Source organism: Allocellulophaga tsushimaensis, assembly GCF_055383085.1.
This window is the reverse complement of record NZ_AP039451.1, coordinates 2,364,529-2,595,214: the sequence shown is the minus strand read 5'-3', so window position 1 is coordinate 2,595,214 and position 230,686 is coordinate 2,364,529. Positions and strand designations below refer to the sequence as shown.

The window sequence follows — 230,686 nt, the reverse complement described above, 5'->3', positions numbered from 1 at the left end:
TGATGGAAAATCAGCTATATTTTTCAACTCATTTAAGTTTGCAAAAATACCATTTGTATTACGATACGCTACAATATTTAACGCAACCTTATATTTTATATACACCAAAGAACTTATTTCTTGTACTGTAGCTGTATTAATATTGATTTTCTTAACTGGTAGTTGATGAAGTACTTTAAATTTTGACAAAATTCTTTCTACTACTTCTGGGGTTAAACCATAAACATCCTGTAGTTGTTCATTTACCAAAAAACCTCCTAATCTATCTCTAAATTTTACAATCCTTACAGACAACTTATCGCCTACACCATATACTGTTTTAAAGTCGGCAGCTATTGCTGTATTGATATCTTGAAACTTTATTGGGTTTTTAGTTGAATGAGCTGAATACGACATTTTAGGGACCACCTTTTTATTAGCAACCCATTCTGGAAATTTAAAATAAGGTTGTATGGATTTTAAAAGTGAATCTGAAATTTGAGTAATCTCTTGAAATTCTTTAGCTGAATTCACATATTTACCTTCTTTTCTATACCGAAAAAGTCGGTCTAATTCTGTAGCAGACATTCCTAACGTATAGCCTTTATAATCTGTAATAAAGTTTGGATTAAAAGGGAATATTTTTAATAAATCTTGTTTTAGCGCTTTTTCCTTTAACAGATCTACCTGCTGTTGCGTTTCAACATCTAACAAATTATTATTTACAGCATCTTCAGAAGTATAATTAAAATAAAAATATGCCAACTGTAGCGTAATAATTATAACTAATAAAAAGAAAATCCCACTTCGTTCTTGTTTAGAGAACTTGAAGTGAGATTTTATATTTTTCATAATTATTGAAATAGCATGCTATTTAACTTTAGCTATTTCACCAGATTTAACCTTGGCCATATATTCTTTTAAATCTTTAGCTACACTACCACTCATTAAATACAAGCCAATAAGGTTTGGAATTGCTAAAGTTAAAAACATCATATCTGCAAAATCAATAACAGCACCTAAGCCTATTGAGGCACCTAATATAACTGTTAGCAGAAAAACTATCTTAAAGATATTTGTTACTGTTTTAGTTTCCCCAAATAAACTCTGAGCAGCCTGAACCCCATAATAAGACCAAGTTAATATGGTAGAGAATGCAAATAAAAATATAGCGATAGTTAAAAATATACTAGCGCCTGGTATAACCTTACCAAAGGCAACCGCTGTTAAAGCAGAACCTGTAGCAGTTTCACCTTCATAAGTACCTGTAAAAATTAAAACTAAAGCTGTTAGTGTGCAAACAACAACAGTATCTATAAATGGTTCTAAGAGTGCAACAAAACCTTCGGATACCGGATGCTTTGTTTTAGCAGCAGAATGCGCAATAGAAGCAGAACCTAATCCTGCTTCATTTGAGAATGCAGCCCTTTGGAAACCCAATACTAAAACACCCAAAAATCCACCATATATAGCCTTAGGATTAAAAGCACCTTCTATAATTAAACTAAAGGCACTACCTACGTTAGATATATTAGCGCCAATTACAATTACGCACATTAATATATATAAGCCCGCCATAGATGGCACAACTTTATCTGTTACTCTAGCAATACCTTTAAGTCCGCCAACGATAACAATACCAACTAAAACTGCTATACCTATCCCAATAAAAGTTTTAGCCACTCCTCCTACACCCAAAACACTTGATAATTGTGCAGTAGCCTGATTAGCTTGAAACATTGAACCTGCTGCAAAAGCAGCTAACATAATAATGAAAGCATATATTACAGATAAAAATTTACCCGTCTTTTTAAAACCTCTTTCTTCAAAACCCTTTTTTAGGTATTGCATAGGCCCACCAGATATACTCCCATCTTTTTCTATTACTCTATATTTAACACCAAGTGTACATTCTACAAATTTAGAAGACATTCCTATTAAACCAGCCAATATGAGCCAAAAAGTTGCTCCAGGACCACCAGTTGCTACCGCTACTGCCACACCTGCAATATTCCCTAAGCCAACTGTCCCAGAAACAGCAGTTGCTAAGGCTTGAAAATGGGTTACCTCGCCTTCAGCATCAGGATCATCATACTTTCCTCTAATTAAATCTATAGAATGTTTTATACCTCTAAAATTAATAAACCTAAACCTTAACGTAAAAAATAAAGCTCCTAAGATCAACCAAATTACCATAAAAGGCACTTTTATAGTCTTTTCAGTTCCATTAGGGTTCAAAAGAATCTCTCCATTATCACCTCTTACTCTATTATCATATAAACCTATTGCATGAAATGGATCAAAAAAGAAATATTTATCCATAAAACTTACAACTGGAGCAAATGCTGCACTTAAACTTTCTGGCACAGAATTGGTTGGTACTACAAAAGTTAATTCCTTACTTTTACCATTAGCATCTACAACTTTTACGGAATACTCTTTACCCTCTGTAGCGTTTTCAACTTTATTTGTTTTAGTATCTACAGAAGCCTCTGACCAAAAATATTCGTAAGGACTCTGTCCTCCCTTTACATCGATAACTATAGTAGCTGTTTTTATTTCATCAGATTCATCAGTTATATTTTGAGAAATGGATAAGTCTTGTGCATAAGTTAAAATTGGCAAGAATACTGCCAAAAGGGTAAGAAGTCTATACTTCATAATTTTCTTTTTGATTAATTTTTAATAAGGTTATTAAACTGCAATATCATAAAAATATATAACGAAATCAAGTATTCATTAAATTATCCTTAATCAATATGAAACATTTTATTTAATTTACTAATTTGTTCTGGTCTTCCTAAAACGATTACTTTACTTTTAGGCTGTAATTTTAAATCGGCTTCAGGGTTAATTATGTACTCCCCGTCTGGAGCAATATACCCAATTATTGTGCAGCCTGTTGTATTTCTTAAATCTAAATCTCTTAGTGAATTGCAATCTACTTGATCTGCAAAATCTTCAATAGCCACTTCCTCTAAATTGGTAGTATGCTCTCCTTCTACAGAAAGTTTATCCATAAAAGTGATTAAATCTGGCATAACTACTAAAGACGCCATGTGTTCACCTCCAATTTTATCTGGCATAATAACTTTATCTGCTCCAGCTAATTTTAATTTATTTTGAGAGGTAACTAAGGATGCTCTACTAATGATAAATAACTTTTTATTTAACTGACGCGCTGAAAGTACTACAAACAAATTAACTGCATCTTCTGGTAATGCTGTTATAAGATACTGCGCTTTATCAATACCTGCTTCTTGTAATACCTCATCATTATTAACATCACCTTCTACAAAAAGCAAATCATCTTTAAAATTTTCAATAACTTCTTTATCTTTTTCAATAACAACAAAAGGCCTTTTATAGGCTTTTAATTTCTCTACTGCTTGCCTGCCGTTTCTACCATATCCACAAACAATTACATGTTTAGAGAGTTTTTTAATCTGATTTTCCACTTTTTTCTTTTTTAAAAGTTCTAGTGAGTTTCTACTTAATATGTATTCTGTTATGACAGATATCGCAAATGCGAATATAAATACACTTGAAATAATTAAAAATATAGTAAATATTTTTGCTTCTGTATCTAAAGGTTTTACCTCAGAAAAACCAACTGTGCCCACAGTTATAATAGTCATGTAAAGTGCATTAACCCAACTATAATCTGCAATATAACGATAGCCTAAAGTACCAAAAAGCAATACTAAAACCACTAACAATACAGCCAAATATATTTTAGAACGAAAAAGTTTTAGCATAGCTATAAATCAAATACAGAAGTTCTTTTTGTGTAAATTAAATCTTTAATTTTTAACCAAAAAGCTAAAAATAAATATAAAGCAAAACCAAAACCTAATGTAACAAAAGTAAGGTAGATAAATGAAGTTCTAACTACTCTTGCTCTAATACCGATGCGCTCTGCTATACGCCTACAAACCTCGAAACCTCTCTTTTGAAAAAAATATAATGTAGTGTATAATGCTTTCATTACAGTAAAAATAAGATATATTAATGTAATAACTAAGCAATACGATAATGTTGCAATTGTAAATGAATTATTTAAGTAAAATCATTTTTTAACAAACTGTTACCTACTGCGCATTGCAAACATTTATTTTTTGTACAATACTCGTTATACAATTGCAATATTGCTTGAGTCTCAAAAGCATTTTTTGATTGCTGTCCTATGGTTTTAAAATTATTTATAATGCTATTCTCTTCCTTTTTAATGGCTGATACTATTGCAAAAATTACTTCTTCTTTATCCATACCCTGATGTTTATAATAACAAAATTTTAAAGGCAGAATAGTATTTATAATGAGTAGATCAATAAATTTTTGAGTTAACCTTTTCTTATGGTTTTTAGATGTTTTACCAAAAATAAAATGATTATCCCAATACGAGGTAGCTGTTACATTAAATATAGCATACAGCTCTTTTAAACTTTTTGCATTGATTATTTTATTAAAAATACTTTGATGTGTTGCATATACATTTGCAAATTGAGACAAGCGTATTGTAGGAAAATTAGGAGGTCTTAGTTTAAAAAACTCAGGTTTTTGGATGCTTTCATCAATAAGGCTAAACTTATGTTTTAAATAAGCATATTCTTTTTTAAGACTTATGTAATAATCATCTACCTGTGTTTTGTCATCTAAAAAACCTGCTAAACCAAAAAGTAAACTTTCTAGTTCTAATTTATTATGCTGCGTTTTCCGAACAATTGAAAAATCTAATACTTGTGAAATACTAAAAAATGAATCTCCATTAATTTTTAAACCAAAATTTTTCAGAAGCATTGTAAATAATACTTTCTCCCAATCGTTTTTTTCTTGTGCTAAAATTTCAAGAATAAAATTGGATTTCCGCTCTAATCGTTCAAAATACAAGCGATCTAACCAATTTTGGACTAAAAAGGGATCAACCGTAGTAATATTTTTTTCGCAATTTATAAATGACTTTCCTTCTTTAGCAAAAAGTTTTTGATAATTTTCTAAAAGTGATTGGTCTATATAGTTTTTAAGTTCTAAGGTTGGAATCTGTGTATTATCTTTTCTAAAAATTGCGATATCATTTTCCCAAACTACATGTAAAATAACATTGTTGTAATTAACATCTTCTTCGTGATGGTGCGCATACCAATCTGATGCATTACAATGTATTTCTACATTCCCTGCCCAAAGTTGGTCGTCAATCTTAATTTGTGCATTAAAAAAGTCGGGGCCAGACAAATCGTTATGTCCGCCCACCGATAGTATTTCTACCTTTTCATTTTTTGAAGTTTTTAAATTTTTACTAGGTAATTTCTTATACTTCCATATAAAATGAAGAAGGTCTTCGCGCATTTCAAAAAAATAAAGTTAGTTGTAGAGACTTTAAATGTACAATAAGAAAACTAGTCTTCTACAACATCTCCTTCCCAATTCATAAAACCACCTTCTAAATTATAGGTGTTTTCTATTCCTATATTATTCATTAACGCACATGCTTGTCCACTACGGTTACCAGACCTACAATACACATAATAATTCTTAGTCTTATCTAGTTCTTCTAAAGCTGCTAAAAAATCTTCTCCTAAATAAAAATCAATATGTTTAGCATTTGGTATATAACCTTCTTCTACTTCTTCTTCTGTTCTAACATCTAAAATTACTGCATTTGCATCATTTTCTAATTGGTCTTCCCATTCGTTTTGAGATAAATCTGCCATTTTTTTTATTTTAGGCTTCAAAAATAATCATTCTTTACAACTAAACTAAACCTAGTGTTTTAAAATTTCCATTCAATATTGCTGAGGGTTCTGTATCTAACCATTCTTTTAAAAGGGAGGCATAAATATCTCTAAAGTCAATTTCATACTTCATATCTCCATTAGCATCTAAATTCAATAAATTAGCAGGAGCATTATACATGCCAGGGTGTTTTAAATTTTCTCCCATTAAAAAAGTAACATTTGCTGCCCCATGGTCTGTTCCATTAGCAGCATTTTGTTTTAAACGTCTTCCAAATTCTGAAAAAGTTAGGATCAAAGTATCCTTAAAGGCACCAGTATTTTTTAAATCTTCCACAAATGCTGTAATACCTTCTGAGTAAACTTTTAATAATCTTTTTTGTTTATTAGGCTGATATGCATGTGTATCAAAACCACCTAAGCTAGCATAATAGACTTCTGTTTCTAGTCCTGAATTAATAAATTGTGAAATAGCACTCAATTGTTTTCCAAATCCATTTTTAGGATATGTCATTTGAGTTTTATATGTTTTTGTTTTTTCAAATATATGTTTTGCAGAAGATTTGGCATCTATTGCAGTTTTATAGAGATATCCTAAATTATGTTCACTTAAATGAGTATCTACAGCAGTTTGTAATACGTTAGTAAAATAAGGGTCTTGTGTTGTTTTATAAAAAAGTTTTGGGTTTTTAGTAGCCACTCCATTTATAGTTTGCCCTTTCATTAATAAAGAAAGTGTATCATCTACCTCAATCCCTCCTATGGGATTTTTAGAAACCTTATCTAAATAACGACCAACCCAACCCGTTTGTAAATACGCATCAGAAGCACTTGCTGTATGCCAAATATCTGTAGCTCTAAAATGAGAGCGATTGGGATTTGGATAGCCTACACTATGCATTACACTTACATAACCACTATCATATAGTGATTTAAAAGCAGACATGCTTTCATGAAAACCTAATTCGTCAGTAACTTTTAAAAGATGTTGTTTTTGTTGCGCAATCGTATTTCTATTCTTGTAATATACATCATTCATATAAGGTACAACAGTATTTAAGCCATCATTACCACCAGATAATTGAATAATTACAAGTTTTTTATGCCCTTTTACACTATTAGGGACAGCATCAAAGGCTTTTAAAAAACTAGGTACAAAAAGAGTACCACTTGCTAAACTACTATACCTAATAAAATCTCTACGTTTCATTTACTTTAATTTAAGTTAACACAATTGGTATTCTGGCAAGGACATTAACTGAATACAAAATTCTTGTTGATCTGTTTTTTCTAAACTTTTTAAAAAATCTAAAGTAGCTTTATTTTTTATTGGCGTTAGGATATGAAAAATCAATTCTTGGTAGGATAATGAGCCGTAATTTTCATTGAATACGTCCCATTTTTTAATTACTTGTAATTTTCTATTAAAGTTTCTATTCTTATTAAATTCTTCAAAACTCTCTTCAAAAGCTCCTTTTACATCAAAAGCAATCTGCCCGTTTTTTAATAGTACTGATGGTAATTTTAAACGTACCATCATCGTATTTGCATCAATCCAACTTTTACCTTCTGCCCAACCGGCAACATTTGGGGGTTCTAATAATTGCTGTCCTAAAAGACGTTGAATATAAATAAGATCTTTTGGCTTTTCTATTTCAAAAGGTACTACTCGCATTAACCCTACTAAAACATCCACAGGAGATTTTATCTTATTTCCTATATTATTAGCATCATAAAACCAATCAGCACTAAAAATAAACTTCATTAAAGTCTTAATATTATAATCTTTTCTAAATACAGCTGCCATTTTAGAGATATGTACTTCATTTATTGTCTCATTTACAAAATGCTGATATATTTTTTTACAAATAAATTGAGCACATTCTTTTTTTTCCAATATCATAGCAATGATATCTTCACCTTCAAAATTTCCAGTTTTTCCAAAAAATGTTTTCTCACCGTAGTCATGTTGTTTTTTACGAATCTTAAAATCTCCACTAAAATTATGACTCCAGCCCGTAAAAGCTCTTGCAGATTGTTTTATATCACTTTCTGTATAATTGCCTACTCCTAAAGTAAAAAGCTCCATTAACTCCCTTGCAAAATTTTCATTAGGCTTATTTTTCTTGTTTTGTTGATTATTTAAATAATCTAACATCGCTGGTTCTTTAGAAATTGCCACAACAAGCTCCTTAAAATTACCTAAAGCATGCTTACGCATTGTATTGTAATATTGTTGCGTGTAAAATATATTTCTGGACCGCACCACAAAATGGTTTGACCAAAAAAGCGTCATGCGTTCAGCTAATTCTTCCTTAGCATAAGCCATACGCTCTACCCAAGCTTTATTATAAGGTAAATGCTTCTGTCTACTTTTTTTCCTTATTTCTGGAGTAATTTTAGGCTTTTTATCACTTTGCAAAACTTTTTTCACATAAGCACTCAACTCAGGTGTAGCAATTTTTAAGTCTTTTACCTTTTCAGAAGATTTAAAAAGTTTTTTTAAAATAACTTTTCTAGACTGCCCATGTAATTTTTCTAACTGTTTTGGAAGAATACCAAAACCTGCTCTTCGATATAAATGCTGAATTTCTGCTTTTTCCAAAATATAGTGTTTACCTATTTAGACTTTTAAATATAATAAAGGTTTAGCCTAAAAGTTTCTTTTTGATTCTATTTCTTAGAAAAGAAAAAAATTAACAAAAAATTAAAGATAGCATACTCACAATTTATATACATTTGTATATACAATTATTGTATAGACATGTATGTAGAGAAAATTATAAAAACAGATAAAGAAATTCCTCTTAAAACAAGAACTATTCTTCACTTATTATTAGTTACTAATAAAATAAATGATGAGATTAAAATTGCTTTAAAGCCTTTTGATGTTTCTATGGAGCAATTTAATGTGTTGCGCATTTTAAAAGGACAAAATGGTGTGCCAGCTAATTTATCTACTCTTAACGAACGTATGGTAACTAAAATGAGTAATACCACAAGGTTAGTTGACAAACTAATTATTAAGCAATTTGTAGAACGTTCTACTTGTGAGAAAAATAGAAGAAAGGTTGAAATAAAAATTACTACTAAGGGTATAAATTCATTGACAAAAATGAATAATGCTGTTAAAACTACAGAAGAAAATATTGTTGCAAATTTCACTAAAGAAGAACTAATAACTATAAATAATTTACTTAATAAATTTTAAATACAAACAAACATGAGTAACTATCTAGATAGTTTAAACTGGCGTTATGCTACCAAAAAATTTGATACTAGCAAAAAAGTATCCAAAAAAGATTTAGAGACACTTTTAGAAGCTGCTTCTCTTACAGCAAGTTCATACGGTTTAGAGCCTTATAAAATTTTTATTGTAGAAAATTCTGATGTTAGAGCTAAATTACAACCTGCATCTTGGAACCAAGCTCAAATAACAGATGCATCTCATCTTTTAGTTATTGCAAATTACACCAATTTTGATGAAGTATTACCTGATGCATATATTAAAAATGTTTCAGACACTAGAAATGTTCCTGTAGAAGCTTTAGCAGATTATGCAAACTTTATGAAAGGAAATATTATGGCATGGTCTAAAGAAACAAAGGCTTCATGGTCAAAAAACCAGGCATATATTGTTTTAGGAAATCTACTTTCAGCTGCAGCTAGTTTACAGATAGACACCTGCCCAATGGAAGGCTTTGACCCTGAGCAATACAATGAAATTTTAGGCTTATCCAAACAAAATTTAAACGCTTGTTTAGCATTACCTATAGGCTACAGAGCCCAAGATGATACAACGCAACATTACGCAAAAGTGCGTAAATCAAAAGAAGAATTAATCACAATTATATAAATAGAATAACAACAATTAAAAAAGTAAAAAAATGAAAAAAAGCATCTTAAGTTTAGCATTAGCAGTAATTTTTAGTACTGCCGCAACAGCAACAACACCTATTGAAGGTGAAAAGAAATCTGTAAAAACAGCAGAAAGCACAGTAGTATGGAAAGCATACAAAGTAACAGGGTCTCACCATGGAACTATAGCTTTAAAAGAAGGTAATCTTTCTTTTGATGGGGCTACACTTACTGGTGGTAGCTTTGTAGTAGATATGACCACTATTAATAGTGCAGATTTACAAGCCGGACAAGGAAAAGAAAAATTAGAAGGGCATTTACATTCTGCAGATTTCTTTGGTACGGAAGCACACAAAACATCTTCTTTAGTTTTCAAAAAAGTAAAATCTAGCGGTAAAAATTCGTATGAAGTTACTGGAGATTTAACTATTAAAGGGATTACGAAGTCTGTAAAGTTTGATGTTTCTGTATACGGAAGTAAAGCTACTGCAACTTTAAAAGTAGATAGAACTAATTTTGACATTAAATATGGTTCTGGAAGTTTCTTTGATAACTTAGGAGACAAAGCAATTTATGACGAATTTGATTTAGTTGTAGATTTAGTTTTCTAAAAAACGAAACAAAATTTTAATAAAAACCTCATTAGGCAATATATTGTTTAATGGGGTTTTATTTTTTCAATAATCATTTTTGTAATTATAAAAATGATACTTATCTTTGAACTCAATGAACATCAGAACAACAAATACTTGGTGGTGGTACGACTCTCGACAAATATCGTGAGCATAGCATCATTGTAGTAAAACTATATAAAGGCTTGTCATCACGACAAGCCTTCATTTTTTTATAAGGTTTTTATAGTAAAAAAGACAAAAAGAATACATTAACACTATTTCTATTTAAAATAGAAAACTAAATTATTTTTGCGATATGATATATCGGCTACATACACATTCTAAAAAAATACTTGCAGATACTATTACTCCAGTAAGTGTCTATTTAAAAATTAGAGATCGCTTTCCTAATAGCATTTTATTAGAAAGTAGCGATTATCATGCTAATGACAATAGTTTTTCATATATCTGTTGTAACCCTATTGCTTCTGTAAAAGTTGAAAACGAAATAATTACAGAACAATTTCCAGATCAAACTAACCTAACAACTCCAATTGAAAAAAATACAGATGTAGTTGCTATTATAGATGGGTTTAGTAAAAAGTTTGATGACAACTCAGATGATTTTAAATTTATAAATAATGGGCTGTTTGGTTACATGAGTTATGATGCAGTGCGTTATTTTGAAGACATTTCGGTTTCTAAAAAAGAAGGAACGGTTAAAATACCAGATATCTACTATGCCATTTACAAAAATATTATTGCTATAAATCATTTTAACAATGAGGCCTATATTTTTTCTAATTGTTATGAGTGTGAAAATAACATTCCAGAAATAGAACAAATCCTAAATGTTAAGAACTTTGCTTCATATAATTTCAGTAAAGAAGGTAAACCAACTTCTAATTTAGAAGATGCTGAGTATAGAGATCATGTAGCTTTAGCAAAAAAACATTGCCAGCGTGGAGATGTTTTTCAATTGGTCTTGTCCAGACGTTTTTCTCAGGGTTTTAAGGGAGACGAATTTAATGTATACAGAGCATTACGTTCCGTTAACCCCTCTCCCTATTTATTTTATTTTGATTATGGTGATTTTAAAATCTTTGGAAGTTCTCCGGAAGCGCAATTAATTGTAGCAGAAGGTAAAGCCGAAATACATCCTATTGCAGGTACTTTTAAAAGAACAGGAAATGATTTACAAGATGCTGAACTTGCAAAGAAATTAAAAGTAGATGATAAGGAAAATAGTGAACATGTAATGCTTGTAGATTTAGCTCGTAATGATTTAAGTAGGCATGGAAACAATGTAAAAGTAGAAAACTACAGAGAGGTACAATTCTTCTCTCATGTGATCCATTTAGTTTCTAAAGTTACTGGGCAAAAAAAACCAGATACACCAACAATGAAAGTGGTTGCAGATACGTTCCCTGCCGGAACTTTAAGTGGGGCTCCAAAACATATGGCAATGCAACTCATTGAAAAATACGAAAAAACAAGCAGAGGCTATTATGGCGGTGCTATTGGTTTTATGGATTTTAAAGGCAATTTTAATCATGCTATAATGATTAGAACTTTTTTAAGTAAAAACCACCAATTGCATTATCAAGCTGGTGCAGGAATAGTAGCAGCATCTGATGCTGAATTAGAATTACAAGAAACCTATAACAAATTAGGAGCATTAACAAAAGCGCTAGAAATAGCTGAAGATATATAAAGATGAAAAAAATACTAGTCATCGATAATTACGATAGTTTTACATACAACCTAGTACATTATTTAGAAGATTTAAATTGTGAGGTTATTGTAAAAAGAAATGATCAACTAACCTTAGAAGAAGTTGCACCTTTTGATAAGATTGTACTCTCTCCCGGACCAGGTATACCAGATGAAGCTGGTTTATTAAAAGATATTATAGCGAAATACGCTGCTACAAAAAGTATTTTTGGGGTTTGCCTTGGGCAACAAGCCATTGCAGAAGTTTTTGGAGGCACACTTTCTAATCTTGAAGAAGTATACCATGGTATTGCTACAAAAATAAGTATCACTAAAGATGATATCTTATTTAAAGACATGCCCAAAGAAATTGAAGTAGGGCGTTACCATTCTTGGGTAGTAGATACCAATTTACCAGAAGTATTAGAAGCTACTTCGGTTGATGCTAATGGGCAAATCATGTCTTTACGTCATAAAACATACGATGTATGTGCAGTACAATTTCATCCAGAATCTGTATTGACACCACAAGGAAAAAAAATGTTAGAAAATTGGTTGACAACAAGTAATGTTAGCAACTAAAACAAATTCAGCATAAAATGAAAGCAACATTAAATAAATTAATTAATCATCAAATTCTTTCTAAAAAAGAAGCAAAGCAAATATTAGTGAATATTGCTAAAGGCGATTACAACACAAGTCAGATTGCAGCATTTTTAACAGTTTATATGATGCGTAGCATTACTATAGAAGAGTTAGAAGGCTTTAGAGATGCTTTATTAGAACTATGCTTAGCAGTAGATCTAGCTGCTTATAACCCTATAGATTTGTGTGGTACTGGTGGTGACGGAAAAGACACCTTTAATATTTCTACATTAGCTTCTTTTGTAAGCGCTGGTGCAGGAGTAAAAGTGACTAAACACGGTAATTATGGTGTTTCCTCTACTTGTGGGAGTAGCAATGTAATGGAATTTTTAGGCATAAAATTTAGCAATGAAGCAGATTTTTTAGAAAAATCTATTGATGAAGCTGGTATTTGCGTGTTGCATGCTCCATTATTTCACCCTGCTATGAAAAATGTTGCTCCGATACGAAGAGAATTAGGGGTAAAAACATTTTTTAATATGTTAGGGCCCATGGTAAACCCTGCTTTTCCTAAAAACCAAATTGTTGGTGTTTTTAATCTGGAGTTAGCAAGAATGTACGGGTATTTATATCAAAATACAGATAAAAACTTTACGGTATTACATGCCTTAGATGGTTATGATGAAATATCCTTAACCGGAAATACGAAAACAATATCCAATCATTCAGAAAGCATGCTAAAACCTTCAGATTTTGGAGTAGAGACCATATTACAATCTGAAATTGTTGGCGGTGAAACAGTTGAGCAATCTGCGCAAATATTTTTAAACATTTTACAAGGTAAAGGAACTACTGCACAAAATAACGTGGTTTGCGCTAATGCTGGTGTTGCCATAGCTACTGTAAAAAATATAAGCCCTAAAGAAGGTTTTGAACTCGCAAAAGAATCACTTTTAAATGGGAATGGGCTAAAAGCATTGAAAAAATTGCAAGCATTGAGTAAAAATTAATTAAAGAATATAACCCTTGATTGGTTCAATAGATTTTCAAAATATGGAATCAGAATTAAGAACTTTTGGAAAAACACACAATCATATTTCATTTGGTTTTAGAGGAGAATCAATATTCTATAAATTTAAGGGTAATGAATATGAATTATGGTCTACATGGGTTGATGGACGAAGAATATACTTAGATGATTTTAAAAATGTAAATTTTAGTGATAAGCAAAAAGAAATTGCTTTAAATGAAATTATTGAATTTATCATAGAAATGGAGAAAGAAAAACCAATTTTATGCTATAATATTGATTATAAAAACTCTGAATTATGGAAATCTTTGGCTAAAAAGTTTGAAGATAATATTAGCAAAGTTGAAGTGACTACAATTGAATTAGGAAATAAAATATTGTATAAAAACATGTCGGAAGATCTCGAAACAGGAAGAATTACTCATAAGATTTCAGGATTAACAATAAAATCGAAAAAGCAACTTGATAAATACTGGCACATCATCAAAGAGAAAAAAGAAAATGAGCAAAAGATAAAACCATCATTCTTAGAATTAATGCAAAACACTTTTGGTTTTTAAACAATTAACTATGGATATTCTAACAAAAATAGTAATAGACAAACGCAAAGAAATTGATTTAAAAAAATCGATGATACCAGTATCGCAATTAGAAAGTTCCGTACTTTTTAATAGAGAAACAATTTCTTTAGCAAATGCATTACGCCTTAGTAAAACGGGGATTATTGCAGAACACAAAAGGCGTTCGCCATCAAAAGACACCATCAATCAGAATACCAATGTAGGTCAAGTAGCTAAAGGATATCAAAAAGCTGGTGTTTGTGGTATGAGTGTTTTAACAGATATTAAATATTTTGGGGGGTCTTTAGAAGATTTATTATTAGCTAGAGCTTGTGTTTCTATGCCTTTACTCCGGAAAGAATTTATCATTAGTGAATATCAAATTGTAGAAGCAAAAGCATATGGTGCTGATGTTATTTTATTAATTGCCGCTATTCTAACCAGAGAAGAAATAAAAAGTTATTCGGAATTAGCAAAAAGCTTAGGTTTGGATGTTTTACTGGAAGTACATAATGAAGAAGAATTACAAAAATCTATGATGCCTAGTTTAGATATGTTAGGGGTAAACAATAGAAATTTAAAAACATTTGAAGTGAATTTAGAAACTAGCAAAATACTATCAACTTTAATTCCTGATGATTTTGTAAAAGTTTCCGAAAGCGGTATTAGTTCTATTACAGCCATTAAAGATTTAAAAGCCTATGGATATCAAGGTTTTCTAATAGGCGAGAATTTTATGAAAACAGACAATCCGGGGGAAAGTGCAACAGCTTTTATAAATCAATTACAATAACCCATGGACTATTATTACACAAATAAAAACAGCACAAGCATTTCTAAAGGAAGTGTGAAGCTAAAGATTTGTGGCATGAACCATAATACGGAAGAAGTAGCAGTATTAAAACCAGATTATTTAGGTTTTATTTTTTGGGAACCTTCTACAAGGCATTTTAAAGATCCCATGCCAGCTATTCCGCATAGTATTAAAAAAGTAGGCGTATTTGTAAATGAAACAATAGAAATAGTACTAGAAAACATTAAAAAATACGGACTATTAGCAGTACAGTTACATGGAAAAGAAAGTCCTAAATACTGTGAAATGCTAAAAGAAAAAGTCAAACACATCGAAATTATAAAAGTATTTTCCTTAAAAGATAGTTTTAATTTTGGAATTTTATCGGCATATGAAGCGGTAGCAGATTTCTTTTTGTTTGATACTAAAGGAAAACTGCCTGGTGGAAATGGCTATACATTCGATTGGAAATTACTAGAAAACTATCCTTCCACCAAACCTTATTTTTTAAGCGGTGGCATAGGTTTAGAAGAATTGCCACTACTGCAAGAGTTTTTACAAAAGTCTGCATCTAAATACTGTTATGCCATAGATGTAAATAGTAAATTTGAAACGGCACCTGGATTGAAAGACATTAAAAAGTTAAAAGAGTTTATAAATAGTATAAAGTAGTTAGTACAAAGTAATGAGTATTAAGTTGTATGTAAAGAATAATGAGTTTAAAAAACATTAAGTACGAAGTAATCAACTTTGTACTATTTACTTTATACTTTATACTAAAAGGCTAAAGGATTAAAATATAAAAGCATGACATATCACGTTAACGAAAAAGGATATTACGGAGAATTTGGCGGAGCTTACATTCCAGAAATGCTCTATCCGAATGTAGAAGAGTTACGCCAAAAATATTTAGAAGTAATGCATGAAGCATCTTTTCAAGAAGAATTTCATCAATTGCTTAAAGATTATGTTGGGCGCCCTTCTCCACTCTATTTTGCAAAACGCTTATCAGAAAAGCATAATACAAAAGTTTACCTGAAGAGGGAAGATTTAAATCATACCGGAGCGCATAAAGTAAATAATACCATTGGACAAATTTTAATGGCCAAACGCTTAGGCAAAACCAGAATTATTGCCGAAACAGGAGCAGGCCAGCATGGTGTTGCTACGGCAACGGTTTGTGCCTTAATGGGGATGGAATGTATTGTTTACATGGGAGAAATTGATATTGCCCGCCAAGCGCCAAATGTAGCACGCATGAAAATGTTAGGCGCAAAAGTACGCCCAGCATTGTCTGGAAGTAGAACCTTAAAAGATGCGACTAATGAAGCTATTCGCGATTGGATTAATAATCCTGTAGACACCCACTATATTATTGGCTCTGCCATTGGCCCACATCCATATCCAGATATGGTTACGCGCTTTCAATCTGTAATTTCTGAAGAGATTAAATGGCAGCTTAAAGAAAAAGAAGGGCGTGAAAACCCAGATTATGTGGTAGCTTGTATTGGTGGTGGCAGTAATGCCGCAGGTACTTATTATCACTTTTTAGACAACCCAGATGTAGGTATTATTGCGGTAGAAGCAGCAGGGAAAGGGGTAGAAACTGGAGAAAGTGCTGCAACCTCAGCATTAGGCAAACAAGGAATTATCCATGGTTGTAAAACCTTATTAATGCAAACTTTAGACGGTCAAATTACAGAACCTTATTCAATTTCAGCAGGATTAGATTATCCAGGTGTTGGCCCTATGCATTCGCATTTACATAAAAGTGGTAGAGCTGAGTTTTATTCCGCAACAGATGATGAGGCTATGGCTGCCGGCTTAGAACTTTCACAATTAGAAGGTATTATACCTGCTATAGAAACTGGCCACGCTTTTGCTATTTTTGATCATAAAAAGTTTAAACCAGATGATATTGTTGTGATTAGTTTATCCGGACGCGGTGATAAAGACCTAAATACATATATTGATTATTTTAAACTGTAAACTTGCTTTTTCATTCCCGCAAAGGCGGGAATAATTTGAAAACTTATAATGAATGCATCGATACTATGTTTATATATTAACAAATAAAAATAACACAGTATTATATGTAGGCTTCACAAAAGATCTATTAAAAAGATTAAAGCAACATAAATCAAAAAGTAATACAGGGTTTACTAAAAGATATCATATTGATAAGTTAGTTTATTTTGAAGTAACTACTTATGTCAACAATGCTATTAAAAGAGAAAAGCAAATAAAAAAATGGAATCGTCAGTGGAAAATAAATTTAATTAATGACGTAAACCCTGATTGGGAAGATCTTTCTTGGATGTTAGGAAATCAACCAAAAAATTAATTGAAAAATTCCTGCCTTCGCAGGAATGAAAAAAATTATTTATTAATGAACAGAATAAATACAAAAATGCAAGAAGAAGGCAAATTGCTTTCTATCTATTTTACAGCAGGATACCCATCATTAAATGATACTGTAAAAATTATCCAAGATTTAGAAAAAAGCGGTGTGGATATGATTGAAATTGGATTACCATTTAGCGATCCTTTAGCAGACGGGCCAACCATTCAGAAAAGTTCTACCGCTGCACTAGCAAATGGTATGACCACTGAAATTCTTTTTGATCAAATTAAAGATATTAGAAAAACAGTTTCTATTCCGCTTATTGTTATGGGCTATTTTAATCCTATGTTACAGTATGGTGTAGAAGCATTTTGTGAAAAATGTTATGAAATTGGTATTGATGGTTTAATTATGCCCGATTTACCCTTAGATGTTTACCAAGATAAATACGAGGCTATTTATAAAAAATACAATTTAAAAAACATCTTTTTAATTACACCGCAAACAAGTGAGGAACGCATCAGACAAATTGATGCCGCATCTGATGGATTTATTTATATGGTAAGTTCTGCAAGTGTAACTGGCTCTAAATCTGAATTTGGCAATACACAAACCAATTATTTTGATCGTATTGCTGCGATGGATCTAAAAAACCCACAAATAGTAGGATTTGGAATTAGTAATACAGAGACTTTTAATGCTGCTACTAAAACTGCTAAAGGGGCCATTATTGGATCTGCTTTTATTAAATATGTAACAGCAAATGGTGTAGCTACTGTTGGCGATTTTGTGAAGACTATTCGTTAGTTAATATTAAAACTAAAATTCGTTAATATCCTGGGTTTTGGACTACATTAGGGTTTGCGTTTAACTCTGCAAATGGAATAGGCCATATGTATTCATGCGGATCATATTGTTTTTGTATAGATGGGTTTCTATTATTAAATTCTAAAATTGTATTTTCCAATAGTTCATTGCGTATCAAATCGTCTTTATATTGTCCTTCAAAGCAGAGTTCAAGTTTTCTCTGTTTCATAACTTCTAATAAAAATTCTGTCTGACTTAAGCCAACTAGTAACTCCCCGCCAGAAGAAATAGAACGTCTAATCACTTTATTAACTGCATTGTATGCTTTTTGAGATGGTCCATTTATAGCATTTTCAGCTTCTGCAATCATAAGAAGTACATCTGCATATCTTAAATAGGGGAAATTCTCAGAAGAATTATCAAATCCAGGTGTAATACTTACATCACTTATAAATTTAAAAGGCCTCCAATTATTAATATTTGCATCATTCTCAGCCACACCATTCACTACCTCAAAAGGAGCAATATTAGTAAAAAACCTACTATCATTTATATTTAAGGGAAAACTAATAGTCCCTTCTGCATCTTCTGGTCTATTAAAATGATCTTGAATAAAAGAGTTATCCAATTGTAGAAAATCATTTATAGAATATCCTATTGGACCCCAAAAAACTCCACTATTTCCACCTTTTATAGGTACTCCAGACTCAAATGGTATTGTAAAAATAACTTCAGAATTATTATTTTCATTTGAGATACTAAACACATCTGCATAGTTTTCTTCAAGAGCATATTGTCCTTCAATTTTTTCAAATTGATTGAGCGCTAATTGATATTTATCTGTTTCAAAATTAGGAAAACCTCCTAAATACAAATAAAATTTCCCTAATAATACTTGAGCAGCAGCAACAGAAGCTGTTTCATATACTCTTGATATGGTTAAATTATTTTCAGCAAATTTTAGATCTTCTTCAATTAAAGTGTGAACGAGGTCTATATTTTGATTTAATTCTTGATCAATACCAGTTTCTATAGTATAAACAGGATTGCCGAAAAGTTTAACCAAGTTAAAGTAAGCCAATGCTCTTAAAAATCTAAATTCTGCTTGTAATTCAGTTACATTCCGGTTAGAAGAAGATTCATAGAAATCATCTCTAATGACTTCAAGAGCTCGGTTAGTTTTAAATATAAGTGAATAATGCTTACTCCATACTTCTTCTATATTACGATCAAAAGATTGTATATCATATCTATCCAGATTATTTGGCCCATTTATATATGCTAAATCAGCACCAATATCTCCCCAGTAAAAAGAATATCCATCTTTATCATAGAAAAGGTTGTCCATTAAATCTTCATAAGAAGATTCTAAAAAAAGATCAATATTGACAGGTGATTCTTCAATTACATTTGGGTCAGAAATAAGCGTATAAGTAATAGAATTTAAATTATTTACACTCACCTCAACATTAGTAATTTCAAAAATAAAATCATTTGAAAAAGAGTCAGATGATGGTTCAACAATCACAGTATATACCCCAATAGGAATATTTGTAAAACTAACTTTCCCAGAAGCGTCAGTAATTAAAGTTCGCGTGTTTGGTTCTGTAGTAATGGTTACATTTGGTTCTGGTTGAGCGTCTGAATTAAGTACAATTAATTCTAGACTACCTGTTGATAAATCATCCTCTTTTTGAGAACAATTAAAAAAGAATAATGCAATTAAACTAATGAAAACTAATAGACTTTTATTTATAATTTTAGCAAATAATCTATGATTTAAAATTGAATTTAAATTTATAAAAAAATAAGCAAGGAAAAAATAAATTACTACAATTAAACATTTACTTTCTATTAATTCAAAATAACTTTTAAATATTTTAAAAATAAAAATCTATAGTTATCTAATTTGGTAACTCATTAATTTTCCATGTTTTAAAATCTAATTTTGTTAATTCATAAATAACAAAAGGAGCTATTATTAAGTTCTGATTTATAATGTATCTTGCTAAATATAAAGCTACAAATGTTGATAATTTTGTATGAACGCTTATGAATATTTCTAATTTATATGTTTACCCAATAAAATCAGCATCTGGTATAGCATTACAAAAAACATTTGTAGCAAAAACAGGTTTTCAATACGATCGTTTTTTTGCTCTTATAAATACCAAAAATGAAATTATTACGGCTAGAGAAAACTCTAATCTATTAAAAATACACACGGCTATTCAAGGTGGGTTTTTATTCCTTTCATCTAAAGGAAAAGAGAATTTTCAATTAGAATTAAATACTTCTTCAGGAGAGGGAGTTGATATTTTAATTTTTAAACAATCCGCTAAAGCTAAAATTGTACATACTAGAATAAACACCTGGCTTTCATCTATTTTAAAAGAAGAATGCAGGTTAATTAGTATTAATTCTAATGACCTAAGGCAAATAAAACCAAAATATAATGGTACGGAAAACGATTTTATTTCTTTTTCTGACATTGCCCCTATTCATCTTTTTTCTGAGGCATCACTAGCAGACCTAAATACTAAGCTAAAAAAACCCGTGTTTATAAAGCGTTTTAGACCTAATATTGTTATTTCTGGATGCCAAGCCTATCAAGAGGAAGATTGGAAAAAGATAAAAATAGGCAGTATAGAATTTGACGTAATTTTAAAAACACCAAGATGCTCTTTTATTACTATTGATCCAAATACCTCAATGAAGGATAAAAATCAAGAACCTTTAAGAACCCTAACCACTTATAAGAAAGAATTAAATAGTATAAACTTTGGAATTTATTTAATTCCTAGAAATACTGGCATCCTAAAAATTACAGATGCAATTGAAATAATTGAAACTCACAACAAAGTCAGTTTCTAAAATACTATCTAGCCTATAAAACAGTTACTATACTAAACATTTAAATTGTTTTATGAGGTTAGTAACGATATTCATTGTACTATTTATTATACAAGGATGTTTTTCTCAAAACATACAGGTCATAGATAGTCTAGAAAACAGCCCTATCCCATTTGCTACAATATCATTTGGAGATGGCTTAGGCACGTATGCTAATGAAGACGGCGTATTTGTATTTTCTAAAAAGCGTTATAAAGATATAGACACCTTATATGTTTCCGCAGTTGGGTTTGGTGTAAAGACTGTAGCTACAAATAATATAGCGCCAAAAGTCTTTCTGAGCCCAGAAGTTTCTGTATTAAGTGAAGTGGTTGTTACCGCACCTATTTTAGGAAAATATAAAATAAAGAAAGAAAAAGCAATTACGCATTCTGATGTTTTCACTTCTTGGTTACCTACTGTTGAAAGCGAGATTGCCGTTTTTTTTGAACGAAAGGGTACTAAAATAACTCAGATTTCAAAACTATTACTTCCTATAAATGCTGAAACAAAATATAAAACAAAAGGCAAAGGTGCTTATGCTACAATTTGTAGAATTCAATTCTATAAAAATGAAAATGGTTTACCCGGAGCACCTATGAGTCATGAAAATATTGTTTTTGCTATTGATGAAAAACAGGATAAAGTATTTGAATTAGACATTAGTAAAAAAGCTATTTTTATTCCTAAAACAGGTATCTATGCAGCGATACAAATACTTGGTTATGCCAATAAGGATGGTAAATTAGCACAAACTAAAAAATATAGAGAAATTGAAACGAAAAGAGGTATTCAAAAAATTTCTACTGCTTTTAGGCCTTTACTACCTTTTACCAATAAATTACAAAATAAAAATACTTACGTAAGACGCATTTTTTTAAATGATAAAAAATGGCAAGTGTTTGATTATACGTATAATGCTAATTCTAAGCTTGTAAAAAGTGGTTATAAAAATTATGCAATGGCTGCACATTTTAGAGTGTATAATTAAAAATGTTCTTTGTATTGCAACACTCTAAAATCTAAAGTAGAAAAATTTGGATCTTTATGCTTATATTCTTTATAGGCTAGCATACTTCCTATAGCTCTATTTGCCGCTCCAGATGGTGCAGTTAACGAAACTGTTTTTATAATTCTCTTTGGGCTATTTAATAATTGAAACTGATAAACTCTAGGGACTATATTTGAAACCATTTCTAAAGAAATATTTTTTTCTTTAAGCAGTTTTCTAAAAAAATATTCTGGACCATTTTTACTATTCCCACCCATAAATAGTATCGTATTTATATTGGGGTATTCTTCTAAATAACGTATAACATCTCTTAATTCTACATGCTGCATTCCTAAATCAGAAGCATCAATTTTTGAACGTTTTGCACTAGCAACAATATCACATACTGCTATTTTATGTTTTAAAAGAAATTTTTTTCGTTGCTGAATTGCAAACTCGGTAGTACTATAGACTAAATTCAAGTCAAAAATCTTATCCAATATAGGCCATAACAATCCATTTTTACTACCATAACAAAAATCTACATCTTCTTTTTTTAACGCTCTTGTAGTAAAACGAGGAGGTGGCAGCGTACCAACAATAAGTTTAGTTGCCTCTTTAAAAAGAAATGGTTCGTAAGGATGGGTATGTAAAAACATTATACTGTACGCAATAGCTCTTTAGCCTCTTTAAAATAAATCTTATGCATTCTATAACTCTGTTTAGATATACCATCAGATTCTATCATTATTTCGTTTAAAACCTCCTTTGATTCTGCTATTTTAGCAGTTCTGATATAAAATTTAGCTAATTCCAATCGTTCTAAATAGTTAGCATAAGGCGCATCAAATTTCTTTAACACTTCCTCTGCCTCTTCTATATTATCATTTTTTTCTAATGCCAAACCATACAAAAAACAACCATTTGATTTTCTAAACTTTGGATTATCTTTTATTTTCTCTGCATAAAAAATGGCTTTTTCATAATCATTACCTAAATAATATGCTTCTTGAAGTTTAGAGATTACATAAAAATCATTCTTAAAAGTTCCGTCTAATGCTTCTTGATAATGTGTTATAGCATAATCATATTGCTTCGCTTCTAAATAAGCATCTGCTAATGCTGTTTTATTCTGGAATGTGTTCGAGAATTTTAGTCTTTTTTCTAAATCGTTTATTTTTTTAGTAGGATTGAAAACTGTTACAATTTCTTCTTGAACTTTATCAATATCTCTCTTTTGAATAACATTTACAAAAAGATAAGCTACTGAACCCAATACAGGTATAAATAGAATTACAAAATACCAATAATAATTGTTCTTATTAATATAGCAGTGATACGCACAATACCCTTGGAGTGCTAAAGTAAGATAGTAAATCATGTTTCTAAAAATAATAATTCTAGCTGACAAACAACTCTTTTATCGCACATACTAATTCCAGTTATAATCATTCCTATAAAAAAAGTCCAACAAAATTTAAAATTTCATTGGACTTTTTAAACTAAAACTATACAACACTAAGCAGAATTTCTACTTGCATTAATATTACCATATAATGATCTGGTTACTATTTTTTCGTATAGTTCTTTGAAATCAGAACCAGCTCCAATTTTCTGTAAAGCGTATTGTTGAATGACTAGTAGTGGTAATACAATATTCTCTCTAATTTTTATAGATTCTCTTGAGACTGCTTCCCCTTCCATAAGTACATCCATATCAGAGATAAGCAATAACATTTCTTTAGAAAGTTCAAACTCATCTTTTAAAATCATCCAAAAATCACCATACTCTTTATCTTCTTTCATGTAACTTGTGAGCTCAAAATAACATTTAGATAAAGACATCATACTATTTAGCATTAACGCTCTAAAGAAAGGAACTTCTTTAAATAAGGTAATTACCTCTTCTAACCTTCCTTGATCTTTAAATGTTTTTATGGCAGTCCCTATTCCAAAATAACCTGGAACATTCTGTTTTAGCTGACTCCAAGAACCTACAAACGAAATAGCGCGTAAATCTGATAATTCTAGTTTTGCTTTATTTCCTCTTTTACCCGGCCTACTTCCAATATTAGCTTTACCATAATATTTAAGCGTACTCATATTTTCTAAATACGGCATAAATTTATCATGATGTTTTAATGCATCATACTTCTCAAAACTTAAATCTGAAAGTTCTTCTATTAATTTTCTAGAATTTTCAGAAATTACATTTTCTTTTCCAAACAAATTATTAGATAAGCCAGCTGTAAGCAACTGTTCACAGTTATATTGAAACTGTTCTTTAGTGCCATAGGTACTTGTTATGGTCTGCCCTTGTATGGTCATCTGAATTTCATTATTTGCAATGCCTTTTGTTTGCGCTGCGTAAAAACGATGTGTTTTTCCTCCTCCACGCGCAGGTGGGCCACCACGACCATCAAAGAATATCGCTTTTATATTATTCTCATCACAAACAGCAGATAAAGTTTCTTTAGTCTTTAAAATAGACCAATTCGCTTTTAAATAACCCCCATCTTTAGTTCCATCAGAAAAACCTAGCATTATAGTGTGGTTATTGTTTCTCCTTTCTAAATGAGCTCTATACTCTTTTAAATCAAATAATTGTTGCATGGTAGCTTCTGAGCTATCCATGCCTACCATAGTTTCAAACAAAGGCACAATATCAAAAGTGATGTCTTCATCTTTCCAACCACACCATTTAAATAATCCAAATACAAATAGTACAGAAAAAATATCCTCAGAATTACTTATAATATATCTATTACAGCCTTCTTCTCCATTTTTATCTTGTATGGCTTTTAATTGTGATACGTTTCTAATGGTATCTTTTACAATCCCTTCTTCATAATCGTCTTGAGATATCTTTATATCTTTATGAAGTAATGCATCTATTAGTTCTTTTTCTGAAAGTTCATTTAAACTTTCAGATATTAATCCGTTTTTCTGTAATACGGCGGTTACTACTGCCACATGCTGACTATGATCTTGACGGATATCTATAGCCGCAAAATGTGTTTTAAATATTCTAACTTTATTAATTAGATTATCTAAATCTTTACTGTATAAATTGTGGTATTTAGATGCTAAAATTTCTTTTATCGTTTCTAAAGGCCCTATAATATTCTCATAACCTACATGCTTGTTAGGATTAAACATTGCGGTATAAAGGTTTTTCCTTAACGTATCTATGTGGACTTGTATGTCTTTAAAAGTTAGCTTTTTTTGTAATGATTTTAAATCATTATAATAACATTTCATTAACGTTATTCTAAGCTCATCAGCAACATCACTAGTAATATCAGCCGTTACAAACGGATTTCCATCTCTATCTCCACCAGGCCAAAAACCTAGTTTTACAATATTATAGTTATCAAAATCTTTATCTTTAATATTACTTCTTAAATACGAATATAAATCTCCAATAGCATCATAATATACATTTCTGAGAATGTAAATAATATTTTTAGCTTCATCTAGAGGGGTCGGCTTTTTAGCATTTATTAAAGAGGTAAGCCCTAATTGCTGTAAAGTAACATCGATATCATCAATATTATTTTCTAGAATTAAATTTCTTAAATCTGTAATAATATCTAAAACCGCTGGAGTATAAAACTGTGTTGGATGTGCTGTTAAAACTAAACGGGCACTAAATGTAGAGAGTTTTTCTGCTACAGTATCCCAACTTTTATTTTTATCTACTAATTGAAAATAATCTTTTATAGCCAAAGAACTGCTATGCGCTTGTAATTTTGGGAATGCTGCATCTTCTACACTATCATATAAAACCACCTGACGTTCTACATATTGAATAATGCGGAACATAAAATCTATTCTATCTTTTTCTGAAGCAATATCTAGGTAGTTTTGAAAAAAATGTTCTAAAATTTCTTTTGGGTTTTGCCCAGATTTAAGCCCCTTTTGACATTGATCTAACATCAAAGGAATTACGGTCCCTACATTTTCTATATTTCTATAAGGTAAATTAAGAAATAGGCTATTGTAAACATTAAACTTATTGTTTACCGATTTTTTAAACTCTTCTAATCTTTCTGATTGCTGCATATATTTCTAAATTGTAAGCATAAAAATGTGAAATAGTATCACACTCATATTAACCTGACAAAACTACTGCTTTTGGTCTAGTATCCCAATTTTATAAAAGTATAAAATTGAGATATTTTGTTACAATTTGATAGTAATTTAACTTAAGAAGGCAAAATAATTTACAGAAATAGCAAAAGTGCTTTATATTTAGCTATTCTAATGAATAACACTAAACTCATAACTATTTTAAACAGAATGGAATTAAAAGACCAAAATTCAGAAATTTTAAAAGTTCAACTCAAAAAAACCAAAAGAACTATGCAGATATTAACATGGGCTGCAATAGTTATGTTAGTGTTCTTTATTTATGGATGGGTACAAAAAAATGAAGATTTTAATGGCTCATTTTCATTAATTATAGTTGCTATAGGTTTCTTTGTAATATTATTGGATAAAAAATTTAAAAAGATAAAAACAGAATTAGAATCTAGAAAGTAAAAAAATTGAATTAAAAATGCTTTGAGAAGCAGTATAAAATATCTTTTAAAACAAATACAAATTCTAGTAATTCTTAATCTTAGCGAATAAAAACAGGTTGGTTTTCTTTCAGCGTATGTTCCTTACTAAAAAGATATCCATCTAAATTAAAACCTTTAATATCTTCTAGTGTTTTAGCGTCATTATCTATGATATAACGTACCATGGAACCTCTTGCCTTTTTGGCAAAAAAACTAATGATTTTTAATTTATCGTTCTTCCAGTCTTTAAAAATAGGACTTATAACAGGCACTTTTAATGCTTTTTCGTCTACCGCAGTATAATATTCGTTGCTTGCGAGGTTTACAAAAACTTCATCATCTTTTAGTTCGCTATTAAGGTAATTAGTAAGGTCTTTTTTCCAAAATTCATATAAATTTTTAGCCCTTCCTACTTTTAATGAGGTTCCCATTTCTAAACGATAAGCTTGTATTAAATCTAAAGGTTTTAAAATACCATATAAGCCAGATAAAATTCGCAAAGTACTCTGTAAGCTATCTAATTTATCTTCAGAAATGGTATAAGCATCTAAGCCTTGGTACACATCTCCATTAAAAGCATAAACGGCTTGGCGTGCATTCTCAGTAGTAAATGGAACAGAAAATTCCTGGTTTCGTTCCCAATTTAGTTGTGCTAACTTATCCGAAATATGCATTAATTCTGATAAAGCTTTCGGTTTTTTCTTTACTAGCACTTTATTTAATTTTTCAGAATGTGCTAAAAAATTAGGCTGCGTGTATGTAGTAGTTGGCAATTTACTATCAAAATCTAAAGATTTTGCAGGAGAAATAACAATTTTCATTTTTAATACTTTTAAAAGTTTAAAAATAAGAATGATTTTTTAGATTTCAACTACATAATTGAAGTACTTATCAATGATACTATTGTAAAAGTTTATAGGAGATGATAAATATCTTATTACTCTTTAATTTTTCTATTTAAAGTTATAAAAGCAGTTGGATCAAGATAGCCTTTTGTGTTTTTAGAATATCCATTGCCAATAGGCATACCAATACTATCTCTAAGTTCTAAATGTAAATGCGCATAATAGATTCCTCCAGCATTCCCAATTGTTGCAATTTGCGCCCCTTTTTTTACCCAAGTTTTAGATTTCACAAGCATCGTATCGCAGTGAGTGTATATAGATTCGTATTGTTTCCCATTAGGCATGGTATGTATAATTCTAATAGTATTGCCCCATCCACCAGAAATATCTTCAACAAAAGACACATAGCCATTAGCGATACTATAAATTGGGTCACCAAGATCTGTATTTCCGCCATTTACACCATTCCAATCATCTCCTAAATGGTTATTCTTTTGAAATTTTTGAGCATTATAATACCCTTTCCCATCTGGTTTACCAACTGGAAAATCAAAACCATCAACCAAATACATACTATCTACAGTGCTATTTGGTTTTTTAAAAGCCTTAAGAGTGTTATTTTGGGGGTTATTTTCGGCTATAGGGTTAGATTTTTTCTCAAACAAATTGCAGCTTATTAGCATCAAGAAAAGACTACAAAAAATAATATATTGCTTTTTCATATTCCTTTTCAAAGTTACTTACTGTGCTTTGAATAATCTCTCCATTTGGCTATACAACTGGCCATATCTTCTGGTATTTCAGAATCGAAACGCATAAACTTCTTAGTTACAGGATGTACAAAACCTAAAGTTTTTGCATGTAAAGCTTGCCTTGGCAATAGTTTAAATGCATTTTCTACAAATTGTTTGTATTTCGTAAATGTTGTTCCTTTTAAAATACGTTCTCCTCCATAACGCGCATCATTAAATAATGTGTGCCCTATATGTTTTAAATGAACTCTTATTTGGTGTGTTCTACCCGTCTCCAGTTGGCAAGAAATTAGAGTAACATATCCCAACCTTTCTATAACTTTAAAATGAGTAACAGCTTCTTTTCCTTGATCACCTTCAGGAAAAACATGCATTTGTAATCTATTTTGCGGATGACGTCCTACATGACCTTCAATTGTGCCGCTTTCTTCTTCTATATTTCCCCATACTAAAGAGATATATTCGCGTTCACTTGTTTTGTCAAAAAATTGTTTTGCTAAATAGGTCATAGCTGCTTCCGTTTTAGCAACTACTAATAAACCAGAAGTATCCTTATCTATACGATGTACTAATCCAGGCCGCTCATTACTATTATTAGGCAAATCTTTAGTATGGTATAGCAAAGCATTTATTAATGTTCCCGAATAATTACCATGCCCTGGATGCACTACCATTCCAGCGGGCTTATTAACCACCATTAAAACATCATCTTCATAAATAATATCTAGAGGAATATTTTCAGGTACCAATAAAAACTCATGTGGGGGATGCTCAAATAGTACTTGAACCTCATCACCTGCTTTAACCTTATAATTTTGCTTTACAACTTTACCATTTACCCAAACATTTCCATTTCTTGCTGCTTGCTGAATTTTATTTCGGATTGCATTTTCAATAAAATTCATTAAAAATTTATCAACTCGCAAAGGTTCTTGTCCTTTTGAGGCGATAACTTTATGATGTTCAAAAAGGTCTTCTTTACTTAACTCCTCGTCACCTTTTGCTGTATGCATATATTATTCTGAGTCTGCTTTTATTTGATCACTTTCAGAAACCTTACCATTACCACAAACTAATTCTATTTTAGATGTTTTAGGTAATTTATGACCTGGAGAAATATACTTCCCCTTGTATTTTATGTTGTATACCATATCCTTTCCTAAGCCATCTATATAAGAAACTCTTTGCACATCTAAACCCACAGCCCTTAGCATAGAAGTAGCATTTCGCTTCGTAATCTGGATTATTTTAGGTACACTTACTTTTTTGTAACCAGAAGGATTTACCGTTACATATATTTTTCTATTCTGTTTTACTTTATTACCAGCAGGTGGGTTTTGCTCTATAACAGAAAAACGTGGATAATCTGGATTATAATTGGCAGAATCTAATACTTCATAACGTAATTCTGCTTCTTCAATAACCGTACGCATATCGGTAACAGATAATTTTGCTAAATCTGGAACTTCAACAAATTCATTATGATTTGTTGTACTCTTTAACCATTCTAAAATACCAAAAATTAAGGCAACAACTAAAACTGCAGCGATTCCTAATTGGATAAAAAATGTTTTACTTATTAAAAACTTAAAAAAATTTTTCATTGTACTTTTTATTCTACACACAAATATAACAAATGCACTGGTCTTGACTTTTATTTTATATCAAATTTACCAACTCAACAAAAAAATCTTTTCATTTAAACAAAAACCCAAAGCTTTTTCTTTTCTTTGAATTGAATCATTTAATGACCATATTATTTTACAGTAGATTATGAAAAAAAATATTGCCATTATCATGGGGGGGTATTCTAGCGAATATAAAATATCTCTTAAAAGTGGAAATGTAGTTTACAACTATTTAAACAAGGAAAAGTACAATGCATATAGAATCCATGTTTTTAATGAAAAATGGGTTTATGTAGATGAGAATAATAAAGAATACCCTATTGATAAAAATGATTTTTCTATTGCTATAGATGGTAATATAATTTCTTTTGATTGTATTTTTAATGCCATACATGGTTCGCCTGGAGAAGATGGTTTAATGCAATCTTATTTTGAATTAATAGGTATTCCACAAACTTCATGTGATTATTACCAAGCTGCATTAACATTTAACAAACGAGATCTATTAAGTGTATTAAAACCCTATGGCATTAGATGTGCCGCTTCTTATTATTTAAATTTAGGTGATGCTATTGATGAAGCTAGTATAATTAAACAAGTTGGCCTTCCTTGCTTTGTAAAAGCAAATAAAGCTGGTAGTAGTTTTGGTATTACTAAAGTTTATAAAAAAGAAGAATTAGCAAGCGCTATTGCAAATGCCTATAAAGAAGATGACGAAATTATTATAGAAAGTTTTTTAGATGGTACAGAAGTATCTGTGGGTGTAATTACTTATAAAGGTGAAACCAAAGTACTTCCAATTACTGAAATTGTTTCTGAAAATGATTTTTTTGACTATGATGCCAAATATAAAGGTAAATCGCAAGAAATCACTCCTGCAAGGATATCATCTGACCAAGAAGAAAAAGTAAGCACTATTGCAAAAAAGGTGTATAACATATTAAAAATGAAAGGCTATTCCAGAAGCGAATTTATATTTGTAGATGATATTCCTTATCTATTAGAGATGAATACTACACCTGGTTTAACAGAAGAAAGTATACTTCCACAACAAGCCAGTGCAGCTGGCATAAATTTAGAAGAACTTTTTGAAAGTGCTATTACAGCCGCATTAAATTCTAAATAAGTAAATTTACGCTTTAAAACAATTACCTATGAGACGTGCTATATTTCCAGGTTCCTTTGATCCACTTACTTTAGGACATCATGATATTATAACACGTGGTATTTCCCTTTTTGATGAATTAATTATAGCTATAGGAATAAATAGTTCTAAAAAATATATGTTTTCTATAGAAGAACGCACTCGGTTTATAAAAGAAGCTTTTAAAAACGAGCCAAAAATAAAAGTTTTAAACTATGAAGGCTTAACTGTAGATTTTTGCAAAAAGATAAATGCAAATTATATTTTACGTGGATTAAGAAACCCGGGAGATTTTGAGTTCGAAAAAGCAATTGCCCATACAAACCGTAAGCTCTCTGAAATAGAAACAGTATTTCTATTAACTTCTTCTGGCAAATCTTATATAAGTTCTTCTATTGTTAGAGATGTTATTAGAAATGGTGGAGATTATACTATTTTAGTACCAAATACGGTTAGAACCTAGCATTAAAACTTACAAATTCTTACTTTTTTTAGAATACAATAAAGAAATAGATTGTTAAAAAAATATTTGTTTAATGTATTTTAATATTCTTCAAACAATTATTTATTACTTTCCAATAGATATATCTATTATATACCACTGTTTTCTGCTCGTTCACAACAATCTGTTGTAACTGTTATATAATATAGCTTAATTTGAGATGAAGCAAAATCACACACATTTTGAGCTTAGAAACCAAAACAAAAACAGAATACCTTATTAAACAATTGCCACAAGCAATCGTATATATAGATAAAGAATTAAAAATTCTTTATGCTTCAAACGCATGGGCAAATCTTTTTAATTTCTCATATAGTTTTGTCACAGGAAAAATTATTTCTAATTTGTTTATTGATATTGACAAGAAATTTAAGGAAGATTTAAAGAAGTGTTTCAAAGGAATTCAAATAACAAATAGAACAAAACTCTATTATGATCTTAACAATGATGAAAGATGGCATACTTGGACAATAAAACCTTGGTATGATGAAAGTGAAAATATAGTTGGAGCTATTCTTCAAACAGAAGACACTACTGAAGCCGTTAATAATGAAATAGAACTAGAAAAATTATCCTTTCTAAATAAAAACAGCTCTCAACATGAAATAATTGGGAACTGGGAATTCAATGCAATTAAAGATAAATTAAGTTGGTGTTCTAAAACCAAAAAAATATTTGCCGTTAGCCCTAGTTTTACTCCTACACTAGAACAGTATATCAATTTTCATAACGAAGAACAAGACAAAGAGAGTATTGTTAAAATATTAAAAAACAATGCTAGGAAACGTAGTGCATGGAAAAAAACACATACTATTATTACTGCTAAAGGAAAAGAAAAAACAGTAACTACTACAGGAAAACCGATATTTAAACATAATGAATTTGTAGGTGTTATTGGTACTTTTCAACAACACGTTACTAAAGAAGCATTAAATAATAAACCCAAAGTAAATCATGAACTTTTAAGTGAGTTAATAGATAGTTTACCTATAAATATCTATGTAAAGGATACCGAGTCCAGAAAAATTCTTGTAAATAATCAAGAAGTAACCTTTTTAGGTGCTACTAAAAAAGAAGACATTATAGGTAAAGACGACTTTAGCTTTTATGATGAAAAAACTGCTAAAAAACTTCGGCAAAATGATTTAAAAGTCATTCAATCTAAAAAACCTCGGGTAGATAAAGAAATACCTATTATAAAAAAAGATGGCTCCAAAGCTTATTTCTTAACATCTAAAATTCCTTTAATTGGTAAAGAGAAAAATGTTATAGGCCTTATAGGTTTTAGTTTAGATGTGAGCAAACAAAAGCAGAAAGAAGAAGAGTTACAAAAAATGGTTAAACTTGTATCTTCTCAAAATAGTAAAATGAGGAATTTTACTCATATTGTATCTCACAACCTTAGATCACATACAGCAAATTTATCGATGCTACTTAATTTCTTAACTAATGAAGAAGATAAAAATGAAAGAAATACTATAGTGAATATGTTAGTAAAAGCATCTAATAATTTATTAGACACTATTAACTATTTAAACAACACAGTAGAAAATAACACTGATCTTGATAATGTAAAAGTAGCACTTAAAGTAAATAAAAGGATTGCTGTTGTAGAAAAAAATCTTGAGGCATTGTTAGAAAATAAAAAAGCTACTATAATAAATAATATACCTCATAATACTACAGTAAAAGGTATTCCAAATTATATAGATAATATTTTTTTAAACATATTATCTAACACTATTAAATCTATTAATCTAGCTAGCAGTTGTAACATATATCTTGATGTTAAAAAAACTAAAAGTTATACTATAATATCAATTAAAAATTATTGTACAGACAATATTATTGAGAAAGATTCTAGTTTTAAAGCCTATGGGGATTACATTACAGATCACCAAATAGCAGCTATGAATGGAAAAATTATTACAAAAAAAGAAAAAGACGGAGCAACGATAACAAGCATATATTTCAATGAGAAAAATTAATTTCATTAGTATAATAGATGATGACCCTATTACTGTATTTGGTATGAAAAAAATACTTGGTTCTGTTGTAGAATGTCAAAATATTATAACATTAGAAAATGGCCTTCTCGCTATAGATAAAATGAAAGAAATAGTTAAAAAGAATATAGCTTTACCAGATATTATTTTTCTAGACATTAACATGCCTATCATGAATGGATGGGAATTTCTTGAGGAATTTATAACAATATCTATAAAAAACACTATTCGCATTAATATCGTAACTTCATCTATAAGTGATGAAGACAGAGTAAAGGCAGAAACCTATAAATGCAGAACACATCATCACTTAAATTTCTATAGTAAACCATTATATAAAGAATCAATCATTGAAATCATTGACAACTCATTTATAAAACAATAAACAATAAATTCTTTAAGAAAGTCAAAAATATTAAATTACAGTTTCATGTAAAAACTAAATTGTTTATCTTATTTTTATGGCTAAAAATAGGAAATGAAATTTTTTCTGACTTTGCTATTCTTTTATTTATTAGTTAGTTGTGAAACAAAAAAAGAGGATCAAGCACAAGAATTTATAACCCGTTTTGAAACTTCTAATGGTATTGAAACGGCCACTTATCTAGAAACTATAGCTTTCTATATTAATCTAGCAAAAGAATTCCCTACTATAAATATCCAAACTATTGGAGAAACAGATAGCGGACATCCACTGCATATAGTTACTTATAATCCTGATAGCGATTTTAATTTTAAGAAAATTCAAGATACAAAAACTACGATTTTAATTAATAATGGTATACACCCAGGTGAAAGTGATGGTATAGATGCAACGATGTTATTATTTAGAGATTTAGCTATTAAAAAAATTGCTCCACCTAATAACACTGTAATAAGCACAATTCCTATTTATAACGTTGGTGGTTCTTTAAATCGTAATTCCACCACTAGAGCAAATCAAAACGGACCAGAATTCTATGGCTTTAGAGGTAATACTCAAAATTATGATCTAAATAGAGATTTTATAAAATCTGACACTAAAAATGCAAAAACATTTGCTAAAATATTTCATTTAGTACAACCAGATATATTTATAGACAACCATGTAAGTAATGGTGCAGATTACCAATATACCTTAACCCATTTATTTACACAACACAATAAATTAGGTTTAGATTTAGGCAATTATTTACATAAAGAATTAATGCCTAAACTAGAGGAATCTTTAGAAAATGAAAACTGGAGTATAACACCTTATGTGAATGTTTTTAATGAAGTACCGGAAAATGGATTTTCTCAATTTATGGATTCTCCAAGGTATTCTACTGGATATGCTACATTGTGGAATACGCTTGGTATGATGGTGGAAACTCATATGCTTAAACCGTATAAAAAAAGAGTTGAAGGCACATATGTACTAATGAAAAAAATGATTGATATTACTGAAAGTGATGGTAAAAAAATTAAAGAAATAAGAGCAGAAACGAGCAAAGACATGCTTAACTTAAAAAGTTATCCTATTAACTGGGTGTTAGATACAACTAAACTATCCATACTCCAATTTAAAGGTTATAAAGCGGATACCATTACAAGTAGTATTACTGGAATGCCCAGGTTAAAATATGACCAAAATAAACCTTTTACAAAAGATGTAGTATACCAAAACTACTACAAACCATCAAAATCAATTCATATACCTGAAGCTTATATTATAAAAAAAGGATGGGCCAAGCCTTTAGAGCTTTTTACCCAAAATAACATCCAATTTTCGGCTTTAAAACAAGACACTGTTTTAACTGTTAGCTCCTATAAAATTAAAGATTATAAGACACGGAAAAATGCCTATGAAGGTCACTATTTACATTATAATACTGAAGTCTCAAGTAGTATAAAAAAAATCCAATTTAGAAAAGGTGATATTGTTGTAAGTACTAATCAGCCAGGAAGAAGATACATTATAGAAACATTAGAACCCGAAGCTGTAGACTCATTTTTCAATTGGAATTTTTTTGATCCTATTTTACAACAAAAAGAAGGTTTTTCTCCATATGTTTTTGAAGATGTAGCATTAGAACTTTTAGAAAACAATATTGATTTAGAAGAAAAATTTTATCAAAAAAAAGAAAGCGATCCTGAATTTGCTAAAAATTGGTATGCCCAATTAGAATATTTATATCATAATTCTAAACATTATGAAGCTGCGCATTTGCAATACCCAGTTTATAAACTTATGCATAACCAGTAGTTTTAAAACATTTAAATGAATTCAAAAAAATATTTTAGAATCTTAAACCTTCCCCTTCAAGAAAAAGATGATTCACAGATTATTTTTGGTGGGATTTTGATTTCAATTTTAGCTTTTGTAATTAACATCATCCCAATCGACTTTGAGTTTCGTATTGTAATTCAATTTATCATTTTGCTTTTTTCTACAGCTTGGTCTGCTCATCGTGCAGAAATTTTGAACAGGAATAAAATCGTTTGGGGATTTTTAGGATTCATTTTTCCTCCAATTGCTTTAATTATTCTTGGTCTTTTAGGCACTAAAGTAGCTATAAATCCAATTAAAAAAATAGCTAAACACTACCGAAAAGAATATGAAGAGAAAACAATGAGTATTCAACTACCAGAAAAAGATGCAATTGATTTGAAATCAAAAATTTACAACGAGCTTTCTGCTAAATTAAAGGAAGACATTTCAAATAAGCTGACGGAATTGAATATCCAACCAGATACTGACAGTAAATCAAATAAAACTTCTTCACCTAGCAGTTTTACTATTTGGATTGGTGGACTTATTACCCCTTTATTTTCAAAGAGTAATGATGGAGAAGAAAGCAATTTAAATAAGGTACGTAATGGATACGTTTTTAATTTTATTGTATCAATAATTATAATTGTAGTTTTGGTTTATATAATTATTAAATCCTAGTGAATAAAAACGTATTATAACAACAAAAAATTACTATATACATAGAAAAGCAAACTAGTGTTTGCTCAGTAATATCGATAACTCCAACTCTTAAGACTACTCCTTCTAGAAGATATCATCAGATGATTAGTGATTAAAATTACTTATGTAAGTATAGCATTCTAGTCTTCAAATAATATTTTAATATTATGATAAGAATTCTCTAAGGCTTTAGCAATTTTTTCTGGTCCTTTCCATTTTACTTTTTCAATACCTTCATTAGATTGCCCTATTAATTTGCCTTTATAGGATGTTTTCATAGCAAACCAATGCACTTCTTTAAGCTTATAAGTTCCATTCCTTTTAAAAATATGATAGGTAGTCCTTAAAAAATTTTCAATCTTTAACCCTTTTACACCTGTTTCCTCTTCTACCTCTCTTATAGCACAGGCCTCTATTGTTTCTCCCTTATCTAATTTACCTTTTGGAAGGTCCCATTTATCATTTCTATAAATAAACAATACTTTGCCATCTTTATTTGCAACAACACCTCCACCTGCTGTTACTAAAGGTATTTTTTTACTAAATTTTTTAAGGATTTCTTCATGATTTGGGTGATAAATATAAGCTATGGGTAACTTTTTTTTAGATAAAGCTTCTATGGCTTCCTTAATAGATTTTTCGTTCAATAAAAAATACTTGTTATTAGCAATATCCGCCAGTTTATTTGTTAAAATCAACGGGGCTTCATTCACAAAAACTTTATACATTTGCAATATGGTTTTAAATAAAGATACTGCTAAAAAAACAGCTGAACTCCTATTACAAATTAATGCAATTAAATTGAAACCTGAAAATCCTTTTTCATGGGCTTCTGGGTGGAAATCTCCTATCTATTGTGATAATAGAATTATACTATCGCATCCTACAATTAGAAACTTTGTTAGGGAGGAAATGGCGAAACAAGTTGAAGATTTATATGGTAAACCAGATGTAATTGCAGGTGTTGCTACAGGAGCAATAGGTATAGGGATGTTAGTAGCTGATTACTTAGGTCTTCCATTTGTGTATGTAAGACCCGAAGCAAAATCACATGGGAGGCAAAACCAAATAGAAGGCGCTTTAGAGGCCAACCAAACTGTAGTGGTTATTGAAGATTTAATCAGCACAGGAAAAAGTAGTTTAAACGCTGTTAAAGCAATAGAAAATGTTGGAGCTACTATTAAAGGAATGCTTGCTATTTTCACTTATGGCTTTGATATCGCTACAGAAAACTTTAAAAAAAATAACATAGAACTTCATACGCTTAGTGATTATGATCATCTCATACAGCAAGCATCTGAAACTAAATATATTAAAGAAGAACAATTTAATACATTACTAGACTGGAAAAAAAATCCAGCGGAATGGCAATTATAGCTTATGCATATAGAAACACAGAAGAAAGTAATTCAGAAAAATAGCGAAACTGTTTTTAATTTTTTATCGGACATTAAAAATTTTGAACAACTTATGCCAGATAATATAAGTAAGTTTGAAGTAATTAATACCGAAAGATTTTTATTTGCACTAAAAGGGATGCCCGAAATTGTATTGCAACGTAAGGAAGCAACTCCAAATTCTCAAGTAGTATTAGGGGCTGCAAGTGATAAACTTCCATTTACTTTAACAGCAAATATAGACGAGATATCAGAGAATAAAAGTGAAGTTATTTTAAGTTTTGAAGGTGAATTTAATGCCATGATGGCGATGATGATTAAAAACCCAATTACTAGTTTTATAAACACCTTATCTGATAATTTAGAAAAAATTTAGAATAACATTTTAACCTGTTTTAAATCAAATAAAACTTGATTATTATCTTCTGTTGAAATTATAAGTTTTCCTTCTTTGGAAACATCTTTTATAATTCCAACAAATATGGTATTCGTTATATTATTTTTAAATGTAGTTACCTTATCTTTTCTAAAGAGTGCCGTTAAATACGCCTCTTTTAATTGTGTAAATTCATTATTTTCTAATTTTGAAAAGTTTAATTTTAAATGCGGAATTATTTGAGCTAGTAAGTCCTCTAAATCATAATTTTTTCCTGATAATAGACGCAAAGAAGAAACATTAGGTAGATTAGAAAAATTTAATTGGTTAACATTTAGACCAATTCCAATAATTGAAGATTGTATTTGAGCCCCATAAAGAACATTTTCAATTAAAATTCCACAAATTTTATGACTGCCTGACAAAATGTCGTTTGGCCACTTAATTTTTAAATTAGTAATTTTCAATTCTTTTAATGCGTTGTATATAGCAAGAGACACACAAATATTAATCTGAAATTGATTGTGACTAGAAAAATTAGAAAAATATTTTAAAACGCTAAAAATTAGGTTCTTACCAGCCTCAGATTGCCAAACAGTTCCCATTTGACCCCTACCCGCATACTGCTCTTTAGCCACTACAACAGTATAGTCATCAACACTTTTAGATAGCCTTAAATTCTTTAAGTATCTATTTGTAGAATCTATGGCATCAAGTTTGACAATTTTCATGTGTAAAATATATGCAAAATCTTAAATCTTATTGTTAAAAACAATAGCTAAGAAAACAAAAAAATAATAACTTTGCTTAAATTAAAATTTTTGAATGCAGAAAAAGCAAATTAGCGTTGATGAACTCATCAGTTTTATTCTGGAAGGAATAGAAGAAGTTAAAGGAAATGATATTAATTTACTTGACCTAAGAGAAATTGAAAACACGGTTTGCGAATATTTCATTATATGTAACGGAACTTCAAATACACATGTAAACGCAATAGTAAGCTCCATCCAAAAAACAGTAAGCAAAAGTATTAAAGATAAACCATGGCATGTAGAAGGCTCGGAAAATTCTGAATGGATATTAATGGATTATGTAAACGTTGTTGTTCACGTTTTCCAAAAACATGCAAGAGAATTTTACGATATAGAAGGCCTTTGGGGAGATGCAAAAGTAACTGCTATAGAAAGTAGCTTTAAATAAGAAAAATATAAAATGGCAAAAGATAATAGTAATAACAACCCGAAAAAACCTAAGTTTAGTTCATGGTGGATATATGTTCCAATCATTTTACTATTAATTGGTTTTCAATTATTTAGCGGAAGTGATTTTTCTGGTTCAAAAGAAACCGACACCTCTAAACTACAGGAATATTTAACAAATGGGGATATCGATAAGATATTAATTGTCTCTAATGTAAAACAAGCAAAAATATTCTTAACTGAAGAAGCTTTAGCTAAAGAGGCACACAAAGCGGTATCAGAAAAGTCATTTTCAATTTCTCCAAGTGGAAGTTCTCCTCAGTATATAGTAAAATACGGAGATCAACAAAACTTTGAAAATACTATTAACGAGATAAAAGCGCAAAATAACTTAAATACCGAAATAAAATACGATGTAGAGAAAAACTTTATTGGAGATATTTTAATCAGTATTTTACCGTTTGTTCTAATCATTGGAATATGGATTTATCTAATGCGAAGAATGTCTGGCGGCGGCGGCGGCGGCGGCGGTGGCCAAATTTTTAACATCGGAAAATCAAAAGCCAAACTATTTGATGAAAAAACAGATACCAGAACTTCTTTTAAAGATGTAGCTGGCTTAGAAGGGGCAAAAGAAGAGGTTGAAGAAATTGTAGAATTTTTAAGAAACCCAGATAAATATACTTCTTTAGGAGGAAAAATACCTAAAGGAGCCTTACTTGTAGGACCTCCAGGTACTGGTAAAACTTTATTAGCTAAAGCAGTAGCTGGTGAAGCAAAAGTTCCTTTCTTTTCACTCTCAGGTTCAGACTTTGTAGAAATGTTTGTTGGAGTTGGTGCATCTAGAGTTCGTGATCTATTTAAACAAGCTAAAGACAAGTCTCCCGCAATTATTTTTATTGATGAAATAGATGCGATTGGTAGAGCTAGAGGGAAAAATAATTTTACTGGCTCTAATGACGAAAGAGAGAATACTCTAAACCAATTACTTACAGAAATGGATGGTTTTGGAACAAATACAAACGTAATTGTACTTGCTGCAACAAACCGTGCTGATGTCTTAGACAAGGCTTTAATGAGGGCTGGTAGATTTGATCGCCAGATTTATGTAGACCTCCCAGATATTAGAGAGCGTAAAGAAATTTTTGAAGTACATCTTAGACCTATAAAAACTTCGGAGACTTTAGATTTAGACTTTTTAGCAAAACAAACTCCAGGTTTTTCTGGAGCCGATATTGCTAATGTGTGTAATGAAGCCGCTTTAATTGCGGCCAGAAAAGAGAAAAAAGCTGTTAACAAACAAGATTTCTTAGATGCTGTAGATAGGATTGTTGGAGGCTTAGAAAAGAAAAATAAAATTATTACACCACAAGAAAAAGAAACAATTGCTTTTCATGAGGCTGGGCATGCAACAACAAGCTGGATGCTAGAACATGCAGCGCCATTGGTAAAAGTTACTATAGTACCAAGAGGGCAATCTTTAGGAGCTGCTTGGTATTTACCTGAAGAAAGACTTATTGTTCGTCCAGAGCAAATGTTAGATGAAATGTGCGCTACTTTAGGTGGCCGTGCAGCAGAAAAGGTAATCTTTAATAAAATTTCTACAGGAGCTTTAAGTGATTTAGAAAAAGTTACCAAACAAGCAAGAGCTATGGTTACTGTTTATGGCCTTAATGATGAAATTGGAAACCTCACTTATTATGATTCTTCAGGGCAAGATTCTTATGGCTTTTCAAAACCATATAGTGAGGAAACTGCGCAAAAAATTGATAAAGAAATTTCTCAGATTATTGAAGCCCAATACCAAAGAGCAATTCAAGTTTTAACAGAAAATAAAGATAAACTTACAGCTTTAGCAGAAAGATTATTAGAAAAAGAAGTTATCTTTAAGGATGATTTAGAAAAAATATTTGGAAAAAGATCCTTCGAAAAAGATCTTGCAGAAGAAGCGAGTAAATTAGCAGAAGAAAAAAAGTTGAAAGATAACGAAGCGGAAGACATTGTTATTAAAGAGTAAAAATTCTTGAGTTAATATATTGGAAAGTATTAAATGGGCTTATTTAATAAACTTTTTAGAGGCGGTAAAAAGAAGGTTTCCAAAGAAACTGCGGAGACAAGGGGCGTACATATGCCTGACCTCAACATTCCAATAGATGAAAAATTTACTATATATTTTAAAAAAAATGGCGGTAAATTTATTTATTGTGATGGCTTTTCTGAAGTATTAGATGCTCTAAAAAGTATAATACAAGAAAATAACTGGAAAAACAAACCCTTTTATTCATTGGACGAAAGGTTGAATGACAAATTTAAAAAGCAAAAATTAATTTTTACAAACAACGCAAGGCAAAGTGAGATTTTCTTTACTACCTGCGAATATCTTATAGCTCAAAATGGATCTATATTAATTAGTTCTAACCAACTTAAAGATAAAAAATTAAACGAACTCCCTGATAATTTTATCGTTTACGCTACAACAAGTCAATTAGTAGGATCTATAGGAGAAGGATTAAAACAAATAAAAAAAGCTTACAAAAATCAAATACCGGGAAATATTACTACCATTAAACACTTCCAGTCTAAAACAGAAACCGAAGAAGATTTCTTATCTTATGGGAGTAGTTCTAAAAATTTATACCTTTTATTACTAGAGGACTTATAGTATGAAAGAGCTTTTAAGGAGAATTATCACTGGAATTGTATATGTAATACTATTACTTTCAGCTGTTTTTTTAGATTCTGATGCATTTGATTTTTTATTCATGACTTTTGGTCTTGCCTGCATATATGAATATAAGAGATTAGTAAAATTAAAAGGCTATTATATATTTATTGCTTATTTGGCGTTATGGTGGGTTTTTATTTACCTACTAATAGGGCCGTCTTTTAATAAAATAGTAGTTAGTATACTTGCAATGGCAACTATTCTAGTGAATACGATTCTTTTATTTTATTTGTATTCAAAAAAGGAAAAAAACTTTTCTACCACTCAAAAATTTTTAATTGGATTATTTTATATTGGAGGTGGCTGTATTTTTTTAACTATGATCCCTTATCAGAATAATAATTTTGCCCAGTTTTTAATTATGGGGATTTTCATTTTTATTTGGGTAAATGATTCTTTTGCGTATCTGGTTGGTAAGTCTTTAGGAAAAACAAAGCTTTTTCCTTCAGTATCACCAAAAAAAACTTGGGAAGGAACTATAGGAGGTGGTATTTTTGCATTAATAGCAGCGTATATTATATCAAACTTTGATACAGGTATTAATTTAATGCAATGGCTTATTTTAGCACTTGTAATAGTAATAACCGGTAATTTTGGTGATTTAATAGAATCTAAATTTAAAAGAGTTGCTGGTATAAAAGATAGTGGTGCAATTTTGCCAGGGCATGGTGGGATGTTAGATCGATTAGATAGTTTAATTTTTGCAGCTCCATTTGCATATTTAACCATAAATATTTTTAATTATGTTTCATAAAGAAGGTCAAAAAATAATACTAATTACTTTTTTCTTAGTTTGTTCTTCCATCTTATTGGCCAATTTCTATATTGAAATACCATGGTTAAAAATGAGTATTCAAATAGTTGCCTTAGTAATTCTAATTCTAATTCTTCAGTTCTTTAGGAATCCAAAAAGAGTAGCTATTAAGACTTTTGATGATATACTTGCTCCAGTTGATGGTAAAGTGGTTGTTATAGAAGAAGTAGAAGAGCCGGAATATTTTAAAGGAAAACGGAAGCAAGTTTCTATATTTATGTCTCCTATTAACGTACATGTAACAAGATATCCTGCAAGTGGTTCTGTTGTATTTTCTAAATACCATCCTGGTAAATATTTAGTAGCTTGGCATCCAAAAGCTAGCGAAGAAAATGAGCGTACTACTGTAGTTATTAAAACACCAAAATTTGGTGAAATTCTATACCGTCAAATAGCAGGAGCTTTAGCAAGACGTATTGTTAATTATGCAGAAAAGGGAGACAGTGTGCAACAAGGAGAAGATGCTGGTTTTATAAAATTTGGATCAAGGGTAGATTTGTTCTTACCTTTAGATTGCGCAATTACCGTAAAACTAAATCAAAAAGTGATCGGTGCCAAAACCTGTATCGCTAGTATTCTCGAAAATAATGAAGAATAAAAAAGCATATACAAACTTTTTAAAAGCTGTAGATTTTTTAAATAACTACACAGATCCAATACCTGCAGATTTACTTTTAAAATTATATGCCTATTATAAAATAGCAAATAAAAATTTTGAAAACCCAGGCAGCAAAACTCCTCTTATAAACGCATTTAAAGCCAATGCTTTAATACAAGCAAAAAATATAAGTAGAGAAGAAGCCATGAAAGCTTATACAAAATTAGTCCGAAAAGAATTTCATTTTGAACCCTAATCATCACCAATCTATAGGCATGTAATCTTTTAGGAATTTACCACACCAGTGTTTTCCAGTATTTATACCATCTATTAAGGGATCTAAAACTCTCGCAGCACCATCAACAATATCTAATGGTGGTTGAAAATCATGAATTTCTTGTTTCTTTTTTGATAATGCAATAGGGTCTTCATCTGTAACCCAACCCGTATCTACAGCATTCATATAAATACCATCTTTTGCAAAATCTAATGCAGATGTATGTGTCATCATATTTAAAGCAGCTTTGGCCATATTTGTATGTGGATGTCTATCTTCTTTAAAAAACCTATGGAACTTACCTTCCATTGCAGAAACATTAATAATATGTTTTTGCCCTGTATTTTCTTTTCGCATCAATTTAGATAGCCTATTACATAAAACAAAAGGAGCTACTGCATTTACTAATTGCACTTCAATCATTTCTGGAGTTTCAATCTCCCCCAATTTTAAACGCCAACTATTTGTTTTTCGTAAATCTATCTGTTGTAAATCAGCATCCAATTCGCCTTCTGGAAAAACTTCTTTTGGAGCTAATGAACTATCAAAGCTATACGGGATTTGAGAAAGTTTGGCTGAAGCACGTATTCCAATGCCAGGTTCTGGAGTATGCCATGCGACTGGCAGTGTATTATTTTCCTGACCAGATGTATTTTGCACTAAACCCTTTAATTCATCTAAACAATACAAATGATCTTCTAAAACTTGTTTTACTTTCTTAGGCAAAGCCGTTACCGCCATTTGCTCATTTGGCATTAAATGCTGGTAAAATCCTGCAGGTCTTCTAACCGTTTGCGCTGCATTATTAATCAATACATCTAGTCTACTATATTGCTGTTCAATAAAATTGCAGAAAATTTCTACACTAGGGATATGTCTTAAATCTAAGCCATGTATTTTTAATCGATCTGCCCATTGATCAAAATCTTCTTCTTTAGAAAAACGAAGTGCCGAATCTACTGGGAAGCGCGTAGTTGCAACTACTGTGGCACCAGCACGTAATAATTGCAAAGTAATATGGTATCCTATTTTTAATCGGGAACCTGTTACTATTACTACCTGCTTTGATAAATCTGCAGTTTGAAAACGCTTTGCGTAATTAAAATCAGCACATTCATTACACATCGTATCATAAAAATGATGCAGTTTAGTATACATTTTTTTACATACGTAACAATTTCTAGGCGATTCCAATTCTGGTATATCTTCAGTGGGAACTGCTAGTAATTTTGGAGCTACAAATATAGATGCCTCCCTTGCGATTCGTATACCCGTAATTTTACGAGCATGCTTCTCACGTTCGTTCTTTTTACGTTTAATAGCTTTTTCAGCATTTTTCTTCCTCTTCCTAAATTCTATTTTGTTTGGTCTGGAAAGTTTCCCTGCGGCTCTAAGTAATGCAATCCGTTTTTCTTCAGGAAGCTCAAATAACTGATGACCGTTGGCAGCTAGAGCATTTAAAATAATAATACATTTATCAATATCATCAGTATTAACTTTATTTATTTCTTTGGGATCTGAAGAAGTAGCATCTGTATTCACTTAAGTAGATTTGGCAATTTATATAATGCACAAATATAACTTTTATAAAATTCAGGAATAGAAGAAATAATTAGATAAACTAATTGCGACCAAAAAATACTATCAATTTAATGACAAAAATAATAATAGCAATAACTCCCCAAATAGTTCCTGAACTTGATTCTTCTTGCACTTCAGGAGTGTAAGCTTTAGCAGCTTGTTTTGCAACCACTTTAGGATCTACAACATAGTCTTTACAATTACCATTAAAGTCAGGTTTCCTCAGTGAAAGACCACATACAATACCTGTATTATTGTCAAATTTTTTGTTAGTACATTTTTTACAAAACTCTAAACGTTGCATTAAATCCATAATAAGGTTAATTTAAGATTGGTATAACAAAACGCAATTTATTTGCAAATAGTATACTCTAACATCAATCTTAATAGAACTTATTTGGCTTTTTAACTCCTGCTTTTATAGCTATTTCTAAATTATTTTCTTTTGGCGGAATAGGGCATGAATACCCTTTTGTATAAGCGCAATATGGATTATAAGCTTTATTAAAATCTAAAATAATAGTATTCCCTTCTGGAATCTCAACATCTAAATACCTACCACCAGCATAGGTCTCATATCCATTAGTTGCATCTGTAAAAGGTAAAAACAAATGATTTTTAAATTCTTCAGAATCTCTTAAACTATGACTCTGATAAACATTTAGTTTTAATTGTGTTCCATTGATTACAAAAGTAACTTCACCGTACTTTTCATATGTTTTGGAAATATTATTGCTAGTTTGCATAGCAAAAGGTATTGGATTTATTGTTTTATAAAAAGTTGCTGTAGCAGTATAAGAACTATCAATCACAAAAAAATCATGGCCTTTAAAAAGTTTTGCTTTTTCTCTTAAGGGAGACTTTTCCGGATCTTTATAATCTTTTGTTAGTTGTTCTTGAAATTCTTTTGCTGTTTGACTTATAAGTATGGTGGTTCCAAATAAGAAGTAAAAAAATAATAGAGCGGTTTTTTTCATTATTTTAATGCGTTGTTAATTATTATATTTATCAAAAATAGGCGTATCAAAAACTGTCCACAAACATGCTTTTTGCCCACAGGCTTTTAGCGAGTTATTTGCCCATGTATTACAGGTATAAAAAATACTATAGCTACCATTTGCTTCATAAAAAGCATCTGTAAGTCCATAATTAGCATTGGTTTGTATCGGTAAAAAACCTCCATTTTCATCTTTCTGAAAACTAGTATTTATATATGTAATTAAGCTTTTGTATTGTTCTGTACTAATTTTAATTTTCTTACAATTTTCGTTTTCTTCTATTGTATTATAATAGGTAGTATGGATTGCAGTAGTACTTAAGCCAGTACTTGCTTTGAAGGCCACAGAAAATTTTAAATCTGCCCAAGTTGGCGTTTCTAAATAAAAACCTTTATCTCCCCAACCCATGGCTAGATACTTATAGTTTTTTTGTGAAGACTTAATATTGGTATATAAAATTTTTGTACTCCAATCGATTTCTTTGGTTTGCACTGGCATTACAATATCTGTATGCACGCCATTGGTAAGAATATAGATTGTTACTTCTTCTTTAGTATCAATATCTTTTTCTATAGTAATTTTTGCTAATAAATACCCTATAATTAGATATAGAAGTATAAAGCTAAAAAGATATAGGATGATTCTTTTTAGAATAGCAAAGCTTTTTTTAATCATTTTTGTTTTTCTATTATTAAATATAGCTATAAATAGCCATAAAATAAAAACGCCTTAACTATAGCTATAGTTAAGGCGTTTTATCAAACAAACAAAAACAACATCAATCTATTTTTATTGAGGAGTAACTTCTACTCTAACTACATTATATCCTCCTCTTGGATCTCCAATATAAACAACTCCAGCAGGGTTATTGTATGCTCCTTTACCAAATTGAGCATCTGTTAAGAAAGTACCATTGCTTGGCCCTACTCTTCTAACAATATTGTTAGGATCATCATCTCCTGTATCTGCAATACCACCTTGTCTTGGGGCTTGGTTTACACCAAATCCAGTGATCTCATCTGCTTCTGTACCTGAATCGTATAAGTAAGATTTCTCACTTGCACCAAAACCAGAAACTGGAGCACCATTCTCATCAAATAATGGGAAACCTGCATTGTTATATGCAATAAACCAGTCATTAGTATCTACAAACATTGTAGCAAAACCTAATTTAAAACCTTGATCTTCTGGAACTTCTAAAGTAAAAGTTAAACTTTCTCCAGGACCTATATTAGCAGTTTGATCACTAGCTGCAACTGGAATACCAATACTTGTTAAGTACTCTAAAGCTACTGCATTATTACCGTCTTCAGCTATTTGTTTAAGACCATTCATTGGGTTATTAACTTCACCTTGTAAAACAAAAGGATCTCTTTCGCCATTAAAAGCATATGCTACACCTGGTGAAAATACTGTACGTGTAGAAGATAAACGTAAGAATCCACTACCACCTTCTTCTGTAAAGAAATTAAATAATTCACCTGGCATACCATCTTCTGCGATAGCTTCAAGACCTTCGCCTCTATCTTCTTCTCCTAATGTAAATAAAGGGTTTGGTAATTCATGTAATACTACTATACCTGGTGTAGCTACAAAACCATTATCAGAACTTGGTCCTAACATAGGATCTGGAAGCATTGCCGCTACTGGTCTAATAGTAAATGTAAAAGTACCAGCAGAAAGACCATCTGTAGAAGCAGCATATTCTAATTCTGCAGTAATATAAGTAGCTCCATTTCTACCTTGTCTATCAACAATTCTTGTTAATGTATTAGCATCTGCGTCTCCTACATTAGCACCAGCTGGTGGGAAAGCTTCAGGAATATTATCTGCTTCAGTACCTAAATCAAATAAGATTAATTCACCTGCAATATCACCTGTTCTTGGCGCACCATTTTCCCAAAGTGAAATTCCTGCAAAATCAGAAGGAGCTAAAAACCAATCATTACTATTACCCATCATTGTTACTGGAGTAAATTTAGTACCAGGCACTGCTTGGAATTGAATTTGATATTGGAAATCTGCATTATTTAAAGGACCAGGACCTTCAGAGGTACCAGAAACAACATTTGTTCTCTCAGCAAATGTGTGTACATTATAGTAATTAGCTGCGTTTGTAATCGTTACATTAAATGTTGTAAGTCTAGCAACTGCATCATTAGCCTCTCCAAAAGATGGAACAGTTTCTTCTGCCCAATCTGTAGAAGCATCACCTTCACCATCATATTCTAAACTTGAAGATTGTCCAACAACAGCAGGAACAAAATCTCCAGCAGTCCAAATACCAGCTTCAACTGCTACATTTTCACGAGCTGTTCCACCATCTCCCCATTGTACAAAATCAATCATTGCATCAGCACTTGTAAAAGCATCTGAAGAATATAAACCTAAACCTTCTGAGTTGTCCATAACAAAAGTAGGCTCTACTACTAAAAACGTTCCAGGCTCTAACATAATATTACCACTAACTGGAGTAACAGCTCCTAATCTAGTATATTCCCCAGGACCTAAGCATATCCAGTATGGATCTAAATCTACAGCAACTTCTCCATTATTATATAATTCCACTAAATTTCTGTTTCCGTATTGTACTTCATTTAATACAACTGAACGAACTGGCTCTACAGGAGGTTCAACAGGATCTGGAGTTACTACGATATCTTTTTCACAAGATGTGGCTACTAACATTGCTGCTAAAGTTGCAGCGTAAATCAAACTTTTTTTCATGATTATTATTTTACTTAATTATTTAATTTCAATTGTTTTTCAATTATGGTACAAATGAAAGAACTAAATGATCATATTATATGATGAAATTGAGTGAAAGGGAATATTTAAACTTAAAAATGAATAATCTATATATTTTTTAATGCAGGATTAGTGCTATTAAACTTAACCAGTTATGCATTTAGGATTATTAATAGTTCTGAAATGTGAGTTTGAGTGCTTATGAGGTACCAAAAAGCGTATCGAGAACTCTTTTGCAACTAAAATTCTGATTCTCGATACAATTTTTCTTGATTTCATTTCTAAAAATTACTTGAATTGACAAAATTTTGTTCTTAATGCATAACTGGTTAAATTTATTATATAGCGTATCTTAGCATATTATTTTAATAAATTCTATATAAATGAGAAAAGACAGGTTATATTTCTTTACATTTTTAGCCATTACAATCATATTTGTATTTATTGCATTAATAGCTGCTAATTTTTTTGTTAAAGAAAGTGTTATTCAGTTATTAGACACACAATTAGAATCTATAAAAAGAGAAGGCAAGGAAGTAAATAATTTAATAGCGTATCAATTCAAAAATGGTTTAGAAAAAGATGCTATCATTATTAATATACAAGAAAGTATAAAAAATGAAAATTTAGAAACTGGATATATCAGTATTTTTAACTGGTCTGGTGTTACTATTTGTCACCCTGACTTAGTTAAAAGAGATCAAAAAATAATATCCGACGAATCTTTTATTTCTAGTACTGGGGCAGAAATGACCGCAGAAAAGTTTTATACCCTTTTAAGTAACAAAGAAAAAGATGGAGAAATTCTTGATCTAGGTAGAGGAAAAGAAACTACCGATGTAATTGTTTACCAATCACCAATAGCAAATTCTGATTGGATTGTTGGGTCGCATATAAACCTTTCTAAAATTTCTAATCAAATCGAAAAAATACGCTCAAGATTTTATGTAATACTAACAATAATGGGATTTATTGTAATCTTAGCTTCTGTTATAATGGTTAGAATTATAGGAAGTCTTTATGAAAGAAATTTAGAGAATGAAAATAAAAATTTAGAAAGTGAATTGGTAAATTTAGCTAAACTTAATACAGCTTTGGGTGAATATAAACAAAAAGTAAACGAAAAAACACCCAAAGAAGAAGAAGAAGAAGAACAGGAACAGCAGGAAGAAGCCACCAAGAAGGATGAGGAATCTAAAGAAAAGGCTAAAAAAGATTCTACCGAAAAAGAGGCGAAAAATACTGAAAAAGGAAAAAAACGTATCCTCACTTATTTACGAAATGAAATTTTAACAGTACGGACCAAAGACATTGCCTATATATACACTGAAAATTCTATAACTTATGTTATAGATATAAAAGGAAAAAGATCTACATGCAATAATAGTTTGGATGAATTATACTCTGGCTTTGATAGCAGCTATTTTTACAGAGCTAATAGGCAATTTATTATTGCTATTGTAGCCATTGATAAAATTATTCGGTATGGAAACAATCAATTAAAAATTGTAGTAGAACCAAAATCTGAAGTAGATATTATCATTGGTAAAAACAAAGCTGCTGAATTTAAACAATGGTTAAATCTATAAGCCTCAAATACAAATATTTTTAAATTTAAGTTAGATTGCGTAAAGTAATTTGGTTTTTTAATAGAAAATTCTACAATTTTTTTTCTAGAATGAACTATCAGCGATAAAATACTTTTTAAAGCTGTACTATTAAAAATAAACTATCTCAAAAAAATAGATATGTATTGTTTTATTAAACTCAGGAAATACCTAGGAATATTTGAATTTCATTAATCATATAATAATGTAATATCATCTAAACTTTTAGTAAATCATTAAAATTAAAAAGGTCTACAAATATTGTATTTGTAGACCTTTTGACATTTAAAGAACATTTTAAAAATTTATTTTTTCTTATTTTTTTTCTTAGTGTGCAAAATATATGTTGCGTTTACACCTAGATGTAAACCTCCATCATTAAAATTAAAATTATTTGGTGTGTATAAAATATTAGATACTTCATCGAAGCTTTTTGCATTAGTTAATGAAAATTGCATTATAATATCACCTATTTCCCAGTTTGCGCCAAAAACAAATACATTATAACCTTGTGGGCCAGAATTACGTGCTCCTAAATAATGAAATTCAGAAATTAATGATACATGATTACTTGTTTTATATCTACCACCAACTGTAAGTCCAAAGAAATCCGTTGTAGTAAAATTTAATCTTTCAGAACTAGTACGTATATATGTAGGGGCAACTTGTAATGAAAGTTTGCTGTTAAATTTACGTGCAAATATTATTTTACTTGCAAAATTAAATCGGTCAGAAAAATTTTGTGGCAAAACAACGCCACTAAAACTACGTGTTAAAATAGATGCACTTTGTAAAAGTGTTATTCCTATACCCGGACCACCATTATCTCTTTGTCTTAAAAGTCTATATTTACCATAAGAATTAAGAATACCATCAAAAGAAGTGGCTCCGATACCAAAAGTAAAAGTATCCGAAAAAGCATAATTGGCTCCTAATTGCCCAGAAAATCGATCTGCCACAAAACTTGTTCTATTAACTCCTACAGGCAACGGAATATTCCAATATCTAGTTCCGAGAACAAACTCAAAAGTTCCTTTTTTCCTTGTTTCTACAGACTGCTCAAGTCCTAATGTTGTTGTTTTAAAAGTAGCGCGTGTATATTGTGGTTCGCTATTGTATTGTTCATCCAACAAATCAAATATATCTGGCTCTTGGCCATTCACACAATTGGCACTTAAAAAAAGAGCAAATAACAATAATGCAAAACTATTTTTCTTCATTAGGGTCATATTCAAATCTAAAATTAATTTTAATTGTTTTAGAGATATTAGGAGCTAATAATTTTGGTACTTTTATATTGTAATCATCTATATTAACTTCAAAATCTCCAGAAAAAACGTATTTACTATCAATTTCTTGAATTTTAGTTTTAACTTCTACTTCTTTCTCTACCCCATGGAAATTCATTTTCCCTTTTGCTATTTTAACTTGAGTAGTTTCTGTAATATCTTCTAATCCTTGCACTTCTCCTAAAAAAGTAAGTCTTGGATATAAATCAGATTCCACATAACTTTCGTTAAAGTGCTCTTGCATTAAGGCTTTTTTAAATTCAAAAGCCGTCATTAACATCCCCACTTGTATTTTATGAGTGGATAAATTTAATTTACTACGTACAACTCTATTAGTTGCTTCAATATTTTCTACGGATGTATATGAGAAAAATGAAACTAGACCTTGGCGAGTAATAATTTCGTTACTAGATTGAGAAAACCCTACTTGGGCTACTAAAACAAAAATTAGTATACTTAATTTCTTCATTTTTTATTAGTTGATAACTATGCAATTTAACATTACTACGTCATATAAATACCCTTTACAAATACCCTTTAAACGTACTGTTTGCCCTTTTTTTAAATTACTGACATTATTCATTTTTGAAGTAAGCATATCACAAATTACATATGTTGAATCTGTTTGACCTTCCAAAAATAATGTATACCTATCATTTAAAAAATTAATTTTTTTGATTACTCCTTTTACTTCTATTGTTTTTTCAACAAACTTTAAATTAGATTCCATTTCATTGGAATTAAAAGAATTTAAGAGTTCATGTGGCGTAGCTCTAACATCTACTTTTGCCTTTTCAATATCAATTTTTGGTTTTGCATAATATCCAAAATAAAAATACCCTGTACCACTTATAAGTAATACAATAGTAAATATGATTCCTATTTTGAAAATTTTAATCATTTATACAAGTTGACTTTGTAAATCTTCTCTTTATTAATTTTATCATGGGCATGAAGAAGAATACATTTGGTATTCTTCTCCACTAAACATTTTTTTCATAGCAACTGTTTTCCCACGAATACAATAAACAAATAATATTGTTCATTATTTGATAACAAAGTAAATGCTTTTGTTGCTATAGTACATTAAAAAGGAATGCAAAGGGGAATATTTGTCTTTAAAAGTGAATAAAAATCCTTTCAATCTATTCTTAAAATACAATACAAGCTATTTAAAATCATTTATTTAAGAAAGCTCTAATGCATAATTTAAAAAATTACAACTTATCGTTTATAATTAGTGTTTAAAAAACACCCTGTTATTTTAATAAATAGTCAAAATAATTTTAAGGAATATTCAGTACAAGATAGAACTCTATTAGAAATTACTTTACTTTAGTTTTCAACATTTCTTTATTTTCTATATACCCTACCATAATATCTCCAGAGTTTACCGTATCAACTCCGTGAGCAGGTGTTCCTGTTAATAGAATATCTCCTGGATTTAATGTCATTGTATGAGATACGATTTCTATAAATTGCTCTAATTTAGTAATCATAAGAGATGTATTTCCTTTTTGACGTTCTTCTCCATTTACTTTTAAAGAAAAATTAATAGTATTAATATCTGGAAAGTTAGAAATTGGTAAAAATGCACTTATTGGTGTAGCGCCATCAAATCCTTTTGCCATAGCCCAAGGTCCTTTACCTTCTCTACTTTTACTAAGAACATCTTTAGCTGTTAAATCATTTGCTAAAGCCAAGGCATCCACATAATCTAGGGCTTCATTTGCTTTTATATTTTTACATTTCTTCCCTATTCTGTATGCAATTTCTATTTCGTACCAAACATTATTAGAAAAAGATGGTAATTCTAATATTTCATTATTTTCTAAAAGAGAAGAATCTGGTTTCGTGAAAATAATTGGGTTAACTTCTCCAATCGGCAATTCACTCTTATCATTTACATAATTCTTTCCTATTCCTATAATTTTCATATACTATTATTTGGTTTTACTTTAAACTTAACAAACTTTTTTCTAATGTTTCTATTTTTGCTTCAGCGTCTGCTTGTTTTTTTCGTTCTACATCTATCACTTTGGCAGGTGCATTATTCACAAAACGTTCATTAGACAATTTCTTTTGTACTGAAGTTAAAAAACCTCTAGTATACTTTAATTCTTCTTCTATTTTTTTTACCTCAGCTTCTATATCTATTGCGCCTAGCATAGGAATAAAATACTCGTTAGATTTTACTCTAAAACTCAATGCCCCATCAACAGCCTCTATAACATAATGGATTTCAGAAACATTTGTCAACTTTTTAATAACTACATCCCAATCTACAGCAATATTCTCTTTGTTGATAGAAGAGAGCACTAAGGTTTCTTTCATTGGGATATTCTTTTCTTTACGAATAGTTCTAATCCCAGAAATTACCTCAGCAGCAAATTCAAAATCTTTTATTAACCCATAATCAACTTCACTAGTTTCAGGCCATTTAGCCACTATTAAAGCCTCTTCTGGAGTTCGTTGAGCTACGTGCTGCCATAACTCTTCTGTTAAGAATGGCATAAACGGATGTAGTAACTTTAAATTATCTTCAAAAATTGTTAGTACTTCTTTTAGAGTTTTTTGATCTATAGGTTGTTGATATGCTGGCTTTACAATTTCTAATAACCAAGAACTATAATCGTCCCAAACCAATTTATAAATTGCCATTAGAGCATCAGAAATTCTATATTTACTAAAATGATCTTCTATTTCGGCAAGCGTTTGGCTAAATTTTGCTTTATACCAAGCTATTCCTAATTTAGAAGCCTCTGGTTGTGGTAAATCTGCAGCCTCCCAACCTTTTACTAATCTAAACCCGTTCCATATTTTATTAGCAAATCCTTTTCCTTGTTGGCATAATGCCTCATCAAACATTAAATCATTACCCGCAGCCGAACTTAACAATAAACCAACGCGAACGCCATCTGCACCATATTCTTCAATTAGTTTTAAAGCATCAGGGGAATTCCCCAACTGTTTGCTCATTTTACGGCGTTGCTTGTCTCTCACCAAACCTGTTAAATATACATTCTCAAATGGGGGTTGCTCCCTATATTCATATCCAGAAACAATCATACGAGCTACCCAAAAGAATAAAATATCTGGCCCAGTCACCAAATCATTTGTAGGATAATAATATTTTATTTCTTCATTTTCTGGTTCCAAAATACCATTAAAAACACTCATTGGCCATAACCAAGAAGAAAACCAAGTATCTAAAGCATCTTCATCTTGCTTTAAGTCTGAAGTAGATATAGCGGAATTTCCTGTCTTAATTTTGGCTAGTTTTAATGCTTCTTCTTTACTTTCTGCAACTACAAAATCTTCTGCCCCTTCTCCATAGTAATATGCAGGGATTTGTTGTCCCCACCATAACTGACGTGAAATATTCCAATCGCGAATATTCTCCATCCAATGGCGATAGGTATTTTCAAACTTTTTGGGAAATAGCTTTACATCATCAGAACCTAAAACTGCTTTTATAGCTGGTTTTGCAAGCTCTTCCATCTTTAAAAACCACTGATCTGAAAGTCTAGGTTCTATAACTGCTTTAGTTCTTTCAGAGGTTCCTACCTTATTTAAATGATTTTCAGTTTTCACTAAAAATCCTTTTTCATCTAATTCTTTTGCAATTTTTTTACGAACTACAAATCTATCTTCTCCCTCATAATGCAAACCATGATGGTTAAGGCTTGCGTCTTCATTAAAAATATCAATGACTTCTAAATTGTGTTTTTCTCCCAAAGCCTTATCATTAATATCATGCGCAGGGGTAACTTTTAAACATCCTGTACCAAACTCCAGATCTACATAATCATCTTCTATTATTGGTATTACTCTTCCACAAAGTGGTACAATTGCCTTTTTCCCTTTTAAATGACGATAACGCTCATCTGCAGGATTGATACAAATAGCAGTATCCCCCAAAATTGTCTCTGGCCTAGTTGTAGCTATGGTAATATATTCCTCCTCTAACTCCTCCAAAGGAGGAGAATTCTCACTCATATTTTCTCTCTTTCCTTTGGAAAGGGCTGGGGATAGGATTTTATAATTTAAATAGTACAACAAACCTTGTTTTTCTTCATATACTACTTCTTCATCAGAAAGTGTTGTTTTTGCTTCAGGATCCCAATTCACCATTCTAAAACCGCGGTAAATAAGCCCTTTGTTATACAAATCAACAAAAACTTTAATTACAGAAGCAGACATCTTATCATCTAAAGTAAAGGCGGTACGTTGCCAATCGCATGAACAACCTAGCTTTTTTAACTGTTCTAAAATTACACCTCCGTATTCCTCTGTCCAATCCCATGCATGTTTTAAAAATTCTTCTCTAGTAAGATCAGCTTTTTGAATGCCTTGCTCTTTTAGTTTGGCAACTACTTTTGCTTCTGTTGCTATAGATGCATGATCTGTACCTGGTACCCAACATGCATTTTTACCCATGAGCCTAGCCCTACGTATTAATATATCTTGTATGGTATTATTTAGCATATGCCCCATATGCAATACCCCAGTAACATTAGGCGGTGGTATTACTATAGTATATGACTCTCTATCATCTGGTGTGGAATGGAAATAACCATTCTTCATCCAGTACTCATACCAATACTTTTCTATCTTCTGAGATTCATATTTTGATGCTATTTCCATATATTTTGGTATAGTTTTTGAATTATTAGCAAATGTATCGCTAGTCGTTTACATTTCAAATGTTAAATTAATGTAATTTACAGATGATTTTTACCGACCAGAAATACGAAACAAAAATAAGTAACGTTATCAGATAACAAAAAGGATTTTAAGGTTCTTCTAAAAATAATTAAATTTGAAGCTTAATCCCCAAAACTCAAAATGATGAAAAAATTAGTTTTAGTATTATTCGTAGGATTATTAGGATTTAGTCTTACTGCTCAAGAAAAAGCTGCAAAAATTGAATTTAAAGCAGAAACAATAGATTATGGTCAGATCGATAAAGGAGCTGACGGTGTTCGTGTTTTTGAATTTACAAACACTGGCAATGCCCCATTAATTATAAATGATGCAAAATCTAGTTGTGGATGTACTGTTCCTGAAAAACCAAAAGAGCCTATTTTACCAGGTAAAACAGGAGTTATTAAAGTAAAATATGACACCAACAGAGTTGGAGCAATAAGAAAAGCAATTACGGTACTTTCTAATGCAGATACACCAACTGTAGTTTTAAAAATTAAAGGAGAAGTAAAGGCCGCAACTGTAGTTACACAGTAAAGTCAACTTTATTCTAACATATAAGCCCTGACTTTTTTAAAGTCGGGGTTTTTTTATACTAATAAAAGAGGCGGTGAATCTCGTAAAATTTTAAATTATATTTTACTTAGTTCCTAATCATTCCTCATTTTAGCAAAAATTAAAAAACACATGCCAACAATATCTAATAAAGGTTTAGCAATGCCAGAGTCTCCCATAAGGAAATTAGTTCCTTATGCAGATATTGCCAAACAAAAAGGTATTAATGTAATCCATTTAAACATAGGGCAACCCGATATTAAAACACCACAAGTTGCTCTGGAAGCTGTAAAAAACAATGCTCTAAATGTAATTAGTTATACCAAAACTGAAGGGTCTGATAGGTATAGAAAAAAAATAGCTGCTTATTATGCTAAGCATCATATTAGTGTAAACTATGATGACATTCTGGTAACTACTGGGGCATCAGAAGCTTTATCTTTTGTTATAGGAAGTATTGCTGATAATGGTGATGAAATTATAGTTCCTGAACCTTTTTATGCAAACTACAATAGTTTTGCTTCTGCTTTTGATATAAATATAGTGCCCATTGTGTCAAAAATTGAAAATAATTTTGCTCTTCCTAGTATTTCAGAATTTGAAAAAGTAATTACGCCTAGAACTAAGGCAATTTTAATATGCAACCCAAATAACCCAACTGGTTATTTATATAGTAAAGAAGAAATTAAGCAACTTTCTGAACTTGTAAAAAAACATGATTTATTCTTTTTGGTAGATGAAGTTTACAGGGAATTTGTCTATGATGGTCATGAACATTATTCTGTTTTACAAGAAAGTAATATAGATCAACACGCCATTGTTATAGACTCTGTTTCTAAAAGGTATAGCATGTGTGGTGCTCGTATTGGTTGCATTGTTACTAGAAATAGTATGTTACGCAATACGGTAATGAAATTTATGCAGGCAAGATTGTCTCCGCCTAGCTATGCATTAATAGCTAGTGAAGCGGCTTTAGATACGCCACAACGTTATTTTGATGATGTAATTGCAGAATATGTGTCGCGTAGAGATGTTTTAATAAATGCTATTAATGAAATTGATGGCGTAACTGTTATAAAACCAAAAGGCGCTTTTTATTGTATTGTAGATCTTCCTATAAAAAATTCTGATACATTTGCGCAATGGCTTTTAGAACATTATAGTTTAAACAATGAAACTGTAATGTTAGCTCCTGCTGGTGGTTTCTATGCCACAGCAGGCTTAGGTAAAAGCCAAATACGGATTGCGTATGTATTGGAAAAAGAAATTTTAAAAAAAGCAGTTCATATTTTAAAAGAAGCATTAAAAACGTATGCCCTTCATGAAAATTCAGAAAAATATATCCTTAAAGAAGTATAATACTTTTGGCATAGATGTAAAAGCTAAATTCTTTTATGAAGTTACTACTATAGAAGAACTCGCTAAAATTATTAGTTTACCAGAATATCCTAACAAGTTTCTTATCAGTGGTGGTAGCAACATGTTATTAACTAAAGATATTGATGATTTAGTACTTCATATTAATATTAAGGGAATCGATATTATTTCTGAAACCGAAAACAATGTAACCTTAAAAGTCATGGCTGGTGAAAATTGGCATAATTTGGTATTATGGACTTTAGAACAGGACTACGGCGGTTTAGAAAATATGTCTCTTATTCCTGGAAATACAGGTACAGCTCCTATCCAAAACATTGGGGCTTATGGTAGCGAACTAAAAGATATTTTTGTGTCATGTGAAGCAATGAATATAGGCAACCAAGAGCTTAAGACTTTTAGTAAAGCCGATTGTAATTTTGGTTATCGAGAATCTTATTTTAAAACAGAAGGAAAAGGAAAATACATTATTACTGCTGTAACTTTAAAATTAACTAAGAAAAATCATCAATTAAATACATCATATGGAGCAATTGAAGATGAACTTGCAAAAAAAAATATTTCAACTCCAACCATAAAAAATATTTCAGATGCAGTTATAGCTATAAGACAAAGTAAACTTCCTGATCCAAAAATATTAGGTAATAGTGGTAGTTTCTTTAAAAATCCTATCGTAAATAAAAAAACATTTGATGCTTTTTTAAAAGAAAATCCTAAAGCACCTTTTTATAAAATTTCGGAGAATGCATTTAAAATTCCAGCTGGTTGGTTAATAGAACAAACAGGGTATAAAGGAAAACGATTAGGAGATGCGGGCGTTCATAAAAACCAAGCATTAGTTCTTGTTAATTATGGTAATGCTACTGGCAATGCTATTTTAAATTTAGCCCAAATGATAATAGATACCGTTTTTAAAAAATTTAATATTCATATCATACCAGAAGTTAACATTATAAAATAAATAACCCCAGTAAAGATTTACTGGGGTTATACCAAACCAAACTAACCAAAATAAAGCATGCAATAACCAGTTGCATACTTATACAATATGTATTTTTAAAGTTTAAATTTTCTTAGAATCAATACTTAAAAATAATGTTGCATTATAATTACGTACAAAAAGCATATTTAGATTTTTGTAAGCATTTTTTTTGTTAATATTGTGTAATATATGAGTACATTACTTGAAACACATATTGTTGAGCTTTTACAAGAACGAAATGAAAAAGCCATTTCACTGCTATATGATAATTATGGTGATACACTTTATGGTGTTGCCTATAAAGTCGTTAAAGATGAGATGTTAGCTCAGGATGTTTTACAAGAAAGTTTTGTGAAGATTTGGAAAAAATCTGATTCTTATGATCCTAAAAAAGCAAAGCTTTTCACTTGGCTTTTTAGAATCACTAGAAATACCGCTATTGATAAATTACGAAGTGGTAAAACTAAAACGGACAAAGAAATCCAAATAGATGTTTCTGACGTATATAACTTAGGTATAGATGGAGTTAATCCTGATTTTATAGATGTAAAGAAAAATTTAGGTAAAATAGAACCTAAATATCAAATTGTTTTAGAAGCACTGTTTTTTGAGGGAATGACACAACAAGAGGCAAGTGAAGAACTAGATATACCCTTAGGAACTATAAAATCTAGATTAAAAATAGGTTTACGTGAATTGCGTAAAATTTATATTGAACCAACCATATTACTTATAATACTAATATCTTTTATTTAATATTATGAAAGAAAAAGTTAAAGCATTTTTAGACACAGATTTACTTGAAAAGTATCTGTTAGATAATACAACAGAATTAGAAACGCTAAAAGTTGAGCGTTACATAGCGATGTACCCAGAAGTACATAAAACCTATGTAGAGCTTCAAGAAAATTTAGAAGATTTTGCTAAATCATATGCAATTAAAGCTCCAGACGGTCTAAAAAACAGAATACTTAGCATTATTAAAGCACAAAACAGTACAAAAAGAAAGTTTATCAGCTATGCAATTGCAGCTAGTTTTATAGCGATGTTATTTGCTGCTGCATCCTATTTCTTCTACAATCAAAATCAGAATTTACAAGAAGAAAATGAAATTGTTACCAACCAGATAAAACTTCTAGAAGAAGATATGAAAGAACGTTTGGAAGATGTTAGAAACCAATTTATTGTTTTAAACAATCCAAACACTAAAAAATATACGGTAAGAGGTAATAAAAAAGCAAAAGAGTTAAAAGCTATAGCTTATGTTAACCCTGTAAAAAAATTATCTTATATCAATGTAGAAAAACTACCTTCTTTATCTGATGATGAATGTTTCCAAATGTGGGCAGAAGTTAATGGGAAAATGGTAAATCTGGGTGTTATTAAAGAGCCTAATGATAAGGATAACTTGTTGGCTATGCCATATGCTGAAGATGCTATTGGTTACATTACTATTGAGCCATCAGGAGGTAACCAAACACCTACAGTAGATAATATTGTGGCTAACATTGCATTTTAATAAAATATCCTTAAAGTTAAAATTGGCATTATAATAATTTAGTATCTTTGTAAAAATATTTTTACAATGAAATTAGTATTATTAACCATAGGTTTACTTGGATTAGCATTTGCTGGAATCGCTATTAAAATCTGGTCTAAAAAAGACGGTAAATTTGCTGGTACTTGTGCAAGTCAAAATCCTTTTCTTAATAAAGATGGAGAAGCTTGTGGATTCTGTGGGAAACTTCCATCTGAACAAGATTGCAAAAATGAAATTACCCCAGGGCTATAATAAAACACCTTCTGCTATTTTAATTTTAAAAATTTAGTTTGGATAAAACTAAAATAACACTTGAGACTGCTATTGACAAAGCAAAAGAAGGAAATCAAATTGCATTTAGTTTTTTACTAGACTCTTTTTGGAATGATGTTTATCGCTTTCAATTGTCAAGAACTAACAATGAAAATGATGCTGAGGATATCACCGTGCAAACATTTTCTAAAGCCTTTGACAAAATACGCAGCTATGACCAAGCATATGAATTTAAAACCTGGTTAATTACAATTTCAAAAAATATTCATGTAGATCATATCCGAAAGCAAAAAAAAAATATTTTAAAAAATACGGATAAGAGTGCAGACGAAATAAAAAAAGTACTAGATAATGCCCCTTCAGCTGAAGACCTCTTGATTAAAGAGCAAAATTTAGCCACATTACTTCAACATATAAAAAGTCTAAAACCACATTACCAAGAAGTAATAAACCTTAGGTATTTTAATGAATTAAGTTATGCCGCCATTGCTACTACTTTAAATGAGCCTATAAATAATGTGAAAGTAAAATTACTTAGAGCAAAAAAACTACTTGCTACTGCAATTATCAATAAATAGATTTTCTACCTCCAAGCCTATTACATTATTATTTTCTAATTAAAATTCTTCTCATTTTTTGAGGTTTTATACAAACCATACTTCTAAAATACGAGGATTTAATTGCGAGGTAAGCTAAAATGTTCGTTGTATATTTGTATAAAAATAGGATATGAGTAATAGTTCTTTAGAAAGTGTAGCACCACCAAAAGGTAAACCAAAATGGTTACGTGTTAAACTTCCGACAGGAAAAAAATACACCCAATTACGTGGCCTTGTAGATAAATACAACTTACATACCATCTGTACTTCTGGTAGTTGCCCCAATATGGGAGAATGCTGGGGAGAGGGCACTGCTACATTTATGATATTAGGTAATATTTGTACTAGATCTTGTGGGTTTTGTGGTGTTAAAACGGGCAGACCAGAAGATGTAGATTGGGAAGAACCTGAAAAAGTAGCTCGCTCAATCAAAATAATGGGAATAAAACATGCCGTTATTACTTCTGTAGACAGAGACGATATTAAAGATATGGGATCTATTATTTGGGCCGAGACTGTAAATGCAATCAGGCGGATGAATCCAACAACCACTCTTGAAACTTTAATCCCAGATTTTCAAGGTATAGAAACTCATTTAGATCGTATTATAGGGGTAAATCCAGAAGTAGTTTCGCATAATATGGAAACCGTAAAAAGACTAACCAGAGAAGTTAGAATACAAGCAAAATACGAACGTAGCCTAGAAGTTTTACGGTATTTAAGAGCTAATGGTATCAACAGAACAAAATCTGGAATTATGCTTGGCTTAGGAGAAACAGAGCCAGAAGTAATCCAAACAATGGAAGACCTAAGAAAGGTTAATGTAGATGTTGTTACTATTGGTCAATATTTACAACCAAGTAAAAAACACCTTCCTGTAAAAGAATTTATTACTCCCGACCAATTTAAAAAATATGAAGAAATAGGTTTAAAATTAGGGTTCAGACACGTAGAAAGTGGAGCCTTAGTTAGATCATCCTACAAGGCGCATAAGCATATTAATTAAAATACACATCATAACTATTCTATCATTAAATTTTGATTTAATATCTAATGAAAAAAGTAACTATTGGTATTAATGGCTTTGGACGCATAGGAAGAACACTTTTTAGACTATTACAAGAACACCCACATCTAAACGTTGTTGCTATTAATGATTTAGCCAATACGGAAACGCTAGCCCATTTATTAAAATACGATAGTATTCATGGTATATTTCCACATACAATAACGCACACTACAAATACTATTAGTGTAAATAACAAAAATGAAGTTGCTATTTTAAATGAAAAAGAACCAAAAAACATAGATTGGAAGAAATATAATGTAGATATTGTTGTAGAAGCAACTGGAAAATTTAAAACGAAAGAGCAGCTAAAGTATCATATTAAAAATGGCGCAAAAAAGGTAATTTTATCAGTTCCTCCAGAAGATGATACTATAAAAATGGTTGTTATGGGTATTAATGACCATATTATCAATAAAGATGATATTTTTATTTCTAATGCATCATGCACAACAAATAATGCTGCTCCCATGCTAAAAATTATTGATGATCTATGTGGAGTGGAACAAGCATATATTACTACAGTGCACTCCTACACTACAGATCAAAGCTTACATGATCAACCTCATAGAGATTTAAGAAGGGCCAGAGCTGCCGGACAATCTATTGTTCCTACAACAACTGGTGCTGCAAAAGCTTTAACAAAAATATTTCCTAATTTAGACGGATTAATTGGTGGGTGTGGCATTAGGGTCCCTGTTGCAAATGGATCATTAACAGATATTACTTTTAACGTAAAAAGAAAGACATCAATTCAGGAAATTAATGATGCTTTTAAAGAAAATTCTGAAAAAAAGCTAAAAAAAATCCTCTTTTTTACAAAAGATCCAATAGTTTCTATAGATGTAAACAATAGTTACTATTCTTGTACGTTTGATTCTCAGATGACTTCAGTTATCGGGAAAATGGTAAAAATAATTGGTTGGTATGACAATGAAACTGGATATAGCAGTAGAATCATTGATCTTATTAATTTATTAAATAACAAACTATATATTTGAATTTAGAACTATTACATATTAAAAAAACTAGTATTATTACTATTTTACTAGCGGTGTTATTTTCTCAAATAATATTTTCGCAAGAAAATGAAGTACCACAAAGTGAAATAAACGCTTATTTTGAAAATTCTAGAATCTCGAAAAATCAAGATAAAATAAGTGAAGCGCTCATTTATTTAGAAAAAGCGACCAAAGTAGCCGAAAAAAATGAAGATATAAAAGCATTGATAAATTGCTATCATGAGTTTGCTTTACTTTATTTAAAAATCGACAATAGAGATAACACCTCATATTATTTAGGACGAGCTGATGTTTTATTAAAAGATATAGAGTACCAATATGGTAACGCAGTTCACAAATACGTAGAAGCTTTACAACATATAAAAAGTCAACAATATAAAATTGCTAGTAACTTACTTGATGAAGCTTCTGAAATGACAAATGTTCGTAATTTAACATTGAACATTCTCTTAGCAAAAAGTTTTGCTTATTTGCACTTACATAGATACGATGAAGCCTCTAAATATTTTAACTCCTTATTGATTAACAATGATCTTGTTGAAAAAGAATATATAAAAACCAGAGCAAATGTTGGTTTAGCTAAGTTATATGAAAATAAAGAAGATTATAACACTAGTATGAAATATGCTAAAAGTGGATTGAAAATAGCTGAGAAAAATAATTTTTATAGAGAAATATTTGAGCTTAATAACTTTTTGGCAAAGACAAGTGAAACTGTTGGAAATTACGAAAATGCAATTAATTACAATAAAAGTATTATTGCCATAAAAGATTCTATCTATACTGTTGCAAGATTACAGTCTGAAATTAAGGCGGCAGACATTGCGCATCTAAATTCGATGAAAAAAGAAATTTCTAGGCAAGATAGGGAAATCGAAGAATTAAAAGAATCTGCCAGTAGAATTGAGATTACAGCAATATTAACTTCTGCATTTTTAACTATTATTTCTCTTTTAGCAGTTTCACTCTATAGAAATAATCAAATAAAGTTAAAAACCAATGATCTTTTACAAACTAAAAACGATCAATTACTTACCGCAAGAGATGCAGCTGTACAAGCAATGGAAACAAAAACAACGTTCTTATCTACGGTAAGTCATGAATTAAGGACGCCACTTTATGCGGTTACTGGGCTTACCCATTTACTTTTAGAAGAAAACCCTAGTGAAAATCAAAAAGAACATTTAAAAGCATTAAAATTTTCTGGAGACTATCTACTAAGTTTTATTAATGATATATTACAACTTAATAAAATTGATGCAGACAAGTTAGAACCACTACGCGTGGAGTTTAATCTTAAAAAGGCATTAACTGAAGTAATTAATTCATTAAAACAAAGTGCAAAAGAAAATAAAACAAAAATAACATTAGAATACGATCAAAGAATACCAGATACTCTTTTGAGTGATTCTATGAAATTATCTCAAATATTTATAAATCTGGTTGGTAATGCTTTAAAATTTACTAAAGAAGGAGAGGTAATCGTTATTGCAAAATTACTTCGTAAAATAGAAGATAAAGTAACCATATATTTTGAAGTTAAAGATAATGGTATTGGAATAGCCGAAGATCAAATAAAAAACATTTTTGAAAGTTTTGAACAAGGCTCTATACAAATAAATAGAGAATATGGTGGCACTGGATTAGGACTTACTATTGTTAAAAGCCTTTTAGGGTTATTTAATAGTAAAATTCATCTGGAAAGTGAATTAGGAAAGGGGAGTTCTTTCTTTTTTGAAATAGAAATGGATAGTAATGATGTAACTACAGTTACTGATGATGCTCCATCTTTTGAAATAACACCAGAAGAACATACACTTAAAGGCTTACATATTTTAATTGTGGAAGACAATAAAATAAACCAAGTCATTACCAATAAAATGCTCCTTAAAAAAGAAATGACATCAGATATTGCTAATAATGGTACCGAAGCAATAGAACTCGTTAAAGCTAATACATATGATGCTATTTTAATGGATATTCATATGCCAGGAATAAGCGGAGAAGAAGCGACTATAGAAATTAGAAAATTTAATACTACTATACCTATTATAGCGCTTACTGCAATTTCTTTAGATGATAGTCTAGAGAGTTTCTATGCAGCTGGATGTAATGATGTTGTTACAAAACCTTTTAAACCCGAGGTTTTCTATGAAAAAATTGGTGAAAATATCTTCAATAAAAAATTTAAACCTACTACTTCATAACTGACTTTATACATTCTTGAAGCATTCCTTCTCCTTTATTTAAAAATTTATGAGAGATGCTAATGTAATATAGATTTTCAATTTTACCTTTTAGTCTCACATAGTCTTTTTCTGTAGTCAGAATAAATTCTTTAGAATTAAATAATTCTAACTCTTTGTCAGTAAAAAAATGATGGTCTCTGTAATGTAGATGCTCTATTTTTATTTCATTATCAGTTAAGTAAGAAAGTAAGGGTTTGGGGTTAGCAATGCCCGTTACTAATGTAATTTCTTTTCCTTTTAAATGCTTTACAAATAGTTCTTCTTCGCCGCCTTTTAATTGTGTATCATATGCCAAATAACTAAATATTATTTTTTGATGCAATTCTGGTTTTATTTTTTTGATGATCGTATTCATTTCGGTTGCACTAATTTCTTTAGGACATTTTGTAATGACTATAATAGAAGCTCTTTTAGCTTCCCCCCTACTATCTCTTAAATTCCCAGTGGGCAAATACCAATCTTCAGTATATAAATTATCATAAGCAGTAAGCAATATAGCTAAAGAAGGTGTAACTTTCCTATGCTGATATGCATCATCTAAAAAAATAATATCTGGACTATACTTCTCTTCTAAAACCTTAATAGCATGTCTCCTATCAGCATCTACAGCTACAATAATTCTTGGAAATTTAGAGAATATCTGAAAAGGTTCATCTCCTAAATCTAAAACCGTTGTAGTTGTATTTGCGACTACAAATCCTTTAGATTTTCTACCATAGCCTCTACTTAGAACACTAATCTTGTAATCATCTTTAAAAGATTGTACCAAAAACTCTATCATTGGTGTTTTTCCTGTACCACCAACACTTAAATTACCTACACATATGGTTGGAGTATGGAACGCTCTTGATTTTAAAAAACCTATATTAAATAATACATTACGGAGGTAAACCAACGCACCATAAACTAAAGATATTGGAAAAAATAATTTTCTTAATAGCTGCACAGCAACGAAAATATAATATTTTATCTTTGGTACGCATATAAAATTTTTAAAATGATTGTAAAACAAGTAACAGAGATCTTAGAGCAACTAGCACCGCTATCTTATGCTGAAGATTTTGACAACGTAGGCTTGCTGGTTGGTGATATCAATACTGAAGTTAAAGGTATTTTAGTAACTCTAGATACACTAGAAAATGTTATTGACGAAGCAATTTCTAAAAACTGTAATCTCATTGTTAGCTTTCATCCAATTGTTTATAGCGGCTTAAAAAAAATTACAGGTGCAAATTATGTGCAAAGAGTAGTTATAAAAGCAATACAAAACAATATCGCTATTTACAGTATGCATACTGCCTTAGATAACTCTTATAATGGTGTAAATGCAAAAATTTGCGAAGTTTTAGGGCTTACAAATCAAAAAATACTAATTCCTCAGAAAGGAACAATCAAAAAACTCATTACCTATATTCCAAAAAATGATGCTCCTAAACTAAAAACTGCATTATATAATGCTGGTGCTGGTACTATTGGTAATTATAGCAATTGTAGTTTTACTGCTACTGGTGATGGAAGCTATAAAGCTGCTGAAAATGCAAATCCAGTAAAAGGAGAAATCGGAAAAACACATATAGAAGAAGAAGCACAAATAAATATTACATATTCAAAATCTAAAGAGAAAAACATCTTAAAAGCATTGTTTAAAAATCACCCCTATGAAGAAGTTGCCTATGAAATTCAGACATTAGAGAACCATAATCAGTATATAGGTATGGGGATGATTGGAGAATTGGAACATCCTATGGATGAAATTGATTTTTTGAGTTTTGTAAAACAAAAAATGAATGCTTCCTGTATTAGGCACTCGCAATTATTAGATGAAAAAGTAAAAAAAGTAGCTGTTTTAGGCGGAAGCGGTGCTTTTGCTATTAGTGCTGCCAAAGCAGCTGGCGCCTCTATTTTTATCACTTCGGATATAAAATACCATCAATTTTATGAGGCAGAAAACAAAATGCTTATCGCAGATATTGGACACTATGAAACTGAGCAGTTTACAAAAAATTTATTAGTTGACTATCTTACAAAAAAAATCCCTAATTTTGCAATCCATTTATCAGATAGTAAAACAAATCCCATCAAGTATTTTTAAAATATGGCAACAAAGAAAGAAACAACTGTAGAGCAAAAATTAAGAGCATTATATGATTTGCAATTAATAGATTCTCGAGTTGATGAGATACGCAATGTTAGAGGTGAATTACCTTTAGAAGTAGAAGATTTAGAGGATGAAGTACTTGGTCTTAAAACTAGAATAGAAAAGTTAAAGACCGATGTAGAAACGATCAATTATGAAATTACTGCCAAAAAAAACATGATTGATGATGCTAAAACTTTAATGAAAAAATACAACGAACAACAAAAAAATGTTCGTAATAGTAGAGAGTTTAACTCCATTACTAAAGAAATTGAGTTCCAAGAGTTAGAAATTCAATTAGCTGAAAAAAATATTAAAGAATTTAAAGCACAGATAGATCAGAAAAAAACGGTAGTTTCTGAAACTAAAGGACGTTTAGATGAACGAGAAACGCATTTAAAACATAAAAAAAGTGAGTTAAATGCTATTTTAGCTGAAACAGAAAAAGAAGAAAAAGCACTTCTTGAAAAATCGGCCGATTACCAAAAGCAAATCGAAGAGCGCTTGGTAATAGCCTATACCCGTATCCGAACTAATGTAAAAAATGGTTTAGCAGTTGTTCCAATAGAAAGAGGAGCTTCAGGTGGTTCATTTTTTACCATTCCACCACAAGTGCAGGTAGAAATTGCTTCGCGCAAAAAAATTATTACAGATGAGCATAGTGGTCGTATTTTAGTAGATCCTGTTTTAGCTGAAGAGCAACAAGAAAAAATGCAGAAAATGTTTTCTAAGTTATAAAAACTTTAAAAATAAAAATATCTAAAAAACCTTAGCAAAAGCTAGGGTTTTTTTGTCTGTAATTTTTAAATATCTTTAATATGCTTAAAACTAAAAAATGAAGCAATTTGTAACGCAATTAATCACCTTAAGTTGTTTTCTCTTTTTTTTAAATTTTACTATGGCACAAAATTTATCAGATTTTAAATGGAAAAACAGAGTGATACTACTTATAGACGCTACCCAAAATAGTGAACATATACAACAACAAATTAAAATTTTTAAGCGTAATATTAAAGATTTTGAAGAGCGAGATTTAATTTATTTTATAGTAACGCCTCATCTAGTTTTTAACCATACAGGAACTAAAATAACGCTTAATGGAATTGAAAAATATGTAAACAAAGATTTTAAAGGTTTAATACTTTTAGGCAAAGATGGTGGGGAAAAATTAGAAGAATCTTTTGTTGTTTCTGCTGAATATATTTTTGCGTTAATTGATAAGATGCCTATGAGACAGCGTGAAATGAATTCCCAGAACTAGTTTTACATAAAACTACTTTAAAATGTAGAAAAATACTCGATTTTATTTTCTTTATTTATCTCAATAGCATCTATTATAATACCAGCAATTTCCTTTTCATCAAATTATTTTTTTGCTACACCGAAAGTAATTGTAATATCTTATCTTCAACAAGCTTACTATCCCAAATGGTATCAATATTAGGCATTTTCATAACTTCTTGCATAATTTTTTCTTGCATATCACCTTCTGCTAATGCTTCTGCATAAGAATGATCAGAAAATGTAACTCGTGAATAGACTGGAATCCATTTTTCTGGATGTTTAGACGCAAAGTGTTTTTCTATTTTTTTCTGAAGTAAAAAGTTAGGGTTTGCCGTTTTACTACTCATCTCTAAAAAATTACGATAACTCAGCTCAGCAATAGCATCTGCATTCGGTTTTCGTTCTTGTTGGTATGCTTTAAAAATAGTTTCCCAATCGTCTCCATGCTTCTTTATCATTTCATTTAAAACATAAATATCCTCAAAACCGGCATTCATTCCTTGCCCATAAAAAGGCACCACAGCATGAGCCGAATCGCCTACTAAAGCTACTTTATCCCAATAGGTCCAAGGGAAACATTTCATTGTAACCATGGCACTTGTTGGGTTTTTAAAAAAATCGACTAATAAATTTTCAAAATCGTTTTGAACATCTGGAAAATAGGTTTCAAAAAATATTTTAGCCTGCTCTTTTGTTTTTATATTCTCAAAAGACACTTCACCTTCAAAAGGCATAAAAAGTGTACATGTAAAGCTACCATCTAAATTTGGCATAGCAATAAGCATAAATTTTCCACGAGGCCAAATATGAAACGAATTTTTATCTAACTTATGGGTACCGTCCTCATTTGGAGGAATTGAAAGTTCTTTATAGCCTATATCTATAAAATCTTGCGAATAATCAAACCTACTTCTTCTTTGCATTTTATGGCGTACTCTAGAAAAAGCCCCATCACAACCAAAAACATGATCATACTGATATTCTTGCCAAGCGCCTTTTTCTGTATCACCTGTATATAATTTGGCTTCAGGTAAATTTACATCCCAAACTTTTTCTTCAAACTTAAAAGTAACTCCAGCATTTTCTGCTAAGTCAATCATTTTTCTATTGAGAATCCCTCTAGATATAGACCAAATAGCTTCTCCTTCTTTCCCATATTTCTGGAAATATTCTGGAGTATCAATAACATGCATTGCTCGCTTATCTAATGGTATTGCAATTTCTTTAATTTGAGTTTCTAAACCAACTTCGCAAAGTGCTTTCCAACCCCTATTGCTCATTGCCAAATTAATTGATCTTCCTGAAAACTCTACGTTTCTAATATCTGGCCTTCTATCAAAAACGGTAATAGTATGCCCTAGTTTTCTTAGATAAATAGCTAGTAGAGATCCTACTAATCCAGAACCAATAATAGCAATATTCTTAGGCGATTGTATCATATAAAATCATTAACGTATAAAAATAATAAAATTAAGTAAGAGCTGTTGTAAGGAACAATATATGTTTTAGACTTATATATTGTAATTAATAAATTTTCCGCCTTGAGCGCCTATATATATCTAAAAAGTCCTTCACATTAAATTTGCGAAGGACTTTTTTTATGAAATCTATCTTTCTTTAATTTATTCTAAAATTCCGTCTACAATACCATAAGCTAAAGATTCTTCGGCACCCATCCAATAATCTCTATCAAAATCTTTCATTACTTTATCGTAATCTTGCCCACAGTTTTCTGCTAAGAGTCTAGCACTTAGCTCTTTTGTTTTTATAATTTCTTTTGCTTGTATTTCTATATTAGATGCTTGCCCTCTAGCACCACCACTTGGCTGGTGAATCATTACTTGAGCATGAGGTTGTATAAATCTTCTTCCTTTTTTACCTACAGATAGTAAAATAGACCCCATAGAAGCTGCTAAACCTGTACAAATTGTAGAAACTGGGCTTTTTAATGATTTAATAGTATCATACATTGCAAAACCAGAGGTTACATAACCTCCAGGACTATTAATATATAATTGTATTTCTTTATCGTTTTGCATATCTAAGTACAATAAACGATCAATAACATGTTTTGCAGAATCGTCATCTACCATACCCCAAAGGAATACTTTACGTTCTTCCAATAGTTTTTCATCAATTGCCTGTTGTATTTTTACTTTTTTAGAACTCATTTCTTAATTTCTTATGTATACATCAAAAGTAAAGAATATTTTAAAACTGACTAGAAGTAAATGAATAAATATAAGCTGTTATTTTTGATTCCTTTTTTACACGTAATAAAAAACAATTCTAAAAGAGTACAGTCAAAAACTACTCATCTTTGCATATATCAGCTTAAACTATTTTAAGTATCATAAACACTTTTAGAAGTACCCTAAAAGGGTTTATCTTTGCAAAAAAATAAAAATGAGACATTTACTTACTTTTGCTACTATTTCACTATTACTAGTATTATCATCATACAACATAGTAAAAAACAACGACTCAGTTACCATAAAGCCAACAACAGAATTAAGCATTTTAGAAAAAATAGCTAACGCTAATGGTTTTGAAAACTGGAAAAATATTGAAGAGATTAATTTTACTTTTAATGTGAATGAGCGAACAAAACGCAGCTGGTCTTGGAAACCAAAATCTAATATAGTACGCCAAGATACGATTACGTATAACCGAAATACAATTACTCCAGAAAGTCCTGAGTACAAATTAAATGGTGCTTTTACAAATGATAAATATTGGCTATTAGCGCCCTTTAATCTTATTTGGGATAAAGATAATTTTACACATACACATATAAAACAGGCTACTGCACCAATTAGCGATAAGCTAATGCAAAAATTAACCATTGTTTATAGTAATAAAGGAGGGTATACTCCTGGGGATGCTTATGATTTTTATTTTGAAGATGACTTTATCTTAAAAGAATGGGCATTCCGAAAAGCAAATCAAGAAAAGCCAAATCTAGTGACTACTTGGGAAGATTATAAAGATTTTAATGGGCTAAAAATAGCTAAAATGCATAAAAACAAAGAAGGGAATTTTAAACTTTTCTTTACTGATGTATCAGTTAAATAGTTTTAAAATTCTTCTACTGTTATTGAGTAATTTCTCTTTTTGTTTGGCCCAAAACCAACATAAAGGAGTTATTTTAGATAGTGATGATATGCAACCTATTGAGTTCGCTAGTATTTATAACTCTGAAGATTATACAACTAGTAATTCGGATGGACGATATGCTTTCTCTTCTTCTAAAGATTCTGTATTCTTTTATATTATTGGGTATGATAAACTAGCAACTACATTTCGCAAACTAAAAGACACCATTTATCTTAGTAAAAGTGTTTTTAAATTAGATGAAGTAGTAGTAACTAATGCTAAAACTATACTTCAGAGGATTAAAGATTCTATAGCCGTTAATTATCTTTTAGAACCACATTCAGAAAAATTTACACTCAGGGCTCTTTTAAAAAAGAATGATTCCCTTGTTAGAATTCAGGACGTGCAAGGTAAAATACGCCGAAAAACATCTATTTACGCTGGTTCATTAGAACTTAAAAAAGATGATTATCAGGTAGAATTGCTCAATATGCGAAAAATCGGTATTAAAAAAGATGAACAAAAAATTTACTACAATTTTCCTTCATTTTATTTTATATTAAAGGAATTTGTTCGTTTGAATGCCATGGGTTTAGATTTTGAAGTTATTGAAAAACCTTATGAAAATGATGACAAAATACGTGTAGAATTCAATGCTATCGAATCTGAAACTGTTACATATAAAAGTAGAGGTCACTATATTATTGATAATAAAAATAACGCAATTCTATCTTTTCATGCATTAATACATGCAAAAAATCCACCCTATAATCAATTTGACAAAGGTAAAAACAGATTATTGAAATTAGAAGTGCATGTCTTTTTCAAAAAAGATAAAAACACTAATAAATATTACATAGTACAAGGGAAACGTTCTTCTATTGTAGAAATTACAGATGAAAACCAATCGTACACAAATAAATATCAAATGGATATTACTCTGAATACATCTGAGAGTTTTGGTGATTACAACGTAAAAAGCAATATCAACGAACATAAAGATATCTTTAAATTAAAATACCCCTATAAATCGCAATATTGGGAGGGTCAAAACCAGCTTTTATTGACTAATGAAATGAAAGATTTTATTAGTAGAATGGGCAAAAAAAATACTCAATTTAAAGTAAAAAGTAATCTAGATTAATGTTTTTATCTTATTTTAATCTATAGCTAAAAGAAAACAACTTCTTCTAAAAAAAATGGTTAAAATTATTAGAACTCATTCTAAAAACACAGATTTTATAGCATTGGTAAAAGACCTTGATGCTTATTTAGCCATAACAGATGGAGAGGAACATTCTTTTTACAATCAATTTAATGCATTAGATCATATAAAACATATAGTACTTATTTATGAAGGTAAAAAAGCGATTGCATGTGGAGCTATGAAAGCTTATAGTGCTACTACTATGGAAATTAAACGCATGTACACTTCTCCTGCATATAGAGGAAAAGGTATTGCAACAAAAATTTTAAATGAGTTAGAAAATTGGGCTGCTGAATTATCATATCAAAAATGTATATTGGAAACAGGGGTACGCCAACTTGAGGCTATTGCATTATATCAAAAAAATAAATATAATTCTATTTCAAATTATGGCCCTTACAGTACTGTTGAAAGCAGCTTATGTTTTGAGAAAAATATTTTTAAAGATATTGAGCCCTAAAAAAGAAATCAACCCAAGCTTAAGATATTAAAACAAATCCCGCTGAAAAAGCGGGATTATTTATCAGGATATAAATCCCTAGTTATAAACCAATTTTATACTAATTACATCTAGCGATAAAGTTCCATCTTGTAAAATCTCTTTCAAATAACCTACCTCTAAAAGTTACCCTTTGCCCTACCCTATAGCGTCTAAACCTAGACCACTCTTCTACACCGTCACATGGGTTACTTGGTGTATCTGGTATATCTGGATTTGTATCTGTAGATGGGTATAAAGAATTGGTACCTTCTATATCTAAAGCAGAAATCCTAGCTTGCCTCCTTGGTAAAGTATTTCCATTTAAATCTGTAATTGTAGGTAATCCATTCTTACTAAATGTAAAACTACCATACATCATAGTAGAATTCACATCAAATTGCCCAGTTAATAAAGTTGCAGAATTACTCTTAAAAAACTGGTCTTCTGCACCATTTTGAATATTTTCAAAATTAATAATGACGGCATTATCTCTATCCGAACGATTCTGTTCATGGATATATCCTAAGGTATGCCCTAGTTCATGAATAATTACTACTGCTGTAGCCCTTGTTCCTAAACGTATAAACCCTCTAGAACCATTCATTCCTAAAGTAGCTACTCCAGAATTGCTATTAGACCCAGAAGAGGAAATAGTGATATAATTAGCTTGGTTTGTACGTTCTCTAAATCTAACATTTGTTTTACTAGTCCATTCATCAAAAGATTTTTGAAGTTCGGAGCGTACAGCAGTACTCAGCCCATCTATATCATAGTACACAATACCGTTAGTCCATTTACGAACACCTCCACCAAGTCCTAAACTAGCTTCAGCATCACCCGGTGTAGGGTTATCATTAAAATTATTAGCAGTATCAGATAATTGCTCTGCAAATAATCTGGTATCACTTCCAACTAGGCTATACGTACCATCTGCTTCTAAATTTACTTTTACAAGATCACCTAAAAAATACTTTTCTATAAATTTTGCATTTTCTGTGTTTACAAATAGTTCATCATCTAAAGACGTTTGATCTTCAGTACTAATATTATCATCTTCTTTATTACATGAAATAAAGCAAATTACCATAAGGATAAGCAAAGTAAAAAGGTGTTTTGTGATTTTTTTACGTTTCATCTTTTTGTTTTTTAATGTTCATATTTAAATAAGGTTTGAGGATTATAACTTAAATATGTACGCATTAAAATAAGATATGGTAATCTAGCAACTTGTTTTTTCGATGAACGGTAAGCATTAAAATAAGCCTATTCGCTTAAATTTTCTTGTATTCCTCTTTTTAATATTTGTCCAAAATGATACATATCTTGATAAGAACAGTAGAAAGGTGCAGGTGCTAAACGGATTACATTAGGTTCTCTCCAGTCGGTAATTACACCATTTTTCATTAAGTAATCAAAAAGAGATCTTCCCTGACCATGCAAAAAAACGGATAGTTGACAACCTCTTTCTTTTGGTGTAATAATTTCAAAACTTCCTCTTACCTCAGCATCAATTTCTTGAAGTACAAATTCTAAATAGGCCACTATTTTATTTCTTTTCGCTATTAAAGCATCCATGCCTACTTCTTCAAATAATTCTAAAGAAGCTAGATAAGGTGCTGTTGCTAATATTGAAGCATTACTCAATTGCCAAGCATCAGCATTTTCCATAGGTTCAAACTCAGGCTTCATTAAAAAACGAGTTTCTTTTTTAGTGCCCCACCAACCTTCAAAACGCGGAATATCTTTTCTGTTTAAATATTGTTCATGGATAAATATTCCTGAAGCATTTCCTGGACCGCTATTCATATATTTATAACTACACCAAGCAGCAAAATCAACATCCCAATCATGTAATTTTAAAGCTATATTTCCCACGCCATGTGCTAAATCCCAACCTACATAAGCACCTACCGCCTTACCCGCTTTGGTGATCTTTTGCATATCAAAAACCTGACCTGTATAATAATTTACGCCCCCAATTAAAACAAGAGCCAATTCTTCTCCTACTTCATTTATTTTTGAAATAATATCTTCTGTGCGCCAATCATGTTCTCCGTCTCTCTTTTTAAGTTCAACTATGGCAGTATCGGGATCTAAACCATGAAACCGCATTTGACTTTGAAGCATATATTGATCTGATGGAAATGCTTTTTCTTCACATATAATTTTATATCTTTTTTTGGTTGGTCTAAAAAATGATACTAGTAACAAATGAAGGTTAACGGTAAGTGTATTCATTACAGATACTTCTTTTGTCTTAGCTCCTACTACTCTAGCTAAAGGTGCTGCTAAACGTTCATGATAATCCCACCAAGGCTTTTCTGCATAAAAATGACCTTCTACCGCTAATGCCGCCCAATCTTGCATAACTTCATCTACAAACTTCTTACTTCGCTTAGGTTGTAAACCTAAAGAGTTTCCTGTAAAATAGATTACATCTTTGCCATTTACTTTTGGAATATGAAATTCTTGTCTGTATTTGCTAAGTACATCTTCTGTATCTAATTTTTGAGCAAATTCTAATGAATTTTTAAATTGCATTTGATTTCATTTTATGTAAAAATACGGATTAGAAAAGAAAGAAATATAAAAATTTTTATGCCTTTTAAAGGCTATTATACTTAATGCTTATTATGTATTTTTGTTAAAATTATCTTATGCATTTTTTATCACCGCTATTAGAAAATTACATTGCTGATCACTCCGAGGCAGAACCAAAAATTCTACAAGAATTAACAAGAGAAACACATCTTAAAATTATACAACCTAGAATGATTACGGGTCATTTTCAAGGGAGAGCTTTAAGCATACTTTCTAAAATTAGTAGTCCTAAAAACATTTTAGAAATTGGAACATACACTGGTTATTCTGCCATATGTTTAGCTGAAGGCTTAAGAAAAGATGGTGTTTTGCATACTATAGATATCAATGAAGAATTACGAGATATCCAAAGACGTTATTTTGACAAAAGTGAATATGGTTCACAAATTATGCAACATACTGGAGATGCACTAACTATTATTCCGCAATTAGATGTGGTTTTTGATTTGGTTTTTATTGATGCAGAAAAAACAAGTTATGACCATTATTTTGAAGCTGTGTTAAAGAAAACAAGGACTGGAAGTATTATCCTTTCTGATAATGTATTATGGTCTGGAAAAGTAATTGAACCTTTAAATCCGAAAGATAAAGCGACCAAAACACTATTAGCTTATAATAAAAAACTAAAAGAAGACCCTAGAGTAGAAACCGTTCTATTACCCATCAGAGATGGGCTGACTTTGAGTAGAGTATTATAATTTATCTATACTAAACAATATTTTTATTTCAAATGAATACGGATTGGGAGAAGGATTCTTTTCTTAATCGGTTTTCCAAACTGATAACCAGGAGTCCAATCAGGGATTTGATTAGCTATTTCAATTAATTTTTGATCGATTTTTTCATTTATACCATTAATTACGATTGGATTTTCGACTTTTCCGTTTTCATTAATATAGAATTCCAAAAAAACTTTTTTCCAACTTCATCTTCAACATCTAATTTAGAAATCATTAAGCGACCTGTAATAAATCTATTTAAATTGACTGACCCGTCTTTAAATTCAGGTTCTACAATCCAGTTTGGTAATTTTAGTAAGCTATCACTAAGCGCAAGTGCTTCCTGCTTTAAATCAAAACCTAATTGAGTACTTAAAAGAGAATTCATTGTAGAATCATAACAATTATAAAATTTGAGTGAGTCTTGATCTATAAACATCCAATCAACGTTAAAGCATTCTTTTAATACGTAAAAATATGTTTGTTCTACAGGTAGTATTTCTAAGGAATGAAATGTATAATTTGATTTTTTAAAGTCATTTTGAGCTTTAGCATTGGCTGTATCACAATCAGTTCGTTTACAATATGTAAGAGATACAAATATGACTATTACCAAGATAATTTGTTTCATCTTAAATATACTACAATTACAATACCAACAATCTATCTTATTTCTTTTTTCTGAATTCTATTATCGAAATATCTATGATACAAACTATAAAATAAATTAGCCGATAAAACACCTACAGTGGCACCAACTATAATATCTAAGGGATAGTGCACACCTACGTAAATACGACTTGAGACAAACAATATTGGCCATATATAAAACAACCATACCCATTTTGTTTTAGTCTTTAAAAACAGTACTACTAAAGTTGTTATAGAAAAAGAAGTGGAGGCATGACCTGAAAAAAAGCTAAATTCACCAGGTTTGGTCAATACACGAATTAAAGTATTTATGGTAAAATCTTCAGAAGGTCTTAAACGGGAAACAACTTCTTTAGTAAAATATGTAATTGCTAAAACAAATACAATAAGAAGCACTAGGGTAAGTCCTTTTAAAAGTCCTTCTTTTCTAGAGTGTTTAAAAATTAATAAGTAAAAAAACAATAGATAAAGCGGAATCCATGTAGTAATTTTAGTAATAAAAAGCCAAAAATAATCGTATTGTTCGGTACCTAAGCCATTTAGAAAAATTAATGTTTCTCTATCCCAAGCAATCAGCTCTTCAAGCATCTTATTTTCTTTTGATTACGCCTGTCACCTCATTCACATTTTCTTTTACTTTATCAATTTCTTTCTTGATGTCTTTTGTAAAATCTGTATCTATCCCTTGTTTTTCAGCACTTTTCTGAATTTCTTGCTTAATATCTTCTGTAGCATCTTTTAATTGACGCATCCCTTTCCCTAAACCCTTTGCAATACCTGGAATTTTATCTGCACCAAATACCATTACTACAATGAACATAATAAAAAGTATCTCTGCTCCGCTTATGAATAAAAATATAGAATTTAGCATATTACAAATATAATCAGAACTTTTTCAGTCTATAAATAAAAAATAAAATCTTTACTATAAAAAAAGCTTCGTTCCTTGTAATAAAGAACGAAGCTTAGCATAAAATTTATTTTTAATTACTTTCCTTTAATTTGTTTTTTAAATTCCTGAAATTCTGATTTCTCTTCTTTCTTAGGCCAGGAATTATTAGTAGTATCGATATCAGCAGTCTCTAATTTAGGATCTACAGTAACGCTTACCAATTCTTTTTGTAATGAAAGAACTCTTGATACATTTTCTGGATTTTTTCTCCATATCTCAGCAGGATAAGTTACTATTTCTTTTGTACCATCTGCATAAGCATACTCTACTATAATAGGCATTGGTATTCCTCCTGGCTTTTCAAAAGTTACTTCATAGAAAAACTTAGGCTCTTTTACTGCAGCTCTTTCTTCAGCAGTCAAATTATCCATCATAAATTCTTTTAAAGTCTTAGAAAGTTCTGAAGGTTTTTTTCCTAACATTTTTTCATTATAATCTTCTGTACCTTCTTCTGCTAAATATACTAAAGGTCGTAAATCAGATACAGATTGTCCTCTAGCTGTTAACACCTCTTTAATTTTAGCTGTAGGCTTGTCTGTAACAATGTATTTCTTAACACCACCAACAGCAATATCTACATATTCAGTACTGTAAAACCATCCTCTCCAATACCAATCTAAATCTACCGCAGAGGCATCTTCCATAGTACGGAAAAAATCTTCTGGTGTAGGGTGCTTAAACTTCCAACGATGAGAATAGGTTTTAAAAGCATGGTCAAATAATTCTTTACCCATAACCGTTTCTCTAAGGATATTTAACGCTGTTGCTGGTTTACCATATGCGTTATTACCTAGTTGGTATACATTTTCTGGATTAGACATAATTGGAGAAATATACTCTTGATCTCCACTCATGTAATTTACAATTTTTGAAGGCTCCCCCCTTCTAGAAGGATACTTAGCATTTGGGGCAATAGCTTCTGGATATGCTTCCCCAAATTCTTGTTCTGCAATATACTGCATAAAGGTATCTAGACCTTCATCCATCCATCCCCATTGTCTCTCATCAGAATTTACAATCATAGGGAAGAAGTTATGACCTACTTCATGAATAATTACACTTATCATTCCATATTTAACACGATCAGAATATTTACCATCTTCTGTTGGTCTTCCATAATTCCAACAGATCATTGGATACTCCATTCCTTGTCTTTTAGCATGTACTGAAATTGCTTTAGGATAAGGATAATCAAAAGTGTGTGCAGAGTAAGATCTTAGTGTATGTGCCACTGCTTTTGTTGAATATTCTTCCCAGAGTGGATTTCCTTCTTTAGGATACATGGAAATAGCCATCACATCTTTACTTCCAACTTTAACAGCTTGCATATCCCAAATAAACTTTCTAGAAGTAGCAAAACCAAAATCACGAACATTTTTTGCTTTCAGCTTCCATGTTTTTGTTTTTTCTGAAAAAGATTTTTCTTTTGCCTCAGCTTCTTCTTGCGTTACAATAAGTACTGGTTTATTATATGATTTTTTGGCGCGCTCAAAACGCTTGATCATTTCTTTAGAAAATACTTCTTTCATATTCTGTAGCTCACCTGTACCATCTAAAACATGATCAGCAGGCACAGTAATATTAACTTCATAATCTCCAAAAGTTAACGCAAACTCTCCATTACCCCAAAATTGATGGTTCTGCCATCCTTCTACATCACTATATACTGCCATTCTTGGAAAGAATTGGGCAATTACATAAGCTCTGTTACCGTCTTTAGGGAAATACTCATATCCAGATCTTGCTCTGTCTGCTGTATGATCTACAATATTGTAATCCCACTTAACAGAAAAAGATATTTGTGCTTTACTCTTTAATGGAGTAGGCAAATCTATACGCATCATTGTTTGGTTAATGGTATAGGGTAATGCTTTGCCATTAGAAGCTTTTACATAGGCTATGTTAAATCCACCATCAAAAGCTTCTCTAATATTTTGCTTTACAAACCCATCAGGTGGGTAGGCAAGCTGAACATTACTGCCATTTCTTAAATTAGATTTGGTATCTTTTGTTCTTACATTCTGGTCTAATTGCAACCACAAAAATTCTAAATCGTCTGGTGAATTGTTAGTGTAGGTAATAGTTTCTTCGCCATATAACTTTGCATTCTTATCATCCAGCGTAATATCCATTTTATAATCTGCTTGTTGCTGATAGTACGCATGCCCTGGAGCTCCTGATGCAGACCTATACGAATTTGGTGTAGAAAACTCTTCATACAACTGTCTAAAAGGATTCTCGTTACTGTGTGGCGGTGCTTTTTTCGTGTCTTCTTGCGCAACTAACGTCGTTGAAGACACCAATATTAAAGCAACAAAATAATACTTTATTTTATCCATGATTTTAATTAATTTTTAGTCCTGCGAAAAGTAACGATTTTTTAAGAAATTCTTAACTCATTATTTTAAGTTTAACATACCTTTATCATTTTCTCTTGTAAGTACAAAGCTTTTCTTTTTAGCTGTAACTTTAAAATGTACAACATTCTGTTGTTCTTCATACCTATCCGTTAGTATTTCATTTACTACAGCAATACTTTCTATGCTATCCAAAACAACGTCTGTAATTTCTATGTAGCAAATCATAACATCATTATCATATGCCTTTCCCAAAAATTGGTATTTTGCATATTCCCCATCTATTTGTACTTCGAACTTAGCTTTGATGTACTTTTCTATATATTGGTCTATAGCCTCTAGTTCTTCTTCTGTTGCTAAATTTGGCTGTATCTCATAGCGCTCTTTTAAAGTATCTTCTAAATCATCTATAAAAATCCGAGAAATAATTTGTATAGCTTTATCTTTTTCTGAGTAGCTTATATTCGTTACACTAACATAAAATTTATGTATTCCCGTAAAGGCAAACAGTGGTAACGCAATAAGCAGTAAGCATTTCTTTAAAAATTTCATTTAATACCCTTTTAAAAATCAGTCAAAAATAAACAAATCATATGCCAAAAAAATTAATCTAACTTATTATCCACTCTATAAACTACACTCTTTTTTTTCAAAAAATTCCATATTTTTAATTGGTCGTGTGTATCTACTGTCGCAGAAAACAAAGAATCTGTTTCACAGAAATACATAAAATCATCTACTTTGATTAATGGTATTTTTAAATCTTTGATAAAAAGTGAATCTGCATAAAATTTACGAACACGTTCAGTTCGTGCATATTTTTTTTCCCTAGCAACCTGAGCTTTCAATTTTTTTGTCCTTCCAGAAATTCCATTTATAATTGGATTCAAAGGAACTAAACCGCCACCTGTAGTAGCTTCATTCAAGACCCTTTCGCTCTTTGTCCAAACCCTAGCATTAGCATTTGGCAAACCTAAAGTAGAAGCTGTAACTACTTTTTCGCTTTTAACATCTTTCTCTATAAAACCTGTTAAATTATAGGGCATTACCACTACTTCATCTAATTCGTTCACAGCTGGTTCTAAGTTTACTGTAATAGATTTGCTCGCTAATATTGTTGTTGTGATGACGATCTCTTTACGCTTGTACTGTATTGCAGAAAATACTATGGTATCATTTAAACTGGCACCAATAGCAAAGTACCCATCTATATCTGTTATAGTAGCCTTATCTGTGGTGATATTTAATACATGAGTAGCAGCGACATCTCCGTCTGCACTTGTGACTTTTCCTTCAACATATTTTGTGAAAAAATCTTGAGCATAGGTATTAAAAACACTCAAAAATAACACTAAAAAAAAAGTACTATTTTTTGTCATTCATTTCTTTTCGGTAGTGTTCGCTTTGCTTTACTAAAAAGTCTATTAATTCAAATTCTTTGTCGCTCTTTAAAAGTGATTGCGATGGTAGTTTTTCATCACAATAATATAAAAAGTCATTGATCTTATCTTTGGGCAACTGCAAATCTTTAGTAAAAAAATCATCATCATAAACCTGCCTTAATAGTTTACTAACCTTCATAGGCTTTTTCTCCTCACCTTTTTTAGGGTTTTTTTTCAGACCTTTTTTAATCGCTTTATAAATATTTACAAAGTTTATACCATTAGCTAATCCTCTTTCTTGTTGAGAAAGCGCTATGTTTTCTACCTCTGAAGTACGATCTATCTCATAATTAAATTCTTTAAACTCCTCGTTTTTCATTTTTATAAAGGCCTCTGTATTCTCTGGGCCCACAACAACTTCGTCTAACTCTGTTACTTTTTCATTTACCTCTACTACCAAACGGTTATTATCTAAAATAGTTTGGGTGATTTTTACGCGTTCTATCTTATAATTCACTGCATAAAAAACCAATTCATCCCCCACTTTAACATTAATTTGAAACGCTCCTTTAGAATTTGTAGTAACCCCTTTATCTGTAGTGGTATTAATAACACTTTCATTTTGTACTGGACTATTTCTATATAAAACTTGGCCTCTAAGTAATTTCCGATCTGGGGTTCCTTGGGCCACTAGTGTAGTAAAGCTCAGTAAAAATGTGATGGTTAAAAAAATATTTTTCATTGTAGTTGTTTAGGCAAAAAATTGTAATCTATGTATATGTAAAATTTTGTACTAGCTATAAAGAAAATGTAACTTAAGCTTAAAAAAAAGAATAGCACCATTAAACTTTTGTTAATTTGTACCTTAAAATACAAAAAAAGTATGAAAAAAATGATTCTTGCCAGTACCTCAACGCTATTTGGTGAAAAATATCTTTCCTATCTTTTAGAAGATTTAGCCCTCTTTTTTAATGCTATACACAACATTACGTTTATCCCTTATGCCAGACCTAGTGGATTAACACATGATGCGTATACAAAACTTGTTGAAAGCGCTTTTCAGAAAATTGGCAAAAAAGTGATAGGCTTGCATACTTTTAAGGACCCTATTGAGGGTATCCAAAAAGCAGAAGCAATTTTTACAGGAGGTGGTAATACATTTTTACTGGTAAAACAATTATACGACTTAAAACTAATGCCTATTTTAAAAAATAAAATAGAGGAAGGTTGCTACTATTTAGGTACTAGTGCTGGGAGTAATATTGCTGGGGTTAGTATGCAAAACAGTAATGATATGCCTATTGTTTACCCACCAAGTTTTAACACCTTAGGTTTGGTAAATTTTAATATTAATGCCCATTACTTAGATCCTGACCCTACAAGTACTCATAATGGTGAAACTAGAGAAACCAGAATTAAAGAGTTTCATCAGTACAATACCATTCCTGTTATAGGCTTACGAGAGGGGAGTTATTTACATATATCTGGAGATAAAATAATCTTGAAGGGAAATTTAACAGCACGAATTTTTGAACCTCAAAAACTGCCTTTTGAAAGTACAACTATTGACTATTAAAAACCCTAAAAAAGATTAAAAATTAGTTCATTCATAGTTGTTTTTCACTGATTAACTATTTTTTTGTAATAAATTAGTTTTTAATATGTAATATACCCGTTATATTAGGAGACTATACCTAAGTTACACTCATTAAATTGCTGATGATGAAAATTATTAAAATTTGTATTGTTTTTCTTTTTTTAAGTACTACTGTATCTATGCTTGGGCAAGTAAAAATTGGAGACAACCCCCAAGATATAAATCCATCTTCTTTACTAGAACTAGATAGTCCTACAAAAACCTTAACCCTTACCAGAATTACTACAGCAGAGATGAATGCTATTGTGAATCCTTCAATAGGTGCTTTGGTTTATAATAGGGAAACAAATTCTGTGCATTACTTTAATGGTACAGATTGGATTAATGTTAGTACTGCTTTTAGTGATTTGATTAGTTTTACATCTAATCGAAATGCTCCTCGTCAAATTGATAATACTATATTAATTAATCCAAATGCTACTAACACTGAATTTAATCTTGAAGTAGGCATTATAAGTGGTGGCCCTGATAATATTGCTCCCGGTACTATAGTATCTGAAAGTATAGGAGATTCTGAGATAACACCAGGTAAGATTGCTGATGGTGCTGTGAGTAGTGATGAAATATTAAACGGATCAATACTAGAAGAAGATATCTCTCCTGGAACTAGTGGTAATGTGTTACAAACCGATAATTTTAATAATGTTATTTGGGATTTTTTAGATGCTGAAAGTATTATTGGAGCAGATCTCTCAGCTAATGATGGGTCTATTACTGTTAACAATGGTATTGGAGCTACTTTAGTTAATACTAATATTATTGTTGCTCAAGATGGTATTACTACAGATAAAATTTTGGATGGTGCTATTACTACTATTGATATTGAAGATGATGCCATAGATAGAACTAAAATAAATGCAGATGTAGCAGGAACAGGGTTAGCACAAAACGCTAATGGCTCTCTAGAACTGAATCAAGATTTAGTACTTAGTGGTACAATCCTAACTTTAACTGGGGATGCTACCGATACTGATTTAAGTCCTTTATTTCAAGACATTCAAAACCTTGGTGTATCTGGAAGTACATTAACCGTTGGTATTGAAAATGGGGCTAGTGATGCTATTGATTTAGATCCATTTTTTGCAACACAAGATGAGCTTACTGCTTTAAGCGGTACTTTATTAAATACCGATTTAACACTCTCTGGAACAATTCTTTCTCTTACTGATCAGGCTGGTACCTTAACTGAAGACCTAAGCCCACTTCTACAAGATATTCAAAATATTGCAGTATCTGGTAGCACATTAACCGTTGGTATTGAAAATGGAGCTAGTGATGCTATTGATTTAGATCCTTTTTTTGCAACACAAGATGAACTTACTGCCTTAAGCGGTACTTTATTAAATACCGATTTAGCACTCTCTGGAACAATTCTTTCTCTTACTGATCAGGCTGGGACATTAACTGAAGACCTAAGCCCACTTCTACAAGATATTCAAAATATTGCAGTATCTGGTAGCACATTAACCGTTGGTATTGAAAATGGGGCTAGTGATGCTATTGATTTAGATCCTTTTTTTGCAACACAAGATGAACTTACTGCCTTAAGCGGTACTTTATTAAATACCGATTTAACACTCTCTGGAACAATTCTTTCTCTTACTGATCAGGCTGGCACCTTAACTGAAGACCTAAGTCCTCTCTTTCAAGACATTCAGAATATTTCAGTATCTGGTAGCACATTAACCGTTGGTATTGAAAATGGAGCTAGTGATGCTATTGATTTAGATCCTTTTTTTGCAACACAAGATGAACTCACTGCTTTAAGCGGTACTTTATTAAATACCGATTTAGCACTCTCTGGAACAATTCTTTCTCTTACTGATCAGGCTGGTACCTTAACTGAAGATCTAAGCCCTCTCTTTCAAGACATTCAGAATTTAAGCTTATCTGGTACTATGCTTACTGTAGGTATTGAAAATGGGGCCAGCCAAACTGTAGAACTTGCTACGCTAGACACACAAGATTTAGCACTTAGTGGTACTATTTTAAGTTTAACTGACGGAGGATCTGTTGATTTTGATACAAACTTTGTTACTGAAAATGAATTGGTTGCCCTAAGTGGCAGTGGCATCAATACTGACTTATCATTATCAGGAAGCATATTAACCGTAACTGATTCCGGTGGAGGTGAAACTGTAGATTTAACACCACTTAATCAAGATTTAAGCCTTAGTGGAACTGACTTAACATTAACTAACGACCCTACTGCTGCTCCTGTTGATTTATCTCCATTTGTGAATAATGATACCAACGAAATTCAAACTATAAGTCTTAGTGGAAATAACTTAACGATCCTAAGTGGAAATACTATTGATATTAGTGCTATTGATGATCAGGATTTAAGCCTTAGCGGTACTGACTTAACATTAACCAATGACCCTACTGCTGCTCCTGTTGATTTATCTCCATTTGTGAATAATGATACCAACGAAATTCAAACTATAAGTCTTAGTGGAAATAACTTAACAATCTTAAGTGGAAATACTATTGATATTAGTGCTATTGATGATCAGGATTTAAGCCTTAGTGGAACTGACTTAACATTAACTAATGATCCTACTGCCGCTCCTGTTGATTTATCTCCATTTGTGAATAATGATACCAACGAAATTCAAACTATAAGCCTTAGTGGAAATAACTTAACAATCTTAAGTGGAAATACTATTGATATTAGTGCTATTGATGATCAGGATTTAAGCCTTAGTGGCACTGACTTAACATTAACTAACGACCCTACTGCTGCTCCTGTTGATTTATCTCCATTTGTAAATAATGATACCAACGAAATTCAAACTATAAGCCTTAGTGGAAATAACTTAACGATCCTAAGTGGAAATACTATTGATATTAGTGCTATTGATGATCAGGATTTAAGCCTTAGCGGTACTGACTTAACATTAACTAACGACCCTACTGCTGCTCCTGTTGATTTATCTCCATTTGTGAATAATGATACCAACGAAATTCAAACTATAAGCCTTAGTGGAAATAACTTAACGATCCTAAGTGGAAATACTATTGATATTAGTGCTATTGATGATCAGGATTTAAGCCTTAGCGGTACTGACTTAACATTAACTAACGACCCTACTGCTGCTCCTGTTGATTTATCTCCATTTGTAAATAATGATACCAACGAAATTCAAACTATAAGCCTTAGTGGAAATAACTTAACGATCCTAAGTGGAAATACTATTGATATTAGTGCTATTGATGATCAGGATTTAAGCCTTAGCGGCACTGACTTAACATTAACTAACGACCCTACTGCTGCTCCTGTTGATTTATCTCCATTTGTGAATAATGATACCAACGAAATTCAAACTATAAGTCTTAGTGGAAATAACTTAACGATCCTAAGTGGAAATACTATTGATATTAGTGCTATTGATGATCAGGATTTAAGCCTTAGCGGCACTGACTTAACATTAACTAACGACCCTACTGCTGCTCCTGTTGATTTATCTCCATTTGTGAATAATGATACCAACGAAATTCAAACTATAAGCCTTAGTGGAAATGAACTAACTATTTTAAGTGGAAATACTATTGATATTAGTGCTATTGACGATCAGGATTTAAGCCTTAGTGGCACTGACTTAACATTAACTAATGATCCTACTGCTGCTCCTGTTGATTTATCTCCATTTGTGAATAATGATACCAACGAAATTCAAACTATAAGCCTTAGTGGAAATGAACTAACTATTTTAAGTGGAAATACTATTGATATTAGTGCTATTGACGATCAGGATTTAAGCCTTAGTGGGAATAATTTAACACTAACAAACGATCCTACTGGAACACCAATTAACATTCCAAATCTAGCAACAACCGATTTAACATTAACAGCAAATAGAAACCATGATTTAGCAGGTAATAACATCGTTTTTAGTGGTTCTGGAAATGTTGGAATTGGAACAGGAGCACCAACTTCTACATTACAAACAGGAGGCTCTTTTGCAACAGCAATAACTAACATAACTACAGGCAACTTTATTATTAATGAAACTCACCATACAGTAATATTAAATGCAGGTGTAACATCAGTAACTTTACCTGGAGCTGATCCAACTAACAATTTAGGCAGAATATATATTATTAAAAATATTACAGGAGGTGCAATACCAATTTCCAATACCAATTATATTCCATCTACAAGTACAACCCCTATAACAACTTTACCTATTGGTATAACTCAATTACAAAGTGATGGTGCAAACTGGCAACAAATCAACTAAAAATGAAAAACTACAGCTACATAATCGTTTTCTTTTTAGGCGTTTTTGCAAATGCACAAACTGGCCTATACCATGCTGGAGGGATGCATGTACATGGGGATGCAGAAATTGGTTTTCACACCAATTTTATCAATGATGCGCCTTTTACGCCTGGCACTACCAGCACCAGTCTCATTGGTTTTTATGGAGCAGAATTTTTAGGGATTTCTGGTACTACTGTTCCTGTTTTTTATAATCTAGAAATTTTTGCAGAAAATGGAGTATCTATAAGTACTTCTATAAGTGTTGTTAATGAAACCATGTATTTTCAAGGAGATATCATTACACCAAAAAATCTGTCGAATATTTATTTTGAACAATTAGCCAATTCTATATTCAATGGAGAAAGCGATGATTCTAAAGTAAATGGTTATGCACAAATGAATAATGAACAAAACTATACCTTTCCTATTGGTGATGAAGATCTTTTAAGACCCCTTATTTTAAATTCGGATGCTGTAAACACCACAGCAAAATGTGCTTATTTTTTAGAAGACCCTAATGATCCTAATTCGTTTTCAGCTTCCTTTCCTACAAATGCATTGCAACGCCAATTATCTTTAGTAAATACAAGAGAATTTTGGAGCTTAGAAAGTAGTATCCCCTCTAGAGTAACACTAACTTGGGATAGTAGAAGTGATATTGCAGCACTAACTGATAAAATAGAGGATTTATTAGTAGTAGGTTGGAGTAAAGCAGACCAGCAATGGGCTATTTTAGGAAATACTGCCGTAAATGGAGAGCCTGAAAATAGTGGTTTTATTATGTCTGAAACTTTTGTGCCAGACGATTTTGAAATTTTAACTATTGGCTCCTTATTAGTACCCAAAGAACGCTTAACATTAGATAATTATTTAGTTACTGCTAACGGGGATGGTGTTAATGATGCACTAGTAATTGAAGAATTAGAGCTATCGCCAAATAATACTATTCAAATTTTTGATCGGTTAGGACTAAAGGTTTTTGAACAAGAAAATTATACCAACCAATTTAATGGTTTTGCTAATGTAGGCAGCTTCGTTCCTGCACAGCAACAAGGCCTCCCTACTGGGATTTATTTTTATATTGCAGAATTAAAAGACTTAGGCTTTTCTTACCAAGGTTTTCTTTACTTAAGCAGATAAACAAGTAGTTTTAAGTTTTGACTAAAAAACTAAGCGCTTAAACAACTACCTAAATATTACAATAAAAAAGATTTATTTTATCTTTATAAAACAATACTTTTACCTATACATCAGTTTAGTTATAGATGATTAAGTGCATTACAGCTCTGGAAACTTATACCGTTCGCCATCCTATTTTAAGAAAAGGCAGGCCTTTAAGCTCCTGCGCTTTTAATGGAGACGATTTAGACAGTACATTTCATTTAGGCTATTATAAAAAAGAACAATTGGTGGGTGTTAGCTCTTTTTACCATCAAGACCATACGGCATATGGTTTTACCAATGCCATACAGTTAAGAGGCATGGCCGTTTTAGAAAACCATCATGGTTCTGGATATGGAAAGCAGTTACTTTTACATGGAGAAAAGCTATCAAAAGAAAAAAATAAAAGTACTGTATGGATGAATGCTAGAGAAATTGCTGTAAATTTTTATAAAAAACTAGGATATACAACTATTGGTACTGTTTTTGAAATACCTTTAGTGGGCAAACATTATGTAATGTTTAAAAAGATTTAAAAAGCATATCAATATAAATACCAAACCAAATGAAAAGAAGATCCTTTATACAAAAAAGCAGTGCATCTGCCTTAGCAGTTACGGTTTTACCTAATCTTGCATTTTCTTCTTCACAAGATTTAGGCTATACGCTTGAAGAACTTATGGGAAAAGCAGATATTGAACTCTTTGGAAAAGGCATTAACTTAAAAGAAGAAGCACACGATGCCTTTATTGAAATGAAAAGAAAGGCCTATTCTTCTGGTGTAGATTTAAAAGTAATATCGAGCTATAGAAGTTTTGACCGGCAGCAAACCATTTGGGAAAATAAATTTATTCGCTTTACTGATGATAATGGAATGGAACCATTAGATGCTATTAGTAAAATAATAGAATACTCTACTATTCCTGGTACAAGCAGACATCATTGGGGAACAGATATAGATTTGGTAGATGGTTATAAAAAAGTAAAAGGAGATGTTTTAGTCCCTTCAAAATTTGAAGAAGGTGGCCCATATGAAGATTTCAAAAAATGGATGGATGAAAATTCTGAAAAATATGGATTTTATTTGGTATACACCAACAAACCAAAAAGACGTGGTTTTAAATATGAACCCTGGCACTATAGCTATGCTCCAATTTCTATACCGATGTTAGAAGCCTATAGACGTATAAATATTCTTAAAATATATAGAGAACAAGACTTTTTAGGCTGCGAACATTTCACTTCTGGATTCTTAAGGGGTTATATTAGTGACAATATTTTAGATATAAATCCTAAACTTTTATAAGTGATTTTTGTAATTTAGAGAAAATTGAAGGTAATTTAATCTTTTGTTTAAAACCAAAAATGACGTCATTTAGAGCCAGATGAAGCTATTTTTAATTGTACAGTATTAACTACAGCATCTAAAAATAGTGAAACCGGTTTGCAAAATGCAAAATTTGTTGGTAGAATAAAAAGTTGAAATAATTTCAATGATAAACACACCATTATGAGAAATAGAGGCAGTTGGAAAATACGTATTTTTATAGGTATTGCCATTGTTGGTTTTGCATTTATTCAGCGTTGCAGCAACAAAGAAGAAAATCCATACACCAAAAGAGTTCAAAATATAAACATGTCATCTGACCAAGAAATTGCTATTGGTTTACAGAGTACACCACAACTAACAGCACAATATGGCGGTTTATATCCAGACAGTAGAATGCAATCTTTTGTTGATGCTGTTGGTCATAAACTAGTGCAGAATAGTATTGCCAGAGAAACGCCATATCAATACGAGTTTCATTTACTAGCAGATGCTAAAACCATAAATGCATTTGCACTTCCTGGAGGGCAAATATTTATTACCTATGCGCTTTTCTCGCAATTAAACGAAGCACAATTAGCAGGTGTATTAGGGCATGAAATTGGACATGTAATTGGCAGGCATTCTGCTGAACGTATTGCTGATAGTAGTTTTTGGAAAACAGTTTCCATGGGAGCGTCAGTGGGTGCAGATGCAGGAAACATTGTAAATGGGATAGGACAAACTACTTTACTAAAAAATGGGCGTGGTGATGAATTGGAAAGTGATGATCTTGGTGTACTTTTTATGATCCAGTCTGGGTATGACCCGTATGAGATGATACAAGTAATGAAAATTCTAAAAGCTGCCGCCGGACCAAACCGTACCCCAGAATTTCAAAGTTCTCATCCAGATCCAGAAAATAGGATAGAAGAGATCAAAAAAGCCATAAAAAGATACCAAGGACAATAAAAAGATGCATTTCATCTAAAAAAAAGAAATCCTTGAGTCCCTTCGCTTTATTTTAATAAATTTGTGTAATATCCCAAGGATTACTCAAATATTTAACCATTATAGCTTTGATTTATAAACACTTAAATGAAACTATATGGGAATTTTTTTACACTTTAAAAATGCTTATTTACAAGCATTTGAAGATTGCAAGCCTGAATTTTTAGTGGTTATATTAAAAATATACACATTATTCAGCGTACTTATGATTTCTTTGGCACTCTATGCATTTATATTCAGAGTCGCTACAGGATTCGAATTTTAATTGCTCCTTTTTTATAAAAGAACACTATAAAGAAACAGCAAAACATACAAAATTAAAGCGCCTATTTACATTTGCAAATAGGCGCTTTATAGTTTTTAAAAGATGAATAAACTACTTTCTCTTTTTCTTCCAATTTTTTTCAATAACCGCCATAGCTTCTTTAGCATTAGATAATGTGGCATGCTTTTTAATTGAATAGCCTTTTTTACACTTAATTTTTAAATCTGCTCCTTCGGCAATAAGAAACTCTAAAATTTCAACTTTGTTGTAACGTGCTGCAAAAATTGCTGGTGTCATCCCTAAAGATTTTTGATTCACATCTTCTCCTAGATTTACCATCTTTTTAACCATTTCTAAATCTCCTTTAATAATAGCCTTACAAAAAGAATTAACACTAGTTACATTTCTAAAATTAACACTTGCTTCTACTACATTTGTGCTTTCAGAAGCTTTTACATTAGTTGCACACAAGGTTAAACCCATTACTGCAATTGCGATTGTTTTTCTCATGATGATTGATTTTAATTGATGAATAATTTTGTTAGATTAATTAATAATAAATTTTGATTATACTATATAGACTACGCTTATCATTTTTTGTTTCATCATTTTCTATCAAATAACATTTTTTTAACATTTAAGTACAGAAATAGGTCAAAATAAAGAATAGTATCAGAGAAAAATAACAGCTATTCTTTAGTTAATCGATTCAATTCCTATTATTTTTGGATTTTTAAAAACCTGAATAGATGAATAAAAAAGTAATATTGATGATTTTAGACGGATGGGGCACATCCCCAGACCCTAAAGTTTCTGCAATTGATAACGCCAATACTCCTTATATAGATGCTTTATACCATACCTACCCAAATGCAGCCCTACGAACCGATGGCCTAAATGTTGGTTTACCAGAAGGACAAATGGGAAATAGTGAAGTAGGTCATATGAACTTGGGTGCTGGCAGAATTGTCTATCAAGAATTAACCAGAATTAATCTAGCTGTTCAGAATAATACCCTAAAAGATGAAAAAGTTCTCGTTGAAGCTTTTAATTATGCAAAGACCAATCAGAAAAAAGTACACTTTTTAGGCTTATTAAGTGATGGTGGAGTACACTCTCATATTAACCATTTAAAAGGTTTTCTAACTGCAGCGAATGCTAGTGGTTTAGAAGATGTATTTGTACATGCTTTTACAGACGGTAGAGATGTAGATCCTAAAGCAGGTGCATCATACCTCCAAGATCTTCAAGAACATATGGCAAAAACTACTGGAAAGATTGCTACAGTTACGGGAAGGTATTATGCCATGGACAGAGATAATAGGTGGGAGCGTGTAAAACTTGCCTATGACGTTATTGCAAAAGGTATTGGCGAACCTACAGATGATGTTCTAACCACCATGCAATCTAACTATGAAAATGATATTACAGACGAATTTATAAAACCCTTAGTAGTTGCTGAAGAAGGTATTGTTGAAGAAAATGATGTAGTTATCTTTTTTAATTTTAGAACAGATCGCGGAAGAGAATTAACAAACATGCTTTCTCAGAACGATTTTGCGGAACATAACACCAAAAAGCTGCAACTACATTATGTTACTATGACGAATTATGATGATAGTTTTAAGGGTATCAATGTTATTTTTAATAAAGATAATATTACAGAAACCATTGGTGAGGTGTTAGCCAATGCAGGAAAAAAACAAATTAGAATAGCAGAAACAGAAAAATATCCTCATGTTACTTTCTTCTTCTCTGGTGGACAAGAAGAACCTTTTGAAGGGGAAAGCAGAATTTTAAGAAATTCTCCTAAAGTAGCAACCTATGATCTTAAACCAGAAATGAGTGCTTACGAATTAACGGAAGCTCTAGTAGAAGATTTAAAAAAACAAGAAGCCGATTTTGTATGCCTTAATTTTGCCAATGGAGACATGGTTGGGCATACAGGGATAATGGATGCTGCAATAAAAGCCTGTGAAGCTGTAGATATCTGTGTAAAAAATGTAGTTGAAACTGGTTTAGCCAATGGTTATTCTACACTATTAATTGCAGATCACGGAAATTGCGAAACCATGATTAATCCTGATGGTTCACCGCATACAGCACATACAACCAATCCTGTCCCTATTATTTTAATTGACAACCAATTAAAAGAAATTAAAGATGGGGTTTTAGGAGATGTTGCCCCAACCATATTAAAAATGATTGGCGTAGCACAACCAGCAGCTATGACTTGCACCCCCTTAGTTTAAATCATATACATGCAAATGAGTATAAAGGATCAAATGGGTAGGTTAATTAACTTACCCAAAAATCCTAGCCGAATAATTTCTTTAGTCCCCTCACAAACAGAACTTTTAGTAGACTTAGGCTTAGAAGACAAAATAGTTGGGCTTACAAAATTCTGTGTACACCCTAAACACCTTAGAAAATCTAAAAAAATAATTGGCGGCACTAAAAATCCTTCATTTGAAAAAATAAAGGAACTTCAACCAGATATTATTCTTTGCAATAAAGAAGAAAACACCAAAGAAATTGTAACACAATTAGCCAAGGAATATCCTGTACATGTTTCTGATATAAAAACTATAGCAGATACATTAACTATGATTGAGCAGTATGGCATCATTTTTAACTGTCAAAAGAAAGCACTACAAATAAACACGGCTATAAAAGAGCAATACGATAATTTTAAGATAGTTGTAAAGCATCAACCCAAAAAAGAAGTGTTTTATTTTATTTGGAAAAACCCATGGATGAGCATCGGAAATGACACGTTCATTCATCACTTATTAGAAATCAATGGTTTTCTTAATATACAGAAAGATAAACAACGTTATCCAGAAGTTTTAGCGTCAGAATTTAAAGCATTAAACCCAGATTTGGTGTTTTTATCTTCCGAACCTTATCCTTTTAAGGAAAAACATAAACAAGAACTGCAACTTCATTTTCCAAAAGCAAAAATTGTATTCGTTGATGGCGAATACTTTTCTTGGTATGGTTCTCGATTGCTTTATGCATTTGATTATTTTAAAAAATTACATAAAGAAATAATCATTTAATCTCGTATTTTAAACACAACTATAACGTCAAAATAAAACTAGCTATTGAGCGTTATATTTTTTATTAATCGATAATCTTAAAATAATTTTATTATGCTTAAAAAAGCGCTGTTCTTTTTATCTCTTTTCATCGTATTTACTTCCATATCTTATGCGCAGCAGTCATGTTTGCTAAAAAGATTTAAAAAAATAGAACATGATTCATTTAAAAAGAAAGATATTGTTACAAATTATACTTTAGAATACAACAAAGAAAAGAAAATAAGTTATTTATATTTTTTTAATGGGGAAGAATCTCTAAAATTTGATTACAATGAAAATAGCATAAAAATAACTTGGACTGAAGAAGGCAAATATTACATTCATTATATTTTAACAGACAAACAACTTTTAGTCTTTGAAGATGAAGGCGAAAGTGATCCTAAAAATGCTGACGAAGTGTATGACATAAAGTATAAAGACAGAAGACTCACTGAAGTTAAAATTAGTGATACTGAAATCAGTTCTTATTCTTGGGAAGGAAATAACATCTCTAAAGTTACAGACGAAGATATAGACGGGACTTCGACTTCGGTTTATGAAGACATTTATGAATACCACAAAAGCCCCAACCCCTTTAAAGCATTAGAAAGTCTATGCTTTATAGATCTTTCAAGTCAGAATTTTATACCTCTAGAATTAGGATTGACCGCAGATACTCTAATAAGCATTACAGATAAAAGAACTATAGAAGGTAAGGTAACAGAAAAAATAATTGATTATAAAGCAAAATTTAATGCAGAAGGTTGTCTTGAAGAAATTCGTGATGACAATGTCATATATAAATTGTTTTATGAATAAACTTGGCGATCATCTATATTTAATTAAGCTAAAAATATTGATTTATCCCTTAATATTATAAAGATGTAGTTATACTATATCTTTTTTTTGTATTGATTGGTTTTTATATTTCGTAGTATCTTTGCAACTTATGATTATAGTAAAAACACCAGAAGAAATAGAATTGATGCGAGAGAGTGCATTAATCGTTTCTAAAACCTTAGGAATGCTTGCAGGTGAAGTAAAACCTGGGGTAAGTACTTTGCAGTTAGATGCACTAGCAGAAACCTTTATAAGAGATCATGGCGCTGTACCTGGTTTTTTAGGCTTATACGATTTTCCAAACTCACTCTGTATGAGTCCCAATGCACAAGTAGTTCATGGTATACCCAATAATACGCCATTAGAAAATGGTGATATTATTTCTATTGATTGTGGTGCATTAAAAAATGAGTTTTATGGTGACCATGCCTATACGTTTGAGGTAGGCGAAGTAGCACCAGAAACCAAAAAATTACTAGACATTACCAAACAATCTTTATATGTTGGTATTAGAGAATTTAAAATAGGAAACCGTGTGGGTGATGTAGGCTATGCTATTCAAAAATTTACAGAAGATCATGGCTATGGAGTAGTTCGTGAACTTGTAGGCCATGGCTTAGGAAAAAAAATGCATGAAGCCCCAGAAATGCCAAATTATGGTAAAAGAGGAAGGGGCAAAAAGTTTATAGAAGGGATGGTGGTAGCTATTGAACCTATGACCAATTTAGGAACACGCAGAATTAAACAATTAAAAGATGGTTGGACTATTTTAACGGCAGATGGAAAGCCTAGTGCCCATTTTGAACATGATGTAGCTATTGTTAATGGAAAACCTGAATTATTATCTACTTTTAAGTATATCTATGATGCCTTAGGGATTGTGAGTGATGAGGAAAATGAGTTTAGAGCTAAATAGAATTGTATACCATCTAACTGACACGAATTACACTAATTTTCACTAATCTTTTTTATGGCTGATATACTTCACAAAGATGAATCTTATTATATTATAGGCTTATGTATGGAAATACATAATGAATTAGGTAAAGGATTCAGTGAAGCTGTATATGGTGATGCACTGGAATTAGAATTAAAATCGCATGGGGTTCCCTTTAATAGAGAAGTTAGATTTCCAATAGACTATAAAGGTCAAATTTTAAAACATCAATATATTGCAGATTTTGTATTAGACAATAAAATAATATTAGAATTAAAGGCTATTCAAAAACTAAATAATGCTCATACCAAACAAACACTTAATTATTTAGCTGCATCGAAGCTTCGTCTTGGTATTCTTATTAATTTTGGCGAAGATAGTCTAACTTACAAAAGAGTTGTGCTATAATAAATAATCAGTGAAAATTAGTGTCATTAGTGTCAAAAATTTTTAAATTAATACTCAACCTTTTCCCTAGAACTTTGTTAATAAAGTTTAGTTATCTAATAAGACCTATATTAGCTTTTTTTATGAAAGGAAATAGGTATACAGATCCTATAGATGGAAAAGGGTTTAAAAAATTTCTACCATATGGATACGAAAGTCCGCGCGAAAATGTATTATCACCCTCTACACTATCATTAGAACGTCATAGACTTTTATGGCTCTATTTAACAAACGTAACCAATTTTTTTACAGCTAAACTAAATGTTTTACATTTTGCTCCTGAGCAAGCCTTCTATAAACGTTTTCGGAAATTAAAAAATATCTCTTACACCACTACAGATTTAAATTCTCCTTTAGCAGATGTAAAAGCTGATATTTGCAATTTACCTTTTAATGATAATTCTTATGATGTTATCTTTTGTAATCATGTACTTGAACATATTCCGGATGATACCAAAGCCATGCAAGAATTACACAGAATTTTAAAACCTGGTGGATGGGGTATTTTTCAGATACCACAGGATTTAAAAAGAGCTACAACTTTTGAAGACAATAGCATTACTGATAAAAAAGAACGTGCTAAAATATTTGGGCAATACGATCATGTTCGTATATATGGAAGAGATTATTTTGATAAACTACGAAGTATAGGCTTTAAAGTAGACGAAATAGATTACACCAGTACGATGCCTCTAGAAGACATAGATACCTATCGTTTGGCGAAAGGTGAAATTATTCCAGTAGTTTATAAATAAAAATTATTCCTTAATCAGGTTTTTAAATCCATCAGTCATAAATTCTGATGTTTTACCACTATCATCGATATATATAAGATAGCCATCAATTTCAGGAAGTGTTTTTAATATTGCTTTTGCTTCAGCAATGTCCATTGCCATAAATGCTGTAGCATAGGCATCGGCTTCAGCGCAAGTAGATGCTAAAATATTGGTAGCCAAGGTTTTTCCATTTTTAGTAAATCCTGTAAATGGATTTATAGTATGTACATATTTTTCTCCTGTAATAGTATCTAAACGAAAATGTCTATAATTGCCTGAAGACGCCAAAGCTTTATTTTTTATTCTAATTCGTTTTTTAGGGTTCCTCCTATCTTCATTCTCTGGATCATCAATTCCTACTGCCCATGCTCTTTTTTGTAATACGTTTTCGCCTTTAGCAACTACCTCACCACCTACTTCTAATAAATAATCTGTAATTCCTTTTTTATCTAGCATTACTGCCAATCGGTCTATAGCATAGCCTTTAGCAATAGCATTAAAATCAAAATAAATATGAGGGTTTTCTTTTATAATCTTATTCTTAGCATCTATACGGATTTTGTGGAACCCCACATATTCCATGATACTATCTACTTTAGCGCTATCCATTTTAACTTGTTTCTCAGGACCAAAACCCCATGCATTTACTAAAACGCCAACAGTAGGATCAAAATAACCCTTTGTTTTTTTGTTAATTGTCTTTGAGAGCGCTAAAACTTCTTTAAACATATGATCTACAACAACAGTAGTATCCCCTTTATTAATTCTGGAAATATCTGAAGTAGGCAAATAAGTAGACATTGATACATTAATAGCATTGAAAACAGAATCAATCTCTTTTTGATAATCTATTTTATGATCAGAAAGGTAAATTAGGCCATATGATGTCCCTAAAGCTGGGCCTCTATTATAATTTTTATATAGTTGAGTTGATTTTTCAGCACAAGAAGAAACAATTAATACGACCAATACCAGAATTTTTTTCATTACAGCTGTATTTATATGGTAATTAACCCATCATAATCCACAATATACTCTTCATTTAAATAAACAGGCAAATTGTAATCTGCTGCATTTACTAAACCCACAGGAGCGTAGTAAGTACTGGCTTCAAACTTTAAAGCATGTGCTTTCATTTTATTTAAATCTTGCCTGTAAAACTCCAAATCTTTTGGATCACCAGGGTAAGAGATACTTTTTACGATTATAAAATGAAGCTTTTTATCTTTTAAACAAACATACTGCGGATTCTTTTTAAGTTCGCTATTAATCGCCATAAACTCAAATCCATCAGCTTCAAGCTCCTTACCCACTATATTCATGGCTAAGTTATGCAGTTCCTGTTCTGTTAATGCTTTCATAGATTGATACAAAAAGACCTGTTTGGTTTTAAAAGTCAAACAGGTCCAATTTTAATTTATTATAGATTTTTAACCTCCAAAATCATCAAATCTGATGTGTTCGTCTGGAATTCCAAAATCTTCTCCCATTTTCTGAACCGCTTTGTTCATTAATGGCGGTCCACAGAAGTATAATTCTATATCTTCTGGAGACTCATGGTGATTTAAGTAGTTATCTATAACACAATTGTGTATAAACCCTACAAAACCATCACCTGGAGCATCTATAGTTTCTTTTACTTTCCAGTTATCTTCTTCCATTGGCTCAGAAAGCGCTAAATAAAACTTAAAGTTTGGAAATTCTTTTTCTAAGTTATAGAAATGATCTAGATAAAATAACTCACGCTTAGAACGACCACCGTACCAATACGTAACTTTTCTATTTGTTTTTAATGTTTTGAATAAATGGTATAAATGCGAACGCATTGGTGCCATTCCTGCACCACCACCAACATACAACATTTCTGATTCTGACTCATTAATGAAGAATTCTCCATAAGGACCAGAAATAACCACATCATCACCAGGCTTTAGTCCAAAAATATAAGAAGAAGCAACCCCAGGGTTTACATCCATCCATCCATTCTTAGCTCTATCCCATGGTGGGGTAGCGATACGGACGTTTAACATGATTTCTCTTCCTTCTGATGGAAAAGAAGCCATAGAATAAGCTCTTTCAACAGTCTCAGGGTTTTTCATGACTAATGGCCAAAGGTTAAACTTATCCCATTCTGCCTGAAATTTGTCTGGAGTTTCGTGCTCTTCTGGATGCGCAGTAATATCCATATCAGCAAATTTCACTTCGCATTCTGGTATTTCAATCTGAATATACCCACCAGCTTTATATCCCATATCTTCAGGGATTTCTACTACAAATTCCTTAATAAAAGAAGCTACATTATAGTTACGAACAACTTTTGCTGGCCATTTTTTAATCCCAAAAACTTCTTCAGGAATGGTAATTTCCATATCCTGTTTTACTTTAACTTGGCAAGCAAGCCTAGCTCCGTGGTTTAATTCTTTTTTAGAGAAATGCGGTGTTTCGGTTGGTAATGCTTCACCACCACCAGACAATACATGACATTCGCATTGAATACATGTTCCACCACCCCCACAAGCAGAAGGTAAGAATACTTTTTGGTTCCCTAAAGTAGTCAACAAAGAACTACCAGAACTAACTTCTATTTTCTTTTCTCCATTAATTGTCAAGGTTACGGGACCTGAAGGAGATAATTTTTCTTTTGTAAATAACAATAGGGCCACTAATACTAATAAAAGTATTAAAAAGGCAACTACGGTAATTAATATGGTTCCGCCTGTACTTGTAGCTAAAATCATTCTTATTGGTTTATTACAGTGTTAAAAGAAACTTCTTTATCAGACATTTCTTCTTTAATTTCTTTTTCTTCATCAGTCTTTAATACAGTAGTAGTTTCTTCTTCTGCAGGAGCTTCATCACCACCAGTTAGCATTCCTCCAAAACTTTGAAACCCTATCCCCATTAAACCTGTAATAATAAAAGTAATTCCTAAGCCTCTTAACGGTGCTGGCACATTAGAATATCTTATTTTCTCACGTATGGCAGCGATGGCTAAAATGGCTAAAAACCAACCAATTCCAGAACTGATTCCATAATTAAAAGCTAAACCTAAAGTTTCTATATCTCTAGATTGCATAAATAAAGATCCACCTAAAATAGCACAGTTTACGGCTATTAAGGGTAAAAAGATCCCTAAAGAGTTATACAATGATGGTGAAAATTTTTCTACTACAATTTCTACCAGTTGTACCATTGTTGCAATAGTTGCAATAAATAAGATAAAAGATAAAAAGCTTAAGTTGTAATCTGCATATTCTGGTCCTAACCAAGCTAAAGCACCATCTCTTAATAAATATTGATCTAACAACCAATTTAAAGGTACTGTTACAGCTAATACAAATATAACTGCAGCCCCCAAACCAACCGCTGTTGCTACTTTTTTAGAAACTGCTAAATAAGAGCACATTCCTAAGAAAACGGCAAAAACCATATTATCGATGAAAATTGACTTAAAAAATAATTCTAAATGTTCTAACATTGTTTTTTACTTAAATGTCTATAAATTAGTTGTCTTCTACTAAAGCAGGGTTTTTTGAACGTTGTACCCAAATAATAATACCAACTACTATTAATGCTGCTGGTGGAATAATCATAAATCCATTATTCTCATAACCTGTTGCATATAATCCGGTTTTAGCAATTGGATCTCCTAAAACAGGATAACCAAATAGTGTTCCTGAACCTAGTAATTCTCTAAAGAAACCAACAATAACTAATATGATACCGTAACCTAAAGAGTTTCCTATTCCATCTAAGAAAGATCTCCATGGACCATTTGCTAAAGCAAAAGCTTCAAAACGTCCCATAATAATACAGTTTGTAATAATTAAACCTACAAATACAGAAAGCGTTTTACTTAACTCATATGCAAATGCTTTAAGTACCTGATCTACTATAATTACTAAGGCAGCCACTACAATAAGCTGTACAATAATTCTAATTTTTGAAGGAATAACATTTCTTAATAAAGAAATTACAACATTTCCTAAACCTAATACAAACAGTACAGAAACAGCCATTACAACTGATGCTTTTAATTCTGCTGTAATTGCTAATGCAGAGCAAATACCTAATACTTGTATAGTAATTGGGTTGTTATCTGCTAACGGATCTTTTATTAATGCCGCGTCTTTTTTTGATAGTAATCCCATAATTATTTAGTTCTTATTGTTTCTAAATATACTTTGTAAAGATTTACACTTTCGGTAATCATAGCTGAAACGCCGTTACCTGTAATAGTTGCTCCGGCAAGGGCATCTACTTCGTTATCATCTTTTGTATTATTTAACGGATCGTTATTTCCTTTTGCTACTTTAATGCCTGCGTATCTTGTACCATTTAAAATGGTTTCTCCATTAAAATCGTCCATAAAATAACGCATCTTAATATTTGCTCCAAGGCCAGGTGTTTCTCCTTTATGATCAAAATAAACACCTTGAACCGTCATTTTTTCATCTAAAGAAATAAAGCCCCAAATAGCATCCCAAAGCCCTTTGCCGTACATAGGTATGATATATGATTTTTTACCATCTTTTTCTCCAATAAATACTGGAAGTTTTGGTGTTTGCCCTTTTTTAGCGTTTGCTAATTCTTTCTTTAAATCTATTAGGTAAGCTTCATCATCTTCAACAATTTTATCACCTTCTATAACTAGCTGCTCTTTTATATAGGTTTTAAATTCTGCTTCAACTTTATCCGTACTAATAAAATTAACACTTCCTTCATCCTCATTCTCATTAACACCCATTGCATAGAGAATATTTTGTTGTTTTTCAAAACGTTCATTTTCTTTAATGTTTGGAGCCAATTGAAAAGCTGTTAGCGCTAAAAGCGAACCAACTACAACAACCATTGCTACTGCAAAACCAATTGTATAACCGTTACTATCTGTATTAATTGCCATAATTAAACTGTTTCTGCTTTAAGTTCTTTTGCTGCACTATCACTTGGAATAATAGTAGCATTTTTTAATCGCTTCATTCTTCTTTTTACATTTCCTTGTACCACATAGTGGTCTATGGTTGGTGCAAAAACATTCATCAATAAAATTGCTAAGAATACACCTTCTGGGTAAGCAGGATTAAATACTCTTATCATTACTGATAAGAAGCCTATAAAAAACCCATAGTACCATTTACCTTTATTAGTTTGAGCACCAGTTACTGGGTCGGTTGCCATGTATACAATACCAAAAGCCAATCCACCTACAATAAGGTGTTTCCAGAATGTAAATTCCATTAATCCATAAAACTTACTTGTCTCTGTAATAATATCTGCGCTAACTACTCCATTAAAAATAAGTCCCATAACTAAAGCACCTAATAGTGCACTTAACATAATACGCCAACTTGCTATTTTACTGAAAATTAGGAAAAGACCTCCTAATAGGATTAATATCGTAGAAGTTTCTCCTACTGAACCAGGTATAAAACCATAAAACATATCGGAAAGGCTGTAGGCATATTCTTTTCCTTGTGCCATATATCCTAGAATTGTTTCACCAGATATCGCATCTATTTCTGCACCACCAGCAATTTGTTCAGCTCTCTCGCGAGCTCCATGCACCCAAACTTTATCTCCACTCATCCATGTTGGATACGCAAAAAATAGAAAAGCTCTAATGGTTAATGCTGGGTTTAAGATATTCATTCCTGTACCCCCAAAAACTTCTTTTCCTATAACAACACCAAAAGCTACTGCTACAGCTAACATCCACAATGGAGTATCTACAGGTACAATAAGCGGAACTAACATTCCTGTTACTAAATAGCCTTCTTCTACTTCGTGTCCTTTAATTACCGCGAATAAAAACTCAATAGCAAGGCCAACTCCGTAAGAAACAATAACCAAAGGCAGTACAGTAATAGCTCCAATCCAAAGGTTATCGAGAGTTAAGAAATGATCAAATAATGAAAAGTTTTCTGGAAAACCATTAATGGCTGAATAGTGCTGATAACCTGCATTGAATATTCCGAATACTAAACATGGTACTAAAGCCATGATTACAGTGTTCATTGTACGTTTTAAATCATCTGCTGAACGAACATGAGCACCAGAGTGCGTAGTTTCGTTTGGTGTGTATAAAAAGGTATGCAAGGCATTAAATGCAGGTGCCATTTTTTTACCTTTATACTTTTCTTTTATAGTATGTAATTTACTTTTAATGCTCATCTTCTTATCCTATTTCTTTATACATTAAATCTAGCCCTTCACGAATAATCTGTTGATGGGGCTGCTTGGAAATACAAATGAATTCTGTTACTGAAAAATCTTCTGGTGCAACTTCATACAAACCTAACTGCTCCATCTCATCTAAATCTTTTACCATACATGCTTTTAACAATTGCATTGGAAAAATATCTAATGGAAAAACTTCCTCATATTGCCCTGTAACCACAAATGCTCTGTGTTCACCATTTGTATTGGTATTAAGATCAAATTTTTTCTTAGGGAATAACCATGAAAAAGTTAATGCTCTAGTTGCTGATATTTTATTAAAAATAGGCTTATTCCACCCAAAGAAATCATAATCATCCCCTTCTGGTATGGCAGTTACAGTAGTATTATAAAAACCTAAGTTACCATCTTGGGCACTAGTAGTACCCGTAAGCACATCACCATTAATAACTCTAAAATTTTCACCGTTTACACCACTAGCATATAAAAATGTAGCGATCTCTGCTCCTATTTTAGTATTGTAATATTTTGGTTTTTTAACGGAAGAACCTCCTAATGCTACTATTCTTTCTGGATTAAACACTCCTGTTAATAGCAACTCTCCAATAATAACTAAATCTTGTGGATTGATCACCCAAACTAGTTCCCCTTTATTAATAGGATCTACTTTGTTAATTAAAGTACTAACAAGACCTGCAGGGTGAGGCCCAGATATTTTGTGCGATGTTACTCCATTTAAAGTTGCTAATGGCGACTTAGATCCTCCGTGAGAAACATGCACTTTACCAGGCGTTAATTTTCCAAGAGCAGAAATTGCGGCTTGCAACTCTTGTTCTTTTCCTTGCAACACATAATCTATATCTGCCGCTAATGGTGCAGAAGAATAGCCAGAAACAAAAATTGCTTTTGGTGTAGCATCTGGGTTTGCAATGATATCATAAGGGCGTTGCTTTACAAATGGCCAGCAGCCAGATTTTAACAACAATGCCTTAATTTCTGTTGCAGTTATCGATTCTAAATTTGGCGTTTCGTGTTTTAACGTTTCTTGGGTTTTGTCAGCAAGAATCTTAAGTGTTAAAATTCTTCTCCTTTCCCCTCTCTTAATTTCAACAAGCTCACCACTAACAGGAGATACAAAAAGCATATCTTCTATATCTTTGTTGTAAAAAAGTGGTTCTCCAGCTTTCACCTCTCCACCTTCTTTTACTAACATTTTAGGGGTGATTCCGTGAAAATCATCAAGATTTATAACGTAAACATTACTCAACGCGGCTTTTGTAGTTTCTAATTCAGCAGCTCCTACTAAATTAATATTTAAGCCTTTTTTTATTCTGATGTCTTTAGACATAGTATTCGTAGACCTTAGGTTAACAAAATTTGGTGCAAAAATACTACTAAATAGTACTTTTTCATAATTATTAACTATAAATTTACGATTATAGTATCTTAAAAATTTTAGGTATACTTTTTGTTTATCTTTATCCAAAAAATAGTTTATAAATGCAATTAAATTTTAAACAAATACTATTATTTCTTTTTACCCAATCTCTTTTAGCTCAAGTTCAATTTGAAGTTAACCCGCCTTCTCATATAAAATCTATTGTTTTTAAAGGTGATACAGACGACCAGTTTCCAGTAGTACAAATTGGTGATCCTATCTCCTTAGATTTTGATGATATCACTGCTAGTGAGCAAGATTATTACTATAAAGTTATACATTGCAATTATGATTGGACTCCTTCTGACCTACTTAAATCGCAATACATAAATGGCATAGATAACGAGCGTATTGTAGATTATGAAAACAGTTATAACACCTTACAACCCTATTCTAATTACAGACTTACTATTCCTAATGAAGATGTTCGCTTAAAAATTAGCGGAAACTATATGTTAGAAATTTATAATGATAATTATGAGCTTCAGTTTTCCAGAAGATTTGTTGTTTTTAAAAATATTGTGACTGTTGGTGCTACTACAAAAAGAACAAGAGATTTTAACTATATTAACGAAAAACAAGTGGTACAATTCAGTATCAACTCGCCCAATTTTCAGCTTGTAAACCCAAAAAAAGAAGTTAAAGTAGCGATTATTCAAAATTATCACTGGGAAACAGCACTGTATAATATTAAACCACAGTTTACAATGGGCACTCAACTTATCTACAAATACGATACAGAGACTAGTTTTTTTGGAAATAATGAGTTTTTAAATTTTGACACTAAAGATTTAAGAGCTCCAACAGCTATTATATCTTCTATTGAATTAAAGGATGTTTACCATCATTATTTATTTACAGATATTTATAGGCACGACAGGCCATATACCTATTTCCCTGATATAAACGGTGATTTTGTAATTAGAACTTTACAAGGCGATGATAATTCTAGAGAAGCAGAATATTCTAAAGTTCACTTTAGCATACCATATAAAGAGCAGTTAGGCTTAGATGAAGTTTATGTTTTTGGGAAGTTTAACAATTATGATTTAAACGAAGAAAATAAAATGACTTATAACGAGGATACTGGGCTTATGGAAGCTACCTTACTTATTAAACAAGGTTTTTACAACTATAAATATGTAGTAAAAGATGATAATGAAGTTATTGATTTAAATAAAATAGGTGGTAATTTTCATTTCACCGAAAATAATTATTTAATTCTTGTATACTACAGGAATTTTGGGGATTTATATGACAGTATTATTGGTGTTGGATCAGCAAATTCTAGAACTATTAGTAATTAAACCTATCTTTATTTTTTACTTTATCTTTAATGGAAACCAAACCAACCATACAACCTAAAGGGAGATATCAATTAAAATATAGAGATGTAACCTGTTTAAATTGCCAACATCCTTTAGATATCAGTGATAGGTTTTGCCCAAATTGCTCACAAGCAAATAGCACTAAAAAACTAACCTTAAAAGACTTTTTTGATGAATTCTTTGCAAGCCTTATTTCCTACGACTCAAAATTACTTAAAACACTAAGCGCACTCTTAACCCAACCTGGCAGAATAACCATAGACTATGTCTCAGGAAAAAGAGTATCCTATACAAACCCTTTTCGGTTTTTACTGAGTTTATCTATCATCTTTTTTTTATTAGTGAGTTATAATGGTGATTTTTCTAAACTAGACCGCTTTGCCGGCAATAATGAGGAAGATTTAATTACAAACTTAAGTGGCTCCGAATTAGAAACTAGTGAAAATGAATTTAGCTTATTTGATGGAGCTGCAAAGATTAATCCTGATGACCCCTTAAAAACAAAAAAAAGAAGAGATTCCATATATCAGATTATAACAAAAGATCCAAAAACGTATTTTAACTCAAAAAATAATACTAGCTTTTTAAGTCGGTATTTCCACAAACAGGACTTTTTTAATATTCTCATTGAAAAAGAAAAAGCACTTTCGTTTGAAGAAGTGAAAGAAAAGCATAAACTCCCAGTAAGCAGAGAAAATAGATATGCTTTTGAAACTGCAACGAGTTATAAAAAAGTAATTAGACAACCTGGAACTTTTATTAATGCTATAGTTTCTAGGTTACCTTTTCTTATTTTTTTCTTTTTACCACTATTCAGTTTAATCATTTCGTTGTTATATATCAGAAATAAATACAATTACACCGAACATCTTATATTTAGTTTTCACAATCAATCTTTGTTACTTATCTTGCTGATCATAAATGCTTTAATTAGTGCTATTTTTAATTTAGACATTGACTTTGTTTTTGTTTTAATTTTTGCTATTTATTTGTTTATTTCTATGCGCAATTTTTACAAACAAGGACTCGTTAAAACTTTTATAAAGTACAGCATACTTAATTTAAGTTTTTTAATTTTAGCGACAATTTCAGTAGCAATTATGTTCATGTTAAGTTTATTTACATTTTAAATATTATGACTACTCAAATAACAAAGGGGATAAAAATATCAGTTCAAACTAGTTTTGAAGGCACATTCTTTAAAAACTACAAGACACATTATGCTTTTGGGTATACGATTACTATTGAAAACCAAAGTAAAGATGCTGTACAACTTACTTCTAGGCATTGGCAAATTTATGACTCTTTAAATGAAGTAGAATTTCTGGATGGTGAGGGTGTTATTGGAAAAAAACCAGTAATTCAGCCTGGAGAATCACATACGTACAGCTCTGGATGCCTCCTTACATCAACTGTAGGCGCTATGAAAGGGCATTATAATATGGTAAATTTCACTTCTACTGAAAAATTTAGGGTTTACATTCCTACTTTTAAGTTCAGTGCACCATTTACCTTAAACTAATCTTTATTTTTTTATTTGTTTTTTCTCCTTTTAGGTTTTAGTACCTTTGAGTTGACTTTTTATAATTAAAAAACAAGTGAAAAATGGGTAAAGGATTTTTTCAGGTTCCAACAGCAATAAACGAACCAATTAAAGGGTATGCACCCGGTTCTCCAGAGCGAGAAGACGTATTAAATCAGTATAAAAAATATTTTAACAGTACCGTTGATGTACCACTATATATTGGTGGAGAAGAAATAAAGACTGGAAACACAAAACCAATGTCTCCTCCACATGATCATAAGCATATTGTGGGGCACTATCACATTGCAGAAAAAGAGCATATATCTAAAGCTATTACCAATGCCTTAGCTTCTAGAACTCCATGGGCTAGCCTTACTTGGGAACAACGTGCCGCTATCTTCTTAAAAGCAGCAGAACTTATTGCTGGTCCCTATCGTGCAAAGATAAATGCCGCTACTATGATTGCGCAATCTAAAACCATACATCAAGCCGAAATTGATGCAGCTTGTGAGTTTATAGATTTTCTACGTTTTAATGTAGAGTACATGTCTCAGATTTATGAAGAACAACCAGATTCTGCAAAAGGCATTTGGAATAGAGTAGAATACAGACCATTAGAAGGTTTTGTCTATGCTATTACTCCTTTTAATTTTACCGCTATTGCAGGTAATTTACCTGCAAGTGCTGCAATGATGGGTAATGTAGTGGTTTGGAAACCAAGTGATAGTCAAATATTTTCAGCAAAAGTAATTGTTGATATTTTTAAAGAAGCTGGCCTTCCTGATGGAGTTATCAATGTAGTTTATGGAGATCCTGTAATGATTACAGAAACAGCACTTGCAAGTCCTGATTTTGCAGGCTTACATTTTACAGGTTCTACCTATGTTTTTAAAGAATTATGGAAACAAATAGGAAATAACATTCATACGTATAAAACCTATCCTAAAATTGTTGGAGAAACTGGTGGGAAAGATTTTATAGTAGCACATAAATCTGCAAATCCACAACAAGTAGCTACAGCTATTGTTCGTGGCGCCTTTGAATTTCAAGGTCAAAAATGTAGTGCTGCCTCTAGAGTGTATCTTCCAAAATCTACTGCTTCAGAAATTATAGAACGTGCTAAAACAGCACTAGCCTCTATGAACAAACCTGGCTCTCCAGAAGACATGTCTAATTTTATTACCGCTGTAATCCATGAAGGCTCTTTTGATAAATTAGCTTCGTATATAGATCAGGCCAAAAAAGATAGCAATGTAGAAATTGTAGCTGGTGGTAATTATGATAAATCTAAGGGCTACTTTATAGAACCTACCATTCTTGTTACTACAGATCCAAAGTACACCACTATGGAAACTGAGCTTTTTGGTCCTGTAGTTACTATTTATGTTTATGATGATAACGATTGGTCTGAAACCTTAAAATTAGTTGATAGCACTTCTGAGTATGCATTAACAGGTGCTGTACTTTCTACAGACCGTTATGCTATTGATGAAGCAACAAAGGCATTAGAAAATTGCGCAGGTAATTTTTATGTAAATGATAAGCCTACTGGTGCTGTTGTAGGCCAACAACCATTTGGTGGTGCGCGAGCTTCTGGAACAAATGATAAAGCTGGTTCCGCTCAAAATTTATTACGCTGGGTATCTCCTAGATTAATAAAAGAAACTTTTGTAACACCAGTAGATTACAGATATCCTTTTTTAGGCTAATTATTTAATAATAATATTTCCTGAAGCCTATGTTTTTAATAAAAACATAGGTTTTAGTTTTTATAGGCCTACGCAACCTATTAAACAAAAATGCATCTTTTTAAAAAATGTACAATGAAAAAAATCAGTATCGTATTAGTTCTATTAATAGGTATTTTATCATGCTCATCAAATAACAATAATTTAACCATAACAGCCGCTTGTGATGTAAGCAACCCTGTTGAGGAATTAGCTTGGCTAAAAGCTGAAATTGAAAGAAGAGAACAAAGCACTTCTACTGATATTCAGTATTGCTATATTACACAAGCAATCTTAAATAATGAAACTATCTTTTTCTATAAAGATTGTAACCCTTTAATTGACAAAGTAATTGCCCCGCCTCTTGATTGTGAAGGAAACGCATTAGAACTAAACTCAAATCTTTTCTCTGAAATTGAAAATGAACAGATCATATGGCAGGGTGCTAATTTTTCTTGTGATGTGAATTTATAAAACACTACAAGTGAGTGTTTTATATTTAAAAATAATTCGTTTTTATGCACTAAAAACAATTACCAGCACAATATCAATGTAAATTTAACGTTAATTAATTGTAAATTATTGGTAAAAATTATATCTTTAATTCTTTACATACACCAAAAAACCAGTTACTTATGAAAAGCGGGATATTTAAAATTGATAGTGAAAAAAGAAAAAAACACAACTTATACACTGCATTAAAAGAGTATGCTAAAACGTGTAGAACATCATATCAAAATTTATTACGTGTAGCGCACAGCTAATTAGCCTTTATATTTTATTGGCAAGTAAACCACTTTTTTAGTTTCAAAGAAGTCTTCTTTATAATAATCTGATAGTTTAAAGATTTCAGCGTTTCTGTAATCTTTTAATTCTTCGGATAGATCACCACCTTTTAAGTATAAAATTCCATTTCTACGTTCATGGAGTGATTCTTTTTTGATTTTACCTTTTACCCAAAATGTAAATGTAGGCATTGCTGCAACTGCTCTACTTACAATAAAATCGAACTTATCTTTTACCTCTTCTACTCTAGCATTAATTGCAGTAACATTTGTTAAGCCTAGACCAGCAACAACTTCCTCTACTACTTTAATTTTTTTACCTATAGAATCTACTAAAGTAAAATGAGTTTCAGGGAATAGAATTGCTAATGGAATCCCAGGAAAACCACCACCTGTACCTACATCTAAAATTTTTGAGCCTGGTAAAAATTGTTGAACTTTAGCAATACCGAGAGAATGTTGTACGTGTCTTAGATACAATTCATCTATATCTTTTCTAGAAACTACATTTATTTTTGCATTCCAGTCCTTATATAATTCAGCTAATAAAGAAAATTGTTGTTTCTGTAGATCTGTTAAACTTGGAAAAAGATGATAGATATGCGCTACGTTCATTATTGCGTAAAATTTTGACAAAAATAGCATATTATATATCATAATTATTACCATTTTAAGAGTCTATTTTGAACTACTGATTATGAATTCACTTATCTTTACCAAAAAAATATAATTATGAGTACAGAAACCATTCGATTTTCCAGAAAGGATTCAGCACATTTTTTTAAGACATTAAATAAACGAGTAAACGATTACTTCAAAGAAAATAAAATAAAGAAAACTGGCAATTGGAAATTGCATGTAAAAACAGCAATAATGTTTACTTTATTTCTAGCCCCATACTTTCTAATATTAACTTTAGGCTTACCCATCTGGGCTAATTTACTACTAACCATAACTATAGGTGTTGGTATGGCTGGAGTTGGCATGAATGTGATGCACGATGGAAATCATGGGTCATATTCTAACAAAAAGTGGCTTAACAAATTAATGGGTAGCAGCATCTATATTTTAGCTGGTAATGTCTACAACTGGCAAGTACAGCATAATGTTTTGCACCATACTTATACAAATATTCACGAACATGATGAGGATTTAGAAGCAGGTAGAATTTTACGTTTCTCAAAACATGCCGAATGGCATAAACATCATAAATTTCAACATTTTTATTCCGTTTTTCTATATGGTTTATTAACTTTTAATTGGGCTATTACTACCGATTTTCAACAAATGTATCGCTATACAAAAAGAAAATTAGCTTATGGAAAATTACCTAATCCATTCATTAATTGGAGTAAATTAGTGGTTACAAAAATAATTTACATTTCTATTTGGATTGTACTGCCAATGCTTATTTTAGAGAATGTTGCTTGGTGGCAAATTTTAATTGGTTTTTTTGTAATGCATTATGTTGCTGGTGTTATACTTAGTGTTACTTTTCAATTAGCACATGTAGTTGATGATGCAGATACCCCTTTACCAGATGCAAAAGGGAACATGAAAAACACTTGGGCGATTCATCAATTATTTACCACTGTAAATTTTGGAACAAAAAATAAGATCGTAAATTGGTTTACAGGCGGACTTAACCATCAGGTTGAACATCACATTTTTCCAAATATTAGTCATGTACATTATACAAAAATTGCTAAAATTGTTAAAGAAACAGCAAAAGAGTTTAATTTACCGTATAACGAATATAAAACTACGAGAAAAGCTATAATTTCGCACTTCAAACATTTAAAAGAGTTAGGTAAAAATCCAGCTTTACAGTATTAGAAAAACGATTTAAAAATGAATACCAACCAACTATCGGATAGGATTAATAGTGTAACTCCTTCCGCAACGCTAGAAATGGCAGCTAAAGCTCGTGAATTAAGAGCTGAAGGAAAAGATATTATAGGTCTTAGCTTAGGAGAACCAGATTTTAATACTCCAGATTATATTAAAGATGCCGCTATACAAGCGGTAAACGATGACTACAACTCATATACTCCTGTAGATGGATATGTTGCATTAAAAGATGCCATCATTACTAAATTTAAGAGAGATAATAACTTAAGTTACGAATATCCTCAGATTGTAGTTTCTACTGGAGCAAAACAAGCCTTATATAATGTAGCTCAAGTTTCTCTTAATAAAGGAGATGAAGTTATTTTACCATGCCCATATTGGGTAAGTTATAGTGATATAGTAAAATTAGCTGATGGTGTTCCTGTAGAAGTAAAAACCTCTATAGAAAACGATTTTAAAATGACACCTCAACAGCTAGAAGCTGCTATTAGCCCCAAAACAAAAATGCTTTGGTATAGTTCACCATGCAATCCTAGTGGTTCTATTTATAGCAAAGAAGAATTAAGAGCTCTTGCAGACGTTTTAAAAAAACACCCACAGGTTATTGTTGTTAGTGATGAGATTTATGAGCATATAAATTACGGTGTTACGGCACATGCATCTATGGCAGAATTTGATGATATGTATAACCGTACTGTTACTGTAAACGGTGTCGCTAAGGCTTTTGCAATGACTGGTTGGCGAGTTGGATACATTGGTGCACCCGCTCATATTGCCCGTGCTTGTAACAAATTACAAGGGCAAGTAACTAGTGGAACTAATTGTATTGCACAACGTGCCGTAATTACAGCTTTAGAAGAATCTCCCGAGCGCATCCACTATATGGTAGATAAATTTAAAGAACGTAGAAAGTTAATTTTAGGTTTATTAAACGATATTGAAGGTTTTAAATGTAATGAACCTGAAGGGGCTTTTTATGTATATCCAGATGTGACTGCCTTTTTTGGAAAAACATTAAATGGTACTACAATCAATAATGCATCAGACTTTTCTATGTATCTATTAGAAAATGCTAACGTTGCAACAGTTACTGGTGATGCCTTTGGAAATGGAAATTGTATTCGCATATCATATGCAGCTAGTGAGGAACAAATTATAGAAGCTATCAAAAGAATTAAAGAAGTAGTGCGTTAATTGAGTACTTCTTATACAAAAGCAATAATAATATAAACCCTTAGTGGATTTAAATTTACTAAGGGTTTTTAAATGTTATAAGACAACATCATTTTATTCTTGTTCTGACCAATTAAATTTATTGTCTTTCCAATAGATAAAACCTCCATCACTAAATTCTGAAGTATTCACCATTATAGCATCATACTCTAATTTTATATTCTTTGGTTTTGGAATCTCTTTAAAATTATTTTTACGATCAAGACCTAATGCTTCTCCTTGTGGAACTTTCTTAAAAATAGTTGCCCAATCATAATCTTTTATATGCAATGGGTCCTCACCATTACCTAAAATATGAACTGCATTAGATTTTCCATAATTTATTAAAATAATATGCTTTGTATTGGTTTTAGTATTATCTGCTAACAACACGAGATCTTTTCTACCATCACCAAAAAAATCACCAAATAAATACTTAGCTCTATTTTCTTCGCATATTTTATAATCGTCTAATACTTCAAACTCTCTAATAGAGGCCTCTATATACTCATTAAAATCAGACTTTTTAACCAAGTATCCATCAAAAACATAGCCTTCTTTTATAGCTCCTGGAATTATATTTGAACTATTATCAAATTTAATTTTAACCCAATTTCCTTCAACATATTGCCTATTATCTTTAACAGTAATAGAAAAATCCGTTCGCTCTACCACCTCAACTAAAGTAGCAAAAGGCAACATCCCATACTTAAAAGAACTAATATTAGGCTCTTTTCTTAATGACAATCCATTTTGTCCCAAAACATAATAGATTTTAGCGTCAGAAATAGTATCAGAAGCAAAAACAGTTATTTTTTCCTTTAAAGGAGTTTGAGAAAAACCAACAAAAAATATTCCTAAAAAAACAAATAAGGTTAATGCTGTTCTCATAATTAAAGTGTGGTGGATTAATTTATAAGTAGCAATTTATGTTTTTTTCCAGAAATATGGCGTAAAAAGAATTAAAACTGTAAAAAGTTCTAGTCGCCCTAGAAGCATTAAAAAACCACACCACCACTTTGCTAAATCGGGCAATCCATTAAAATTACTCACTGGATTAAGGCTTCCAAAAGCAGGACCTACATTACCTAAAGATGAGGCAGCACCTCCTATGGCGGTAACAAAATCTAAACCTAAAGCCCCTAAACCTAAGGCTCCAATGATAAAAGTAAGCATGTATAATACAAAAAATGCTATAATATTATAAACAATATGCTCTCTAACTGTTTTGTTATTGTAGCGCACTGGAATAACTGCATTAGTATGTAAGGTTCGTTTAAATTCTAACAATCCATTTTTAATAATGATCAGATGACGCACAACTTTAATACCTCCTGCAGTAGATCCTGCAGACCCTCCAGAAAACATTAATCCGAAGAAAAATATGGTTATAAATGGAGTCCAACTTGTAAAATCTGCTGTTACAAAACCTGTTGTAGTAACTACAGCTATAATTTGAAATAAAGAATGCCTAAATGAACTCTCTGCTTCTCCATATACCATAGGATGGTATTCTGACACTGGAACATCTGCTTTAAAATAAATAACTACCGCTACTAATATTGAAAAAACTAATAAACCAAGACTATAGAATTTAAATTCTTCGTCTTTAATTATTTTTTGCACTTTTCCTTTAAAAGCAAAATAACTTAACACAAAGTTGCTTCCTGCTAAAAACATAAAAAAGATAACGATATACTGAATCAAAGGCTGATCATTCCAATACGCCATACTGGCATTTTTGGTAGAAAAACCTCCCGTAGATAATGTAGCCAAACTATGGTTAATTGCGTCAAAAAAAGACATCCCAGCCAATTTCAACAATATGGTTTCTGCTGCAGTATACCCCACATAAATGAGCCAAAGCCTTTTTGCTGTATCAGTAATCCTTGGGTGTAATTTATCTGTACTAGGTCCTGGCGCTTCGGCAGCAAAAAGTTGCATCCCGCCAATACCTAACAATGGTAAAATAGCTATTGCTAAAACTATAATTCCCATTCCTCCAATCCAATGCGTTAGACTACGCCAAAACAAAATGCCCTCAGGTAGTGCTTCTATATCGTCTAAAATTGAAGCTCCAGTAGTGGTATAGCCAGAAATAGTTTCAAAAAAAGCATTGGTTACATCAGGTATTTTCCCTGAAAATACATAAGGTAAGATTCCAGATACTGACATTACGAGCCACCCAAAAGTAACAATAAGATACCCCTCTTTACGCTTTACTTCTTTTTTATGCCCTTTGGTATAAAACATAGAAAGAACTCCCACCAGCATCGTTACAATAGCTGCTAATGTTATATCTAATGTTACACCATCTTCATATATACCACTTACTAATGCCGCAAGCAACATAAAACCTCCATTACAAAGGAGCAAAAGCCCCATTAAATGAAATATTATCTTGTAGTTAAGGCTCATTATAAAAACAACTTTTCTATTTTACCAATTACATTTGGTATACAGCAAACCACTACTCTATCGCCTTCTTTAATTTCAAAATCTCCTAAGGCTATAATTCCTATATCATTTCTTATAACACCACCAATAGTAGCTTGTTTGGGAAAGTTAAGCTCTCTAATTATTTTTCCAGTAACAGCAGAAGTTGCTTTTACAATAAACTCTAAAATCTCAGCATTTAAGTTATTTAACCTTGTTAAAGCAACCACTTCACCTTTACGGATATACCTAAAAATATTATTAGCAGCCAATAATTTTTTATTAATCAGCGTATCTATTCCTATAGAATGCGAAAGTTGAAAATAATCCATATTTTCAACCAAGGCAATTGTTTTCTTAATATGCTTAGATTTTGCAACCAAACAAGACATAATGTTCGTTTCTGAGTTTCCGGTTACTGCAATAAAGGCATCCATAGATTCTAAACTTTCTTCTTCTAACAATTCTACATTTCTACCATCGCCGTTTATAATAAGTGCATTGGGCAAATCATCTGCAAGATCAAATGCTTTTTCCTTATCTTTTTCTATAACTTTTACATTAAACTTATTGGTACACAATTCTCTGGCTGTTTTAAAACCAACTTGACTACCACCAAGAATCATAACATTCTTAATTTCCCTATTGACCATTGCTGTTAACTTATACAGCTCTTCTACTCCTTCTTTTACAGTGATAAAATAAACCTGATCCCCTTCGTTAAAAACAGTATCTCCTCTGGGTATTATTGTTTTTTGCGTACCCAATCTTTTCAAGGCAATTGGCATAAAATGTAATTCCGGAAATATATTAGCAGCTTCTTTTACCATTTTTCCTACAAATGGTGCAGATTTAGGCAAAGAAATACCTGCCATAATTAAAGCGCCATTTTCAAATTCATAGGTGTCATTAAATGCTGATTTATTTAATAGCATTTGAATCTCTGTTGCTGCTAGTTCTTCTGGAGAAATCAATTCATCTATACCGAGTTCTTCAAAATTTATTTTTTCTTTATTCTCAATAAACTCTGTATTAGAAATTCTAGCAATAGTTCTTGTACAACCTAATTGTTTAGCTAATAAACACAAAGTAATATTTGTAGTTTCGGATGCAGTTACTCCAATTACTAAATCACAACTTTCTACCTGTGCATCCTGTAATACTGTAATAGAAGTTGCATCGCCTCTTAAAACTCTAATATCTAAATGCGTATCTGCATACGACAAACTTTCTTTAACCGTATCTATTAAGGTGATATCTTGTGATTCATAAGAAAGTAATTTAGCTAAATGAAACCCTACTTCACCAGCACCTGCTATTATAATTTTCATTTATGATGTAAATTGTTTTGCATATAACTGCTCCCTAATTTATTAGAAAACTAGGAGTTATTTAAATTGGAATCTATTAGAAAGTAAAACATTGTTAATGCAAGTGGTTTATAGATTTCTGTTTCTATACTAACACAAAATTACATAATTTTATTTTGTTCTTCTTTACATTTATTTACTAAAAAACTACAAATCAGATCATTTATAACTCATAAATAGCTATTCATAAGCTAGTGCTATATTGTATATTTGCAAAAAAAGCAGATATGAGCAAAAAAGTTACCCCATATAAAAATTCCGATTTAGGAAAAAAAGAACAGGTAACAAAAATGTTTGATACAATTTCTAAAAATTATGATGGTCTTAACCGTATTATTTCTTTTGGAATTGATATTAAATGGAGAAATCGCGTGGTAGCCATTCTTAAAAAAAAGCAGCCTCAAATTATCCTAGATATTGCCACCGGAACTGGGGATTTAGCTATTAATCTTGTAAAAACAGGTGCTACAAAAATAATAGGGTTAGATATTTCTCCAGGCATGTTAGAGGTTGGACAAAAAAAAGTGCAAGAAAAAAAGCTTACTGATCAAATAGATATGATAGTAGGTGATAGTGAAAACCTACCTTTTGAAGATAATACCTTTGATGCAATTACTGTAGCCTTTGGTGTTCGTAATTTTGAAACATTAGAAACTGGACTTTCAGAAATATATCGTGTCCTTAACAAAGGAGGCACTTTTGTTGTTTTAGAAACTTCTATACCTACTAAAACACCTTATAAACAAGGCTATCACTTTTATACCAAATACATTTTACCAAAAATAGGAAAGGTGTTTTCTAAAGACAATTCTGCTTACGAATACCTATCAGAATCTGCAGCAGTTTTTCCATATGGAGAAGCTTTCAACAATATTTTACGAAAAATTGGGTTTATAGCTATAGAGAACAAACCCCAAACACTTGGGGTAGCATCTATATATGTAGCTACAAAGTAAAATATGAAGAAGACTTTTTCCTTGTTGATATGCCTATTGATAGGCTTATTGGCAACAGCACAGTTTAATGAAAGACCTGTTTTAAATTTAGAAAACGAGGATAAAGCATTCCTTAATTGGGGCTACTTCCTTGGCTTTAATCAGTATGATTTTAAATTTAATTACATAAACGATACTCGGGACGTAAATGGCAGATTCCCTAATGGCGAAGACAATTTAGTAGTTCCTAATATTGGTTTTAATGTAGGACTTATTGGCGAAATGCGTATTAATCAATTTTTAGATTTACGCTTTGAGCCTGGACTTTTTTTTACACAAAGAAATATCGCTTTTAGAGACCCAGGATTTGATATTTTCCCTGCAAATGAAAGAGTAAACAGGCAAATTGTAGAAGCTAAATCTACATACATTAATTTTCCTTTATTGCTAAAAGTAAGTACAAAACGAATTGGAAACTGGAAACCTTATCTTATTGGCGGTGCTTCTGCATATTTAAATTTAAGCAGTAATGAGGATCGCTTAGACGATAATAGCTCTGGAACTTTTAGAACTACAAAAAATGGGTTTAATTATGAATTAGGTTTTGGAATTGATTTTTATCTAGAATACTTTAAGTTTTCCCCTTCTATAAGAGGTGTTTTTGCTATTACAGATGAATTGGTTCCAGATAACGACCCAAATAGTCCATGGACAAGTAATCTTAGCGGATTACGTACAAGAGGAATTTTTGTGAATTTTACTTTTGAATAGTATTTTAAAGTATATTAGGTGTTAATTTTTAAATACTAATGTTACCACCAATTGTATCTACTTCTTGGCTCACTGAAAATTTAAATCACCCCAATTTAATTATTCTAGACTGTAGTCCTTTATCTAATGTATCTGGGCTGCAAACAGATGTCCAAAATCTTCAGATTAGTGGCGCACGTTATTTTAATCTTAAAGATAATTTTAGCGATCCTAACAGTCCATTCCCAAATACTTTACCATCGCCAAAAGCATTTGAAGATGAATGTAAAAAGCTAGGAATTAATAACGAAAGTACCCTTGTTATCTATGATAATTTAGGCATTTATACAAGCCCAAGAGTTTGGTGGATGTTTAAAACCATGGGACATGAAAACGTTACTGTATTAAATGGTGGTCTACCTGAATGGATAAAACAAGAAGGAGCAACTGAAGAAAAAACCAATAAACCATTTCCGTCAGGTAGTTTTAAAGCAAATTTTAATGCTAACGCCTTACAAGATATCAATGCTATTTCTAAAAATATAACCAATCAAGAATCACTAGTCATTGATGCTCGTTCCAAAGGTAGGTTTAATGGTACTGCACCGGAACCAAGAGACAGGTTACGATCTGGAAATATTAAAAATTCTATAAATATTCCCTTTCAAAATGTTTTACATAATGGAAAGTTTAAAACTAAAGAAGAATTAAAATTAATTTTTAGTAGTATTGATGCTCCTACAAAACCACTAACGTTTACCTGTGGTTCTGGGCTTACGGCTTGTATTGTACTATTGGCAGCAACATTAATAAACGATAATCCTAAAGCAGTTTATGATGGCTCTTGGACAGAATGGGCTACGGTTAGAGGTTAGAGGTTAGAGGTTAGAGGTTAGAGGTTAGAGGTTAGAGGTTAGAGGTTAGAGGTTAGAGGTTAGAGGAAAATATTTTTTTACACCACAAAACAATTAAACTCATAAACTTTTTTATAACCTTATAAACTAGCGCATAGCGCCTAAACTCTTAAACTTTTTTAATCCCTTCTTATTTCATTTAGCAGTATAGCCGTTGCAGTAGCCACATTTAAGCTTTCTGTAGTTTTTTCTCCAAACTGAGGAATACTAATTTTAGTTGTAATCGCTTTTTCTATTGAATCGGAAATACCATTTGCTTCATTACCCATTACTAAAACACCTTTTTCTGGTATTTGAGTAGTGTAAATAGGTGCTCCATCCATAAAAGCTCCAAATACTGGCATTGAAACATTCTTTATATATGTTTCTAAATCTGCATAAACAATATTAACTCTTGTTATAGACCCCATAGTAGCTTGCAATACTTTAGCATTATAACAATCTACGGTATGCGTCCCACAAAGTAAATGTTGTATTCCAAACCAATCGCACAAACGAATTATGGTTCCTAGATTTCCTGGATCACTTACAGCATCTAAGGCTACCACCCAACCGTGATCGTTTATTGGTTTTGGATCTGGAATTTTGAAAATCCCTAAAACAGTATTCGGAGTTTTTAAATTGCTTATTTTTTTTAGCTCTAGCTCGGTAATTAGTACAGCATTGTCCTGATGTTGTTTAACAAATACTTCATCCGTACTATATAATTTATAGATGTTAAAATGAGCAACCAAAAGCTCATTCACAAGTTTTTTTCCTTCAACAACAAAAAGCTGATGCTGATTTCGGTACTTTTTTTGCTGTAAGCTTTTTATAAATTTTATTTGACTTTTACCAACCATACAAATAATGTACTTTTGATTTTTAAGAGACCCTTTTAGAATTTGAGAAAAAACAGCGTAAAAATAGGCTTATTATTATTAAGTATCATTGTTACATCATGTAATGCACTAAAAAGAGTAGACGATGATGAACTTTTACTTAATAGCAATACTATTTATGTGGATGGTGAAAAAGTGATATCCGAAGATGTTAAAAGCCTCATCATACAAAAACCAAATAGCAATATATTAGGGTATCCCTTTAAATTAAACCTTTACAATTTAGCGAAACAAAACCCAGATTCTTCCTATCAGGCTTGGCTTCATAAAAAAGAAAAAAGAGAAAAACGCTTAGAAAACCTTTTATCAAAAAAACAACTGAACCGTTTAGGAGAATCTTTTTTTACTACTGGATATAGTAATTGGCTTAAAAAGATTGGCGAAGCACCCGTAATCATAGATACTTCCAAAACAAAAAAATCTTTAAACAGGTTAAAATTATACTACGGAAACAGAGGTTATTTTAATGCTAAAAGTACTTTTGAAATAGATAGTTCCAAAAGAAAACAGCGAGCTTCTATACGCTATAAAATAAATTTAGGGAAGCCATTTTTTATAGATTCTACTACTACTAAAATCGCCTCAAAAGCTATAGATTCTATTTATAAAATACACCAAAAAGAGTCTTTTATTAAAAATAAGAAACAATTTGATTTTAAAAATTTTAATAATGAAAGAGATCGACTTACTGCAATTTTTAGAAATAATGGTGTTTGGGGTTTTCAAGAAAGTTCTATTACCTATGATATCATTGCGGATACAACTGTAGCAGGCAATGATCAAAAAATGAATCTACAATTAAAAATAGACAATCTAAAAAAGCGAGGCGATTCTATTACTAAAACCGAATATAAAGTTTATACTATAAATAAGGTAAATATCTTTGCAGATCACCTATTTACCAATAATCCTAATGATCTAAAATCTATAAAGCACAACGGATATACCATATATTACAAAGACAAGCTTAGATACAAACCTAAAGCACTTACTGATGCTATTTTCTTAAAAAAAGATAGTGTCTACTCAGATTTAAATAGATTAAGAACCTACAGGCAAATTAATAACTTAAATAATTTTAAATATCCAAATATTGAGTTTTTGCCTGATAGTTTAAAAAACACTTTAATTTCTAATATTTATTTATCAGCTCAAAAAAAATATAGCTTAAATTTAGAAACAGATGTAACACATTCTAACATACAAGTAGCAGGTATTGTAGTATCGCCCTCTTTAAATATTAGAAATATATTTGGTGGTGCAGAAAATTTAAGTATTAGTGGTCGGGCAAATTTAGGGGCATCTAATGCTGAAAACAATGTAACGAATAATGATCGGTTTTTTAATATTCTTGAATTTGGTGGAGATATTAGTTTAGATTTTCCCAGAATATGGTTTCCACTTATTAATACCGATAAAATTATTCCTAATTATATGCTCCCTAAAACTAGAATTTCTATAGGGTCTAGTTTTCAAGAAAATATTGGTTTAGACAAGTTAACATTTAATGCCGTTTTGGGGTATAATTGGACACCATCTAGTAATACCAAAAATAATCTAGAGTTATTAAATGTTCAGCTTGTTAGAAATTTAAATACAATGCGTTTTTTTAATGTATATAGAAACACTTATAATCAATTAAACACCATTGCAGATGCAGAAAATTTCCAAAATAATCCTGTGCTTTCTAATTTTTATGACAATTCTGATAATCGTGATTTAAGGATTCCAGATGGCGCTGATGATTTCATCGAATTTGTTACCGAAAGACGAATAGCCTCAACTCCAGAACAATTTAGAGCCATAAATAGTATCGCAGAAAGAAAAGAACGCTTAATAGAAGACAACCTAATCTTTGCTAGCAATTATTCCTTTAGTAAAAACAACAAAGAAAGTTTAACCGATCCCAGTTTTTATCAATACAGTATTAATGTAGAAAGTGCTGGAAATATCTTATCCTTACTTTCTAGAGCTATTGATTTTAATGAAGACGTAAATGGAGATAAAACAATCTTAGATGTACCCTATTCTCAATATATAAAAACAGATTTTAATTTTATAAAGCATTGGAATTTACAACGTTCTAATATTTTAGCATTCAGGAGCTTTTTTGGTATTGCTATTCCTTATGGAAACTCGGACAATATTCCTTTTATTAAAAGTTACTTTGGAGGAGGATCTTATGATAATAGAGCATGGACACCCTATTCTTTAGGACCAGGAAAAACAAAAAACATAAATGATTTTAATGAAGCAAATCTCAAATTAGCATTAAACTTAGAATATCGCTTTCCTATTGCGGGCAGTATAAAAGGGGCCTTATTTGCTGATGCAGGTAATATTTGGAATGTATTTGATAATGTAGATGATCCTGATGCTACTTTTAATGGATTTAGCTCTTTAGCGGATACCGCATTGGGTACAGGTTTTGGCCTTCGTTACGATTTATCGTATTTTGTTTTTAGGGTAGATGTTGGCTTTAAAACATATAATCCGGCAGAAGAACCTTCTCAAAGATGGTTTAGAGATTATAATTTTGCAAATTCAGTATTACAAATTGGTATCAACTATCCTTTTTAAACATGATTATTTTATTACTTTTGCCCTTTTAATTAATACATCAAAAAATTTAGAAATTAAAAATTATGGCTCATAACATAAAACCAGGAGTTGCAACAGGAGACGAAGTACAAGAAATATTTAATTATGCGAAGGAAAAAGGATTTGCATTACCAGCGGTAAACGTTATTGGCTCAGATACCATTAATGGTGTTCTAGAAACTGCAGCAAGCTTAAATGCACCCGTTATCATTCAATTTTCTAATGGTGGAGCGCAATTCAACGCAGGAAAGGGTTTATCTAATGAAGGGCAAAAAGCTGCAATTGCTGGTGCTGTTGCAGGTGCAAAACATGTTCATGAGTTAGCAAAAGCATACGGAGCTACTGTAATTTTACATACAGACCACTGCGCAAAAAAATTATTACCTTGGATAGATGGTCTTTTAGAAGCTAGTGAAAAACATTTTGCTGAAACAGGAAAATCTTTATTTAGCTCACACATGATTGATCTTTCTGAAGAATCAATTGAAGAAAATATAGAAATCTGTAAAGAATATCTTGCTAGAATGGCAAAGATGAATATGACACTGGAAATAGAATTAGGTATTACAGGTGGTGAAGAAGATGGTGTTGATAATTCTGATGTAGACGATTCTAAACTATATACTCAACCAGAAGAAGTTGCGTATGCTTACGAAGAACTTTCTAAAGTTAGTCCTAGGTTTACAATTGCTGCTGCTTTTGGAAATGTTCACGGTGTTTACAAACCTGGAAATGTGAAATTAACTCCAAAAATCCTGAAAAACTCTCAAGAGTATATTTCTGAAAAATATGGGGTTGAACACAATCATATCGATTTTGTTTTTCATGGTGGCTCTGGCTCTACAGTAGAAGAAATTAGAGAAGGTATTAGCTATGGTGTAATAAAAATGAATATTGATACCGATTTACAATATGCTTTCTTAGCTGGTGTTCGTGATTATGTTCAAGATAAAAAAGACTTTTTACAAGCACAAATAGGAAATCCTAACGGTGCTGATGAGCCTAATAAAAAATTCTACGACCCAAGAGTATGGTTACGTGAAGGTGAAAAAACATTTGTAACACGTTTAAAAAAGGCATTTGAAGACCTTAATAATGTAAACACACTATAAAGAAAAAAGAATCCGTTTAATTAAATATTCAGTCTATGTCAGCTTGGTTTAAAAGAACAGAAAAAGGAATACAAACAGCAACGGAAGAAAAGAAAGACACTCCTAAAGGTTTGTGGTACAAATCGCCTACAGGAAAAATTGTAGAGTCAGAAGATTTAGCCAAAAATTTTTATGTAAGTCCAGAAGATGATTACCATGTTAGAGTTGGTAGTAAGGAATATTTTGAAATCCTTTTTGATGATAATAAGTTTAAGGAATTAGATACAAAACTTAGTTCTAAAGATCCTTTAAAATTTGTAGATACGAAGAAGTATTCAGATCGATTGAAAGCTGCACAACAAAAAACAAATCTTAAAGATGCTGTTAGAGTGGGTATAGGCAAATCTTTAGGTAAAGATATTGTAATCGCTTGTATGGATTTTAGTTTTATAGGTGGATCTATGGGAAGTGTTGTTGGTGAAAAAATTTCCAGAGGAATTGATTACGCTATCAAAAAGAAATTACCTTTTTTAATGATATCTAAATCTGGTGGTGCACGTATGATGGAAGCAGCCTTATCTTTAATGCAATTGGCAAAAACTTCTGCCAAATTAGCGCAACTAGCTGAAGCGGGTTTGCCATATATTTCTTTATCAACAGATCCTACAACAGGAGGAACTACTGCATCATATGCCATGCTTGGAGATATTAATATTGCTGAGCCAGGTGCTTTAATAGGTTTTGCAGGACCCCGTGTAGTTAAGGATACTACAGGTAAAGATTTACCAGAAGGGTTTCAATCTGCTGAATTTGTACTAGAACATGGATTCTTAGATTTTATAGTACATCGAAGTGACCTAAAGAAAAAAATTAATCTTTATATAGACTTGATTCAGAATAATCCAGTTCGAAATTAAAAACGTATGTATTAAAACATACTTTGTGTTAGACTATTTTAACTTCTACTTTTAGTTAAAATAGTCTAACTTAGTTTCAGAGACTTTTAATTTAGAATCTTAATTATTTAGTTATGAAATCATTTACTACTTTATTTTTAAGTATCCTATTATGGCTTTCTAGCTGTTCTACCGATAAAATAAACGAAGATTTAAATACTTTAGATATCGAAACCAATACAGAAACGAATACAGAAACTGATGGTGTAGGAGCAGTAACCAATGTAAGCGTTTCTGGCTCGGAAAATGAATACCGTTTTAGTGTAACGGTGAGAAGTCCAGACACAGGCTGTGATCAGTACGCAGATTGGTGGGAAGTAATTGATTTAGAAGGAAATTTAATTTATCGAAGAGTTTTAGGACATAGCCATGTAAATGAACAACCTTTTACACGTTCTGGAGGTCCCATAGCAATTTCTAGAGATCAGCAAGTATATATAAGAGTACATATGAATAATTCTAGCTATGGCGTTAATGCCTTAGAAGGAAATGTTTCTGGAGGGTTTACTGCTACAGAACTGGAAATTGATTTTGCAAAAACTCTAGAAAACGAGGCGCCACTACCTAATGGTTGTGCATTTTAAACCAAAGAATGATATTGAATTTACGATTCCAAATGATAAGGAACTAACATTACCTACAATTAACACACCTCAATAAGCAGATATTATTTTAAAATAATAATTCAGTTTACAGAATAATTGTATATTTGCGCCCAGATTGAAAATCAATCACATACATAAAAATCATTTAAAATAATATTGGAATGTATTTAACAAAAGAAGTAAAAGCTGATATTTTTAAAAAATACAGCAAAGATGAAAAAAACACAGGTTCTGCTGAGGGGCAAATCGCTTTGTTTACACACCGTATCAATCATTTAACGGGTCACTTAAAAAACAATCGTAAAGATTATAATACAGAGCGTTCTCTAGTAAAACTAGTAGGTAAAAGAAGAAGTCTTTTAGATTATTTAATCAAAAAAGATATCACCAGATACCGTGCAATAATAAAAGAATTAAATATTAGAAAATAATTTTCAAAAAAGGGGAAAAGCTTAGCTTTTCCCCTTTTTAATATACTGATTTTAGGATCAGTACTTTTGCAAAAACTTGTTATGTATGATAACGAGTTTAACGTAAAAAAGCTTGCAAATAGTTTTTCATTGGTCGCACACAACTACAACAACACAACACTGTCCGTCTAGGTAAGACGCAAAGACCATTGTTTAATTAACTTGTTAAAAATAGTGCAAGTTATAAATCAAATTTATGATTCCAAAAGTATTTAGAGAGGTCATAGACCTTGGTGACGGTAGAGAAATTTCTATCGAAACCGGAAAATTAGCAAAACAGGCACACGGTTCTGTTGTTGTTCAATCTGGAAAATGTATGTTATTATGTACAGTAGTTTCCAATTACAAACAAAGTGATGTAGATTTCCTACCCCTTACTGTAGATTATCGGGAGAAATTTGCTGCTGCTGGGCGTTACCCTGGAGGTTTCTTTAAAAGAGAAGCAAGACCAAGTGATGGCGAAGTATTAACGATGCGTTTAGTAGATCGTGTTTTACGTCCGTTATTTCCAAAAGATTACCATTCGGAAACGCAAGTGATGATACAGTTAATGTCTCATGATGAAGATGTAATGCCAGATGCAATGGCTGGTTTAGCCGCTTCTGCTGCGATTCAATTATCAGATTTCCCTTTTGAATGTGCTATTTCTGAAGCCCGTGTTGGTCGTATTAATGGAGAGTTTATCATTAATCCAACAAGAGCGCAACTAGCCGAGTCTGATATTGACATGATGATAGGTGCTTCTGCTGATTCCGTTATGATGGTTGAAGGTGAAATGGATGAGATTTCTGAAGAAGAAATGACAGAAGCTATCAAATTTGCACATGAGGCTATTAAAGTACAATGTGCTGCACAATTAAAATTAGCTGAAGCTTTTGGTAAAAAAGAAGTACGTGAATACGAGCCAGAAAGAGAAGATGAAGTATTAGCACAAAAAATTCATGGCATGGCATACGACAAAGTATATGCTGTAGCTAAAGCAGGTTCTGCAAAACATGAAAGAGGTGCTGCATTTGCAGAAATTAAAGAAGAAATAAAAGCTACATTTTCTGAAGAAGAATTAGAAGATTTTGGCGGGTTGGTTTCTAAGTACTACGCTAAAGCTGAAAAAGCTGCAGTTAGAGATTTAACTTTAAAAGAAGGTTTGCGTTTAGATGGTCGTAAAACAGATGAAATTAGACCTATCTGGTGCGAAGTAGATTATTTACCCTCTACACACGGTTCTTCTATATTTACCCGTGGAGAAACACAAGCATTAGCAACAGTTACTTTAGGAACTTCTAGAGAAGCGAATCAAATAGATATGCCTTCATATGAAGGCGAAGAAACTTTTTATTTACACTATAACTTCCCTCCTTTTTCTACTGGAGAAGCAAGACCTATTAGAGGAACATCCCGTAGAGAAGTTGGTCATGGTAATTTAGCGCAACGTGCCTTAAAAGGCATGATACCAGCTGATTGCCCTTACACTGTACGTGTGGTTTCGGAAGTATTAGAATCTAATGGTTCCTCATCTATGGCAACAGTTTGTTCTGGAACTATGGCACTTATGGATGCTGGGGTACAATTAAAGAAACCTGTTTCTGGTATTGCTATGGGCTTAATTTCTGATGCAGATTCTGGAAATTATGCCGTATTATCTGATATTTTAGGAGATGAAGATCACTTAGGCGATATGGATTTTAAAGTTACTGGTACTGCTGATGGTATTACTGCTTGCCAAATGGATATTAAAGTGAAAGGCTTGTCTTATGAAATTCTTGTAAATGCTTTAAAACAAGCTCGCGAAGGTCGTTTACATATCTTAGGTAAATTAACAGATACTATTGCGGTTCCTAATGCAGATGTTAAATCGCACTCACCAAAAATGATTACCAGAAGAATTCCTAATGAATTTATTGGTGCATTAATTGGTCCTGGAGGTAAAGTAATTCAAGAACTTCAAAAAGAAACAGGTTGTACCATTGTTATTAATGAAGACCCTGTTACCGAAGAAGGTATTGTTGAAATTTTAGGTACTGGCGCTGACGGTATTGCTGCTGTAGAGGCTAAAATAGATTCTTTATTATTTAAACCAGAAGTAGGCAGCGTTTACGAAGTAAAAGTAATTAAAATGTTAGATTTTGGGGCTGTTGTTGAATATACAGATGCTCCAGGAAACGAGGTATTATTACATGTAAGTGAACTAGCTTGGGAACGTACAGAAAATGTTTCTGATGTGGTAAACATGGGTGATGTTTTTGATGTAAAATACTTTGGTATAGACTCAAGAACTCGTAAAGAGAAAGTATCTAGAAAAGCAATTTTACCAAAACCAGAGGGTTATGTTGCCAGACCACCTAGAGATAATAACAGAGGTGGACGTGATAATAGAGGTAGAGATAATCGCGGACGCGATAATCGTAGAGACGATAGAAAACCTAGAGAAAGTAAAAAAGAAGATTAAATTTTTCTTTTTTGATGGTATAACATCTGCAAAGTTTTAAACTTTGCAGATGTTATTTTTTTACATCATTTTTTATGGGCAACCGATGTACATACCCTATAGTAAGTTCACTAAAATCTGCCTGACCTAAATTTGCGTTAATAAAAGCTCCTATAAAGAAATTATTTTTGGGCATTTTATTTGTATTAAAAAGATAGTATTTTAGACCCATTCTACTAGATGCAAAGCGTTTAATTTCAAAATAAGTATTCAATTCGCCTGGCTTTACAATTTCTTCACCATTAGCTGAAAGAAAAGAAAAACCTTCATTCTCATTTATTTGCCAATCTATTTTATAAAAAGGTTTATGAAAGTTTAACCCAATATTTATTTCCATTCCCACATGATTAAGTAAAAGTTCTGCACTACCAAATACGCCAAAACTAGAGGCATTTAATATAGGGTGTTTTTTAAAATTAGGTTCTTGTTCACGAATTAAAGCACCATCATTAACTATATAGTCATAATAGTGTTGATAAAAATTATAGTATAGCCCCACTCCAAATTTGTAGGTCTTATTGATGATTTTACCAGCGGAAAATGCAGTACTAAAAACAGGTTTTTGTGAATTAAAAACTCTAGAGAAAGAATTGACACCAATTCCAAAACGCCCAGTGTAAAACCATTCTAATTGTTTTTCTGGCGGGTTAACTTCTATATTTTTATAACTAGATATATGCTTCCCAAAGTTAGTAGAAACCGAAAAAAGTGCTGAATTAAATCCTTTGTTTGGTTTTTTGGTATGTCCATTTGAATAATGCATATAACCCAAACCCAATCTCCAAATAGCATTTTTGTTATTTAGAAAATCATAATAAAAAATAGTGTTGTAAGTCCAGTTTAAATTTGTAGAAATTCCTTTATTAAAAGCATTCGTTTCTAGATTGTACTTTTTTGTTACATAAGATCCTCCAAAAGCCACATACATATTAAAATGTTTTGCAACAGAAAATTCTATATAAGGCATAAGGTTGTATGCATATCCCAAAAGGTTTTTATTCCCAAAATCAGAAAACACAAAAGAAATACCCGTTTTAGGTTTATTTAAGTAATATGCCCAATCTTCATTTTTACCAGAATGTAGCTTTCCGATCTTTAAAAAAACACTTTTTTGTAATTTCCGTTCTGGAAATCCTGTATTGGAGTCGCTTAAATAACCTATTAGCAGATCTGAGCCAAAATAATTAAAAGGTTTGTTATTTTGCGAAATACTTAAAAACGGTAATAAAAATAAAAATGCTAACGCATAGCGAAATAATAATGGCATTAAACAATAAGTAAGGTTAAAGTCATAGCTAAAATACAGTTAAAGATTTAAAAACGCTGTTTTTTAGACTATAATCTCCTATACTTAATGACATCTATTAGGTATTATCCAATAATTTATTATAAATAATTATTTTTAAAACTGATACGCAATCTTAGGAACATAAAACAAACTCCCAATATTATCTTCTAAGGCGCCTTCTAATTTATAGGGAGCATATTGTACATTTAATCCAATCGTAAAAACACTATATTTTGTTTTCACTTCCCATTCTAAGCCAGGTGTTACTAATATAGCGCTGATATTTTCATATTTAGTCTGCCCTTCATCACCTTCATAAAATGGATTTCTAGCATCTGTAGTTATATTTGATAGGCCTAAGCCTAAATTTAAAACTAACTTACTATTTTCTTTTTGAATCATATTTTTATCAAAACGTAAAAAAGCATTCATCATAAAAGTAGCCCTAGCACTTAATGTATCTATAGTTCTTCTATAAATAAAATCTTCTTTCTGGTTTGGTATTACAAACTGTGTAACAAAGGCTATAGCTTTCTTTTTTCTAATTTTATAAGATAAACTCACTTCAATAAGTGGCGAAATCCCTAAAACATCAGTTGATTGATCTTGTGGAATAAAAACCCCACCTCCTATTTTAAAAGAAGGTTTATTATCAAACATATACTTTACATCATCACTTTGACCACACATGGTAATAGCAAACAAGAAAAAACTTAAAATTGAAATCTTTGTTTTCATTTTTTTGAATTTAAATTTGATTTCAAAATTATTGCAATAATCACATTTTAAATATTATCTATTACAATTGAATAATTAATTTTTTGCGATTATCACAAAAAATTAATTATATTGAATGATGTTTCAAAAAGAATTAGTACACTACCTACAGAGTAGTATCCCTGAAAATACTTCTTTAATAGAACAAGTAGCCATCGCTTTACAAATAAGCTATGATGCAGCACATAGAAGGGTGAGTTTAAAAAGCAAGTTCTCTTTAAAAGAAAGTGTTTTACTGGCTAAATATTTTAATATTTCTTTAGATCGCTTATTTGGTTCTGTAAAAGAAACCTATATCGCTGTTGAAAAAATAAAAAGCATTTGTAGTGAGAACGATTTAATACAATACTTTAAAAACTCATACAACTCATTACTTCCACTCATCAAACAAAAGGAAAGTAGAGTGCTCTATTCTGCAAAAGACATTCCTATTTTTTATCACTTATCGCATAATGATTTTAGTTCTTTTAAATACTATGCTTGGCTTAAACTGTTAGACCCATCGTTTCATACAAAAAGTTTTGAAGATTTTACGCCAAGTTTAGCTCTTATACAAGCTGCTAAAAAATTAGAAAGTCTATACCAGAACTTAAATATTACTGAAATGTGGGATATTACCACTATAAATAGCTCTTTAAAACAAATACACTTTTATCATAAAGCTGGGCAGCTAAACACTGACACTGCTATACAATTATGTACGTTATTAAAAGAGATTATACAGAAGATCTTTCATAAAATTTCTATTCAGGAGGACCAGTTTTTGTTTTACCACAATGAATTGCATTTAATGAACAATACTGTTCTTGTAAGCACACCACATCAACAATCTTTATATGTACCAGTTACATTACTATCGTATTATGCTACAACAGATAGTACCACATGTAAAGAAGTAGAAGTTTTTTTAAAAAGACAATTAAAAGGATCTAAACTTTTAAATACAGCTGGAGAAAAAGAAAGAAATTTATTTTTCAATAAAATCTATGCAAAAATTAATGCGCTCCAAGAACTTATAAAAGCCACTCAACTATTAGATTTTGAGTAGAAAAACCCCAAATATTGGTTTTTTATCTTAAAAAATGAAAATTTAGCACTTATATTGTAACTTTTTTTGTTTTTCTACGTATAAGTTAATGCAGTCTATGCATAAAGAAAATAATTAAGAAAGAAAAATACAATGAGACAGCTAAAAATTACAAAACAGGTTACCAATAGAGAAACCGCTTCGTTAGATAAATACTTACAAGAAATTGGAAAAGTAGATCTAATTACAGCTGATGAAGAAGTAGAATTAGCGCAACGTATTAAAAAAGGAGATCAAGTAGCTTTAGAACAATTAACTAAGGCTAACCTAAGATTTGTGGTTTCTGTAGCAAAACAATATCAAAACCAAGGGCTTACGCTTCCTGATTTAATTAACGAAGGAAACCTTGGCTTAATCAAAGCTGCTCAACGTTTTGACGAAACTCGTGGATTTAAGTTTATTTCTTATGCAGTTTGGTGGATTCGTCAGTCTATATTACAAGCTTTAGCAGAACAGTCTAGAATTGTGCGCTTACCTTTAAATAAGATTGGTTCTATAAACAAGATTAATAAAACTTTTGCATTCTTAGAGCAAGCGCACGAGCGCCAACCTTCTCCAGAAGAAATTGCAAAAGAATTAGATATGACTGTTGATGATGTAAAACAGTCTCTTAAAAATTCTGGACGCCATGTATCTATGGATGCTCCGTTAATTGATGGTGAAGATTCTAACTTATATGATGTTTTACGAAGTGGTGAATCTCCAAATCCGGATAGAGAATTACTACATGAATCGCTTAGAACAGAAATAGAAAGAGCTTTAGAAACCTTAACACCTAGAGAAGCAGATGTAATTCGCCTATATTTTGGTTTAGCAGGGCAACACTCTATGACTTTAGAAGAAATAGGAGAAACTTTTGATTTAACCAGAGAGCGTGTACGTCAAATTAAAGAAAAAGCAATCAGAAGATTAAAACACACTTCTAGAAGTAAAATATTAAAAACATACCTTGGTTAATACAATAGTTTAAAAAAATTGAATTACAATTTTGCGCTCCTATTGGAGTTTAGCATTTAAAATTGTAATTTGTGAACGTAACAACAGTTATCATGACTGTTCGTTTTTTGATTGATGAATAAACTCCGGCTGATTACCGGAGTTTTTTCATTTATACAAATTAAGCCTATGGAAAATAACACAAAACAAGAACAGCCAAACAATCCGCTCCATGGAATTAAACTGGCTGATATTTTAGAATATTTAGTTGAAAAATATAGTTGGGCAGAACTTTCTGAAAAAATTAACATCAATTGTTTTAAAAGCAATCCAACTATAAAATCTTCCTTAAAATTTTTACGAAGAACGCCTTGGGCAAGAAAAAAAGTAGAACAACTTTATTTAAAATCAATTCAATAATGCCATTAAATATTGTTTTAATAGAACCCGAAATACCAAATAATACAGGAAATATTGGGAGATTAAGCCTTGGTGCTGGGTGTCATTTACATTTGGTAAAACCTTTTGGTTTTGTTTTAGATGATAAACGCGTTAAGCGTGCCGGGCTAGATTACTGGAAGCATATTTCACTTTTTATATATGATAGTGTAGAAGATTTTTTTAAGCAACATCATAACAAAGAGCTTGCTTTTTTTTCCAGTCATGCTCAAAAAGAACACTGGTCTTTACCTTATAAAAACAATATGTTTTTAGTTTTTGGAAAAGAATCTGTAGGATTACCAAAAGAGATTACTCAAAAATATAAAGCGCATTTATATAAAATACCACTCTACAGCGAACATATTAGAAGCCTTAATTTAGCGAATGCCGTTAGTATTGTTGTTTATGAAGGCTTAAAGCATATATAAATCGCAATTCATTACTTTTGTATAAGAATATAGCACTACAAGCAAATGAGTACAATAAAAATAGCACCTTCACTACTAGCAGCAGACTTTGGCAACCTACAACGCGATGTAGAAATGGTAGAGCAAAGTAATGCAGACTGGCATCATATAGACATTATGGATGGTGTTTTTGTGCCTAATATTTCTTATGGTATGCCTGTTTTAAAGGCAATACAAAAACATGCAACTAAACCTTTAGATGTGCATTTAATGATTGTAGATCCTGATCGGTACATAACAACTTTTGCAGAGCTAGGAGCTGCTAACCTTACTGTTCATTTAGAAGCTTGTACGCATTTACATAGAACTTTACAAGCCATAAAAGCCGAGGGAATGAAAGCTGGCGTTGCTTTAAACCCTCATACAAACATATCCCTTTTAGAAGATGTCATAAATGATATTGATTTAGTCTGTCTTATGAGTGTTAACCCTGGTTTTGGAGGACAATCTTTTATAGAAAACACCTACGATAAAGTAAAAGCATTAAAGCAATTAATTACAACAAAAAAGGGTTCCACTTTAATAGAAATTGATGGTGGTGTAACTTCTAAAAATGCAAAAGTTTTAGCCGATGCTGGGGCTGATGTATTAGTTGCAGGCAGTTTTGTTTTTAAAAGTGATACTCCGATAGATACCATAAAACAACTTAAAGAATTAAGAGGATAATTTTATATGATAGATCTTATTATTGTTGGAGGCGGGCCTATTGGAATTGCTTGCGCATTAGAAGCTAAGAAAAATGGCTTAAGCCATTTAATTATAGAAAAAGGGCCTATCGTAAATTCGCTTTTTAATTACCCTGTTAATATGCAATTCTTTTCTTCGTCAGAGAAATTAGAAATAGGTGATGTTCCATTTATCAGCAAAGAAGCAAAACCAAAAAGAAATGAAGCTTTAGAATATTACAGGCGTATTGTAATTAGCAATCAGCTAAACATCCATTTATTTGAAACAGTAGAAAATATTACAAAAAACAAAGCTTACTTTACTGTAAAATCTAATAAAAAAAAATACGAAGCAGCTCATATTGTTATTGCTACTGGCTTTTATGATATTCCAAATACCATAAATGTAACTGGAGAAGAGTTAGACAAGGTTTCGCACTATTATAAAGACCCACATTTTTATGTTAGTCAAAAAGTAGCTATTGTTGGCGCTAGTAATTCTGCTATTGATGCTGCATTAGAGTGCTATAGAAAGGGAGCAGAGGTAAGTCTTATTATTCGTGGACCAGAAGTTGGGCAACGCGTTAAATATTGGGTTAGACCAGATATTATCAATAGAATTAAAGAAGGTAGTATTAAAGCATATTATAACGCAACCATAAAAGAAATTACTGCAACAACAATTGCTATAAACACTCCAAAAGGAATCATAACATTAGAAAATGATTATGTTTTAGCATTAACAGGATACAGGCCTAACTTTTCTTTTCTAGAACGTTTAGGTATTCAACTGTCTGAAGATGGAAAAAAACTTCCACAATACAATCCTGATACCATGGAAACCAATATTAAAAATCTGTATTTAGCTGGGGTTATTTGTGGCGGTACAGAAACGCACAAATGGTTTATTGAAAATTCAAGAATCCATGCTAAGCAAATTATAGAATCTATTTTAGAAAAAAAGAAATAACTTTTAAAATCCCTGAAAACCGGGTATTTTTTCTAATTTTTTATGCAGTATTTTGAGTTGTCTTAAATCTTAAAATTCTAACTATGATTTTTTTTTCAATACTAATGAGTAGTTTCATTATTCTATTTTTCTTTTCTGGTAAGGAAAAAACAACAATTCAGGATACATCTACATACAGTAAAAACAACATACTTGAATATATTTTAAAGGTATGCAGCGATACATTTCATTATAATACCTTTATACGCACTAGCGGTAACATCACTCCTATATACAATGCTAGCAAAAATTCCAAGATAAAACTAAAAACTATGATTACTGATGCTTTTACATCAGAAATTATGCCTAAAGGTTTCTGGGAATTAGACAATTTTTACAGGTCTGAAACCTTATAAACAGAAAAAGATAAATAATAAAGGATTACTACTTATCTTTAATTTATATTCATGGTTCCAAAAAAAAATAAAATAGCATTTGTATTCGGTGTATTCCTATACAGCTACCTTCTTCTGTTCTTAAACTTAGTATTGGCACAGCATACTCCAAAAGGCGTTGCTTCGGTTAAAAAAGATACAACATCACAAAAAATAACATTTGGATGGTCTAAGAGAAAGGTAGATAAGTCTTTACTAGAATACTATAAAGCATTAAAAACTACAACATATGGCACAAAACGCTTTTCTGTTATAGAACAACTCATAGCGCATCATACTAAAAAAAGCATTACAGATTCCATTTTACATTATGCCAATTTATATCGCAAAGAAATTAATAACTGGAATCAGACCACAGCTATAAAACAACATTATTTAGCTAGGGCCCATTATTTTTTAAGCACAGGTAATTATTTAAACGGACTTACAGATAATGCGATAAAATGGCATATAAAAAGCTTACAAGATGCAGAAAAAGTGGGTCTTACTGAGTTTCAGTACAAAAACAAATTGGGCTTAGCAAAATGTTATATTCAAAAAACAGAATTCAAAAAAGCAATTGAAATTCTTAATCAGGCAGCGATAGATTTTTCACCTGAATTTCCTTCTTTAAAAACAAAAAACAGTTTATTGTTAGGAAAGGTATATCGACTTCAAAAGGAATATGAAAAATCTAAAAACAATTATAATGAAGCTTTTGAAATTGCAAAATCTTTAAATGATGTAGAAATGCAACTCATGACACGTTTGGAATTGGCCCAACTTCATGAAGCGCAAAAAGAATTAGGTGCTGCATTTCAAGAGTATCAAAACACCAGAGAAGAAGCAAAAGCTAAGGGCTATGATGGCATCTATTTTGAAGGTTCCTTATTACTTGCCAAGTATTATTTTAATGAAGGGTTCTATGAAACAGCTTCTATTGCCTTATCATTTGCGCATATTAATGCACTGGAAACAGAAAACCTACAGTTTCAAAGAGAGTCACTTATTATACAATCTAAATGCTTTGCTAAACTAGAAGACTATAAAAATGCTTATGCGGTAATGACGCAACTTTTTAATGTCATATACGAAATAAAGACAAAGCAGCAACGTGAAATTATTAAGGAGTTAGAAATACAATATGAAACACTTCAAAAAGAAAAAGAAATTTCTGATTTGCAAGAAGCTCAAATTAAAAAAGAAGCCGAATTAAAAAGGCAAAAAACCATAAAAACAGCATTCTTAATAGGTTTTCTAGTCATCTTAATCCCAATTTTTGCATTGTTGTACACCTATTATCAAAAATTACAAGCCCAAAGTCAATTGGCAAAAAAACAGGAAGAAATTAATAATCAAAAAGTAGCAGCATTAAAACAAGAGCAAGAACTTAATTTAATAAAAGCAGCTATTGAAGGGCAAGATGAAGAACGAAAAAGAATAGCCCAAGAATTACATGATAGTATAGGAGGAAATTTAGCAGGTATTAAATTACAATTAGCAAGCTTACACAGAGGCACTGAACAGCTTAAAACCATAGGAAGTCAATTAGATGAAACCTACCAATTGGTTAGGGATATATCGCATACCTTAATTCCTAAAAAATTTAAACAAAATGCTTTTACAAAACTGATTAAAGATTATATCGCAACCATTTCAAATACAGGACAGCTCAATATCAGTTTTTATCCACACCCAGAAAATACAATAAACACATTGGATGAAAAAATACAAATGGAAATTTTTAAAATCATTCAAGAATTAATGACGAATACAGTAAAACACGCTCAAGCTAGTAATATAGATATACATCTAAATAGTATAGACAATGAATTATCGTTATTATTTGAAGACAATGGGAAAGGTTTTGACTGTCACAAAACTTCAGAAGGTATTGGTTTTTCTAATGTAAGAAGTAGGGTTGAAAAATTAAAAGGTAATTTACATATCGATTCTACTATAGGAAGAGGTTCTGTAATTTCGATAGACATCCCTGTTTAAATAGATCAAATTTTCTCATAATTACGGATATTTTAGCTTAAATGAATTGAAGTCCTTATTTTTATATCTTACTATTAAAAAGTAAGACTCATGAAGTACAATCTTATCATTGCAGATGATCATAAAATGTTTATTGATGGATTAATGAGTATTCTTAAAGATGCTCCAGAATTTTCAGTGATACTAACGGCAAAAAATGGGGCACAAGTTGCAAAATATCTAGACATAAATGGTGTTGATAATATACACTTATTAATTACTGATTTAACTATGCCAGAAATGGATGGTATTGCGCTTAATAAAATTGTAAAAGAAAAGTACCCATCGTTAAAAACTTTAGTGGTTAGCATGCATATAGATGGTGGAATGATAGATCAACTTATCAGAAATAATGTTGATGGCTATGTTCCTAAAAATGCTGAAAAAGAAGAATTACTTGATGCTATCAACACTATAATTAAAGGCGATAAATATTTTGCTCCTGAAATTAAAAAAGCATACACAGATGCAATGTTTGAGGAGAAAAAAAATAAAGAGATTGCTTTAACAACTAGAGAAAAAGAGGTTTTAAAATTAATTGCTGAAGAAAATACAACGCAAGAAATAGCAGACACTTTATTTTTAAGCAAACATACTATAGAGAGCTATCGAAAAAATTTAATTTCTAAACTGAATGTCAAAAATTTAGCTGGCCTTACCAAACACGCCCTTAAAATGGGGCTTTTAGACACTTAAATATTATTTTTAATAATGCATAATGTCCAAGTATATCGCTATAATTAGTATGCATCGTTCTTTAATTATTATTGGTATCTGCATATTATCTGTAACGCATACTTTTGGACAATTATCAGATCTAGTGCGTGTAGACTTTACACATATTCCTAAAGGAAAATCAGATAAAGAATATAATAGAATTAGAGCTTTACTTAATTATCCTATTAAACTCAAAAAAGATAAATATCTATTTTTAGGATTAGATTATAGCACAATAGAATTAAATTTTAATGATGAAATAATAGGCTTTGAAAAAAGTAAAATAGCCGATTTTAAATTATTAGATTTTAATATTGGATATACTTTTTTAATGAAGAATGATTGGCGTTTTGCAGCTAGGTTAACACCAGGTTTCAGCTCAAATTTATCAGCTAAAGCCATCCGTATCGATGATGTTGTATTTTCTACGGCAATTTTATTTATTAAAGATAAAAAAGAAGATGATTTAACAACAAAACCGTATCGCTTAATCTTGGGGATTTCTTATTCTGAAAATAGGGGTATTCCCTTCCCTATTCCCTTTGTTAGTTACTACAGAAAGTTTCATCCAAAATGGTCTTACAACATTGGGGTCCCTAAAACAAATTTACAATATCACTTTTCTAAAAAATCAAGATTTAAACTTGTCTTTCAATTAGATGGTTTTACTTCCAATATTCAAGAAGGCCTCCTTGTTAATAATATAGATGAAGCTAAAATTCTTAATGTTTCATTAATTACTGGTGGGCTGCAATATGAATATAAATTAGCAGAACATGTGGAGTTTTTTGCTAACGCATCTTATATTTTAAATAATGCTGTAAACTTAAGAGATCGGAAACTTAAAACAATTGCTACCTTAAATAATAAAAATACCTTTTATATGAGAAGTGGGTTCCGTTATAAAATATAAGTGATCAGTTGTACATTTCTAAAGCACTCATTTTCTCTTTAATAGTATCAGGATTCATATATCGCTGATTTTCTGGCGATGTAGCAGAAGTAAGATCACTAGAAGCACCCTTCCATTCTTTAATCCCTAAGGCTTTACGTACATAAGTACTCCAATCTAAAAGTTGATAGCCTAAACCATGTGTTATAGCGATATGATCTGTATGAAACTCAAAACTATCTACAAATTTTGGATTAAGAATTTTAAAGGATAATCCAATGATTTGAAAACTATTTTTGTTCTTATAGTCAAAAACATGCCCTAATTCATGCCCTAAAACGCCTATTTGAGCATTATAAGGAAGTTTAGAAAATAAAATTGGCGCAAGGGTAGTGTTTGTTCCAGTACTAATGGTGATAATATAAGTTCTATTTTTCTTTTTTTTAAAGATACTAGTGATTCGGGGTCTACAACTTAATGGCGTTTTTCGTTTGCGTAGTCTAAAAACAATTTTTGTGTTATTTAATTCTGGATAATAGGAAAGGGCTATTAAAGCTTGTTTTTTTATAAGTCCAGGTATTTTCTTTTTTTGGAGATCCCCTTTATAAGTAAAAGTATTTTTTTCTCCCTTTTTAAATTCTATCACAGGACTTTGCGCTGTAATTTTAAGGGTGTTGAATAAGCAAAAAATGATACAAAAATACCATCTTATGCTAAACTGCTTGTTCATTCTTTAAAAACTAGAAATAATATTGAAGTGAAATACTTCCAATAAAATCCTGAGCTACATCTTCTCCATTGGTAATTGCATTAATTTCTCTTCCAAAACCAAGTGTAACTCCAATTTTAGACTCATTTTTTAAATCAAAGAAATAACCCGTCTCTAACCATGGTTGCACTACAAAAGTATACGTTGTACCAGAGGTAGGGTTTGCAGTTCCTATACCATCTTGCCAATCGATCCATAGGTTCCAAAGATCAAGGTTTAAACCTGCAATAATTTCTCCTTTTCCAACCGCATAGTGTTTTCTATATCCAAAACTACCACCAAAACCGGCTCCTTTTTCGTTATCGTTTTCCTCACTAAAATCTTTACGATCTGTGAAATTACCTCCTACTCGGAATAATAAAGAAGCTTTTTCTGAAAGATAGTGTTCTGCATTTAAAGTAGGTATTATACCTGCTGGGTATACCTGTACAGACAACCCATAAGCTGTTTTCTTAGTACTTGCATCAGTATCTTGCGCTATTCCAAAAGAAAAAGCAAATAACATTAAAATAACGGTTAAAATTAATTGTTTAAATCTCATCTTAAATCATTTTTATTTTTTCTTCTAATTTGCTATTCTCTTTTAACATAGACAAACCTTCTTTAAAACTTAAGTAGCCTCCATGTCCTGTTTTATGATTAAGTATACTAATTTGATTGAGCATACTCCAATGTCTTATAATTTCTTTCCAAGCAAATAAAATAGAGTGTTTAGGGTCGTAAATATGAGTAGGCTCACTCCCAGCTCCATTGATTTCAATAATACTAAAATTTTTCCCTTCAGCTAAATCATCAATAGTAGTATGAAGAATATCTAATCTACCATAATAAAAATCTGGTATTTGGGTACAAATAGCATTAATAGTATCCGTTAATTTTTTATTGGTTTTATAGGTTTTGTCTACAAATTTTGCTCCTCTTGTGTGACTACCGTAAGGAACTAAAATAAATTCTTCCCCATCTTTTAAGACGCTATTTAGTTTGTCTCCAAATTTTTTCTTTAAAGAAGCTAACTGAAAATAGCTTCTAGGCGTCTGCTTTATCAGTTCTACAATAGTATGTTGACCATCTCCTAAAACAGATAAAAATTCTTTAGAAACAATACTTGTAATTCTTCCTTTTTTCTCATGAGGGTAACGCACATAAAAAATACCTACTTCATTTTTATAAGGAATAAGTTCTTGTATTAAAAAATCATTTGATGTTCTGTTGATATAGGCTTGTAAATCTTTTTCATTTTTAATCCTATCTACTCCAAATGCTTTCATTCCTATATCTGGCTTAGCAATCATAGGAAATGATATTTCTGCTGTTTCTATTTTTTTAAGCGCAGCTGCTACAGACATTCCTTTTTCTACTAAAATAGTATTAGGGATATACTGGTCTGGAATGATATCATATATTTCCATTTTAGATTCCATAGCCATTCCACCATTTTTTATGGAAGGGTTTGCTGCATTAAAAAAGAAGAAAGACCTGGCCTTAATAGCAAAAAACAACCATACAGGAAAAATTGGGTAGTAAATAAACTCCATAGGCCAATACTCCCAATGAAATATTTTATGAAGTTTTAATTGTAGCCTACTCATTATATAGAATTTGTTTCTTCTGGTATTTTTATAGCAATAGAATGCTTTGTATTATGAGCAAGTAAGTTCAAATGATCTAGGCAAATACCGTTAGTGTTTAAAATAGCTTGTGTTACACTAAAGGTTTTTAAACCTGTTTCTCTATCAATTACAAAGCCATTTTCTTTATCATTATAATTGGTATGAAAATCAATGACATCACTGGCTTTAAGAGCCGCTTTTTCTTTTAAAAATACTTTAAATAAATCTTCTCTATTTTGTCTTGATGCGGCAGTATATAGTGTTGCCGAAGACCAAATATAATTTTCCGTTACACTTAATTTTTTTAAATGCTTGGTTACACCATCCCAACGAAACTCTACTAAAGTTCCATTTTCAAAAACCACTAAAGTAAAAGGCTCTATATTTTCTAGTACAATTTCATCTAAATACGCTATTGGGTTGGCATTACTACTAATTTCTAATACAATTAAACCTCTACTACGAGTGTAATTCCCTGTAGAAATATGTTTTTCAAAAGCACCATTTAGTAGAACAACTACTCCCCCATTATCATTTATAGCAAACCATGTTCCACCAGCTTTTGGATCTTTAGGGTAAGTAATTTTACGACCATTTATAGTATCTTCTTTTGGTACAAAAGCAGAAGGCCTAGAAATATGCTCATCACGATTAGAAGTGACAAAATAAGTATCGTTTTTAGAAATGAAGCTTACTGTACACATTGCTTTCTAAAATGCATTGTAGATGGGGCAACACCAAAACATTCTGGTATTACCATGTCTGTTAATTGTATTAAGCCAACTTTTATAAGTGCTTGGTGGTGTATGCAATGTTCTAAGTTATACATCACTTCTCTAAAATAATTAGAGGCTAAGTTCACCGTATTACCATCTAATTCATAACTAACCGTAATCTCTTTATTAGGTTTTTCTAAGGTTTCTTGTATGGCTGTAAATTGTTCAATTGCAAAATGTACATCTAACTCTATCTGCTTATTTCTTTCTCTTTTATCGTAATTTACACCCTCTTCGTTATAACCGTTAATTAAACATTGATATAATTCTATTACATGTCTTGTATGCTGACCTATAGTAGCGTTAGAAAGAACATTACATTGTTTGGTATATGTATTTTCTGGGAGTTCTAAAAGAACTTCTTTAAATTGTTGAATGGTGTTAAAGGAAGATGGGAACATAATGCTATTATTGTATTTTTAATTTTAAATGTTTTTTATAAAATAGGGTGAAAAGATAAGATGAAAAACCTAAATATATCAAGCCTAAAATGAAATTAATTATAGTAATGTATTGCTCATAATTTTGAAATATACGACTTCCTGCAAAAATATATACCATAAGAGCTCCAATAGTACCAATTCCTATACTAAGAATATATGCCGTGTAGGAACTCCAATTTTTCTGCAAGGTATTTTTAGAAACTAACACTCTATTCCATCCCATCCAAAAAGGGATATGTAACGGGTTTAAAGCACTTAATACAATTCCTAATAAAAAAGAGGAACTTATTCCTGGAAAAATTGCTCTAGTGGTATTTAATTCTGATACTTTTCCTAGCCCAATAAAACTATTAATGGCTAAAAATAAAAGTAAGGCTGCAGCTATTGGAATTAAATAGAAAGAAAGTCTTCCTTCAAAATTAATTTTCTCTTCGCCCATTAAAGTTAACCGTACTATAATTAATTCTACGAGTACTACCGCTAAAGAAAACCATAAGGCATCATTAACACTTTTCGATGCCGCAACATTAAAAGCTGTAACGGTAAGCGTAGCTGGTGGTAAAGACCCTAAAAAGCTTATCAGAAATCCAGAAATAATTATTTTAATGTAATTCTTCATGGTTGCAAATTACTCATCAAAACATGTACCAAAAAAAGTCATGTACATATTTCACTACTATTAGTCTCTTATATACAAGAAACTAACATCAAAAGTAAAACTAATTATTTTTTATCTTTTTCCAATTCTCATCTGCAATAAGGCTCAGTTTTTCAGGCGATTCTTTTTGCCATAGTTTTAAGGTATTTGTACCCCATGAATTGTAAAATAAATACAGCTTACCATCTCTTATTTCAAAAGTTTCTGGATCTACTGATACTTTTTCTCCAGATTTAGCAACGGCATAGGCACAATACCCACCATATTGTGGCAAATATTTCTCTGGATCTGCTTTAAACGCATTTAAATTGGCAGCATTACTAAATTTATATTTGATGCTATGGCAAGTAGTTGTATATTTTGCATCACCTTTTTTTGCCTCGTTATTAAAATAAGCCACTACATCATAACCCTCAGCAGCATAGCCTTTTTTAGTATTGTAAGAATTAGATTGTGCATTTAAAAAAGCTCCTAGTAAAAGAAAAGCTATTAGAATTTGATTTTTCATTTTTTGTTTGTTTTACCATCTTAATGGTCTTTACAAAGATACATTCCTTTCGTTTTGCAGATAAAATAATGGTTTTTAAAATTAACTCATATGGTTTAAAAAGCCTCAAGATGTTTTTAAACTAGTTAACAAAGCGTTAAATGTATGCTACAGAGCAGTTATATTAATTTCACAGTCGTATTAATCGTAAGGAAACAGAAATATATCGACATTTTGATAGAAAACTACCTCAAGGTACGTCCTTGAAGTATCGAATTAAAAATAACTTAAATTACGAGGCATACCTCAAAACTTAAATCTCGATTATCGAGTAAAAAATTTAAAAATAATTATGAAAAACAGATTTTCAAACATCGCAACATCAGTTCTATTAACTTCAGTATTATTTACATCTTGTGATACGATTTTTACAGTAGATACGCCTACAGCTTCAATTCCTGAAACAATTACTATTACAGAAACAGGACTTTATCCAGAGGGTGTAGATTTTAATAACACCACCAATGAATTTGTAGTAGGTTCTATAGTACGTAGTGAAATAGGTACTATTAACCCACAAACAGGAGTTTACACTAACTTAGTTACAGATGCTGGGCTTGCCAGCGTTACAGGTGTTTTTACTGATGAATACAGAAATAGACTAATTGCAGCATCCGGAAACCTTGGTTTCTCTACTAACAGTGCACAGAACGCAAATCCGTTAGCTTATTTAGGAATTTACAACTTAGAGACTGGCGCCATTTTACAAGGCATCAATTTAGGAGCTCTTTTACCAGAAGGTACGCCAGTATTTGCTAATGATATTGCCTTAGATGATTATGGTAATATTTATGTTACCGATTCTTTTTCTCCAGTAATCTACCGTGTAGATGGAACTACTTATGAAGCTTCTATATTGATAAGCAATCAAGATTTTGCCCCAGCTCCAGGCGCTTTTGGACTTAATGGTATTGAATTTATAAATGGCAATCTTATTGTAAACAAATTAGATGACGGACGCTTGTTTAGAATTCCGGTATCTAACCCAGAAGCATATGTTGTTATAGACGCACAAACGTATGTAGGTGCAGATGGTTTAGAACTTACTGCTGACGGCGATATTATCTTAGTAGAAAACGATTTAGGAGAAAATCCAGGTACACATTTACTTAGATCAACAGACAATTGGGCTTCTGCAACTGAGGTTTCTTCTTTTGCAGTAACCGGAGGACGTTTCCCAACAACTGCAGCTTTAGCTTCTGATGGTAATGTTTATGTTATTAATGCATATTTAAGCCTTGCCCTAGGAGGAGATCTTACACAAGAAACATTCTCTATTTTAAGAGTGCAATAAAAGAACCCTATTAAAATTCTTTTTTACTAGCCCTAAAACGGTAATCGTTTTAGGGCTAGTTGTTTATTGTTACAATGATTTTTTAAGCGCAAAAAATCATAAGCTACCTGAAAACAGGGGGTACAATTTCACTATTTAGCGTGTATCATTTTAGCTGTCCTTACAACACCTTTGTATTGTTATAAAACAACAACTAAAATAATAAACACATGAAACATTTAAAACTTATCATAATTGTATTTGCAACTTTATTTATCTCCTGCAGCAATGATAAAAAACCAACAGAAACTTCAAAACAAACTGCAAAAATTAAGTCAGATATTTTGCTATGCAATAGCGAATCTCGCTTATATTCTAATTCTGATAAAAAAGATAAAATTACCGTTATCATTACTGGCGAAAAAGTACTAGATGGTACTGTTGTATTAAAAGTAACAGACTATAGAGGTGAAGAAGTATTTTGCAATACGTTCCCAGCCTCACATCTAGTAGATAAGGAATACCAAACGGCAAACTCTTCTTTAAAAGACATGAAAATTAGAGAAACCATAAAAGAATTTTTTACCAGTAATACCTATCGCAAATATTTAAACCAAGAAATTTACGCAGGCATCTAATACAATAATTAGAAAAGAATAGACCTCATACATCTTACTTCAGATATATGGGGCCTATTTTTGCTTCATTATTTTCCAAGTATATGTAAATAGTGTTATTTTGTAATATGAAATTACAATACCACAGTAGTAAAGATGATGGTCATCTTACACTTACCGATTTTAACTGTGTACCATCTCAACAACTGTTACTAAACAAAGAGCTTTATAAAATACTTTGGTGTAAAGATGCGCCCATGACAATAACTGTAGACGGTTATGAAATACATCTTAGTCCCAATCAAATTGTTTTTTGCACTCCATTAAATACCATATCACTACCTCAAAAAGACGGACTTTTAGCACTGGTTTTCAATAGGGAATTTTATTGTATTCGTGATCATGATGCTGAAGTTTCTTGCAATGGTTTTTTATTTTTTGGATCTTCAGATGTTCCTATCATCACACTGTGCAAAAAAGACCAGAAAAGCTTTGAATCGATGTTCTTTATTTTACAGGAAGAGTTTGAAACCAAAGACCATATACAAGGTGAGATGTTACGGGTAATGCTAAAAAGGCTTCTTATTAAATCTACTCGATTAATGAAAGATACGCTACCGCATCCAGAAATTCCGAAACACCAACTAGATGTAGTACGACAATACCATATCCTTGTAGAACAGCATTTTAAAACCAAACATAAAGTAGCCGAGTATGCCGATTTACTTTATAAATCTCCAAAAACCTTATCTAACTTATTTAAAAAAGCAGGCAATAAATCGCCACTTAAAATAATTAACGATCGTATTATTTTAGAAGCAAAAAGGCTGCTGATGCATAGCAACAAAAATGCAGAAGAAATTGCTTTTGAACTGGGTTATAGTGAACCTGCTTACTTCTCTAAATTCTTTAAAACGCATGTAGGAATGCCCCCAGGTGTTTTTAAAAAAGCTACTTCCTCACATCAATAAACAACCTCAACATGGCAATATTAAAATTCAAAAAACTCCTTACTATACTAACACTTACGCTAACAACTTTTAGCTGTTCTGAAAGCAATAAAGAAACCAACAAAATAAGGAGATTGACTTTTTCAGTAGCTGCTGAAAATAGTGCAAGCAGTTTTAAGGAAGCTCAGCTCTCTGTAGAAGTTTTTAAAAAGAAAAACAATACCTATGTTATCATAAATGCCCCATATCATTATGATGATGACAAAATCATGGCGATTTTAAAAGAAAAGCATCAAAAGATCTATACCTTATTAAAAAAGAACTCCCCATTGCAACGTATTTATAAAATGATGCCTCAAAAAGAAGATCTACTAAAAAAAGCCTCAAACACCAAAAGGTATGTGCTGAGTCGTGAAATTAGTACAGCTCTAAAATCAAGAGAAGCGTTTATAAGTAGCCTTAGCAATGGAAATACTTCGTCACAAAATACCGAATCTTTAAAAGAAATGGGTATTAGAGATATGGAACTCTATATTGCTGAGCAGCAAGCTTATCTTATTATAGAAACTCATGGAAATTTTAAAATGCCTAAAAATAACAGGGTATGGAATACATTTTTAAGTGAACTTAAAGGGCAAGAAGATCAAGAAAACCTCCAAAAAACAACATCTATAGCTAAAGCTACAGCCCAATGGGGTATTATGAATTTGATAGATGATTCTACTAGTGTATCCTATGAAGAAAACTGGGAAAGTTTACAGCAATACAAAATTCCACAATGGATGAAAGATATCAAATTTGGTATTTTCATTCATTGGGGTCCAAATGCTGTTCCAGAATTGCATACAGACTGGTATCCTAGGTGGATGTATTTGGATAAAGGGATTATGAATCCACAAACGGGTGAAGTTACTCATGGAAAACCACATCCTGCAGTAGCCTTTCACAAAGAAAAATATGGAGATCAAAAAACATTTGGCTACAAAGATCTTATTCCTATGTGGACTATGGAAAATTTTAATGCTAAAGATTGGGTCTCTTTATTTAAAAAATCTGGTGCGCAATATGTAGTTCCAGTAGCCGAACACCACGATGGTTTTGCCCTTTACCAATCTAGCATTACCAAATACAATGCAGTAGCTATGGGCCCTAAAAAAGATGTTTTTAAAACATTAACAGATGAAATTAAACAACAAGGATTAATTGCTGGTGCCAGTTCACATTTAGCATTTAACTGGAATTTTTACAATCAGCAAGAATATTTTGATACGGGAGATCCGCAGTACGCCGATTTATATGCGCCACCACACCAACCCGATGAACCTGCAAGTAAAGAATGGTTAGCCAATGTGTGGTGGCCACGTACCAAAGAGATTATAGACAAATACCAACCAGATATCTTATGGTTTGATTTCTTTTTAGATCGACCAGAATTTGCACCTTATCATAAAAAATTAGCGGCTTATTATTACAATTCTGGCTTAAAAAAAGGAAAAAAAGTAGTTTTACAAAGCAAAAATTACAAGTATGAGTCTTACCCCGTTGGGACACATATGCTAGATTTAGAACGGAGTAAATTAGATGACATCCGCAAAGAATACTGGCAAACAGACACTTCTATAGGAAAAAACTCCTGGTATTATGCAAAAAATTGGATTCCTAAAGCTCCAGGAGATCTTATAACCGATCTGGTAGATATTGTGAGTAAAAATGGGTGTTTATTGCTTAATATAGGTCCAAAAAAAGATGGGATTATTCCAGAAGACCAACAAAAAACATTACTAGAAATTGGAGAATGGCTAAAAATTAACGGGGAAGCTATTTACGCATCCAACTATTGGAAAATATATGGTGAAGGACCTACCGAAACGGCATTAGGGCATCTTTCTGAGGGTAAAAACAAAGGCTTTACGGCTCAGGATATTCGTTTTACTACAAAAGATAAGGCATTATATGCTTTTGTATTACGCCCTCCAAATAAAAATATCACCATTAAGAATTTAAACACTTCTAATATAGCCATTAACAGTATTGAGCTTTTGGGTTTTGATGGAGAAATACAGTATCAACAAACTGCTGATGCCTTAGAAATTAGTTTGCCTAAAGATGTTCCTTTAAAGCATACTTGGGTGTTTAAAATTTTATAGAAAAAGAGTTTATACAAATTTCAGAATTTACTGATCCTTTTGTCTAATACCTGGCGCTATTACTTTTATCGGATTAGATTATTCCAGTTCTTTTTGAATTTCTTGTGCTTTTTCTTTCCAAATCCCATCATAATCAATAAGCTTATTTATATACTTTTTAGCTTCTGGTTCCTTATTTAGTTTGATATAAGCTAACATCATATACCATTGTGCGTCTTCGTAATACGCATCGCTCATCGGAATTTCAGAAAATAAGTCAATACCATTCTGGTAATGCCCCAAACTTAAATAACAACTTCCTAAGTACATTTTTAAATCTGTTCGCGCGTTTTCTTCTTTAAGCAAACTTTTTAATTGTGGCATTGCTTCATCATACTTTCCATCAGCATAGGCTTTAAAAACAGCTTTGTGAGCATCTGCATCATTATTTCCTCGGGTAACATCCTTTAAAGCATAAGCTTTATAATATGCATCAAACACATTTAAATTCTCTTTTTGTTGTAACCATAATACGCTAAAAATACTGATCATAATTACTACAGCTGCTGCTAACTTTTGAAAAGGAAAAGAGGTTTTTTTTACTTGAGTAGCAGTATTTTTTTTGTCAAATTCAGCACCAATCTTCTCTATTTTTTCTCGAAAATCTAAGGTCTTGGTATCATTCAGTGTATTTTTTAATTCTAAATGAATTTCCACTTCTTTTTTAAAATCAGCATCAATAAGCATTCTCTTTTCAAAAGCCAATTGCTCATCATCAGTGCAGCTACCCTCTACATACCGATCTATAAGCTCGTATAATTCTTGATTATCATCTATCATGATTTCTTTTTTTGAAAAAATTCATTACGCAATTCATTATAAAGCGGATCACTTTTTATTCGTTTGACTAAATTTTCTTTACACTTAAACTTTTTTTTCCGAACATATCCTTCAGAATAATCCATCAGTAAAGCGATTTCTTTCATACTTTTTCCAGAAAAAAAATGCGTTAACAACTGCTTACAGGTATCTCCTAATTTTAAAAAATATTTTTGAAACAAAAATTTCTTTTCATTAGCATGTATATACTCAAAAATATCAGTATCGGTACTTTTAGCTATATTAAGAATTTTATCATTACTTAATTTTTTCCCATTTCGTCTTAAAGCATTCATCCATAAATTTCTACTTACAGCAAATACAAAAGTACTTAAAGAGCAACTTAATGTAAAAGATTCCGAACTTAGCTTTTGATAGGTTAACACCAAAGCATCTTGAAAAATATCTTTAGCATCTTCATGACTACCAGAATTGTTTAAAATAAAATAGGCTATAGGGGGAAAATTTTCTTTATAAAAGTCTTCTAAAATGGTATGATTACCTGCTACAAAACCTTTAAGAATTTCTTCATCTTTATCATTAATCATAAATAATACTATAATTGAAATTCTTTACTACAATTTTTTATCCAAAAATAATATTATATTTATAAGAAAAGAATTGATATTAAAAAAACTTATTTTAACTCTAAATTACATTTTAAAAGAGGAAATCATATTCTTTAATTAGAACAATATAATGTATTGGTATTTATAAAGTATAATATCCCTTATAATGTCAATTAGCTAAGTTCATTATTTACTCCCTATTACGGAAGTATAATACTTTTAAATGTTAAATATAAATAAAGAAAAAAACAAATTTTAATTAATTATCTTACTGAAAATCAATATTTTAAATTTTATTTTTTAAATTCTACTTTACTTTAAAACCTTATCAAATTATTAAAAAAATAAAATTACATCTGCTCTAAATATAAATTATGAAAATCTCACCCATTTTATTCTTCTATTTCATAAGCCTTTTTGCTGTTTCTGGTCAAGAAAAAAACATACAAACAGAAATGATCAGTATATATGAAGATCTCATCACTGAATTTAAAAATAGAGGAGAACATAAATTAGTAGCTGGCTATCAGGAAAAAATTATACAAATAGAAAATGAAAACTTAGATCATGAAAAATTAACAGCTCATTTATATAAAGAAGTATATAAATTATACGATAGGTATGGTGATTTTGAAAACTCTCTTAAACTATCTCATAAAATAGCATTCATTTTAGATAAAAATTATATAAAAGCACCTAACTCCTTGGGAGGAGTATATAGCCAAATAGCAAGTCTTTACAGTAGTAAAAGAGATTTTAAAAAAGCATTCATATACCTTGATAAAGCTGAACTAATATGGAAAGAAAATTCTATAGAAATTCCAGCATTATTTTATACTACCTACGGTAATATTTATACTGGTCTTTTAATTACTCATAAAGCCTTAATATATTATGAAAAGGCATTACAAATTGCAAAAAAAAAATATGGTGAAGTTAGTATCCCAGTTATCATCAATTATTATAATATTGCTAATGCTTATAGGCATCAAAAAGAATATGATAAAGCTTTAGAATATCTAAATACAATAGTTACACTAGGAGAGCAAATAATGGGTAAAGACCACTATGAGTTTGCTAGAACTTATTCACTAATGGCTTTGGTATACATAAGGAAAAAGAATTATACAGAAGCGTATACACTTTTAAATAAAGTCTTAGGAATTTTAGTAAAGGCTTTGGGAGAAAATCATCAAAGGGTAGCATCTTTATATTATGATTTTAGCGAATTATTTTACGAGCAAGGAGACTTTGATAAAGCTAATGATTATTTGTACAAATGTCTTGAAATATCGAAACAGGTTTATAATAAATCTAGTGCTCCTGTCTCATATGCTTATTATGGTATCGCAAAGAATTTTTTAAAGAAAAAAGAATTCTTAAAAGCCACCGATTACTTCCAAAAATCTATAGTAACAAATACCGTAAAGAATACAAATGAAGTTTTTGAAGATATAAAAATTACGGATCATTTTTTTGATTCTAACTTGCTCCTAACCAGTTATAAAGATTTAGCTTTAAGTTTTTTTGAAAATTATAAAAGTTCTGGCGATACTAATTATTTAAATAAGGCACAAATAACCTATAAAAAAGTGGATCGTATCATTGACTTTTTTCGTTATAACACTTATGGTAATATCGAGGACAAAAGAGCCCACTCAAAAAATTCACACGAAGCCTATTTTAATGCTATTAAAGTTTTTTTGCAAACTTATACTCAAAAGAAAGATCCAATTGCTTTTGAAGAAGCTTTTATGTTTTCGGAAAAAAGTAAAGCCAATACCTTAAAGGCCACACAACAATTATCTAATATTAATCATTTTTCAGATTTACCAGATGAGTTAATCACTTTAGATGAAGAAATACGAATTGATAAAGCTTTTTTTGATTCCAAAATAAAAGAGGCTTTATCTCATAAACCTATAGACACAATTTTACTTTCTAGATACGAAAATCAACTTTTTAATAGTAGTAAAAAAAAGGATTCTTTAATTAGCGTATTAGAAAAAAAATACCCGAAGTACTACCAATTAAAATATCAAAATAAAGTAATGACGGTAAAAGAAGTTCAGCAACATCTAAGTGATGAAACTACACTGTTAGAATTCTTCCATACCGATAGTATTAGCTATGCTTTTGTAATCACTAAAAACACAACAGCAGTAAAAAAATTGCATAGTAAAAAGCTACAAAAAGATATCGAAGCTTTTAGAGAAAGTATTATCACAAAAAATACCAACACGTACAAGGCAAAAGCCTACACTTTATACCAGCAATTAATTGCTCCTATTAAAAACCAATTTATAGGTAATGAATTAATTATTGTACCAGATGGACCGCTTTGGCATTTAAACTTTGATTTATTGCTTACGCAAGAAGCTGCTTCTAATAATCCTAAAAAATTTCCATACTTCTTAAAAGACTACGCCATTAGTTATGCTAATTCTGCTACGGTGTTGTTTAGCTCTTATACCACTAATACAACTATAGAAAAACAAGGGGAATGCCTAGCATTTTCTTTTACTGATAGTACAAATATCAATAAAGCAAAAATTATGGATATGGCTGTTCTTAGGGGTTCAGATGATGACCTACCTGGCACTCGAGAAGAGATCAACGCAATTGCAGAGATTATAGATGGGCGTTATTTTTATGGGTCAGAAGCAAGCGAAGCAAATTTTAAAAAAAATGCAGCACAATATAGTATTCTCCACCTATCACTACATGGGGAGGTAGACAATGAAGATCCTGAAAATTCTAAGCTCTATTTTACCAAAAATAAGGATACAATAGAAGATAATTTGCTCTACAGCCATGAGCTGTATGCCTTAAAAATTCCAGCAGAACTTAGCGTATTAAGTGCTTGTAATACGGGGAATGGTAAAATTACCAAAGGAGAAGGAGTTATGAGTTTGGGTAATGCTTTTAAATACGCGGGGACTAAAAGTCTTTTATTAAGCAATTGGGAAGTTTCCGATGCCACTACTCCTATCTTAATGAAATACTTTTATAGCAATCTAAAAGAAGGAATAAACAAAGCCAAATCTTTACAAAAAGCAAAATTACAATACCTCACAAATGCTAGCCCCAACAGAGCTGCTCCTTTCTACTGGGGTAGTTTTTATTTGGTTGGAGATACAAATCCTATAGCCTTTACCGAGAACTCATTTAAGTACTGGACTCTTGGGATTGGAATATTAGTACTTTTAGTATGTGGCCTATTTTGGTACTATAGCAAGCGGGTTTCTTAATGAGCTCTATTTTGTTAAACTACTTTTATAATTCATTGAGCATTTATCAAAAACGTAAAACTAAAGTTATTACATAAAAAAATGACCAAAGCATCAATGCCATGGTCATCTTTCTTTAATTCTTAACCTACTTATTGCTCACTGTTGCCGCCACAAGATGCAATCTTGCGGTAGCCTACTCTTGTGGACATACTCGCGGCAGCAGGTAATATCATAATTCATTTGAAAGTTGCACATATGAATTCTAGTGTGGCAAATACGATTTAATGCTTTTTAGCAGTTTGCACAACTTTTTTCTAAATGCACAATGAGTATATTATTAATATTATGTTACAAAAAAAGTCTCAAATATATTTGAGACTTTTTTAAATTTACTAAGTATATTTAATTTAACTTAATAGAACTTACTGTATCATCAAAACTACCAAAAAGACCTTTGCTAATACTTTTAAATCTTGCGATAAACATCCAACCTGGAGTAACCTTAGTATCACCAATCCTAGCTATACCAACATTACCAGCATTAGAAAGTATTAACCCTACATTTCTTCTATAAAATACTTCGCTTTTACCACTAAAATCCTTGTGCTCATAAATTTGAACTCTAGAAATGGATGGACTTACTTGCATACTAGAAAGCTTATCATTAGGATTTGTAATTCCACTTGGAAAGCAATTTTGACTATTAAATCTTGAATTCCAATAATTTGTATCATTCTTGTTCATATTCTTCATTCTCCTTTGATTATTTGAAGCGCCAGAAAAACTGTAACAACTACTTGTCCAATCTAATTCTTTATTAAAATAACTATCAAGGTATAATCTCATGTGAGCAGAAGTATATAGATTAGCAGACCCCCCGCCAGTACTACCGCCAGTACTACCACCTCCGATAGGTTCAGCATCAGGACATCCATCACCAGGATCAAAACAAATCTCATCAATCGGTTCAATAAAGCCTCTATTAAGAGCTACACTTTTTTCATTCATGATTCTTGTAATTTTATTATGTTCTTCTATATTATCAAATAAATAAACTTCATTTTCATTTCCTATTCCATAGACAGTCATAAGAGTTGGTTGGCTATCATAAATTCCTTTTAATTGTGTAAAAGACCCATCTTGAATCACTTCTAATTCCCCATTATCTCTCATTTGTTCTTTTAGGCTAATTATTTCACCTTTATATACATAATTTGTGGTAGTTATATTTAAACTCGCACTATTATTTATAAATTCATTATCTACTTTTTTAGTACAAGATTTCATAAAAAAAAGCATTCCTATCACTACAAATCCAAAAAATTTATATTTCATATTTTTTATTTTTTTATTAATAATTAAGATTTTTAACCTGTGAGGTAACTCTATAGATAAACTTACCCTCATTTTACTTTTTAATTTCTATTTCATTGGCAACCTTTCTATTTTAATTAAACAATATACTTTTCTCTACTTAATGTCTGTCGTAAGAAAAGTGTTACCTCAAAAAAACAATTATTTTTAAATTTCTTTACATATGGTAAGAATTATGATGTTATTACTAATGATAATGCGAAATATTTTTTTATTTAGATAGCTATTCTAAATACCATTTTTCTCTATTTCATTTCAAAAACTTACTCTTTTTTAGAACATATAATTAGGTAAAGCCAATATCATAAATAAAGCTCTACTTTATAATTCCCAATTGTAATCCAAGAATATTAAACACATAAAAGCCCGTTTCGCAACGGGCTTTTACAACTTATTATAATTCTAAAAATTCTACTTACTAGTTTATAGCGTAACTACAACTGGAAAATCCACAGGGATTTTTGTAGTATTATTAATGTAGTTAGAGATGGTCTTATCTCCTACTAATGAGATGGTATCAATTAAGTTTTCTTTAGTCCATCCAGCCGCAAAAAAGTTATCTACTACTGTAGTATCTGTATGACCACGATTTTCTGTTATATTTTTCGCTAATTGTGCCAGTGCATCAAGTTTGCTATCAAACGATGCTTTTCCGGCACGTAGCTCCAAAATCTGATCTTCGCTATATCCATTCATTCCTGCAATAGCAGTATGCGCAGACAAACAGTATTCACAGCCATTTACTTCGCTTACCGCTAAGTTTACAACTTCTTTTTCTTTTGCTTTCAGTGATGTTTTAGCATTTGAAAAATCTAAATAGTTTTTAAGTGCATTTTCGGAATGCGCATAGGTTGCAAATAAGTTAGGTACAAAACCTACTGCTTTTTCTAAATGATCAAAAATACCCTGATTTGTAGCACTTACTTCTTCTCTTGTTGGTACATTAAATGTTGCCATAATTTTATTTTTTAAAGATTATTATTTAATTTATTTTGTATGAACACTGCAAAGATCTAACGATAGAAGACTTCCTACAATGCAAGAAATTCCTATAAGGTTATACTTTTTTCCCTTTTATAGTTTTATGTATCATCTGATACTTTTCAGGTACGTTAATTTCAACAGAGAAATGACTAATAATGGAGGGTATTACGATTGTAGGAAAACTTTAGTCTTATAAATATAGGTTCGGTTTGCTAGTTTATTGATCATTAGTTTACAATCAAAAAAAACAATTTAAACTTACAAATGAATAGGGTAACTAGTTGATCTAGTTTCTTTTCAACAAAATATAATAGATCAGTATAAAACTATAGTATCATTTTCAAAATTCGTATCATTTTGAATTAAAAATTCTGTATAAAATAATTAAAAATCATTATTTTAACTACATAAATTTCTTACGTATTATACTAAACCAATACCATTCGCGTTATTGAATAATTAGTATTCAATAGATTATAATTGTAGGATATAGAATTCAAACATAAAAATTAATATAGTCTTAAAAATTGCTAAAAAACACCTAAAATACACAATATAAACCTATGCATTTCATCTAAAAAAAAGAAAATAGCACTCACAATTTAATATTATTCAGTATTTTTCTGACAAAATAATTGACAAAAAAATTAACCGTAAGTAATTTAATATAATTATTACTTATAAATACTAACCATATTTTTCGGTTGATTTTAAGAAATTATAAGCGCCTACTTATGACCCTAATTAAACCAAGCCAAATAAAGCTGTATTTATTTGCTGTATTACTTTTTCCAATTTTTAGTTTTGGAAATAAAGCATCTAGATCTAGTCATCTACATACAAATTGGACAGATTCTATAAACAGTATAGCTTCCTTTAACAATTCTAAAATTGCAGAAGATCTTCTTCTCACTAAAGACCTAAACAATCAATTTTTATTTTCGAATATTGAAAAAGAATTTCCTACACCAATAGCTATTTTGAATGATAGAAACGAGGCTAATGCTGTTATGAATGAGATTGAAGCAGCTGGCACATGGGTAAATACCGTTTCAAATCAAGACATTGTAACACTCCCTGTTGGTGTAAAGCATTACATTAACGAAATTGAATATGCTATTGGTATCGCTAAAGCTATTATTCATAAAGATTATACAGAGCTTACGGTTTTTGCTCGAGTTCGTTTACCTCAAGAAAAAGAAAACGGAGACCCTATAGAACTCTTCTTTGGAGCAAATAATGTAAAATTATCTCATGATGGAGGTATTTTTGGAGATGCCAATTTAGTATTACTCGGAGATGTACAAATACCATTTAACGCAGGCAATTGGTTATTAGAATTAAAAGGAGGTTTTGATTATAAAACTGGTTTAACACAAAATCTCACCTATGTTACTATAGATTGTAGTGGTGTTAAAGAAATGGGCTTAGCTGCAGACATTCAATTTTCTAGAAATTTAATTTTACCAGTAACAGACAAAGGAGAGCTTTTACCAGATACAAAAAGTGTAAAACGCTTAGATAATACTACAGCGCAAGTACCCAATAGAGTAACAGGTAGTTTTGATATGGTTGCTTCTGATTGGAATGATATTGTAGCTTCTATTAATTTACAACCTTTTGTATTAGCAAAACATCCAGATAAATTTGTTTTTAATTTAAGTGAAGCCATCTTTGATTTTAGTGATCTCCGGACACCCGATATTCCTTTTCCGCAACATTATCAAGAAAAAGGCTTACTGCTTCCAAATAGAGAAACATGGCGTGGCGTTTATGTACAGGCATTAGAAGTCTCTTTACCAAAAACATTTAAAACTACCGAAAGTATTGCTGAGCAAGGTCGGGTAAAATTTGGCGCAACCAATATGATCATCGATAATTTTGGCGTTTCAGGCTTGTTTTCTGCAGAAAATATTATTCCCTTAGAAAAAGGAAGAACTAATGAGAAAAAAGCATGGGCCTATTCGGTAGACTATATTGATGTGGAACTAACCACAAATAGAATTACCAGTGCGGCTTTTGATGGTCAAGTGGTGTTACCTATTTCTGGTTCAAATAAGAAGTCATCGAGTAGTAATAATAGTACTAATGATCGTGATAAAAAATTAGGACTACGGTATTCAGGGCTTATTAGCGAAGAAGAATACCATATCCGTGTTGCTACTACAGACACTCTAAATTTTAACGTATGGAAAGCACAAGCACAACTATTACCCAATTCTTTTATAGAACTAAAAGTTGTAGATAATAACTTTCAACCAAAAGCGGTCTTAAATGGGAGAATGGCAATATCTGCCAGTCAAAAAGAAAGTTTAGCCACCGAAGGAGATAAGATTAAAAATAAAGATGGTGAAGAAGAAACTGTAAATTTTAAAGGAATAGAATTTCAAAATTTAGTCTTACAAACCCAAGCCCCGATACTACAAGTAGATTACTTTGGATATAAAGATGAAGTAAAACTAGCAAACTTCCCTGTTTCCATTGCAGATATTGCTTTTATGTCTAATGAATACGAAGCGGGTATTGCTTTTGATTTAAAAATAAATCTGATGGGAAAATCTGACAAAGGTTTTGCTGCAGATGCACGATTGGGGATTTTCGGAAAATTTAAAGAAGAACAATTTGTGCAAAAATGGAAATATGACCGTTTAGCGCTTTCAGAAATAAATATTGAAGCCAATATGGGGGCACTCAAAATAAAAGGAGGCTTACTCCTTATGAATGATGATCCCATATATGGCAATGGATTCTCCGGAAATATAGAAGGTACTTTCAGTGCTTTTGGCCCCATTACTTGTAAAGCTATTTTTGGAAAAAAAGAGTTTAAATACTGGTATGTAGATGCCGCAGTTCATGGGCTTAAAATACAAGCAGGGCCTATGCAATTATCTGGTTTTGCTGGTGGTGCCTTTTATAAAATGACTAGACGTGCAAATGCAGGACCAGATTTTTCGCCTTCTGGCCTTTCTTACATTCCGAATGCAAATACTGGCTTAGGCGTAAAAGCCATGGTTTTTGGAGGTATTCCTGATGAAAAAGCAATTAACATAGGCGCAGGTTTTGAAATTGAATTTAATAGAAAAGGTGGCGTTAACAGATTAGGCTTTTTTGGAGAAGCCCAAGTAATGAAAGCTTTTGATATTCCTAATCCAGTGGCAGGTTTAACAGATAAGCTAAGCAGCATGGTAGACAGTGAAGCGCTAAATGGTGTAATGGATAGTAAAGTTGGGAAAACATTTTTAGATAAAGCAGACAAAGAATATGGCGCTGATGTATCTGGCAAAGCTGGTATTAGTGCTAAAATTGGTATGGAATTCGATTTTGTAAACAAATCTTTCCATGCCACAATGGATCTATATGTAAATGTAGTGGGCGGCGTATTGCAAGGAAGAGCCTCTGGAGGAAGAGCTGGCTGGGGAGTCGTTCATATTTCTGAAGAAGAATGGTATGTGTATATGGGAACCCCCACAGATAGGCTCGGTCTAAAATTAGCTGTTGGACCTATTTCAGTAGAATCGGGCAATTATTTTATGCTAGGAGATAATATACCTGGTAGTCCGCCACCGCCACCAATTGTTGCAGAAATTTTAGGCGTAGATGCGGAGTCTTTAAATTACATGAGAGACGAAAATGCACTAGGAAATGGTAGAGGTTTTGCTTTTGGTAGTGATTTTTCTATGGATACAGGGAATATGAGATTTCTAATGTTCTATGCTCGTTTCCAAGCAGGTTTAGGCTATGATATTATGTTAAAAGATTATGGAGAAGCCAAATGTGTTAATACAGGAGACCAAGTGGGTATTAATGGATGGTATGCTAATGGGCAAGCCTATGCTTACTTACAAGGAGAATTAGGCATTAATGTAAAGTTGTTTTTCATCAAAAAACGAATCCCAATTATAAAAGCAGGTGCAGCAGTACTCTTACAAGCAAAAGCGCCCAACCCCATTTGGATGCGTGGCTATGTAGGGGGGCATTATGACTTGTTGGGAGGCTTAGTTAAAGGGAAGTTTAATTTTAAAATTACACTAGGAAAAGAATGCGAATTTGATAATGAAGCGCCTCTAGGGGGATTAAAAATTATAAGTGACCTTACCCCTACTGATGGTGAAACAGATACAGATGTATTTGCTATCCCACAAGCAGCATTTAATATGGCTATAGAAAAAGAATTAACCATTCCTGAGGATGACGGAGATCATATTTATAAAATTTTGCTTGCTGAGTTTAAAATTACAGATGAAAATAACAAAACCATTCCTGGGGTAATGGAATTAGGGGAAAATAGAAATTCGGTTACTTTTATTCCGGAAGATATTTTACCACCTTCTACAAAATTAAAAGTAGCTGTAACCGTAAATTTCCAAGAAAAAATAAATGGCGTTTTTAAAACACTAATGGTAGATGGTAATCCTGCGCAAGAAATAGAAGAACGTTCTTTTACAACAGGTGGGGCTCCAGAATATATTCCTTTAAAAAATATTGTATACTGCTACCCTGTTATAGACCAGCAATACTACTATCCAAAAGAACATCCTAATGGGTACATACAATTAAAACAAGGTCAGGATTATTTGTTTGATGATGCACAGTGGAAAAGCGAACTGGAGATTATAAGTGAGCAAGGCCTTAAAGAGAAGGTAAAATTCTCCTATAATACCAGTAGCAATACGGTTAATTACGCCTTACCCATCTTAAATAAAGCTACCAATTATTCCTTGTCTATTTTTAGCAAACCCAAAAATGCTGCAGCAGCTACAGCTACAACAACTAAAGCTAAAAACGAAGATTTAGGGGAGAGTAACACCTTAACTATTACCGAAAGAAAAGCCCAAAAAGTCTCAAAAGACGGAAGCATAGAACGTATTGGCTATCAATTTTCTAGTAGTGCCTATAATACATTTGCAAAAAAAATAAAAACCATGAAAGTAGCGAATTATGCTTGGGGGAAAATTGCTAATGATGTCGTCTACTTATACAATGCTATAGACAATCATGAAGCTTTTGGAACAACAGAATTAATAGGCACAACATACACCGATAATACACCAATGATTGTTGCAGAATCTGATTTGCGTGATCGTTATTTTACACAAGATATCAACCCAATACTATATCAAAAATATAGTACAGGACCATACAAAATAGAAAGACCCGAAGAGCCTTATGGCTTACCACCAAAAAAAGCACTACCGCTGTTTACAAATTATCTAACAAATATTGCATATGGCGTACATAAAGGATGGACAAGAACTCATTTCCCATTCCGTTACAATTTACCTGAGCTCTATAAATTAGATTATGTGTTTACAAAAACAAGAGTGTTAAATGATTTTGCTAATGGCCTTATTTCACCAAATACCGTAGAAGCTTCCATTTTGGACACCGAATATAAATTTATTCCAAAAGGATCATATACTATTAAATTACAATACATACTCCCAGGGGGTAGATTAGGAAGTAATGCAACTTTTAACTATAAAAATGCTCTAGACTTAGAATAATAACAAACGTCTGAATAAGCCGAAAAAAGACGCAAAATAGAAGTAGGTAAGATATAAAAATAAGAAAATGAAACGATTAAACATGAAAAAAGTATTTTTAGTATTGGCTGTAGTAAGCCTAACATGTATGTCTTGTAGCAAAGATGATGGAGGAGATACAAGTTCAACTGGCTTAGCAACAGGAGAATGGAATTTAACAAGATTTGAAACAAATGGAGTAGACTCAGCTACAGATTGTATAAAGCAGTCTACCTTATCTATTGCAAGTAACGGTACATTTTCTAGAACTACCTATACTAACGAAATAGAATGTAGTGTAGATGCAGGCGAAACAGGATCTGGAACTTTTACTAGTGTTGATAGTGCACGTTTTGATTTATTATATAATGGAGAAGATAGTCCCAGAAGAGTTGAATTAAGAGTAATGAATTCTAATACCAATGAACTTAGCTATATTTTTACAAGAACTGAAGGAAATACGAATTTAATTATCTCCTATGTATATGAGCGTGTAAATTAAAAAAACAAAAACCCTATAACATATTGTTATGGGGTTTAACACTTTACTATTTATTTAAAGATTATAATGAAATTAAAGATCCTTACCTATCTATTCTTCATCTCGTTTGTGTCATTTGCACAACAACAAGACAGTGTTCCACAACCTAGCATTAAGGTTATCGCTAGAGCACAACAAGGCAAAATACTATTGCGTTGGGGACCAACTGACGCTGTGGCATGGCAAAGAGCCAATACCTATGGCTATACTTTAAAGCGTTTTACTGTGTATAGAGATGGTAAACGATTAGAGAAACCAGATCAAAAAACTCTAATCGCTTCGCCTTTAAAGCCTGCACCAATAGCATCTTGGGAAGCCATGGCACTAAAAGATGATAATACCGCCATTTTAGCACAAGCTGTTTATGGTGATGATTTTGAAATTGGTACAGATCAAGGAGAACTTATGGCTATTGTAAATAGAGTACAACAATTAGAACAACGTTTTTCTTTTGCGCTTTTTGCAGCAGACATGAATTTTGAAGCAGCAAAATTAGCCGCTTTAGCCTATGTGGATATGGATGTACAGCCCAATGAGGGATATTTGTACCGAGTAGAAACCGCTATCCCCACAGAATTAGCCAATGTAAAAGAAGGCATCGTCTATATAGAAGCTTCTGCTACAGATACCCTACCAGCACCCCTAGATTTGGTAGGTGTTTTTAAAGATAAAGAAGTATTACTTACCTGGGAGTATGAGCTTTTTAAAAGTATTTATGCCACTTATTATGTAGAACGTTCTACAGATGGGAATAACTATCAACGTTTAGACGATTTACCATTGGTAAACCTTAACAATACAGAAGATTCGCCAACAAAAAGGATGTACTATGTAGACACTCTAACACAAAACAATAAAAAATATTATTATAGAGTTTTTGGCGTTTCCCCTTTTGGTGAAAAAGGAAAACCTTCTAAAGCGATTTCAGGACAAGGGCAAAAAGCATTATCAGCAACACCATTTATTACCAAACATGAATTGGTTGGAGAAACCAATGCGAAAATATTTTGGGAGTTCCCCAAAGAAAAAGAAAATGAAATTACAGCATTTCAAATCAGAACTGCTGCAAAAGATAATGGAAAGTATGAAACGATCAAAAAAGATATTTTACCCCAAACTAGAGCTGTAGAAATAACAACTCCTTACACTACCAACTATCTAAAAGTAATAGCCATGGGCAAAGACAGTACGGAAACGGCCTCTTTTTCTGCCCTAGTTCAACTTATAGATTCCATCCCTCCAATACAACCAATCGGACTAAAAGGGGTTATAGATAGTTTAGGAGTTACAAGCATAACATGGGAGCCCAATACCGAAAAAGATCTTTTAGGCTATCGTGTTTTTCGGGGTAATATAAAAAACGAAGACTATGCGCAAATTACGATAGACCCTATAGAGCAAGCACAATTTATAGATACCGTACAAGTAAAGTCTTTAAATGATAAAGTATATTATACGGTAGTAGCAGTAGACAATCGTTTTAATAATTCTGACTATTCAGAAGTATTAGAAATAAAAAAACCAGATCTTATACCACCTTCTGCTCCCATATTTAAGGGCTATAAAGTAAGTAATACAGGAGTTAAGCTCTCTTGGATAAAAAGTAGCAGTAGTGATGTAGATAGCCATCAACTGTACCGGAAAAATAAAAGTGTATCGAGTGATTGGGAACTTATTTGGGAAACAAAAGACAGTATAACAAGTTATGTAGATGCTAAAATTATACCCGCCACGCTATTTAGCTATAAAATACAGGCAATAGATGATAGTGGATTAATTTCTAATGAAAGCCCTACCCTAACTGTTGAAACAGCTACTAATACAGAAGATAAGTTAATAAAGGGTTTAAATTTTGAAGTCAGCAGGGCTGAAAATACCATTAAACTGTATTGGAGAAAATTACCTGTTAGCATCAAAGAATTAGTGATCTACAAATCTAAAAAAGAAGGTACTCCTGTAACGTGGAAACAAGTACCTGCTACAGTAACAGAAATTACAGACAAAAATATTTCACCTAGTAATACCTATAACTATCAAATACGCCCAGTTTACACCAATGGTAGTTACGGAAAACTAGAAGTTATAGAAATAAATTATTAAACTATGAAAAAATTAATATACCTACTATTATTTTTATTCAGTACAACATTATTTGGACAAAATTCAAGAATTGAAATTCCTTATTTTTATTATTTTGTTAATGGAGACGAAAGAATTTGCGAAACACATGTGTCCCTCACTGCTTATTTCTCTGATGGTACTTCTAATGAATTTTACAGACAAGATTTTGGAGAAGGAGTTACCGAAAATCCTGCCAGCTTACAACCTGTATATATTTTTAATAACAAAACAATTACCAGATTACGTGTATTTGCATTCACTAGAGAAAGAAGAAGTGGAAGAAGTTGCCGCAGCGGTAGAGGTACACGTATAGAACATGAAAGATTCTACGACCTATCAAATAATAGTTGCACTGCTGGTCGCCATGATGTGTATGAAAGAAATGGTGGAGAATTTGAAGCAGAGCATCGACTTGTAGTAGATTATGAAATTTCTAATACCGTAGATGTTCTTAAAAACCCCCTTAATACGCAGTTAGGCTATGATGATGCTTTTACGGTTACTGCTAGGCCTGGGTTTAGTCCTTCTTCGTACAATTGGCAATATCAAGTAGTACAAAATCCTTCTTCTTTTCCTAATGCTTTAAATTGGCGACCATTACCTAGACAAAGAATACCAAATACTCTAGTTTTTAAAGCTAGTGACTACATATCCTCGTTCAGAATAGGGCGAACAGTTTTATTTAGAATACAACCTTGTTTTGATCACCCTCCGGGGATCATAGAAGATTATATAATCCTTAATTCTGCACCCCATATTATAAGACGTCCACAAATAACACCAGTCACCTGTTTTGGAGCTTCAGATGCTACTGTAACTCTTGAGTTTGATAGACAACTACGTTTTGGTGAATCCTTAGGCCTTTCTATTGTAGATTTATCAGAACAAATAAATATAGGAAGTAGTAGACCTCCCCTCTATGCCCCTGTGAAATCATTACAAATTACCAGAGCAGATATGCAAGGGAATCGCTTAACCATTACAGGACTTCCCGGAAGCAAACCACAAGGCTTTAGAGCAGAATTTGTTGGAGGCGGCACCCTATTCGCAGATGGCCCTGATCATAAAGTTAACTTTAACATCTTTGAGCCTACTTATGTAACATTTAGTATTTCATCTAATACCGAAGTAAATTGTAAAGGTGGCCAAGATGGTACCATAAGCATTGCAGCTAGTGGTGGTACTTTAAATAATTACCAATACCAACTTATTAGACCAGATGGCACTGTTGACGATTGGGTTAATTTTGACAATACAAACACGCATACCATTCCTAATTTAATAACTGGCACACACCAAATCAAAGTAAGAGATGCCAATGCCTGTGTTGCAAAAGTTATTGTTACAGATATTGACGGTAATTTAGTACCAGACCAAGATACCGATTTGGTTTTAGAACAATTTATTGATGAACCAGATGCACCATTAAAAGTAGAATTTGTACCCGTAACTCCAGACCGTATGAGTGAGAGTAATGACGCAGCAGCAGCTGATTTTACAAACGGCCGTATTATTGCTGTTATTACCGGAGGTACTATGCCTTATACTGTAGAATGGAGAAATACAGCGGGCACCCTCCTAAATACAGTAACCAATACCGTAACTACTGAAAACCATACAACAACTTTAGAGGGTATTGGAGCGGGTGAATACGCCTTATACGTTACAGATGCTAATTTTAATGCTGCCATACAAAAACAGACCTGTTTTGTAGACGAACGTTTCCCAATTTCTGAACCTGAACCTTTGGTTTTAGAAATAGAAGAAACCAACCCTATTTCTTGCAATAGTACTAATGAATTTAACAATCCAATTAGTGATGGGCAATTGGTGGCGCATGCCCAAGGCGGTGTACAACTAGACCTTTTTGCAAATAATGGATTACCGTATTTCTATACTTGGAAAAAAGAAGATGAAAACGGAATATTTCAAGAATTAACATCAGAAAGAGATAGTATTTTATCCAACATCAATACCGGACGTTATGCAGTAAATATTAGAGATGCAAATGATATTATTGTAGGTGCCTATGTTAATAATGTTTTAGTAAACGCTAATGATGTGGTATATCATATACAAGATCCTGAAGAGATTAAAATCACGTTTACAAAACAAGACCTAAAATGTAATGATGGTTCAGAAGGCTGGGCAGAAGCTATGATATCTGGTGGTACAGGAAACTATGAATTAAGATGGTCTACCAATGAAACGACTCCAAGAATAGAAAATTTAGAACGAGGCACTTATTTGGTTTTTGTAACCGACGAAAAAGGATGTCAAGCTACCGCACAAGTAACAATTGAAGCACCTAACCCCCTAAAAATAGCTATTTCAGAACAAAGTAATCCAGTTTGTTTTGATAGTACCGATGGGGTAATTGCTTTAGCTGTAACTGGAGGAGTAGAAGCATATACCTACCAATGGTATAAAAATGGCACAGAAATTACAAACTTAAATGGTCCGTTTACCAATACCTTAGGGGCAGGAGAGTATACTATAACAGTTACCGATCGTAATTTATGTTCAGAAAGTATTGATATTAGCTTAGAAAACCCGCTACCAGATTTAATTAATTTAGGCGAAGATCGCTTGTTATGTGGGGGTCAGAGTGCTATTTTAGATGCTACCTATCCAGGTGAAGGCACTACCTATCTCTGGACCTCAGATAATGGATTTACCAGTACAGCACCTAGCATAGAAATTACCGAAAGTGGTACCTACTCTGTAGCAATTACCACTCAATTAGGCTGTAGTGGCGGCGATAGTATTGCTATCACCACCTCAGATACGCCTATAGATGCGCATTTTATAGTAAGCACCCAAACATTTGCAGGAGAAGAATTAGCATTGGTTAATATTAGTGAACCCTTAGGGGAAACCGTAGAATGGTATTTTCCACCAGAAGCAGAAATCATTGTAGAGTCTGATGAAAATGTAATTCTCCTTTTTCCAGAACCAGGTTCGTATGATATTATTTTACGCTCTAATCAAGGGACTTGTTATATCGATTTTATGAAAACCATTATTGTAGGCGAGTCCGAAGTAATCCCCGATATTGGAGATGCAGAAACCCCTTTTATTCAGGAGTTTAAAGTATACCCTAACCCTTCTAATGGTGTTTTTAGAGCAGACATTACATTATCTGAAGCAAGCCCTATTTCGCTAAAGATTTTTAGTCTGGCTTCTAAAGCTTTAACAGGTAGCCGTAAAGAAGCAGCGGCAACTAATTTTGAAATAGATTACAATGTTATTCTAGCTTCCGGAACCTATATTTTATTGTTAGAAACGGCCAAAGGAAACGAGATCAGAAAAATTAGTATTAAATAAGATGGTACAGGCAAAAAAAATAAAATTAGGATATTCCTTATACCTATGCTTAATGCTTATGCTTTGCATCAATTGCACGCAAGAGCAGCAGATTCCTGTAGAAGTAGATTTTTCCATTACTGTTGTTAATAATGATTTTTCTATCCCAGTAACGATAAAAGTTTTAAACAAAACAACAGGGGCAGATTCCTACTCATGGTCTTTTATAGGGGCAGACCGAGAAACAGATACGGGTAGAAATCCTGGTGCATTAGTATACGATACTTTTGGCGAATATACCCTTCGTTTAGAAGCTACCAATAAAGATGGTGCTATGGATGCCAAAGAAATTAGTGTTTCTTTAGATGCTGCCATAGAAATAGCTTTTGAGACCGAAATACAGATTAATAATTTTGCGCCAGCTACAGTAGCCATAACCAATACCACCAAAGGTGCTAGTACATACCAATGGACTTTTGAAGGAGGAATTCCAGCAACATCTATGGAAGAACAACCCGGAAATGTTGTTTTTAACGAACCCGGAGACCATAGCATTAAACTAGTGGTAGCCAATGGTAGAGAAAGTAAAGAAATTGAAAAAATAATACCTGTTGCAGACCTTTTAGCGGTAGATTTTGATTGGGAAGTGGCCTTCCAAGATGATGACCTTCAAATACCCGTTACCTTAAACATGCAAAATAAAAGTATTGGGGCGTTAAGCTATGAGTGGAGTTTTACAAATGCGATGCCTTTAACAAGTACTGCAGAAAACCCAACGGTAACACTCACTACCGCTGGCAGGCAAACACTAACCCTAACAGCCTCTAACGGAAAAGAAGCTTTAAGCATTTCTAAAACCATAGACCTGCTACCAAATACAAATCTTAGAACATTTGCCGATGTTAAATTTGGCATCAACACCACTCATAATAGCAATATAGAAGGTGCCTTTTTTGCTACCAGTACCAGAGAAACCTATTCAAGAGATAGCCTTGCTAACGTAGCCCCTAATCTAATCGATATTGTATTTTTTGGATTAGACGAAAACTTTACATTTAACAAATTTGTATCACCAGATAATTTAAGCACTACAACTTTTCAACCCATTTCTAATGCGCAACGTACACGTTTTATCAACTCACAAGAACAGTGTGGCTGTGTTACTTCGCTTTCTGTTGCCCAGTTTGATGCTATGGTAGATGACAGTACTTTAAGTGCATTAACTATAGAAGAAACCATTGGAGGCTCACAGCATTTTACAGACGCTATAGTGCCTAGAATAGTGCTTTTCCAAACAGAAAATGGCAGAAAAGGGGCTATAAAAATAAAAGAATATGTAAAAGAGGGTCAAAACGCTTACCTACTAACCGATATTAAAATCCAAAAAGAATAAGATGAATACATATAGCTTCATTTCTTTTAAAAACAATATGTTCTGTGCTTTACCAAACAAGCTTATAGGATGGTGTTCCTTGGTATACCTACTCTTAAGCTGCACGCTATTATCAGCACAACTATTCCCGGTACAAGTTAATCCGCAGGTAGTCCCCCCCTATAGCCTAAAATTATCGGATTATGCTACTACAACTAGCGAAAAAATATTGGTAAACTTACTTTTAACAGATGTAAATGAAGCCGATTTACAAGTACGGTTGCGTTTTTCTATTTCTGGGAATAGCCTAAGCATACAGTCTACAAATTTTGTGCAGAATGCAGCTCCTATTCAACTCACTGGTGGCGTACCCTTACGTTTATCGAATTTAGACTTACAACCTTATTTTGACTTGCAAAATTTAGAAGGGATTACTCCCAACGCCTATAACAGGCCTTTACCTGATGGGTTGTACCAATTTTGTTTTGAGGTGTTTGATTGGGTTACAGGGCGGCCTTTATCACAAAAAAAATGCTTCCCAGTTTATTTGGTACTGAACGACCCTCCTTTTTTAAACCTGCCCCAAAGAGGCGAACAAGTGCCCGCAAAAGACCCACAAAATGTTATTTTTCAATGGACCCCACGGCATGTTAATGCTACAGGAGTAGAATATTTATTTGAATTACGAGAGCTGTGGGACACCCAAATAGACCCGCAAGCCGCTTTCTTAGCAAGTCCCAACTTATATAGTACTACAGGTTTTGCCAACACCCTACTCTACGGCCCTGGAGAAACAGGGCTTATAGAAGGTAAAAAATATGGCTGGCGTGTCCGCGCTATTGTAAGTGATGGGATTAGCGAAACTGCTGTTTTTAAAAATAACGGATTTAGTGAAATATTTTATTTTACCTATACTGGTAAATGTAATGTGCCTGAATATATTTTAGCCAGATCGCAAGGCACCACTACCGAAGAAATTAGCTGGCAGCAAAATCCAAATCACCTACAATATCAGGTACAATTTAGAAAGGCAAAAGGCAATGGCACTAATATTTGGTTTGAATCGGAAACGGTAGAAACTACTAAAAAACTCTTCTTTTTAGAGCCAGATACCACCTATGAATTTCGAGTGGGCGGGCAATGTGTGGCAAATGGTGGCTATAGCTATTCGCCTATCAATACCTTTACAACACCCTCTAGAGAAGAAGCTAGTGAGTACAATTGCGGTATCCCGCCAGAAATTGTAATCACCAATCAAAATCCTTTAGAGCAGTTAGGGGTAAACGAAGTCTTTACTGCTGGAGACTTCCCGGTTACCGTACAAGAAATTTATGGTGGTAACGGTAACTTCTCGGGTTGGGGCTTTATTGTAGTGCCCTATTTAGGAGATACCCAAATAAGAGTAGGCTTTAACAATATCCAAATCAATACCGATAAGCAACTTACTAATGGTATTGTAGAAACCGAATACGACCCTAAGTTTGCTACTACAGGTGGGGAGGGAATTGATGATATTGCTGATGAGTTGGAACTATTAGAAGATTTAAAAAATAGTATCCTTGAAGCTTTAAATTTAGACATCGATAAAGACACAAAAGAACGTATAGACGAAGTTGTTGATGCATTAGTAGAAAAAATTGAAACCGAAGATCTACCAGATGAAGTAAAAACAAAAATCACGAATGCAGCCAATCAACTAAAAGATGCAAACCAACGGTATGATGAAGCTATCATAAATGGCGATACAGAAGCTGCAAAAGCTGCGGAAGCAGATTTTAAAGAGGCTAAAGAAAACTTAAAAGAAGGTAATAAAGAAGCCGATAAATATAAAAAAGAAATTGCCGATTTAATTAAAAAAGCACTATTAGAATTGTATAGAGAAGCACAAGGGAATGAAGCTAGTAATTTAAAAATTATCCAAGATGCTAGAGTCATTACTAATGAAGATACAGAAGAGTTAGGTTTAGTTTTAATTCCTTTGAATACTACCAGTATTGTGAGTGATACAGATATGCTACAAGAAGCTAAAAAGATAACTACTGCAGAAAAAAATTATGCAATCGTTCGATTGGCTTCAATATTAAGTAGCGATAAAACATCAGAAAGTACGTTTAATAGTTTTATAGAAAATGCAAAAAACCAATCTTATAACTTTTTCAAAATAATTAAAGAGCAAAAAGCTAATAATGTACCAGAAAAAGAGATTATTGATCGTTTAAAAGAAGATTTAGCTGCGGCTTTCATTAAAATTTTAGAAAATGCATAATACCATACAAAAAATAGCATTGACCTTTTGTTTTCTTTTTGTTTTTGCATCTAGTATAGCAAACAAGAAAGACAATACCATTATAAATAATACTGCCGACCAGATTAACTATTTACTTCAGCGAAATAAAAAAGTGAATAGTGATGCACGATGGTATATTACTTTTCTTGGGGAGACCACTCAAGAGTTAGAATATTATTTGCATGATAGTAAAGTAAAAAAGAATTTTTCTCAAAATTATTTAACTACTTTAAATACTAAGCTACAAGCTATAAATGCTAATAAATCGCTTAAAACAGCTATGTATGTAGTTTTAACTGATGGCCCAGATTTAAGAGTTTCTTTATTTCCTAATGACTTTGAATTAACTACTTCAAGTAAAGTAGATGATTACTTAACCCTATTAATAGAAGGTAAGAGTGATAATACTAAAGTAGAAAAGGCAAAAGATGATAAAAAGCAATGGAGTAATTTTAGAGAAGAAAAAGAAAAAGGTGTATATAAAAAAGCAACGAATTTATTAAACTCTATTTTTGAGAAATCTGATCTTTTTACACAAACAGAAACAAATAACATTTTAGTCTGTCAGTACTTTTTTAATATTTTACAATTCTTAGATCCCGAAAAAGCTGATGTTTGGACAGGTATATTTTTCAAAAAAAAATTACAGAAAGATTTTATCCTTGATTTAAAAGAGTTTAGTGTTCGTAGAAAAGCCGTAAAAAACCCTTTTGGGACTTCTAAAGGAGAACAAGCCTTATCTAGATATATTTTAGGTTGGGAAGATTACCTGCAAAATCCAAAAAGTCAGGAAATTGAATTTCAATATACAGACGATAATTATGCTCTAGCCTTAAATGGCAAACCAAAGGATACTAGTACTAAAAGCATACAAAACACAAAAGTGTTCGACTTTAGTGGAGCACTTAGCCAACAAGAATATGATGGTTTAGAAGAAAAATTAAAAAACACACCTATTTTAGAAGGTCATAAGCTATATCTTTTTTTTACAGATGAACTTACCTCTAAAACCATATTACAAGACATCGAAAGCTTTAAAGAGCAAGATAATATTATAGGCTTATGGGTACATAAAAAATCTGAAAAAGAGGTGCAATTTACTACCATTGCCCCAGCAGCCTATAAAAAGATAGCCGAAGATATTTTAGCCTGGGAGAAATTATCACCTATGCAAAAATTATGGGAAAATACAAAGACCGTAACAGGAGAAGTATGTAGAAACCTTGGAGAAGGCTTTTCAGAGCTAGGGGGTTTACTTAGTAAATGGATTAAATATCTAGAAGTACCTGAGGCTTTTTACAACAAATGCCATAAAGATTTTGTTTTTAAAGGCTATGAGGACCTAATGTTAACACTGTGGAAACCGATAGAGAATGCTGCTTCTGTCTTTACATTAACAGAAAAACCTTCAACAGATTATATTCAAGATTTACTAAATAAGTATAAAGTAGGTAATGCCTGTGCTTTTGATGTAAATAACCCTTTTGATCTGGTTCTGGTCCGTTTTGCATTTATATTTGGAATATGGAATGGTGCTGTAGGAGTAGTATCAGACATCCCAAAAGCATTAGACCTTATCAATTACCTCATTAACCCAGATAAACACGATGAGATTGTAAAAATGTATAACTCGCTACAACAAGATGGAGCTTGGGGTAAAATGGTAGATGCAATAAGTGATAGTTTTCTTAAAGCACATTCACTTGATAATGTGTATTTGTTAAGTCATCAACTAGGTTTTGATACCACATTTGTAGCCTCATTTGCTATTGCTTTTACAAAAGTAGGCCAATTAGGTAAAGTAAATAAACTTTTAGAAGCTTTAGATGCCACTACTTATCTTTTTAAAGCAATAGGTAAAGGTTTTAAAGTTATACCTGTGGTAACCAAAGGGTCTAAAAAAGTAATGAATGTAGTAAGTGAAGCTACAGGTAAGATTATTTATAAATTAGAACATGTAGGAGATAAATTATTACTCAAGATTAAAGAAGTAGAAATTGGCTTTTTAGATCAATTAGGGAACATAATAAGTAAATACAATGATGAAATTGTAGGTTTTATTCATGAGAGTAATGTGTTTCTTAAAAAAACGCTCTTTCCAGATAAACTAGATGGTTTTAAATTGTTAGAAACCATACAGCCTAATGGTAATTTCTTTGAACTAAACCCAGGAGCTACTTTAGATCAAATAAAAAATAATGTAGATAACTTTAGTAAAAAAATACAAAATACCATTGAGGTATATCAAGACCAAGCGGGTAGATTAGCGTATAAGTTAGGTAATGCCGCAGATAATTTAAGCTTACAAAAGTTAATAGCAGAAATAGATAATTTAGGTAAATATAAAAAGTTACAGAAATTCTTAGAAAATATAGATAAGTTACCGAATAACGAGCTTGCAGAATTTACAAAACAATTTGACGAAATTTTCAAAAACTTTAAAAGTAGCGATATTTATAAAAGTTTAAATAACCTTGCTAGAGACGGTGGCACAGTTACTGGACTACAAAAAACTATAAAACAACTTTATAAGTTTAAAGATATAAAAGGTATCAGCAAGGTTATTGCTGATATGACTTCTCAAGGAAAAAAATATGTTGGTGCTAAATTTGTTCTTAATTTTGCAGAAAATGGCCTATCTAACAAATCTATAAAAAAAATAATTTCTTTTGAAACCAAAAATTTTGATATTTCTGGAAATAGAATTTATGACATGATATTCATTAATGGAGCAGGAAAGCAAATTAGGGCGGAATTAAAAAAATGGACTAAATTTTATCCAGTAACCATTAAAACACAGTTTATAACAGATTTAAACAAAATGACAGAATTAGGGGAGTTAAAATGGTTTTTTAATAAAACTAAAGGAATACCTGATATTAAAACATTAAAAGACAATATCATGAAGTCTCTTAAAAATACTAATGGAAATCCAGTAGATGAGTTGGAAAAATTGTTTGATGTAAATGGAAATTTTTCAAGAAAAATGAAAAAAGTTTTTAACAGTGAAATTGAAGATGCTCAAGATTTAATTGATGCTTTAGATAATAATTTAAACTTTAACAAAATATTTGAAATTGTTGATTAATGTACAAAAAAACAGATAATATTAACGAAAGTAACGGAGTTTTCTTGACAAGAAATAATAATTATTTGATTGAAAAAGAATCAGATAATTTACTAATAATCTCAAAATTAAAAGATTTTGATAAAATAAAACTTTTTGAACTTAAGGATATTTTTCGCATAAGTTTTTTAGATGAATTTATAATATTTTCTACTAAAAGTGGTGAAACTAAATTTATTAGAATAATTGATTTTAATCAAATAGAAATAAATATCAAACTTTCGCTAACACAATTAGAAGAAGATAAGTTATATATCTACATTAAACACAAAACTCACGTATATAAAATTCACAAACAGAAATTTGAAATACAAAAAAAAATTATCGATAAAAACATGATACTTGAAAAAGTTATAAATGATAGATTAATTTTTACTACCAATCATGCAACAAAAATTTGTATTTATAATAATTATAATTTTACAGATTTTTTATGGCAAAAAGATATAAGTGAGTATGGTCTGCATCAAGGCTGGAATGGTCTTGAGAAAGGTAAAGTAAATCAAATTTTTTTAGATAACACAACCATTTATGTGTTAACGGGTTGTAGTATAGTTGCTTTTAATTTACAAAAAGGTAGTGTTTTATGGCATACACAGTTAAATACATATCAAAGTTTTGGACTACTCCAAGACGGCTATTTATATACTTCTTCTAATGCTTACATAAATAAAGTGGACATTAAAACAGGTCATATTATTTATGAAGTAGAAGCTAAACCTATTACCATTAATAATGAACCATATGAAATGCCTTTATCGGAATTTGTATGGCATAAAGATTTTATATGGTCTATAATGGATACTTCTCCTAATGCACTCATAAAGATTGATCCTAAGGACGGGAGTTATCATGAAGTAGTACTTTTAGATACTTATGGAATAACTAGACATTGTAATCCTCCTAAATTCTACAAAAACAGAATGTATTTGTTAGACTTAGATAATACACTACATATTTTTGAGCATGATGAAGTAGAATAAACTAACAACACCCCCTGTCTCGTCCTAAAAAAGTTTACATATTTATAGTTAACCCTAAAACTGCTTATAAAATTCAAAAACTTTTCCCAGATTCAATAGATATCATTACTAATCAAAATAGACTTGAATTTCTTTTAAAACAAATTGAGGACGATAAAGTATTTAGTAAAATATTTAGTCTTACAGATTTATGAATTATAAATTAATCAAAAAAATAGAAAACGTTATCTATTTTAAGAAAATAGATAAATATTTATTTATAATTAAGAAAGGAGATGATACATTTCATGTTTATAATTTTAAAGGATTTGACTTAATAAATAAATTAGGTTATAGAAAAGGAAGTGGAATATATAACTTTGATAATCATATTTTTGATGACACTTTTTATGGTGTAAATCTGAATCTAGAGGAAGAGAAAATATTTGGAAAACAAAAATATTACTATAGTATTCATAATGAGAGTTATTTGGTTATAAGGGAATTTGTAGAAGAATTTAAAGTAGAAAAATATTTGGTAAATAAATCTTCTCTAAAAATTATAGGAAAATTAATTATTAAAGAAGTAATACTTTTTCTAGATAATGAAGTGATGATTTGCCAAAGTTTAGATTCAATCCTTTGCTATCAATTTTTACCAAACCAATATTTGATCTGGCAAGTTGATATTAGTGAATATGGTATGCGAGAAGGTTGGAATGGTATGGAAAAAGGTAAGGTTAATAACGTGTATCTAGATGAAACTACTATTTATGTTTTAACAGACTCTAGCATTGTTGCTTTATCAATAGCAGATGGCACAGTTGTATGGCATACGCAACTCGAGACATCTCAAAGATTTGGCATTCTAGAACAAGGTTATTTATATACTACATCTAATGCATATATCAATAAAGTAGATACAAAAACAGGAGCTATTCTTTATCAAATAGAATCAAAACCCATATGCGTGAAAGGAGAAGAACAAGAAATGCCTTTATCAGAATTTGTATGGCATAATAATTTTATTTGGTGTATTATGGATACATCACCGAACGCATTATTAAAAATTAATCCAGGGGATGGTAGTTATAACGAAATTATACCTTTAGATCGTTTTGGAATAACAAGAGATTGCCATGCTCCTAAGTTTTATGGAGATAATATTTTTTTATTAGATTTAGATAATACGTTACATATCATACAAAAGTAACTACTCTTCCCCAGCTAGCGCTCGTTGAATTTCATTAAGTTAAGAATTTTTCATATTGCTCTTTCTTTTTAGTTATTTTAGGTTTTATTCGAGAGTCTATATTTAAATGATTTCTGTTCAAATTTTCTACCTGGTTTAATCGGTACTAAATGTAATTTAAATAAGGCCTTGACTTCCTCCTGTCTCATCCTAAAAATGTTTACATATTTATAGCAAATCTTAAAAGAACGTTTCTACACAAAAAACAGTTAGAGCTCTATTCCGTTAAAAATATAAAACTATACTTACAAAAACATAGCGAATTGGTAAAAAAAATAGTACAAAAAAAGTATAGATTTTATACGATTCCTTTAATAATAACGTTCTTACTAGTAACCCAACCTAAAGAAACCAATACAATTAAAAAGCTATGAAAAAGTATTTTTTAATCTCCCAAACATTTTTAGTAGAAAGTAAGGTAAAAACGCAAAGAAAAAAATACAACTAGGCGCTTTTATACCTACTAAAAGTACAGAACCTCTTGGCAAGCCCACGAGGCATTAAAAGGAAAAATTCACATTGATTTCGACCTAAGTGTCGGAGCATTTTAAATCTCGATTACCGAGTCAATCCCATTTTTTTGAAAAGCCTACTTAAATACTTTCTCCTATTTCTTCCTGTTTTTATTTTTGCGCAGAACATAGATATAGAAACTTTCGGAAAATCTTCTCCTTTTAAAATAAGTGGAAGTATTTCTGCTAGTAGTATCTATTATACAAGTAACCAAAGAAACAACAGAGAGCCTCTCACCTATTTTGCTCAGGGGAATTTAAATTTTAGCTATTATAATTTTTCAATCCCAGTAAGCTATAGCTATTCTAACCAAGGCAAACAGTTAGGGTACCAGCTCCCTTTTAATTTTAACCGCTTAAGTTTACATCCTAAATACAAGTGGATCACAGCACATATTGGTGATGTAAACATGACTTTTTCGCCCTACACCTTAAGTGGACATCAATTTACAGGTGGAGGGGTAGATCTAACACCCAAAAAAGGATTTACCTTTAGTGCTATGTACGGAAGGCTTTTAAAAGCTACCGAGCCACAAGAAGACGAACGTGCTGTAGCAAGTTACAACAGAACAGGTTACGGATTTAAAGCAAAATACGAACAAAGCAAATACAGTATAGGTGTTTCTACTTTTTATGCTGCAGACAAAGAAAATTCTATTACGATTAACCCAGACGAAGAAGGACTTTTACCTAAAGAGAATTTAGTTTTAGGCTTTGAAGGAAGTGTAAACCTATCTAAAAACTTAGAGCTAAGAACAGAATATGCCACAACGGCTATTACACAAGATACAAGAGCACAAGAAACTAACGAAGGGAAACGGGGATTACTAGGTGGTATTTTTAATAATAAAACATCTACAGAGTATTACAACGCCTATAAATTTGGTTTAAAATATGCTTTTTACCAAGCAACATTAGGTGTAGATTATGAACGCGTAGATCCAGGTTATGAAACTTTAGGGGCATATTTTTTTAATAATGATTTTGAGAATATTACCCTTAATATGGCAAGGCCATTTTTTAATAATAAAGTAAATTTAAGTTTTAATGTTGGCTATCAAAGAGACGATTTAGACGACCAAAAAGCAAACCCCACCAGTAGGTTTGTGGGTGCTGTTAATGCCACATATACCCCATCGGAACGTTTAAATGTAGCAGGTTCCTACTCTAATTTTAGCACGTTTACCAATGTAAGAACCAATCAGTTTGATGATATTAATGATGATAATCTTTTAGATAATGTTACAGATACCCTAAACTATAGGCAAATATCTCAAAACGCAAATCTGAACATTAATTACATTCTATCTAGCACAAAACGGAAAAAAGAAAATATAAATTTAAATTATAATGTTAGTGATATTGCTAATGAGCAAGGAGGTATTGTTAGAATTGGAGATGCCTCTGTATTTCATAATGTAGCCTTATCCTATACTATTGGCTTCCCAGAACAGAACCTAAATATTACCCCTGCAATGAATGGTACCCAAAATACAATTGGTCGTGAAGATGCAATTACTTGGGGCCCTACACTCAGCGTAAAAAAAGGTTTTTATGACAATAAATTATCTTCCATTTTATCCTCATCCTATAACCAGACCACTAATGTGGGGGGGACAACAAATATTACCAATCTTAGAGCAAGTCTTGCTTATGTGTTATTACAAAAACATAATTTTAGTCTTAATGCAGTGCAACTTTTTAGAAGTACCCCAACTGTAATAGGATTAAAAGAATTTACGGCTACAGTTTCGTATAATTATTCTTTTGATGTTAAAAAACCAAAAATTAAGTGGAATAAAAAAGATCGGAAACCGAGAACAAAAGATAGCATCATTACATTAAATTATAAAAAATACAGGTATGAAAATTATGCTATTTATATTGCAGATACCATATTAAGAATGTCAACCTCACCAACATTTGGGAAATTACCAGATGATAAAAAGCTAGAATTAAAAGTGCTAGAGGAGAAGTTGCAAAAATCTATTCCTAAAAAAGAAAATGTTTTTAAAGAAAATGCTATTAGCTATTTAAAAGCATTGGATGATTTTCAGTTATTTCAAGAAAAATATAATGCTTTTATTTTAAGAGCGCATTTTAAACTAATACGAGATGCCCAAAATATAGACGCTAAATTAGAAAGAGAATTTTTCCGTTTAAATGCAGAAAATAATGATCCTAAAATTGAAAAAACAGCTAAATTTAAAGAAAAGTTAAAAGCGATTAATGAAAGGTTTGAGAACCATAGAAAAGTATTAGAAGGCTTAAAAACGTGGAATATAAAAGAAAATTTAAAAAATAAATCTTTCAATACTTTTAAAGACAAATACCTTAATAAGGTGTATATAATGTATAAAAATGATACAGAACATCCAGAAATAGTAGATTTTATAGAATACTATTTAGCGGACTTATACCATAACCAAGTGAAGTATAAGAATTAAAATAATTTTAGGGCCTAGGTACTTACTTTAGTAACCTAACTAAGCACTACACAAGAGAAACTATTTTATAAAATTTGAAATCCATGTTATTACGAGTTATCATCTTTATCCTTATTTTCTTTACGTTTAGTAAAACAACAGAGGCTCAAAACCAAGAAGCTAGGCTTACTAAAAGTTTTTTAATTATAGCAACTACCAAAAACTATAATACAGCCCTAAAAGAAGCTAAGGCTGCAAGTAAGAATCTTGGGATTACATTGAATCTTAGAAATATGCATCAAGATAAAAATGAAGGGCTTACTACAAATGAAGTTTGCAGTTGTGGAGAAAAACATGGATATTTTCCCAGAGGAAGGTTCGATGACGGAAAATACATAAGTATTGAATATTCTAACTTTTTTGAAACATTTAGACCAGGCTATTATATGCTTATCGCTGCTAGTGGCTTTAGAGAGGAGTTGCATAAACTGTTGCCCCTAATACAACAAGAATACGCAACTGCTTATATCAAAGATGCAAAAGTATATATGGGATGTATGCATTAAATGGATATGTACTTTTAGGAATAATACGCAAAAAAACACATGAGTTTAGTAGGTGGCATACTTTTTATTTTAGGATGAACTGTACTTATCTTACAAAGCTCCGCTTTTGAAAATAGAAAAGGCTGGAAAAATAAATTTCAAAACACGCAACATCCTTCTTAATCATCATTCACCAAAGGATTAGCTACGCTGATCCCACAAAGCTCCGCTTTGAAAATAATTCAAACAAAAAAACGCTCAAGCTAGCTTGGCGTTTTTTCATATTGAACTATTTATTCGTGACCGCGAAGGGATTCGAACCCCCAACCCTCAGAGCCGAAATCTGATGCGCTATCCAGTTGCGCCACGCAGCCATTATTTCAGTAATCAGTAATCAGTAATCAGTAATCAGTAATCAGTAATCAGTAATCAGTAATCAGTAATCAGTAATCAAAATTATTTTTTTTAACCTAAGTTCAACCCTTTTTATAAAGTACTTTTAAACTAATTTACTTTTCACAATAGTAGAGATGGTTTTTCCATCGGCTTGCCCTGCTAATTCTTTTGAAACAATCCCCATTACTTTCCCCATATCTTTCATACCAGATGCTCCAGTAGCTGCTATGGTTTGTACAACTACTTTTTCAATTTCTTCCTCAGTAAGTTGTTCTGGTAAAAACTTATTTAAAATTGCAATCTGCGCTAACTCAGGATTGGCTAAATCTTGCCTACCTTGTTCTATAAAAATGGCAGCACTATCTTTTCTTTGTTTTACTAATTTTGTAACCAACTGTATTTCTTGTGCTTCCGATAATTCTTCTTTAGCGCCCGTTTCTGTTTGAGCCTTTAGCAATTCAGACTTAATGGCTCTAAGAGACTCTAAAGCAACTTTATCTTTTGCTTTCATTGCCATTTTCATCTCATCCATTACTTGTTTCTGTAAACTCATCTTTTCTATTTTTACGAAAACGAAGATAAAAAATAAACCCGAAAACCATATGCATTTTCGGGTTTAAACTATTTTAAATTATAGCATTAAAAACGGGAACCTTAATCTACATTATCATGTAAAAAAGAATTGTTTGAACGCAATTGTATTTCATCATTACTATCTTCACTTAAAGAAGTTCTAGAAATTTTAGTTTCTTTATTTGCCTCTTTTAAATCTACACCCTGACGTTTATAGGCTGGCTCCTTTTCAATATCATCTATTCTGTTAGCGTTATTGTTTTGAAACTTGTAGTTAAAATCTTTTAATTTTCTTCTACGTGCTTCAGCTCTATCTTTTAAAAGCGATTGAATTGGCATGTCCATAGGATCTATATTTTCGCTAGGAGCTTCACTTGCTTCTTGCTTTTCTATGGTTTTCTTTTCTAAAGCTAATTCTTCTTCTACTTTAATTTCTGGTTCTTCAGCTTTAGCATTAGCACCCGTTAAAGTGCTCTCCAAATCCATATAATCGTCTAAACTATATCTTGTCTCGCCTTCTTCATTTAATTCTAATGTAGGAACTACTTCTACCGGTTCGTTTACTTCTATATTATTTACCTCTTCATCTAAAGAAAACAGCACTACATTCTCTTTTTCTTCTTCTTCTTTTGTTAAAGGCATATCAAAACCAAAAGAAAACTGATCTTCCGAAACATTAGGTGTAACTACCTCTGGATCTACTACTTCTATAGCATTGATAGTTGGCGTAGTATCTATAATTACAAAATCTTCACTTACTTGGTCTGCTAATACTTCCTCATAGAAAACATTAAAATTTTTGATATAATTAGACGTAGGAATCAAATCCATTTCTGGAATAGTATCTTCTTCTAATACATGCTTAATCACTTTAGGAGTCTCTGCTTGAGGTTTTTCTATAATTTGTTCTTCTTCCTCTTCTAGAGTGTATACAATATTGCCAGAACCCATTAAATTTTGCTCTGCTTTTTGCTCGTCTTCTAAGGTATGAATGATTTTTTTAGATTCTGTATTTACAATATCATCTTGCTGGTCTACATTAAAACCTGTAGCTATCACCGTTACTGCTATAGCTTCACCTAAAGCATCGTCTTCTCCAACACCCATAATAATATTAGCGCTATGCCCGGCTTCTGCTTGGATATGATCATTAATTTCACCAATCTCATCAATAGTAATTTCTAAAGAACCAGAAACAATAAGTAGCAATACATTTTTGGCACCAGAAATTTTATTATCGTTTAATAATGGAGAATCTAATGCTTTTGTGATTGCCTCATTTGCTCTTGTAGAACCAGATGCCATAGAAGAGCCCATAATAGCAGTACCACTATTAGAAAGAACCGTTTTAGCATCACGTAAATCTATATTTTGTGTATAGTGATGTGTTATTACCTCTGCGATACCTCTTGCTGCAGTAGCTAATACTTCGTCTGCTTTAGAAAAACCAGCTTTAAAGCCTAAATTGCCATATACTTCTCTTAATTTATTATTATTGATAACAATTAAAGAATCTACATTGGCGCGTAACTTTTCGATACCCTGCTGAGCTTGCTGAGTCCTCATTTTACCTTCAAACTGAAAGGGAATTGTTACAATACCAACAGTAAGGATATCCAGTTCCTTAGCTTGTTTAGCAATCATTGGAGCAGCACCAGTACCTGTTCCCCCCCCCATACCAGCAGTTATAAAAACCATTTTAGTATTGGTGCCTAACATATTTTTTATTTCTTCCATGCTCTCAATAGCAGATTGCTCCCCAACTTCTGGGTTGGCACCTGCACCAAGGCCTTCTGTTAAACAAACCCCTAATTGAATTTTGTTTGGAACAGCACTATTTTCTAAGGCCTGAGAATCGGTGTTGCAAATAATAAAATCTACTCCATTAATTCCGGCTTGGAACATGTGATTAATGGCATTACTACCACCGCCACCTACACCAATGACTTTTATAACATTACTCTGATTTTTTGGTAAATCAAAAGAAATATTTCCTATTTCCGTATTATTGCTCATACTTTATGTATTACTGGTTTACTGTGTTTTTATATTTTTTTATTCTGCATTATCTAAAAAGTCCTTTAGCTTATCAGACCATTTATCAAATATAGATTTACGTACTTTTTGAGGCTTAGAAGCTATAGTTCTTCCATTAGCTTCGTCTAAAGCCATTTCTGGAGCACCAACTTCTTCTAATTCTAATTCTTCTTCTTTTTTATTTTTAGCATTTGTTTCTATTGCATTCATTAATAAACCAACAGCTGTAGCATATAATGGACTTGCAACTTCTTCGTCTGAATCTCCTGCTAAATGTTCATTTGGATATCCTATTCTGGTATCCATACCTGTGATATACTCTACCAATTGCTTTAAATGCTTTAATTGGCTACCACCACCAGTAAGCACTATTCCTGCAATTAGCTTTTTCTTCTGATCATCATGACCATAATTTTTGATCTCTACATACACTTGCTCTACTATTTCTACAACTCTTGCATGTATAATTTTAGATAGGTTTTTTAAAGTGATTTCCTTTGGCTCTCTTCCTCGTAAACCGGGTATAGAAACAATTTCATTGTCTTTATTTTCTCCTGGCCATGCCGATCCAAATTTTATTTTTAAAAGCTCGGCTTGTTTTTCTATAATAGAACAGCCTTCTTTAATATCTTCTGTGATTACGTTTCCTCCAAAAGGAATTACTGCGGTATGACGAATAATACCGTCTTTAAAAATGGCTAAATCTGTAGTTCCACCACCAATATCTACCAATGCAACACCAGCTTCTTTTTCTTCTTGACTTAATACTGCATTTGCTGATGCCAAAGGCTCTAAAGTGATGCTCCCTAAATCTAAACCTGCACTTTTAATGCAGCGTCCTATATTTTTTATGGAAGATACTTGCCCTACTACTACATGGAAATTAGCTTCTAAACGTCCGCCATACATGCCTATAGGCTCTTTTACTTCTCCTTGCCCGTCTACCTTGTATTCTTGTGGCAATACATGAATAATTTCTTCACCGGGTAACATAATAAGTTTGTATACCTGATTGCAAAGTCTATCCAAGTCATCTCCATCAATAACTTCTTCAGAATCTGCCCTTGTAATATAATCACTGTGTTGTAAGCTACGGATGTGTTGCCCTGCAATACCAACCACAACAGAACCAATTCTAATTCCTGAGTTTGTTTCTGCCTGCTCTACAGCTTGTTGTATAGATTGTATGGTTTGCGTAATATTATTTACTACGCCTCTATGCACTCCAAGACTTTTTGACTTGCCAATGCCCATTACTTCTATTTTTCCGTACTCGTTTTCTTTTCCTATGATCACTACAATCTTTGTAGTTCCTATATCTAATCCAACTGAATATTTGCCTTGTTCCATAACTTATATTTTAGTGCACACAACCTGATTATTATACTCTAGACTTACTGTGTTATAATTCTTAAATAATTGATCTTTTGTAGCTTTTACATAAAAAGCCTTAAACTTGTTAAACTTCTCCTTTAAGTTTTCAGCTTCCCCTATTTTCAAAACAAAATCGTGCATTCTTAGCTTAAGCTGGTATTTCTTTTCGTTTACAATATGAACACCAATCATATTTTTCTTTAAAAAATCATCACTATTCACATAATTTATAATGGCATACACGTCTTCTAAACTATCATCTGAAATTTTCCCTGTTATAAGAGGAACTCTTGCAGAATGATTTTTAGACAATGGCATGCGTTCTCCTTCATCATCTAGATAAAATGTTGTTCTACGACCTTCAACTCGACCAATTGGATTTTTCTGAGCGACTTGCGCAATCAAATTTCCGTTTACGGTGAGGTAAACTTGAGCATTTTTAACCATTTCATTGGCTTCAACAGCCTTTTCCATAGTACTCAAAGCTAATTTTTCTTTAGGCATGTTTTGAACACCATCAAAACTTTGTATTAACAATTTATTAACCATGGCTGTTGTTAAGTATAAATTGTCCCCATTTTCGAATTTTACTTCTATTCCAGTGATCTTTTTCTGATCGCTCCTCAAATTAGAAAAAGCAAAAAGACCAGTAATTACAGCTATTAACAGCAATAATTTTATACTATTCCAATTAATTTTCATGGTGCAATGCTTTTTTAATTTTTGAAATCTCTAAACCAATATCACCCGCCCCCATCGTCACTAATACTTCAGGATTTTGTTCTTTAATTTCTTTTATTAAGTTTGATTTTTCGATTCTTTTTTTGTTTGTATTAGAAATTTTACTTAGTAACCATTCTGATGTAACTCCTTCTATGGGCTCTTCCCTTGCCGGATAAATATCTAACAACACTACATTTTCAAATTTTGATAAACTTTCTGCAAAATCATCCGCAAAATCTTGAGTTCTAGAAAATAAATGTGGCTGAAAAATTGCTAATGTTTTTTTATTGGCATGCATCTCGGAAACAGCATTAAAAACTGCATTTATTTCTGTTGGGTGATGCGCATAATCGTCTATAAAAACAAAATTTGAATTTTTAATTTGATACGAAAATCGTCGCTCTACCCCTTTAAAACTAGCTAAGGCTTTAACTAAACGTTCTGGTGTTGCATTAGATTCTAACGCCATAGCAAAAGCCACCAACGCATTTAATAAATTATGCCGGCCTGGTTTATTAAACACAACTTTTGTAAAAGTGTATTCTGGCGTTTTTATATCAAAAAAATAAGCGCCATTAATTATCTTTAAATTTTCTATACAATAATCAGCATCATCTTCAATACCATACGTTAACCCTTCCAATGGCAATCCATTGCGAACAAAAAGCTTTCCGTCTTCTTTTATTTTAGCCGAAAAATCTTTAAAAGAAGTATGCAATGCGTTTACCGAACCATAAATATCTAAATGATCAGCATCCATTGAGGTAACACAAGCTACATTTGGAGTTAGGTGTAGAAAAGATCTATCAAACTCATCTGCTTCCACAACCGAATATTCAGTTCCCTTTAATAAAAAGTTACTTTTAAAATCTTCCGATATACCCCCTAAAAAAGCAGTCATAGGCATATTTGCTTCATGGAGCAAGTGTGCTAAAATACAAGAGGTAGTTGTTTTTCCATGCGTTCCTGCTACAGCAAAACAAAACGAATCTTGCGTTACCAAACCTAAAACTTCCGATCTTTTTTTGATGGTAAAACCATTTGCTAAAAAATATTGATACTCGGAATGGCTATGTGGTACAGCTGGTGTATACACAACCAAAGTACTCTCTTTATTTAAATAGGCTTTTGGAACTACCGCTAAATCATCTGTATAATGAATTGAAATTCCAATACCACTTAATTCTTGTGTTAATGGTGTTTCTGTTTTATCATAACCCGAAACATTTTTGCCGATGAACATAAAATAACGTGCTAAAGCAGACATTCCTATGCCTCCGATACCTATAAAATAAACGCTATGTATTTTATTTAAATTCATATTCTTAACACTAAAACTTTTGCGGCTTATTGGTTTATGCCTAATAGTTTTTCAATCTCATCAACAATAGCCTTGGTTGCGTTTGGCATGGCTAATGCTTTTATATTTTCCCCAAGGGTATTTTGTTTTTCTTTTGATAAAAACAAGTCTTTAAAAACTGTTTCAAACTTGGTATCTAAATCTGATTCTTTTACTAGTAATGCCGCTTCTTTTTCTACTAATGCTTGTGCATTTTTAGTTTGATGGTCTTCGGCTACATTTGGAGATGGTATAAATACTACAGGTTTCCCAACAATACTTAATTCAGAAACAGAACCTGCACCTGCTCTAGATAATATCATATCTGCTGCTGTATAGGTATAGTTCATCTTATTTAAAAAATCAAAAACTTTTACCGTTTCTGATTGGTATTTTTTATATTCTTCATAATAGAGTTTACCGCATTGCCATATTAATTGAATGCCTAACTCTGTAAAGAAATCTAATTTTGCTGCGATAAGCTGATTTACTCTTCTGGCACCTAAGCTTCCTCCTAAAATCACTAAAGTTGGTTTGTCATTTTTCAATCCAAAAAAAGGTAAAGCGGTTTCTTTTTCAACAGACATTTTCACCAAATCTCCACGTACTGGGTTTCCTGTTTTTATGATTTTATCTGCTGGAAAAAAAGTTTCCATCCCGTCATAAGCAACACAAATTTTCTTTGCTTGTTTTGCTAATAATTTATTGGTAACCCCTGCATAAGAGTTTTGTTCTTGTAATACACATGGTATTCCTTTCCCTGCGGCTCTCTTTAAAAGTGGTCCACTAGCAAAGCCACCTGTTCCTATAACCACATTCGGTTTAAATTTTCTAATAATACGCCCCGCTTTTAGCAAACTACTCATCAATTTAAAAGGAAACATGAGGTTTTTAAATGTCAGCTTACGTTGTAATCCTGCAATCCACAATCCCTCTATTTCATAGCCTGCATTAGGCACTTTTTCCATCTCCATTCTATCTTTTGCACCTACAAATAAGAACGATGCATTTGGGTGCCGCTCTTTTAACTCATTGGCAATAGCAATTGCTGGGTAAATATGTCCCCCAGTACCTCCTCCTGATAATATAAATTTATAATTGCCCACTTAATATCTCTAAAGGATTTGTTTCGTCTACTGCTATTGTTTTAGGCTCTGGTGTTGCCTCCTTGTTACTTGCACTTAAAATGATACCTATAGCCAAACAGGTCATCCAAGCCGAAGTTCCACCCATACTAATTAAAGGTAGCGTTTGCCCAGTTACAGGAAATAGTTCTACCGCTACACCCATATTTATAAATGCCTGAAAAATAATAGGCAAGCCAACGCCAACAATTAGTAGTTTTCCAAAAATAGTTTTACTCCCATTTGCCGCTACCACTATTCTAAAAAGCAGAAACAAATAAAATAATACTAGTGTGATACCACCTGCTAAACCGTATTCTTCTACGATGATCGCATAAATAAAATCTGATGAACTCTGTGGTAAAAAGTTTTTCTGAATACTTTTCCCTGCTCCCTTACCAATAATACCACCAGTAGCTATAGCAATTTTTGCCTTTTCTATCTGATAATCACCTTCTGAATCTTCCCCATTGAAAAAATTAGTAATTCTACTTTCCCATGTGTTTACTCTATTTGGAAATAAATCTGGAACTGCTTTAGCCGTAAGTACAAATAAGGTTAATACAAGGATTCCACTTGCTACTATCCCAAACAAATACTTTATGGGATATCCACCTAAAAAACATAAGGTTAATATCATAAAAAAGATGATCCCTGCAGTAGAAAAATTAGCTGGTAAAATAAGCATCAATACTAAAAATACTGGGAGCCATAAAGGCAAAATGCTTTCTTTAAATGTAATTACTTTATCTTTTATTTTAGACAAATAACGTGCAACATATACCATTAAAACTACGGCTGCTAGCGTACTTGGTTGAAAACCATAGCGTACAAATGGCAAACGAATCCACCTACTAGCATTAGCGCCTTCTATACTTGTTCCTTGCGCTAAAGCATATGCTAATAAAACAATGACTACTGGCATTGCTATTAGAGATAAGCCCTTAAAAAAATGTGTTGGAATTTTATGTGTTGCATAGATAATTCCGAAGCCTAATATTAAAAATAAAGCGTGTTTAAATAAAAAACTAATGGTAGTTTTTGTACCATCACCCACTACATATACTAGATTACTACTAGCACTGTATACAGGTAAAAAAGATAGTAATGCCAGTAGTGCTACAATAGCCCAAATAGCTTTATCTCCTTTTATGTTTTTATAAAACGCCATTTTCTATAAGTTTTTTACAGCTGCTTTAAATTGGTTTCCTCTATCTTCATAATTATCAAAAAGATCAAAACTTGCACAGGCTGGCGATAATAATACGGTATCACCACGTTCTGCAATTTTGTAGGCTACTTTTATCGTTTCGTTCATAGCATAGGTTTCTACAAATACATCTACTACATTAGCAAAAGCTTCTTTTATTTTAGAATTGTCTTTCCCTAAACAAATAATTGCTTTAACTTTTTCTCTAACCAAAGGCATTAAAGCCATATAATCATTGCCTTTATCTACTCCACCAACAATCCAAACTGTTGGAGATTTCATACTTTCTAAAGCATAATAAGTTGCATTTATATTAGTAGCCTTAGAGTCATTAATATACTGTACATGGTGTATTTTTAATACTTTTTCCAAACGATGTGCTGCTCCTTGGAAATTTATGACACTCTGACGAATGGTTTCTTTTCTTATGTTTACTAATCTAGCAGCTGTAGCGGCCGCCATAGAATTTTTAAGATTATGTTTCCCTTCTAAAGCTAAAGTTGATGCTTTCATTTTAAGTGTATTATTATTCATTATAATTTGTATCTCTTCGTTTTTTATACTTGCTCCTTCTTCTATTGTTTTTTGTAATGAAAAAGGTCTTAATTTGGATTTAACTGGGTGTTTTTCTAACCAATCAGTAATCACCGGATCATCGGCATCATAGATTAAATAATCTTCTGCTGTTTGGTTTTCTGCTATTCTAAATTTAGAGGCGATATAATTATCAAACTCATATCCATACCGATCTAAATGATCTGGTGTGATATTTGTTAAAATTGCGATATGTGGTCTAAAATTCACAATCCCATCTAATTGAAAACTACTAATCTCTAATACGTAATAATCATAGTTTTTTTCGGATACCATTTTAGCATAACTATCACCAATATTACCTGCCATACCTACATGTAAACCATCACTTTGTAAAATATGATTTACAAGCATTGTTGTTGTTGTTTTTCCATTACTACCCGTAATTCCTATAATAGTTGCATTGGTATATTGTGATGCAAATTCTATCTCAGAAATCACTGGAATAGCTTTTTCTTTTAACTCAGCAACTAATGGTACTGTATCTGGTATTCCAGGGCTTTTCATCACTACATCGGCATTTAAAATCTTAGCAGTTGTGTGTTGTTCTTCTTCCCAATCTATTCCAAAATGTATAAGAACGTTTTTATATTTTTCTTTTATTTTTCCTTTATCGGATACAAAAATTTGATATCCTTTTTGTTTCCCTAAAATTGCGGTTCCCACGCCACTTTCGCCTCCTCCTAAAACCACTAAAAATCCTCCCTTTGTCCCTCCAAAAGAGGGAAATTCTTTTTTTATATTTTTATTTTTCTCTTTCATATTCATACCCCCCTTTCCGTTGGGAAAGTTTAGGGATGGGATTTTAACGCACTTTTAAGGTTACAATAGTGATGATTGCTAATAGAATTCCTATAATCCAAAAACGAGTCACTATTTTACTTTCATGGTATCCTTTTTTCTGATAGTGATGATGCAAGGGTGCCATTAAAAAAATACGTTTCCCTTCTCCTGTTTTCTTTTTGGTATATTTAAAATAGCCTACTTGTAACATTACAGAGATAGACTCGGCAAAGAAAATTCCACATAAAACTGGAATCAATAATTCTTTTCTAATAATAATTGCAATTACAGCGATGATACCTCCTATAGTTAAACTACCTGTATCTCCCATAAATACTTGTGCAGGAAAGGCATTATACCACAAGAAACCTATTAAACCTCCTAGAAAAGCACCTACAAAAATCACTAATTCTCCTGCTCGTGGAATAAACATAATATCTAAATAATTAGAGAATATGATATTCCCAGAAACCCATGTAAAAATTCCTAAGGTGAGTACTATAATAGCAGAAGACCCCGCAGCTAAACCATCTATACCATCCGTTAAATTTGCCCCATTGGAAACTGCTGTAACAATAATAATAATGATAGGAATAAATAAGAGCCATGCATATTCTTTAGCACCATCTCCCATCCAAGAAATAAAACTGGTATAGTCTAACTCATTATTCTTAAAAAAAGGAACCGTTGTTCTAGTAGATTTCACTTCTTCTCCAACCTGTTTTTCTACCCTATAATTCTCTGTAATTGTGATTTGGCTATGCTCTTTCATCGTTACTTCTGGATGAAAATATAATGTTGCCCCTACTATTAGCCCTAAACCTACCTGACCTAATATTTTAAAACGACCTTTTAAACCTTCTTTATCTTTTTTAAAGACTTTAATATAATCATCTACAAAACCAATAATACCCATCCAAACCGTAGTTACTAGTAATAAGATTACGTAGATATTATCTAATCTAGCCAATAGCAAAACAGGTATTAAAGTAGCCATGATAATAATTAGACCACCCATGGTTGGAGTACCCGCTTTCTGCTTTTGCCCGTCTAAACCTAGATCTCTAACCGTTTCTCCTATTTGCTTTTTTTGAAGAAAAAGAATAATCTTTTTACCATAAACTGTAGCTATTAATAAAGAAATAAGCATAGCTAGAGCTGCCCTAAACGTAATGAACTTAAAAAGTCCAGCTCCTGGTATTTGATAGTTATTCTCTAAAAATTCAAATAAATAATATAGCATTGTTTATTTCTTGTTTATAATACTTAGAATTATTTTCCTAAATCGCTTAATACTTCTTTAACTATTTTAAAATCATCAAAATTTGTCCTTACTCCATTAGTTTCTTGATAGGTCTCGTGCCCTTTACCCGCTATTAAAATAATATCACTTGGATTGGCTAGCTTACAAGCTGTTTTAATAGCCTGCAATCTATTTTCCATAGTTAAAACTTTACGTGTGTTTTGTGGTTCTACACCAGCTTCCATCTCTTCAATAATTGTTTGCGGCTTCTCAGACCTTGGATTATCAGAAGTAAAAATGGCAGTATTACTTAATTCTGAACTAATATGCCCCATAACCGGGCGCTTAGACTTATCTCTGTCGCCACCACACCCCACAACGGTGATGACGCTCTCATTTCCAGTCCTCAATGTATTAATTGTATGAAGTACATTTTGTAGCGCATCCGGCGTATGGGCATAATCCACAATAGCAGTAATTTTAGCTTTAGATATAAAATATTGAAATCTACCATCTACATTATCCAATTCACTTAACAAGCGTAAAATCTCTAGTTTTTCTAAACCTAGCAATTCTGCAGTGGCAAAAATTGCTAACATATTATAAGCATTAAAATTGCCTATTAATTTAGACCATAGCTCATTATCGTTAATTTTTAATAACTGACCATTTAATTGATTTTCTAATACTTGTGCCCTATAATCTGCATATGATTTTAAAGCGTATGTAATTTTTCTTGCTTTAGTATTTTGAAGCATTATTGCTCCATTCTTATCATCAATATTTGTTAAGGCAAATGCACTTTTAGGCAACTTATCAAAAAGTTGTTTTTTAGTATCTCTGTATGCTGCAAATGTTTTGTGATAGTCTAAATGATCATGTGAAAGATTAGTAAAAATAGCGCCTTCGAACACCAAACCTTCGGCTCTTTTTTGGTGTATTCCATGAGAACTTACTTCCATAAAACAATACTCTACACCCTCATCATTCATTAATTTCATGTGCTTATTTATAGTAAGCGCATCTGGTGTAGTATGGGTAGTTTTATATGTTTTATCATCTACCATAATTTTTATAGTAGAAATTAAACCTACCTTATAACCTGCTTTTTTAAACAGCTGATATAACAGGCTACTTACTGTTGTTTTACCATTGGTACCTGTAATCCCTACCAATCGTAAATTTTTAGATGGGTTATCATAAAAATTTGATGCCATAATTGCCAACGCCTGATTTGCATTTTTAACCTCTACATATGTAATCCCATCGATTACTTTTTCTGGCAGAACTTCACAAACAATTACTTTTGCGCCTAAACTAAGTGCTTTTTCTACATAGTTATGACCATCGGTTAGCGTTCCTCTTATCGCTATAAAAGCATCATCTAGGCGTACTTCTCGCGAATCAAAACAAATACTATTGATCATAGTACTTGTTGAACCACTTACTGCAGTAATATGCACTCCAAATAATATATCTTTTAACTGCTTCATGATAATTGCAACACTATACTTTTTATTCCTTTTAAATTCACTCCTTTAGAAATTGACTGTTTTTTTACTTTTCCATTTCCTTTTACAACCACTTTTAACCCTAGGTTTTCTAAGATTGCTACTGCATCCATACCACTCATTCCTTCTAAGTCTGGCATTTGATTGTATTTTTTTCTAGAAACTGCTAAATCATTTTCATATTGAGCCTCTAACTTTTTATCTACTGCCTCTAGAACTTCTACCTCATCTACTAATGGTGATGTTGCATATATTTTTTGTGCAACAGATTTAAATACCGGTCCAGATACATCTGCACCATAATAGCCCACACTTTTATCTGGCTCATGAATCACCACAATACAGGAATACTTTGGATCATCAGCTGGGAAATAACCAGAAAATGTAGAGATGTACTTTAACTTATTAGGGTCTTTAGATACATAGTCTTTTTGGCAAGTCCCTGTTTTTCCGGCCATAGAAAAATTAGGACTGTATAAACCATGCCCTGTTCCATGCTTTTTCTCTACCACATTTTTTAGTACTTGTTTTACTTTACCTATGGTTTCTTTAGAGCATATTTGTTTATTTAACACCTCTTTATCAAACTTATAAATGGTTTTATCCCATTCTTTCACTTCTTTTAAAAGTCTCGGTTTTACCATTTCACCATTATTAGCTATTGCATTATAAAAAGTAAGTGTTTGCAGTGGCGTCATAGAAACTTCATATCCATGAGACATCCATGCTAGAGAAATCCCGGACCAGCCCTTATCACCAGGATATCGTATTACTGGTGTACCCTCGCCTTTTATTGGCATTCCTAATTCTTTATGCAAACCCATACCCATCAATCGGTTTACATACTTTTCAGGTTGATTCTTATAATTATGATGTATCATTTTTGCAAAAGCAGTATTCGAAGAGATTTCAAAAGCTTTTGCAGCTGTAACTTTTCCGTATCCTCCCCATTTAGAATCTTTTACCACTCTATCATACACTTTAAATCTTCCGTTTTCGGTATCAATAATTGTACTTGTATCAATAACCTTATCTTCTAAGGCTACAACCATAGACATTAGCTTAAATGTAGAACCGGGTTCATGAGATTCGCCTATAGCATAATTTAAACGCTCATAATACTTACCACTTTTTGTTCTTCCTAAATTAGAGATAGCTTTAATTTCTCCTGTTTTAGTTTCCATAACAATAACGCAACCATGATCTGCCTTATATTTTTCTAGCTGTCCTAAAAGTGCATGGTGTGCAATATCTTGTATGTTAATATCTATGGTTGAAATAACATCGTAACCATCTTTAGGCTCTATAATATTATCCATCCCAATAGGTTTCCAACGCCCTTTAGATATTTTCTGCTTTAATCTACTGCCTTTGGTACCGCTTAAATATTCTGAAAATGCACCTTCTAAACCTACACGAGTTACATGCCCTTCAGCATCAAAACGTTCATAACCAACACTACGCTCTGCTATTTTCCCTAATGGATGTTCTCTTACCGTATGCTGCTCTATTACAATTCCGCCTTTGTATGGTCCTTTTTCAAAGAGCGGCATTTTCTTAACTTGTAAGTATTCAGCATAATCTAGGTTACGCGCTATTAATGCGTATCTGCTTTCATTTTTCTTTGCTTTTCGCAATAGCCTTTCATAATGTGATGGCGTTTTCCCTAATAATTCTGCCAATGCTTTTGCCAAAGCATCAATAGAGCTATTAAACAATTCGTTTTTTACCGTTACAGCATCAAAATGGATGTTATACTTAGATACGGATGTTGCTAACAAACTACCATCTGCAGAATATAAATTACCTCTATTAGGCTCTATTGTAAATACTCTTTCGGTTCTATTTTCTGCTATTTCGCGATATTTATCACCATCATTTACTTGTATAGAAACCAGTTTAAAAACAACACCCACAGCAAAGAAGAACAGAAAACCTGCCACCACATATAACCTTGTTAATATTTTCTTCTCTGTAACTGCCACTATTACTTTTTTGCTTTTATTCTTATTTTTTGTGGTGGTGTTTCCGATGGAAATAAACCGTTTTTTTCTACTGTTTTTACTATCGCCGATTCTAATTTTAAACGTTGCACATTAGATCGTGAATCGCCGAACTGATTCTTCAACTCTTTAACTTCTTCATTTAAAGCAGCTATTTTATGCACCTTACCATCTGCACTATGTGAACTTGCAATCATAATTGCAGCTAAAAAAGAAGTGTAGATAATAAATATCCAGTTTTTAGGAGCATCGCCACTCACCAAAAATTTTCCTTTTAAAATATCTAAAATCCCTTTTCTCATTTCTTGTTATTTAAAGCAACACTGAACACATTTTTGGTTTAAAAAAGCCAGAAGACTTGGAAACACTTTATAACAATAGCATTACTTCCAGCTTTTTTAACAACTAACTAATCAAAATTTTTACCTTTATATTAAGAGTAATTTCTCTCACCTTTTTATTCTATTTATTCTTTTTTACTTTTTCAGCAATTCGCAACTTTGCACTTCTAGCCCTGTTATTCATCGCTATTTCTTCTTTAGAAGGAATTATTAAACCTCCAACTTTTTTTAAAGGAACGTTTATGTTTCCATAAAAATCTTTTTCTGGCTCCCCTTCAAATTGTCCAGCTCTTATATACCGCTTTACCAATCTATCTTCTAAAGAATGATAACTTATGACACTTAACCTACCTTCTTCATTTAATAAACCAGGCACCTGCTCCAAAAACTCTTTAATAACAGCTATTTCCTGATTTACTTCTATACGAATAGCCTGGTATATCTGCGCTAATATTTTATGAGCTCTATGTTCTGGCAAAAATTGTTTTAATACTTCTTTTAGCTTTGCCGTGGTTTTAATAGGCGCTTCTTCTCTATTTGCAATGATTGTTGTTGCTATGGCATTTGCATTCCTCAAATCACCATATTGAAACAACACATTTCTTAAATCATCATAAGAATAGCTGTTTACCACATCATAAGCAGAAATTGCATTTCTCTTACTCATTCTCATATCTAAATCTGCATCAAAACGAGTAGAAAAACCTCTTTCTGCCACATCAAATTGATGCGACGAAACACCAAAATCTCCTAATATTCCATCTACTTTTCGTATCCCGTAAAATTTTAAAAACTGTGTAATGAATCTAAAGTTTTCATGAATTAAGGTAAACCTAGCATCATCAATTGTATTTTCTAATGCATCTTCATCTTGATCAAACGCTAACAACTTCCCATTATCACCTAGTCTTTTTAATATTTCTTTTGAATGTCCGCCACCACCAAATGTTACATCCACATAAATACCATCACTTTTAATTGCTAGTCCATCAACAGACTCCATCAACAAAACAGGGTTATGATAACTCATCCTCATCTCCTCCCATTACTTCTTCTGCTAAATCTGCAAAATCTTCTGTGGTATCTTCCAACACCTTTTCATAGCTTTCTTTATCCCAAATCTCAATAATATTTATGGTTGAACTTAAAACCACATCTTTACTAATATTTGCTATTTCAACTAAATTCTTTGGAATCAATAATCTTCCCGTTGCATCTATCTCCACTACCTTTACTCCTGCAGAAAACCTCCTTATAAAATCATTATTCTTTTTCTTAAACCTATTCTTCTTATTCATTTTTTCCATAAGAATATTCCATTCTTTCATTGGATATAATTCTAAACAAGGCTCAAAAACAGATCGCTTTATTACAAAACCATCAGATAATACTGGTTGCATCTGATTCTTAAGGGATACCGGTAATTTCACCCTCCCTTTTACATCTGCTTTACAATCATATGTACCAATAAAATTGATCACTTTTATAGTCTGGTTTTATTATATAACTCAAATATATCAAAATTATTACCACTTTAGACCACAAAATACCACATTGTTAATAAATTTTACTTTTTTGAGCTATTTTTTAGCTTAAAAAACAAGAGGAAGCTTTTTTTCTAGCAGATGAGACCTCAAAGTGACTGAATAACAACCTAGTAGAATTTAGATTAGCCTTAGAATATTACTATACTGAGATTCTATGGAATTGTCTATATTTGCGATGGAGTAAATGAACCTACTTTAATGAAAGAAACACTAAAAACTGAAGGAAAATTTAAATATATTGAGATAGGTGAAGGTTCCCCTATTGTTATATTACATGGGCTTTTAGGCGGACTTAGTAATTTCAGTGGAGTTGTTGATCATTTCCCCAATATAGGGTATAAAGTTTTAATTCCTGAATTGCCTATTTATACCATGCCTTTAATAAAAACGAATGTAAAAAGTTTTGCAAAGTTTTTAGAAGCTTTCCTAAAACATAAAGGCTTAACCGATGTGATCCTTTTAGGAAATTCTCTTGGCGGACATATTGGTTTATTACATACTAAACTATATCCAAAATTAGTAAAAGCATTAGTCATTACCGGAAGTTCTGGTTTATATGAAAGTGCTATGGGAGATGGTTATCCTAAACGTGGAGACTATGAGTTTATTAAGAAAAAAGCACAAGATGTTTTTTACGACCCAAAAGTGGCCACACCAGAAATTGTAGATGAAGTTTTTGCTACTTTAAATGATCGTATAAAATTAGTTAAGACATTAGCTATAGCAAAAAGTGCTATACGCCATAATATGTCTAAAGACCTACCAAAAATGTTAACGCCTACTTGTATTATTTGGGGAAAGAATGATGTGGTTACTCCTCCAAATGTTGCTGATGAATTTCATGAATTATTACCAGATTCTGATTTATTCTGGATTGAAAAATGTGGACATGCACCTATGATGGAGCATCCAGAAGAATTTAATACTATTCTTGAAGCTTGGTTAAAAAAGCGTAAATTTTAAGTTACTACTTGTTTTTTACTCATAAATTACTAAAATTTAAAGATGAAAATAAAGTCAGCTGAATTTGTAATGAGCAATTCTAATGTTGCTAGCTGTCCTAAAGAGCCTTTACCAGAATATGCATTTATTGGGAGGTCTAATGTAGGGAAGTCTTCTCTAATAAATATGCTTACACAACGCAAAAACTTAGCTAAAACCTCTGGAAGACCCGGAAAAACTCAGCTTATTAATCATTTTAAAATTAATGATAATTGGTTTCTTGTAGATTTACCTGGGTATGGTTATGCAAAAGTTTCTAAGAAAAGTAAAAAAACCTTTCAAAAGTATATTACAGATTATTTTAAAGAGCGTAGACAATTGGTTAATGCTTTTGTGCTAATTGATATTAGACACGAGCCTCAAAAAGTAGATTTAGAATTTATGGAGTGGATGGGAGAAAGTCAAATTCCATTTTCTATAATTTTTACCAAAGCAGATAAACTAAAACCTAAGCTTATTAATACACATGTTACAAATTACATCCATCAGTTATTAAAGGGGATTTGGGAAGAAGCGCCTAACTATTTTATTACCTCATCTAGTAATGGTTTAGGACAAGAAGATGTTCTAGCTTCTATAGATGATATGAATGATTATTTTAAAAAAGAAGACTGGGCTAACTTTATTTAGTTAGCCATACTCAATTTGTTTCTCAACAAATTCATAAGCTGACTTGTTTGCTGTAAAGAATTTAATTTAGATGTACTAACAAGCACATCTAAACCCCTAACACCTGTGGTCAATACTATTGGAAACATAAACTTATATCCAAACCTGTCTCCATAAGCACTTTCAAACTCATCTTTATATAAAAATTCCATTTCTAAATCTGAATCCTGTTTAAAGTTTTTCCATACTTTCTTTTCTGAAAAAACATCTTGCGTAATGTTACAAAGGTTACATGCATATGTACTAGGACTCATTATTTTATGAGCAACATCTAGCAAACTGTTACGTTTTCCAGAATTTGCATTATAAACAAATATTAATTTAGGAAGATGATTCATTTTAAAATGATATTTATATTTTTATAACTAATTTTTTATAAAATGCCTTTTAAAAAAATTAGTGCAATTTTATCAACATTATTGTTTTTTTCATTAGTTATGTCACAAGAATCCGATATAACTTACAGTTCAGAAACATTAAAAATAATTTCTTTGTCTAAAAATTCTTTTGTTCACATTTCTTATTTAGACACTGCTACATATGGTAAAATATCTGCCAATGGCTTAGTTTACATCAATAACAATAAAGCTATTGTTTTTGATACTCCAACTACTGCAAAAGTTAGCTCTGAACTTATTAAATGGCTTACCGAAGTAAAACAATGTGAAATTAGCGCTGTTGTAATCAATCATTTTCATAACGATTGTCTTGGTGGTCTTAGCGTATTTCATGAATTGAAGATTCCTTCTTATGCAGAAAATAAAACCATTGCTTTAGCAAAAAAAGATAACAGCTCTATACTACCACAAATTGGATTTAAAGGCAAATTGAAATTAAAAATAGGTGGCAAAAAAGTTATGAATACTTTTTTTGGTGAGGCACACACCTCTGATAATATTATGAGCTATATTCCTACTGAGCACATTTTATTTGGTGGCTGTGCAGTAAAAAGCCTTAAGGCTCCAAAGGGAAATTTAAAAGATGCCAATATTAAGGAATGGAGTACTACAATTAAGAAAATAAAGAAAAAATATCCTAATGCAAAAGTTGTAGTTCCCGGTCATGGTGAGCCAGGCAGTATGGCTTTATTAGATTACACTATTTCACTATTTAATTAGAATTCTTAAGGTTTAGTTTGTCTGCAAAATACTCACAGAAATCTTTCATTGTAGCTGTCATTTTTTCATCTTGCGTTGCTCTCATAAAAGTATCAGATAGAGAGACTAGCGTTTGATGAAAGAAAATTTTCATTTCATCAACTGGCATATCTTTTGTCCACAGATCAATTTTTAGAGATTCTTTGTTTTTGCTATCCCATACAGATAATAACATAGCTTTTGCTTCTTCATTATCTATCCCCCCATCTTGCGCGGACCAGGTTAATTGTTCTGGCAAGCGATTTTCATCTAAGCCTACTTTTAATGTTATTTCTGAGGTATGTAATTTAGCCATTACTTCTTTGGTTTGTAATTAGATTCTTTAAAAATTTCTTCAGCAGGAATACTTAATAATTCTTGAATAGTAACCTCGCTATTTTTCTCCATATAAGATTTTACAATTTGCCATCCAATATAACGTCCTAATCTACCTGGAGATTCACTATCTAATTCTAATTGAAATTTAGAAAACGGAGCAGGATCTAAAAAACGAGACCTTAACTCATTATCAGTACTATAAAGTAACTGTTTCTCTACAAAATAACGCCAGATTTGTTCTTCATTTACAATGGCCCAATCTAATTCATCTTGTGTGTACTGAATTCGTTGCGCCTCCGTAATAAATGGTACTAGCTTGTCTTTTAAATATAATTCTTTGCCATAATAAATAAGTTGCCCTAAAAAAGCACGTTCTTTTGGAGGAAAAACAACTTGCTTGGCAAAAGTACTAGCCACATCACTTACTAAAAACTGTTCATCTAAAACTGTAGCAATATAATTTGGAAAGCCTTTATAAAATTTATGATCTTCTCCTAGATAATTATCTAAACCTATTAAAAGAAGTGTATCTGCCATAACCACTCTTACATCATAATCTACATCTGTAGTTAAAGTAACAATTTTTGGAATCCTATACTTTGGAAAATAATATTTTATATGTTTAAATAATAAGGTTAAATCCTGTTCTTGCTTAAGTAAATTAGGATAAGCTTTTGTAACCTCTTCAAAAAGTTCTACTTGTATGGTATCCTTAAGCTTAGCTTCCCATATACTATCTGGATATTGCTTTGGAAACAAATAAGGGAACTCTTTTTTTAAAACAGGAAGACCAGAAGATGTAGCATTCGCAAATTTCTGATCGAATCTTGATATCTCCAATTCAACAACTATTTTAGAAATATCTTCTGAAATTTTAGGTTCATTTTCACAAGCGTAAAAAAAAACAATCAAAACTCCCAAATAGAAAAAAAAGACCTTTTGCATGTAAAGTAATTTCGTATTAGTTTTATTTATTAGCCTTTAGGCTTTATTTTTACAATACAAAGTTAATTGATTCATTATAAAATTACTCCTATGCAGACGGAAAAAGTAATTACACATATTACATCTTGGTTAAAAGATTATGCCACAAAGGCAAATATGAAAGGTTTTGTAATTGGTATTTCTGGCGGAATAGATTCTGCTATTACTTCAACACTATGCGCTAAAACTGGACTTGAGCTTTTATGTCTTGAAATGCCAATACACCAAGCAAAAAACCAAGTTGGTAGAGCAGAAAGGCATATTGAGTGGCTTATGAAAAATTTTCCCAATGTAAAAAGACAAAAAGTAGACTTAACTCCTGTTTTTGATAGTTTAGTAGCTGCAGTACCAAATGTTGAAAATGAAGAAGATCGATTTATGTCTTTAGCAAATACCAGAGCCCGTTTAAGAATGACAAGCTTATATTACTTTGCAGCCTTAGAAGCGTATTTAGTAGCTGGGACTGGGAATAAGGTAGAAGATTTTGGAGTTGGTTTTTACACAAAATATGGTGATGGCGGGGTAGATTTAAGTCCTATTGCAGATTTACTAAAAACAGAAGTTTGGGAAATAGCGAAGGTACTTGGTGTTAATAATGAGATTATTACTGCAGCACCTACAGATGGCTTATGGGGGGATGATCGTACGGATGAAGACCAAATAGGTGCAACGTATCCAGAATTAGAGTGGGCTATGAAAATGGATGAAAAAGAAAAAACCATAAAAGACTTTTCAGGAAGAGAAAAAGAAGTATTTACAATCTATAAAAAATTTAATTCTGCTAACAAGCATAAAATGATTCCTATTCCTATTTGTAAGATACCAAAAGTGTTAAAATAAACCACTCAACTAATAATCAGCACTCTAAATCGAAAAAAAAGAAGAAAATTAGTATAAATTCAAAAAATAAGACACATTTGTAAAGCAGAATCACATAAAAATAAATTACATTTGTCGTAAGATTTTTATGTCATTTTAGGAATGAATAGATAAGTTAAATCCCTAAGAATTGTAATTTATATTTTAAATGTCTAAATTACACTTTTTTAAAAAAAATCATAACATGATCAAAGTAATAATTGCAGATAATCACCCCGTTGTAAGAGTAGGAATTAAACATGTATTAGATGCGGCTTCTGGCTTTAAAGTAGTTTCCGATGTTTCTACAACTACAGCATTATTTGAGAAATTAGAAACCCTTACACCTGACGTTGTAATCTTAGAAATGGATATTCCTGAAATTAATGGGATCGCTACTTTAAGAAGAATAAAATCTGAATTTCCAGATATTAAAGTATTAATCTACAGTGGACAATCTGAAGATGTTTACGCACTTAGCACTATTAGAGCAGGTGCTTTTGGATATTTATCAAAAGGAGCTGATTTAGATTACATAATCACTGCTGTTAAAAAAGTAAGTCAAGGAGATATGTTCATCACAAATGAATTAGCACAAAGACTTGCTTTTGATGAAGGTACTAAAAAGCCAAGACGTTTCTTTAGAAAACTTTCTTCTAGAGAAGTGGAAGTATTAAAAATGTTAGCTAGTGGTAAACGTAATAAAGATGTTGCAGAAGGTTTAAATCTTAATGAAAAAACCGTAAGTACGTACAAAGCGCGTTTAATGAGAAAACTAAATGTAGATAACTTAGTAGATTTATTACAACAAGCAAAAGCTTTAGAACTTTACTAGTAGTAATTGTTTTATAAAAATCATAAAGAGCCCAAGTGTATTTAAATAGACTTGGGCTCTTTATGATTAAACTGTAGAAAAATTAAGATAAAACCCTATTTAACTTCTTGTTTAATAATGAGTTCAGCTGTATATAATTCATTATTTCCTCAAGCGTTTCCCTATTATCACTTGCTGTAACTTTAGTCTTATTTTGTAGTTCATCTATCCTCTTTTTGATAAGGTAGCAACGTAAAGTCAAAATTGTTTCGGTAGCCAGTTGTGTAATTCCTTTATTTTTATCTTTTGGATAAATATCTTTTCTACTCCAATCGTGTAACACATATTTTTCCTCTTCCATTAATATAGAAGAAATTTCAGAAACCATATCTTGATTTAAATGTGCAATAAATGTATTAATAGAAAAATTATCGTTTTCGCTTAATTCTTGAATAAGTTTGTAGTAAATAGCTCTAAACTTTTCATTAGTGAGTTCAATTTCATCCGCTTGAAGGTCTAAAAATATTTTTTCATATACTTTTGCTTCAATAAACTCTGGTTCTAATTCTAAATCACCCTTTTCATTTTCTTTTAATATTACATCTTCAAAACGCTGCTGTAAATCTCCATAAAGCAATAAAATCTCTATAATTTTACGTTCCAATTCATATTGCACATCTACTTTTTGCTGTATTTTTTCATTTTTTACAACATCAAAAACTTTTTGTTCTTCTTTAACTTTTTTAGCAATATCTGCCTGATCTTTCTTCCCTATTTGCGCTAACGTATTAAAAAGTACTGACTCAGATACCTTCATAATATGGGCGCACTCTTGTATATAGATTTCTTTTTGAATCTGATCTGGAATCTTTGAAATACTATTTACAATATCTCTTACTGTTTCTGCTCTTTTTATAGGATCATTAGCCGCTTCTTGCACCAGTAAAGACGCTTTAAATTGTATAAAATCTTTAGCGTTTTCGTCTAAATATGCTGTAACATCTTCAAGAGCATTATTTTTAGAAAAGCTATCTGGATCTTCACCTTCTGGAAAAGTGCAAATTTTAACATTCATGCCTTGCTCTAAGATCAAGTCTATACCTCTTAAAGAAGCACGTAAACCTGCGGCATCTCCATCAAAAAGAACTGTTATATTTTTTGTTAACCTATTAATAAGCCTAATTTGGTCTGCTGTTAGCGCAGTTCCACTTGAAGCAACAACATTTTCTATTCCCCTTTGATGAAACTGAATAACATCTGTATAGCCTTCAACCAAATAACAGTTATTTTCTTTTGCTATAGCCTGTTTAGCATGATAGATACCGTATAAGACTTTACTTTTATGATAAATATCACTTTCTGGAGAGTTAAGGTATTTAGCTGCTTTTTTATCATTGGTTAAAATACGTCCGCCAAAACCCAAAACGCGCCCACTCATGGATTGAATAGGAAACATAACCCTACCTTTAAACCTATCAAATTTTCTAGAATTTTCAGGATTATTAGGGTCATCTTTAACTATGGTAAGTCCAGTAGCATCTAAATACTTAAGCTTATACCCTTTTTCTATAGCAGCATTTGTAAAACCATCCCATTGATCTAAACAATACCCAAGACTAAATTTTTTAATGGTATCATCTGTAAAACCACGCTCTTTAAAGTAACTAAGACCTATAGCCTTTCCTAATTCGCTATCCCAAAGGATATTTGAAAAATATTTTTGAGCATACTCGGAAACCAAATACATACTTTCTCTTTCATCTGCTTGTTGCTTTTGCTCATCGGTACGTTCTGTTTCCTCTATTTCTATACCATATTTCTTTGCCAAATATTTTATAGCCTCCGGATATGTAAAATGCTCATGTTCCATTAAAAATGCAACTACATTACCACCTTTACCACTACTGAAATCTTTCCAAATTTGTTTTACTGGCGAGACCATAAAACTAGGTGAACGCTCATCTGTAAAGGGGCTTAAGCCTTTAAAGTTAGAGCCAGACTTCTTTAATTGCACAAAATCACCAATTACCTCTTCTAAGCGAGAGGTTTCATATACTTTATCTATGGTAGATTTTGAAATCAAATTAAAAAGAATGTATTAACAAGGTATAAATATAAAACTAAAATACGAACGACTCACGGTTTACAGGGTATGCATTTTCACTAATATTAGGGATTAACCAAACGCCTATTTCACGCAACTTTGTATCAGAAAATAACAATAACCCTATTATTAACCTAAAAACAAAAATTATGATCTGGGGAATTTCATTAGTATTATTAAGTATTATAGCAGTACCATCTTTGATATTGTCTAAAAAACCAAACGCAAAAGAATTATTAGAAAAAGTAGAACCCTACCAGGCATGGATTGGTGCTTTATTCTGTTTTTGGGGCGTTTGGGGAATTATTAGTGCCATTTTAAATCTTGGATGGTTATCTGTAGCCCCTATTTATTGGGTAACTTTTTTAGTAGGCAATATCGTTTCTGCAATTTTAGGCTTTATGTTAGGCTTTGGATTAATCAATAAATATGTATTATCTAAAAATGAAGCTGCTAAAGAAAAAGCAGATAATTTAAGAGCTAAAATTGCACCTAAACAAGGAAAATTAGGAGTAGTGGGTATTATTGTTGGTGTTTGGATGATTGTTGCATCATTTATGTGGTCTGTATAAACTTAAAGTTTTTATAAATCAAACAACAAATTAGTGCTTTTTCATTACTTTGTTTTAGTGTAATTACTATTGCTCAAAATAATAAAGATCAAATATGGTACAAGGTTCATATACTTATACCATTCAAACAGAGTAATATAATAATAACTTAAAAACAAAAGAGTACACCATAGTTGTTTCTTTTGAACTTTTATAAATTTTTAGTTGGTTGTTTATGAAGAGAATCTTGTTTACCATAATAATAGCTTTTATGTTTTTAATAGCGTGTAAGCAAGCTTCTTCTTCTAAAACAAAAGAAGTTGCTTTTGATACAAATCATTTAAAAACAGAACAAAATCTTATAAATAGTAATGGAAAAACTATTGAGACTAGGTTTTCTGTACCCAATGAATTTAAAAGAGTAGCTAAAGACAGTATTTCTTTTGGTTATTACCTTAGAAATTTACCCCTAAAAGATCACAATACTAAAGTGAGTTATTTTGATGGACAAACAAAAACCAATAATAATGTTTATGATGCTGTTATAGATTTACCTATAGGAAATAGAGATTTGCACCAATGCGCAGACGCGGTGATGCGATTAAGGGCCGAATATTTATATCATCACAAAAAATATAATGATATCCATTTTAATTTCACAAATGGCTTTAGAGTAGAGTATAGTGAATGGATTAAAGGAAAACGTATTGTTGTTGATGGTAATAAAGTATACTGGAAACAGAAAGCACAAACTTCTACTTCTTACAAAAGCTTTTGGAAATATTTAGAAATTATCTTTAGCTATGCAGGTACCGCTTCACTATCTAAAGAACTAAAAACAAGGGCAATTGGTAATTTAAGTATTGGCGATGTATTTATACAAGGTGGCTTTCCTGGTCATGCAATAATCGTTGTAGATGTAGCAATTAATACGAAAACAAATGAAAAAATATTTCTTTTAGCACAAAGTTATATGCCTGCTCAAGAATTACAAATTCTAAAAAATCCTAACAACACTAATTTAAGTCCTTGGTACAGTATTCCTGTGAATAATGTATTAAAAACACCCGAATGGACATTTAATAAATCTGATTTGAAACATTTTTAAATTATATTGGTTGGTTAATTTTCAGTTTCAAATTACAAAACCCTAATAGTAATATTAGGGTTTTTACTTTTAATACGCTTACTTTCTTATCTAACACTATTAAAAAAGCAATCTACTATCTAATATTAAAACACGAAACGTTAAAAATTATATAGAAAGTATAACATTTTCAGTTTCAAATTAAAGTAAAAAAATAGCAAGATCAAAATAACCATTTAAATATCAGTTAGTTACTATTAAATTTTGTATTTATCACAAAAGAATCACCAATTTAAATCTGTTTTTTCTTAGTAAGAATGCATAAAATAAATCGTACTAATTATTATAAAGAATTGGATAGAAAACCTATTAGTCTACCAAAATAAATACACAAAGTATTAAAGCAACATAAGCATTGTTTTTATTTTGTTTGAAGAGAAGCCAAGTGGATATATCTGTCCCTTGGCTTTTTATTTTATCTACACTTTTTTAATTAATCAAGATCAAAACGTAGCCCTAAAGAAATATTACGTTGTGGTACTGCTGCATTTTTAAAAAGCGGATTTAAATCGTATTTTACATAAAGTAAAATTGCATCTATACCAGCATAGGCACTAAGTCCATAAACAAAATTAGATGTATTAAAATCTCTCTTAAATTTATCTTTTACACGATTTCCATTTGCATCTCTATACTTTAATTTTTGTCTTGTACCTATATTAAAACCACCATAGCCACCTATACCTAATCTAAACTGATCATTAAGACTATATCTTATTTTCTTTTTTGTTTCAGTTTTTTTAGATGGACCAAATTCAAAATGCACAGGAAAAACCAAATTATCTGTTCTAAATTTAGACTTCCTTAACTCAAACGGGAACTCTTCTAAAACAACATCAGTTCCATTATTTACAAAATACTCATTTGCTTTAGGCTTTAATCCATTCCATTGGAAGGAAAAACCATAATTTAATCGTAAAAAATTAGTATTCTTAAATACTCTTGTTCTCCATTGCCAACCTAGCTCAAAAAAACGACTACCACCTAATTGATACGGTGAATCTTCTAAAGATTGCCCTTCACGTATTGTATTATTAATACCAATGGCAACTACCAGATCTGAATAGGTTCTACGATCATATTTAATATCATATTTTTTCTTAGTACTATTTTCGTATTTAACCCCAAAAGTACGGTTACCATCTTTATCAGGTATTCCAAAACCAATTTCTATTAAATCTGTTTCGCCTTTACCATCAATAATTGCTATTCCTTCTGACTCATTCCTTTCTAATAATAAGATTTTATTATCAACAATAGCCAGCCTGTTTTCAATATTTAAGGCTCTTTTTTTTGCTGCTTTTTCTTTTAATGCTTTAGCTTCTTCTATAGATATTTCTTTAGCGTCTAATTGTTTATTAATAGCTTCAATTTCTTTTTTAAGTTGATTTTTTTCAGCAACGACAATTTTTTCTTTCTCTTTTTTTAGCGCTTCTATTTTTTCTTGATGTGGTTCTAATTCCTGTGATACTACAGATTGTGCTAGTATTGAAATTAAAATAATGACGATATATTGACTAACTGTTCTCATAATGTTGTTTTTCTAATTAATGATTGATTTTTTTGATTAATGAATAAACTCCTCCCTGCTACTATGTAGATTAAGATGAATAATCTATAGCAGAAATGAATACTAATAAATGTGTGTTTGTTAATTGTTTCGCGTAGCTACTGCGGTTTTTAATTTTAAAAATCCTGTTTTTAATTTTTTAAATAATTGATCTCTAGTCGATAAATCCACTTCATTTTCTGCTTCTTGTAATAATACCATAGCATCAATAGTATTACCATCTGCAAATAGTTTTTCTTTTAAAATATCACTTTGTGCTTTTCTCAAAAGTGCGTCTATTTCTGCATCGGTAACAGCGGTATTATTAAGTTCTAAAGAATCTACTTGTGCAAGAATTTCATAAATCTTTTTATCAATAAGTTCTTCTTTAGGATCTTTTAAAACAACGGAAGCTTCTTTTTGCTTAGATGTTTCTATTACAACTGCTATTGGATCCTCATTTTTAATGAAATGTTTCTCTTTTTTGTGTTTAAAAATGTTTGCTTTTTGTTTTACGATTTTCTGTGGCTCAATTTTTTCTTCTAAAACAACTTGTTCTTCTAATTCTTTTATAACAGGAATCTTAGATTTTTTTTGTTCTTTGTTGTTTTTGGGAGCATCTTTTTCGGCTACAATTTGGATAGGCGTATTAGAAACTGAGTTATTTGAATTAAAAAATAATACAGAAGCTACGAACAAACCTATTATACTTGCTGCAACGGCATACCAAACATATGGTTTTTTATGCTTTTTTTCATGAGGCTCCAATGCTTCAGAGATACGATCCCAAGCTTTAGTAGAGGGTATAATTTTTCTAGCCTCTAACTTTTCTTTTATATGTTCTTCAAATTTAATTGGTGCCATATCCTACTATATTTTGTTTTTTTAACTGCTCTTGCATCTGCTTCCTCGCCTTAAACAATTGTGATTTTGATGTACTCTCTGATATTTGTAACATTTCTGCTATTTCTGCATGTTTATACCCTTCTATTGCATAAAGTACAAATACCATTTTATACCCTTCCGGTAGTTTATCTATTACTGCTTGTATTTGCTCTACATCTATTTCCGAAGAAAATGATAACGTATTATGCGTATTTCTATCAAAAACTTCATCATCAAAAACTACAAACTGTTTTTTACGCAAATAGGTGATAGATTCTCTAATCATAATCCTTCTAATCCACCCTTCAAAACTGCCTTTATGCTGAAACGTATCTAAGTATTTAAATACTTTTACAAAACCAGTTACCATTACGTCTTCGGCAAAAGCCATATCTTTTATATACTGTCTACATACACTAAGCATTTTTGGAGCATGTTTTTCGTATAAGTGCTGCTGCGCTTTTCGGTTTCCCGATATTGCTTTTTTAATTAGCAGTTTCTCATTTGTATACAAAGAAATTATTTTCAAAATTGATTTCCGTTATTGTTCTATTTAGATAGACGCGATACTTTTTAAATAGGTTGCCTGAAGTTTTATTTTTTTTAATAAAATTATAAAATGGAGTACATTTTATAATTATTTTTTGCGATCTACTACGTAGTTTACCATGAGTTCCAATGCACTTTTATAGGATGACTCCGGATAGTCCTCCAATATTTCTAGGGCTTCTGTTTTAAAGGCATTCATCTTAGCTTCAGCATAAACCAAACCACCTTTTTGGATTACAAATGAAATAACTTCTTTAACTCTTTTTTTATCTTTATTGTGATTTTTTACGGAATTAATGAGCCATTTTTTTTCTTTTGTAGAACAATTATTAAGTGCATAAATTAAAGGCAAGGTCATTTTCTGCTCTTTGATATCTATTCCTGTAGGTTTCCCTATTTGTTCTTCTCCGTAATCAAACAAATCGTCTTTTATTTGAAAAGCCATACCACATAATTCTCCAAATTTCCTAAATGTTTCCACAGCATCAGATTCAGGCTTAACAGAGCATGCCCCTAAACTGCAGCAAGCAGCAATTAAAGTTGCCGTTTTTTGGCGAATAATATCATAATAGACTGCTTCCGTAATATCTAACCGCCTTGCTTTTTCTATTTGCAGCAACTCTCCTTCACTCATTTCACGCACCGCAACAGAAATAATTTTAAGTAAATCAAAATCATTATTATCAATAGAGAGAAGTAAACCCTTAGATAATAAATAATCTCCCACTAAAACTGCAATTTTATTTTTCCATAAGGCGTTAATAGAAAAGAAACCTCTGCGCTTATTACTTTCATCTACAACATCATCATGTACAAGAGTTGCAGTATGTATTAGCTCAATTACCGATGCCCCACGGTATGTACGTTCATTTACTACTCCATTATTCAATAATTTTGCCGTTAGAAAAACAAACATTGGTCTCATTTGTTTTCCTTTTCTATTTACAATATAATGTGTTATTCTATTTAGTAAAGCTACTTTAGAAGACATGGAGTCATGGAATTTTTTTTCAAAAAGTTCCATCTCCTCATTAATTGGTTCTTTAATTTGAGCTACTATCTTCACTTCAAAATATTACTTTTCTAATGGCATATTCAATTGAATAAAAGAATACTTCTGTTTGTTTTACAAATATACCTAAGATATAGCTCTCTTCTTTTATTTGTCGTTTAAATTAACCACTTATTAGATAGTTGGCTAATTACAAGAAAACAACTAGCATATTTTAGTAATGAAGAAAGTATTTTTAGCAATAAAATGTTTTTTACTGGATCAATTTAAAATCATACTCTTAAATATGCATTACAACTACAACTTATACAAGCATACAAAATGCAGCATGATTACCGATTTTAAAAGTAAGAAGTATAGCAATAATACATATCATAAAAATCAAAATTCTAAATACGAAATTTTAGTTTCTGAGGATACATCTCCTAAAAAGCTTTCTAATACATTTATTTCTACATTGGTATAAAATTGGTGACTAGATATAGTTTGTGATGTATTTAATAAATGAAGTTTTTCTAAAATTTTATGTGTTTGCTTTGCAACAGCTTTACCAGAATCAATAATTTTTACATTATTTGGTAATAATTCTCTTAATACCGGAATTAAATATGGATAATGGGTGCATCCTAAAACCAACCGATCTATTTCTGCTGCTAACATAGGTTTTAAGTAGTTCGTTAAAAGTGTTTTAGTTTCTTTACTAAAAACCATACCTGCTTCAATTAAAGGAACTAAACCCTTCCCTTCTTGTTCTATTACTTGAACCTCTTTTGTGTACAACTGCGTTGTACTATGAAATAAAGCACTGGAAAGTGTTCCTTTGGTAGCTAAAATCCCAATTGCTTTAGAATTTGTTTCTAAAGCCGCTGGTTTTATTGCTGGCTCAATACCTATAAAAGGAACTTTATAGTTTTTTCTTAAATATGATATAGCATTAGTTGTTGCTGTATTACAGGCTACCACAATAAGCTTACATCCTTTTTCTAATAAATACTCAGTGTTTTTTATACAAAGTGCCTTTATCTTATCTTTATTCTTTTCTCCGTAGGGTGCGTTTATACTATCTGCTAAATAAATACTATTCTCATATGGTAGCTTTAAATTTACCTCTTTCCAAATAGAGGTCCCTCCTACTCCTGAATCAAAAAAACCAATAGGCTTGTTACTCATAAGGTATTTTTATTTTGCTACATTATTGCTAAATACTAAACTAACACAAAAAAGAATATGAAAATTTAATTTATATAAAAAAAGACCACTATAATAGTGGTCTTTTTTTATGAAGTAATTCTTTTATTAGAATCCTAATTCTTTTTTTACTAAGGCTAGTAAATCAGTTCCTGTAGAAACAATAACTCCGCTACCTTGAGAAGAATCTAATACATAATTAAAACCTTGTTCTGCAGCAACTTTTTCTATCGCCGCTTTTGCTTTATCTGAAATAGGCCCTAATAAAGCAACTTGTTTCTTTTGTATCTCAGCATATGCTTGTTGTTCTGCATCTTTAATAGTTTTTTCAAAACCTTGCAATTCTACTGCTCTTTTTTGATTTTCTTCCTCAGATTTTGAAGCAGCTTCGTTCTTATATTGTGTATATTTATTTTGCAATTCTGTCATAGAATTTTGAATATCTGCACTAAATGTCTCTTGCAGTTTTTTAAGCTCTGCTTCAGCTGCTTTCATCTCAGGCATATCCTTCATTAACTCAGTTACATTAATATGAGCGGTCTTACTTTGAGCATTAACAAAACTTGTAGCAGCTACAAATAAAATTAAAGCTACTGTTATTTTTTTTAAATTTTTCATGATTTTAATTTACTATTTTTTTGAGCGTTAAATTTAATAATTATAACCCATTCTGGGGGTTTTTGGTTTAAAATTTCTTTTTTAATTTTTTTCTTTTGCCTCTTTAGCTTCTTTTCTTTTCTTATCTCTTTCTTCTAACAACTTTTTTCTTCTTGCTTCGTATGCTTTTCTGCGTTCTTCTCTTAATTTTAATTGTTCAGCTCTTCTTTTCTCAGCTGCTTTTCTTCTTTCATCTTCTGCGCTTTTTGCTTTTTCTTCTCTTTCTTTAAAAGCTTCAGTTCGTTCTTTCTCCTGAGGCTCTTCTTCAACATCTTTTAAAGCTCTTTTCTTTCTAACTCTATCTTTTACTTCTTTTACTTTTCTTGTTCGTGAGATAGCTTTCAGAACTAAATCGCTCAAGTCTAATCTTTTTTGAGCAAATAGCATAATAACATCTGATTTATCCAGAATTAAATCGTATTTTTTGTTTTGAGCAATTTTTTGCACTTCATTAAAAACCTGATCTTGTATCGGCTGAATTAATCTTTGTTTCTGAAGAATTAAATCTCCTCTAGGTCCAAATCTATCCTGCTGATAATCAAACATTTCTTTTTCTAAAAGTTTAATTTCTTCTTCTCTTTCTTCAATAAGTTCTGACGTTAAAAGCACTTTCTCTGCAATTAAATCTTTTTTCATTTGATCTATTACATTCTGCTCCTGTTCTATTTCTAATTTCCATTTTTGAACTTTAGCTTCTAATTGTTGCGTTGCTTCATTATACTCCTCCACATTTTCAAGAATGTACTCCATATCTACATATGCAATTCTTACTCCTCTTTGTTGTCCAAAACTCGTTGTAGCTGTTAAGGCTATCGTACTTAAAAATAAAAGAACTTTTGTTTTCATTTCGTTTACATTTACTGATATAGAAAATATCGTGCCAAAATAATTATTTTTTTAAAAAGGATGAAAGGTTAGCCTGTAAAGTACTGATTTTTCCGTCTTTTGCAAATATCACATTATTATTTTATTTAGACATGATCTATTGCTATCAAATTAATTTATACATTGATTAATATGAGCAATACGATATTTTAAAGCTAAAATTGTTGTCCAATAATAAAATGTGTTTCCCATCCGTTCGGTCCAGGAAGGGAATTTGGATTATTGTCTCTATCAAACCCGTATCCAAAATCTATTCCTAATAATCCAAATGCAGGCATAAAAATACGCAACCCAGCACCTAACGACCTTTTTATTTCAAACGGATTAAATTCCTGAAAATTGTTGAAAGCATTCCCACCTTCTGCAAAAACAAGTCCATATATAGAAGCTGAGGGTTTTAAAGTTAGGGGATACCTAACTTCCATTGAAAATTTATTGTAAATAACGCCTCCTTCTTGATCTAATACTCCTGTTGTACGATTCGTAGCAAACGGAGTTAAAGATTGATTGCTATAACCTCTTAACTGCACATTTTCTCTACCATCTAAAGTAAAGTTACCTAAACCATCACCTCCAACAAAAAAGCGTTCAAAAGGAACAATACCTACTTTGCTGTTATAACTCCCTAAGAAACCTAATTCGGCATTAGTACGCAACACTAATTTATTTTTTCTACCTGCTAAAGTAGTGTACCAATCTCCTTTAAAATTGACTTTGTAGAATTCCAAAAACTTAAAGCGTTCTTGATCATTACGCTCAAGAGCATCTTGATCTCTATCTGTAATAGCTGTCTCTAAATCTTCATTTAATTGATCATAATCTTTACCATTAAATAAAGAATACGGAGGAGTAAATTTAGCTCTTAGTTCAAAATTAGATCCCGTGGTAGGGAAAATAGGGTTTGGACCAGAAGATCTTCTAGAAATACCTAGTGTGTAGGCTAAAGAGTTAGATTTTCCGTCACCGAAATTAAATAATCCTAAATTAAAATTCTTGAAATTATATAATTGATACTGTACTGAATGAGAAACAGTAAAGAAATCATCTGGCCATCTTACTCTTTTCGCTAAGCCCAAAGATATCCCTGTTATTGAAAATTGTTGACTCTTATCTACTTCAAACCTACCCCTTCTTCTTGAAGCTGGATCTACACGAAATTGTTGCGTTCTAGATAACGATGCACTAAAACTCACTGGCTTTTTTCCTCCTAACCAAGGTTCAGAAAAATTTAAGCTATACACCCTAAAAGTCTGGCTGGCTTGTAAACGTAGTCCAAAAGTTTGACCATCCCCCATTGGAACTGGTTTATATTCTTCTCCATTAAATAAGTTTTTAATAGAAAAATTACTAAAAGATAATCCTAAAGTACCTATAAAACCTCCGCCTCCAAAACCACCTTGTAATTCTATCTGACTAGATCCAGATTCTACTAAACTATAATTTAAATCTACTGTTCCTGCATTAGGATCTGGGTTTATAATATCTGGCTTTACATTTTCCGCATCAAAAAAGCCAAGAGCTCCTAATTCACGAATACTTCTAATAATATCAGATTTATTATATTTCTGGCCAGGTCTGGTACGAAGTTCTCTAAAGATAACATGATCATTAGTTCTATCATTACCATTTACGGTAACATGACTTAAAAATGTTTCTTTTCCTTCAATAATTCTAATTTCTAAATTTATAGTATCATTAACAGCAGAAGTTTCTACAGAATTAATCTGAGAAAACATATAGCCGTTGTTTTGATACAAACTAGATAAATCTTGCGGATCGGGCCTTGAATTATCGGTAATGCGTTCTTTTAGTAATACTCCATTATAAGTATCTCCTTTTTTGATTCCAAGAACTTGTGCTAATTGCCTATCTGTATAAACAGCATTACCAATAAAATCTACATCTCCAAAATAATACTTTTTCCCTTCTTCTACTTTTATGTGTATGGCTATATTATTTTCATTTGTTTGTGTTATGGTATCCGATAATACTCGTGCATCTCTATATCCTTTTTTGGTATATGCATCTATTAGAGACACTAAATCTTCTTTATAATCTTCTGGAATATATTTAGATCTCTTAAGAGTTATAGCGGTTTTAAAGCCTTTTTTCTTTGTTTTCTTAAGTGCTTTTCGTAATTTTTTTGCTGAAATTTGTTCGTTCCCTTCAAACGTAATTTTATTAATCTTAACTTTTTCTCCTTTTTTAACATTAACAACCATGCTTTGTGCATTGGTTTCAGAAGTATCTTTAGCCGTTACGATAGTTACTTTTGTATTAAGAAATCCTTTTTTCTTATACTTATTCTGTAAATAATTTTTTGTGTTTGCTATAAGGTTTTCTGTTATTTTCTTTCCTTTTTTGAGATCGGTATCTTTAAGGATTTCATCGAGTTTTCCTTTTTTTACCCCATATACGGTTACCTTAGAAAGCGTAGGCCTTTCTATAATATTTAATTCTAAAAATACCTTATCACCTTCTATTTTAGTAATATAAAACGTAATATCACTAAAAAGTTCCAAGCCCCATAACTTATTAATAATTTCGCTTATTTTTTCACCTGGAACGGTAATAGGCTGTCCTTCTGTTAATCCTGTATAGGTTTTTACAGTTTGTTCGTTATAACTTTTTAATCCAGTTACTTCTAATCCTCCTAAAATATATTTTTCACCCTTATCAAAAGTAGTAGTCTCTTGTGCAGAACCCTTGATTGTGAAGAAAATTGATAAAATAATAAATACAAATTGGTAGGAAGGTATAATTGTTTTTACCCCTTTACATAAGTTGTTCGCTAGTCTTTCCAAATCTTCTTTCTCTGTTTTGGTAATTTAAAATTGCTTCTACTAAATGTTCTTCTTTAAAATCTGGCCATAATACATCTGTAAAGTATAACTCTGCGTATGCTATCTGCCAAAGCAAAAAATTACTGATGCGGTGCTCACCGCTAGTTCGTATAAGCAAATCTACGTTTGGTAAATTGTACGTGTAAAGATGAGTATTTATAATGGTTTCATCAATACTTTCAGGAGAAATTATATTATTTTTAACTTTGGCACTTATTTGTTTAACCGCACTCACTAATTCCTCTCTAGCCCCATAACTCAGGGCTAAAGTTAAAGTTGCACCTGTATTTTTTGCAGTTTTTGAGATTACTAATTCGAGTTCTTTTTGTGCTTTTTTTGGCAAAGAATTAAGATTTCCAATAGAATTTAAACGCATATTATTCTTGTTCAGCGTATTAAGTTCTTTTTTTAAGGATGACACTAATAAACGCATTAAAGTGTCAACTTCTAATTTTGGTCTTTTCCAATTTTCAGTAGAAAATGTATATAGGGTAAGGTATTTAATTCCAATTTTTGCACAACTTTCAACAATATTTTTTACAGTCTTTACGCCATTTTCATGACCAAACACACGTAATTTACCATGTTGTTTTGCCCACCTACCATTACCGTCCATTATAATTGCTAAATGATTGGGCAAATTAGTATCGTTAATATCTTCTATAGTATTCATAACCTAGTATCAATGAAAATAATTAAAATTGATTTTTATATAAACAAAACCAATTGTTATTTATAATACATTGGCAAATGTAACATTAATGAAGTAAACTTTAATGCAAACTGTAAAACTAAAAGTTGTTGTATTGAAATTTAAATGCTAACTATACTAATCAAAGCAATCTGAGCAAGGTTTTCTTTTAAAAGTATAGGTGAGTGTTAATCCAGAAAAAACATACCAATCATTACTTAAAATATTACCAAACTCAACCCTAAGTCTTTCTGCATTAGTAACGTCTACAAGATTTAACTTAACAGGGTTGCTAAAATCTAAATTATCCGTAAAGGTATATCTAGCGCCTATTTCTCCTCCTAAAATAAACTGTTGGCTTATTCTATATTTAAAACCAACTGTCATAGGTATAGCAAAGGCACCATCTCTTTGATTGTCGGAATCTTGAACCTCGTTTGCATCAAAATAATTATAATCGTATCTAAAATAGGTTATACCTGTATATAAATAAGGTGTAAATGCTGGTCCAAGCTTATGTAAATTGTATTCTACAAAATTTAATTCTAATCCTGCAGAAACTTCCAAAACAGAATTATTTAATACAAAAGCCCTTTGTTGTCTTGAGGTGAGATTAGATTTTCTATCATCTGCTGTAAATTCTCCATAAGTCATACTCGCTCTCCATGCATAACGTTTACTTTTATTCCATTTAAATATTCCGCCAAAAGCCAAACCAGAAGGAGAGATATAGTTTGTTTTTCCCACATCTCCTATATTATTAGTTCCACCAGCAAAAACTCCTATTTCATAGGTTTGCGCCTTAACACCAATAAAAAAGAGGGTAAGCAATACTGTAAAAAATGTTCTCATGTACTTTTAAAAGTTTGCAACCATAATAAAATCAACATTTTACAATTTACTCTGTTCAAAATTGCAATAACGTTATAATGTTAAACAACTTTTACCGTTTTTTATTGTTTACAGATGCTTTCAATTCCGTTTATCTTCTCCCCAGAGTAATTTATTACGAAGTGTTTTTAAAAAGCTTTCCGAGGTATACTCAATCATTTTGATTGTAAAATTTGCTTTCTTAATTACAATTTCGGTTCCATTTTCTACTGTAGCAATTCTAGAATCTAAAGATACTAAGTGGTTTTCTTCTCTTCCAGAAACTTTAAGTCGTATTTCGGTAGTATCTGATAGTACTAAGGGTCTAGCATTTAAATTATGTGGTGCTATTGGAGTAAGTATTAATGATTTTGCTGTTGGTGTTATTACTGGGCCTCCACAACTTAAAGAATAGCCCGTAGATCCTGTTGGAGTTGCTACAATAAGCCCGTCTGCCCAATAAGATGTTAAATATTCGTTATTAAGATGCGTTTCTACAGCAATCATAGAAGTACTGTCTTTTCTACTTACCGTAATTTCATTCAATGCAAAATCTAAATCTTCAAATTCTGGCAAAACTGGTTTTGTTACAACACTAACCAAACTACGCTCTACAATAGTATAATCACCTGATAAAAACTCTTTAACAACTTTACGAACGTCTTCCTTTTTAAAAGTAGCTAAAAAACCTAATCTACCCGTATTTACACCAATTATAGGAATATCTAAAGCTCTAACGTATGTAATAGCCCTAAGCACGGTACCATCACCACCAAAACTTACTAACATATCAAAAGAGCTATCTAAGCCGCTATCTGCTGTGTACGTTTTAAAGTTACCTAATTTTCCAGATTCATTTAAAAGCAAATAAAACTCTTTTTCAAAAACAACTTCTGAAGGAACTTTACTCAATTCATCTATTAACTCAATAACGTAATCTAATGCATTATCTGAATATGCTTGACCGTAAATTGCAATTTTCATCAACTATACATTTAAGTATTTATCTAAATAGTCTGAACGTTGTTTTAAATCTTCTAAAAAAAGATCATCATTATTTCCAAAGACTATTGTATAATTATAGCGTCTAAAGGTCTGAATAATCTCGTTTAAATTTGCAGATCCAATTTTTATAGTTATTTGCACAAGGTCATTTCTCATTTCTGTGATAAAACCTCCAATAAATTTTACATTATTACTTTCTACAATCTGAGCTATTTCACTAAAGGAATAATCTTTTATTCCTGTTGCTAAAACAATAATACCTCCAGGTTCCGTAAAGAAAGGAGTATCTATAAACTCACTTACAACATCAGTAAGATCATAATAGCCAACCAATTTATCCCGATCATCTAAAACAGGTACAATATTTGCCTCATTTCTTGCAAAAGCTTCTAAAACATCTAACCAAGAAGTTTCTTTGCGCACAAAAAAAGATTCTATACTATATTTAAAATCGTCGATACTTTTATTTTCTCCTTCAAAAATATCAAGATCGTTTTCTGCTAAAACTCCCGTATAAGCACCTTCTTCAGTAATAGCTACATGAGAAAATGTGGTATGCTTAAAAAATTGAGCAACTTCTTTAATTGCATCAGTAACTTTAAATACTGGTAAAGTATTAATTATGTGAGATTGAATATTCATAGCTTTAAATATTGTGCAAATTACTAATTTAAAATGGCAAAAAGCATGCCTTATTCGTATTTTTGCTCCCTCTTAACATATACATGTAATGACTAAATTAAGTGTTAATATTAATAAAATAGCTACTTTAAGAAATGCAAGAGGTGGCAATATGCCTCATTTGTTAAACGTAGCAAAAGATATAGAATTGTATGGAGCAGAAGGAATCACGATACATCCAAGGCCAGATGAGCGCCATATTAAGTATCAAGATGCTAGAGATTTAAAAAAAATTGTTACTACTGAGTATAATATTGAAGGAAACCCCAACCAAAAATTTATAGACCTTGTATTAGCGGTAAAGCCAACACAAGTTACCTTAGTTCCAGACGCAATAGATGCAATTACATCTAATGCAGGCTGGGACACCATAAAAAATCATGATTTTTTAAAAGATGTACTTCAGCTTTTTAAAGAGAACCATATAAGAACATCTGTTTTTGTTAATCCAGATCCTAAAATGGTTGAAGGTGCAGCAAAAGTAGGAGCTGACAGAATTGAATTGTATACAGAAGATTATGCCAAAGCTTATAAAAGTGATACCGAAAAAGAGAACCTAAACGCCATAAAACCGTTTATTAAAGCGGCAAAAACAGCTAGTTCACTAAATTTAGGAATTAATGCTGGACATGACTTAAGTTTAGATAATATTGCATTTTTTAAACAGAATATCCCAAATTTACTGGAAGTATCTATAGGGCATGCACTTATTTGCGAATCACTCTATTTAGGCTTAGAAAATGTAATTAACATGTATTTAAACAAATTAAAATAATGCAAGTATTACATTCAAAAATTATAGGCCAAGGCACACCTTTATTAATCTTACATGGTTTTTTAGGAATGTCTGACAATTGGAAAACTTTAGGTTCAAAATACAGCAATGAAGGTTTTGAAGTACATTTAATTGACCAAAGAAACCATGGAAAAAGTTTTCATTCGGACGATTTTAATTATGAATTCCTTGCAAAAGATTTAAAAAACTACATACAGCATTATCGTCTAGGAAAATGTATTTTACTAGGACATTCTATGGGTGGTAAAACAGTGATGCAATTTGCTACCATGTACCCAAGTTTAGTAGTCAAATTAATTGTTGCTGATATTGCCCCAAAATATTACCCTCCGCATCATGACTATATTATAAATGGTTTAAATAGTTTACAAATAGAACAACGCACTTCTAGATCGGATGCTGATGAAGTATTACAAAAGCATATTCCTGAATTTGGTATTCGACAATTTTTATTAAAAAATGTGTATTGGGTAGAGAAAGGAAAACTTGGTTTTCGGTTCAATTTAGGTGTATTGAGTGAAAAAATGGAAGAAATTGGTGAGAATATTGAAACAACTGAAACATTTACAGGGAAAACGTTATTTCTTAGAGGCGATAAATCTGGATATGTTACAGCACAAGATATAGACATCATAAAAAAACATTTCCCACAAGCTACTATAAAAACCATAGAAAATGCCGGACATTGGTTACATGCTGAAAACCCCAAACAGTTTCTAGAATACTCTTTAAACTTCATTAATTTGTAAAAAGATACCTTTTATCAGGCATACATCAGCTTATTATTTAAAACTGAAATTAGAAGATCTTAACTAGAAAAACAACATCATTGAATTCCTTATTATTTTTCCCATCTTAGATATTTGAAAAAAAAATTAAATCTTTGCATAACCATAAACCGAACAAAAATTTCAGTAATTTTAACAAAAGATATTACAAATAGAATGTTTCACAATAAACTGGAAACCAAAATCTTAATAAATTGTTGATACTGTTTTAATCATAAATTAAACACTCATTTTTTTACCATTAAATTACACTGTTAACTATTCTTTTAGTTAATACCTTTTATTTTAAAACTAAGACCAAAATGAAATTTATACTACGTATTTTACTAAGTGCATTAGCTGTAATTATTTTAGCAAAAATTTTACCAGGCATTTTCGTTGCATCATACCCAACTGCAATTATGGTTGCCATTGCACTGAGCTTGTTAAATTTTATGGTAAAGCCAATTTTAATACTATTAACATTACCTGTTACCATTGTTACCTTAGGGATTTTTTTACTTTTTATAAATGCAATTATTATCCTTTTAGCAGATTATTTAATTTCTGGGTTTCAGGTAAGCAGTATCTGGTGGGCACTTTTATTTAGTTTATTATTATCTTTTCTGCAATCTATATTATTTTCAATCTTAAAAGAAGATAAAAAGAAGTAAGCTAGTATTTGAAATTCAGTACTTTAAAAAGTTGTTCTAATTCGCAAATTGTATTACTTTTGCATCCCGTTATTTTTTACGTAAAACTATTGAGATGAATATCACAAAAGAGCAGATTGACGATTTAAATGCAGTTGTAAAAGTTGCTGTTACTAAAGACGATTACAAAGACAAGGTAGAAACGATCCTTAAAGATTATAAAAAAAAGGCAGATATTCCTGGTTTTAGAAAAGGTCAGGTACCAATGGGACTGATCAAAAAACAATACGGAAAAGCTGTATTAGTTGATGAAGTTAACAAATTATTACAGGATAATTTAAATAAATATCTTACTGAAGAAAAATTAGATGTTCTTGGTAATCCACTCCCTAAACAACAAGATAATTTTGATTGGGATTCCGAAAATTTTGATTTTGAATTTGAGTTAGGATTAGCACCTAGTTTTGATTTAAATCTTAAAGGAAAAAAAGCAATAACGCACTACAAAATTATTGCTGATCAGAAAATGATTGATGAGCAAATAGAACGTATTCAAAAACAATACGGAAAACTTATCAATAAAACTGAAGTAAGCAAAAAAGATGAAGTTACTGGTGTTTTCAAAAATGAAACATTAGAAATTGAAAATAAAAACACATTAGAGCTTAGCAATTTAAAGGCAAAAAAAGCTATTGATACTTTACTTGGTAAAAAAGTAGGAGATACAATTACTTTAAATACCAAAGGTTTATTTAAGGAGGATCAAAATTTAACAACTGCCTTAGGAATAGATGCAGAAAAAGCTAAAGACCTAAAAGAAGAAGTTACTTTTACTATTGAAGAAATAAATGAAAGAGAACCTGCTCCTTTAGATCAAGAGCTATTTGATAAACTTTTTGGAAAAGATGCTGGTATTAGCTCTAAAAAAGAATTAGAACAAAGAATTAAAGACGATTCTGAACAGCAATTTGTTCAACAATCAGATCAAAAGCTCTTAAATGATGTTACAGAGCATTTTATAGAAAATACAAAGTTTGAGCTTCCAGCTGATTTTTTAAAGAAATGGATTCAAGTTACTGGAGAAAAAACACTTACCGATAAAGAAGCTGCCGAAGAATATGAAAAATCGGAAAAAGGGCTCCGTTATCAACTTATTGAAGGTAAAATTGTTAGTGAAAATAACTTACAGGTTCAATTTGATGAATTAAAAGAGTTTGCAAAAGGGTTTATAAAATCTCAAATGGCTCAATTTGGGCAATTAAACCCAGCAGAAGAAGAATTAGAAACTATAGCTGGTAGAGTTTTATCAAATCAAGACGAGGTAAAGCGCTTATCTGAACAGTTAATGAGTCAAAAATTAATTAATTTATATAAAGAAAAAGCAAATCTAAAAACCAAAGAAGTCACTTACGAAAATTTTGTTAAAGAGGTTTACGGATAATTTAGTTTGCAAATAAATTAAATATCTTTAAAGTATTATGCATATTTTTAATACTTATTATATTTAAAAAACACATTAGAAACAGCTATGGATTACGGAAAAGAATTCAAGAATTTTGCTATAAAAGATCAAGGGATTAGTAGCACGTATTACGATCAGATGATTAGTAGCATGTACCCTACTAATATGACTCCTAATATTATTGAAGAAAGGCAAATGAATATTGCTGTTTTTGATGTATTTTCTAGGCTCATGATGGATCGTATTATTTTTTTAGGAACTGGTATTAACGATCATGTAGCAAATATTGTACAAGCACAATTATTATTCTTAGAGAGTACAGATGCTAATAAGGATATACAGATTTATATAAATTCTCCTGGTGGTAGCGTATATGCTGGCTTAGGTATCTATGATACTATGCAATTTATTAATCCAGATGTTGCTACAATTTGTACTGGTATGGCTGCCTCTATGGGTGCCGTGCTTTTATGTGCAGGACAAAAAGGTAAACGTAGTGGTTTAACACACTCTAGAGTAATGATTCATCAACCTCTAGGTGGTGCACAAGGGCAAGCTAGTGATATAGAGATTACCGCTAGAGAAATTTTAAAATTAAAACAAGAACTTTACGAAATTATCGCAAATCATTCTGGGCAAACTATAGAAAAAGTGAATGATGATAGTGATAGAGATTATTGGATGAAAGCTAATGAAGCTTTAAAATATGGCATGATTGATGAAATATTGGTAAGGGACAAAAAATAATCTCGTCCTTATATATAACTAACCCATTATAGTGATGTAATCTGATAATAATAAGGTTACAATAAACTATATAAAAGTAGCAAAGCATATGGCAAAAGAAAATCTAGAATGCTCATTTTGTGGAAGAAAGAAACCAGAAACAAATCTTCTGATTGCTGGTTTGGATGCGCATATATGCGATAGATGCATTGAGCAAGCGTATGGTATTGTTACTGAGGAGTCTAAGCAGTCTAAAAATGACGACTTATATTCGGAACTTGTTTTAAAGAAACCCCTTGAAATAAAATCATTTTTAGATACTTTCATTATTGGCCAAGAAAGAACTAAAAAAGTAATGTCTGTAGCGGTATACAATCATTATAAAAGACTATTACAAGCTTCATCTAAAGAAAACGATGTAGAAATACAGAAAAGTAATGTTATTATGGTTGGCCAAACTGGTACTGGAAAAACATTAATAGCGAAAACTATTGCCAAAATGCTTAATGTACCATTGGCTATTGTAGATGCTACTGTTTTAACGGAAGCAGGCTATGTTGGTGAAGATGTTGAAAGTATTTTAACCAGGCTATTACAAGCTGCAGATTATAATATAGAAAAAGCAGAACGTGGTATTATTTTTATAGATGAGATTGATAAAATTGCTCGTAAAAGTGATAATCCATCTATTACAAGAGATGTTTCTGGAGAAGGAGTACAACAAGGTTTATTAAAACTCTTAGAAGGAACTGTTGTAAATGTTCCACCAAAAGGTGGTAGAAAACATCCTGATCAAAAATTTATAGAAGTAAATACAGAAAATATATTATTTATAGCTGGTGGTGCCTTTGATGGCATTGAACGTGATATTAACAAGCGTTTAAACATGCAAGCTATTGGATATAGCGCTTCTAAATCTGAAGATAATTTAGACGAAAGCAATATTTTGCAATATATTATTCCTAGAGATTTAAAAGATTTTGGACTCATACCTGAAATTATAGGGAGGCTACCTGTTTTAACACATATGAATCCGTTAGATGCTAAAACATTAAGAGCGATACTAACGGAGCCAAAAAATGCTATTATCAAACAATATGAAAAACTATTTCATATGGATGATGTAGAGTTAGTTATTACTGATGACGCCTTATCTTATATTGTAGAAAAAGCTATAGAGTATAAATTAGGCGCAAGAGGTTTGCGTTCTTTATGTGAAGCCATCTTTACAGACGCTATGTTTACGTTACCAAGTAGCGATGATAAAAAATTAAAAGTCACTAAGACTTATGCTCAAGAAAAATTATCATTTGAAACAATTAAAAAATTAAAGGCAGTTTCTTAATATTGAAACTGCTCTTGTCTTTTTTCTTGTATAATACTCGTTAATAATTCCTGACACACTTTTTTAATTATTTTTTCATCAGAGTATAATTGATGTCCAAAACCTAAACTTAAGTTAATAGGTGTTCCTACTTTTTTTGCCCAATCATCAGTAGGTCTATAACCATCATTACCCCCGTATAACAATTTTGCAGCAAACTTTGGCTTGTCTTCTTCTAAACGTATTCTTGTAGCAGAAATAGCATACAAAGATTTAATAGGCAAACCCAATAAACCAGCTTTCCAAGCTATTGTTCCTCCGGTACTAAAAGCTAAATAGTGGCTAGGAACAGTTTCTTTATTCAATAAGTGAGCAACTGCTGTATCAATACCGCCTTCAACAAAAGCATTATGCAAATTTTCTTCACACTCTAAGGCCAAATTAATATGCGCTAATTCTTGACTGTCATAAAAAACAATATCATAATATTGTTGTAAATATCCAAAATAGGATGTAATCCATAGTCCTTTTTTTGTACCCCACATGTCTGAGATCACTACGAGTCTTTCTGCCATAAGAATTGGTTTTTAATAACTGGTTAAGGTTAGCGTTGGTGTAAAATTTAAAATTTAACGTATCAAAACCTATTTTATTTGTTTAGATGGTCATATTTTCGGTATAGATGACTTATAAAAAATAAAAATGTAATTTAATCTGACAAATTAAACAATACACCGATTACAATATAATACCTATCTTATGTATTCATTTGAAGTAATTCTTCTAAATAATTCCTTTTATTGCAAAGCCTTGGAATTTTATGTTGCCCTCCCAATTTATCGTTAGATTTTAACCAATCGTAAAATAAATTTTCTCTAGCTATATGCACTTTAGGCATTTTTAAGGTAATGTTATTATAACGCTTTGCCTCATAATCAGAATTTAAAGATTTTAATGCATTATCTAAAAACTCAGTAAAGTAAGCAATATCTTCAGGTAATTTTCGGAATTCAATAATCCACTCATGTGCTCCTTTTTCTGCATCTTTCATAAAAATAGGAGCAGCTGTATATTCTTTTATTTCGGCTCCAGTTTTTTTGCATATATTTTTTAGCGCTTGTTCTGCATTTTCAATAATTAACTCTTCACCAAAAGCATTGATATGATGTTTTGTACGCCCAGTTACTTTAATCTTATACGGATTTGTAGATGTAAAACGAACCGTATCCCCTATTTTATATCGCCATAATCCAGAATTTGTACTAATAATAATAGCGTAGTTCTTATTTTTTTCAACTTCCCAGATTGGTATTACCTTTTCAGCTGCAGTACCATAGTTTGTCATAGGAATAAACTCATAGAAAATACCGTAATCTAACATTAGTAATAATTCATCAGAATTATTACTGTCCTGGATGGCAAAAAAACCTTCCGATGCATTATAGATTTCATAGTACTTAAAATCTTTTTTGGGCAATAACTTTTTATATTGATTATGATACGGATCAAAACTAACACCACCATGAAAATAAACTTCTAGATTTTCCCATACCTGAAAAAGATGCTCTTTCCCTGCTTCTTCTAAAACATTATTTAACAGCACCAACATCCACGAAGGTACACCAGCCAAACTTGTTACATTCTCTTGGGTACTTTCTTGAATAATTGCTCTTAATTTAGATTCCCACTCACTCATTAAAGACACCTTACTACTTGGTGTACTACTCATTTCTGCCCAAAATGGCATATTATCTATTAGGATAGCAGAAAGGTCTCCAAAAAAAGAACCATTATCTTCATACAATTCTTTACTACCACCTAACCGAAGGCTTTTACCAGTAAACAACTGCGAGTTTTCATTATTATTTAAATAAAGGCATAATAAATCTTTTCCGGATTTATAATGGCAATCTTCTAAAGCTTCAGAACTTACCGGAATAAATTTACTTTTAGCATTAGTAGTACCACTACTCTTAGCAAACCATTTAATACTGGTTGGCCAAAAAATATTTTGCTCCCCCCTTCGGGTTCTTTCTATCATGGGCTCAATTTCTTCATAACTAAGCACAGGCACCCTTTCTGAAAAGGTTTTATAACTTAAAATGCCACCAAAACCATATTTTTTTCCAAGTTCTGTATTCTTTGCAATGGATAAAAGCTGCATTAATACTTCTTCTTGAACTTCATCTGGATATTTTAGAAAAAGTTCTATTTGGTGATAACGCTTTTTAAGCAACCAAGAAGCTATAGAATTAATTAGTGGTATTGGCATTTTTAGGTATCTTTATACTGCTCAATTTTAAAAAATTTCAGTTGATGAATTTAAGAAATCGTTTTTAAAATTGTTTTATTTTCATTCATAAAATTTAAATCAGATTCTTTTTTATGCAGTACGAAGGTGTTTTAAGAAAAATGCAAACCGAAATTGGGAGTCCCATACAATATTATATGGTGTTTAAAGACGACTTTTTAAATGTAAATCAGATTTTAAACAAAGAAATTTCAATCCATTTTATAAAATACCAATGTTTAAGTTGTGGTGAAGATAAACCTATTTATAGGCAAGGCTTTTGTAAAAACTGCTTTTTTGAAACGCCAACAGCTGGAGATTGGATTATGCGTCCAGAATTAAGTACTGCGCATTTAGATAAAGAAGACCGAGATTTAGCTTATGAGAAAAAAGTACAATTACAGCCGCATATTGTGTATTTGGCCAATTCTAGCAATGTAAAAGTTGGTGTAACCCGAAAAAATCAAGTACCAACACGTTGGATAGACCAAGGAGCTCATGAAGCGATTGAAATTGTAGAAGTGCCCAATAGATATCTAGCGGGTATTACAGAAGTTGCTCTAAAAGAACATGTTGCCGACAAAACCAATTGGCGTAAAATGCTAACCAATACTATTGATGATGAAAATCTAATAGAATGGCGCAACAAACTAAAAGCGTTTATCCCTTCAGAAACGCAAGCATATTTTATTGAAGATAATAGCGAAACACATTTAGATTTCCCCGTATTACAATATCCAGAAAAAGTAAAAAGTTTAAACCTCAGCAAAACACCTCTTTTTACAGAAAAATTAGTAGGTATCAAAGGGCAATACCTCATCTTTTCAGACAACACTGTCTTTAATATTAGAGCTAATGAAGGGCTTTATGTAGGGTTGACTATTCAGCAATAATTAACCCTATATTACTTTATTGTACACTATCTTTTTTCTTTTTTTTCTTTTTACCTAACAAATCTCCAAGGATACTAGTAGCTTCTTTTACAACATCTTTTTTAGTGGCCACTGAATCTTTTTTAGTAGTCATAGTATCTTTTGCCTTTTTATTTCCTCCAAGTAAGCCTCCTAAAACATTTTTTACAGCATCTTTTGTATTATTTGTTTTTGTAGTAGCTGTATCTTTTTTATTTCCGTTTAATAATCCGCCTATTAAATCTGCTGCGGTATCTTTTCCTTTACTGATGAGTTTTTGTTTTTGTATCGCTACCAATTTACCTGTTATTGTTTTAACCCCAGAAGTAAGATCTGTAGAAACACTAGGTGAATTATAAGCTCCTCCAATAGTAGCCGTAACAGGAACCGTTACGTTTTCGAGTGCAGCATCATCAATTTTTGCGATTAAACTGGTTACTTCTGTTCCTAAATATTTTGCGGGTACATCTATAGTAGCTTTATAATTTAGTTTTTGATCAAAAGTGTGACTCCCTGTAATATTGATAGCAATATCTTGATATTTTACAGTAAATGGCTTCACCGTTACATTCCCATCTTCAAAAGAAAGTGCAGTTTTTAATCCTTTTAAATCTAAATTTTTAAGGTTAATAAAATCGAATTGGTTTCCTAAAAGACT

217 protein-coding genes and 1 tRNA gene (2 of these 218 running past the window's edge) are annotated in these 230,686 nt (G+C 31.5%); 116 read left to right on the top strand and 102 right to left on the bottom strand.

What is annotated here, in order from left to right:
• The 8 genes from ACZ451_RS11205 to ACZ451_RS11170 all read right to left on the bottom strand — a co-directional run.
• Positions 1-831: the 5' portion of a ComEA family DNA-binding protein gene (locus ACZ451_RS11205; protein WP_464212433.1), read on the bottom strand. It extends 39 nt beyond the left edge of the window; 831 of the gene's 870 nt are visible here — the first part of the coding sequence; the start codon lies at positions 829-831; its stop codon lies beyond the left edge, outside the window.
• Between the two features lie 18 nt (positions 832-849).
• Positions 850-2,640 (bottom strand): alanine/glycine:cation symporter family protein, encoded by a 1,791-nt coding sequence (locus ACZ451_RS11200; RefSeq protein WP_464212431.1) that lies wholly within the window; start codon positions 2,638-2,640, stop codon positions 850-852.
• Between the two features lie 89 nt (positions 2,641-2,729).
• Positions 2,730-3,737, bottom strand: a complete 1,008-nt coding sequence (locus ACZ451_RS11195) for a potassium channel family protein (protein ID WP_464212429.1) — start codon at positions 3,735-3,737, stop codon at positions 2,730-2,732.
• A gap of 2 nt (positions 3,738-3,739) precedes the next feature.
• Positions 3,740-3,967: a PspC domain-containing protein gene (locus tag ACZ451_RS11190; protein ID WP_464212427.1), complete on the bottom strand. Its 228-nt coding sequence runs from the start codon at positions 3,965-3,967 to the stop codon at positions 3,740-3,742.
• A 71-nt stretch (positions 3,968-4,038) separates the two neighbouring features.
• On the bottom strand, positions 4,039-5,325 hold the full coding sequence (locus ACZ451_RS11185) for a DUF2851 family protein (RefSeq protein ID WP_464212425.1): 1,287 nt from the start codon (positions 5,323-5,325) through the stop codon (positions 4,039-4,041).
• Positions 5,326-5,375: 50 nt separating this feature from the next.
• Positions 5,376-5,690, bottom strand: a complete 315-nt coding sequence (locus ACZ451_RS11180; protein WP_464212423.1) for a rhodanese-like domain-containing protein — start codon at positions 5,688-5,690, stop codon at positions 5,376-5,378.
• Positions 5,691-5,730: 40 nt separating this feature from the next.
• Positions 5,731-6,921, bottom strand: a complete 1,191-nt coding sequence (locus ACZ451_RS11175; RefSeq protein WP_464212421.1) for a DUF1501 domain-containing protein — start codon at positions 6,919-6,921, stop codon at positions 5,731-5,733.
• A 15-nt stretch (positions 6,922-6,936) separates the two neighbouring features.
• On the bottom strand, positions 6,937-8,316 hold the full coding sequence (locus ACZ451_RS11170) for a DUF1800 domain-containing protein (protein WP_464212419.1): 1,380 nt from the start codon (positions 8,314-8,316) through the stop codon (positions 6,937-6,939).
• Between the two features lie 159 nt (positions 8,317-8,475).
• Between ACZ451_RS11170 and ACZ451_RS11165 the strand changes: the two genes are divergently transcribed.
• The 12 genes from ACZ451_RS11165 to trpA all read left to right on the top strand — a co-directional run bounded on the left by ACZ451_RS11165 (position 8,476) and on the right by trpA (position 18,015).
• Positions 8,476-8,922, top strand: coding sequence for a MarR family winged helix-turn-helix transcriptional regulator (locus ACZ451_RS11165; RefSeq protein ID WP_464212417.1), 447 nt, complete (start codon positions 8,476-8,478; stop codon positions 8,920-8,922).
• 12 nt (positions 8,923-8,934) lie between these two features.
• On the top strand, positions 8,935-9,567 hold the full coding sequence (locus ACZ451_RS11160) for an NAD(P)H-dependent oxidoreductase (protein ID WP_464212415.1): 633 nt from the start codon (positions 8,935-8,937) through the stop codon (positions 9,565-9,567).
• A 31-nt stretch (positions 9,568-9,598) separates the two neighbouring features.
• On the top strand, positions 9,599-10,180 hold the full coding sequence (locus ACZ451_RS11155; protein ID WP_464212413.1) for a YceI family protein: 582 nt from the start codon (positions 9,599-9,601) through the stop codon (positions 10,178-10,180).
• Between the two features lie 319 nt (positions 10,181-10,499).
• A complete protein-coding gene (locus ACZ451_RS11150; RefSeq protein WP_464212411.1) occupies positions 10,500-11,897 on the top strand; it encodes an anthranilate synthase component I family protein in 1,398 nt (465 codons plus the stop codon).
• Between the two features lie 2 nt (positions 11,898-11,899).
• Positions 11,900-12,478: an anthranilate synthase component II gene (locus ACZ451_RS11145; protein ID WP_464212409.1), complete on the top strand. Its 579-nt coding sequence runs from the start codon at positions 11,900-11,902 to the stop codon at positions 12,476-12,478.
• 17 nt (positions 12,479-12,495) lie between these two features.
• On the top strand, positions 12,496-13,491 hold the full coding sequence (gene trpD / locus ACZ451_RS11140) for an anthranilate phosphoribosyltransferase (RefSeq protein WP_464212407.1): 996 nt from the start codon (positions 12,496-12,498) through the stop codon (positions 13,489-13,491).
• Positions 13,492-13,534: 43 nt separating this feature from the next.
• Complete coding sequence (locus ACZ451_RS11135) at positions 13,535-14,071, top strand: hypothetical protein (RefSeq protein ID WP_464212405.1); 537 nt, start codon at positions 13,535-13,537, stop codon at positions 14,069-14,071.
• Positions 14,072-14,081: 10 nt separating this feature from the next.
• Positions 14,082-14,864: an indole-3-glycerol phosphate synthase TrpC gene (gene trpC / locus ACZ451_RS11130; protein ID WP_464212403.1), complete on the top strand. Its 783-nt coding sequence runs from the start codon at positions 14,082-14,084 to the stop codon at positions 14,862-14,864.
• Positions 14,865-14,918: 54 nt separating this feature from the next.
• A complete protein-coding gene (locus tag ACZ451_RS11125; protein ID WP_464216922.1) occupies positions 14,919-15,536 on the top strand; it encodes a phosphoribosylanthranilate isomerase in 618 nt (205 codons plus the stop codon).
• 135 nt (positions 15,537-15,671) lie between these two features.
• Entirely contained in the window at positions 15,672-16,853 is a 1,182-nt protein-coding gene (gene trpB / locus ACZ451_RS11120; protein WP_464212401.1) for a tryptophan synthase subunit beta, read from the top strand.
• A 52-nt stretch (positions 16,854-16,905) separates the two neighbouring features.
• A complete protein-coding gene (locus ACZ451_RS11115) occupies positions 16,906-17,208 on the top strand; it encodes a GIY-YIG nuclease family protein (RefSeq protein ID WP_464212399.1) in 303 nt (100 codons plus the stop codon).
• Positions 17,209-17,253: 45 nt separating this feature from the next.
• The gene (gene trpA, locus ACZ451_RS11110; protein ID WP_464212397.1) at positions 17,254-18,015 is read left to right on the top strand and encodes a tryptophan synthase subunit alpha; all 762 of its coding nucleotides are present in this window, start codon (positions 17,254-17,256) and stop codon (positions 18,013-18,015) included.
• Between the two features lie 22 nt (positions 18,016-18,037).
• Here the strand turns inward: trpA and ACZ451_RS11105 are convergent, their stop codons facing one another.
• Positions 18,038-19,543: a RagB/SusD family nutrient uptake outer membrane protein gene (locus tag ACZ451_RS11105; RefSeq protein ID WP_464212395.1), complete on the bottom strand. Its 1,506-nt coding sequence runs from the start codon at positions 19,541-19,543 to the stop codon at positions 18,038-18,040.
• A 524-nt stretch (positions 19,544-20,067) separates the two neighbouring features.
• On the opposite strand from ACZ451_RS11105, the gene ACZ451_RS11100 reads away from it, so the two are divergent.
• Complete coding sequence (locus tag ACZ451_RS11100) at positions 20,068-20,889, top strand: MOSC domain-containing protein (protein WP_464212393.1); 822 nt, start codon at positions 20,068-20,070, stop codon at positions 20,887-20,889.
• Between the two features lie 52 nt (positions 20,890-20,941).
• Positions 20,942-21,898 carry a carboxypeptidase-like regulatory domain-containing protein gene (locus ACZ451_RS11095; RefSeq protein ID WP_464212391.1) on the top strand — a complete coding sequence of 319 codons (957 nt, stop codon included), beginning with the start codon at positions 20,942-20,944 and terminating at the stop codon, positions 21,896-21,898.
• Here the strand turns inward: ACZ451_RS11095 and ACZ451_RS11090 are convergent.
• From ACZ451_RS11090 to ACZ451_RS11080, 3 genes are all read right to left on the bottom strand, one after another.
• Positions 21,895-22,557, bottom strand: coding sequence for a uracil-DNA glycosylase family protein (locus ACZ451_RS11090; RefSeq protein ID WP_464212389.1), 663 nt, complete (start codon positions 22,555-22,557; stop codon positions 21,895-21,897). The genes ACZ451_RS11095 and ACZ451_RS11090 overlap by 4 nt on opposite strands.
• Positions 22,557-23,279, bottom strand: coding sequence for a hypothetical protein (locus ACZ451_RS11085; protein WP_464212387.1), 723 nt, complete (start codon positions 23,277-23,279; stop codon positions 22,557-22,559). The genes ACZ451_RS11090 and ACZ451_RS11085 overlap by 1 nt, the downstream gene beginning before the upstream one ends.
• 137 nt (positions 23,280-23,416) lie before the next feature.
• Positions 23,417-25,963 (bottom strand): phosphoenolpyruvate carboxylase, encoded by a 2,547-nt coding sequence (locus tag ACZ451_RS11080; RefSeq protein WP_464212385.1) that lies wholly within the window; start codon positions 25,961-25,963, stop codon positions 23,417-23,419.
• A 201-nt stretch (positions 25,964-26,164) separates the two neighbouring features.
• Here ACZ451_RS11080 and ACZ451_RS11075 point away from each other — a divergent pair, with 201 nt between their 5' ends.
• The gene (locus ACZ451_RS11075) at positions 26,165-26,443 is read left to right on the top strand and encodes a hypothetical protein (protein ID WP_464212383.1); all 279 of its coding nucleotides are present in this window, start codon (positions 26,165-26,167) and stop codon (positions 26,441-26,443) included.
• Positions 26,444-26,522: 79 nt separating this feature from the next.
• Here the strand turns inward: ACZ451_RS11075 and yaaA are convergent, their stop codons facing one another.
• The 4 genes from yaaA to ACZ451_RS11055 all read right to left on the bottom strand — a co-directional run bounded on the left by yaaA (position 26,523) and on the right by ACZ451_RS11055 (position 29,664).
• A complete protein-coding gene (yaaA, locus tag ACZ451_RS11070) occupies positions 26,523-27,284 on the bottom strand; it encodes a peroxide stress protein YaaA (RefSeq protein WP_464212381.1) in 762 nt (253 codons plus the stop codon).
• A 116-nt stretch (positions 27,285-27,400) separates the two neighbouring features.
• Complete coding sequence (locus ACZ451_RS11065; protein WP_464212379.1) at positions 27,401-27,973, bottom strand: M23 family metallopeptidase; 573 nt, start codon at positions 27,971-27,973, stop codon at positions 27,401-27,403.
• Between the two features lie 71 nt (positions 27,974-28,044).
• Positions 28,045-29,073, bottom strand: a complete 1,029-nt coding sequence (locus tag ACZ451_RS11060; protein ID WP_464212376.1) for an RluA family pseudouridine synthase — start codon at positions 29,071-29,073, stop codon at positions 28,045-28,047.
• Positions 29,074-29,076: 3 nt separating this feature from the next.
• Positions 29,077-29,664 carry a PASTA domain-containing protein gene (locus ACZ451_RS11055; protein ID WP_464212374.1) on the bottom strand — a complete coding sequence of 196 codons (588 nt, stop codon included), beginning with the start codon at positions 29,662-29,664 and terminating at the stop codon, positions 29,077-29,079.
• A 169-nt stretch (positions 29,665-29,833) separates the two neighbouring features.
• On the opposite strand from ACZ451_RS11055, the gene ACZ451_RS11050 reads away from it, so the two are divergent.
• The 6 genes from ACZ451_RS11050 to ACZ451_RS11025 all read left to right on the top strand — a co-directional run bounded on the left by ACZ451_RS11050 (position 29,834) and on the right by ACZ451_RS11025 (position 36,254).
• Positions 29,834-30,814 carry a D-alanine--D-alanine ligase gene (locus ACZ451_RS11050; protein WP_464212372.1) on the top strand — a complete coding sequence of 327 codons (981 nt, stop codon included), beginning with the start codon at positions 29,834-29,836 and terminating at the stop codon, positions 30,812-30,814.
• Between the two features lie 28 nt (positions 30,815-30,842).
• Positions 30,843-31,295 (top strand): pantetheine-phosphate adenylyltransferase, encoded by a 453-nt coding sequence (coaD, locus tag ACZ451_RS11045; RefSeq protein ID WP_464212370.1) that lies wholly within the window; start codon positions 30,843-30,845, stop codon positions 31,293-31,295.
• Between the two features lie 221 nt (positions 31,296-31,516).
• Positions 31,517-33,322, top strand: a complete 1,806-nt coding sequence (locus ACZ451_RS11040) for a PAS domain-containing protein (RefSeq protein ID WP_464212368.1) — start codon at positions 31,517-31,519, stop codon at positions 33,320-33,322.
• Complete coding sequence (locus ACZ451_RS11035; RefSeq protein WP_464212366.1) at positions 33,309-33,725, top strand: response regulator; 417 nt, start codon at positions 33,309-33,311, stop codon at positions 33,723-33,725. The genes ACZ451_RS11040 and ACZ451_RS11035 overlap by 14 nt, the downstream gene beginning before the upstream one ends.
• Before the next feature lie 93 nt (positions 33,726-33,818).
• A complete protein-coding gene (locus tag ACZ451_RS11030) occupies positions 33,819-35,567 on the top strand; it encodes a M14 family metallopeptidase (protein ID WP_464212364.1) in 1,749 nt (582 codons plus the stop codon).
• Positions 35,568-35,582: 15 nt separating this feature from the next.
• A complete protein-coding gene (locus tag ACZ451_RS11025) occupies positions 35,583-36,254 on the top strand; it encodes a hypothetical protein (RefSeq protein WP_464212362.1) in 672 nt (223 codons plus the stop codon).
• Between the two features lie 161 nt (positions 36,255-36,415).
• Here the strand turns inward: ACZ451_RS11025 and ACZ451_RS11020 are convergent, their stop codons facing one another.
• The gene (locus ACZ451_RS11020; protein ID WP_464212360.1) at positions 36,416-37,003 is read right to left on the bottom strand and encodes an NUDIX hydrolase; all 588 of its coding nucleotides are present in this window, start codon (positions 37,001-37,003) and stop codon (positions 36,416-36,418) included.
• Between the two features lie 7 nt (positions 37,004-37,010).
• Here ACZ451_RS11020 and pyrE point away from each other — a divergent pair, with 7 nt between their 5' ends.
• Positions 37,011-37,652: an orotate phosphoribosyltransferase gene (pyrE, locus tag ACZ451_RS11015; RefSeq protein WP_464212358.1), complete on the top strand. Its 642-nt coding sequence runs from the start codon at positions 37,011-37,013 to the stop codon at positions 37,650-37,652.
• Positions 37,653-37,655: 3 nt separating this feature from the next.
• Entirely contained in the window at positions 37,656-38,048 is a 393-nt protein-coding gene (locus ACZ451_RS11010) for an SRPBCC family protein (protein ID WP_464212356.1), read from the top strand.
• Here ACZ451_RS11010 and ACZ451_RS11005 read toward each other — a convergent pair.
• Positions 38,045-38,779, bottom strand: coding sequence for a biotin--[acetyl-CoA-carboxylase] ligase (locus tag ACZ451_RS11005; protein WP_464212354.1), 735 nt, complete (start codon positions 38,777-38,779; stop codon positions 38,045-38,047). The genes ACZ451_RS11010 and ACZ451_RS11005 overlap by 4 nt on opposite strands.
• Positions 38,780-38,873: 94 nt before the next feature.
• On the opposite strand from ACZ451_RS11005, the gene rsfS reads away from it, so the two are divergent.
• From rsfS to ACZ451_RS10975, 6 genes are read left to right on the top strand one after another with little or no spacing between them, the layout of a single operon-like run.
• The gene (rsfS, locus tag ACZ451_RS11000) at positions 38,874-39,248 is read left to right on the top strand and encodes a ribosome silencing factor (RefSeq protein ID WP_464212352.1); all 375 of its coding nucleotides are present in this window, start codon (positions 38,874-38,876) and stop codon (positions 39,246-39,248) included.
• Between the two features lie 12 nt (positions 39,249-39,260).
• Positions 39,261-41,264, top strand: a complete 2,004-nt coding sequence (gene ftsH, locus ACZ451_RS10995) for an ATP-dependent zinc metalloprotease FtsH (protein ID WP_464212350.1) — start codon at positions 39,261-39,263, stop codon at positions 41,262-41,264.
• Between the two features lie 33 nt (positions 41,265-41,297).
• Entirely contained in the window at positions 41,298-41,909 is a 612-nt protein-coding gene (locus tag ACZ451_RS10990; RefSeq protein ID WP_464212348.1) for an LUD domain-containing protein, read from the top strand.
• Between the two features lies 1 nt (position 41,910).
• On the top strand, positions 41,911-42,726 hold the full coding sequence (locus ACZ451_RS10985; RefSeq protein ID WP_464212346.1) for a phosphatidate cytidylyltransferase: 816 nt from the start codon (positions 41,911-41,913) through the stop codon (positions 42,724-42,726).
• Complete coding sequence (locus ACZ451_RS10980) at positions 42,716-43,384, top strand: phosphatidylserine decarboxylase family protein (protein WP_464212344.1); 669 nt, start codon at positions 42,716-42,718, stop codon at positions 43,382-43,384. Before ACZ451_RS10985 ends, ACZ451_RS10980 begins: the two co-directional genes overlap by 11 nt.
• Positions 43,374-43,640, top strand: coding sequence for an acyl-CoA-binding protein (locus ACZ451_RS10975; RefSeq protein ID WP_464212342.1), 267 nt, complete (start codon positions 43,374-43,376; stop codon positions 43,638-43,640). The genes ACZ451_RS10980 and ACZ451_RS10975 overlap by 11 nt, the downstream gene beginning before the upstream one ends.
• Before the next feature lie 3 nt (positions 43,641-43,643).
• Here the strand turns inward: ACZ451_RS10975 and ACZ451_RS10970 are convergent, their stop codons facing one another.
• The 5 genes from ACZ451_RS10970 to ACZ451_RS10950 all read right to left on the bottom strand — a co-directional run bounded on the left by ACZ451_RS10970 (position 43,644) and on the right by ACZ451_RS10950 (position 48,967).
• Complete coding sequence (locus tag ACZ451_RS10970) at positions 43,644-45,203, bottom strand: SDR family NAD(P)-dependent oxidoreductase (protein WP_464212340.1); 1,560 nt, start codon at positions 45,201-45,203, stop codon at positions 43,644-43,646.
• Positions 45,204-45,282: 79 nt separating this feature from the next.
• Positions 45,283-45,555 carry a hypothetical protein gene (locus ACZ451_RS10965; RefSeq protein WP_464212338.1) on the bottom strand — a complete coding sequence of 91 codons (273 nt, stop codon included), beginning with the start codon at positions 45,553-45,555 and terminating at the stop codon, positions 45,283-45,285.
• A 70-nt stretch (positions 45,556-45,625) separates the two neighbouring features.
• Complete coding sequence (locus tag ACZ451_RS10960; protein WP_464212336.1) at positions 45,626-46,219, bottom strand: DUF1684 domain-containing protein; 594 nt, start codon at positions 46,217-46,219, stop codon at positions 45,626-45,628.
• Between the two features lie 15 nt (positions 46,220-46,234).
• On the bottom strand, positions 46,235-46,915 hold the full coding sequence (locus ACZ451_RS10955) for a TIGR02117 family protein (RefSeq protein ID WP_464212334.1): 681 nt from the start codon (positions 46,913-46,915) through the stop codon (positions 46,235-46,237).
• 114 nt (positions 46,916-47,029) lie between these two features.
• Positions 47,030-48,967 (bottom strand): spondin domain-containing protein, encoded by a 1,938-nt coding sequence (locus tag ACZ451_RS10950; RefSeq protein WP_464212332.1) that lies wholly within the window; start codon positions 48,965-48,967, stop codon positions 47,030-47,032.
• 404 nt (positions 48,968-49,371) lie between these two features.
• On the opposite strand from ACZ451_RS10950, the gene ACZ451_RS10945 reads away from it, so the two are divergent.
• Positions 49,372-50,577 carry a LytTR family transcriptional regulator DNA-binding domain-containing protein gene (locus tag ACZ451_RS10945; protein ID WP_464212330.1) on the top strand — a complete coding sequence of 402 codons (1,206 nt, stop codon included), beginning with the start codon at positions 49,372-49,374 and terminating at the stop codon, positions 50,575-50,577.
• Positions 50,578-50,900: 323 nt separating this feature from the next.
• On the opposite strand, the gene ACZ451_RS10940 is transcribed toward ACZ451_RS10945, so the two are convergent.
• From ACZ451_RS10940 to ACZ451_RS10920, 5 genes are all read right to left on the bottom strand, one after another.
• The gene (locus ACZ451_RS10940; protein WP_464212328.1) at positions 50,901-51,815 is read right to left on the bottom strand and encodes a DUF5777 family beta-barrel protein; all 915 of its coding nucleotides are present in this window, start codon (positions 51,813-51,815) and stop codon (positions 50,901-50,903) included.
• The gene (locus ACZ451_RS10935) at positions 51,802-52,353 is read right to left on the bottom strand and encodes a YceI family protein (RefSeq protein WP_464212326.1); all 552 of its coding nucleotides are present in this window, start codon (positions 52,351-52,353) and stop codon (positions 51,802-51,804) included. Before ACZ451_RS10935 ends, ACZ451_RS10940 begins: the two co-directional genes overlap by 14 nt.
• 6 nt (positions 52,354-52,359) lie before the next feature.
• Positions 52,360-52,785, bottom strand: coding sequence for an OB-fold protein (locus tag ACZ451_RS10930; RefSeq protein ID WP_464212324.1), 426 nt, complete (start codon positions 52,783-52,785; stop codon positions 52,360-52,362).
• A gap of 424 nt (positions 52,786-53,209) precedes the next feature.
• Positions 53,210-53,821, bottom strand: a complete 612-nt coding sequence (locus ACZ451_RS10925; protein ID WP_464212322.1) for a fumarylacetoacetate hydrolase family protein — start codon at positions 53,819-53,821, stop codon at positions 53,210-53,212.
• 16 nt (positions 53,822-53,837) lie between these two features.
• Positions 53,838-56,531, bottom strand: coding sequence for a valine--tRNA ligase (locus ACZ451_RS10920; protein WP_464212320.1), 2,694 nt, complete (start codon positions 56,529-56,531; stop codon positions 53,838-53,840).
• Positions 56,532-56,735: 204 nt separating this feature from the next.
• Between ACZ451_RS10920 and ACZ451_RS10915 the strand changes: the two genes are divergently transcribed.
• The 10 genes from ACZ451_RS10915 (at position 56,736) to ACZ451_RS10870 (ending at position 66,212) form a co-directional block, all read left to right on the top strand.
• Positions 56,736-57,128 (top strand): DUF1573 domain-containing protein, encoded by a 393-nt coding sequence (locus tag ACZ451_RS10915; protein ID WP_464212318.1) that lies wholly within the window; start codon positions 56,736-56,738, stop codon positions 57,126-57,128.
• A gap of 150 nt (positions 57,129-57,278) precedes the next feature.
• Positions 57,279-58,505, top strand: a complete 1,227-nt coding sequence (locus ACZ451_RS10910) for a pyridoxal phosphate-dependent aminotransferase (RefSeq protein WP_464212316.1) — start codon at positions 57,279-57,281, stop codon at positions 58,503-58,505.
• Positions 58,468-59,484 (top strand): UDP-N-acetylmuramate dehydrogenase, encoded by a 1,017-nt coding sequence (gene murB / locus ACZ451_RS10905; RefSeq protein WP_464212314.1) that lies wholly within the window; start codon positions 58,468-58,470, stop codon positions 59,482-59,484. The genes ACZ451_RS10910 and murB overlap by 38 nt, the downstream gene beginning before the upstream one ends.
• 210 nt (positions 59,485-59,694) lie before the next feature.
• Positions 59,695-60,261, top strand: coding sequence for an RNA polymerase sigma factor (locus ACZ451_RS10900; protein WP_464212312.1), 567 nt, complete (start codon positions 59,695-59,697; stop codon positions 60,259-60,261).
• 4 nt (positions 60,262-60,265) lie between these two features.
• Positions 60,266-61,024 carry an anti-sigma factor domain-containing protein gene (locus ACZ451_RS10895; RefSeq protein WP_464212310.1) on the top strand — a complete coding sequence of 253 codons (759 nt, stop codon included), beginning with the start codon at positions 60,266-60,268 and terminating at the stop codon, positions 61,022-61,024.
• 66 nt (positions 61,025-61,090) lie between these two features.
• Positions 61,091-61,297 (top strand): membrane or secreted protein, encoded by a 207-nt coding sequence (locus tag ACZ451_RS10890; protein WP_464212308.1) that lies wholly within the window; start codon positions 61,091-61,093, stop codon positions 61,295-61,297.
• Positions 61,298-61,335: 38 nt separating this feature from the next.
• Complete coding sequence (locus tag ACZ451_RS10885) at positions 61,336-61,896, top strand: RNA polymerase sigma factor (protein WP_464212306.1); 561 nt, start codon at positions 61,336-61,338, stop codon at positions 61,894-61,896.
• Between the two features lie 151 nt (positions 61,897-62,047).
• The gene (gene lipA / locus ACZ451_RS10880; RefSeq protein WP_464212304.1) at positions 62,048-62,923 is read left to right on the top strand and encodes a lipoyl synthase; all 876 of its coding nucleotides are present in this window, start codon (positions 62,048-62,050) and stop codon (positions 62,921-62,923) included.
• Positions 62,924-62,970: 47 nt separating this feature from the next.
• A complete protein-coding gene (gene gap / locus ACZ451_RS10875) occupies positions 62,971-63,984 on the top strand; it encodes a type I glyceraldehyde-3-phosphate dehydrogenase (RefSeq protein WP_464212302.1) in 1,014 nt (337 codons plus the stop codon).
• On the top strand, positions 63,981-66,212 hold the full coding sequence (locus ACZ451_RS10870) for a tetratricopeptide repeat-containing hybrid sensor histidine kinase/response regulator (protein ID WP_464212300.1): 2,232 nt from the start codon (positions 63,981-63,983) through the stop codon (positions 66,210-66,212). Before gap ends, ACZ451_RS10870 begins: the two co-directional genes overlap by 4 nt.
• Here the strand turns inward: ACZ451_RS10870 and lpxK are convergent.
• On the bottom strand, positions 66,202-67,200 hold the full coding sequence (gene lpxK, locus ACZ451_RS10865) for a tetraacyldisaccharide 4'-kinase (protein WP_464212298.1): 999 nt from the start codon (positions 67,198-67,200) through the stop codon (positions 66,202-66,204). The two genes, ACZ451_RS10870 and lpxK, sit on opposite strands and share 11 nt — an antisense overlap.
• Before the next feature lie 51 nt (positions 67,201-67,251).
• Between lpxK and ACZ451_RS10860 the strand changes: the two genes are divergently transcribed.
• The 3 genes from ACZ451_RS10860 to ACZ451_RS10850 all read left to right on the top strand — a co-directional run bounded on the left by ACZ451_RS10860 (position 67,252) and on the right by ACZ451_RS10850 (position 69,652).
• Entirely contained in the window at positions 67,252-68,346 is a 1,095-nt protein-coding gene (locus ACZ451_RS10860; RefSeq protein WP_464212296.1) for a Nif3-like dinuclear metal center hexameric protein, read from the top strand.
• A gap of 3 nt (positions 68,347-68,349) precedes the next feature.
• On the top strand, positions 68,350-69,129 hold the full coding sequence (locus tag ACZ451_RS10855; protein ID WP_464212294.1) for a zinc ribbon domain-containing protein: 780 nt from the start codon (positions 68,350-68,352) through the stop codon (positions 69,127-69,129).
• 97 nt (positions 69,130-69,226) lie between these two features.
• Positions 69,227-69,652 (top strand): DUF4174 domain-containing protein, encoded by a 426-nt coding sequence (locus tag ACZ451_RS10850; protein WP_464212292.1) that lies wholly within the window; start codon positions 69,227-69,229, stop codon positions 69,650-69,652.
• A 115-nt stretch (positions 69,653-69,767) separates the two neighbouring features.
• Here ACZ451_RS10850 and ACZ451_RS10845 read toward each other — a convergent pair whose 3' ends face one another.
• Both ACZ451_RS10845 and ACZ451_RS10840 read right to left on the bottom strand, forming a co-directional pair.
• On the bottom strand, positions 69,768-71,114 hold the full coding sequence (locus ACZ451_RS10845; RefSeq protein ID WP_464212290.1) for an FAD-dependent oxidoreductase: 1,347 nt from the start codon (positions 71,112-71,114) through the stop codon (positions 69,768-69,770).
• A 183-nt stretch (positions 71,115-71,297) separates the two neighbouring features.
• Positions 71,298-71,846 carry a ClpP family protease gene (locus ACZ451_RS10840; RefSeq protein WP_464212288.1) on the bottom strand — a complete coding sequence of 183 codons (549 nt, stop codon included), beginning with the start codon at positions 71,844-71,846 and terminating at the stop codon, positions 71,298-71,300.
• Positions 71,847-72,081: 235 nt separating this feature from the next.
• Between ACZ451_RS10840 and ACZ451_RS10835 the strand changes: the two genes are divergently transcribed.
• Genes ACZ451_RS10835 through ACZ451_RS10825 form a run of 3 tightly spaced genes read left to right on the top strand, consistent with a single transcriptional unit; the run spans position 72,082 to position 74,438 of the window.
• On the top strand, positions 72,082-72,750 hold the full coding sequence (locus ACZ451_RS10835) for a hypothetical protein (RefSeq protein ID WP_464212286.1): 669 nt from the start codon (positions 72,082-72,084) through the stop codon (positions 72,748-72,750).
• Positions 72,734-73,915: a peptidase associated/transthyretin-like domain-containing protein gene (locus ACZ451_RS10830; RefSeq protein WP_464212284.1), complete on the top strand. Its 1,182-nt coding sequence runs from the start codon at positions 72,734-72,736 to the stop codon at positions 73,913-73,915. Before ACZ451_RS10835 ends, ACZ451_RS10830 begins: the two co-directional genes overlap by 17 nt.
• A gap of 55 nt (positions 73,916-73,970) precedes the next feature.
• Positions 73,971-74,438 carry a GNAT family N-acetyltransferase gene (locus ACZ451_RS10825; RefSeq protein WP_464212282.1) on the top strand — a complete coding sequence of 156 codons (468 nt, stop codon included), beginning with the start codon at positions 73,971-73,973 and terminating at the stop codon, positions 74,436-74,438.
• 100 nt (positions 74,439-74,538) lie between these two features.
• Here ACZ451_RS10825 and ACZ451_RS10820 read toward each other — a convergent pair whose 3' ends face one another.
• Together ACZ451_RS10820 and kynU are read right to left on the bottom strand one after the other, a co-directional pair.
• Positions 74,539-75,594 carry a M12 family metallopeptidase gene (locus tag ACZ451_RS10820; RefSeq protein WP_464212280.1) on the bottom strand — a complete coding sequence of 352 codons (1,056 nt, stop codon included), beginning with the start codon at positions 75,592-75,594 and terminating at the stop codon, positions 74,539-74,541.
• A gap of 128 nt (positions 75,595-75,722) precedes the next feature.
• Positions 75,723-77,000 (bottom strand): kynureninase, encoded by a 1,278-nt coding sequence (gene kynU / locus ACZ451_RS10815; protein WP_464212278.1) that lies wholly within the window; start codon positions 76,998-77,000, stop codon positions 75,723-75,725.
• Positions 77,001-77,116: 116 nt separating this feature from the next.
• Here kynU and ACZ451_RS10810 point away from each other — a divergent pair, with 116 nt between their 5' ends.
• Entirely contained in the window at positions 77,117-77,758 is a 642-nt protein-coding gene (locus tag ACZ451_RS10810) for an O-methyltransferase (RefSeq protein WP_464212276.1), read from the top strand.
• A gap of 23 nt (positions 77,759-77,781) precedes the next feature.
• On the opposite strand, the gene ACZ451_RS10805 is transcribed toward ACZ451_RS10810, so the two are convergent.
• The 8 genes from ACZ451_RS10805 to ACZ451_RS10770 all read right to left on the bottom strand — a co-directional run bounded on the left by ACZ451_RS10805 (position 77,782) and on the right by ACZ451_RS10770 (position 83,863).
• Positions 77,782-77,967 carry an energy transducer TonB gene (locus ACZ451_RS10805; protein ID WP_464212274.1) on the bottom strand — a complete coding sequence of 62 codons (186 nt, stop codon included), beginning with the start codon at positions 77,965-77,967 and terminating at the stop codon, positions 77,782-77,784.
• The gene (locus ACZ451_RS10800; RefSeq protein WP_464212272.1) at positions 77,919-78,410 is read right to left on the bottom strand and encodes a hypothetical protein; all 492 of its coding nucleotides are present in this window, start codon (positions 78,408-78,410) and stop codon (positions 77,919-77,921) included. The genes ACZ451_RS10805 and ACZ451_RS10800 overlap by 49 nt, the downstream gene beginning before the upstream one ends.
• A gap of 32 nt (positions 78,411-78,442) precedes the next feature.
• On the bottom strand, positions 78,443-79,018 hold the full coding sequence (locus ACZ451_RS10795) for a phosphatase PAP2 family protein (protein ID WP_464212270.1): 576 nt from the start codon (positions 79,016-79,018) through the stop codon (positions 78,443-78,445).
• A gap of 1 nt (position 79,019) precedes the next feature.
• Positions 79,020-79,301, bottom strand: coding sequence for a Sec-independent protein translocase subunit TatA/TatB (locus ACZ451_RS10790; protein ID WP_464212268.1), 282 nt, complete (start codon positions 79,299-79,301; stop codon positions 79,020-79,022).
• Positions 79,302-79,417: 116 nt separating this feature from the next.
• Positions 79,418-81,721 (bottom strand): M1 family metallopeptidase, encoded by a 2,304-nt coding sequence (locus tag ACZ451_RS10785; RefSeq protein WP_464212266.1) that lies wholly within the window; start codon positions 81,719-81,721, stop codon positions 79,418-79,420.
• A 60-nt stretch (positions 81,722-81,781) separates the two neighbouring features.
• Positions 81,782-82,291, bottom strand: coding sequence for a DUF6702 family protein (locus ACZ451_RS10780; RefSeq protein ID WP_464212264.1), 510 nt, complete (start codon positions 82,289-82,291; stop codon positions 81,782-81,784).
• Positions 82,292-82,344: 53 nt separating this feature from the next.
• A complete protein-coding gene (locus ACZ451_RS10775; RefSeq protein WP_464212262.1) occupies positions 82,345-83,118 on the bottom strand; it encodes a carboxypeptidase-like regulatory domain-containing protein in 774 nt (257 codons plus the stop codon).
• Entirely contained in the window at positions 83,105-83,863 is a 759-nt protein-coding gene (locus tag ACZ451_RS10770) for a carboxypeptidase-like regulatory domain-containing protein (RefSeq protein ID WP_464212260.1), read from the bottom strand. The genes ACZ451_RS10775 and ACZ451_RS10770 overlap by 14 nt, the downstream gene beginning before the upstream one ends.
• 141 nt (positions 83,864-84,004) lie before the next feature.
• Between ACZ451_RS10770 and pepE the strand changes: the two genes are divergently transcribed.
• The 7 genes from pepE (at position 84,005) to ACZ451_RS10735 (ending at position 92,788) form a co-directional block, all read left to right on the top strand.
• The gene (gene pepE, locus ACZ451_RS10765) at positions 84,005-84,697 is read left to right on the top strand and encodes a dipeptidase PepE (RefSeq protein WP_464212258.1); all 693 of its coding nucleotides are present in this window, start codon (positions 84,005-84,007) and stop codon (positions 84,695-84,697) included.
• A 146-nt stretch (positions 84,698-84,843) separates the two neighbouring features.
• Positions 84,844-89,022: a beta strand repeat-containing protein gene (locus tag ACZ451_RS10760; protein ID WP_464212256.1), complete on the top strand. Its 4,179-nt coding sequence runs from the start codon at positions 84,844-84,846 to the stop codon at positions 89,020-89,022.
• 2 nt (positions 89,023-89,024) lie between these two features.
• Positions 89,025-90,185 (top strand): gliding motility-associated C-terminal domain-containing protein, encoded by a 1,161-nt coding sequence (locus ACZ451_RS10755; RefSeq protein ID WP_464212254.1) that lies wholly within the window; start codon positions 89,025-89,027, stop codon positions 90,183-90,185.
• A 125-nt stretch (positions 90,186-90,310) separates the two neighbouring features.
• Positions 90,311-90,742, top strand: a complete 432-nt coding sequence (locus ACZ451_RS10750) for a GNAT family N-acetyltransferase (RefSeq protein ID WP_464212252.1) — start codon at positions 90,311-90,313, stop codon at positions 90,740-90,742.
• 29 nt (positions 90,743-90,771) lie between these two features.
• Complete coding sequence (locus tag ACZ451_RS10745) at positions 90,772-91,512, top strand: M15 family metallopeptidase (protein ID WP_464212250.1); 741 nt, start codon at positions 90,772-90,774, stop codon at positions 91,510-91,512.
• A 204-nt stretch (positions 91,513-91,716) separates the two neighbouring features.
• Positions 91,717-92,484: a M48 family metalloprotease gene (locus tag ACZ451_RS10740; RefSeq protein WP_464212248.1), complete on the top strand. Its 768-nt coding sequence runs from the start codon at positions 91,717-91,719 to the stop codon at positions 92,482-92,484.
• 136 nt (positions 92,485-92,620) lie between these two features.
• Positions 92,621-92,788, top strand: coding sequence for a DUF6747 family protein (locus tag ACZ451_RS10735; RefSeq protein WP_464212246.1), 168 nt, complete (start codon positions 92,621-92,623; stop codon positions 92,786-92,788).
• 111 nt (positions 92,789-92,899) lie between these two features.
• Here the strand turns inward: ACZ451_RS10735 and ACZ451_RS10730 are convergent, their stop codons facing one another.
• The gene (locus ACZ451_RS10730; protein WP_464212244.1) at positions 92,900-93,298 is read right to left on the bottom strand and encodes an ankyrin repeat domain-containing protein; all 399 of its coding nucleotides are present in this window, start codon (positions 93,296-93,298) and stop codon (positions 92,900-92,902) included.
• Positions 93,299-93,537: 239 nt separating this feature from the next.
• Here ACZ451_RS10730 and gpmI point away from each other — a divergent pair, with 239 nt between their 5' ends.
• The 6 genes from gpmI to ACZ451_RS10700 all read left to right on the top strand — a co-directional run bounded on the left by gpmI (position 93,538) and on the right by ACZ451_RS10700 (position 98,850).
• A complete protein-coding gene (gene gpmI / locus ACZ451_RS10725; RefSeq protein ID WP_464212242.1) occupies positions 93,538-95,040 on the top strand; it encodes a 2,3-bisphosphoglycerate-independent phosphoglycerate mutase in 1,503 nt (500 codons plus the stop codon).
• Positions 95,041-95,055: 15 nt separating this feature from the next.
• Positions 95,056-95,850, top strand: coding sequence for an ABC transporter substrate-binding protein (locus ACZ451_RS10720; RefSeq protein ID WP_464212240.1), 795 nt, complete (start codon positions 95,056-95,058; stop codon positions 95,848-95,850).
• 93 nt (positions 95,851-95,943) lie between these two features.
• Entirely contained in the window at positions 95,944-96,690 is a 747-nt protein-coding gene (locus ACZ451_RS10715) for a hypothetical protein (RefSeq protein ID WP_464212238.1), read from the top strand.
• Between the two features lie 130 nt (positions 96,691-96,820).
• Positions 96,821-97,627 (top strand): type I methionyl aminopeptidase, encoded by an 807-nt coding sequence (map, locus tag ACZ451_RS10710; RefSeq protein WP_464212236.1) that lies wholly within the window; start codon positions 96,821-96,823, stop codon positions 97,625-97,627.
• 54 nt (positions 97,628-97,681) lie between these two features.
• A complete protein-coding gene (locus ACZ451_RS10705; protein WP_464212234.1) occupies positions 97,682-98,056 on the top strand; it encodes a GxxExxY protein in 375 nt (124 codons plus the stop codon).
• Between the two features lie 29 nt (positions 98,057-98,085).
• A complete protein-coding gene (locus ACZ451_RS10700; RefSeq protein WP_464212232.1) occupies positions 98,086-98,850 on the top strand; it encodes a class I SAM-dependent methyltransferase in 765 nt (254 codons plus the stop codon).
• 3 nt (positions 98,851-98,853) lie between these two features.
• Here the strand turns inward: ACZ451_RS10700 and ACZ451_RS10695 are convergent, their stop codons facing one another.
• The 8 genes from ACZ451_RS10695 to ACZ451_RS10660 form a co-directional block, all read right to left on the bottom strand.
• On the bottom strand, positions 98,854-99,858 hold the full coding sequence (locus tag ACZ451_RS10695) for an FAD:protein FMN transferase (RefSeq protein WP_464212230.1): 1,005 nt from the start codon (positions 99,856-99,858) through the stop codon (positions 98,854-98,856).
• A gap of 11 nt (positions 99,859-99,869) precedes the next feature.
• Positions 99,870-100,232 (bottom strand): Na(+)-translocating NADH-quinone reductase subunit F, encoded by a 363-nt coding sequence (locus ACZ451_RS10690; RefSeq protein ID WP_464216921.1) that lies wholly within the window; start codon positions 100,230-100,232, stop codon positions 99,870-99,872.
• Positions 100,233-100,301: 69 nt separating this feature from the next.
• Complete coding sequence (gene nqrF / locus ACZ451_RS10685) at positions 100,302-101,609, bottom strand: NADH:ubiquinone reductase (Na(+)-transporting) subunit F (RefSeq protein ID WP_464212228.1); 1,308 nt, start codon at positions 101,607-101,609, stop codon at positions 100,302-100,304.
• Between the two features lie 2 nt (positions 101,610-101,611).
• A complete protein-coding gene (nqrE, locus tag ACZ451_RS10680) occupies positions 101,612-102,349 on the bottom strand; it encodes an NADH:ubiquinone reductase (Na(+)-transporting) subunit E (protein WP_464212226.1) in 738 nt (245 codons plus the stop codon).
• Positions 102,350-102,374: 25 nt separating this feature from the next.
• Positions 102,375-103,022: an NADH:ubiquinone reductase (Na(+)-transporting) subunit D gene (locus ACZ451_RS10675; RefSeq protein ID WP_464212224.1), complete on the bottom strand. Its 648-nt coding sequence runs from the start codon at positions 103,020-103,022 to the stop codon at positions 102,375-102,377.
• Between the two features lie 2 nt (positions 103,023-103,024).
• A complete protein-coding gene (locus tag ACZ451_RS10670) occupies positions 103,025-103,774 on the bottom strand; it encodes a Na(+)-translocating NADH-quinone reductase subunit C (RefSeq protein ID WP_464212222.1) in 750 nt (249 codons plus the stop codon).
• A 2-nt stretch (positions 103,775-103,776) separates the two neighbouring features.
• The gene (locus ACZ451_RS10665) at positions 103,777-105,042 is read right to left on the bottom strand and encodes an NADH:ubiquinone reductase (Na(+)-transporting) subunit B (protein ID WP_464212220.1); all 1,266 of its coding nucleotides are present in this window, start codon (positions 105,040-105,042) and stop codon (positions 103,777-103,779) included.
• A 4-nt stretch (positions 105,043-105,046) separates the two neighbouring features.
• Positions 105,047-106,396 carry a Na(+)-translocating NADH-quinone reductase subunit A gene (locus tag ACZ451_RS10660; protein ID WP_464216920.1) on the bottom strand — a complete coding sequence of 450 codons (1,350 nt, stop codon included), beginning with the start codon at positions 106,394-106,396 and terminating at the stop codon, positions 105,047-105,049.
• A gap of 152 nt (positions 106,397-106,548) precedes the next feature.
• Between ACZ451_RS10660 and ACZ451_RS10655 the strand changes: the two genes are divergently transcribed.
• From ACZ451_RS10655 to ACZ451_RS10635, 5 genes are all read left to right on the top strand, one after another.
• A complete protein-coding gene (locus tag ACZ451_RS10655) occupies positions 106,549-107,793 on the top strand; it encodes a type IX secretion system plug protein (RefSeq protein WP_464212218.1) in 1,245 nt (414 codons plus the stop codon).
• Between the two features lie 29 nt (positions 107,794-107,822).
• Positions 107,823-108,944, top strand: a complete 1,122-nt coding sequence (locus tag ACZ451_RS10650) for a DUF3667 domain-containing protein (RefSeq protein ID WP_464212216.1) — start codon at positions 107,823-107,825, stop codon at positions 108,942-108,944.
• Between the two features lie 5 nt (positions 108,945-108,949).
• Entirely contained in the window at positions 108,950-109,336 is a 387-nt protein-coding gene (gene apaG / locus ACZ451_RS10645; protein ID WP_464212214.1) for a Co2+/Mg2+ efflux protein ApaG, read from the top strand.
• An 83-nt stretch (positions 109,337-109,419) separates the two neighbouring features.
• A complete protein-coding gene (gene pruA, locus ACZ451_RS10640; RefSeq protein ID WP_464212212.1) occupies positions 109,420-111,048 on the top strand; it encodes an L-glutamate gamma-semialdehyde dehydrogenase in 1,629 nt (542 codons plus the stop codon).
• 114 nt (positions 111,049-111,162) lie between these two features.
• Positions 111,163-111,540, top strand: coding sequence for a hypothetical protein (locus tag ACZ451_RS10635; RefSeq protein ID WP_464212210.1), 378 nt, complete (start codon positions 111,163-111,165; stop codon positions 111,538-111,540).
• 290 nt (positions 111,541-111,830) lie between these two features.
• Here the strand turns inward: ACZ451_RS10635 and rsmG are convergent, their stop codons facing one another.
• Positions 111,831-112,466 (bottom strand): 16S rRNA (guanine(527)-N(7))-methyltransferase RsmG, encoded by a 636-nt coding sequence (rsmG, locus tag ACZ451_RS10630; protein WP_464212208.1) that lies wholly within the window; start codon positions 112,464-112,466, stop codon positions 111,831-111,833.
• Between the two features lie 117 nt (positions 112,467-112,583).
• Between rsmG and ACZ451_RS10625 the strand changes: the two genes are divergently transcribed.
• Both ACZ451_RS10625 and ACZ451_RS10620 read left to right on the top strand, forming a co-directional pair.
• Complete coding sequence (locus ACZ451_RS10625) at positions 112,584-113,687, top strand: fatty acid desaturase family protein (RefSeq protein WP_464212206.1); 1,104 nt, start codon at positions 112,584-112,586, stop codon at positions 113,685-113,687.
• Positions 113,688-113,702: 15 nt separating this feature from the next.
• Positions 113,703-114,896, top strand: coding sequence for a pyridoxal phosphate-dependent aminotransferase (locus tag ACZ451_RS10620; RefSeq protein WP_464212204.1), 1,194 nt, complete (start codon positions 113,703-113,705; stop codon positions 114,894-114,896).
• A gap of 93 nt (positions 114,897-114,989) precedes the next feature.
• On the opposite strand, the gene ACZ451_RS10615 is transcribed toward ACZ451_RS10620, so the two are convergent.
• From ACZ451_RS10615 to trkA, 3 genes are read right to left on the bottom strand one after another with little or no spacing between them, the layout of a single operon-like run.
• Entirely contained in the window at positions 114,990-115,805 is an 816-nt protein-coding gene (locus ACZ451_RS10615; protein WP_464212202.1) for an SH3 domain-containing protein, read from the bottom strand.
• Positions 115,806-115,841: 36 nt separating this feature from the next.
• Positions 115,842-117,332, bottom strand: a complete 1,491-nt coding sequence (locus ACZ451_RS10610; protein WP_464212200.1) for a TrkH family potassium uptake protein — start codon at positions 117,330-117,332, stop codon at positions 115,842-115,844.
• Positions 117,332-118,681 (bottom strand): Trk system potassium transporter TrkA, encoded by a 1,350-nt coding sequence (gene trkA / locus ACZ451_RS10605; RefSeq protein ID WP_464212198.1) that lies wholly within the window; start codon positions 118,679-118,681, stop codon positions 117,332-117,334. Before trkA ends, ACZ451_RS10610 begins: the two co-directional genes overlap by 1 nt.
• 266 nt (positions 118,682-118,947) lie before the next feature.
• On the opposite strand from trkA, the gene ubiE reads away from it, so the two are divergent.
• The 3 genes from ubiE to ACZ451_RS10590 are packed head-to-tail and all read left to right on the top strand — an operon-like array spanning position 118,948 to position 121,280.
• Positions 118,948-119,676, top strand: a complete 729-nt coding sequence (gene ubiE, locus ACZ451_RS10600) for a bifunctional demethylmenaquinone methyltransferase/2-methoxy-6-polyprenyl-1,4-benzoquinol methylase UbiE (RefSeq protein WP_464212196.1) — start codon at positions 118,948-118,950, stop codon at positions 119,674-119,676.
• Positions 119,677-119,679: 3 nt separating this feature from the next.
• Complete coding sequence (porT, locus tag ACZ451_RS10595; RefSeq protein WP_464212194.1) at positions 119,680-120,426, top strand: type IX secretion/gliding motility protein PorT/SprT; 747 nt, start codon at positions 119,680-119,682, stop codon at positions 120,424-120,426.
• A gap of 38 nt (positions 120,427-120,464) precedes the next feature.
• Positions 120,465-121,280 (top strand): sulfurtransferase, encoded by an 816-nt coding sequence (locus tag ACZ451_RS10590; RefSeq protein ID WP_464212193.1) that lies wholly within the window; start codon positions 120,465-120,467, stop codon positions 121,278-121,280.
• Between the two features lie 158 nt (positions 121,281-121,438).
• Here ACZ451_RS10590 and ACZ451_RS10585 read toward each other — a convergent pair whose 3' ends face one another.
• Entirely contained in the window at positions 121,439-122,161 is a 723-nt protein-coding gene (locus ACZ451_RS10585; RefSeq protein ID WP_464212191.1) for a TrmH family RNA methyltransferase, read from the bottom strand.
• Positions 122,162-122,203: 42 nt separating this feature from the next.
• Between ACZ451_RS10585 and tamL the strand changes: the two genes are divergently transcribed.
• The 6 genes from tamL to ACZ451_RS10555 all read left to right on the top strand — a co-directional run bounded on the left by tamL (position 122,204) and on the right by ACZ451_RS10555 (position 130,369).
• Positions 122,204-124,780 (top strand): translocation and assembly module lipoprotein TamL, encoded by a 2,577-nt coding sequence (gene tamL, locus ACZ451_RS10580; RefSeq protein WP_464212189.1) that lies wholly within the window; start codon positions 122,204-122,206, stop codon positions 124,778-124,780.
• A gap of 65 nt (positions 124,781-124,845) precedes the next feature.
• On the top strand, positions 124,846-125,913 hold the full coding sequence (gene fbaA, locus ACZ451_RS10575) for a class II fructose-bisphosphate aldolase (RefSeq protein ID WP_464212187.1): 1,068 nt from the start codon (positions 124,846-124,848) through the stop codon (positions 125,911-125,913).
• 35 nt (positions 125,914-125,948) lie between these two features.
• On the top strand, positions 125,949-126,809 hold the full coding sequence (accD, locus tag ACZ451_RS10570; RefSeq protein ID WP_464212185.1) for an acetyl-CoA carboxylase, carboxyltransferase subunit beta: 861 nt from the start codon (positions 125,949-125,951) through the stop codon (positions 126,807-126,809).
• Between the two features lie 113 nt (positions 126,810-126,922).
• Positions 126,923-127,432 (top strand): hypothetical protein, encoded by a 510-nt coding sequence (locus ACZ451_RS10565; RefSeq protein ID WP_464212183.1) that lies wholly within the window; start codon positions 126,923-126,925, stop codon positions 127,430-127,432.
• Between the two features lie 182 nt (positions 127,433-127,614).
• On the top strand, positions 127,615-127,884 hold the full coding sequence (gene rpsO, locus ACZ451_RS10560; protein ID WP_464212181.1) for a 30S ribosomal protein S15: 270 nt from the start codon (positions 127,615-127,617) through the stop codon (positions 127,882-127,884).
• Positions 127,885-128,119: 235 nt separating this feature from the next.
• Positions 128,120-130,369, top strand: coding sequence for a polyribonucleotide nucleotidyltransferase (locus ACZ451_RS10555; RefSeq protein ID WP_464212179.1), 2,250 nt, complete (start codon positions 128,120-128,122; stop codon positions 130,367-130,369).
• Between the two features lie 52 nt (positions 130,370-130,421).
• Here the strand turns inward: ACZ451_RS10555 and ACZ451_RS10550 are convergent, their stop codons facing one another.
• Positions 130,422-131,675 carry an acyloxyacyl hydrolase gene (locus tag ACZ451_RS10550; RefSeq protein WP_464212177.1) on the bottom strand — a complete coding sequence of 418 codons (1,254 nt, stop codon included), beginning with the start codon at positions 131,673-131,675 and terminating at the stop codon, positions 130,422-130,424.
• Positions 131,676-131,810: 135 nt separating this feature from the next.
• Positions 131,811-132,434: a hypothetical protein gene (locus tag ACZ451_RS10545; protein WP_464212175.1), complete on the bottom strand. Its 624-nt coding sequence runs from the start codon at positions 132,432-132,434 to the stop codon at positions 131,811-131,813.
• 115 nt (positions 132,435-132,549) lie between these two features.
• Between ACZ451_RS10545 and ACZ451_RS10540 the strand changes: the two genes are divergently transcribed.
• The 10 genes from ACZ451_RS10540 (at position 132,550) to ACZ451_RS10495 (ending at position 141,122) form a co-directional block, all read left to right on the top strand.
• Positions 132,550-133,521: a hypothetical protein gene (locus tag ACZ451_RS10540; RefSeq protein WP_464212173.1), complete on the top strand. Its 972-nt coding sequence runs from the start codon at positions 132,550-132,552 to the stop codon at positions 133,519-133,521.
• Between the two features lie 132 nt (positions 133,522-133,653).
• The gene (locus ACZ451_RS10535; RefSeq protein ID WP_464212171.1) at positions 133,654-134,517 is read left to right on the top strand and encodes a sigma-70 family RNA polymerase sigma factor; all 864 of its coding nucleotides are present in this window, start codon (positions 133,654-133,656) and stop codon (positions 134,515-134,517) included.
• Between the two features lie 168 nt (positions 134,518-134,685).
• Positions 134,686-134,916 carry a VF530 family protein gene (locus ACZ451_RS10530; RefSeq protein WP_464212169.1) on the top strand — a complete coding sequence of 77 codons (231 nt, stop codon included), beginning with the start codon at positions 134,686-134,688 and terminating at the stop codon, positions 134,914-134,916.
• Entirely contained in the window at positions 134,916-135,365 is a 450-nt protein-coding gene (locus ACZ451_RS10525; protein WP_464212167.1) for a tRNA (cytidine(34)-2'-O)-methyltransferase, read from the top strand. The genes ACZ451_RS10530 and ACZ451_RS10525 overlap by 1 nt, the downstream gene beginning before the upstream one ends.
• Before the next feature lie 45 nt (positions 135,366-135,410).
• On the top strand, positions 135,411-136,070 hold the full coding sequence (rpe, locus tag ACZ451_RS10520) for a ribulose-phosphate 3-epimerase (protein WP_464212165.1): 660 nt from the start codon (positions 135,411-135,413) through the stop codon (positions 136,068-136,070).
• Positions 136,071-136,076: 6 nt separating this feature from the next.
• Positions 136,077-137,039: a YpdA family putative bacillithiol disulfide reductase gene (locus ACZ451_RS10515; RefSeq protein WP_464212163.1), complete on the top strand. Its 963-nt coding sequence runs from the start codon at positions 136,077-136,079 to the stop codon at positions 137,037-137,039.
• Between the two features lie 83 nt (positions 137,040-137,122).
• A complete protein-coding gene (locus ACZ451_RS10510) occupies positions 137,123-137,434 on the top strand; it encodes a hypothetical protein (RefSeq protein ID WP_464212161.1) in 312 nt (103 codons plus the stop codon).
• Between the two features lie 51 nt (positions 137,435-137,485).
• A complete protein-coding gene (locus ACZ451_RS10505; protein WP_464212159.1) occupies positions 137,486-139,453 on the top strand; it encodes a tetratricopeptide repeat-containing sensor histidine kinase in 1,968 nt (655 codons plus the stop codon).
• Between the two features lie 90 nt (positions 139,454-139,543).
• Complete coding sequence (locus ACZ451_RS10500; RefSeq protein ID WP_464212157.1) at positions 139,544-140,188, top strand: response regulator; 645 nt, start codon at positions 139,544-139,546, stop codon at positions 140,186-140,188.
• A 22-nt stretch (positions 140,189-140,210) separates the two neighbouring features.
• Positions 140,211-141,122 (top strand): DUF6268 family outer membrane beta-barrel protein, encoded by a 912-nt coding sequence (locus tag ACZ451_RS10495; RefSeq protein ID WP_464212155.1) that lies wholly within the window; start codon positions 140,211-140,213, stop codon positions 141,120-141,122.
• 4 nt (positions 141,123-141,126) lie between these two features.
• Here the strand turns inward: ACZ451_RS10495 and ACZ451_RS10490 are convergent, their stop codons facing one another.
• From ACZ451_RS10490 to ACZ451_RS10460, 7 genes are all read right to left on the bottom strand, one after another.
• Positions 141,127-141,831 carry a hypothetical protein gene (locus ACZ451_RS10490; RefSeq protein WP_464212153.1) on the bottom strand — a complete coding sequence of 235 codons (705 nt, stop codon included), beginning with the start codon at positions 141,829-141,831 and terminating at the stop codon, positions 141,127-141,129.
• Positions 141,832-141,841: 10 nt separating this feature from the next.
• Positions 141,842-142,411: a hypothetical protein gene (locus ACZ451_RS10485; protein ID WP_464212151.1), complete on the bottom strand. Its 570-nt coding sequence runs from the start codon at positions 142,409-142,411 to the stop codon at positions 141,842-141,844.
• Position 142,412: 1 nt separating this feature from the next.
• Positions 142,413-143,459 carry a D-alanine--D-alanine ligase gene (locus ACZ451_RS10480; protein WP_464212149.1) on the bottom strand — a complete coding sequence of 349 codons (1,047 nt, stop codon included), beginning with the start codon at positions 143,457-143,459 and terminating at the stop codon, positions 142,413-142,415.
• Positions 143,459-144,184: an NRDE family protein gene (locus tag ACZ451_RS10475; RefSeq protein ID WP_464212147.1), complete on the bottom strand. Its 726-nt coding sequence runs from the start codon at positions 144,182-144,184 to the stop codon at positions 143,459-143,461. The genes ACZ451_RS10480 and ACZ451_RS10475 overlap by 1 nt, the downstream gene beginning before the upstream one ends.
• The gene (locus ACZ451_RS10470; RefSeq protein WP_464212145.1) at positions 144,172-144,657 is read right to left on the bottom strand and encodes a DinB family protein; all 486 of its coding nucleotides are present in this window, start codon (positions 144,655-144,657) and stop codon (positions 144,172-144,174) included. The genes ACZ451_RS10475 and ACZ451_RS10470 overlap by 13 nt, the downstream gene beginning before the upstream one ends.
• A 7-nt stretch (positions 144,658-144,664) precedes the next feature.
• Positions 144,665-145,318, bottom strand: a complete 654-nt coding sequence (locus tag ACZ451_RS10465; RefSeq protein WP_464212143.1) for a LysE family transporter — start codon at positions 145,316-145,318, stop codon at positions 144,665-144,667.
• A 100-nt stretch (positions 145,319-145,418) separates the two neighbouring features.
• A complete protein-coding gene (locus ACZ451_RS10460; RefSeq protein WP_464212141.1) occupies positions 145,419-145,865 on the bottom strand; it encodes a YHS domain-containing (seleno)protein in 447 nt (148 codons plus the stop codon).
• A 331-nt stretch (positions 145,866-146,196) separates the two neighbouring features.
• On the opposite strand from ACZ451_RS10460, the gene ACZ451_RS10455 reads away from it, so the two are divergent.
• From ACZ451_RS10455 to ACZ451_RS10440, 4 genes are all read left to right on the top strand, one after another.
• Positions 146,197-147,198, top strand: coding sequence for a hypothetical protein (locus tag ACZ451_RS10455; RefSeq protein ID WP_464212139.1), 1,002 nt, complete (start codon positions 146,197-146,199; stop codon positions 147,196-147,198).
• Between the two features lie 209 nt (positions 147,199-147,407).
• Positions 147,408-147,815 carry a hypothetical protein gene (locus ACZ451_RS10450; protein WP_464212137.1) on the top strand — a complete coding sequence of 136 codons (408 nt, stop codon included), beginning with the start codon at positions 147,408-147,410 and terminating at the stop codon, positions 147,813-147,815.
• A 107-nt stretch (positions 147,816-147,922) separates the two neighbouring features.
• On the top strand, positions 147,923-148,765 hold the full coding sequence (locus ACZ451_RS10445; RefSeq protein ID WP_464212135.1) for a helix-turn-helix domain-containing protein: 843 nt from the start codon (positions 147,923-147,925) through the stop codon (positions 148,763-148,765).
• A gap of 11 nt (positions 148,766-148,776) precedes the next feature.
• Positions 148,777-150,891, top strand: coding sequence for an alpha-L-fucosidase (locus tag ACZ451_RS10440; protein ID WP_464212133.1), 2,115 nt, complete (start codon positions 148,777-148,779; stop codon positions 150,889-150,891).
• A 78-nt stretch (positions 150,892-150,969) separates the two neighbouring features.
• Here the strand turns inward: ACZ451_RS10440 and ACZ451_RS10435 are convergent, their stop codons facing one another.
• Both ACZ451_RS10435 and ACZ451_RS10430 read right to left on the bottom strand, forming a co-directional pair.
• Positions 150,970-151,710 carry a tetratricopeptide repeat protein gene (locus tag ACZ451_RS10435; protein WP_464212131.1) on the bottom strand — a complete coding sequence of 247 codons (741 nt, stop codon included), beginning with the start codon at positions 151,708-151,710 and terminating at the stop codon, positions 150,970-150,972.
• A complete protein-coding gene (locus ACZ451_RS10430; protein WP_464212129.1) occupies positions 151,707-152,297 on the bottom strand; it encodes an RNA polymerase sigma factor in 591 nt (196 codons plus the stop codon). The genes ACZ451_RS10435 and ACZ451_RS10430 overlap by 4 nt, the downstream gene beginning before the upstream one ends.
• Before the next feature lie 395 nt (positions 152,298-152,692).
• Between ACZ451_RS10430 and ACZ451_RS10425 the strand changes: the two genes are divergently transcribed.
• A complete protein-coding gene (locus ACZ451_RS10425; protein ID WP_464212127.1) occupies positions 152,693-155,569 on the top strand; it encodes a CHAT domain-containing protein in 2,877 nt (958 codons plus the stop codon).
• A gap of 384 nt (positions 155,570-155,953) precedes the next feature.
• On the opposite strand, the gene ACZ451_RS10420 is transcribed toward ACZ451_RS10425, so the two are convergent.
• Both ACZ451_RS10420 and ACZ451_RS10415 read right to left on the bottom strand, forming a co-directional pair.
• Entirely contained in the window at positions 155,954-156,886 is a 933-nt protein-coding gene (locus ACZ451_RS10420; RefSeq protein WP_464212125.1) for a hypothetical protein, read from the bottom strand.
• Between the two features lie 462 nt (positions 156,887-157,348).
• Entirely contained in the window at positions 157,349-157,882 is a 534-nt protein-coding gene (locus ACZ451_RS10415) for a carboxymuconolactone decarboxylase family protein (protein WP_464212123.1), read from the bottom strand.
• A 761-nt stretch (positions 157,883-158,643) separates the two neighbouring features.
• Here ACZ451_RS10415 and ACZ451_RS10410 point away from each other — a divergent pair.
• From ACZ451_RS10410 to ACZ451_RS10360, 11 genes are all read left to right on the top strand, one after another.
• Positions 158,644-163,413: a hypothetical protein gene (locus tag ACZ451_RS10410; RefSeq protein ID WP_464212121.1), complete on the top strand. Its 4,770-nt coding sequence runs from the start codon at positions 158,644-158,646 to the stop codon at positions 163,411-163,413.
• Between the two features lie 67 nt (positions 163,414-163,480).
• Positions 163,481-163,933 (top strand): hypothetical protein, encoded by a 453-nt coding sequence (locus ACZ451_RS10405; protein ID WP_464212119.1) that lies wholly within the window; start codon positions 163,481-163,483, stop codon positions 163,931-163,933.
• A 66-nt stretch (positions 163,934-163,999) separates the two neighbouring features.
• Positions 164,000-166,072, top strand: a complete 2,073-nt coding sequence (locus ACZ451_RS10400; RefSeq protein WP_464212117.1) for a hypothetical protein — start codon at positions 164,000-164,002, stop codon at positions 166,070-166,072.
• Positions 166,073-166,075: 3 nt separating this feature from the next.
• Positions 166,076-169,420 (top strand): T9SS type A sorting domain-containing protein, encoded by a 3,345-nt coding sequence (locus ACZ451_RS10395; protein WP_464212115.1) that lies wholly within the window; start codon positions 166,076-166,078, stop codon positions 169,418-169,420.
• A gap of 1 nt (position 169,421) precedes the next feature.
• Positions 169,422-170,792 carry a PKD domain-containing protein gene (locus ACZ451_RS10390; RefSeq protein ID WP_464212113.1) on the top strand — a complete coding sequence of 457 codons (1,371 nt, stop codon included), beginning with the start codon at positions 169,422-169,424 and terminating at the stop codon, positions 170,790-170,792.
• Position 170,793: 1 nt separating this feature from the next.
• Positions 170,794-173,037: a hypothetical protein gene (locus tag ACZ451_RS10385; protein WP_464212111.1), complete on the top strand. Its 2,244-nt coding sequence runs from the start codon at positions 170,794-170,796 to the stop codon at positions 173,035-173,037.
• Positions 173,030-176,146, top strand: coding sequence for a hypothetical protein (locus ACZ451_RS10380; RefSeq protein WP_464212109.1), 3,117 nt, complete (start codon positions 173,030-173,032; stop codon positions 176,144-176,146). Before ACZ451_RS10385 ends, ACZ451_RS10380 begins: the two co-directional genes overlap by 8 nt.
• Positions 176,146-177,168 (top strand): hypothetical protein, encoded by a 1,023-nt coding sequence (locus ACZ451_RS10375; RefSeq protein WP_464212107.1) that lies wholly within the window; start codon positions 176,146-176,148, stop codon positions 177,166-177,168. The genes ACZ451_RS10380 and ACZ451_RS10375 overlap by 1 nt, the downstream gene beginning before the upstream one ends.
• 190 nt (positions 177,169-177,358) lie before the next feature.
• Positions 177,359-178,360 (top strand): hypothetical protein, encoded by a 1,002-nt coding sequence (locus ACZ451_RS10370; protein ID WP_464212105.1) that lies wholly within the window; start codon positions 177,359-177,361, stop codon positions 178,358-178,360.
• Between the two features lie 619 nt (positions 178,361-178,979).
• Positions 178,980-181,358 carry a hypothetical protein gene (locus ACZ451_RS10365; protein WP_464212103.1) on the top strand — a complete coding sequence of 793 codons (2,379 nt, stop codon included), beginning with the start codon at positions 178,980-178,982 and terminating at the stop codon, positions 181,356-181,358.
• Between the two features lie 83 nt (positions 181,359-181,441).
• The gene (locus tag ACZ451_RS10360) at positions 181,442-181,903 is read left to right on the top strand and encodes a hypothetical protein (protein WP_464212101.1); all 462 of its coding nucleotides are present in this window, start codon (positions 181,442-181,444) and stop codon (positions 181,901-181,903) included.
• A gap of 279 nt (positions 181,904-182,182) precedes the next feature.
• Here ACZ451_RS10360 and ACZ451_RS10355 read toward each other — a convergent pair.
• The 15 genes from ACZ451_RS10355 to mraZ form a co-directional block, all read right to left on the bottom strand.
• Positions 182,183-182,256: transfer RNA gene (locus ACZ451_RS10355), tRNA-Arg, on the bottom strand.
• A gap of 125 nt (positions 182,257-182,381) precedes the next feature.
• On the bottom strand, positions 182,382-182,831 hold the full coding sequence (locus ACZ451_RS10350; RefSeq protein WP_464212099.1) for a GatB/YqeY domain-containing protein: 450 nt from the start codon (positions 182,829-182,831) through the stop codon (positions 182,382-182,384).
• A gap of 101 nt (positions 182,832-182,932) precedes the next feature.
• Positions 182,933-184,867: a cell division protein FtsZ gene (ftsZ, locus tag ACZ451_RS10345; protein WP_464212097.1), complete on the bottom strand. Its 1,935-nt coding sequence runs from the start codon at positions 184,865-184,867 to the stop codon at positions 182,933-182,935.
• A gap of 39 nt (positions 184,868-184,906) precedes the next feature.
• Entirely contained in the window at positions 184,907-186,238 is a 1,332-nt protein-coding gene (ftsA, locus tag ACZ451_RS10340) for a cell division protein FtsA (RefSeq protein WP_464212095.1), read from the bottom strand.
• Between the two features lie 3 nt (positions 186,239-186,241).
• Entirely contained in the window at positions 186,242-186,964 is a 723-nt protein-coding gene (locus tag ACZ451_RS10335) for a cell division protein FtsQ/DivIB (protein ID WP_464212093.1), read from the bottom strand.
• Positions 186,954-188,306, bottom strand: coding sequence for a UDP-N-acetylmuramate--L-alanine ligase (gene murC, locus ACZ451_RS10330; protein ID WP_464212091.1), 1,353 nt, complete (start codon positions 188,304-188,306; stop codon positions 186,954-186,956). The genes ACZ451_RS10335 and murC overlap by 11 nt, the downstream gene beginning before the upstream one ends.
• Positions 188,307-188,332: 26 nt before the next feature.
• A complete protein-coding gene (gene murG / locus ACZ451_RS10325) occupies positions 188,333-189,430 on the bottom strand; it encodes an undecaprenyldiphospho-muramoylpentapeptide beta-N-acetylglucosaminyltransferase (RefSeq protein WP_464212089.1) in 1,098 nt (365 codons plus the stop codon).
• Positions 189,417-190,619 (bottom strand): FtsW/RodA/SpoVE family cell cycle protein, encoded by a 1,203-nt coding sequence (locus ACZ451_RS10320; protein ID WP_464212087.1) that lies wholly within the window; start codon positions 190,617-190,619, stop codon positions 189,417-189,419. Before ACZ451_RS10320 ends, murG begins: the two co-directional genes overlap by 14 nt.
• Positions 190,620-190,622: 3 nt before the next feature.
• Complete coding sequence (murD, locus tag ACZ451_RS10315) at positions 190,623-192,014, bottom strand: UDP-N-acetylmuramoyl-L-alanine--D-glutamate ligase (protein WP_464212085.1); 1,392 nt, start codon at positions 192,012-192,014, stop codon at positions 190,623-190,625.
• Positions 192,015-192,057: 43 nt separating this feature from the next.
• Positions 192,058-193,278: a phospho-N-acetylmuramoyl-pentapeptide-transferase gene (mraY, locus tag ACZ451_RS10310; RefSeq protein ID WP_464212083.1), complete on the bottom strand. Its 1,221-nt coding sequence runs from the start codon at positions 193,276-193,278 to the stop codon at positions 192,058-192,060.
• 29 nt (positions 193,279-193,307) lie between these two features.
• Positions 193,308-194,771 carry a UDP-N-acetylmuramoyl-L-alanyl-D-glutamate--2,6-diaminopimelate ligase gene (locus tag ACZ451_RS10305; protein WP_464212081.1) on the bottom strand — a complete coding sequence of 488 codons (1,464 nt, stop codon included), beginning with the start codon at positions 194,769-194,771 and terminating at the stop codon, positions 193,308-193,310.
• Positions 194,768-196,774, bottom strand: coding sequence for a penicillin-binding protein (locus ACZ451_RS10300; protein WP_464212079.1), 2,007 nt, complete (start codon positions 196,772-196,774; stop codon positions 194,768-194,770). Before ACZ451_RS10300 ends, ACZ451_RS10305 begins: the two co-directional genes overlap by 4 nt.
• A gap of 2 nt (positions 196,775-196,776) precedes the next feature.
• Positions 196,777-197,094 carry an FtsL-like putative cell division protein gene (locus ACZ451_RS10295; RefSeq protein WP_464212077.1) on the bottom strand — a complete coding sequence of 106 codons (318 nt, stop codon included), beginning with the start codon at positions 197,092-197,094 and terminating at the stop codon, positions 196,777-196,779.
• Positions 197,095-197,254: 160 nt separating this feature from the next.
• Entirely contained in the window at positions 197,255-198,163 is a 909-nt protein-coding gene (gene rsmH, locus ACZ451_RS10290; RefSeq protein ID WP_464212075.1) for a 16S rRNA (cytosine(1402)-N(4))-methyltransferase RsmH, read from the bottom strand.
• Positions 198,150-198,614, bottom strand: coding sequence for a division/cell wall cluster transcriptional repressor MraZ (gene mraZ, locus ACZ451_RS10285; protein ID WP_464212073.1), 465 nt, complete (start codon positions 198,612-198,614; stop codon positions 198,150-198,152). The genes rsmH and mraZ overlap by 14 nt, the downstream gene beginning before the upstream one ends.
• A 264-nt stretch (positions 198,615-198,878) precedes the next feature.
• Here mraZ and ACZ451_RS10280 point away from each other — a divergent pair, with 264 nt between their 5' ends.
• Together ACZ451_RS10280 and yihA are read left to right on the top strand one after the other, a co-directional pair.
• Positions 198,879-199,643, top strand: a complete 765-nt coding sequence (locus ACZ451_RS10280) for an alpha/beta fold hydrolase (protein WP_464212071.1) — start codon at positions 198,879-198,881, stop codon at positions 199,641-199,643.
• Between the two features lie 42 nt (positions 199,644-199,685).
• Positions 199,686-200,312, top strand: coding sequence for a ribosome biogenesis GTP-binding protein YihA/YsxC (gene yihA, locus ACZ451_RS10275; protein WP_464212069.1), 627 nt, complete (start codon positions 199,686-199,688; stop codon positions 200,310-200,312).
• Here yihA and ACZ451_RS10270 read toward each other — a convergent pair.
• The gene (locus ACZ451_RS10270) at positions 200,309-200,689 is read right to left on the bottom strand and encodes a GTPase (RefSeq protein ID WP_464212067.1); all 381 of its coding nucleotides are present in this window, start codon (positions 200,687-200,689) and stop codon (positions 200,309-200,311) included. The two genes, yihA and ACZ451_RS10270, sit on opposite strands and share 4 nt — an antisense overlap.
• A gap of 42 nt (positions 200,690-200,731) precedes the next feature.
• On the opposite strand from ACZ451_RS10270, the gene bla reads away from it, so the two are divergent.
• Entirely contained in the window at positions 200,732-201,469 is a 738-nt protein-coding gene (bla, locus tag ACZ451_RS10265; RefSeq protein ID WP_464212065.1) for a subclass B1 metallo-beta-lactamase, read from the top strand.
• On the opposite strand, the gene gldC is transcribed toward bla, so the two are convergent.
• Positions 201,462-201,803, bottom strand: coding sequence for a gliding motility protein GldC (gene gldC / locus ACZ451_RS10260; RefSeq protein ID WP_464212063.1), 342 nt, complete (start codon positions 201,801-201,803; stop codon positions 201,462-201,464). The genes bla and gldC overlap by 8 nt on opposite strands.
• The gene (gene gldB / locus ACZ451_RS10255; RefSeq protein WP_464212061.1) at positions 201,803-202,771 is read right to left on the bottom strand and encodes a gliding motility lipoprotein GldB; all 969 of its coding nucleotides are present in this window, start codon (positions 202,769-202,771) and stop codon (positions 201,803-201,805) included. Before gldB ends, gldC begins: the two co-directional genes overlap by 1 nt.
• Positions 202,772-202,861: 90 nt before the next feature.
• On the opposite strand from gldB, the gene nadE reads away from it, so the two are divergent.
• Positions 202,862-203,650, top strand: coding sequence for an NAD(+) synthase (nadE, locus tag ACZ451_RS10250; RefSeq protein WP_464212059.1), 789 nt, complete (start codon positions 202,862-202,864; stop codon positions 203,648-203,650).
• Between the two features lie 223 nt (positions 203,651-203,873).
• Complete coding sequence (locus ACZ451_RS10245; protein WP_464212057.1) at positions 203,874-204,503, top strand: response regulator; 630 nt, start codon at positions 203,874-203,876, stop codon at positions 204,501-204,503.
• Positions 204,504-204,585: 82 nt separating this feature from the next.
• On the opposite strand, the gene dnaG is transcribed toward ACZ451_RS10245, so the two are convergent.
• Complete coding sequence (dnaG, locus tag ACZ451_RS10240; RefSeq protein ID WP_464212055.1) at positions 204,586-206,565, bottom strand: DNA primase; 1,980 nt, start codon at positions 206,563-206,565, stop codon at positions 204,586-204,588.
• A gap of 170 nt (positions 206,566-206,735) precedes the next feature.
• On the opposite strand from dnaG, the gene ACZ451_RS10235 reads away from it, so the two are divergent.
• Both ACZ451_RS10235 and ACZ451_RS10230 read left to right on the top strand, forming a co-directional pair.
• Positions 206,736-207,158 carry a hypothetical protein gene (locus ACZ451_RS10235; RefSeq protein WP_464212053.1) on the top strand — a complete coding sequence of 141 codons (423 nt, stop codon included), beginning with the start codon at positions 206,736-206,738 and terminating at the stop codon, positions 207,156-207,158.
• Between the two features lie 250 nt (positions 207,159-207,408).
• Positions 207,409-208,245: a DUF4846 domain-containing protein gene (locus ACZ451_RS10230; RefSeq protein ID WP_464212051.1), complete on the top strand. Its 837-nt coding sequence runs from the start codon at positions 207,409-207,411 to the stop codon at positions 208,243-208,245.
• A gap of 472 nt (positions 208,246-208,717) precedes the next feature.
• Here ACZ451_RS10230 and ACZ451_RS10225 read toward each other — a convergent pair whose 3' ends face one another.
• The 12 genes from ACZ451_RS10225 to ACZ451_RS10170 form a co-directional block, all read right to left on the bottom strand.
• Positions 208,718-209,815, bottom strand: coding sequence for a porin family protein (locus tag ACZ451_RS10225; RefSeq protein ID WP_464212049.1), 1,098 nt, complete (start codon positions 209,813-209,815; stop codon positions 208,718-208,720).
• A gap of 120 nt (positions 209,816-209,935) precedes the next feature.
• Positions 209,936-210,697: a hypothetical protein gene (locus tag ACZ451_RS10220; protein WP_464212047.1), complete on the bottom strand. Its 762-nt coding sequence runs from the start codon at positions 210,695-210,697 to the stop codon at positions 209,936-209,938.
• A complete protein-coding gene (locus tag ACZ451_RS10215; RefSeq protein WP_464212045.1) occupies positions 210,684-211,247 on the bottom strand; it encodes an RNA polymerase sigma factor in 564 nt (187 codons plus the stop codon). Before ACZ451_RS10215 ends, ACZ451_RS10220 begins: the two co-directional genes overlap by 14 nt.
• A gap of 108 nt (positions 211,248-211,355) precedes the next feature.
• On the bottom strand, positions 211,356-212,333 hold the full coding sequence (locus ACZ451_RS10210) for a polyprenyl synthetase family protein (protein WP_464212043.1): 978 nt from the start codon (positions 212,331-212,333) through the stop codon (positions 211,356-211,358).
• 327 nt (positions 212,334-212,660) lie between these two features.
• The gene (gene murI, locus ACZ451_RS10205) at positions 212,661-213,449 is read right to left on the bottom strand and encodes a glutamate racemase (protein WP_464212041.1); all 789 of its coding nucleotides are present in this window, start codon (positions 213,447-213,449) and stop codon (positions 212,661-212,663) included.
• Between the two features lie 126 nt (positions 213,450-213,575).
• Entirely contained in the window at positions 213,576-214,085 is a 510-nt protein-coding gene (locus ACZ451_RS10200; protein WP_464212039.1) for an OmpH/Skp family outer membrane protein, read from the bottom strand.
• A gap of 81 nt (positions 214,086-214,166) precedes the next feature.
• Positions 214,167-214,970: an OmpH/Skp family outer membrane protein gene (locus tag ACZ451_RS10195; RefSeq protein WP_464212037.1), complete on the bottom strand. Its 804-nt coding sequence runs from the start codon at positions 214,968-214,970 to the stop codon at positions 214,167-214,169.
• 194 nt (positions 214,971-215,164) lie between these two features.
• Entirely contained in the window at positions 215,165-217,813 is a 2,649-nt protein-coding gene (locus ACZ451_RS10190; RefSeq protein WP_464212035.1) for a BamA/OMP85 family outer membrane protein, read from the bottom strand.
• The gene (locus ACZ451_RS10185) at positions 217,785-218,525 is read right to left on the bottom strand and encodes an isoprenyl transferase (protein ID WP_464212033.1); all 741 of its coding nucleotides are present in this window, start codon (positions 218,523-218,525) and stop codon (positions 217,785-217,787) included. The genes ACZ451_RS10190 and ACZ451_RS10185 overlap by 29 nt, the downstream gene beginning before the upstream one ends.
• A gap of 156 nt (positions 218,526-218,681) precedes the next feature.
• Positions 218,682-219,395, bottom strand: a complete 714-nt coding sequence (gene porG, locus ACZ451_RS10180) for a type IX secretion system protein PorG (RefSeq protein WP_464212031.1) — start codon at positions 219,393-219,395, stop codon at positions 218,682-218,684.
• Positions 219,396-219,515: 120 nt separating this feature from the next.
• Positions 219,516-220,397: an NAD kinase gene (locus ACZ451_RS10175; protein WP_464212029.1), complete on the bottom strand. Its 882-nt coding sequence runs from the start codon at positions 220,395-220,397 to the stop codon at positions 219,516-219,518.
• Between the two features lie 3 nt (positions 220,398-220,400).
• Positions 220,401-221,060 (bottom strand): CBS domain-containing protein, encoded by a 660-nt coding sequence (locus tag ACZ451_RS10170; protein WP_464212027.1) that lies wholly within the window; start codon positions 221,058-221,060, stop codon positions 220,401-220,403.
• Between the two features lie 88 nt (positions 221,061-221,148).
• Here ACZ451_RS10170 and ACZ451_RS10165 point away from each other — a divergent pair, with 88 nt between their 5' ends.
• The 6 genes from ACZ451_RS10165 (at position 221,149) to clpX (ending at position 226,848) form a co-directional block, all read left to right on the top strand.
• On the top strand, positions 221,149-221,874 hold the full coding sequence (locus tag ACZ451_RS10165; RefSeq protein ID WP_464212025.1) for a pyridoxine 5'-phosphate synthase: 726 nt from the start codon (positions 221,149-221,151) through the stop codon (positions 221,872-221,874).
• A complete protein-coding gene (locus ACZ451_RS10160) occupies positions 221,874-222,644 on the top strand; it encodes an alpha/beta fold hydrolase (RefSeq protein WP_464212023.1) in 771 nt (256 codons plus the stop codon). The genes ACZ451_RS10165 and ACZ451_RS10160 overlap by 1 nt, the downstream gene beginning before the upstream one ends.
• Before the next feature lie 341 nt (positions 222,645-222,985).
• Positions 222,986-223,336, top strand: a complete 351-nt coding sequence (locus ACZ451_RS10155) for a phage holin family protein (RefSeq protein ID WP_464212021.1) — start codon at positions 222,986-222,988, stop codon at positions 223,334-223,336.
• Between the two features lie 94 nt (positions 223,337-223,430).
• On the top strand, positions 223,431-224,756 hold the full coding sequence (tig, locus tag ACZ451_RS10150; RefSeq protein WP_464212019.1) for a trigger factor: 1,326 nt from the start codon (positions 223,431-223,433) through the stop codon (positions 224,754-224,756).
• An 87-nt stretch (positions 224,757-224,843) separates the two neighbouring features.
• Complete coding sequence (gene clpP / locus ACZ451_RS10145; protein WP_464212017.1) at positions 224,844-225,524, top strand: ATP-dependent Clp endopeptidase proteolytic subunit ClpP; 681 nt, start codon at positions 224,844-224,846, stop codon at positions 225,522-225,524.
• An 88-nt stretch (positions 225,525-225,612) separates the two neighbouring features.
• On the top strand, positions 225,613-226,848 hold the full coding sequence (gene clpX / locus ACZ451_RS10140) for an ATP-dependent Clp protease ATP-binding subunit ClpX (RefSeq protein WP_464212016.1): 1,236 nt from the start codon (positions 225,613-225,615) through the stop codon (positions 226,846-226,848).
• Here clpX and ACZ451_RS10135 read toward each other — a convergent pair.
• Positions 226,845-227,402, bottom strand: a complete 558-nt coding sequence (locus tag ACZ451_RS10135) for a hypothetical protein (RefSeq protein ID WP_464212014.1) — start codon at positions 227,400-227,402, stop codon at positions 226,845-226,847. The genes clpX and ACZ451_RS10135 overlap by 4 nt on opposite strands.
• A gap of 182 nt (positions 227,403-227,584) precedes the next feature.
• A complete protein-coding gene (locus tag ACZ451_RS10130) occupies positions 227,585-229,099 on the bottom strand; it encodes a GH3 auxin-responsive promoter family protein (protein ID WP_464212012.1) in 1,515 nt (504 codons plus the stop codon).
• 113 nt (positions 229,100-229,212) lie between these two features.
• Between ACZ451_RS10130 and ACZ451_RS10125 the strand changes: the two genes are divergently transcribed.
• Complete coding sequence (locus tag ACZ451_RS10125; protein WP_464212010.1) at positions 229,213-230,010, top strand: DUF2797 domain-containing protein; 798 nt, start codon at positions 229,213-229,215, stop codon at positions 230,008-230,010.
• Between the two features lie 16 nt (positions 230,011-230,026).
• Here ACZ451_RS10125 and ACZ451_RS10120 read toward each other — a convergent pair whose 3' ends face one another.
• Positions 230,027-230,686, bottom strand: the 3' end of a protein-coding gene (locus ACZ451_RS10120; RefSeq protein WP_464212008.1) for an AsmA family protein. It continues 2,064 nt past the right edge of the window; the window shows 660 of its 2,724 coding nt (coding positions 2,065-2,724); its start codon lies off the right edge, out of view; the stop codon is at positions 230,027-230,029.

Excerpts from the sequence above, each read along its gene's own strand:
- ACZ451_RS11200 (WP_464212431.1), bottom strand. The coding sequence starts at position 2,640 with ATGAAGTATAGACTTCTTACCCTTTTGGCAGTATTCTTGCCAATTTTA.
- ACZ451_RS11195 (WP_464212429.1), bottom strand. The coding sequence starts at position 3,737 with ATGCTAAAACTTTTTCGTTCTAAAATATATTTGGCTGTATTGTTAGTG.
- ACZ451_RS11190 (WP_464212427.1), bottom strand. The coding sequence starts at position 3,967 with ATGAAAGCATTATACACTACATTATATTTTTTTCAAAAGAGAGGTTTC.
- ACZ451_RS11185 (WP_464212425.1), bottom strand. The coding sequence starts at position 5,325 with ATGCGCGAAGACCTTCTTCATTTTATATGGAAGTATAAGAAATTACCT.
- ACZ451_RS11180 (WP_464212423.1), bottom strand. The coding sequence starts at position 5,690 with ATGGCAGATTTATCTCAAAACGAATGGGAAGACCAATTAGAAAATGAT.
- ACZ451_RS11175 (WP_464212421.1), bottom strand. The coding sequence starts at position 6,921 with ATGAAACGTAGAGATTTTATTAGGTATAGTAGTTTAGCAAGTGGTACT.
- ACZ451_RS11165 (WP_464212417.1), top strand. The coding sequence starts at position 8,476 with ATGTATGTAGAGAAAATTATAAAAACAGATAAAGAAATTCCTCTTAAA.
- ACZ451_RS11160 (WP_464212415.1), top strand. The coding sequence starts at position 8,935 with ATGAGTAACTATCTAGATAGTTTAAACTGGCGTTATGCTACCAAAAAA.
- ACZ451_RS11155 (WP_464212413.1), top strand. The coding sequence starts at position 9,599 with ATGAAAAAAAGCATCTTAAGTTTAGCATTAGCAGTAATTTTTAGTACT.
- ACZ451_RS11150 (WP_464212411.1), top strand. The coding sequence starts at position 10,500 with ATGATATATCGGCTACATACACATTCTAAAAAAATACTTGCAGATACT.
- ACZ451_RS11145 (WP_464212409.1), top strand. The coding sequence starts at position 11,900 with ATGAAAAAAATACTAGTCATCGATAATTACGATAGTTTTACATACAAC.
- trpD (WP_464212407.1), top strand. The coding sequence starts at position 12,496 with ATGAAAGCAACATTAAATAAATTAATTAATCATCAAATTCTTTCTAAA.
- ACZ451_RS11135 (WP_464212405.1), top strand. The coding sequence starts at position 13,535 with ATGGAATCAGAATTAAGAACTTTTGGAAAAACACACAATCATATTTCA.
- trpC (WP_464212403.1), top strand. The coding sequence starts at position 14,082 with ATGGATATTCTAACAAAAATAGTAATAGACAAACGCAAAGAAATTGAT.
- trpB (WP_464212401.1), top strand. The coding sequence starts at position 15,672 with ATGACATATCACGTTAACGAAAAAGGATATTACGGAGAATTTGGCGGA.
- ACZ451_RS11115 (WP_464212399.1), top strand. The coding sequence starts at position 16,906 with ATGCATCGATACTATGTTTATATATTAACAAATAAAAATAACACAGTA.
- trpA (WP_464212397.1), top strand. The coding sequence starts at position 17,254 with ATGAACAGAATAAATACAAAAATGCAAGAAGAAGGCAAATTGCTTTCT.
- ACZ451_RS11100 (WP_464212393.1), top strand. The coding sequence starts at position 20,068 with ATGAATATTTCTAATTTATATGTTTACCCAATAAAATCAGCATCTGGT.
- ACZ451_RS11095 (WP_464212391.1), top strand. The coding sequence starts at position 20,942 with ATGAGGTTAGTAACGATATTCATTGTACTATTTATTATACAAGGATGT.
- ACZ451_RS11090 (WP_464212389.1), bottom strand. The coding sequence starts at position 22,557 with ATGTTTTTACATACCCATCCTTACGAACCATTTCTTTTTAAAGAGGCA.
- ACZ451_RS11085 (WP_464212387.1), bottom strand. The coding sequence starts at position 23,279 with ATGATTTACTATCTTACTTTAGCACTCCAAGGGTATTGTGCGTATCAC.
- ACZ451_RS11080 (WP_464212385.1), bottom strand. The coding sequence starts at position 25,963 with ATGCAGCAATCAGAAAGATTAGAAGAGTTTAAAAAATCGGTAAACAAT.
- ACZ451_RS11075 (WP_464212383.1), top strand. The coding sequence starts at position 26,165 with ATGAATAACACTAAACTCATAACTATTTTAAACAGAATGGAATTAAAA.
- yaaA (WP_464212381.1), bottom strand. The coding sequence starts at position 27,284 with ATGAAAATTGTTATTTCTCCTGCAAAATCTTTAGATTTTGATAGTAAA.
- ACZ451_RS11060 (WP_464212376.1), bottom strand. The coding sequence starts at position 29,073 with ATGCATACAGCAAAAGGTGACGAGGAGTTAAGTAAAGAAGACCTTTTT.
- ACZ451_RS11055 (WP_464212374.1), bottom strand. The coding sequence starts at position 29,664 with ATGAAAAATTTTTTTAAGTTTTTAATAAGTAAAACATTTTTTATCCAA.
- ACZ451_RS11050 (WP_464212372.1), top strand. The coding sequence starts at position 29,834 with ATGAAAAAAAATATTGCCATTATCATGGGGGGGTATTCTAGCGAATAT.
- coaD (WP_464212370.1), top strand. The coding sequence starts at position 30,843 with ATGAGACGTGCTATATTTCCAGGTTCCTTTGATCCACTTACTTTAGGA.
- ACZ451_RS11035 (WP_464212366.1), top strand. The coding sequence starts at position 33,309 with ATGAGAAAAATTAATTTCATTAGTATAATAGATGATGACCCTATTACT.
- ACZ451_RS11030 (WP_464212364.1), top strand. The coding sequence starts at position 33,819 with ATGAAATTTTTTCTGACTTTGCTATTCTTTTATTTATTAGTTAGTTGT.
- ACZ451_RS11025 (WP_464212362.1), top strand. The coding sequence starts at position 35,583 with ATGAATTCAAAAAAATATTTTAGAATCTTAAACCTTCCCCTTCAAGAA.
- ACZ451_RS11020 (WP_464212360.1), bottom strand. The coding sequence starts at position 37,003 with ATGTATAAAGTTTTTGTGAATGAAGCCCCGTTGATTTTAACAAATAAA.
- pyrE (WP_464212358.1), top strand. The coding sequence starts at position 37,011 with ATGGTTTTAAATAAAGATACTGCTAAAAAAACAGCTGAACTCCTATTA.
- ACZ451_RS11010 (WP_464212356.1), top strand. The coding sequence starts at position 37,656 with ATGCATATAGAAACACAGAAGAAAGTAATTCAGAAAAATAGCGAAACT.
- ACZ451_RS11005 (WP_464212354.1), bottom strand. The coding sequence starts at position 38,779 with ATGAAAATTGTCAAACTTGATGCCATAGATTCTACAAATAGATACTTA.
- rsfS (WP_464212352.1), top strand. The coding sequence starts at position 38,874 with ATGCAGAAAAAGCAAATTAGCGTTGATGAACTCATCAGTTTTATTCTG.
- ftsH (WP_464212350.1), top strand. The coding sequence starts at position 39,261 with ATGGCAAAAGATAATAGTAATAACAACCCGAAAAAACCTAAGTTTAGT.
- ACZ451_RS10990 (WP_464212348.1), top strand. The coding sequence starts at position 41,298 with ATGGGCTTATTTAATAAACTTTTTAGAGGCGGTAAAAAGAAGGTTTCC.
- ACZ451_RS10985 (WP_464212346.1), top strand. The coding sequence starts at position 41,911 with ATGAAAGAGCTTTTAAGGAGAATTATCACTGGAATTGTATATGTAATA.
- ACZ451_RS10980 (WP_464212344.1), top strand. The coding sequence starts at position 42,716 with ATGTTTCATAAAGAAGGTCAAAAAATAATACTAATTACTTTTTTCTTA.
- ACZ451_RS10975 (WP_464212342.1), top strand. The coding sequence starts at position 43,374 with ATGAAGAATAAAAAAGCATATACAAACTTTTTAAAAGCTGTAGATTTT.
- ACZ451_RS10965 (WP_464212338.1), bottom strand. The coding sequence starts at position 45,555 with ATGGATTTAATGCAACGTTTAGAGTTTTGTAAAAAATGTACTAACAAA.
- ACZ451_RS10960 (WP_464212336.1), bottom strand. The coding sequence starts at position 46,219 with ATGAAAAAAACCGCTCTATTATTTTTTTACTTCTTATTTGGAACCACC.
- ACZ451_RS10955 (WP_464212334.1), bottom strand. The coding sequence starts at position 46,915 with ATGATTAAAAAAAGCTTTGCTATTCTAAAAAGAATCATCCTATATCTT.
- ACZ451_RS10950 (WP_464212332.1), bottom strand. The coding sequence starts at position 48,967 with ATGAAAAAAAGTTTGATTTACGCTGCAACTTTAGCAGCAATGTTAGTA.
- ACZ451_RS10945 (WP_464212330.1), top strand. The coding sequence starts at position 49,372 with ATGAGAAAAGACAGGTTATATTTCTTTACATTTTTAGCCATTACAATC.
- ACZ451_RS10940 (WP_464212328.1), bottom strand. The coding sequence starts at position 51,815 with ATGAAGAAAAATAGTTTTGCATTATTGTTATTTGCTCTTTTTTTAAGT.
- ACZ451_RS10935 (WP_464212326.1), bottom strand. The coding sequence starts at position 52,353 with ATGAAGAAATTAAGTATACTAATTTTTGTTTTAGTAGCCCAAGTAGGG.
- ACZ451_RS10930 (WP_464212324.1), bottom strand. The coding sequence starts at position 52,785 with ATGATTAAAATTTTCAAAATAGGAATCATATTTACTATTGTATTACTT.
- ACZ451_RS10925 (WP_464212322.1), bottom strand. The coding sequence starts at position 53,821 with ATGAAAATTATAGGAATAGGAAAGAATTATGTAAATGATAAGAGTGAA.
- ACZ451_RS10920 (WP_464212320.1), bottom strand. The coding sequence starts at position 56,531 with ATGGAAATAGCATCAAAATATGAATCTCAGAAGATAGAAAAGTATTGG.
- ACZ451_RS10915 (WP_464212318.1), top strand. The coding sequence starts at position 56,736 with ATGAAAAAATTAGTTTTAGTATTATTCGTAGGATTATTAGGATTTAGT.
- ACZ451_RS10910 (WP_464212316.1), top strand. The coding sequence starts at position 57,279 with ATGCCAACAATATCTAATAAAGGTTTAGCAATGCCAGAGTCTCCCATA.
- murB (WP_464212314.1), top strand. The coding sequence starts at position 58,468 with ATGAAAATTCAGAAAAATATATCCTTAAAGAAGTATAATACTTTTGGC.
- ACZ451_RS10900 (WP_464212312.1), top strand. The coding sequence starts at position 59,695 with ATGAGTACATTACTTGAAACACATATTGTTGAGCTTTTACAAGAACGA.
- ACZ451_RS10895 (WP_464212310.1), top strand. The coding sequence starts at position 60,266 with ATGAAAGAAAAAGTTAAAGCATTTTTAGACACAGATTTACTTGAAAAG.
- ACZ451_RS10890 (WP_464212308.1), top strand. The coding sequence starts at position 61,091 with ATGAAATTAGTATTATTAACCATAGGTTTACTTGGATTAGCATTTGCT.
- lipA (WP_464212304.1), top strand. The coding sequence starts at position 62,048 with ATGAGTAATAGTTCTTTAGAAAGTGTAGCACCACCAAAAGGTAAACCA.
- gap (WP_464212302.1), top strand. The coding sequence starts at position 62,971 with ATGAAAAAAGTAACTATTGGTATTAATGGCTTTGGACGCATAGGAAGA.
- ACZ451_RS10860 (WP_464212296.1), top strand. The coding sequence starts at position 67,252 with ATGATTGTAAAACAAGTAACAGAGATCTTAGAGCAACTAGCACCGCTA.
- ACZ451_RS10855 (WP_464212294.1), top strand. The coding sequence starts at position 68,350 with ATGGCAACAAAGAAAGAAACAACTGTAGAGCAAAAATTAAGAGCATTA.
- ACZ451_RS10850 (WP_464212292.1), top strand. The coding sequence starts at position 69,227 with ATGAAGCAATTTGTAACGCAATTAATCACCTTAAGTTGTTTTCTCTTT.
- ACZ451_RS10845 (WP_464212290.1), bottom strand. The coding sequence starts at position 71,114 with ATGATACAATCGCCTAAGAATATTGCTATTATTGGTTCTGGATTAGTA.
- ACZ451_RS10840 (WP_464212288.1), bottom strand. The coding sequence starts at position 71,846 with ATGAGTTCTAAAAAAGTAAAAATACAACAGGCAATTGATGAAAAACTA.
- ACZ451_RS10835 (WP_464212286.1), top strand. The coding sequence starts at position 72,082 with ATGAGACATTTACTTACTTTTGCTACTATTTCACTATTACTAGTATTA.
- ACZ451_RS10830 (WP_464212284.1), top strand. The coding sequence starts at position 72,734 with ATGTATCAGTTAAATAGTTTTAAAATTCTTCTACTGTTATTGAGTAAT.
- ACZ451_RS10825 (WP_464212282.1), top strand. The coding sequence starts at position 73,971 with ATGGTTAAAATTATTAGAACTCATTCTAAAAACACAGATTTTATAGCA.
- ACZ451_RS10820 (WP_464212280.1), bottom strand. The coding sequence starts at position 75,594 with ATGAAACGTAAAAAAATCACAAAACACCTTTTTACTTTGCTTATCCTT.
- kynU (WP_464212278.1), bottom strand. The coding sequence starts at position 77,000 with ATGCAATTTAAAAATTCATTAGAATTTGCTCAAAAATTAGATACAGAA.
- ACZ451_RS10810 (WP_464212276.1), top strand. The coding sequence starts at position 77,117 with ATGCATTTTTTATCACCGCTATTAGAAAATTACATTGCTGATCACTCC.
- ACZ451_RS10800 (WP_464212272.1), bottom strand. The coding sequence starts at position 78,410 with ATGAAACAAATTATCTTGGTAATAGTCATATTTGTATCTCTTACATAT.
- ACZ451_RS10795 (WP_464212270.1), bottom strand. The coding sequence starts at position 79,018 with ATGCTTGAAGAGCTGATTGCTTGGGATAGAGAAACATTAATTTTTCTA.
- ACZ451_RS10790 (WP_464212268.1), bottom strand. The coding sequence starts at position 79,301 with ATGCTAAATTCTATATTTTTATTCATAAGCGGAGCAGAGATACTTTTT.
- ACZ451_RS10785 (WP_464212266.1), bottom strand. The coding sequence starts at position 81,721 with ATGGATAAAATAAAGTATTATTTTGTTGCTTTAATATTGGTGTCTTCA.
- ACZ451_RS10780 (WP_464212264.1), bottom strand. The coding sequence starts at position 82,291 with ATGAAATTTTTAAAGAAATGCTTACTGCTTATTGCGTTACCACTGTTT.
- ACZ451_RS10775 (WP_464212262.1), bottom strand. The coding sequence starts at position 83,118 with ATGACAAAAAATAGTACTTTTTTTTTAGTGTTATTTTTGAGTGTTTTT.
- ACZ451_RS10770 (WP_464212260.1), bottom strand. The coding sequence starts at position 83,863 with ATGAAAAATATTTTTTTAACCATCACATTTTTACTGAGCTTTACTACA.
- pepE (WP_464212258.1), top strand. The coding sequence starts at position 84,005 with ATGAAAAAAATGATTCTTGCCAGTACCTCAACGCTATTTGGTGAAAAA.
- ACZ451_RS10760 (WP_464212256.1), top strand. The coding sequence starts at position 84,844 with ATGAAAATTATTAAAATTTGTATTGTTTTTCTTTTTTTAAGTACTACT.
- ACZ451_RS10755 (WP_464212254.1), top strand. The coding sequence starts at position 89,025 with ATGAAAAACTACAGCTACATAATCGTTTTCTTTTTAGGCGTTTTTGCA.
- ACZ451_RS10750 (WP_464212252.1), top strand. The coding sequence starts at position 90,311 with ATGATTAAGTGCATTACAGCTCTGGAAACTTATACCGTTCGCCATCCT.
- ACZ451_RS10745 (WP_464212250.1), top strand. The coding sequence starts at position 90,772 with ATGAAAAGAAGATCCTTTATACAAAAAAGCAGTGCATCTGCCTTAGCA.
- ACZ451_RS10740 (WP_464212248.1), top strand. The coding sequence starts at position 91,717 with ATGAGAAATAGAGGCAGTTGGAAAATACGTATTTTTATAGGTATTGCC.
- ACZ451_RS10735 (WP_464212246.1), top strand. The coding sequence starts at position 92,621 with ATGGGAATTTTTTTACACTTTAAAAATGCTTATTTACAAGCATTTGAA.
- ACZ451_RS10730 (WP_464212244.1), bottom strand. The coding sequence starts at position 93,298 with ATGAGAAAAACAATCGCAATTGCAGTAATGGGTTTAACCTTGTGTGCA.
- gpmI (WP_464212242.1), top strand. The coding sequence starts at position 93,538 with ATGAATAAAAAAGTAATATTGATGATTTTAGACGGATGGGGCACATCC.
- ACZ451_RS10720 (WP_464212240.1), top strand. The coding sequence starts at position 95,056 with ATGAGTATAAAGGATCAAATGGGTAGGTTAATTAACTTACCCAAAAAT.
- ACZ451_RS10715 (WP_464212238.1), top strand. The coding sequence starts at position 95,944 with ATGCTTAAAAAAGCGCTGTTCTTTTTATCTCTTTTCATCGTATTTACT.
- map (WP_464212236.1), top strand. The coding sequence starts at position 96,821 with ATGATTATAGTAAAAACACCAGAAGAAATAGAATTGATGCGAGAGAGT.
- ACZ451_RS10705 (WP_464212234.1), top strand. The coding sequence starts at position 97,682 with ATGGCTGATATACTTCACAAAGATGAATCTTATTATATTATAGGCTTA.
- ACZ451_RS10695 (WP_464212230.1), bottom strand. The coding sequence starts at position 99,858 with ATGAAAAAAATTCTGGTATTGGTCGTATTAATTGTTTCTTCTTGTGCT.
- ACZ451_RS10690 (WP_464216921.1), bottom strand. The coding sequence starts at position 100,232 with ATGAAAGCATTAACAGAACAGGAACTGCATAACTTAGCCATGAATATA.
- nqrF (WP_464212228.1), bottom strand. The coding sequence starts at position 101,609 with ATGATTTTAGCTACAAGTACAGGCGGAACCATATTAATTACCGTAGTT.
- nqrE (WP_464212226.1), bottom strand. The coding sequence starts at position 102,349 with ATGTTAGAACATTTAGAATTATTTTTTAAGTCAATTTTCATCGATAAT.
- ACZ451_RS10675 (WP_464212224.1), bottom strand. The coding sequence starts at position 103,022 with ATGGGATTACTATCAAAAAAAGACGCGGCATTAATAAAAGATCCGTTA.
- ACZ451_RS10670 (WP_464212222.1), bottom strand. The coding sequence starts at position 103,774 with ATGGCAATTAATACAGATAGTAACGGTTATACAATTGGTTTTGCAGTA.
- ACZ451_RS10665 (WP_464212220.1), bottom strand. The coding sequence starts at position 105,042 with ATGAGCATTAAAAGTAAATTACATACTATAAAAGAAAAGTATAAAGGT.
- ACZ451_RS10660 (WP_464216920.1), bottom strand. The coding sequence starts at position 106,396 with ATGTCTAAAGACATCAGAATAAAAAAAGGCTTAAATATTAATTTAGTA.
- ACZ451_RS10655 (WP_464212218.1), top strand. The coding sequence starts at position 106,549 with ATGCAATTAAATTTTAAACAAATACTATTATTTCTTTTTACCCAATCT.
- ACZ451_RS10650 (WP_464212216.1), top strand. The coding sequence starts at position 107,823 with ATGGAAACCAAACCAACCATACAACCTAAAGGGAGATATCAATTAAAA.
- apaG (WP_464212214.1), top strand. The coding sequence starts at position 108,950 with ATGACTACTCAAATAACAAAGGGGATAAAAATATCAGTTCAAACTAGT.
- pruA (WP_464212212.1), top strand. The coding sequence starts at position 109,420 with ATGGGTAAAGGATTTTTTCAGGTTCCAACAGCAATAAACGAACCAATT.
- ACZ451_RS10635 (WP_464212210.1), top strand. The coding sequence starts at position 111,163 with ATGAAAAAAATCAGTATCGTATTAGTTCTATTAATAGGTATTTTATCA.
- rsmG (WP_464212208.1), bottom strand. The coding sequence starts at position 112,466 with ATGAACGTAGCGCATATCTATCATCTTTTTCCAAGTTTAACAGATCTA.
- ACZ451_RS10625 (WP_464212206.1), top strand. The coding sequence starts at position 112,584 with ATGAGTACAGAAACCATTCGATTTTCCAGAAAGGATTCAGCACATTTT.
- ACZ451_RS10620 (WP_464212204.1), top strand. The coding sequence starts at position 113,703 with ATGAATACCAACCAACTATCGGATAGGATTAATAGTGTAACTCCTTCC.
- ACZ451_RS10615 (WP_464212202.1), bottom strand. The coding sequence starts at position 115,805 with ATGAGAACAGCATTAACCTTATTTGTTTTTTTAGGAATATTTTTTGTT.
- ACZ451_RS10610 (WP_464212200.1), bottom strand. The coding sequence starts at position 117,332 with ATGAGCCTTAACTACAAGATAATATTTCATTTAATGGGGCTTTTGCTC.
- trkA (WP_464212198.1), bottom strand. The coding sequence starts at position 118,681 with ATGAAAATTATAATAGCAGGTGCTGGTGAAGTAGGGTTTCATTTAGCT.
- ubiE (WP_464212196.1), top strand. The coding sequence starts at position 118,948 with ATGAGCAAAAAAGTTACCCCATATAAAAATTCCGATTTAGGAAAAAAA.
- porT (WP_464212194.1), top strand. The coding sequence starts at position 119,680 with ATGAAGAAGACTTTTTCCTTGTTGATATGCCTATTGATAGGCTTATTG.
- ACZ451_RS10590 (WP_464212193.1), top strand. The coding sequence starts at position 120,465 with ATGTTACCACCAATTGTATCTACTTCTTGGCTCACTGAAAATTTAAAT.
- ACZ451_RS10585 (WP_464212191.1), bottom strand. The coding sequence starts at position 122,161 with ATGGTTGGTAAAAGTCAAATAAAATTTATAAAAAGCTTACAGCAAAAA.
- fbaA (WP_464212187.1), top strand. The coding sequence starts at position 124,846 with ATGGCTCATAACATAAAACCAGGAGTTGCAACAGGAGACGAAGTACAA.
- accD (WP_464212185.1), top strand. The coding sequence starts at position 125,949 with ATGTCAGCTTGGTTTAAAAGAACAGAAAAAGGAATACAAACAGCAACG.
- ACZ451_RS10565 (WP_464212183.1), top strand. The coding sequence starts at position 126,923 with ATGAAATCATTTACTACTTTATTTTTAAGTATCCTATTATGGCTTTCT.
- rpsO (WP_464212181.1), top strand. The coding sequence starts at position 127,615 with ATGTATTTAACAAAAGAAGTAAAAGCTGATATTTTTAAAAAATACAGC.
- ACZ451_RS10555 (WP_464212179.1), top strand. The coding sequence starts at position 128,120 with ATGATTCCAAAAGTATTTAGAGAGGTCATAGACCTTGGTGACGGTAGA.
- ACZ451_RS10550 (WP_464212177.1), bottom strand. The coding sequence starts at position 131,675 with ATGCCATTATTATTTCGCTATGCGTTAGCATTTTTATTTTTATTACCG.
- ACZ451_RS10545 (WP_464212175.1), bottom strand. The coding sequence starts at position 132,434 with ATGAAAACAAAGATTTCAATTTTAAGTTTTTTCTTGTTTGCTATTACC.
- ACZ451_RS10540 (WP_464212173.1), top strand. The coding sequence starts at position 132,550 with ATGATGTTTCAAAAAGAATTAGTACACTACCTACAGAGTAGTATCCCT.
- ACZ451_RS10535 (WP_464212171.1), top strand. The coding sequence starts at position 133,654 with ATGAGACAGCTAAAAATTACAAAACAGGTTACCAATAGAGAAACCGCT.
- ACZ451_RS10530 (WP_464212169.1), top strand. The coding sequence starts at position 134,686 with ATGGAAAATAACACAAAACAAGAACAGCCAAACAATCCGCTCCATGGA.
- ACZ451_RS10525 (WP_464212167.1), top strand. The coding sequence starts at position 134,916 with ATGCCATTAAATATTGTTTTAATAGAACCCGAAATACCAAATAATACA.
- rpe (WP_464212165.1), top strand. The coding sequence starts at position 135,411 with ATGAGTACAATAAAAATAGCACCTTCACTACTAGCAGCAGACTTTGGC.
- ACZ451_RS10515 (WP_464212163.1), top strand. The coding sequence starts at position 136,077 with ATGATAGATCTTATTATTGTTGGAGGCGGGCCTATTGGAATTGCTTGC.
- ACZ451_RS10510 (WP_464212161.1), top strand. The coding sequence starts at position 137,123 with ATGATTTTTTTTTCAATACTAATGAGTAGTTTCATTATTCTATTTTTC.
- ACZ451_RS10505 (WP_464212159.1), top strand. The coding sequence starts at position 137,486 with ATGGTTCCAAAAAAAAATAAAATAGCATTTGTATTCGGTGTATTCCTA.
- ACZ451_RS10500 (WP_464212157.1), top strand. The coding sequence starts at position 139,544 with ATGAAGTACAATCTTATCATTGCAGATGATCATAAAATGTTTATTGAT.
- ACZ451_RS10495 (WP_464212155.1), top strand. The coding sequence starts at position 140,211 with ATGTCCAAGTATATCGCTATAATTAGTATGCATCGTTCTTTAATTATT.
- ACZ451_RS10490 (WP_464212153.1), bottom strand. The coding sequence starts at position 141,831 with ATGAACAAGCAGTTTAGCATAAGATGGTATTTTTGTATCATTTTTTGC.
- ACZ451_RS10485 (WP_464212151.1), bottom strand. The coding sequence starts at position 142,411 with ATGAGATTTAAACAATTAATTTTAACCGTTATTTTAATGTTATTTGCT.
- ACZ451_RS10480 (WP_464212149.1), bottom strand. The coding sequence starts at position 143,459 with ATGAGTAGGCTACAATTAAAACTTCATAAAATATTTCATTGGGAGTAT.
- ACZ451_RS10475 (WP_464212147.1), bottom strand. The coding sequence starts at position 144,184 with ATGTGTACAGTAAGCTTCATTTCTAAAAACGATACTTATTTTGTCACT.
- ACZ451_RS10470 (WP_464212145.1), bottom strand. The coding sequence starts at position 144,657 with ATGTTCCCATCTTCCTTTAACACCATTCAACAATTTAAAGAAGTTCTT.
- ACZ451_RS10465 (WP_464212143.1), bottom strand. The coding sequence starts at position 145,318 with ATGAAGAATTACATTAAAATAATTATTTCTGGATTTCTGATAAGCTTT.
- ACZ451_RS10460 (WP_464212141.1), bottom strand. The coding sequence starts at position 145,865 with ATGAAAAATCAAATTCTAATAGCTTTTCTTTTACTAGGAGCTTTTTTA.
- ACZ451_RS10455 (WP_464212139.1), top strand. The coding sequence starts at position 146,197 with ATGAAAAACAGATTTTCAAACATCGCAACATCAGTTCTATTAACTTCA.
- ACZ451_RS10450 (WP_464212137.1), top strand. The coding sequence starts at position 147,408 with ATGAAACATTTAAAACTTATCATAATTGTATTTGCAACTTTATTTATC.
- ACZ451_RS10445 (WP_464212135.1), top strand. The coding sequence starts at position 147,923 with ATGAAATTACAATACCACAGTAGTAAAGATGATGGTCATCTTACACTT.
- ACZ451_RS10440 (WP_464212133.1), top strand. The coding sequence starts at position 148,777 with ATGGCAATATTAAAATTCAAAAAACTCCTTACTATACTAACACTTACG.
- ACZ451_RS10435 (WP_464212131.1), bottom strand. The coding sequence starts at position 151,710 with ATGATAGATGATAATCAAGAATTATACGAGCTTATAGATCGGTATGTA.
- ACZ451_RS10430 (WP_464212129.1), bottom strand. The coding sequence starts at position 152,297 with ATGATTAATGATAAAGATGAAGAAATTCTTAAAGGTTTTGTAGCAGGT.
- ACZ451_RS10425 (WP_464212127.1), top strand. The coding sequence starts at position 152,693 with ATGAAAATCTCACCCATTTTATTCTTCTATTTCATAAGCCTTTTTGCT.
- ACZ451_RS10420 (WP_464212125.1), bottom strand. The coding sequence starts at position 156,886 with ATGAAATATAAATTTTTTGGATTTGTAGTGATAGGAATGCTTTTTTTT.
- ACZ451_RS10415 (WP_464212123.1), bottom strand. The coding sequence starts at position 157,882 with ATGGCAACATTTAATGTACCAACAAGAGAAGAAGTAAGTGCTACAAAT.
- ACZ451_RS10410 (WP_464212121.1), top strand. The coding sequence starts at position 158,644 with ATGACCCTAATTAAACCAAGCCAAATAAAGCTGTATTTATTTGCTGTA.
- ACZ451_RS10405 (WP_464212119.1), top strand. The coding sequence starts at position 163,481 with ATGAAACGATTAAACATGAAAAAAGTATTTTTAGTATTGGCTGTAGTA.
- ACZ451_RS10400 (WP_464212117.1), top strand. The coding sequence starts at position 164,000 with ATGAAATTAAAGATCCTTACCTATCTATTCTTCATCTCGTTTGTGTCA.
- ACZ451_RS10395 (WP_464212115.1), top strand. The coding sequence starts at position 166,076 with ATGAAAAAATTAATATACCTACTATTATTTTTATTCAGTACAACATTA.
- ACZ451_RS10390 (WP_464212113.1), top strand. The coding sequence starts at position 169,422 with ATGGTACAGGCAAAAAAAATAAAATTAGGATATTCCTTATACCTATGC.
- ACZ451_RS10385 (WP_464212111.1), top strand. The coding sequence starts at position 170,794 with ATGAATACATATAGCTTCATTTCTTTTAAAAACAATATGTTCTGTGCT.
- ACZ451_RS10380 (WP_464212109.1), top strand. The coding sequence starts at position 173,030 with ATGCATAATACCATACAAAAAATAGCATTGACCTTTTGTTTTCTTTTT.
- ACZ451_RS10375 (WP_464212107.1), top strand. The coding sequence starts at position 176,146 with ATGTACAAAAAAACAGATAATATTAACGAAAGTAACGGAGTTTTCTTG.
- ACZ451_RS10370 (WP_464212105.1), top strand. The coding sequence starts at position 177,359 with ATGAATTATAAATTAATCAAAAAAATAGAAAACGTTATCTATTTTAAG.
- ACZ451_RS10360 (WP_464212101.1), top strand. The coding sequence starts at position 181,442 with ATGTTATTACGAGTTATCATCTTTATCCTTATTTTCTTTACGTTTAGT.
- ACZ451_RS10350 (WP_464212099.1), bottom strand. The coding sequence starts at position 182,831 with ATGAGTTTACAGAAACAAGTAATGGATGAGATGAAAATGGCAATGAAA.
- ftsZ (WP_464212097.1), bottom strand. The coding sequence starts at position 184,867 with ATGAGCAATAATACGGAAATAGGAAATATTTCTTTTGATTTACCAAAA.
- ftsA (WP_464212095.1), bottom strand. The coding sequence starts at position 186,238 with ATGGAACAAGGCAAATATTCAGTTGGATTAGATATAGGAACTACAAAG.
- ACZ451_RS10335 (WP_464212093.1), bottom strand. The coding sequence starts at position 186,964 with ATGAAAATTAATTGGAATAGTATAAAATTATTGCTGTTAATAGCTGTA.
- murC (WP_464212091.1), bottom strand. The coding sequence starts at position 188,306 with ATGAATTTAAATAAAATACATAGCGTTTATTTTATAGGTATCGGAGGC.
- ACZ451_RS10320 (WP_464212087.1), bottom strand. The coding sequence starts at position 190,619 with ATGGCGTTTTATAAAAACATAAAAGGAGATAAAGCTATTTGGGCTATT.
- murD (WP_464212085.1), bottom strand. The coding sequence starts at position 192,014 with ATGAAAGAGAAAAATAAAAATATAAAAAAAGAATTTCCCTCTTTTGGA.
- mraY (WP_464212083.1), bottom strand. The coding sequence starts at position 193,278 with ATGCTATATTATTTATTTGAATTTTTAGAGAATAACTATCAAATACCA.
- ACZ451_RS10305 (WP_464212081.1), bottom strand. The coding sequence starts at position 194,771 with ATGAAGCAGTTAAAAGATATATTATTTGGAGTGCATATTACTGCAGTA.
- ACZ451_RS10295 (WP_464212077.1), bottom strand. The coding sequence starts at position 197,094 with ATGAGAAAAGGGATTTTAGATATTTTAAAAGGAAAATTTTTGGTGAGT.
- rsmH (WP_464212075.1), bottom strand. The coding sequence starts at position 198,163 with ATGAGTTATCATAACCCTGTTTTGTTGATGGAGTCTGTTGATGGACTA.
- ACZ451_RS10280 (WP_464212071.1), top strand. The coding sequence starts at position 198,879 with ATGAAAGAAACACTAAAAACTGAAGGAAAATTTAAATATATTGAGATA.
- yihA (WP_464212069.1), top strand. The coding sequence starts at position 199,686 with ATGAAAATAAAGTCAGCTGAATTTGTAATGAGCAATTCTAATGTTGCT.
- ACZ451_RS10270 (WP_464212067.1), bottom strand. The coding sequence starts at position 200,689 with ATGAATCATCTTCCTAAATTAATATTTGTTTATAATGCAAATTCTGGA.
- bla (WP_464212065.1), top strand. The coding sequence starts at position 200,732 with ATGCCTTTTAAAAAAATTAGTGCAATTTTATCAACATTATTGTTTTTT.
- gldC (WP_464212063.1), bottom strand. The coding sequence starts at position 201,803 with ATGGCTAAATTACATACCTCAGAAATAACATTAAAAGTAGGCTTAGAT.
- gldB (WP_464212061.1), bottom strand. The coding sequence starts at position 202,771 with ATGCAAAAGGTCTTTTTTTTCTATTTGGGAGTTTTGATTGTTTTTTTT.
- nadE (WP_464212059.1), top strand. The coding sequence starts at position 202,862 with ATGCAGACGGAAAAAGTAATTACACATATTACATCTTGGTTAAAAGAT.
- ACZ451_RS10245 (WP_464212057.1), top strand. The coding sequence starts at position 203,874 with ATGATCAAAGTAATAATTGCAGATAATCACCCCGTTGTAAGAGTAGGA.
- ACZ451_RS10235 (WP_464212053.1), top strand. The coding sequence starts at position 206,736 with ATGATCTGGGGAATTTCATTAGTATTATTAAGTATTATAGCAGTACCA.
- ACZ451_RS10230 (WP_464212051.1), top strand. The coding sequence starts at position 207,409 with ATGTTTTTAATAGCGTGTAAGCAAGCTTCTTCTTCTAAAACAAAAGAA.
- ACZ451_RS10225 (WP_464212049.1), bottom strand. The coding sequence starts at position 209,815 with ATGAGAACAGTTAGTCAATATATCGTCATTATTTTAATTTCAATACTA.
- ACZ451_RS10220 (WP_464212047.1), bottom strand. The coding sequence starts at position 210,697 with ATGGCACCAATTAAATTTGAAGAACATATAAAAGAAAAGTTAGAGGCT.
- murI (WP_464212041.1), bottom strand. The coding sequence starts at position 213,449 with ATGAGTAACAAGCCTATTGGTTTTTTTGATTCAGGAGTAGGAGGGACC.
- ACZ451_RS10200 (WP_464212039.1), bottom strand. The coding sequence starts at position 214,085 with ATGAAAAATTTAAAAAAAATAACAGTAGCTTTAATTTTATTTGTAGCT.
- ACZ451_RS10195 (WP_464212037.1), bottom strand. The coding sequence starts at position 214,970 with ATGAAAACAAAAGTTCTTTTATTTTTAAGTACGATAGCCTTAACAGCT.
- ACZ451_RS10185 (WP_464212033.1), bottom strand. The coding sequence starts at position 218,525 with ATGAATACTATAGAAGATATTAACGATACTAATTTGCCCAATCATTTA.
- porG (WP_464212031.1), bottom strand. The coding sequence starts at position 219,395 with ATGAGAACATTTTTTACAGTATTGCTTACCCTCTTTTTTATTGGTGTT.
- ACZ451_RS10175 (WP_464212029.1), bottom strand. The coding sequence starts at position 220,397 with ATGAAAATTGCAATTTACGGTCAAGCATATTCAGATAATGCATTAGAT.
- ACZ451_RS10170 (WP_464212027.1), bottom strand. The coding sequence starts at position 221,060 with ATGAATATTCAATCTCACATAATTAATACTTTACCAGTATTTAAAGTT.
- ACZ451_RS10165 (WP_464212025.1), top strand. The coding sequence starts at position 221,149 with ATGACTAAATTAAGTGTTAATATTAATAAAATAGCTACTTTAAGAAAT.
- ACZ451_RS10160 (WP_464212023.1), top strand. The coding sequence starts at position 221,874 with ATGCAAGTATTACATTCAAAAATTATAGGCCAAGGCACACCTTTATTA.
- ACZ451_RS10155 (WP_464212021.1), top strand. The coding sequence starts at position 222,986 with ATGAAATTTATACTACGTATTTTACTAAGTGCATTAGCTGTAATTATT.
- tig (WP_464212019.1), top strand. The coding sequence starts at position 223,431 with ATGAATATCACAAAAGAGCAGATTGACGATTTAAATGCAGTTGTAAAA.
- clpP (WP_464212017.1), top strand. The coding sequence starts at position 224,844 with ATGGATTACGGAAAAGAATTCAAGAATTTTGCTATAAAAGATCAAGGG.
- clpX (WP_464212016.1), top strand. The coding sequence starts at position 225,613 with ATGGCAAAAGAAAATCTAGAATGCTCATTTTGTGGAAGAAAGAAACCA.
- ACZ451_RS10135 (WP_464212014.1), bottom strand. The coding sequence starts at position 227,402 with ATGGCAGAAAGACTCGTAGTGATCTCAGACATGTGGGGTACAAAAAAA.
- ACZ451_RS10130 (WP_464212012.1), bottom strand. The coding sequence starts at position 229,099 with ATGCCAATACCACTAATTAATTCTATAGCTTCTTGGTTGCTTAAAAAG.
- ACZ451_RS10125 (WP_464212010.1), top strand. The coding sequence starts at position 229,213 with ATGCAGTACGAAGGTGTTTTAAGAAAAATGCAAACCGAAATTGGGAGT.